Below are 193,725 nucleotides of genomic sequence, written 5' to 3' on the forward strand. Positions count from 1 at the left end.
CCATCTCACGATGAGCTACGACAGCCGCCCCGGGGAGACCAACCAAGCTAGGCCCAACCCTGAGGAAAACCCACGGTCGCCACCCCCACCGGCTCTGCTACTTCCACAGGTGGCGGCTACCTCCACAGGCTCTGCCACCCACAATCTGCTGAGGTATAGCCACGGCTGCCACCCCCTCCACCTCTGTCTCCCACCCCCCGAGGTAGCCCACCCACCTCAACCAAGCACCTGGCTTTTCCCACCCAGAAGCGCAACCGGCACGGTGCGAACGCGAAACCCACCACAAAGGCCCGCCCGGGTGAGAAGGACGCCCAGCTTCGTCCACAGCGCGGCAGCCAGACCACCCAGCCGCACGGGTTTCCCCAGCTCAGCCATGCAGTGAGAGAAGCACTGACCACAACGCTAGAGCGAGTTGAAACCATGCAAGGACGGGCCCGAGGGTGACCACGCAGGGCGTATCGCCTTTCAGCCCAGCGTGGTCACCCTCGGGCCCGTCCGTCCCACCGCAACCAATCTCTCACTTACGCCCAGGAACCCGACTCCACCAGAGCGACAAGAACACGCCCCCCACAACGAGCACGGATGCAGCCAGAACAAACCAGAAGGTGATCTCAACTTCCTGCTTGCGCAGAGTGAACTCACGAGGCAAATCAGTCAGCACATCAACGAGCTGATCCGCGTCCTCGGCCCGGAAATACTTGGCCCCCGTCGTATCGGCCACCTGCGTCAACGCTTGCTCGTCGATCTCCATGTTCCGGCCACCTCGGCCTCCACCCCAGCCTCGGCCACCCCCGAAGGGCGAATCGCCGCCTATCTGGTCGGCTGTGCAGACCATGGGGGCTGGTTCTGTTGTTCCGAAGCCGATCGTGTAGACCCTCACCCTTCGGGCGGCTGCCTGTTCCGCTGCTGTCACCGGGTCTACTCCGGTGGTGTTGGAGCCGTCGGTGAGCACCACGATGGTGTCGGGTTCGTAGTCGCCCAGCTGGCTTGGGGTGTCGAGTTCGACGCCGGTTTTGGCGACCCTGGGGTTGCTTTCGGCGATGGCGTCGATCGAGGTCAGGATGGCTTGGCCGATTGCTGTGCCGCGGGCCGTTCGTAGTGTTCCTATGGCGTCCAGCAGCGCGTCTTTGTCGGTTGTGGGGGCTACCAGCAGGCCGGCTATGCCGGAGAAGGCGACCAGGCCGATTCTTGTTCCGTCTTCTTGTTTCTGGATGAATTGTTTGGCCGCCTCGGTTGCCACCGTGAAGCGGTTGGGTTCGATGTCGGTGGAGCACATCGAACCTGACACATCGATGGCCAGCAGCACCGATGTGCTGTTGGACGGAACTGAGACCGATGCTTGAGGGCGGGCCAGTGCGCCGCCCAGGGCGAGCAGCGCCAGGACGAACAGGGCGGCCGGGATGCGGCGCTTCCACGACGTACGGCCAGGGAGCGCGGCCCGGATCAGGGCGACGCTCGAGACCGTGACCGCCGAGCGCTTCCGCCTGCGGTTGAACCACCAGCGGAGGGCCAGCAGCAGCGGCACCGCCAGCAATGCGGTCAGGGCCCACGGCCAGCTGAACGACATCAGATGATCCTTCCGTGCCAGCGGGAGCCGAGGACGGCGCCCAGCATGAGCAGCAGCAGGGCGGCGCCGGCGAACGGCGCGGTCAGTTCCAGGGGTTCCTTCTTCGCGGTGAGCCGCAGGTCGATGCCCTTGGTGGTGTCGTTGAGCGTGGCGGCGTCGCCGGCCGGCAGGTAGGCGCCACCGGTCGTCTGCGCGACCGTGGTCAGCAGGGCCGGGTCCAGCGCCGTGCCCAGTTGGAAGCCGTCCACCTCGACCGTCGCGCCTCGTTCGGTTCCGACGCCGACGGTTTGGATGCGGATGCCGGCCGCCGCTGCCAGTTCGGCCGCGGCCACCACGTCGGGGCCTCCGGTTTCCTGGCCGTCGGAGAAGACGACGATCGTGGCCGACGGCCAGTAGCCCAGGTCGGGTGGCGGCGCGCCCTCCTCGGGCAGGGTGATCGGCTTGCCGGTGATCGTGCCGACGGCGACGAGGATGGCCTGGCCGAGCGAGGTGCCGCCGCCGGCCGCGAGACGGCTGATGGCGGACAGCGCGGCCTGGTGGTCGTCGGACGGGGCCTGGGTGAGCAGCGCCTGGTCGCCGAAGACGAGCACGCCGACGTCGACCGTGCTGGGCTGGTCGTCGACGAACTCTTTGGCCGCGGCCTGGGCGGCGGCGAGCCGGGTGGGCTGCACGTCGCCCGCCTTCATGCTGTTCGACACGTCGAAGGCGAGCAGCACCGTGCCGGAGACGCGGGGCACGGTCACTTCCGCCTGCGGCCGCGCCAAGCCGACAAGCAGAACGGGCAAGGCCAAAAGAATTAGCGCGTACGGAAGATGACGGCGCACCCGGCCCGTCGGTGTGAAGCCGGCCTTGCGCAACGCCGCCGTACGCCTTCTCTGCAGGTGCACATACGCGTACACGGCCGCGGCCGTGACGAGCAGCGCGACCGCCAGCAGAACCGGATAGAGGAAGCTCACCGGCGCCCCCGCCCCGAGCGCTGCACCAGGTCGATCAGGGCCGCCAGCAGGTCTTGATCGGTGGTGATGCGCTGAGCGCTCACCCCGGCCCGGCGCATGCCCTCGGCCAGTTCCGTCTCGCGGGCGCCGGCCTGCTCGGCGAGCCGGCCGCGCAGCAGCGGGTCGCTGGTGTCGACCAGCAGTTGCTCGCCGGTCTCGGCGTCCTCGACCAGGATGACGCCGACGTCGGGCAGTTCCACCTCGGCCGGGTCGACGACCCGGATCACCACTACCTCGTGGCGGTGGGTGAGCCGGGCCAGGGGCCTGTCCCAGCCGGGGTCGCCGATGAAGTCGCTCATGACGAAGACGAGGCTGCGCCGGCGCGAGGTGGTGGTGGCGGCCAGCCGCAGCATGGCTTCCAGGTCGGTGGTCTTGCCCGGTTTGCCCTTGGGGGCCGGGCGCAGCAGCTCGCGGGTGATCCGCAGCACCTGGTCGCGACCGCCGCGGGGCGGGATCACCTGGTGGCCGGCGTTGTCGTAGAGGATCGCGCCGACCCGGTTGCCGCCGCGGGAGACCAGGCGGGCGATGCTGACGGCGAGTTCGGTCGCGGTGGACTCCTTGCCGGCGCCCTGGCCGAAGCGCATGGACGCCGAGCGATCGATCACCAGCCAGGCCGTCAGCTCGCGATCCTCGGTGTACTGCCGCACGTACGGCTCGTCCAGGCGGGCTGTGACGTTCCAGTCGATGTGGCGGACGTCGTCCTCGGCCGCGTAGAGCCGCAGGTCGGTGAAGTCGATGCCGGCGCCGTGCCACACCGTGCGGTAGTTGCCCTGCAGCCGCCCGTCGAGGCGCCGCCCGAGCCGCCACTCGAGGCGCCGGAGCAACCGGTCGGGAGCCGAGGTCATGATCAGCGTCCCCGGCCGGCCGGCTCCGGGATCGACACGTTCGCGAGCACCTTCTGCAGGATGACGTCCGCCGTCACGTCGTCCGACAGGGCCTCGTACGAGAGCACCAGCCGATGCCGCATCACGTCCAGGGCCAGGTCGGTCAGATCTTCCGGTACGACGTATTCGCGACCACGGATGAAGGCGAGTGCCCGGGCCGCCAGCACCAGGCTGATCGACGAGCGCGGGCTGGCGCCGAAGGTCACGTACCGGGAAATGTCGTTCAAACCGATGCGGGCGGGGTCGCGCGTGGCGTGGGCGAGCTGCACGGCGAACTCGATCAAAGACGGGTCGACGTAGACCTGATCGGCCTGCTGCTGCAGCCCGACCAGCGTCGCGGGGTCGATGATCTTCTGGATGACCGCGGCCGGGGTGAGCGCCCGCTCGACGACGACGAACTCCTCGGTGACGCTGGGGTAGCCGACCAGCACTTTCATCATGAACCGGTCGACCTGGGCCTCGGGCAGGGGATAGGTGCCCTCGGTCTCGATCGGGTTCTGAGTGGCCATGACCAGGAACGGATTGGGCACCTGGTGGGTCTCGCGGCCGATGGTGACCTGGCGTTCCTGCATCACCTCGAGCAGCGCCGACTGCACCTTGGCCGGGGCGCGGTTGATCTCGTCGGCCAGCAGCAGGTTGGTGAAGACCGGGCCCAGCTGCACCTGGAACTCGCCGGTGGGCTGGTGGTAGACGCGGGTGCCGACGATGTCGGCCGGCACCAGGTCGGGCGTGAACTGCACCCGGTGGAAGTCGCCGCCGATCGCCTCGGCCAGCGACTTCACGGCCAGCGTCTTGGCCAGCCCGGGCACGCCCTCGACCAGGATGTGCCCGCGCGAGAGCAGGGCCACGAGCAGCCGTTCGAGCAGGACGTCCTGCCCGACGATGGTCTTCTTGACCTCGTAGAGCACCTTCTCGATCGGTCCGGCCGAGGCCGGCGGGGCGTCGTTCCAGTTGTAGGCGCCGCGGGCCGGCATGTTCATGCGTCCGTCCTTCTGGTGGTCCGAGGGATTCACAGCGGTGGGTTCTGGCCGTCGCCCTCGCCGGCGCCGAGCGCGGCGCCGATCGGGACGGCGAAGCCGATGCCGATGAAGGTGCCGGCGTCGGTCGGGTTGGCCAGGGCGACCACGACGCCGATCACCTGGCCCCGGTCGTTGATCAGGGGGCCGCCCGAGCTGCCGGGGTTGACCGCCGCGTCGAACTGGATCAGCCCGGCGATGTCGCCGCCCCGGTCGCGGCTGAGCGTGCGGTCCAGGCCGGAGACGACGCCGCTGGTGGTGGTGGCGGTGAGCCCGAGCGGGTTGCCGATGGCCACCACGTCGTCGCCGATCGCGGCGCCGCCGCCGAGCACGGCCGGGACCAGCGTCTCGGGCAGCTTGGCGGGCTTGAGAGTGGCGATGTCTTGCGCGGCGCTGGAGGTGACGAGCTCGGCCGGGGACTCGGTGCCGTCGGCGTAGGCGATGGTGATGGCCTTGGCCCCCTCGACGACGTGGAAGGCGGTCAGGATCGTGCCGTCGGCGTTGGCTATCACTCCGGTTCCCGTGTCGGCCCCGGCCCCGCTGCCGGTCGCCTTGATCAGCACGACCGACGGGCGCAGGGCCTGGTAGACCTCGGGCACGGTGAGAGGGGCGTCGGAGGCGGAGGGTGAGGCCGAAGGCAGAGCGCGAGCCGGAGCCTCCGGATCACCGCTGTCGCGCAGCAGCACCACGGCCGTGATCGCCACGGCCCACAGCGCCACGGCGCCGATCAGTAGTTTCCGGCGCAGATCGGACCGTTTGTACCAAGGCGCCGGAGCTTCGGGTGGTGCCTGCTCCGGGCCCGCGGACCGGAGCACCTCCATCTCCATTCATCGACTGTAGGAGCGTTTTCTCAAAGCCGCCCCAGAGCGAGGTCATCAATCCTTCAGGCATGGAATCGCAGATGGTGGGCATTGCCACGGTATGACCCAAGCCGCCCTTCACCTGCGCTCCCCGCACCGCCACCGCTGGCTCGCGCTGGCCGGGTTCGGTCTGGCCGTCTTCGTGGCGGCCGCGATCGGCGGGCTCGGGGTGAGCGGCACCAGCAACGAGTACAACAGCCTGGAGCAGCCGGCCTTCGCGCCGCCGTCCTGGCTGTTCGGGCCGGTCTGGACCGTGCTGTACGTGATGATCGCGGTGTCCGGGTGGCTGGTCTGGCAGCGCGTCGGGTTCACCCGGCCGATCTGGCTGTGGTCGGCCCAGCTGGTGCTCAACGCGATCTGGACGCCGCTGTTCTTCGGGGCCGGGCAGTACGGGCTGGCCTTCGCCGAGATCGTGCTGATGTGGCTGCTGATCGGGGCCACGGTCGTCAGCTTCTGGCGGGTGCACCGGACGGCGGCGGTGCTCCTCCTGCCGTACTGGGCCTGGGTGACCTTCGCCAGCGCGCTCAACCTCTCGATCTGGCTGATGAACCGCTGAGCGTGCCAACTTCGGCTGCTACACCTTCCTAAGTGGGCCTTCGTCACTGCAAGATGATCGCGGTGACACTATGAGTGAAACTGGGCTACCGCAGAGTGTGCTGACCGAGATCGGCAGTCCGATCCGGGAGTCTCGTCTGACCGGCGTCGACGAGCTCGCCCGGCTGGCCTGGGGCGCCGACCTCGCCCTGGCCGCTGCCGCCCGCCATGCCCTCCAGCAGATGATGGAGGACGACAGCCGCAGCGTCTCGGCCGCGGCGGCCGCCGCGCTGGAACGCACCGCCGTGCGCCTCGAGCCCGAACGGGTCGACTTCGGCACGGTCGCCGCCGAGACCCAGCGCCTGGTGGCCGACGTGCGCGTCGACGGCCCGCCGCTGGCCCTCGCCGGGGCCACGGTCACGGTCAGCGGCCCCGGTCTGCGGGCCATGCTGAGCGACCGCACGCTGCGCATCATGTGGCTGCCGCGCTCCGACTGGCTCGACGGGTCGGTCACCGTGCGCGGGCCGGCCGGCTGGGCCGACGTCCGCGTCACGGGCCAGGTCGGCAACGCGGCGGCGCCCTTCGCCCCGGCCGCCCCGGTCGCCGCGGCCTACGGCACCTCGCGCGGGGCCGAACCGGAGGGCCTGCGCACGTACGACGGTGGCATGGTGGCTAACGGCTACGGCCCGGCCCGCGTCACCGTGCTGCCCGCGCCGCCCTCGTCGGGCCGCCGCCAGGTCGGCACCACGGTGCTGGTCGCCATCCTGACCACGCTGGTCGTGCTGGGCGGGGCCGGCGTCGCGATGGCCCTGCTCAACGACGACCGGTCCGAGGCGCCACCGGCCACCGCCCAGGGCAGTCAGCTGCAGCCCGACACGGCCCTCGGGTCGGCCGATCCGGCCCAGCCCGAGCCCGAGGTCACCCGGGTGCCGCTCGCCCAGCGCGTGCGCGGGGTGGCCAGGCCCAAGGTGATCGCCACCATCCCGGTCGGCGCCGAACCCGAGGGTGTCGCCGTCTCGCCCGACGGCCGCACGGTCTACGTGGCCAACCAGAACAGCCGCATCCTGTCCGTGGTCGACACGGCCAGCCGCAAGGTGACCCCGGTGGCGCTGCGCAACACGCCGCGCTTCGTCGCCGTATCGCGCGACGGCAACACGGTCTTCGCCTCGATGTACGAGGACGACAAGCACACCGGCAGCGGCGTCGCGGTGGTCGACAGCCGCAGTCGCAAGGTGCTCCGCTACCTCGACACCGGCCACATGCCGTACACACTGGCCGTGGCGCCCGACAACAAGCTGTGGGTGCCGATCCACAGCGACGGCCGGCTCGAGATCTTCAGCTCGGGCACGTTGCGCATGGTCGGCGAGCTGCCGGTCAAGCCCAACCCGCACGCCGTGGGCTTCTCGAGCGACCAGATGCGCGCCTTCACGGCCAACCACGAGTCGAACGCGGTCACCGTGATCGACATGCGGACCAACGGCGTACTGCAAAGCATTCCGGTTTCCAAGGCGCCGCACAGCATCGCCGTCTCGCCGGACGGGCGGATGGCGCTGGTGGCCGGCTACGAGGCCGACGCGGCCAACCTGATCGACACGGTCACCCTGAAACGCACCGGGCCGTTCAAGGTGGGCCGCGACCCGCAGAGCGTGGCGTTCTCGGCCGACAGCCGCTACGGCTACACGGTGAACGAGGGCGACGGCACGATCACGGTGCTCAACGGGCGTACGGGCGCAGTGACCTCGACCGTCAAGGTCGGCCAGAGCCCTCGCACGATCGGGGTGTCGCCCGACGGCCGGCTGGCCTACGTCTCCAACGGCGGCGACAACACTCTCTCCGTCCTGCGGGTGGGGGAGTGAGCCGACGCGACCGCACCGCCGGCGAAGTGCTGGTGCGGCGGCTGTACGCCGAGCACGGCGCTGCCCTTCTCGCGTACGCGACCAGACTGAGCGGCGATCGGGCGGCGGCCGAGGGCATCGTGCGCGAGACGTTGCGGCGCGCCTGGACCGAGCCCGCCGCCCTCAGCGAGGAGCGGGGAGCCGTACGCGCCCATCTTTTCGGTCTTCTGCGAAGCGTCGCCGGAGCGCCGGCCGACCCGCTGCCCATGCTCGGCGCGATCGGGACTCTTGCGCCCGAGGAACGCGAGGTGCTGAACCAGTTGTACTTCCACGGGCGTGACGTCAAAGAGGCGGCAGCGTCGCTCGGTCTTCCGGCCGAGACGGTGAAGTCCCGCAGCTATCAGGCTCTGCGCCGGCTGCGGGAGGCGCTGGCGGCCGACGTCACGATGGAGGCAGCCGGATGAGCGGGCACCAGACCGAGCAGCTCGGGGCGTACGCGCTGGGGGTTCTCGACGACGACGAGTGGGCCGCCGTGCACGCCCACGTCGAGGACTGCCCGCGGTGCCGCGACGAGGTCGGTGACCTGCGCCGGATCGAGGAGAGGCTGGGCGAGATCCCGCCCGAGGCCTTCCTCGAGGGGCCGCCACCCGACGCCGATCTGCTGTTGCAGAAAACCCTTTCCCAGGTACGCGATGAGGGCCGCAGCCACGATCGGCGCCGGCGGGCCGTGTGGACCCTGGCTGCCGCCGCAGCCGTCCTGGTGGCGGTGGCCGGCGGCCTGTTCATCGGGCGGTCCGGCTCGGGTTCGCCCGGTTCGGTCCAGCCGCCCGCGGCAGTCGTGGCCGCGCCTCGCACGATCTCCGCAATCGACCGTGGCACCGGCACGTCGATGCAGGTCACGATCACACCGGCCGCGGGTTGGGTGCGATTGAAGGCCACGGTCGACGGCGTGCCGGCCGGTTCCCAATGCCGCCTGTTCGTGGTCGCGCGCGACGGCTCCCGCGAATTCGCCGGAAGCTGGCTGGTCGGCGCGTCCGGCACCACGGTGGACGGCAGCGCGCTCGTGGCGCCGGCCGAGGTGACGGCGGTCCAGGTCGAGACGTACGCGGGACAGGTTCTCGCCACCGCCCCTATCTAGAACCCCCGCCCGACGCCTATGCTCAGATCGTGATTGCTCGATCTACTCAGCGTCACGACCTCGGGCCCCGGTCATGACCGGCGCCGGGTGGGTCGCACTGGCGATCGTCAGTGTCGGGTCGCTCTGCTACGCCACCGCGTCGATCCTGCAGGGCGTGGGCGCCCGCCGCAGCGTTGGCACCGCGCAGACCATGGCCCACCCGCTCTACCTGGCCGGCATCTTCTTCGACATCCTGGCCTGGGTCGGCGCGATGATCGCGCTGCAGACCCTGGCCGTCTACGTGGTCGAGTCGGTGCTGGCCGGCTCCCTCGCCTTCACCGTTCTGGGCGCCCGCATCGTCCTCGGCTCCCGCCTGCGCCGGCGCGACATGGTGGCCGTGGCCGTCACGATCATCTCGCTGACGTCGCTGGCCTTCTCTGCCGGCCCGCAACACGCGGTGCACACCACCAACGAACTGCGCTTCGCCCTGTGCGGCGCGGCCGCCGCGATGGTCCTGGTCGGCTATGGCGCGGCCAAGGTCAACGCCCCCGGCGGCGTCATCGCGGCCTGCGCCGGCCTCTCCCTGGGCGGCGCGGCCCTGGTCGGCCGCTCCCTCCCGGTCCCCGAGGGCGTCGGCGCGGGCGACGTGGCCCTGGCCATCGTCACCGAGCCGCTGACCGCGGCCCTGCTGGTCTTCGCCGGCACCGGCATGACCCTCTACGCCCACGCTTTGCAACACGGCGACGTCGGCCCGGTCACCGCCATCCACTGGACGGCCGAGGTGATGGCCCCGTCCATCGTGGCCGTGGTCTTCCTGGGCGACACCGTCCGCGAGGGCTGGCTGCTGCCCGCCGGCATCGCCTGCCTCCTGACCGTTGGCGCAGCCGTTGTGCTGGCCACCGCCCCCGCTACCCATGCCACCCACGTCGAAGACCCGGCTCCCGCCGGCCCGGCCGCCCTGCCCGCGCAGGCCCCACGCCACGCGCTGGCCGCGCCACCCCTGCCGGTGCTGCCCCAGCCGACCGGCGAGCGGATCATCTGGTGGGGGCCGCCCCCGATCTGGCGGCCGCCGGATAGGGGCCGCCCGGTCGACCCGACCTACCGCGCGCTGGCCTTGCCGGCCGCCGCCGCTCCCCGCTTCGTCTGGGCCGCCCCGCCGCGCCGTCGTTGATCGGCCATCATCGACGTGTGGGTGACCTTCTGATCAATCTGCTGGCCAGCGTCATCGCCGGGACGGCGGTCTGGGTGGCGGGGTTCGGGCTGCGCCGGCGCAAGCTGAGCCGGGAACGCGCCTTCTTCGGACTCAGCGCCGGGGCGAGTTGCCTGCTGGTGGTGTCCCGGCACGCGTCGTCGCCGCGCGAGTTCAGCGTCCACCGCCGCGACGTGGCCGCGCTGGTGGAATTGGCGACCATCGCCCGCGGGTGCGGCGCCCACGCCGACCGGGTCGGCGAGAACCAGCCGACCGGCGAGATAGGCCGCCTCACCGAGTTCTGCGTGGGCGGTCCCGGCGGCGCCAGCCCGCGCAGCGCCACCCACGTACGCACCATCCTGCGCGGCGTGACGTACGAGGTGTTCGACGACGAGAAGCGACGGATGTCCTTCACCGTCGGCGGCCACCAGTACGAGCTGAGTCCGCAAGCCAGCTACGTCCTGCTGGCCCGCTTCTGGGGCCCGGCCGGCGGCCGCCCGGTCTTCTTCATCGGGCGGCCTGAGCGCCGGCAGCAACCTGGCCGGCGCCCGCTACCTGGCCGCACGCCACGCCGAGCTGGCCCGCACCTACGGCGCCGACCGCCCCTTCGCCCTGGTCCTGCGCATCGTCGAGCCCCACGCCTACGGCACCGACTTCACCGAACTGGCCGCCGACGTCACCGGCGACGCCTTCGAGCCGTCGACCTAGCCTCCGCGTTCCCCTGCCGCGCCGTGCACGTTGGCGCGGCCGCTTCGCACTCCTTGGGTGAGGCCGCCCGCTGGTGAAAGGAGCTGAACAGTGAACAGCGAAATCAACCGTGGCCGCGAAGTCAAGAAGGTCGTCAACGTCATCGGGGCCGCGCTGCCAGCACCTATCTGATCTCCGGTTCGCTCGCGGTGACCGCGCGGGTGGCCGTCGTGATGATCGTTGTGCTGGTTCGCCGCCGGTAAGCCGGCCACGTTCGACGACTACTACCTGGACGACTTCACGTCGTTGACCTGGTTCGCGATCCGGATCGGGGCGTCGTCCACGGCCGACGCCGAGGACGTGGTGCAGGATGCTATGCGCACGGCTCTGTGCCACTGGACGGAGATCGAGGCGCCGTACGCCTACACCCGAGCGGCCGTTCGCCGCGAGATCATCCGAACCAAGACCCGGACGGCCCGGCGACGGGACGCCGAGGTGCGAGCCTCGGCCCAGGATCAACCGCGGCCGCTATGGCCTCGCTAGCCGAAGGCTGTGTAGGTGGCGTCGGAGAGTTGGGCCTGGCCCTTCTGGTTGGGGTGGAAGTAGTCGACCTGGTTGACGAGGTCGAGGTTGAAGCTGGTCTCGTGCGAGTCGTTGTCCCAGCGGCACCGGCTTCCGTATTTGTCGCAGGCCTGGCGTAGCTCGTCGTTGTAGTCGTTGATCCTGGCCTGCACCTGGCGGCGCCGGGCGTCGTCGGGGTCGGTGGTGGAGCGGGGGGCGGCCAGCATCGAGCGGCACGTGTTGAAGCGTTGCCAGGCTCGGACGGCTCGGTCGTCCTTGCGGCCCAGCTGCCACAGGCGGTAGAGGTCGGGGATGCCGGCGACCAGCACGTCCGCCTTGGGCAGGCCCTTCTTGAGGCGGGTCAACGCCCGGTCGACGTCGCGGCGGAAGGTGGCCACCGGGGTCATGCCGGCGGGGCTGGGGGCGCAGGCGTCGTTGGCTCCGATGAGGATCGTGACGTACTGGGCCTTCATGTCGACAGCCTGGACGACCTGGCTGGGCAGCGAGCGGGCCTCGGCCCCGGGCTCGGCGAAGTTGCGGGCCTTGCCTTTGATCTTCGGGTTCTTGGCCAGGATGCGGCGGTAGTGGCTGTCGACGGCCTCGGCCGTGCCGGTCGACCACGAGTTGCGTCCGCAGGCCAGGAACGAGCCGCAGCTGCCGAAGCCGGCGGTGATGGAGTCGCCGAGCGCGGCCATCGAGGACGGATAGCCCTTCGCCGGCGTGGAGCCACCCCCGCCGCCGGTGCCGCCGGCCCCGGCGCCGGCCTCGCAGGCCAGCGCGAAGGCGGCCAGGGAACCGAGGACGGCGAGGTGCCAGCGGCGGGCCATCGTGCCTCCAGAGTGACGGAATGCAACCACTCAGGCACGATATGTCATGGCGGCCCGCGGGTCAGTCTCCCGTGCTGAAGAGTTCCGAACGCGGCACGTTCAGGGTGACGGTGGCCGGGGCGCCCTCGACGGATCCGGCGATCTGGTCGCCCGTGGCGTAGACGCCGCCCGAGAACAGTCCGGCGCTGTCGATCCGCAGGTAGCCGGCGGCCATGAGGCGCTCGGCCACGCCGTCGGCCACTTCCGGTCGTACGCCGGTGTCCGGCATCTGCACGTCGGCCACCTTTCCTACTTCCTCACCGGCCGAGTCGGCCACGGACATGCCAACGTTGACCCGGGCGATCGGCAACGGCTGGGTCGGGGTATCGGGATGCATGGCGCCCGGGTTCCCCGCCCGCGACGGCGGAAACGCGCCGGAAGAACAGCACGATCACGACCAGGTGCAGCAGATCGCCGCCGTAGTACATGATCTGGGCGTCGCCGGGGTTCGCGCCGGGCGGCGGATGTCCGTACAGGTATTTCGCGAGGATGCCGTGGGCGGCCACGAAGGCCAGGAACACCAGACCGCGGGTGAGCGGGCCCGGGCGGTGCGGCGCCGGGTCGCGGCCGATGATCGCGGCCGTGAGCAGGTAGCCGGCGAGCAGCATGTGCACTTGAACGAGTGTGTGCAGCCACGGCCGCGCCATGGCCTGCGCGTACAGGTCGGTTGTGTACAGCAGCCAGAGTCCGCCCGCGTCGAGCACGGCCGCGGTCAGCGGATGGGTCATAAATGGCGTACGCAGAACGTGCGCGACCCGTCGGGCCGGGCCCACCGGCAGCGCGCGCAGGAGCAACGTCACCGGCCGGGCCAGCACGAGCAGGATCGGCGCGGCCATCCCGAGCAGCAGATGGGCCGACAGGTGAGCCCGGAAGTCGTGGTGATGGCCGAGCCCGGCCGCGGCGGCCACGGCCACTCCCGCGTACCAGGCGAGCGACCGGCTCGGGGGCCAGTCGACCCCGCGCCGGCGCAGGCGTTCCACCCCCATCGCGTACGCGCCGGCCGCCGCCATCAGCGCCCAGATCAAGCGACCACCGCGCGGCGGAAACGGGCGAGCAGAACCGTGCCGGCCACGATCAGCAGCACCGCGACGATGTTCCAGCTCCAGTCGTACGCGGTCAGGTCCACCCCGTACCGGATCTGATGCAGCCGCATCAGCTTGTGCTGCACGGTCCCGTCGTACAGCTGGAACGCCCCGGCCGCGACGAGCAGCGCGCCCCACCACGGCCGGGCCTGGAAAGTGCCCTGGCGTCGCAGCGACGCCAGCAGGAAGAGGGCCGCCACGGCCGCGAAGAAGCTGGCCGCGTGCAGGATGCCGTCGGAGACCAGCCCCACGGCGGGCGTCGATTTGTCGTAGAAGTGGTGCCAGTGCAGCAGTTGGTGGAACACGACCTCATCGAGGGTGGTGGCGAGACCCAGCCCGAGCAGCGCCCCGGAGAGAACGTTGTTTTTCACGGCGGGGCGGGTTCCCCGGCAGATCGATGACAAACAGCACGAGTGTTCTTGCCGACAAGGGGTACGCGGGCGGTGCGGCGCCGTCCCCAACTCCCGGCCCGGGGGCGGCACCGCACCTTTCCGGCGTCAGCCGCCGTTGATGACGAACTGCGAGCCCGGCTGGATGACGATGTTGCCGTCGGCCGAGTTGGTGATGGTCACGTTGGTGAGGTTGGCGTTGCCGCGGGCGCCGCTCATGGCGAGAATGCCGGCGCCGTTGTTGGACTTGTCGATCCGTACGTTGGAAATCGCGACATTCGGCATGTTGCCGCCGCCGGTCTTGAACTGAAGTCCGTCGTACGTGGAATCGAGGATCTCGGTGTCCCGGATCGTCACACCGGTGATGTCCTTGCCCGACGGGAACAACGTGATCGCGCCGAACTCCTGGTCCTCGTTCCAGAACACGCCGCCGGCCCGGTAGAGGCCGTTGTTGGCGAGCAGCGTCGTCCCGCCGAACGGCAGCGGGTCGTGGTCGGTGGCCAGCATGATGCCCGGGTAGTTCATGGTGTCGTAGATCAGGTTGTTCTCGGCCGAGTTGTTGGAACCGCCGTAGATGGCGATGCCGTTCGCCCGCCACGGCAACTGCACCGTGTTGTTGACGAAGTGGTTGTTCGACGCGGCGTCGGCCGACGTGTCCTTCACGCGCGGGTTGGCCCATACGGCCAGTGAGTCGTCACCGGTCGTACGGAAGGAGGAATTGAAGACCCGGGAATTGCGCGTGCCGTTGCTGAAATTGATGCCGTCGGCGTACGTGTCCCGGATGCGCATGCCGCTGAACTCGAGCCCGTCGCCCGGGTTCCAGTAGGCCGGGGTGTCCGAGTAGTCGCGGCCGACCCAGGCGCCGACGTTGACGTGCTCGATCCACACGTTGCTGATCTTCGTGTTCTTGCCGAGCCGGCCGTTGATGCCGTGCCCGCGGTTGGCCCGGTTCGTCGTCATGCCGAAGATGGCCAGGTCGGAGATCTGCGTGTTGTCGTCGATGTCGAAGCCGACGTTGCCCTCGTGCGGGTGGTTGATGTTGCCCACGACGTTCTGCGGCTCGGTGTTCGTGTAGAGCTGGGTGTGCCACATGCCGGCGCCGCGGATCACCACGTTCCGGATGCCCTTCTGGTTCCACTGCCCGCGGGTCGGATCGGGCGAGAGGATCTTCTGCTCCTGCCGCCACTGGCCGGCCGGGATCCAGACGCAGGGGATCACGCCGTTCTCGTCGTCGGTCACCGCGCGCTGGATGGCGGCGGTGTCGTCGATGCCGTCGTTCGGCACCGCGCCGTACGTGGTGATCGAGACGCAACCGGCGGGCTGGCTGAGCGCCGGCGCCACCTGCTCCAGGTCGACCAGGTCGATGTAGTAGAACGCCGCCGAGTCGCCCGAGTCCCGCTGCAACTTGAAGCGGGTGCCGGCCGGGTACGACGTGGACAGCAGCGCGTGCGACTCGTCGAACAGCCGGCGCGCGTCGCCCGACGGGGTGTTCGAGAGCGATTCGGTGTCGTCGGTCGTCCCGTACAGCCAGCTGTTGCGCGACGAGAGCGTCAGCTTCTGCACGAACTGGTCGTTCGCGTACAGGCTGATCGTCGCGTTCTGCCCGCCGCCGCCCGGTGCGTCCGGGATCGAGTTGCGCACGACGATCGAGTTGGCCTGGTTGACCGAGGTGAACTCGACGAACTGGCCGGTGCTGGTCAGGCGGACCGACTTGCGGCCGGACGACTCGGTGCCGAAGTTGGTGTGCCCGAACGTCCGCAGGGCGTCCGCCTCGACCAGGGTGCCGCTGTAGCGGGCGGCTTCGGCCTCGTACGAGGTGTAGGGCGTCGCCGCGCCTCGGCCGACCACGATTGACTGCGTACGCGAGTTGTTGTTCTCGTTGGTTTCGGCCACCACATTGGTCGCGTCAGCCGTCGCGGTGACGGTCGCCCCGCCGCTCGTCGCCGTCCACGTGCCGACGTTGACGGTGACCGTCGCGCCGGCCGCGATGCTTCCGGTGTTGGCGTTGAGCGTGCTGCTGCCCGCGACGACCCGCGTCACGCTGGCCGCGGCGGCGCTGGTGCCCCGGTTGTTGACCTGCACCGCGAAGGTGACCGCCGAGCCCGCGGCCGGGTTGGCCGGGTTCGGGGTGACGCTCAGGATTTGCAGGTCGGGGCCGGGCGCCTGGGCGACGACGAGCGAGGCCGGCGCGGTGTAGGCGTTGTTGCTGTTGTCGGTCTCGGCGACGGTGTTGGCCGGGTCGACCACGGCCGAGACCTGGTAGCTGCCCTGGCCTCGCCGTCCGGCGCTGACGCTCACCGTGGCCGAGGCCCCGGCGGCCAGGGCGCCGACGTTCGCGCTGCCGATGACGTTGCCGTTCAGGCGCACGTCGACAGTGGTCGCGGCCGAGGCGACCGTCCCCGAGTTGCGTACGGTGGCCGAGACGTTGATCGTCGACGACTCGTCCGGGTTGGTGGGCGTCCAGCTGAGGCCCGTGACGACCAGATCGGCGGCCGGCGCCCACGAACCGAGCACCTGCAGCTCGGCGACCTGACCGCCGGGGGCGCCCGTGTTGCTGAAGAACTGCAGCTGCAGATCCGACACGCGCCCGGTGACCGGAATGGTCACGGTGTTGCCCGACCCGAAGGCGTAGTCGGCGCGGGCCTTGAGCGAGGTGAAGCCGCTGGCGCCGGTGACCCGGCCGAGCACCTGGATGCTCTGGGTGCGTGCGCCCCACGCGGGATCGGGGTTCAGCTTGACCACCACGCCGGTGACGTTGGCGTCGGAGCCGAGCTTGGCCGTCAGCGTGGCCGGGAAACCGTTCGATTCCCAGTACGTGGCCAGGTTGTTGTCGTTGGCATTCGGAGCGACGAAATTGTGGACGTTGCCGGACGCTTCCATCGGCTTGCCGGCCGCCAAGTTGGTGCCCGTCGGGGGATCGGGATCGGGATTCCCGCCGGTGACGCCGTAGACCTCGAGCTCGGAGAGCTGCGCCGCGGGCCAGCCGGTGTTGGCGGTGACGTTGACGCGGACATAGCGGACGGTGGCCGCGGTGAAGTCGATGGTGACGGTGTTGCCGCTGCCCGGGTTGAAGGTGCGCCCGGCGCTGGCCGAAAGCGTGCTCCAGCTCGAGTTGTTGGTGCTGCCCTGCACGCTCAAGGTCTGCGTGCGGGTGGCCCACTCGGCCGGCGGCGGCAGCTTGAGCTTGACCTGGTCGATCGCCACGCTGCTGCCCAGGTCGACCTGCACCCACTGCGGGAAGGCGTTGTTCGGGCTCTCCCAGTAGGAGGAGGCGTTGCCGTCGGTGACGTTCGCGGGGCCGTACGGGCCGTTGACGCCGCTGGCGGTAGCGGTCTTGCCTTGCGCGAGGTTGGGTCCACCGGCCGCGTTCGCGGGGGTGGCCGAGATCCCGGCGGTGACCAGAGCGGTCGCCAGGATGCCGGTAAGGAGTCTTCGTCCTCTCATGGATCCCTCTTCTGTGCGCACGTGGCCGCCGGGCGGGGAACCCGGCGACCACCAGGGGGACGGGGATGTCTGCCACGATTTTTCGCTGTGCTGCTGAGTTTTTTCGTAGACAGGCATTCAAGGTTTCAGATACATCACTAGTTCGTCAACGGGTGATGTCGTGCTCACGGCAAAACGTTCATTGCCGGCCGCCACCGGGCAAGACCCCGGCATGGGATGGCCGGTGGTGGCGCTGTGTCTCGTCCAGTTCGTCGACGTCCTCGGGGTCACCGTGGTCGTGACGACGCTGCCGGCCATGCTGAGCGACGTCGGCGCCTCGCCCGAGGACGGCACGATCGTCGCGGTCGGCTACGCCATGTTCTTCGGCGGCCTGCTCATGTTCGGGGCGCGGCTGGGCGACCGCTTCGGCCATCGGCGGTGCATCCTCGGCAGCCTGGTCGCCTTCGCGGCGGGTTCGCTGCTCACGGCCACTGCCACGTCGGTCTTCGTGCTGTCGGCCGGGCGGTGCGTGCAGGGTGCGGCGGCGGCGATCGCGGTGCCCTCGGCGCTGCGGCTGCTGACGGCGGTGGCCACCGACGAGCGGCAGCGGGCGCGGGCGGTGGCGGCGTGGAGCGCGGCCGGGGCGGCGGCGGGCGCGTCCGGGTTCGTGGTGGGCGGGCTGGTCTCGGCTGTGGGCAGCTGGCGGCTGGTCTTCTGGGGGCTGCTGGGAGTATCGGCGGTGCTGGCGGCGGCCGTGATCCGGTTCGTGCCGGCGCGGGCCACCGAGACCGGCGGCGGGGCGCTCAACCTGGCCGGCTCGGTGCTGCTGACCGGGGCGGTGATGCTGGCGATCCTGTTCGGCGAGGCCCCCTGGCTGCTTCTCGGGTCGGCCCTGCTGGCCGGGCTGTTCGTGCTGGTCGACCGGCGGTCGTCGGCGCCGCTGGTCTTCTCGGGTGTGCTGCGGCTGCCGCAGGTGCGGCGGGGCGCCGGCGGAGCCTTCTTCAATACGGCCACGACCGGGGTGGTCACCCTGGTCACGCTTCATCTGCAGGGCGCATTGGGGCGTACGCCGCTGGAGGCGGCCGCCACTCTTCTGCCGCTCAGCCTGGCGGTGATCCCGGGCTCGGCCGTGGCGGCCCGGCTGATCGTGCGGCGGCCGGCCGAGCGGGTGGCCGCGGCCGGGCTGCTCGCGATCGGCGCCGGACTGGCCGTGCCGCTGATCGCACCCGCCTCGGTGGTGCTCATCGGGGCCGGGGTAGCCGCGGCCGGGTTCGGGCTGGGACTGGCCTCGGTGGCCACCACGTCCCTGGCCACCGACGTCCCGGAGGAGAGGCGGGCGACCTCGGCCGGTCTGGCCAACACGAGCGCTCAGCTGGGGACGGCGCTCGGCACGGCGGTGCTGCTACTGGTCGCGGCCTCGACGACCGGCATCCCCGGAGCCACCGACCGGACGCCGTGGGTGGCCTGGGCGGCCGCCGCGGTCGCGGCCGTGGCGGCCTCGGTGGTTCTGGCGTCCGTCAGGGAAAGGTGACCTCGACGCGCAGGCCGTCGCGGCCGGTCGACGAGGCGGCGATGATGCCGTCGTGGGCGCGGGTGATCGAGCGGGCGATGGCCAGGCCGAGGCCCGCGCCTCCGCTGTGGTCGATGCGGGTGCCGCTGAGCCGGCGGAACGGCTCGAACAGGCCGGTGACCTCGTCGGCGGGCACGTCGTCGCCGGTGTTGGTGACGATCAGGGCCGGGTCGTCGCCGACCTCGACGTCGACCGTGCCGCCGGGGCGGTTGTACTTGATCGCGTTCTGGACGAGGTTGCTGATCAGGCGTTCCAGCAGCACCTGCTCGCCGAGCACGGTGCGCGGCTTCAGGGTGCTGGTGATCGTCACACCTGCCTCGTCGGCCCGGGCCCGGTGGGCGTCGAGGACGGACCCGGCTATCTCGTCGAGCCGTAACGGCGTACGGGAAACAAGCCCCCGATCGCTTTCGCTGAGCACCAGCAGGCCCTCGATCAGGCGCTCGTTCCGCTCGTTGGTCTCGAGCAGCTGGGCCGCGAGCAGCTCCAACTGCTCCTTGCCGAGCGTGCGGGCCAGCCCGACCTCGATCAGCGTCCGCTGCACGGCGAGCGGAGTGCGCAACTCGTGCGAGGCGTCGGCCGCGAATCGGCGCTGCGCCTCGTAGCCGACGGCTATCCGGTCCATCATCTCGTCGATCGAGCGGCCCAGGACGGCCAGCTCGTCGGGCCCGTCGCCGGGGCGCAGGCGGTGGCCCAGGTTCTGCGGCCCGACGTTGGCGATCACCGGCGCCAGGTCGCGCAGCGGGCGCAGGCACCACCGGATCACGGGGTAACAGGCCGCCAGCAGCACCAGCAGCACGAATGTCATGGCCAGGATGATCGGGATGCTGGGCCGGCGGAACAGTTGCCGGCAGATCACGTGCGTGCTGTCCGGGCCGGCCCCGCAGAAGGTCGGCGTGACGTCCCACCACACCGACAGCAGAGTCTCGGCGACCGGGCGCACGAGCAACCCGGCGACGAGTAGCGCCGCACAGAGCAGCAGGATGCGTCGCCTCACGCCCCCCACGCTGACACACCCGCGATAAAGAAGTCATAAGGACGTCGCTGACACCGGCGCGACGGCCCGTTTCGAAAAATCGTTCGCGTGTTCAAGTCTCTCGCCGCGGCTGCGGCCGCCACGCTCGTCGTGCTGGGCGTCGCGAGCCCGGCCTCGGCCATCGCGTACGGGGAGAACGCGCGCGACGGCGCCTACCGGTTCTCGGTTCTGCTCACGATGACCGGCCTGCCCGCCGACGGCGGCGGCACCCGGGACAGCTCGTGCTCGGGTGCGCTGGTCGCGCCGAAGTGGGTGGTCACCGCCGGGCATTGCTTCCGGGACGCGGCGGGGCGCAAGGTCAGCCGTACGGTGGCCAAGCGCACGACTGCCACGATCGGCCGCGCGAAGGTCGCCGGCCGCGGCGGCCACGTGGTCGAGGTGGTCGCCGTCCGCCAGGCCAAGACGGCCGATGTCGCCCTGGCCGAGCTGGCCTCACCGGTCACTGACGTCACACCGCTGCGCGTGGCGACCTACCCGCCGTCGTCCGGCGAGGACGTGCGCCTGACCGGCTTCGGGCTGACCGCCGACCAGACGCCGGCCAAGCGCCTGCAGACCGGCCGCTTCACCATCGTCGCGGTGGGGGATTCCCTGCTCGAGACGTCCGGGGTGGCTCCGCAGGACGACACCAGCCCGTGTCCGCACGACTCGGGCGGCCCGTACTTCCGCGACTCCGGCGGCGGCCCCGAACTGGTGGCGGTGGTGAGCGCCGGCCCCGGCTGCCCGCACACCGGCCCCGACTACAGCGCTCGCACCGACAACATCAGCGACTGGATAGCCGCCGAGACGACGTCACCCGGCTCGTCCCGGCTCTGGTACCTGGCCGTGTTGATCCCGCTGGCGCTGGGCGCGGTGGCGTTGCCGGCGCTGGCCTATCGTCGTCGGGGTGCTGACCCTGGGAGTCGACCTCGCCTCGGCCGATGAACGCACGGCGACCGCCCTGGTCGAGTGGACCGGGGAAGCGGCGGTCGTGCGCGACCTGCGGCTGGGCGTCGGCGACGACGAGCTGATCGAGGCGATCGGCGCGGCCGGCAAGGCCGGGCTCGACTGCCCGCTGGGCTGGCCGTCGCTGTTCGCCGAGTTCGTGGCGGACCAGCGCTCGGGTGATCTGCGGCCGGTCGCGGCGGACGCGGCCTGGCGGCGGGGCCTGGCCTACCGGGTCACCGACCTGGTCGTACGGGCCGAAGCAGGTCTCAACCCGCTCAGCGTGGCCGCCGACCGCATCGCGTACGTGGCCTTCCGCGGCGCCAACCTGCTGGCCCACCTGGCCGCCGCCGGCCTCCCGATCGACCGTTCGGGCGCCGGCCGCGTGGTCGAGGTCTATCCCGCGGCCTCCCTGCGTCGCTGGGGCCTGACCCATCGCGGCTACAAACGCCCTGGCCAGGCCTCCCTTGTGGACGAGTTGACAGCCGCCGCGCCCTGGCTGGAGCTGGCCGGCTTCGAGCCTTTGTGTCGTACGAGTCATGACGCTTTCGACGCTTTGATCGCCGCCCTGGCCACGCGGGCCGCCGCCCTGGGCCAGACCCTGGCGCCCACCCCGGCGCAAAAGGAGGCCGCGCGCCTCGAAGGGTGGATCGCCCTGCCCACCGGCGACCTCGGTGATCTCGTCGCCCCCTGAGCGTCACATCCTCCGATGATCGTCCGGTCACAGCACTGAGCGCGCCCGCGCGCGAACCGGTGTCACGGACAGGAGCGGATGACCATGAAGCGCACAGGGAAGGTGCTGGCGATGGCACTGGCGGCGGTCAGCGTCGCCGCGCTGAGCGTCGGCACGGCCCAGGCCTCGTCGCACAGCAAGGCGCGACCCACGATCGTGCTGGTGCACGGGGCATGGGCCGACTCGTCGAGCTGGAACGAGGTCATACCCCGGCTGCAGCGGGACGGCTACACCGTGGTGGCGCCGCCCAACCCGCTGCGGTCGCTGGCCGGCGACGCGGCGTACGTGAGGACGTACCTGCAGACCGTCACGGGACCGGTGGTGCTCGTCGGCCACTCGTACGGCGGCGCCGTGATCACCAACGCGGCCACCGGCAACAAGAACATCAAGGCCCTGGTGTACGTGAACGCGTTCGCGCCGGACAAGGGCGAATCACCGGTCGCGCTGGCGGGCCCGGACTCGGCGCTGTCGGCCGACCCGACCACGATCTTCACCTTCGTCCCGGCCACGCTGCCGCCCACCGCGACCACCGACCTGTACCTGAACCGGTCGACGGTGTTCAACTCGTTCGCGACCGGCCTCAGCCGCGGGCAGAAGGAACTGGTGCTGGCCACCCAGAAGCCGGCCGCGTTCGGCGGCCTCAACGAGCAGTCCGGCGAGCCGGCCTGGAAGACGATCAGGTCGTGGTACCTGATCGGCCGCCAAGACAAGATCATTCCGGCTACGGCGGAACGAGCGATGGCCAAGCGGGCCGGCTCGACAGTCACCGAGTACGACGGCGGCCACCTCGGCCTGATCTCCGAAGCCGGAACGATCACCCGCGGCATCGAGAAGGCGGCGGAGGCGGTGTCCTGAGCGGGCCGAGTCGGGATCGAAACGAAGCAAGGCCGCACAGCTGAAGAAGCTGTACGGCCTTGCTGCTGCTTGGTGCGCCGCGTAGGACTTGAACCTACAACCCGCGGATTAAGAGTCCGCTGCTCTGCCAGTTGAGCTAGCGGCGCTCGTTGGCAACGACGAAAACGTTAGCACGCCCTCCGGTGATCTTGGAAATCGGCCCCTCCCCGCGACCCGCGGACGAGGTCGGCCACCCGGACGGAGGACTCGATCTCTTGCATTCATGAGGCAGGATGTCCCCGCAACTTCACAACGGGACGGACGGACGGTCAGCATGCGGCGCACGCTCGTGGCAGTCATGGCGATGGCGGTGATCACGCCGGTCGCGCTGGCCGCGTGCGGCAAGGGCGACGACGACAAGGACGCTTCGGCCTGGGTGGGCACGCCGTCGGCCAGCGCCGGGGCCAGTGCCGCCGCGCCGACCGGCCGGGAGGAGTCCGCCTCGGTGCCGGTCAGCCTGGCCGTCACGCCGGCTGCCGGCAAGACCGAGGTGCCGGTGAGCGCCGAGATCGGCTTCAAGGTGGCCGGGGCCAAGGTGACCACCGTCACGCTGAAGGACGGCGCGGGCAAGCCGGTCGCCGGCACCCTGCGTGAGGACGGCTCGGCCTGGGTGCCCAGCGCGCCGCTGAAGACCAAGCAGAAGTACTCGGCCAGCGTTGTGGCCACCGCCGGCGACGGCACCACCAAGACCGCGAGCACCACCTTCACCACGATGGGCAAGCCGGCCCGCAAGACCGGCACCGGCCTCTACCTCTTCGACGACCACACGTACGGCGTGGCCATGCCCGTGGTGGTCGAGTTCAGCCCGGGCATCAAGAAGGCCGACCGGGCCGCCGTGCAGCGCCGCATGTTCGTCACCACCACGCCGGCCCAGCCCGGCGTCTGGTCGTGGACGCCGAACGGCACGCAGGCCTACTACCGAGGCCCCGAGTTCTGGAAGTCGGGCACCACGCTCAAGGTCCGCATCGCGCTGGGCGGCCTGCCGACCGGCGGCGGCCGCTACGGCGACCGGGACCGCGCGGCCACCGCGAAGATCGGCCGCAGCTTCGAGATGAAGGTCGACAACAAGAGCAAGAAGATGACCGTGGTGCAGGACGGCAAGACGGTCAAGACGATGCCGGTGAGCCTGGGCAAGAAGGGCACACCGTCGTCCAGCGGCGTGATGGTCGTCATGGAGAAGAAGGAGTCGACCGTCTTCGACACCACGGACACCGACGGCGACGACGGTTACGTCACCGACATCGAGTTCGCCCAGCGGTTGACCTGGAGCGGGCAGTACATCCACTCGGCGCCGTGGTCGGTCGGCGACCAGGGGCGGCGAAATGTGTCACACGGTTGTGTCAATGTCGCCCCCGGCAACGCGCGCTGGTTGTTCGACCGCACCCTGGTCGGCGACCCGGTCACCGTGCGGGGGACGGAAGACAAGCTTTCGTACGGAAACGGCTGGACACCCTGGGACAAACCGTGGTCGGAGTTCGTCAAGGGCAGCGCCTTGCCGGTGCCCGCGTCGCTGAAGTGACCAATGTTTCATAAGTGATCAAAATGGACAGCCACCTGTTCAGGCGGCACGATTCCGGGATTGGTCGCGGGGGAAGATAAAGGCAGTATTGGGCGCCGGGACGAACGACGCCGTGAGGGGACCATGAAGACCTGGGGAATCAAGAAGGCCGCCGTCGTGCTGGCCGCTGCGAGCGTGCTGCTCGCCTCGGGCTGTGGTGACGGCGACAAGAAATCGTCCTGGCAGGGCGGCGGCCAGCCGGGCAGCAGCGCCTCGCCCAACGGCGAGCAGCCGGCCTCGCCCGAGCCGCTGCCGAGCACCGTCGCGGTGTCCTCGCCGGCCGCCGAGGCCAAGAACGTCCAGGCCATCGCTCCGATCAAGTTCGAGAGCGAGAACCCGGACGACACGACGGTCAAGGTGACCGACGCCAAGGGCGACGAGGTCGAGGGCACTCTCGACAAGGACGCCAAGACGTTCACCCCGTCCAAGGCGCTGCCCTGGGGCACCAAGTTCACGGTCACCGTCACCGGTCCCGAGGCCGACGGCAAGAACAACACCGCCACCAGCACCTTCACCACGATGGCGAAGCCGGCCAAGCTGATCCGGGTCTCGAGCTTCCTGGGCGACGGCCAGCAGGTCGGCGTGGGCATGCCGCTGATCATCCGGTTCGGCCGCGCGATCCCGGAAAGCTTCCGCGACGACGTCGAGCGCCGCATGAAGGTCACCGCCACCCCGGCCCAGGAGGGCACCTGGCACTGGACCAGCCCGACCGAGGTGCACTACCGCACCAAGGTCTACTGGAAGGCCAACTCGAAGGTCTTCTACAAGGTGTCGCTGGCCGGCGTCCCGCTGGGCAACGGCTACTACGGCCGGTCCGACCTCACCGTCGATCTCAAGATCGGCCGCGAGTTCATCATGAACGTCTCGAACAAGAGCAAGCAGATGACGGTCAAGCAGAACGGGAAGATCATCAAGACCATCCCGGTCAGCCTGGGCAAGAAGAGCACCCCGTCGTCGAGCGGCACGATGGTCGTCATCGAGAAGAAGAAGCACACGATCTTCGACACGACCGACGAGCTGCCGGCCGGCGAGGGCTACAAGACCCCGATCGACTTCGCCCAGCGGATCACCTGGAGCGGCCAGTTCATCCACGCCGCGCCGTGGTCCGAGGGCAAGCAGGGCAAGGTCAACGTCTCGCACGGCTGCGTGAACGTCAGCGAGAAGATGGGCGCCTGGCTGTTCGACCGCACGCTCATGGGTGACCCGATCACCGTCTCGGGCACGGAAGAGAAGCTGAAGAACGGCAACGGCTGGACCGACTGGAACATGAGCTGGGAAGAGTACAAAAAGGGCTCTTACCTCTGAGCTGCTGAAATGAAGGGCCCGGCCGGTTTCGGCCGGGCCTTTCGCGTACGCACGGGGTGGAGCACGCCTAGCCTGACCACGTGTCCCGATTCGTACCTTTGATCCTGGTGTTGACGGCGCTGGCGGGCTGCAGCGGCGCCGACCCGGAACCAGAACCAGCGCCACCCAGCGCCTCCCCCTCGATCGAGGCTTCGCCTCTGCCCGAGGACGACCCGCCCGGCACTCTGACCTGCGCCGCCCTGGCCGCGGCGATCGCCGACTCCTCGCTCATGACGCCCGGGATCGTCGACGGGATCGTCACCACGAGCGGGACAGCCGACGCGCCGGTGGCCGACGCCGCCCAGCGCCTCGCCACCGCGTACGCGCAAGCCGTCGCCGCCGCCGGCAAGGACACCGAACCGGACGCCGTAGCCGCGGTGGGAGCTGCCGCCTCGGACATGTCGACTGTCTGTTCGGACAGCGGGCTGCAGACCGTCGGATGATCACGAAAGCGCTGGCCGGAGGTCTAATCGGTCGGCGTCCCGCGCAGGCCGATCACGCTCGGCGGCTGGATCGTGACACGAATTGGTCACGATCCCATCCGTAGGGGCCTTCGGCAATGCAGGATGCACTACCGGAGCGGGAGAGATAGAAGGAGACCGCGATGGCGCAGATCCATCATTTCGACCATGGGTGGATCACGCCCACCATCAGCTACATCTTGTCCGTGCTGGGCTCGATGCTGGGACTCACGTGCGCCATCCGGTTCCGGAGTGCGGCCGGGCGCGGCGAGCGCATCTGGTGGCTCGTGCTGGCGTCGGTGTCGATCGGCGGCACGGCGATCTGGAGCATGCACTTCGTCGCGATGATGGGCTTCAGCGTCGTCGGCACCCCGATCCGCTACGACATCGGCCTCACCGCCGCCAGCGCGATCATCGCGGTGGTCGCGGTCGGCGTCGGCCTGGCCATCGCGCTGCTCGGCAAGGGCGCGCAGAACCTGCGCATCCTGTCCGGCGGTGTCATCGCCGGGCTGGGCGTCGCCGCGATGCACTACACGGGCATGGCCGCCATGAAACTGCACGGCGACGTGTCGTACGCGATGAGCCGGGTCGGCCTCTCGGTCGGCATCGCCGTGGTCGCGGCGGCCGTCGCGCTCTGGCTCGCCGTCACGGTCCGCCGCCCGCTGGTGGTCTTCGCCGCCGCCCTGGTCATGGGGATCGCCGTCAACGGCATGCACTTCACCGGCATGACGGCGATGTCGGTCGACACCGACGCGTCCACCGTCCAGCTTCCGGGGGCCACGGCCGGCGGCATGATCGTGCCGATCGGGGTGGCCGTCGTCTTCGGCATCATCGGCCTCGCGTACGCGCTGATGTCCGCCCCGACCGAGGAGGACCGCGCGGCCTCGGCCTACCTGGCCCAGCGCCGCGAGGAAGCCGCCGCTCGCATCCCGAAGCAGGCCGGACCGCCGGCGCCGGGCAGCCTGGCCTCGGGCGCCTGGACCTACCGCGACCGGGACCGCACGTCGCGCTGAGACGCAGTTAACAAAGAGGGGTCGGCCACTGCGGCCGGCCCCTTCTTTCTCTCCAGTCCCGAACGGGATTTCACTATCTGAAGATGTCGAAACCACTTTTCTTGGCGTCGAATGCAACGGTCCTGGTCACGCTGCGTATTCATCCGTTCGACGCAGCGAACGACGGCGGTGCATTTGGTTTCGACTTGTTACCGACCCGTTTCCGGGGGCTTCACGGGTGGGCCGATCGGCTGACCGCCGGGGTCCGCCCGGCCGCTCGATCTTGTCTGCCTGTCATAGCCTAAACCCGATAGCCTCTTTCCTCAGGGAGTGGGCGAGTTCGATCTAAGTGGGGGCAACATGAGCGTGGGCATCCTGGGTACCGGCTCTTATCTGCCGGCCGAGGTGGTCACCAACGAGGATCTGGTGCGTCTCGTGCCGGATGCCGATCCGGAGTGGGTCAGCCGCAAGACGATGATCCAGGCCCGTCGTTTCGCGGCCCCGCACGAGGCCGCTTCCGACCTCGCCGCCGAGGCCGCCCGCGAGGCCCTGGTGAACGCCGGGCTCGAGGCCGTGGACATCGACTACCTGATCGTCTCGACCTCCACCGGTGACTCTCCGCAACCGCCGACCTCCACGCTGGTGCAGCACAAGATCGGCGCCAACGGGGCCGCCTGCTTCGACATCAACGTCGTCTGCGCCGGCTTCGTCTTCGGCGTCGCGCTGGCCAACAGCCTCGTGTCGATGAACCCGACGGCCAAGGTCCTGGTCATCGCGTCCGACATCTACTCGCGCATCCTCGACTTCGGCGACCGCCGCACGGCCGTGCTCTTCGGCGACGGCGCGGGCGCGGCGGTCGTGGGCTCGGTGGCCGAGGGCTACGGCTTCCTCGACATGGAACTGGTGTCGCGCGGCGAGGCCAGCGAGCTCATCCACGTGCCGGGTGGCGGCAGCCGCCTGCCCGCCTCGGCCGAGACGGTGGCCAACGGCGACCACTACTTCAAGATGAACGGCCGCGGCGTGCGCGACTTCGTCAACATCGGCGTTCCGCCCGCGCTCGAGGCTCTGCTCAAGCGGGCCGACGTGGCCGTCGAAGAGGTCACCCACTTCGTGCCGCACCAGGCCAACGGCATCATGCTGGCCGAACTGGTCGAGAAGGCGGGCCTGAGCGAGGCCAAGACCCACCTCACGCTCGACCGCTACGGCAACGTGGGCAGCGCGTCGGTGCCGGTCACGCTGGACGAGGCGGCCCGCAACGGCTCGCTCAAGGACGGCGACATCGTGCTGATGGCCGGCTTCGGCGGCGGCATGTCGGTCGGCGCGTCCCTGCTGCGCTGGGGCGGCACCACCCGCCGCTGACCCCGTCCTACTTGGGCTGGATCAGCCAGTTCCACGCCCGCTTGAGGGTGTCCTGCAGCCCGGCGTCGTCCGCGGCCTGGGCTGCGGGGTCCTCGCTCGGCTCGGGCAGGTCGGCGCCCGGCACGGTCAGGATCACGCCGTGCTCGAACAGGCCGCTGACCTTGTCGGCGGGCGCGAAGCGGTGCCCCTCCGGCGTCTTCACGATCAGCCCGTGAAAGAGATCCGACTGCTCGTCGTCCAAGACATGCTCGACCTCGCCGGCGCGCGCGCCCGACTCGTCGTACACGGGCGTGCCGTCCTTGAGCACGAGATAGGCGACCGGCGCGCCGAGGTCTTCGGGAGCTTCGTTCTGGGTCATGGCCCTCCCCGTACCCCCAGGTGAGGCTGCCTATGCTTCGCGGTCGGCGGGGAGGGTCGCCACCTCGCGGTAGAAGCGGTTGATCTGACGTACGGTCGTCTCGAACTCGTCGAGGCCGAACGGCTTGGTCACGTAGGCGTTGGCCCGGTGCTGATAGCTGGCGACGATGTCCGGCGCCGCCCCCGACGTGGTCAGGATGATCACCGGGATCGCCTTGAGCCGGTCGTCGGTCTTGATGGCGGCCAACGTCTCGCGCCCGTCCATCCGCGGCATGTTGAGGTCGAGCAGGATCAGGTCGGGCCGGCTCGCCCCCGGGTACGCGCCCTCGCGGCGCAGATAGTCCAGAGCCTCCCGCCCGTCGGCCACCCGGTCGACGCTGGCGTCGGTGTCCGCGTTCTCCAGCGCCTCGGAAATCATGAGGGCGTCGGCGTCATCGTCGTCGACGACCAGGATCTGCAGGCTGCGCACAGGGGCCCCTTTGGTTGCTGTGCCGCAAGCATAGGGGCAGGGACGGGTCTCAACTACGCCCGGGCAGTTCCAATTCGGCATCCTCGGCCGGCTCGTCGGCGAACCATTGCCTCACCTGCGCCGGGGTGAGGTCGTAGCCGGTGGCGCGGGCGCCGGACCAGTTGACACCGACCAGCATGCCGTCCTTCTCGAGCCGGGGCAGCCACTGGTCCAGCCACTCGTCGACGTCGACGGCCAGCACCTCGAACCCGCTGTAGGCGGCCACCTGATCCACCACGCGACCGGCCCGGGTCGGCTTCGACCAGAACGGCACGGCCCGCCGCCCGTCGTCCCCCGCGGGGGCCGGCATGCCCTCCGGGTCGCGGATCGAGAACACGCGCCCTTCCCGGCCCGCCTCCCGCCGGAAGGCTGCCCGGTGCGCCCCGCTGAGCGACATCGCCATCTCCCATCTTGATCAAGCACCCTCATCGTCCGGCATGCTCACGCCGCACGAGGCCGGGTCGACCAAATCCCACCCCCTCAGCACGCCGCGCCGCGCCGACGTGCCGCCTTGCCGCTTCGGCTCGCACCTCCAAGCCGCGATTCCGGACGACGGCGCGGATTCTTGTAAATGTCTATAAGTGCTGGCCATTCAATTATTGATCTTGTCATTGCGAGAATTCGCAGCGTTTGTTCGGGTCTCGAACGGCTGGGGCCGGCATCGTCTTTTCGGGCTGCGCGGCCTAAACATTTAGTACAAGAAAGAGAAATTGGTCCGAAACGCGCGAGATGCCCGAGACATGATCTTCCGGTGCTCCTAAGGTCCGTTTTGTCGGTTGGCCACTTCACCGGACAACCACCAGTCACTGGAGGAATTTCAATGAGGAACAGTCGGCGCATCGGGGCGCTCGTGGCTATGGCTAGCGCGGCGGTCGGCATGGCAACAGTGACCGCGACGGCTCCCGCCTCGGCGGCGCCCGTTCGTGGGCCGCAGCCGGTTTCGACCTGGCTGAGCGCCGTCCGGGCCAACGCGGACAGCTGGGTCAAGATCAACTGGCGTACCGACCGGGCTGTCTGCAACGTCGAGGTGCGGGTCAGCGGTGGCCGGGACGTGGACGTGGACTACCCGGGCCGCAAGCGCTTCACGTCGTTCACCCGGGGCGACATCCTGCGCCCGGGCCGCACGGACTTCACCGCGTTCGAGGTGAACCCGGACTACGACCGGGCCGGCGTCGCCCGCCTGCGCGCCACCATCTCGTACGACCTGTGCGGCCGTCGCGACCGCACGCAGTACAAGTCGTTCGCGCTGGCCCTGCCAGTGCTGCGCAACGTCGGTCACCAGGGCGGCCCCGTCCGTCCCGGCAACGACGGCCGTCCCGGCAACGACGGGCGTCCGGGCAACGACGGTCGTCCCGGCAACAACGACGGTCGCCCCAACGGCAACAACGACGGGCGGCCCAACGGTGGTCACTCGTGGCCGTCCAGCCCGCGTCCGTCCATGAGCTCGTCGGCGCCGGCCACCCGCTGAGGCGTACGGCAGCGCATCCCCAGCCGCGGGTCCCGGGACCGCCGATTGAGTCGGCGAGCCGGGGCCCGCTCCGGCCTGCTCCCACCCGTACGAAATAGGGTTTTCGCGCCCTTGACCGGAAATCGGCGCTTAGCATGATCATCGCGCCGGTCACACGGGGAACCGACCGGGTGAGGAGGGGAACCGACATGAGTACGGGCCGCCGAATCGGATTCGCCGCCGCCGTCCTGGCCGCGTCGATGAGCATCGCGACCGTCGTCACCGCCACGCCGGCCCTGGCCGTGCACCAGGCGGCCGGCAGCGACACGTCCGACGCCCGCAAGCGGGTCAAGGGCCCACGCCCGGTCACCCGGACCCTGCAGGCGGTCGAGGCCAACGAGCCGCAGTGGGTCCGCGTGCGGTGGAAGACCGACCGCCGCATCTGCGACGCGCGGGTCGTGGTCTGGGCCGACGACGACGTGGAGATCACCTACCCGGGCGACCGGGAGTTCACCTCGTTCTCGCGGGGCGACTCCCTGGGCCGCGGCGGGACCGACTTCACCGCCATCCGGGTCGAGGCCAACTACGACCGCGACTCGTGGGCCCTGCTCGAGGCCACGATCAGCTACACCGACTGCAGCCGCGACTCGCGGACCTGGTCGAGCGACACCACCCTGATGCTCCCCGTGCGGAGCTGAGGCAAGCGGCACCCGGTGCCGGAACATAGCGGGCGCCGCGACCACGGCGCCGGATGAACGAGGCGGCCGAGATCCGCCAGACACGAGCGGCTATCGACGCCGGACATAGGTGCGCCCGGCCAGAGCAACACTGGCCGGGCGCTCGCCGTTCGTGGGTCAGACCCGCGTGAGGACCTGGGTCTGCTCCTCCGACTCCCGCCGGGCGTTCATGATCAGGGCCGACGGGTCGGTCAGCACCATCTCCATCGCCTTCGAGATCAGGTTGGGGTCGAAGGTCGACGCGTGGAACGTCGCCTCCAGGTGCAGCACGCCGTTCATCTCGCTGGTGGTCAGCGTGACGCCCTCGGGGCTGTTCAGCGTGGGCACGCTCAGGTTGACCCGCCATTCCGGCCCCACCGACCACGGCAGGTCGCCGAGCAGGTCGTGCCGGCCCTGGTTGCTGAAGGTCAGCCGCGGCCGCGGCGGGATGGCCAGTTCCGACGGGTACGGGTCGGGCATGCCGGGCGCGCCGTCCAGAGCGATCTTGCCCTCGCGCAGCACCATCATCGTGAGGATGCGGCCGGTGGCCAGCTCGTTCTTGATCGTCGTGTTGATCGACGCCGGGTCCATCATGTTCTGCGGGGACAGGTACGGCCCCATGCAGAAGTTGCTGTCGATGCGCGTGTCCTTGTCGAGGAAGCGCCGGCCGTCGGCCAGGAAGGTCGCGCCGCCCGTGTCGGGCTTGAGGCCCAGCTGGTTCAGCGCCGCGGTGAACGCCGCGAACGTGATGGCCGAGGTGGTGACGCCGGGCGAGTACTCGTCCCGCCACTTGCGCATGAGTTTGAGCGTGGTGGCCGAGCGGGCCGAGCGCACGGTCAGGTTGGGCTGCCACTTGCGCATCCGGGTCTCTTCCGGCTCCGGCGGGCGGGCGAAGCTGATGCCCTCCTTCCACCGGGCCGGCTTGGTGCCGAACTGCTTCCACCAGGCCTTGGGCAGCGCCATCCGGTTGCGCTCGAGCGGCGGGATCACCGCGGCCCGGCCCTGGCTGGCCGCGAGCACCAGCTCGTGCACGAGCGAGTTCACGGGGCCGGCGTCGCCGTACGCGTGCGAGACCTTGATCGCGATGTAGCCGGCGCCGACCAGGATGCGGATCGGGTGCACGCCGCGCGGCTCGGACTGCAGCTTGCGGGTCATGCCGTCCATGTCGAGCGACCAGTCGCCGGAGTCCTGCACGGCCCGGTGCACGAATTGGGCGAACTCCGCCCCGTCCATGTGCTCCCAGCGGGCGCCGACGCGGTCGAGCTTCGAGACGGCCCGGTGCTTGGGGTCGGCCGCGTGCAGACCGATCAAGGCCCGGCGTACGCCGTCCACGGTCACGCCGTACAGCGGGCCCACGGTCCGGATGTACTCGAGCGGGAGCCAGGCGCGCTCGTGCAGCGTCATGCTGGTCGAGTTGGCGCTGTCGCCCCGGCGCTTGGCGCCACCGAAGACGACCCGCAGCACGGTCGGCGCGACCAGCACGGTCTCGACGCCCATCACGATGGCGACCCACATGACCAGGTCGGTCAGGCCGCCGGTGTGCCCGCCGTACCAGGCCGCGCCCAGCTCGGCGACGCCCGCGAACAGCGAGAAGATGCCGGCCCCGCGGACCCTGTCCTGCACACGCGAGATCGCCATGAAGAAGTGCAGGAAGACGAACGGCACGTAGGTCAGGGCGAGGATGCGCAGCGCGTCGCCCGCCGTCTCGGCGTACTGGGCGCCGAAGACCGACATGATCGGGTTGGCCAGGAAGTAGACCGCCGCCGCGACCGGCACGCCGCCGCCGAGGCAGATCATCAGGCCGACCCGGACCTTGGAGGTCAGCGCCCGCTTGTCGCCGCTGGCCACCGCGAACAGCGTAAGGGCCACGTTGCCGGGCACCATCGCGAGGAACGACAGCACCATGAAGGCGGTGTAGAACGACGCGTTGGCCTCGGCCGACAGCACCGCGGTGACGACCAGCGGCAGCGCCGCGCGCGGCAGGTAGGTCGCCAGGTTGAGCAGGTTGTGGTCGAAGGTCGACTTGCCGCGGCCCTTGAGCAGCGCGAAGTTGGGCCGGGCGGAGTCGATGATCCGGCGCCGGCGCAGCGCGACGCTGAGGATGGCGGTCGACAGGACGATGCCGGCCACCCAGGTGAGCAGCAGCTCGTTGCCGGTCAGAGTGATCGGCGCGAGGGCCAGCCCGCCCAGCAGCACCAGCTTGATCACCGAGAACCAGGCGTTGCGCATGAGCTGCAGCGGACCCTTGAGCAGGCCGACCAGCGCCTCGTCGAGCACCAGGGTGACCGAGTTGAGGGCGATGCCGATCACCAGCAGCACGGTGCCGAACGTGCCGCCCAGCGCCTCTTGCAGACCCGGGATCCACAGCTGGGCGACGACCACGTACGCGATGCCGCCCACCGTGGCGGCGCTGCCGGCCACGAGCAGGCAGGTGGTGATCAGCTCCCACTTCGGGCCGCGCAACTGCGACAAGTCGGAGATCAGCATGGTGCCCATGCCGAACATGCCGATGGTGCCGATCAGCGTCATCGCGGACACCGCGGCCGACGCCTGGCCGACCGCCTCGGGCGACGCCGAGCGGGCGGCGACCCACCAGAACGCGAAGCCGAACAGCGAGGTGATCGCCGTCGTCGCGATCAGCGACCCGGCGTTCAGGAACAGGTCGACGTGCCCCTTGAGGGCGGTAATGATGCTGCTGCGGCGCTTGGCCGGTTGCGGCAGCGAGCCTTGCGGCACTCTGACCTCGGTCGCGGTCACACAGCCTCCCCACGGAACGACGATGAAAGGGTAGTTACTCGCCGGTTTCGGGTGCTACGGGAGAGCGGCCGACGGTTTGCGTACTGTCCGGTATGGACGATCATTGATCTGGCGGATCCGGCTGGCCGTTCGGTCGATTCTTGGTACGCCTGAGGTCCCACCAGAATCATCCGGTCACTCCAGGTGACGTGGATCATCACAACCAACCCGCTCGTTTGAAACGCCAGAAGAGGCCGCTACAGACGAGAACAACTATCACAATCGTGGCCGAGAACCCGTACCGGGAGTCGATACCGGGCATGTTCGCGAAGTTCATCCCATAAATCCCCGCGCCCACGGTCGGCACGGCGGCGATGCCGGCCCAGGCGGCGATCATGCGCATGTCGTTGTTCTGCTCGAGAGTGACCTGCGTGAGCCGGGCCTGCAGGATCGAGTTGAGCAGGTCGTCGAAGCCGGTCACGCGGTCGGTGGCCCGGGCCAGGCGGCCGCGCACGTCCTCGAAGTAGGGGTGCAGCGCCGGAGGCGCTCCGGTCAGCCGGGTCAGCGGCTCGTGCAGCGGCAGCACGGCCCGCTTGAGCTCGACCATCTCGCGCTTGAGCTGGTAGAAGTGCGCCACGTCGGCCGAGCGGCGAGTGGCGAACGTCTCCTCCTCGAGGCGCTCGAGGTCGTGTTCGACCCGGAGCGAGACGTCCAGGTAGTCGTCGACCAGCTGGTCCGCCACCGCGTAGGCGACCGCCCACGGGCCGGCCCGCAGCAGCTCCGGCCGCTTCTGCAGATCCCGCCTGACTTGCCACAGGGCGCCCGCCGCGCCATGACGCACGGTGATGACGAACCACGGTCCGATCAGCAGGGTCACGTCGCCGGTGTCGACCACCTCGCTGGTCGCCGTCAATTCCTCGTGCTCGACGTAGCGGGCGGTCCGCAGCACCAGCCGGGTCACCTCGCCGACCGTCTCGACGAGCGGCCGGTGGCCGCCCTCGGTGGTCTGGTCGACGATCAGCTCGTGCAGGCCGAACGTCTCGGCGACCGTGCGCATCGTCACCACGTCGGGCTCGTGCAGCCCCAGCCACACGAACTCGCCCCGGCGCCGGTGCGCCGAGGCGTAGTGCACGGTGCCGGGTTTGCGCCGCCCGTTGTGATAGACGGCGCAATCGACCACGGCATCCGGATTGTGGCGGCGCGCTTCGGTCATCGGCCCGGAGGGGCGCGGGGCGATGCCTTCGACCAGCCGGCCCAGAAGCTTCAGCACGCGCCGACGGTAGCGGCCCGGCGCGATTCAGTCCGACCGGCGCATGGCCCGCACGCCGGCCCACAGACCGAGGGCGCCGACGGCGGCTGCGGCGATCAACCCGTACAGGGTGGCCGAGGTGAAGATCTCGCCGTTGAACAGCGACCGCTCGGCGTCGACCACGTAGCTCAGCGGGTTGCCCTTGGCCAGGGCCTGCAGCCAGCCCGGGCCGTTCTCGATCGGCAGCAGCACGCCGGCCAGCAGCAGCAACGGGAAGAGCAGGGTCTGCTGCACGGTCCAGAACATCCACTCCTGGTTCTTCGAGGCCAGGGCCAGGGTGTACGACAGCGCGCCCAGCCCGATGCAGAAGGCCGCCAGGATGATCAGCCCCACCACCGCGCCCGCCCATTCGAAGCGGAACCCGAACGGCACGCAGACGGCCACGATCAGGGCAGCCTGGGCGAACATCGGCACGATCTCTTTGAGCGCCCGCCCGATCAGCAGGGCCGGCCGTCGCAAGGGAGTCACCAGCATCCGCTCGTGCGAGCCGGTCTGGATCTCGAAGAGCAGGTTCGACCCCGTCATCGAGCACGCGAACAGGCACGACATGACGATGATGCCGGGGACGAACCACTGCAGGGAATTGTCCGGCAGCAGCGGCGCGAACAGCCCCAGGAAGACGAGCGGCTGGACCATCGAGAAGATGATCGTGAACGGGTCGCGCAGCAGCGGGCGCAACTCGCGGCTGAAGACGGTGGTCGTGTCGGTGATCAGCGTTGTCATGGCTCAGACCTCCACCAGTTCGCGGGTCTCGGCGGCGCCGCCTTCGCGCAGGCTGCGCCCGGTGAGCTTGAGGAAGACGTCGTCGAGGGTGGGCCGGATCACCTCGGCCTCGGCGGCGGGATGCCCGGCCGCGCGCAGGTCGTCGAGCAATCCGGGCAACTGCCGGGGCGCGCCCTGCGTCGCGATGGTCAGCCGGGCGCCCTCCCGGGCCGGGTCGTACGCGGCCAGTGTCGTGGTGGCCCGGGCGGCCTCGGTCTCGGCGTCGAAGCCGAGGATGATCCGGTCGCCCACGTGTTCGGCCTTGAGCCGGGCCGGGCTGTCGTCGGCGATGATCCGGCCGTGGTCGATGACGATCACCCGCTCGGCCATCGAGTCGGCCTCGTCGAGGTAGTGGGTGGTCAGCACGATCGTCGTCTCGTGCTCGGCCCGCAGGTCGAGGATGTGCTCCTGCAGGTTGGCCCGGTTCTGCGGGTCGAGGCCGGTCGACGGCTCGTCCAGGAACAGCAGGTCGGGCGCGTGGATCAGGCCCATCGCGATGTCCAGCCGGCGGCGCTGGCCGCCGGAGAGGCTGGAGACGCGGCGGTCGGCCACCTCGGCCAGGCCCAGCGAGTCGATCAGGGTGGCCGCCCGGGCCCGGGCGTCCTTCACTCCGAGCCCGTACGCCCGGCCCTGGCTGATCAGTTCGTCGCGCCCGCGCTGGCTGTGGCCGGCGCCGTTGCCCTGCCCGATGTAGCCGATCCGCAGCCGCACCTGGCGCTGGTGCCGCACCACGTCGAAGCCGGCCACCCGGGCCGTCCCCGAGGTCGGCGGGATCAGCGTCGTCAGCATGCGCAGCGTCGTCGACTTGCCGGCGCCGTTCGGTCCGAGCAGCGCGACCAGCTCGCCCGGCGCGACGGTGAGGTCGATGCCGTCGACGGCCCGCACGTCCTTGAAGTGCTTCGTCAGCCCCTGTGTCTCAATCATGTCTCTCACGCTAGGGTCGCTTGCGGACACTTTCTGACCTCAATGCGGCGGAGTCTGGATTCATGGCGAACACGAGTGCCCGGATGCTGCGACTGCTGTCGCTGCTGCAGACCCACCGCTACTGGCCCGGGTCCGAGCTCGCGGGCCGGCTCGAGGTCAGCCCGCGCACGCTGCGCCGCGACGTCGACCGGCTGCGCGAGCTGGGCTATCCGGTCGACGCCAGCCGCGGGGTGGCCGGCGGCTATCAACTGCAGGCGGGCGCGGCCGTGCCGCCCCTGCTGCTCGACGACGACGAGGCGGTGGCGATCGCGGTCGGGCTGCGGACGGCGGCGGCCGGCGCGGTGGCGGGGTTCGAAGAAACTTCCGTGCGCGCCCTGGCCAAGGTGATCCAGCTGCTGCCGCCCCGGCTGCGCCGCCGCATCGACGCCCTGCGCGAGGTGACGGCGCCCGGCGTCCTCGGCGGTGGGCCGGCCCTCGACGCGGGTGTGCTGACCACGATCGCGATGGCCTGCCGGGGGGAGGAGAGGCTGCGCTTCGACTACACCCCGCGCGAGGGCGAGACGGCGGCCCGCTTCGTCGAGCCGCACCGCCTGGTGCCACTGGGCCGGCGCTGGTATCTGGTCGCGTGGGATCTGGACCGCGGCGACTGGCGCAGCTTCCGCGTCGACCGGCTCGCGTCGCCGGTGCTGACCAACGCCCGGTTCCGGCCGCGCGAAATTCCCGGCGGCGATCCGGCGGCCTGGCTGCGCTCGCGCATGTCGCAAATTCCCGCGCGGTACGACGTGTCGGTCGTGCTGCAGACGACCGGGCCGCAGGTGAGCGGCTTCGTCGGGCACTACGGCACGGTCGAAGAGCTCACGCCCGGCTCGTGCCGCCTGCGCATGAACACCGACGACCTGGGCTGGCCGGTGATGGTGCTCGGGGTGCTGGCCGTGCCGTTCACCATCGAGTCGCCGCCCGAACTGCGTGACCGTGTGCGCGAAACCGCCGACACGCTGCGCCGGGGCGCCGCCTGATTCCCTCCGGCCTTTATGGACGGATCGGCGCCCCCGTGGCGCCGATCCGCACTGGGAACGCTATCGGCCGCCTCCGACAATTTCCGCGCCTCCGTAAGCCAGTGCTTATATAAACTTCGGCGGATACGGTGCTGGGGCGGCCGGAAAATGTCGGGGGTGGCGGGCAGAATCGGCCCATGACCACGATCGGTGCGATCTTCCTGCCATCGAACCCGCCCGAGTCCCTGCGTTCCGTCGCCCAGGCCGCCGACCAGGCCGGCCTCGAAGAGCTGTGGATCTGGGAGGACTGCTTCCTCAACGGCGGCCTCACCGCCGCCACCGCCGCCCTGGCCTGGACGCAGAATCTGCGCGTCGGCATCGGCATCATGCCGGTCCCGTTCCGCAACGTCGCCTCCCTGGCCATGGAACTGGCCACGCTGGGCCGCATGTTCGGCGACCGCGCGCTGCCCGGCATCGGCCACGGCGTCCAAGAGTGGATGGGCCAGGTCGGCGCCCGGGCCGCGTCGCCGCTGACGCTGCTGCGCGAGTACGCGACGGCGCTGCAGGCCCTGCTCCACGGCGAGTCCGTCACCGTCTCCGGCAAGTACGTCAAGCTCGACAACGTCCGGCTCGACTGGCCGCCCGCGGTGCCGCCGCTGCTCTCGGTCGCGGCCGGCGGCCCCAAGACCATCGCGCTCGCCGGCGAGGTGGGCGACGCCGTCGTGCTGGCCGGCGGCACCTCCCCGGCCAAGGTGGCCGAGACGGCCAAGGTCGTCACCGACGCTCAGATCACGGTCTTCGTGCCCGCCATGACCGGTCCCGGGGCCGAGGCCAAGCTGCTGGCCGACATGCAGAAGTACGAGGCCGACTGGCCCGGCCTGTGGGGCACCCCGGCCGAGATCGCGGCCGGCCTGGCCGAGTTCGCCGCCGCCGGCGCCAGCAAGGTGATCCTGCAGACCGTGGCCGGCGAAGACCCCGAGGCGTACGTGCGCTGGGTGGCCGAAGAGATCAAGCCCCTGGTATGACGCTGGTCGCGGAACCGGGCCGGCCTCGGGCCCGGTCGGTTAGCCTGCGCCGAGGTCCGAGATTGAGGAAGACGGGGGAACGATCACCGTGACTACGCGGTACGTGGCGATCGGCGACAGCTTCACCGAGGGCGTCGGCGACGAGTTGCCCGACGGCTCGGTCCGCGGGTGGACGGATCTGGTCGCCGCCGGTCTGGCCGCCGGCGAGGGTGAGCCGGTGCGGTACGCCAACCTCGCCATCCGCGGGCGCCTGCTCGAACCGATCGTCAACGAGCAGCTTCCGGCCGCCCTGGCCCTGTCGCCGCCGCCCACGATCCTGACGCTCAACGGCGGCGGCAACGACATGATGCGTCCCGGCAGCGACATGCTGCGCCTGGCCGAGCTCACCGAGCAGGCGATCCAGCGCTGCCTCGAGGCGGGCGTGCGCATGGTGCTGCTCAGCGGCGGCGACCCGTCCGAGCGGCTGCCGCTGGGCGGCATGATGCGCCGCAAGGGCGAGGCGCTCACCCAGTCCGCGATCGACCTGGCCAAGCGCTACGACATCACGTTCGTCGACGTCTTCCACGACGCCGAGATCCGCCGGGCCGGCTACTGGTCGCCCGACCGGCTGCACCTCAACGCGGCCGGCCACCAGCGGGTGGCCGGCCTGGTGCTGAGCGCGCTCGGCTACGAGGCCGCGGCCCACGTCATCGACCCCGGCCCGGCCGAGAGCCGCCGCGTGCTGGCCGAGGCCCGCTACTACCGCGAACACGTCCTGCCGTGGATCAACCGGCGGTTCCGCGGCCGCTCCTCCGGCGACAACCGCACCGGCAAGTACGTCGACTGGGTCGAGATCAACCCGGCCTAGGGCAGTGGCCGGCGGCGGATGTGGTCGTCGTGCCACTCCGACCCGACCAGGAAGCGCTTGACCCCGATCACCTCGAAGCCGTGCTTGGCGTAGAACTTGGCCGCCCGCACGTTCTGCTGGTTGACGCCCAGCCAGCAGAACGCGGCGCCGGTCGCCGCGGCCGAGGCGAGCGTGGCGTCCATGAGCGTGGCGGCCGCTCCCGAGCCGTGCCTGTCCGGCGCCAGATAGAACTTGCTGAGCTCGATGCTGACTTTCTCGTCGACCACGGCGGCCACGTCGGGGTCCTTGATCGGGCCGCTGACCAGCATCGAATAGCCCAGCGGGAGGTCGCCGTCGACCACCAGCAGAATGATCCGCTGCGGGTCGGCCAGGTAGCCGCGGAAGCTCGCCTCGGACAGGTGGGTGGCGACGAAATCGTCGATGTCCGACTGGAGCGTGCCGGGCGGACAGGCCAGGCCGAAGGTCCGTTCGGCCAGATCGTGCAGCAGTTCCGTGTCGGCAAGTTCGGCGCGACGGGTCGTGATCGACATGGAAAGACAGTTTATTGTTCTCCGCGTGCACGCTCCCACAGTGAAACACCTCGGCGACGTCATTCCGCTGCCGGCTTCGGTCCGGCCCGACCCCGGCGCGGACTTCCGCGTCCCGGCCGATGTGTCGGTGAGCGCCGCCCCGGCCGCCGCCGCCGTGGCCGACGAACTGGCCGAAGTGCTGCGCGAGGTGACCGGGTTCCCGGTGCCGCGTACGGAGGAAGGCTCGATCCGCCTCGAGATCGAGGCCGCCGGCGAGGCGCGGTCGCCCGAGTCGTACCGGCTGGCGATCGCGGCCGACGGCGTGACCCTGGGCGCGCCCACCGAGCAGGGCCTGTTCGCCGGCTTCCAGACGCTGCGCCAGCTGCTCCCGCTGAAGGGCGAGGTCGTGCTGCCCGGCGGCCGGATCGAGGACGCGCCCCGCTTCGCGTACCGCGGAACGATGCTCGACCTGGCCCGGCACTTCTACCAGCCGGCCGACATTCGGTCCTACCTCGACACGATCGCGCAGTTCAAGATCAATCACCTGCACCTGCACCTCACCGACGACCAGGGCTGGCGGCTCGAGATCGACGGCTGGCCGCGCCTGACCGAGGTGAGCGGGGGCGAGGGCACCGGCATCGACGGGGCCGGCCCGGGATTCCTCACCGCCCAGGAGTACGCCGATCTGGTGGCCTACGCCGCGACCCGGCACATCACGATCGTTCCCGAGATCGACCTGCCCGGCCACGTCAACGCGGCCCAGGTCGCGTACCCGGAACTGACCTGCGACGGGGAGCCGGTGCAACCGCGCACCGACGCCGAGGTCGGTTACAGCTCGCTGTGCGCCGGCAAGGAAGAGACGTACACCTTCGTCGAGGACGTCATCCGTACGGTCGCCGCGCTCACCCCCGGCCCGTACCTGCACATCGGCGGCGACGAGGCGCTCAGCACCACCGCCGAGGACTACCGCACCTTCATGACCCGGGTGCTGCCCCTGCCCGGCAAGTACGGCAAGCGGGCGATCGGCTGGCACGAGATGGCCGCCGTCGACCTGCCTCAGGACGCGATCCCGCAGTACTGGCGTATCGAGCCCACTGACGACGGCGTGGCCCGCGCCGCCGCGGCCGGCCACCAGGTGATCATGTCGCCGGCCGACCGCAGCTACCTGGACATGAAGTACGACGAGTCGACCCCGCTCGGCCTGGACTGGGCCGGCCTGGTCAGCGTCGAGCGGTCCTACGACTGGGACCCGGCCGACCGGCTGCCCGGCGTGGGGGAGGAGTCGCTGCTCGGCGTCGAGGCGCCACTGTGGTCCGAGACGCTGCGCAGCCTGGCCGACGTCGAGTTCATGGTGTTCCCGCGGCTGCTCGCGATCGCCGAGATCGGCTGGACGCCCCGGGCCGCCCGCGACTGGTCGTCCTTCCGCGAGCGGCTGGCCGAGTTCGGCCCGCGGTTCGAGGCCCAGGGCATCAACTACCACCGCTCGGCCGAGATCGACTGGCCTTAAGGCACGACGATCTGCGGGCCGCTGCGGACCTGGGCGGGCACCCGGCTCAGGTCGATGGCCGCGTTCTGCGGCGGCAGGTAATAGTCGAGCTTGGCCAGCCGCTGCACCAGCGTGCCGAGGACGGCGACGGTGATCTTCTCGCCGGGGCAGCGGTGGCCCGTCCGCGGGTCGCCGCCGCCCTGGGGGATCAGCTCGAACTCGCCGACCCGGCGGCCGAGGAAGCGTTCGGGCCGGAACTCGTACGGCTCGGGCCAGACCCGCTCGTCGTGGTGCTGGCCGTAGACGTCGAGCAGCACGAGCGATCCGGCCGGGATGCTCGTGCCCTGGAAGGTCAGGTCGCGGCGGGCGCGGCCGCCCAGGAAAGGCGCGAACGGATAGAACCGGCGCAGTTCGTGGACGAAGGCCAGGGTGTACTCGTCGTCGCCCGCGCGCAGCCGGGCGCGGGTGCCCGGCCAGCGGTCGAGCGCGTGCCCGGCGAAGGCGGCGAACCACGCCACCGCCGTCGTGGGACGGATGATGTTGATGAGTTCGACGGCCGCCGTCCGCGCGTCGAGCAGGTAGCCGTCCTCCAGGTGGTGCGCGATGCGGGACACCGGCGTGTCAGCGGGCTCCTGACGGCGTACGGCCTCGATCAGTTCGGCGAAAGCCTTCTCCTGCCGCCGCCGGGCCAGCCGGGCTCGCACATGACGCGGCCCGAGCGTCGCGAAGCCGTCCACCATCGCCACCAGGTCGGCGGTCGGAGCATCCAGGTCGAATTCGTCCGGTACGCCGGTCCAGCGCGACACCGCGTCGGTGAGCACCCGGGCCGTCCCGTCGAACAGCGACACGGGCTTGTCGCCGCGCCAGCCGTCGGCCGCCTCGTCGAAGATCTTGCCGGTCAGCGTGGCCAGCGTGTCGATGCCGTCCTGATGCATCAGCAGCGCCACGAACAGCGCCTTGCGAGCCCGATGAGCCTCGTCGTCGAGCGTGTGCACGCCCCGGCCGAACAGCGTGTCGACCACCGGCTCGGGCAGGGCGTCGTGCCGTTCCAGATGGCCCTCGCCGTAGAAGAAGCGGGCGGCGTCGGGGCCGCTGACCGCCACCGCGCGCTGCCCGCCGAACCGCATCGGGATCGGGCGGTTGTGACTGCGCCGGCGCAGGTCGGGCAGCCAGGCGTACCCCTTCGTCGCGAACGGCAAGGTCTGGTCTCCAAACGCCATGGCAGTCCGTATCCCCTCCGGTGACGGCGCGAAACCGGCTCGAAAATCTTCCTTATTTTTCCCTCCGGCGGACTGTCCGTCTGGGCTTTCTGTCGGAGGGCGGCCCTAATGTGGGGCGCGTTCCAGTGGTCCACGAGAGGCCGGAGGTTGTGGTGCGACCGAGTGCGGGGGCGTCAGGTTCCCAGGTGTACGAGGATTCGGGCGCGCCCGATTCTTCGGCCCGCATGCCTTTGCCCGCGGCCGGGCGGTCGGTGGCCGCATTCCTCGGGTTCCTGGTGCTGGCCTGGCTGCAGGTCGGCGTCGTGCTGCTCGTCGTGCTGCTGATCTTGCAGCCGTTGCCCGGGTCGCTCGCGCTCGGCGTGGCCGTGCCGCTGGTCATCGCCGTGGCCGGGCTGCTGTGGTGGGCCACCGTGCGGGCGCTGCGCCTGCGGCGCTCGACGCCGGCCGGCGTGCCCGTGCCGCGCGATCATGCACCCGCCCTGTGGGCCATGCTCGACGAGGCCGCGGCGGCGGCCGGGGTCAAGCCGCCGGACGGCGTCACCGTCGTGGCCGGCGCCGCCGTCTCGATCTTCCAGCCGCTGCGCCTGGGTGGCCTGCTGGGCGGGCGGCGCGAGCTGCACCTGGGTCTGCCGCTGCTGCAGGCCTGGGACGAGTCGCGGCTGCGCGCGGCCGTGGCTCACGAGCTGGCGCACGGCTCGCCGGCCCTGGGCGGCCGCTTCGCGCCCCTGGCCCGCCGCGGGCGAATCGCGCTCGGGCGCATCGTGCCGCGCATTCCCCGCCGCAGCCCGGCCGGTCCGCTGCTGCGCGCCTGGGCCCGGCTCTATCTGCGGGTCGACACCCCGTACAGCCACGCGCACGAGCTGGCGGCCGACCGGGTGGCCGCCTCCTTCGCCGGGCCCCGGGCCGCGGCCGCGGTGCTGCGCGACCGCCCGGCCCTCGAGGGCATGCAACAGCTCTTCCACGCCGAATACCTCAGCCCCGGCTGGCAGACCGGCCTGATCCCCGAGGACGTCTTCGGTGGTTTCCTGCGGGTGCTGGCCGCCCGCAGCGAAGACATGACCGCCCTGCGCTCCCGCGAGCCCGAGGCGCCCGGCGAGTGGGATCCGCATCCGCCCCTGGCCGTCCGCCTGGCCGCGCTGTCCGCCCTCACTCCCGAGGGCCCCGAGGCGCCCGAGAAACCGGCCGGCGAGCTCGTGCCCGACCTGCCCGGCCTGGGCCGGGCCCTGCAGGCGGTCGCGTTCCCGGTCGGCGGCCGCGCGGTCGTCAGCTGGGACGAGTTCTTCGGCGTGGCCCGCCTGGCCGAGATGGAACGCGAGGCCGACGCGTCCCTGCGAGCCCTGTCCCGGGCCGCCGGCACCTCCGTGACCGGCGCCGCCGAGGTTCTCGACCTGTCCGCCGAGGGCCGCCTGCACAAGATTGCCGAGACGGTCTTCGGCGACCTGCCGCCCGGCGAGGTGGCCGGCCGCGTGACCGACCTGATCGCCCTGCTGCTGGCGCTGGCCGCCCTGCACAGCGGCGTGGCCCGCTGGCGGCACAGCTGGACGGGCACGGCCGAGCTGGTCGCGATCGACGGCTCCTATCTGGAACTTCAGGCCCCGGCCGAGATGGCCGGCGACCCCGCCACCGTGGCCGAGGTTCGCGAGTGGCTGACCGCCATCGGCGTCGACCTGACCGCGTCGGCCGGCACCGCCCGCCACCACTCGGCCCGCGTCCCCGTCCTGGGCGGCGTGGTCGGCGTCCAGGTCGACGGCGCCCGCACCGACCTGCTGATCCTCGAGACGGGCCTGTTCCTGGTCCCCGGCCTGCCCCGCTCCCGCCACCACGAGGCCAAACGCCGCCTGACCCGCCTGGCCACCGACGGCGTCCTCCCCAACGGCACCCCCGCCACCGACCAGCTCGCCGTCCCCGGGACGCCCACAGCAACCCTGGCCCACGCCACCCCGCCGGGCGCAGCCCCCGATCCGGTCGCCGCGGTCCCCAGCCCTCGCACCGAGCCCACTCCGGCGCACAGCGATTTGGCCGGCGCGGCCCCGGGTGATGGCGTCCCGGCCGGCGCCGCTTCGGGTTACAGCAACCCGGCTGGCGCTGCCCTAGGTGACGGCGTCCCGAGTGACGGCGTCCCGGCCGACGCTGCTTCGGTCTACAGCGCCCCGGCCGGCACTGCCCCGGGTTACAGCACCCCAGCCGAGGCCGTCTCGGGCCACAGCGTCCCGGGCGGCGCGGCCCCGGGTCACAGCGCGTCGGTCGGCGCTGCCTCGGAACCGGGTGCCTTTGGCAGCGGCGCCTCAGATCCGGCCGTAGCCGTCGCCGAGCCGGTGTCGGCGCGGGCTGCCTCGGCCTCGACCGAGCCTTCGACAGCAGGCAGCCGATTCGTACCGTTCGCCGACGTCGCCACCGCCTCAGCCACCCGCAACGGCCGCCGCTCGTGGGCGATCAACCTGCGCGACGGCGGCACCCTGAACGTGCGCAGCACACTCGACAGCGAGGAACTGCCCGGCGGCTGGGCCGCCCTCGACGACGCCGTGGCCTTCCTGACCCGCACCCGCTGACCCCAACCCTGCGCGCGGTGTTCAGTGCGGCCCGCGTCTGAGCCAACCCCACCGCCAGCAGGCGTGCGTGCGAGACCGTCACGACGCGTGTGGGCGTCTATGTGGTCCGCGTCCGCGTTGACCCCACCGCCCGTCGGCGTGTGTGCGTGACCATCACGCCGGGCGTGGGCGTCTGTGCGGTCCGGATCTGCGTCGACGACGCCGCCGGCTGGGGTGTGTGCGGCCATCACGGCGCGGGTGGGCGTCGGTGCGGTTCGGGTCTGCGCCGATCCCGCTGCCTGTCGGCGTGTGTGCGCGGCCATCACGGTGGGCGTGGGCGTCAGTGCGGCCCGCGTCTGCGCCGACCCCACCGCCCGTCGGTGTGCGTGCGCAGCCATCACGGCGGGCGTGGGCGTCTGTGCGGTTCGGGTCTGCGTCGACGACGCTGCCCGCTGGGGTTCGTGCGCGGCCATCACGCGGGCGTGGGCGTCTGTGCGGTTCGGGTCTGAGACGACGACGCCGTCGCTGGGGTATGTGCGCGGCTATCACGGTGGGCGTGGACGTCTGTGCGGTTCGGGTCTGCGCCGACCTCACCGCCTGTCGGCGTGTGTGTGCGGCCATCACGGCGCGGGTGGGCGTCTGTGCGGTCCGGGTCTGCGACGACGATGCCGCCCGCCGGCGTGCGTGCGCGGCCATCACGGCGCGCGTGGGCGTCTGTGCGGCTGGTGTCTGCGCCGACAACGCCGGCCGCCGGCGTGCGTGGGAGACCGTTATGCCGCGCTCCGGCGTCTGACGGAGCCGCGCTTGCGATGATCGTTATGAATTGGCTGCCTGCATCTTTGGGCTGGTCGCGTCGGCTGTATTCGGCGGTGATGGTGGGCCGGCGTGGCACTTCCGTCGATCGTGTCGTTGGTCACCCGATCGGGATGGTGAATTGGTTGGCGTCCGAGGGGCGGGCAAAGCGTGGCAGCTTTCGATTTGGTTACAGGTGACTGCAGCGGGATCGTTTTGTGTGCACGCATTTGGTGGTCGCGATATTTGTCTTGGCTGCGTTCTCGCAGGTGGTGGGCTTGTGGGACGTGTGCGCGGCGATCGTTCGGCGATCTTGTGTGTGGGGGCGGTTGCAGATTGCGCCGAAAGGGGCAACACGCTGAGTGAACTTCCTAAGAGGACGGCCCGTGCTACCTGGCGAAGCGCGTCGCATGGGCGACAGGTAAATGAACACGCTGTCACCTCAAGTCACAATGTGCTTGCGGAGTGTTCGCTTTACCGCTTCTGATATCGGGTAGAGGAAGTGCCTGGACCGGCGGGATGATCCCATCGAGGCGGGGAGGCCACATCATGGAGCGGGGGCCGTTGGCGCTCTTCGGAGCGATCATCGCGGTCGGGCTTGGGCCTGCACTGTGGATGGGCGTTCAGTTGGGGGCGTCGTCGCAGCCGGGGCCGGCGAGTCCGCCCGCCGTCGTGACCGAGCAGGGCGCCGAGAAGGCCGGGCAGTTGCTCGGCGGCACCGGGGCCGGCGAGCAGACCAGCGACAACAACACCATCGACGTCGACCCGCAGGCCAACGTCTCGCCGCTGACCAGTTCGCCCTCGGCCGAGCCGTCGCCCAGTGAGAGCGCGTCACCGGAACCGTCCGCCTCGACGACCTCGCCGTCGCCCGAGCCCACGCGGACCACCACCGAGCCGACGACTCCCACCGACCCGGGCACCACCGATCCGGCCGGCTCGCCCGAGTCGACCACCGTGCCGGCCCCCGACCCGACCGAGACCACCACCACCCCGCCGGTGGAGGACGAGAGCGGCGACCCGACCGAGTCGCCGGACGACGACTGGACGTACGAAGACCCGAGTCCTCATGGCGGCAGCGTCGGCAAGTACGTCTCGTCCGACGCCCGCTAGGCGTCAAGCCTCGAGGTAGGTGGCGGCGAGGCCGCGGGCTGTCTCGGCGAAGGCGGCGCGCAGCTCGGGTGGGTCCAGCACCTCGGCGTCCGCGCCCAGTTTCAGCAGTTCGATGTGGCCGTGCCTCACCGATTCGATCGGCACCCGGGTGACCAGCCAGCCCGCCTCGTCCGGGTCGCCGGCCTCGGCCCGGGCCACCCGGGACATCTCCGGAGGGAAGACGAACGCCATCCGGTCGAGGGCGGCCGCGGTCATCCGCACGGTGGCCGTGCCGGTGTAGACGCTCCGCTCGTACCGTTCGGTCCACTCGTCCCAGAACGCGGCCAGCTCGAAACCCTCGGGACGTGACGCCGGCTCGTCGAGCAGTTCGGCGTCCAGGATGTTCGACACCCGGTAGGCCGTCGTCCTCGTGTCCGTCGCCGCCACCAGATACCAGCGGCCCGCCTTCAGCACGATGCCCAGCGGGTGCAGCGTGCGGGTCACCTCGCGCGGCGCCTTCCACCGCCGGTAGCGCATCTCGATCCGGCGTCCGCTCCACACCGCGTCGGCCACCGTCGACAGGTAGGGCACCGGCTCGCCGGCCCGGAACCAGCCGGGTGCGTCGAGGTGGAACCTTTCCCGTACGCGGTCCGCGCGGTCGGCCAGCTCGCCCGGCAGCGACGCCCGGAGTTTCAGCTGCGCCGCCGCCAGCACCGAGCCCAGGCCCAGTTCGGCGGCCGGCCCGGGCATCCCGGCCAGGAAGATCGTGCCGGCCTCGTCCGACGTGAGCCCGGTGAGCCGCGTCCGGTAGCCGTCCAGCAGCTGATAGCCCCCGGCCGGCCCGCGGTCGGCGTACACCGGCACCCCGGCCGCGCCGAGCGATTCGATGTCGCGGTACACCGTGCGCACAGAGACCTCGAGCTCGTCGGCTAGGCCCTGCGCCGTCATGCGCCCACGCGTCTGCAATAACAGCAGTAGAGAGAGCAGACGGTCGGCGCGCACACTTGAACGCTAACGCCGAAGGGGAGCCCGAGGGGCTCCCCTTCGCTTGGTCCGCTGTCTCAGAGCGCGAGCAAGCGGTTGAGAATTTCCCGGTACGCCCGCAGCTCGACACGCAGCTTCTCGGTGTCGTCGGAGTTGCCGGCCAGGCCGTCCCGCTGCGCCTTGAGCGCGCTGGTCAGCTTGTCGACCGCGTCGCCGACCAGCTGGGCGGCCTCGGCGGTGGCCTCCTTGGGCTCGTCGACGAAGCGCAGCTGGATGTCGCGGAACCGCTCGGCGAACGAGTCGCCGTCCGGCAGCAGCTTCTCGCCGGAGCCTGAAGCCTTGGCGGACGAGGCGGAGGTGGTGGAAGAAGCAGCGGCCGGAGCGGCGGCAACCGGCACAGCGGCGGCCTCGGCGACGGGCGAGTCGACCGGCGAGTCGGCGCGCGAGTCGGCCGGCGAGGCGACCGGCGTGTCCGACGCCCGCTGGAAGTCCTCACTGTCGAGCCGGTCGGAACCGTCGAGCCGGTCCGAGCTGTCAGCCCGGTCGCGGTCGGCGTCGGCCCGGTCCCGGTCGGTGTCGTCGAGCGTCTTGCCGGTGGCCGGGTCGACCGCCCGGGGGCTGTCGAACGTCCCGTCGTCCTTGACGGCCGCCGGCCCGGTCTTGTCGTCGTCGTCGGTCAGCGGCAGGTCGACCGGCGAGTCGTCCCGCTGCGCGCCGGTCTGCGTGGCCCGGTAGTCGCTGTCCTCGACGACCGACCCGTCCGGCCCGTACGTCGTGGTCGTGGCGGCCTTGTCCGTAGTGCCGTCCCGGAGGTCCCGGTCAGCCACCGAGGCGTCGGCCGGACGCGAGGCGTCGTCCGGCCGGGAGGCGTCGACATCGTCGTCCGTGCGCGACGGGTCCTCCGGGCGGAAGACGTCGTCGGAGCGGGTGGCGGTGTCGTCCGCCGGCCGGGATCCGTCGGGGGCGGACGGCGCGTCGCTCCACGGCGACCCGGCCCGCTGCGGCGGCACGGTCACCGGCCCGGACGAGACGGGCTGCGTGCGATCCGGGTCGGCCTGAGGTTCGACCTCGGTCTCTTTCTCGTTGGAGAAGAACTTCATGGCGGTGGCTCCTAGCGGCTGGTGTCGCGGGCGGTGGAGTCGTCAGCGGCGCGAGGAGCGGGCGCCGCGCTCTCCGAAGTGGACTCGGGAGTGGGATCAGTAGTACCAGTCGAGGGCACCGGATCGGTGCCGAGCAGGTCGGCGAAGAGTGCCCGGTAGTGCACGAGCGCCTGGCGCAGGTCTTCGGTGTTGGCCTCGCCGGCGGTGTTGCGCTGCGAGATCTCGTGCGCCTGGCGGTAGTGCTCGAGCGTGCGGGCGTGCTCGACGGAGAGGTTGGCGAGCCGCTCGTCGTACTCGCCGGTCGGGTAGCCACGATCGGCGATCAGCCGGGTGACCAGTTCGTCGGCCGCGGTGACGGCCCGCTCCGGGTCGTCCACGAACTGGATCTGCACTTCTTCCCAGTTCGCCGCGTAGGTGGCCTGGGCCTCGGCGGAGAGCGGCTTGAGCTCGAGCGAGGCGTGCCGCTTCTCGCGTTCGCGCAGCTCTTTCTCGGCCTCGGTGCGGCTGCCGGTGTCGGCGACCACCCGGTCGTACTCGGGCCCGAAGGTGTTCTGCAGTTGCTTGCGACGCATCACTTGGACGCCGTACACGATGGCGGCGATGACGATGAGGACGACGACGATCAGGATGATCGTGGCTGTGGGGGACATGGGGCCTCCTCCTATCAACGTCCGGTATTCCCACCCGGGGTGTCCCGTCAATCCCGTTCCCGCGACCGCGTTTTCCTTTCGTCAAGTAACCGCCTGATCACAGTGTCATAAGGACGACGCGGCGAGCCGTGCCATTCTCACCCGCCAAAAAGGACTTAAACCCTTTTTTCGGTACGGCACCGCGGTGGCTGGTCACGCCGGTTTTCCGTATCCTCCCGAGGGCGTACGCCGGAAGAGCGGAGCCTGATGAAGAAGCGTTACTGGTCGATCCGTTCGAAGATCATCATCCTCGCGGCCGTCCCCTTGACGGCCGTGCTGGCTCTGTGGCTCTTCGCGACGACGCTCACCGCCGGCCCGGCGTTCAACCTGCTGTCCGCCCGCACGGTGCTGGACAACGTCGGCAACCCCGGCATCGAGCTGGTCGGCCAGCTGCAGCGCGAGCGCCTGTTCAGCGTGGAATACCTGTCCGCCACCGGCCCGCCCTCGCAGGCCCTGCTCGAGCAGCGCAGCGCCACCGACCGCTCGGTGGCGAACTTCCGCCGGCTGGCCGAGGGCGGCGACGCGCGCGGCGCCACCAGCGACGAGCTGCGGGCCCGCATCAACCAGTTCCTCACTCAGCTGTCCAGCCTGACCGGCAACCGTGGGCACATCGACCGCCGCGCGATCGACCCGATCGGCGCCCAGGGCCTGTTCAACAGCGTGATCGGCGCCGGCTTCCAGACCTTCGCGGCCACCGCCACCTTCAACGACCAGCGGATCGACGGCGAGCTGCGCGCGCTCACCACGGTCGGGCACGGCCAGGAGTATCTGAGCCGGGTCGACGCCCTGGTCGGCGGCGCGACCGCGGCCGGCCGGTTCACGCCCGAGATCCGCGGCCAGCTCATCCAGGACGTCGGCACGGCCCGCTTCCTGCTGGAACGCGGCGTCGAGGACATGGCCGCGACCGACCGCACGGCGTTCAACCAGCTGCGCAGCGGCACCGCCTACGACCGGCTCGACAGCCTGCTCGACCAGCTGGTGCAGCAGAGCCGCGACGGCTCGGCCACCCCGGTCAGCAGCTCCGACTTCCGTCCGGCCTACGTCGCGGTGGCCCAGGAGCTGCGAACCTTCGAGGTGACGGCCACCGACGCGCTCACCGACCGGGCCCGTCCGGTCGCCGAGCGGGTGCTGTTCCGGCTCGGGCTGGCCGGCATCCTCGGTCTGGCCGCCCTGGCCGCGTCGCTCTATCTCTCCGTACGGGTCGGGCGTTCCATCGTCGGCCGGCTGCGACGCCTGCACGGCGAGGCGCGCGAGATGGCGGCCGAGCGACTGCCCACCGTGGTGCGCCGCCTGCAGCGCGGCGAGGAGGTCGACGTCGACGTCGAGACGCCGCCGCTCGAGTACGGCCGCGACGAGATCGGCCAGCTCGGCCACGCGTTCAACGAGGTGCAGCGTACGGCCCTGCAGTCGGCGGTCGAAGAGGCGAACGTGCGGCGCGGCCTCAACGAGGTGTTCCTCAACATCGCCCGGCGCAGCCAGACCCTGCTGCACCGCCAGCTCGCCCTGCTCGACCGCATGGAACGCCGCGAGACCGAGCCGCAGGAGCTGGAAGATCTCTACCGGGTCGACCACCTGGCCACCCGCATGCGCCGCCACGCGGAAGACCTGGTCATCCTGGCCGGCGCCGCGCCCGGCCGGGGCTGGCGCAACCCGGTCCCGGTGATCGACGTCGTCCGCGGCGCGATCAGCGAGGTCGAGGACTACAAGCGGGTCGACATCCGCTCGGTCGAGTCGGCCTCGGTGCTCGGCCGCGCGGTCGGCGACGTGATCCACCTGCTGGCCGAACTGCTCGAGAACGCGGCCTCGTTCTCCCCGCCGCAGACCCGCGTGCAGGTCACGGGTCAGGCGCTGCCGCACGGGTACGGCATCGAGATCGAGGACAGGGGCCTGGGCATGACGCCCGAGGCGCTGGACGAGGCGAACCGCCGCCTGGCCGAGCCGCCCGACTTCGACCCGGCCGACAGCGCCCGCCTCGGCCTGTTCGTGGTGGCCCAGCTGGCTCACCGGCACGGCATCCGGGTGTCGCTGCGCGCGTCCGCCTTCGCCGGCGTCACCGCGATCGTGCTCGTCCCGGGCGAACTGGTCGTGGCGGCCCCGGTCGCCGCGCTGCCGTCCGGGTCGTCCACGGGGGAGCGCCCGCTGGTCGGCTCGGGCTCGGACGACCCGTCGCGCCCCTCGCTGGCCGCCCTGCAGTGGCAGGGCACCGAGGAGCTTCGGCAGGTCACCGCCTCCGGCCACCCGATCATCGACGGCACCGCCCGGCCCGCGGCCGACGAGCCGCAGCCGGTGCGCGGCATGGCCGCCGGCGGGCCGTCGCCGAGCTCGGTCGCCGACGGGCTGAGCAGCGAAGGCCTGGTGCAGCGCAAACGCGTACGCCGCCGGCCCGAACCCGAGACGTTGCCGGAGCTTCCGCAGCGTGAGGGCCTGCGCTCGATCCCCGCGCAGCGTTCCGTCCCCCGCAACTCGGCCCCCGCGACACCGCTCGAGCCCGCGCCCACCGGCGCGCCGACGCCCACGGCAAAGCCGGCGCCCGCGGTAAAGCCGACGCCCACGGCAAGGCCCGCGCCCGCGGCAATGCCAACGCCCACGGCAAGGCCCGCGCCCGCGGCAATGCCAACGCCCGCGGTAAAGCCCGCGCCCGCAGAAAGGCCCGCGGTAAATCCCGAGGCGCCCACTGAGGACGGTCTGCCCCGGCGGGTGCGTCAGGCCAACCTGGTGCCTCAGCTGCGCCGCCCGGCCGGCGAGCCCCGCGTGGAGCAGCCGGCCCAGCTCCGCTCGCCGGAACAGGTCCGCAGCATCATGAGCGCCCTGCAGAGCGGCACCACCCGCGGTCGCATTGACGCGGCTCGCTACCTTACGAATGAAGACGCAACGACGCAGAGTAATGTCCCCGATGCGCCCGGAAGCGGAAAGCGCGGAGGGAACGTTAACCAAGTCACGAATTCCGCATCTGAAGATAGGTCTAATGCTGACGACACGGACATTGATGTTCGACTGAGCCGTGATTCCTTTGCGGATGCGGCTACCGTCAGTTTCCCGGCGATCGTCACGCAGGCGCTCGCCCGGGGCGAGGCATCAACCGGGGGCGGGCACGAGGCGGGGGAGCACCGTGCCGCCGGCTCCGGGGGCGAAAAGGCGACCAGGCCGGAAGAGGACGCATAAGTGACACAGACGACGAACCAGCGCGCGCACCTCACCTGGCTGCTCGACGATCTGGTCGAGCGGGTGCCCACGGCGCAGCAGGCGGTCGTGCTCTCGGCCGACGGGCTCCTGATGGGATCGTCGGCCGGGCTGACCCGTGAGGACGCCGAGCACCTGTCGGCGATGGCGGCCGGCTTCCAGAGTCTGGCCAAGGGCGCGAGCCGGCACTTCCGGGCCGGCCCGGTGCGCCAGACCGTGGTCGAGATGGAATCCGCCTTCCTTTTCGTCACGGCCGCCGGCCAGGGCGCCTGCCTGGCCGTGGTCGCGTCGAGCGACGCCGACCTGGGCCTGATCGCCTACGAGATGGCCATGCTGGTGACCCGGGTCGGGCAGAACATGAACGCACCCGCACGCTCGGCCGATGCAGGCTGATCGGCCGCGCGTGACGCACGACTGGCTCGATTACGACGCGGGACCGGTGGTCCGGCCCTACGCGATGACCCAGGGCCGGGTGGCGCCCGAGGGCAACGAGTTCGACCTGGTGGCGTTCGTCGTGGCCACCCCGTCGGACGAGCCGGGCCCCGAGACGCTGCAGCCGGAGCACCACGCCATCGTGGCCGCGTCCTGGGAGCCGATCTCGGTCGTCGAGCTGGCCTCCGCGCTCGACCTGTCGATCGGTGTCGTCCGCGTTCTGCTCGGTGATCTACGCTCGGCGGGACTCATCTCCCTGTACGAACCCCCGGCGGCGTCCCAGCCGCACGACGTCGACGTACTCAAGGCGGTTGTCAATGGACTCCGTGCGCTCTGACCGCAACGGCGCGTCGTCGCGCATCCCGGTCGCGCTCAAGATCCTGATCGCGGGCGGCTTCGGCGCCGGCAAGACCACAATGGTCGGCTCGGTCAGCGAGATCCGCCCGCTGCAGACCGAAGAGGTGCTCACCGGCGTCGAGGGCGCCGACGACACCGGCGGCGTCGAGGGCAAGACCACCACCACCGTGACCATGGACTTCGGCCGCATCACCATCACCGAGGACCTGCAGCTCTACCTGTTCGGCACCCCCGGGCAGGACAGGTTCTGGTTCCTGTGGGACGAGCTGTCCGAGGGCGCGCTGGGCGCGGTCGTGCTGGCCGACACCCGCCGGCTGGCCGACTGCTTCCCGTCGATCGACTACTTCGAGCAGCGCGGCACCCCGTTCGTCGTCGCGGTCAACTGCTTCGACCCGGATCAGCGCTTCGGCGCCGACGCGGTGGGCCGGGCGCTCGACCTCGACGAGGGCGTGCCGGTCGTGCTGTTCGACGCCCGCGAGCCGATGGGCGCCCGCAACGTGCTGATCGAGCTGGTCGAGTACGTCGCCCGCCGTCAACTGGCCGCCGCGGCGTCCCGCTGACCGGCCCGGTGTGATGGGATCACACCATGGGCGCGAGCGATGATTTCGTCTTTGTCGGTGGCTACACGGCGGACAAGGGCGGTGACGGTGAGGGCGTTGTCCTGCTGACGCGCGACCCGGCCACCGGCGTGCTCTCGCGGCGGGGAGTGGTGGCCCGTACGCCCAGCCCGTCGTTCCTCACCCGGCATCCGTCGCTTTCCGTCCTGTACGCGGTGAACGAGCTCGACCCGGACGGCACGGTCACCGCCTTCACGGTGGCCGGCGACGGCTTGCTCACCCCGCTGGCGACCCGGCCCACCGGCGGCAGCGACCCGGCCCACCTGGCGGTCACCGCCGACGGCCGGCATTTGCTGGTGGCGAACTACGGCACCGGCTCGGTCGCCGTCTTCCCGCTCGACGCCGAGGGCGCCCCCGGCGAGCGCTCCGACCTGCTCGACCTGCAGGGCAGTGGCCCGGTGGCCGACCGGCAGGCCGGCCCGCACGCCCACATGGTCTTCCCCGTAGGCGACGAGGTGCTGATCGCCGACCTCGGCTCGGACAAGGTGTGGCGCGCCCGCCTCGACCCGGTCTCCGGCCGCCTGACCCTGCTCGGGGCGGCGGTGTCGGCCGAGCCCGGCACCGGCCCGCGCCACGTGCGCTTCTCGCCCGACGGCGCCCTGTTCGTCGTCGGCGAGCTGAGCGGCGACCTCACCTGGTGGCGCCCGTCGCCCGACGGTTCGCTGGCCGCGGCGGGCAAAGTCGCGACCACCACGGCCGAGGGCGAGAACTACCCGTCCGAGATCATGGTGCGCCCCGACGGCCGTTTCATCTACGTGGCCAACCGGGGCCCGAACACGGTCGCCACCTTCAGCTGGGACGGTGAGACGGCCGAGCTGGTGGCCGAGACGCCCACCGAAGGTGACTGGCCACGCCACATGATCCTCGTCGGGGATCAGCTCTACGTAACCAACCAGCGATCACAGAGCGTGACGACGTTCCGGGTGGACGTCGAGACCGGCGTGCCCGCGCTTCAGGGCGAGCCCGCGTCCGAGCCCACTCCCACCGGCCTGCTCCGCTGGAACGTCAGCGCGCATAGCTGACGCGTAAAGGGATAGACGACCGTTGGGGCAGTCCGCTGCGCAAATCGGGCAGCAGTCGCCACTGATCGAGATGGCATCACTACGGTTGGTCACGCAAGATGCCAAGTATGCCAATCCGAGTAATTTTCGGCCGAACGTATATGGCATTCAGGTACGCAGGTGCGCAGTATGGAGCGCGTGTCTGGCCGCCATCGTAGAAACTTCAATCTCAGGGGAGCGGGCGTCGTCGGAGCTGCGATGGCGCTCGTCGTCGTCATGGGTGGGTCCTATTACGGATACCAGCAGCTCGCCGACGACGGTTGCACCGGTTCCATCCGGTTGACCGTCGCCGCGACCGGCGAGGTCGCCCCTGCCATAGACCAGGTCGCGCAACGGTGGGTGCAGGAGGGCGCGAACGTCGACGGCACCTGTGTCGCCGTCAGCGTGTCCGACGTCAACTCCTCCACCATGGCCGCCGCCGTCGCCGGCGAGCACCAGGTGACCCTGGCCGGGCTGGGCAAGGCGCCCGAGTCGGTCAAGGTGCCGGACGTCTGGGTCGCCGACTCCTCGGCCTGGCTGCTGCGCCTGAAGTCCGAGGCGCCCGGCTTCGTGCCGTCGGACAACAAGCCGATCGCGCAGAGCCCGGTCGTGCTGGCCATGCCCAAGCCGGTCGCCGAGCAGATGGGCTGGCCCAACAAGAAGATGAGCTGGGCCCAGCTGCTCAAGCTCATGCAGACCAGCACCACCCTGCAGCCCGGCATCGCCAACCCGACGCTCGACTCGGTCGGTCTGGCCGGCCTGCTGGCGATCGGCCAGGCGGCCGGCGCCGGCGAGAAGGCGCAGGCGGCAAAGGTCACGGCGATGAACGCCCTCGCCGGCAGCGCGTCCGCCCTGCGCGACGACCTGCTCGAGCGGTTCCCGCGCTCGAACGACCCCAACGACATCGGCAACAGCCTCAGCGCGGCGCCGGTCTCCGAGGCGAACGTGGTCGCCTACAACGCGGCCAAGCCGCCGGTGCCGCTGGTCGCGCTCTACCTCGAGCCGAACCCGATGCCGCTCGACTACCCGTACGCGGTCATGCCCGAGGTCGACCTGCAGAAGCAGAAGGCCGCGGCCGGTCTGCGCACGCAGCTGGCCAGCGCCACGTTCAAGAACGCGCTGGGCGCGGCCGGCCTGCGCTCGCCCGACGGCTCGTTCGGCGCCGGCTTCGCCCGTCCGCTGGGCGCCCCCGACGCCTCGCCGCCCGCCAGCAACACCGTCGGCGGCGGCTCGGGTGACAACGGCGGCACCGCCGCGGCCGGTCTCGACGCCAGCGCGCTGAGCCAGGTCATCGGCAGCTGGAACGCCATCACCCAGCCCGGCCGGGTGCTCGCGGTCTTCGACGTCTCGGGCTCGATGAACACCAAGGTCCCCACGGCCGACAACCAGAGCCGCGCGGCGGTGACCCGCAAGGCGGCCGCGGCCGGCCTGGCCATGTTCGGCGAGAAATGGGCGGTCGGCGTGTGGCTGTTCTCCACCGAGATGGTGGGCAAGCGGCCGTGGAAGCAGATCGTGCCGATCAGCCCGCTCACCACGAGCCGCCCCGTCCTGCAGGAGTCGATCAGCCAGATCGTGCCCAAGGAGGACGGCAACACCGGCCTCTACGACACGGTGCTCGACGCGTACAAAGAGGTGAAGCGGACCTGGCAGCCCGGCCGGGTCAACTCCGTCATCCTCTTCACCGACGGCAAGAACGAGAACGACGACGGCATCAAGCTCCCGAAGCTGCTCAGTGAGCTGAAGCGGCTGAACGACGCCAAGAAGCCGGTCCGTCTGGTCATCATCGGCATCGGCGACCAGGTCAGCGAGACCGAGCTGCAGACGATCGTGAAGGCGACCCCCGCGGGCGGCGTCTTCGTCACCAAGGACCCGGCCAAGATGAGCGCCATCTTCGTCGAGGCGATCGGCCGGCGCACCGGCGCCAGCAGCGGCTGACCCCACGCGTACGAGAACAGGCCGTCACCCTTCGCGGGTGGCGGCCTTTTTCCTGGCCTCAGGTCACATGCCGTGGTAGTCCAGGCAGACCACGACGGCGTCGTCCTCGAGGTCGGCGTCGCCCACGAACGTCCGCAGGTCGCCGAGCAGCGATCGCACGGCCTGCAGCGGCGCCAGGGAACGCGTACGGCGGACGAAGCGGGCCAGAGCCACATCGCCGTACCGTCCGGTCGTCGTGACCGCCGCGTAGACACCGTCGCTGGCCAGCATCAGCCGGTCGCCGGGCTCGAGGCGGAAGCTCTGCACCTGGTAGTCCGTCTCGTCGAACATGCCGAGCGGGAAATCCTTGTCCAGCTTCTGCTCGCGCACCTCACCCCCGCGCAGCAGCAACAGCCTTGGCGAGCCGGCGTCCACCACCAGCACCTCGCCCGTGGTCAGGTCGAGCTCGAGCAGCAGGGCCGACACGTGCGCGGCGCCCCGGTGCTCGGCGTAGATCGCCTGGTCGGCCAGGGCTGCCTGGTCGGCCAGCGGGATGCCGGCCCGGCGGGCGTTGCGCAGCGCGAAGGTGGCCAGCGAGGTGAGCAGCGCCGCCGACACGCCCTCGCCCATGCCGTTGAGCACGCTCAGAGAGAGGCGGCCGTCCTGGTCGGCCCAGTCGAAGCTGTCGCCGCGGACCGCGTACGACGGCTCGAGCTGCCCGGCCAGGCCGAACGCGGGCCGCACGCGGCTGCGCGCCGGAAGCAGACCCCACTGCATCTCGGCGGCCAGCGTGAGCCGGCGCATGCGAGCCGCGGCCTGGTAACGGTCGGTGCCGTCCTCGGCCGCCCGCAGCTCGTGGGCCAGGGCCACGGCGACCTCGAGCAGCTCGGCCGCCACCTCGGGCTCGGCCGGGGCCGGTTCACAGGCCAGCACGCCGATTCGTTCCCCGCGGGCCGATACCGGCAGGAACGTCACGCTGTTCTCATTCACCACTGACTGGTGATCGAAGCAGCGCCACGCGGGGTCACCCGGATGAGTGCGCGGGTTGTCCCCGAAGACCGGCACGAGGGCGGCCAAACGGTAATCGACCAGGAACAACTCGGTGCGGACGAGCCCGAACTCCTTGGCCAGGGCCTCGGCCAGACGGTCCGGAACGGCGTCGGCGGCGGCATCGGTGAGAATTCGCCGGAGCACCAGTAGCCTGTCGATCAATGGCGACCTCCTCGAACAGATCCGGCCGTACGAGTAGTCTCTCCTGCACCATGGCCGTTCACCATGGGCCGGAAGGGCCGGACCCGATGCAGACCGCGGCGATCGATGACGCCGCGAAATCCTTGCTGCTCGCATGGGACGCGGCTCGCGAGCAGGTGACTCCGCGCATCTCCTCCGTCCAATTGAACGCCCTGCTCGCCGTCGAGCGGGCCGAGGGCATAAATCTGGGTGGTCTGGCCGCCGAGCTGGGCATGCTGCTCTCGTCGGCCAGCCGGCTGTGCGACCGCCTGGTCGCCTCGGGCATGGTCGAACGGGTGCCCGGCCGGGCCGACCGCCGCGAGATCGCGCTCTACCTCACCCCGGCCTCGCGCACCTTGCTGGGCGAGCTGCGCCGCATCCGGCGCCGCACGCTCTCCAGCGTGCTCGAGAAGATGTCGCCCGGCGGCCGGGCGGCACTTCTGCGCGGGCTCAGCGAGTTCGCGGTGGCGGCCGGCGAGAACGGCGACGCCGCCTCCTCGGCTCAGACTGCCTGAGGGCGGGCCAGCCAGCTCGCCGGGTCGTCGCGCACGGCGCCGATCACCACGCCGGCCGCGCCGCGCATGGCCGCGTCGGCGCCCAGCGTGGCCGGCCGCAGCGCGACCGGGGCCAGGCCGGCCGTGAGCACCCGGCGGCGCAGCTCGGCGTCGATGCCGTCGCGCAGCCGGTCGAACTCGGGCGCGTAGCCGCCGCCGAGCACGATCACGCCCAGGTCGAGCAGGTTGACCACAGCCGACAGCGCGATGCCGAGCGCCGACGCGGCCAGCTCGGGGTCGGCCGCGACCGCCTCCTGGCCGGCGTACTGCTCCAGGCAGCCGTCGGCGCCGCAGCGGCAGGGCCGGCCGTCGGGATAGACGGTGACGTGCCCGATCTCGCCGCTCCAGCCCCGGCCGCCGCGGTAGAGCTCGCCGTCGAGCACGATGCCGGCGCCGATGCCGATCTCGCCCGAGACGTACAGGAAGGTGGGCGTGCCGTCGCCCGCGCCCAGCTCGCCCAGGGCGGCCAGGTTGGCCTCGTTGTCGACGGTGAGCGGCAGGTCGAGGCCGAGCAGGGCCGGCACGTCGACGTCCTGCCAGCCCAGGTTGGGCGCCACCCGCACCAGGCCGCCCGGGGCGACCAGGCCCGGCACGGCCAGCGCGGCGCCGGCCAGCTCGATGCCGTCGGCGGCGGCCGCCGCACTCGCCTGGGCGGCCAGTTCACGAAGGGCGGCCAGCGCGGCCGCCGGGGGCAGCAGGCGCTGGTCGGCCCGGGTCACGAACCGGTGGCGGACCTCGCCGGTCAGGTCGGCCACGCAGGCGCCCAGGTAGTCGACGTTGATCTCGAGCCCGAGGCCGCCCGGGCCGTCGGGGGTGAGAGCCAGGCCGGCGGCGGGGCGGCCGGCGCCCGTACGCGGGGCCGGGTCGAGCTCGGTGAGCAGGCTGCCCGCGATGAGGTCGTCGACCAGCGCCGACACGGTGGCCCGGGTGAGCCCGGTGGCGGCCGAGATGGCCGCCCGGGATGGGCGATCTGCGCTGTTCGCCACTGTCTGCAACACGAGCGCGAGATTGTGGGCTCGCACGCTCGATTGCCGGACGGGGCTGCGGGAAGCATTCATCAAGCGGCCGCTCACGCCCTTGACATTGCCACACGGCCGCCAAATAATTCAACCAATAAACAAATCCGAGCTGTTACGTGGAGGTAACCGTGCCGGTCCAACCCACTCGTGAAGACAAGTTCTCCTTCGGCCTGTGGACCATCGGGTGGCAGGCCGTCGACGCGTTCGGCTCCGCCACGCGTCCGCCGCTCGACCCGATCGAGGCCGTGCACAAGCTGGCCGAGCTCGGCGCCTACGGCCTGACCTTCCACGACGACGACCTGGTGCCCTTCGGCTCCGACGCGCAGACCCGCGACGGCATCCTCGCCGGCTTCAAGAAGGCGCTGGAAGAGACCGGCATCGTCGTCCCCATGGTCACCACCAACACGTTCAGCCACCCGGTGTTCAAGGACGGCGCGTTCACCAGCAACGACCGCTCGGTACGCCGGTACGCGCTGCGCAAGGTGCTGCGTCAGGTCGACCTGGCCGCCGAGCTGGGCGCCGAGACGTTCGTGCTCTGGGGCGGCCGCGAGGGCGCCGAGTACGACGCGGCCAAGGACATCAACGCCGCGCTCGACCGCTACCGCGAGGGCCTGAACCTGGTCGCGCAGTACTCCGAGGACAAGGGCTACGGCCTGCGCTTCGCCATCGAGCCCAAGCCGAACGAGCCCCGCGGCGACATCCTGCTGCCGACCCTCGGCCACGCCATCGCCTTCACGTACGAGCTCGAGCGCCCCGAGCTGTTCGGCATCAACCCCGAGGTCGGGCACGAGCAGATGTCCAACCTCAACTTCACCCAGGGCATCGCTCAGGCCCTGTGGCAGAAGAAGCTGTTCCACATCGACCTCAACGGTCAGCACAGCGTGAAGTTCGACCAGGACCTGGTGTTCGGCCACGGCGACCTGCTCAACGCGTTCTCGCTGGTCGACCTGCTCGAGAACGGCCCGATCGGCGGCGGCCCCAAGTACGACGGCCCGCGTCACTTCGACTACAAGCCCTCCCGCACCGAGAACATCGACGGCGTGTGGGAGTCGGCCAAGGCCAACATGCGCATGTACCTGCTGCTCAAGGAGCGCGCCCAGGAGTTCCGGGCCGACCCCGCCGTGCAGGAGGCGCTGCGCGCCAGCAAGGTGCTCGACCTGGAGACCCCGACCCTCAACCCGGGCGAGACCTACCAGGACCTGCTCAACGACAAGAGCGCGTGGGAGGACTTCGATGTCGACGCGGCCGGTGCCCAGGGCTACGGTTTCGTGAAGCTCCACCAGCTGATGATCGACCACGTTCTGCGCGCCAACTGACCTCCGTATAAGGAACGACATGACGCTAGTAGCCGGGATCGACAGCTCCACCCAGTCCTGCAAGGTGGTCATCCGCGACGCGGAGACCGGTGAACTGGTCCGGCAGGGCCGCGCCGCGCATCCGGACGGCACCGAGGTGCACCCGGACGCCTGGTGGGCCGCGCTGCAACAGGCGATCGACGAGGCCGGTGGCCTCGACGACGTGGCCGCCGCCTCGGTGGCCGGCCAGCAGCACGGCATGGTGGTGCTCGACGAGAACGGCGAAGTGGTCCGCCCGGCGCTGCTGTGGAACGACACCCGCAGCGCCGGCGCGGCCGCCGACCTCATTCAGGAGCTCGGCGGCGGCGACAAGTGGGCCGACGCGGTCGGCATCGTGCCGGTCGCCAGCTTCACGCTGACGAAGCTGCGCTGGCTCGCCCGCAACGAGCCGCAGAACGCGGCTCGAGTAGCGGCGGTCTGCCTCCCGCACGACTGGCTGACCTGGAAGCTGTCCGGGTCGACCGACATCAGCACGATCAAGACCGACCGCAGCGACGCCAGCGGCACGCTCTACTGGTCGGCCAAGACCAACGAGTACCGCCCCGACCTGCTCGAGCTGGGCTTCGGCCGGGTCATCGGAGTCCCCGAGGTCCTCGGCCCCACCGGCGTGGCGGGTCAGCTGCGCAACGGCGCCCCGCTCGGGCCCGGCGCGGGCGACAACGCCTCCGCCGCGTTCGGCACCGGCGCCGGCACGGGCGACGTGATCGTCTCGATCGGCACGTCCGGCACCGTCTTCGTCTCGTCCGACGTCTCGCCCAACGACCCGACCGGCACGGTGGCCGGGTTCGCCGACACCACCGGCCGGTTCCTGCCGATCGTGGTGACGCTCAACGCGGCCCGGGTCCTCGACGCGGCGGGCAAGCTGCTCGGCGTGGGTCACGAGGAGCTGTCCCGGCTCGCCCTCAGTGCGCCGGCCGGCGCCGACGGGCTCGTCCTCATCCCGTACCTCGAAGGCGAGCGCACGCCGAACCGCCCCGACGCCACCGGCGCCATCCACGGCCTGACGCTCAAGACGTCCGACCCGGCCCACCTGGCCCGGGCCGCCGTCGAGGGCATGCTGTGCGCGCTGGCCGACGGGCTGGACGCGCTGGTCGCCAACGGCGCCACAGCCAACCGCATCGTGCTGGTCGGCGGCGGCGCCCGCAGCGAGGCGGTCCGCCGCATCGCCCCCGAGCTGTTCGGCCTGCCCGTGCTGGTGCCCCCGCCCGGCGAGTACGTGGCCGACGGCGCCGCCCGCCAGGCCGCCTGGGTGGCCACCGGCAGCGCTGAGCCCCCGGTCTGGTCGGCCGCGGCCCCCGAGACGTACGAGGCCAAGAGCGCACCCATCATCAGGGAGCAGTACGCGGCAGCTCAGAACGCGGTCATCGACCGCCCCCGCTAACCTTTCGGGGTGAGAAGGGGAGGCTCGGCCCACCGCGCGTACAGCGTCGTGGTGTTCGTGGTCCTCGCCTCGCTCGACAACGTGGCGATCGGGCTGGTGCCGCCGCTCTACGGCAGCATCGGCGACGCGTTCGGGGTCGGCGAGGGCCACATCGCGCTCGCCACCACGATCATGTTCCTGATCAGCGCGGTGGCGGCGATCGGTTTCGCGTACGCCGGCGACCGCACCGACCGCAAGCCGGTGCTCATCGCCGGCACGCTCATCTGGATCGCCGGCACCGCCTGGTCCGGCCTCTCCGGCAGCTATCCCAGCTTCCTGATCAGCCAGGTCGTCGCCGCGTTCGGCCTCGGCGCCGTCGCGTCGGTGAGCTTCGCCGTGGTCAGCGACCTGATCTCACCCAAGCGCCGCGGCCTGGTGATGAGCTTCTGGGGCCTTTCGCAGGGCGTCGGCACGCTGGCCGGCACCCTGGCCGGCGGTCTGCTCGGGCACGCCAACTGGCGCGAGCCGTTCCTGGTGACCGCGGTGGCCGGCGGCGTGGCCACGGTGGCCTACCTGTTCACCTACAACGTGCCCCGCGGCGACAGCCAGCCCGAACTGGCCGGGGTCGAGTACGACGAGCGCATCCACCACGACCACCTGCCCCGCATCCTGCGCCGGCGCACCAACGTCTGGCTCATCCTGCAGGGCGGCACGGCCCAGATCGCGCTGGGCTCGCTGGTGTGGCTGCCGGTGCTGTTCCGCGCCCGAGCCGAGGATCAGGGCTACACCGCGGGCACGGCAGTGCTGGTCGGCAGCGTCTTCGCCACCCTGTTCCAGCTGGGCGGCGCCCTCTCCATCCTCGGCGGCCTGATCGGTGACCGGCTGCAGCGCCGCACTCCGCGCGGCCGCGCCCTGGTCGCCTCCGTCGGTGTGCTGGCGGCCGTGCCGTTCTACATCGTGCTGTTCTTCGTGCCCATGCGCATCGACGTGCCCGACGGGGCCGGCACCGGCACGATCATCGGCGCCGTCCTGACCGACGTCTTCACCGAGCCCACGGTCGGCATCTGCCTGCTCTTCGCGGTGTTCGCGCTGATGCTCACGTCGGCCAACTCGCCCAACTGGTTCGCCCTGATCGCCGACGTCAACCCGCCCGAGCACCGCGGCACCGTCTACAGCCTGGGCAACCTGGTCAACGGCTTCGGCCGGGCCGGCGGCAACATCATGGTCGCGGCGGCCTTCCGCGGGCTGGCCGGGGCCTTCCCGCCGCCGCTCAACTACGCGGTCGGCCTGGCCGCCTTCCAGCTCTTCTGGGTGCCCACCGGGGTCATGTTCTGGCTGGCCAGCAAGACGGTCGCGCGCGACATGGAAGACACGCACGCCGCCCTGCTGGCCCGCGCGGCCGAACTAGACCAGAGCCCACACGGTGACGTCGGTGGGAACCCGCCCGTCGTCGTCGAGGGGCTCGCTGCTCAGCAGGAGCCGGGCGCCGGCCGGTAGCTCGACCGGTTCGGCGCCGAAGTTCGTCAGCACCAGCACGTCGCCGTTGCGGAAGGCGAACTCGCCGTCCTGCCACGTCACCGAGCCGCTGCCCAGGTGGTGCTCGCGCCGCAGGCCCAGGGCGGAGTGGTAGAGCTCCCAGGTCGAGCCCGGGATGCCCTGCTGCCGGTCGAGCGCGTACTCGGCCCAGGTGGCCGGCTGCGGCAGCCAGGACGCGTCGGCCGGGCCGAAGCCGTACGAGGGCGCGTCGGCCTCCCACGGCAGGGGCACCCGGCAGCCGTCCCGCCCGCGCTCCGCGTGCCCCGAGCGCTCCCAGGCCGGGTCCTCGCGGAACTCGTCCGGCATCGTCGTGTGCTCGGGCAGCCCCAGTTCCTCGCCCTGGTACAGATAGGCCGAGCCGGGCAGCCCGAGCATCAGCAGCGTGGCCGCCCGGGCCCGGCGCAGGCCCAGCGCGGCGTCGGGTTGCGGATCACCGGCCCCGATCCCGGGCATGCGAGGCGTACCGGCCGGGAAGCCGAGCCGCGACGCGTGCCGGACCACGTCGTGGTTCGACAGCACCCAGGTGGTGGTCGCGCCCACCGCGTCGTTGGCCCGCAGCGACTCGTCGATGACGGCCCGCAGCTCGGCCGGCTTCCATGGCGCGTCGAGGTACGGGAAGTTGAACGCCTGGTGCATCTCGTCGGGGCGCACGTAGCGGGCCAGCCGGTCGGCCGGGGCCACCCACGCCTCGGCGACCAGGATCCGGCCGCCCTCGTACTCGTCGAGCACCCGCCGCCACGACTGGTAGATCTCGTGCACGCCCTCCTGGTCCCACATGGGTGGCGGCGGGCCGGCCGGGTCGAGACCGCCCAGGATCGTGCTGGTGGTCGTCCAGTCCTTCAGACCCGCCTCTTTGACCATGCCGTGCGCCACGTCGACGCGGAAGCCGTCGACCCCGCGGTCGAGCCAGAAGCGCAGGATGTCGAGGAACTCGGCCCGCACCTCGGGGTTGTCCCAGTTGAGGTCGGGCTGGCTCACGTCGAACAGGTGCAGGTACCACTGCCCGTCGGGCGTCTGCTCCCACGCGCTGCCGCCGAAGACGCTGGTCCACGAATTCGCCGGAGCATCGCGGAAGATGTAGCGCTCCCGCTCGGGGCTGCCCGGCCCGGCGGCCAGCGCCGCCCGGAACCACTCGTGCTCGTTCGAGGTGTGGTTGGGCACCAGGTCGACGATGACCTTGAGGCCCAGGCCGTGCGCCTCGGCGATCAGCTTGTCGGCGTCGCCGAGCTCGCCGAAGCGCGGGTCGACCCCGCGGTAGTCGGCCACGTCGTACCCGGCGTCGTGCTGCGGCGAGGGATAGAACGGGGAGAGCCACACGGCGTCGATGCCGAGCTCCTTGAGGTGGTGCAGGCGCCCGGTGATGCCGGGCAGGTCGCCCATCCCGTCGCCGTCGCTGTCGGCGAACGAGCGGGGATAGACCTGGTAGATGACGGCGTCGCGCCACCAAGCGTCGGTGTGGAGCATGGCCCCTACGCTATCCGTCGAGGATGCAGGCGAAACGCTCCTCGGCCAGGTCGAGCTGGTCGAGGATGTGGTCCTTGGCGGCGATCGACAGCGGCGTGTCCGGGCGGCCGACGAGCTCGCGCAGCTTCGGCACGAGCGGGCGGTACTTGCGGGCGGCCGAGACCGCCTTCTCCGGGGTGGTGTGGACGACGCCCACGCCGTTGTCGGTGAAGTCCGAGACCTTGATCACCCGGGCCCACGGGTCGCGCTCGAGGCTGGCCGCCACATGCGCGCGGTACTGCTCGTGGCGGTCGCGCTCGGGGTCGTACTCGGGATTGGTGACCGAGCGGACCAGCTCGGCCACCCGCGGACCGAAGCGGGACGCCAGTTCGGCGATCGCCGCCTCGGTCAGCTCGGTGTAGGTGCCCTGTGTGGTGCCGGCCAGCTCGTCCGGATGGTCCTCGACCGCGTCGTGCAGCAGGGCCGCGGTGAGCACGTCGACATCCCGTACGCCGTAGTACTTGATGATCCGGATGGCCACCCGCAGCAGGTGGTTCAGGTACGGCTCGCGCACCCGGCGGTCGCCCGCGTGCAGCCGGGCCGCCAGGTCGAGCGCCTCGATCAACTGCTTGCGCTCGGCCTCGGGGAACGTCTCGAGCTCGAGCAGCAGCCGCTCGCGCAGACCCGCCTCGCCGTACACCTCGGTGATCGCGTGCAACGGCATCGACAGAAGCATGCGGGGCGCCATGCCGAGAACGTACCGGAGCGTCAGCCGTTGGTGGGTGAGCGCACGGGAACCGGGCGGGGCGAGGGTCGCCGGGCGGCCGTGGCCATCGTCGCCTGCTTGAGCGACCACGGGTTCCCGGCCTCGGCGTGCACGCCCCGCTTGGGGGTGCCGGCGCCGTCGGTGAACTCCTCCTCGGTCATGGCCTGCAGCGCGCTCAGGGCCACACCGATGATCGTCGCCGCCGTGATCAGGGTGATCGGCAGGATCAGGGTGAGCGGCCGGAAGCCGGCCACGTGGTGCGTCGTGTTCTGGTCGAGGCGCACCGACAGGGCGGCCATGCCGGTGTAGTGCATGCCGCACACCGCGATCGCCATGATGACGGCGGCCCCGCTGATCGGCGCCCAGCCGCGCACCGAGACGGTGAACCACAGCGCGACGGTCGACGCCACCACCGCGATGATGACCGAAGCCGCCACGAGCGCCATGTCGTACCGGATATCGCCCGACACGTGCATGCCGAGCATGCCGGTGTAGTGCATGGCGAGCACGCCGCCGCCGGTGAGCCCGCCCGCGACGAGTGTCTTGGGAACGCTGCGCCGGCCGTGCCCGACCATGAGCAGCCCGAAGCCGACCGCGATGACCGCGAAGGCCAGGCTGGCCAGCGTCATCGGGACGTCGAAGCGGACCGGGCTGGCCGGCACCTCGAAGCCGAGCATCGCGGCGAAATGCATGAGCCAGATGGCGCCGCCGCCGATGGCGAACGCGGCGATCAGCAGCCACCGGTTGCGCCGCCCCTTGGTGCGGGCGTCGCGGGCCCGGGCCGTGCTGAGCAACCCGAAGAACGAGCCCAGAAAGGCGAGCAGGAAGGCGGCGATCGGATTGAACGCGCCGTACGTGAAGTGATGGACCTCGGCCACCGGCACACCTCGCGGAGTATCGAAGAATTTCCGCGAGTGATTCAGTCACTTCACGTCACCTGTTCGTCGCACCGCGGGTGCGGCAACGCGGACAAAAAGTACCGGGCCACCCGTTAGGGGTGACCCGGTAATCGGACGTGGGGGATGGAGTTGTGGAGAGCCTCGTAACCGATCAGGTGAAGATGCTGACGCCGCCGGGGCCGACCAGCAGGCCGACGACGATCAGCACGATGCCCCAGAGCAGCTGCCGCCGGAAGAGCGCGAGAATACCGGCGACCACCAGGATGACGGCGATGATCCAAAGAAGTAGGTCCATGCAGATCGGATACCCGGACCCGCAAAATCGGAAACCTGCCTACCGGGCGCCGACGAGTGTGGTATCCACCTCTTCGGACAACAGCTGGTAGACGTTGTACGCCTGCTTGATCACCGGGTGCGCGACGTTGCGCACGGGCACCCCGCCCGGCGTCCGCCCGCGCTCCGAACCGGCGTGCGCGTGGCCGTGCAGGGCCAGCGCCGCCCCGGCCGCGTCGATCGAGCGGCCCAGCTGGTAACAGCCCAGGAAGGCGTAGATCTCGAGCGGCTCGCCGACCAGCGTCTCGGGCACCGGGGCGTAGTGCGTGAGCGCCACCAGGGCGTCGCACTCCACCGACTTGAGCGCCCGTTCCAGGTCCTCGGCGTACCGCTCGGCGGTGCCCACGAAGTCCTTCATCTCGCGCTCGCCGAAGTTGCTGGCGCAGGCCCCGGCGAACCCGCCGCCGAACCCCTTGGTGCCGGCCACGCCCAGCCGGTGCCCGTTGAGCTCAAGCACGGTGGCCGAACCCTCCAGCACGGTGATCCCGGCGTCCTCGATCACCTTGGTGACGTCGTCCTGCTGATCGCTCTGGTGGTCGTGGTTGCCCAGCACCACCACGACCGGCACGCCCAGCCCGCCGAACTCGGTCGCGAAGCACTTGGCCTCGTCGACGGTGCCGTGCCGGGTCAGGTCGCCCGCGATCAGCAGGGTGTCGGCCCGGTCGGGCAGCTCCTCCAGGGCGGGCCGGTAGCGGCCCACCACGTCCTTGTCCACGTGGACGTCGCCCACGGCGGCGATCCGGATCATGAAATCTCCTCCACCTCGCTGGGCGCCTGGGCCCGGGTGATCCCGATGTCACAAGTGATCTCGAGCTCCGGGAAGTGCGACGAGATCTGCCGGCAGATCTCGTCGCGGCGCTGCGCGCTCTCCACCTCGCCGCCCAGCACGATCAGATGATCGCGGCGCTGCACGGTGATGCCCTGCTCGGCTATCCGGTCGTGCTCGGTGAGCAGCCGCTGGATCTCGGCCTCGAGATCGGTGTCGTTCGTCATCCCAACCCCCTTCTAGTTCTTGGCCAGCTCCGGCTCGGCCGGCACGACGTCCAGCCGGTCCAGAAGGATGAGGAAGGCTTCCGCGTACGGTGACTTGCTGGTCTCGCGGCGCACCCGGGCCCAGTCGATCTGCTCGCGCAGCGAACGCGCCACGGGCAGGCCGGTCGCGAAGTCGCAGTAGTGCTGGCTGTAGCTGAGCAGCTTGTGCACCATCAGCTGGGTCGCCGAGAGCACCGGCATGTAGATCGCCTCGACCGAGATCTGCTCGGTGTCGGCCAGCGTCTCCATCGTCACCGGCGTCTCCACCGGCCGATAGATCAGGTCGACCATGCGGTCCTCGTCGTACACCTTGACCAGCCAGTCCTCGGGCGGCGTCTCGGTGCGGAAGCCCACCTTGGCCAGCTCGGCCAGCGCCTGGTCGCGGTCCTGCTCGCGCAGCAGGAAATCCACGTCGTGGTCGCTGGAATGCCCGCCGTGCGCGTAGACCGCGAAGCTCCCGCCGAGCGCGAACGGTATGCCCGCGGACTTCAGAGTCGAGGCGACCTTCTTGAGCGTGGTTGCCAGGCCCTCGTCCACGCGATGCGGCATGACGATCCCCCTGTCGACGGTTATATGTGTCGGATACGACTACCCGTGACGCCTGTCATTGAATCGCCGCCGCACGAGCCTCCGGGCAAAACCCCTTTCAAACGCCATTTTGGTACGTGGCGAGCCCCTACGCCGGAGAATCCGGTGCCCCCACCCGACAACCACACGCCTTACCAAAGGCCGGGGCTCAGCCACCCACCCACCACTCGAACGCCGCCCACCCGCGCGGGCGCGACATTCGCCGGAAACCAGGCGTGCGCTCGCCGGTTACCGTTGGTTGGTATGACCCTTCGCACGATCGCGCTCGTGGGCATGGACGGCTCGGGCAAGACCACGCAGGCCCACCGGCTGGCCGATGAGCTGAGCGCCTCGGGTCTGCGCGTCGCCTACCGCCGCAACGCCGGCGGCCGGCACTGGTTCGGCCAACTGGCCGTTCGCCTGGGCAAACGCGACGCGGAAGACCTGCTGGGCCGCCGCGGCACTCTGTTCGTCGAGTCGGTGCTGCGCTGGCTGGCGATCCTGCGCACCCTGCTGCGCCGCCGCTTCACCGGCGGCACCGTGGTGATGGACCGCTACGCCGTCTGCCAGTACGCGAGCCTGCGAGCCCGGCACGCCGCCCCGGCCGCCGAGCGCCGCGCCCGCCTGGCCTACCACTTCTTCCCGAAGCCCGACCTCACGTTCCTGCTCGACGTCGACCCGAAGGTGGCGCACGAGCGGATCGAGGCGCGCGGCTACGACAGCGAGTCGATGGACTACCTCGAATCGGCCCGGGCCGCCTACCTGTCACTGCCCGAGTTCGCCGACTTCGTGGTGATCGACGCCAACGGCACCCCCGACGAGGTCTCGGCCGCCCTGCACGCCGAACTGCGCCGCCGCGCCGACCTGCCCGAACCCGTGCGCAGCGCGCTGGGCCGCACCGCGATCCTGGCCGGCGCCCCGATCGTGGCCGCCCTGGCCACCGCCGGCTACCAGCTCGCCGAGGCCCTCTGACGCCCCCACCCACCAAAAGCGCCGCCGGGGTTCTAAGCCTGCCCGTACACGGGAATCTGAGCGCCGCTGGTGGGGGCGGAGGCGTCCGAGGCGAGGAACAGGATGGTCGGCGCGATCTGCTCGGGCCGCACCCAGCGCCCGAAGTCCGACCCCGGCATGGCGGCCCGGTTGGCGGGAGTGTCGATCACGCTCGGCAGCACGGTGTTGCAGCGCACGTTCTGCTTGCGGTAATCCACCGCCACGGAGTTGGCGAAGGCGATCACTGCCGCCTTCGAGGTTGAGTAGCCGACCGACCCGGGGAAGGGGGCCAACGCCGTACGGGAAGAAACGCACACGACACTGCCGCCGCCCGACTCGACCAGGCGCGGCAGCGAAGCGGCCGTGACCAGATACGTCGGCCGCAGATTGGTCAGCAGCTGCGCCTCGAAATCGCTCCACGGCGTCTCGCCCACCAGCGGCCCGCTCGCGAACCCGCCGATCAGGTTGATCACCGCCCGCAGCGGCGCCTCGGAATCGCCCGAGGCAGCCGCCACCGCCAAGGTGACATCGCTCTCATTCGACATGTCACCCTCGACCGGAATCGCGCCCTTGGGCAGCCCGTCAGCCCGCCCCGGCCGCACCGGCGCGACCACGCGCCACCCGTCAGCGACGAAGGCGGCCACCGTCGCGGCGCCCAGGCCGCCCGTTCCACCCGTGATCAGAGCCGTACGACCGTCAGACATGCCGTTCATGGTGCCTCGCACCACCCGGCAACCACTGTGTGATTCGTCACCCTGCCCAGCGGATGGCCGGTCGGCTCCGAACCGTTGTTGAAGGGGACGTCATCCGCTGGGATGTCACCCGGACGGGCTAGTGAACTGCACGGCCAAGTGCCGCATTGTGGCAGGTGGTCCCGTTCGGTACAGCACGGGATCTTTTTGATGGTGCTTTTGTTTCAACACCGTCCGGCAGCTGCCGATCCAGCACGGTGAACCTGGCGCGCCCCGGGAACGTACTGGGTGGTGACGGACGTCCCAAGGTCATTGGTGATGGGCGTCGCTGTGAGGGACAAGGGGCCGATGGTGTCATGAAGCGAGCGACGGGTATGAGTCTGTCTGCGCGACGCAGCGGTCGCGGGTGGGAATGCCGGCGCGCAGGGGCCCTGTTCAGCAACTACGCACTGGGCTCTCAGCTGTCACCCAGGCATTCGTGACACTTTCGACGCACCAGCCGGAATCAGTGCAGCCAGCCATTTGTTGTGTAGATGCCAGTAACCGCAATGTGCGAACTGCGGACGTTACGGGGAGGAACTGATGGATACAGGTATCACCCGTAGCGGGGTAAGTAGTGAAGGCAATGAGGGGACCGTGGGCAACGTGGAGAAGAACACCGTGATGCGTACCGATCAGGTCGCCGAAGAGCGTGACCTTGTCGGCGTTTACCTGCACGAGATCTCCCGGACGCCGCTGCTGGACGCCGCCAGGGAGGTCGAGCTCTCCAAGGCAATCGAGGCGGGCCTCTATGCCGAGCACCTGCTCGAGACGGGCGAGATCCGGCGCGGTGTGAGCCGGGAAGAGCTGGAGCGCCTCGTCACCGAGGGGCGCAAGGCGAAGGACCTGTTCATCCGGGCCAACCTGCGACTGGTCGTGTCGATCGCCCGGCGCTACGTGCGCTCCGGCATGCCGATGCTCGACCTCATCCAGGAGGGCAACACCGGCCTGGTCCGCGCGGTCGAGAAGTTCGACTACGAGCGCGGCTACAAGTTCTCGACCTACGCGACGTGGTGGGTGCGCCAGGCCATCAGCCGGGCCATCGCCCAGCAGGAGCGCACGGTTCGTCTCCCGGTGCACCTGGTCGAGGACGTCAACCGCATGCGCAACGTCACCCGCCAGCTCGTCCGTGAGCTCGGCAGTGACCCCGAGCCCGAGCAGATCGCGGCCGCCCTCGGCGTGACCGTCGAGCGCGTCAACGAGCTCACCCGCTGGGCGCAGGACACGGTTTCCCTCGACACCCCGGTCGGCGACGACGGCGACACCAACCTCGGCGACCTGGTCGCCGACAGCGACGCCCCCTCGCCGGAAGAGATCGTGCTGACCGCCCTCGAGCGGCAGCGCATCGAGGGTCTGCTCAACCACCTCGACGACCGGTCGGCCGGCATCATGCGGGCCCGCTACGGCCTCGAGGACGGCCGCGAGCACTCGCTCACCGAGGTGGCGTCCCGCTTCTCGCTGAGCCGTGAGCGCATCCGTCAGCTCGAGATCCAGGCGCTCGGCCGGCTGCGCGAGCTGGCCCGGGCCGAGGGCCTGCAGGCCGCCTGACCTTCCTTCCCCCCCGTTACCCACAAAAAGGCCGGTACCCGATCGGGGTACCGGCCTTCTTCGTGTTCAGGGCCTGGGCGTCAGACCCGCCCGTAGCCGTACGGCGTCATGATGTCCATCGTCCGTTTCTTGACCACCGTGCCGGAGTGCGGCGCGTCGATGATCTGCCCACCGCCCACGTACAGGGCGACGTGCCCGAGACTTCGGTAGAACACCAGGTCGCCCGGCTGCAGGTCGCCCCGGCTGATGTGGGTGACCTCGTTCCACTGTGCCTTGGTCTGGTGCGACAGCGACTTGCCGGCCTCCCGCCACGCCGCCGAGGTCAGCCCCGAGCAGTCGAAGCTGCCCGGACCGTCCGCGCCGAACAGGTAGGGCTTGCCGAGCTGGTTGTACGCGAACGTGACGGCCACGCCGGCGCTGCCGGAAATCTTCGGGATCGGGCCGTTGTACTTGCCGCCCGTCTCCTGACCCTGGCCGAAGGCCGCCTCACGCATCGCGATCAGCTTCTTGAGGTCCTTCTGGATCGACGTCTTCTGCTTGTTCAGCGCGTTCGCCTGAGCCGTCTGCTTGGCCTGGGTCTGCTTGAGGGCAGCCTGCCGGTCGGCGAAGCCCTGGGTGGCCTCGGTGAAGGTGTCGATGTCGCGCTGGTTGGACTTGGTGATCATGTCCAGGTACGCCATGCGGTCCATCATGCTGTCCTGGCCGCCGGTCAGCAGCGCCGTCATCGGCCCGACCCGGCCCTGCTTGTAGGACGTGGTGGCCAGGTTGCCGACCTGCGCGCTGGCCGCCTTGAGCTTGGCCTGGGCGGGCTTGAGGGACGCCTGGAGCTTGACCTGATCAGCCTGGGTCTTCTTCAGGTTGATCCGCATCGCGTTGTAGGCCTCGGTGACGTCCTCGAGTTTGTTCGAGGCCGTCTCGATCTGCTTCTTCAGCTCGCTGGCGGAGGGCGCCGCGTGGGCGGCTGTCCCCAGCGAGCCGGTGATCGCGACGGCGAGCGCCGCGACGACGAGGACCCGAAGCCTCGTACGGGGGTGGGGCACCGGTCAGTGGCCTTTCTTCCGCTCGGCCGCCTACCGGGTTAGCTGACGGGCTCGGGTGGGAAGAGCACCCTTCCGCTCGCGCGGATTCGCCCCGGTAACGCGGTTCCCCGGCTCTTGCGTGGCACTCGTGGCGTCACGAAGATTCGGCGGCGTTGGCCGGCGCCACGGGAGGGGGAGTGGCTGCGGACCGAACCAACCGCATTAACTTATCGATGAGATCACGAAAAGCAAGGGCTCAAAGAGTGATTTAAGACAATGGCCCGATACGCGTTAATGATCCCGATAACAGCAAGTAATTCCGCGACTGCAATGCGTCCAGCCGGACTGTCAAACGGGACTTTTCGCCAACTCGGCGGCCGGAACCCAATCGCGGCTCACCTTACGCTCGGCCCAGAACGACAGGAAGGGGATCGTGCCGCTGAGCATCACCAGAAGCATGCGGCCGAACGGCCAGTGGGCCCGGCGCGACAAGTCGAACGTGGCGACCAGATAGATCATGAAAAGGAAGCCGTGGGCCGGGCCGACCGCCGCCACGACGACCGGGTTGTCGGCCAGGTATTTCAGCGGCATGCCGACCACGACCAGCGCGAGCAGGCAGACGCCGACGATCCACGCGATGATCCGGTAGCGGGTCAGGGCACCCTGCACGTCACTTCTGTCCTATCCGGGATAGTCGCCGGGCCGGGCGCCGGGATGCGCGTTGAGCCAGGCGAGGTAGTCGTTGTAAGCGACCAGTTCGGGGTCGTCGGCGTCCGGAGCGGCACGGACGGCCACACGGACCGGCCGGCCGACGGTAACAGCCGTACCTGGGAGCTCTTTTTTTGCTTCTTCCTCTTTTGCTTCTTCCTCCGCCGGCGCCGACTGCCCCTTCCTGCGGGCCAGCTGGACCTCCCGATACCAGAGGAAGACGACGAAGGCCGCGAAAACCGGCCACTCGAACATGTAGCCCCAACTGATCGCGTTGCCCGACTGGGCGCGGCTGAACTGCCACCAGCCCAGCCCGAGGCAGCCCACGGTCAGCACGACCGCCAGGACGTGCCGGGCGATCCACGCCGGCGTCCACAGGCCCTTCATGGCCACCAAGCGTACCGGCGTGTGTTTGGCGACGGCCCGCACGGGCAACCGTCAAACGTTCCACCCACCCCTCGTCGGCTGTCCTGGCCCGAAACGACCGGAGGTGCACGATGACAGACGCCCGTGGTGACTCACCGCTGATGGAAACCGGGATCGACCCGGCCTCACTGAGCGACGAGGACCTGTTCCGCGAACTCAGCAGCCTCTACCGCACCCGGCTCGAGACGCTCCGGCACGGCCCCGACGCCGCCCTGTCGAACCACTTCAAGCGGACCGCCGAGCTCGAGACCGAATACATCACCCGCTACCCCAGCCGCGAGGTCGACCCCGACCGGCTCACCCAGGCGTTCTAGGGAGAATTTTTGACCGAGTCCCTCCGTACGCGCCTGTCGCGCGTCGGTCAGTCGTACGCCCCCCACGATCACCGCCCGCTCGGCGGCTACGTAGCCGCGATGGGCAGCTTCACCGCTCTGGCCGCGTCCCTGGCCACCGCGGCCAAGGTGACCGGTAAGCCGGCCCCTGAACGCCCTGCCACGGCCGACGTCGTGCTGTTGTCGCTGGCCACGCACAAGCTGAGCCGCCTGATCGCCAAGGACTCGGTGACCAGCCCCCTGCGGGCCCCGTTCATGCGTTACACCGAACCGGCCGGCGCGGCCGAACTCAACGAAGAGGTGCGCGACCACGACAGCACCCTCAAGCACGGCGTGGGCGAGCTGATCAGCTGCCCGTTCTGCCTGGCCGTGTGGGTGGCCGCCGGCCTGACCGGCGGGCTCGTGCTGGCCCCGCGCCTGACCCGCCTGGTGGCAACCGCCCTGACGGCCACGGCCGTCTCCGACTTCCTGCAACTCGCCTACGACGCAGCCAAGAAGGCCGCCGAGGGCGACTAGCCGTTTTCCACAGTCCCTACTTGTCCACAGCCCTTCCGCCTTGCTCGCCCTCTTTCCGAGATAATGGCTGAGGGGGCTCCCCCTGGGAGGGTGGGCTAGGTTCGGCGGACGATCATGACTGAAGGCCCGCCCGGCGATGTGCGCCGGGCGGGCCTCGTCGTTCTTGTGTGTGGGTCAGGGCGGGCCGTCACGGTCCAAGCCGGACCAGCCGTCGGGGGATTCGGGCTCGGTGTCGTCGTCGTTGTCGGCGGTGACGTCCTTGTCCACCGCGGTGGCGTCGTGTTCGCCGGCGAAGTCTTCCTGCTCGTCGGGGTCGCCGATGGGTTCCATGGCTGCGTCCTTTCGTCAGACTTCGAGCGCTCGGACGGCCTCGGCCGCCTCGTCCTGGGCGTACTCGCCTTCGGGCAGCGCGTCGATGCGGGTGAGCGCCGTTGCGGTCAGGTCCGAGGCGATGGCCCGGCGTTGCAGGTCGGCGCTGCTCAGGCGCTCCTGGCCGTCGAAGGCGTCCTCGAGGAAGGCGTCCAGCTCGCGAATCTCATCGGTCACGGGGTTCCGGCTACCCGGCCCGATGTCGGCCAAACTTTGTGGCGCCGATCACATCACCTGCCGGAATCCCGAGTGTCACCCGACCGTTGAGAACAGATGTCAGCGTGCCCAGTGTCCCCGGGCCTCACCCATTGCCTTCACGGAATACCGTTCGGCTGGAGCCGTGTTGAGCCACTCGCCGCGAGGCGACCTGCACGCCGACACCCGCGCCGCCCCCGGTTCAGCCGAGGGCGGCGCTCCTTATTTCCGCCGCGTTTCCCGGGTGGCGGCCGGGGTATTTGATCTCTTATGAGTGATGACCGGATCGGGCAGCGCGCGGCCGAGCTGCTTCCCGAGGAGCAGGCGGCCGGCAGCGCCGATCCGCGGGCCCAGGCCGAGGCGATCCTCGAGGAGTCGGACGAGCGCGAGCACGACCCGAACGCCGCGCCGGACTCTTTCCTGGAGCGCCGCCACTCTGAGCAGACCGTCGACCCCGGCGAAACCACTCGGTAGAGGCACACGACTTACGTGATTGTCGATGGCCATGACAGGATGCGCGGCGTGCCTGTCCCATATCGCCGGGTTTCCTCGCCGGATCGCGGCCCCGGTCGCCTGGTCACCCGACCCCGGCGTACGTCTGTGACCCGTCCGGCGGCGCCGGTCGGACCGCACCCCGTAGAGCTGGCCGGCCTGCTGCACGAGCTCACGGCCCGCCTGCTTTCCGCCGACACGTTCACCCAGGCGCTGGAGCGTCTGGCCGCGTTCGCGGCCGGCGCTGTGCCCGGTGCCGTCCGCGCCTCGATCGTGCTGATCGGGGAGGGCGGCCCGCTGACCCACTCCGGCCACGGCGCGCCGGGTGCGGCAGTGGACGCGATCCAGTACGCCGCAGGGACCACCGGCCCCGGCCTGGAGTCGGCCCGTACGCGGGCGATGGTGACCGCCCCGGACCTGGCCACCGACGCGCGCTGGCCCGAACTGGCCGAGGCGGCGCGGACCGAGGGCATCCACGCCGTGGCCGCCATCCCGCTCGACCTGCCCCGGGCCGAGGTGGGCGCGCTCAGCCTCTATTTCGACACGGCCGAGGCTCCCGGCGCCGACCACCTGCTGACCGCGATGGCCGTGGCCAACCAGTCCGAGATCCTGCTGGACGAACTGCGCCGCCGGGAGGCCCAGAACGCCGGCGCCGCCGTGGACCGGGCCATCGGCGTCATCATCGCCCAGCGCGGCTGCGGTGTGCAGGAGGCGTACGACATCCTCCGCGACACCGCCCAGCGCCTGGGCCTGGACCGGCACGCCGTGGCCGATCGCCTCATCGCCGTAGCCGCCCGCAACGCCTGATCGCCGGGCGGCCCGGGGACGGTCAGGCGGTGGCGGGCTTTTCGACGTGCTGGATCACCTCGAACTCGAGCAGGCTGGCGCCGGTGGCGGCGGGGCGGGCTCGTTCGCCGGCGTGGGCGGCTCGGCCGCTGCCGCTGGACCAGGCCTGGAACGCCTCCTCGGACTCCCAGCGGGTGTAGACGAAGTAGCGGGTCTCGCCGGCGACGGGGCGCAGCAGCTCGAACGCCAGGAAGCCGGGCGAGTTCTCGACGGCGCCCTTGCGGGCGGCGAAGCGGGCCTCGAGCCCGGGGCCCGCGCCCTCGGGGACGTCGATCGCGTTGATCTTCACAACAGCCATGCGCCAACGCTAACCGGCGAAGGCGGGGCTACGAGAACGGCCCGCCTGCGGTGAGTGCAGGCGGGCCGTGGTGGTTGCTCGGCGCTAATGGGACTTCGATGTGCGGTCGGGAGTGTGGATCTCTTCGTCGGTCAGCGGGCCCGCGCCGACCTCACCCGGGACGCCCATGCTGTTCTCGGCGGCCAGAGCGTCGTCGGCCCGTTGCTGCTGGGCCGAGCGCATGCTGAGCGGGATCTCGGGCAGGAAGAAGACCACGATCAGGCCGACCACCATGACCGCCAGGGCCAGCAGGAACACCACCTGGATGCCGTCGGAGAAGCCGACCTTGTACGGGTGGGTGAGGACGTCGGGCAGGCTGTTGAGCCACGACGTGTCGTCCTGCTGCCCGGCGGCCTGCTGCAACACCTGCGCCTGAGCCGGGTTGGCCGCCAGAGCCTGCTGGAACTCCGGTGTGCCCTGCGCGGTGGTGAAGGCACTGCCGATCTTGTTGGGCAGGACGTTGAACAGCACCGACAGGAAGACGGCGGTGCCGAGCGTGCCGCCCATCGAGCGGAAGAACGTCACCGAGCTGGTGGCCACGCCGATCTCGCGCGGGGACACCGCGTTCTGCACGGCGGTGATCATCGGCTGCATGTTGCCGCCCAGGCCGAGGCCCATCAGCACCATGATCAGCATGACCCGCCAGAGCGGGGTGTCGGCGCCGATCGTGGCGAACAGGGCCAGCGCGGCCACCATGAGCGTGCTGCCGATGATCGGGAAGATGCGGTAGCGGCCGGTGCGGGCGATCAGCTGACCCGAGATGATCGAGCCGGACATGATGCCGAACACGAACGGGATCATCTGCAGGCCGGCCAGCGTGGCCGAGGAGCCCTTGACGATCTGCAAGTACAGCGGGACGGTCATCAGGCCGCCGAACATGGCCATGCCCAGGATGGTGCTGGAGGTGGCGCCGACGGCGATGGTCCGGTTGCGGAACAGCCGGATCGGCAGCAGCGCCTCGTCCCCGTACGCCCGCTCGGCCAGCACGAAGGCGACCAGGCCGATCGCGCCGATGATGTAGCAGAGGAAGGCCCGGCCGGAGTCCCAGCCCCAGGCGCGGCCCTGCTCGGCGATGGTCAGCAGCGGCACCAGGCCGACGATCAGGGCGACCGCGCCGGGCCAGTCGATGCGGTGGTCGACGCGCGTGTGCGGCAGGTGCAGCACCCGGGCCACCACGACCATGGCGGCGATGCCGATCGGGACGTTCAGGTAGAAGACCCAGCGCCAGCCGTCGACCCACAGAATGTTGTCGGCGCCGGCGAAGAAGCCGCCCAGGATCGGGCCGAGCACGCTCGCCGTACCGAAAACAGCCAGGAAGTAGCCCTGGTACTTGGCGCGCTCGCGGGGCGGGACGATGTCGCCGATGATGGCCAGCGCCAGCGACATGAGGCCGCCGGCGCCGATGCCCTGGATGGCCCGGAACGCGGCCAGCTCGTACATGTTCTGCGAGAGGCCGCAGAGGAACGAGCCGACGACGAAGATGCCGATCGCGAACAGGAAGAACGGGCGCCGGCCGTAGAGGTCGGAGAGCTTGCCGTAGAGCGGCGTCGAGATCGTCGAGGTGATCAGGAACGCCGTGGTGGCCCAGGCCTGGATGTCGAAGCCGTGCAGGTCGTCGGCGATCGTGCGGGTCGCCGTGGCCATGATCGTCTGGTCCAGCGCGGCCAGGAACATGCCCATCATGAGGCCGGCCAGGATCGTCAGGATCTGGCGATGCGTGAATTCCGTCGACGCCCGCGCGGGCGCGGCGGCGGTGGAGTCGGAGTTGCTCACACGTTCTCCCGAGGTGGGGCGAGGCGGGCCTCGACCGAGCTGTTGAATTCTGAGAAGAGGCCGGCGAAGGTGGCGGCCTGGCCCGGGGGCCAGTCGCTCAGCACGTCGCGCAGCCAGGCCGAACGTGCCTCTTCGAGCCGTTCGACGGCGGCAAGGCCCGCGTCGGTGATCGCGAGCCGGGAGGCGCGGCCGTCACCGGGGTCGGCCTCGCGGCGGGCGAGACCGGCCTTGACCAGCTGGGCGACCTGCCGGCTGATCGTCGACGGGTCGGCCTGTTTGATCTCGGCGAGATCGGTGGCCCGCATCGGACCCCGATAGCGCAGCGGAAACAGGTGCATCAGCGCCGAGAACTCCGCACCCAGATCCCCGACATTGAGCATGCCCCGGGCCCGGGCCATGAGCCGGTGGAACCGCACAAGTTCGTCGGCGATCCGGGGGATCGCGTCACCGGTGTCTGATTCGCGCACGTGTCTGCCTAGAGAAGAGGGACAGGAAGATGCGTGTAGCCTACAACTACTTGGGCGGTGAAACTAACTCAGCGCATCCGCCAAACCGCTGTGACGAGCGTCTCGGTCTCCTCCAGGGCGGCCGGCACCGGCACGGGATATTCGGCTACCCGCTCGAAGAGCCGATCCGGGAAGTACCCCCGTCCGGGGTCGCCAACCAGGACGTAAGCCGAATTTCGGCGGGCCGCGCGCAGTCGCTGGGTCATCTCCGCCGCGACCGTGGGGCTGTAGAAGACGTCACCAGCTAGCAGTACGTCCGGGCGGGCGTCGGGTTGCTCACGAAGCGTGACGTTGTTGGCGGCCGCGTTGGCCTGGGCAGCAGCGACAGCGGCCGGATCGAGGTCGGTCGCGGCCACCTCCGCCGCGCCGGCCCGGGCAGCGGCGATCGCGGCCACGCCGCTTCCGGTGGCCAGGTCGTGCACCTTGAGTCCGGCCACCGTCTCCGGATGATCGAGCAGATAGCGGGCGAGGGCCTGACCGCCCGCCCAGGCGAAGGCCCAGAACGGCGGGGGCTCGTCGCTGCGGAACTCGCCGCCCGCCGCATCGAACAGGCCCGCCGACGAGTCGGCCAGGAAAAGCGAGATTTCCGGTACGAGGGGCAGGGGGCGCAGGGCTGTGGGCGGTGCGGGCACGCGTCGATTCTGCGCCGAAAGGCTCTGCCGTGTCGGCTAAGCGGCCTGGGGTGCGTCGGTGGGGCGGGTGGTGGCCAGCTTGGCGCTGTATTCGGCGCGGGCCTCGGCCGCCCAGGGCTCGTTCTCGTCCTCGAGCAGCGGGCGGGTGGCGAGGAAGGCGGCCGCGGTCAGCGGCTTGACGGCGCGCTCGGCCGGGCGGCCCTGGGCCGCGGCGACCAGCTCGTCGAAGCGGGCGACGTCGACCCGGACCCGCTCGGGGTTGAGGAACCAGCGGCCGGCCTCGCGGCGGACCACGGAGTCGCGCGGTGTCGCATCCGGCTCCAGTTTGGTGCGCAGGACCGACATGTCGCTTTCGACGCTCTTCTTCTTTTCCCCCAGCAGGCCGGCCAGCTCCGAGGTGGACATTTCGCCCCGCAGGGCGAGAAGGGCCAGGATGTGCCGGGGGTGGTCGCCGCCGAAGTCGGTTCCAGTCAGGACGACGCCCCTGGTCCGGACCTCGACCCGGCCGAAGAGCTGGATGTCGAACATATTTCGGAACTCTGCTGGCGCGGGACTCGTGGCAGCAAGCCCCAATGCGGGGGGTGGTCTCACCCGAAAGACTGGTTATCGCGGCCGCTCGGACTCAACCGCTCGTCGGGTGTACCGGCCGGGCCGAGCCGGGGCGGTGCACCACCAGCCTGTTGGTAGGGCAAAGATGAGAGCTGATACTCCTTAGAATTCCACGGTCGGACTCGGTGAAAGGTGGCGCATGACTAACGGCGATGCGATCAGCGTGCTCGTCGTCGACGGCCACCAGACGTTTGCCGAGCTGCTCGGACACGCTCTGGCCGGGCAGCCCGACCTCAAGTACGTGGGCCACGCGCTCACCGGGGCCGAGGCCCTGCGGCTCGCCGCCGAGCTGCGTCCCGACGTGATACTGCTCGACCCGGATTTGTCCGATGCGGACGGAATTGCGATCGCGGAACTGCTGCGCGTACGCCAACCGGACACTCGTGTGGTGATCCTCACTGCCAGCGATGAGTCGGCCCTCGTCGGCCGGGCCACCGCGGCGGGCGCGGCCGGGTTCCTGTCGAAGAACGGCGCTCTCGGCGATGTGCTGAATGCGCTGCGTACGGCTCACGGCGGCGGCATGACGGTGTCGACCGACATCCTGGCCCGGCTGCTGCGCAGCACCAGCCCGGTGGTCGGCCCGCGTGGCGGCGGCCTCACCGCCCGTGAGGACGAGGTGCTGCAGCTCATGGCGGCCGGGCTGGACGCCCGGGCCATCGCCCGGCGGCTCGGCATCAGCCTGCACACCTGCCGCGGCTACGTGAAGGCGGTGCTGGCCAAGCTGGGCGCGCACAGCCAGCTCGAGGCGGTGGCGATCGCCACCCGGCGTGGCCTGGTGCGCCCCAACCGGCAGTAACCCTAAGTAGTTCTGCTCGGTACTCATCCGGGAAGACGCGAAATCCGTACCTGTTTCCGGGATGGCGCGCGACAGGGCGCCGGCAGGGGAAGGGCTTCGCGTGGACCGAACAGCAGCTGACCGAGCAGCGGCTGGTGGGACACCGTCCGATGTGGCGGTGGCCGAGCCGTCGGCACCGGGATCGCCTGGCGGCGGCTCCCGCGACACTGTTTACCGTCGGCCACCGGCTCGTCCGGCGTCCGACCCGCCCATGTGGTTCGGGGAATCCGCCGCGACCACAACCGGTGAGGCCGCGCCCGGCGCGACGACCTCGAGTGAGAAGCCGGCGCCCGACTACGGTCCGGCCACGCCGGCCGGCACCAGCCGCACCTCGTTCGGCTTCACGTCGGGGCCGATTTCGCCGGTACGCCACCCGGCCTCACCCACGTCGCCGGCTGCTCCGTCGGTGGCGCCCGCGTCACCGGCCCCGACCGGCACGACGCCCTCCGACCTTCCGGTACGCCGCGTGACCAAAGCCGGCTCCGTCAGCACCGCTCCAGACAGCGCAGGCTTCGCCGGCGCGAGCTCCAGCGGCGCCGGTTTCGGCGGCGCGAGTTCCAGCAGTGCCGGTTTCGGCGGCGCGGACTCTGGTGACGCCGGTTTCGGCGGCGCGGGTGCCAGCAGCGCGGGTTTCAGCGGTGCGAGTTCCGGCGGCGCGGGCTATGGCACTGCAGGCTCCAGCAACGCGGGCGTTGGCACTGCCCGCTCGAGCGGCGCGGGCTTTGACAGTGCGGGCTCCGGAGGTGTCGGCTTTGGCACTGCAGGCTCGGGCGGCGCGGGCTTTGGCACTGCGGGCTCCAGCGGCGTGGGTTTCGGCAGCGGGGGCTCCAGTGCGGGCTTCGGCACCGCGGGCTCCAGCAGTGCGGGCTTCGGCGGGGCGGGCTTCGGGAACACGGGCGAGCAGCGGCGCTTCGACGCCACGGGTGAGCAGCGGCGATTCGACGGCACGGAGCAGCGGCGTTTCGACGGCACTGGGGAGCAGCGGCGGATCGGGAACACCGGGGAGATGCGTCGCGTCGGTGACACCGGGGAGTTCCGCCGGTTCCTCGACGCCAGCGAGCCGGCGTCCGTTCCCGAGGCGGCCGACCGCCGGCAGGCTGGGCCGCCGTCGCGGGGTGCCGCTATTCCGGAGCCGCCGCGTCAGTCGCGGGCAGTCACCGTCGGCATCGTGCTGATGAGCTTGTTCGTGTTGATCGCGGGGGGCATCGTCGGCGTCGTCTACTTCACCGGCAACGACGACGACCTCGACTCGGTGCTGCAGCTCGGCGCGGGGGAGTCCGGCAAGCGGACGGTGAGCGCCCCGCTCGACAACCGCAGCCGGGCCAGCTTCGAGATGCTGGCCGCCACCAACCGGGTCAACGTCACGATCGGTGAGCTCGGCGACGACTTGTTCCGCATCTCGACCCCCGAGGACGCGGGCTTCCTGCCCAGCCCCGTGCTGCGCAACGACGACCTCAAGCTGCAGGTAACCAAAGACGGCGACGGCACCGGCGGGGTGATCGACGTGGTGCTGGCGGCCAAGGTGCGCTGGGCGGTGCGGCTCTCCGGCTATGCCGAGGAGCAGATGATCGACCTCAGCGGCGGGCAGGTCAGCGGGGTCGAGATGGTCGGCGGGATGCGTTCCGCGCAGCTGACCCTGGCCCGCCCGGACGGCACCGTGCCGATCAAGGTCAACGGCGCGGTCGAGAAGCTGGTCGTGAAGTCGCCGGCCGGCAGCCCGGTGCGGGTCAAGGTGGGCGGCGGCGCCAAGTCCGTGCGGGCCGGCAACCGTACGATCAAGGACGTTCCGCCCGGCTCGACGCTCACGCCGAAGAACTGGGCGGTGCCGAACCGCTACGACGTCGGGGCGGGCGCCCCTATCAGTGCGCTGACTGTGGAAAACGGCTGATCGAGACAACAAAAGGAGCGCCCGGCCGAGCCGGGCGCTCCTTTACTCCGTACGAAATAATTCAGGAAAGCACGCGGAGGCGGACGGTCTGTTCCATCGACCGCAGCCGCTCCAGCACCTCGTCGCTGAAGCCGCCGCTGATGTCCGTGATCAGGTAGCCGTACTCGCCGCGGGTGCTCAGCAGCTGGCCCTCCACATTGACCTTGTGCTCGGCCAGAATGCTGTTGACCTGGGCCAGCACGCCCGGGGTGTTGATGTGCACGTGGCCGATGCGGCTCTGGCCGGCCTGCTCGGGCAGCCCCACGCCGGGCAGGTTGACGCTGAGCGTGGTGTTGCCCTCCTCGACGAACGAGGCCAGCTTGTTGGCCACGAAACCGCCGATGTCGGACTGCGCCTCCTCCGTCGACCCGCCGATGTGCGGGGTGAGGATGACGTTGGGCAGGCCGCGCAGCTCGGAGACGAACTCGTCGCCGCGGCCCTTGGGCTCGGTCGGGAAGACGTCGACCGCGGCGCCGGCCAGATGGCCGCTCTCGAGTGCTTCGCGCAGGGCGACGTGGTCGACCACGATGCCGCGCGACAGGTTGAGGAACAGCGAGCCCTCGCGCATCCGCTTGAACTGCTCGGTGCCGAAGAAGCCGGCGTTGCCGGGGCGGCCGTCGACGTGGATGGTGACGACGTCGCTGGTCTCGAGCAGTTCCTCGATGGTGGCGCAGCGGTGGGCGTTGCTCAGCGCGAGCTTGTCGGCGGTGTCGTAGAAGGACACGTACATGCCGAGGTTTTCCGCCAGAACGGAGAGCTGGGTGCCGATGTTGCCGTAGCCGATGATGCCGAGCCGGCGGCCCCGGATCTCGTGCGCGCCCTCGGCCGACTTGTCCCAGACGCCCTCGTGCATGAGCGCGTTCTTCTCGGTCAGCCGCCGGGTCATCGCGATGATCTCGGCGATGGCCAGCTCGACGACGGAGCGGGTGTTGGAGAACGGCGCGTTGAACACGGCGATGCCGTTGGCCGAGGCTGCGGTCAGGTCGATCTGGTCGGTGCCGATGCAGAAGGCGCCGATCGCGACGAGGCTGTCGGCCGCCTCGAGCACCTTGGCCGTGACCTTGGTCTTCGAGCGGATGCCGAGCAGGTGGACACCGCGGATGCGGGCGATCAGCTCGGACTCGTCGAGGGCGTTGCGGACGGACTCGACCTCGTATCCGGCCGACTCGAGCCGGGACACCGCGTCGGGATGGATGCTCTCCAACAGAAGGACTCGCACCTTGGCCTGGTCGGTCATCATGTTCCGTTCCGTGTGAGATTGGTGGCCTGCCCGGGCCGCCACGCCGAAGCCCGACTACCCAGACTAGTGCCCGGTACGGCCTGCCCCCGGCCGGTGTGCTCGACCTCCCACCTGTTGCGCGGACGGCTTCGAATACGGATCTGACCGTTTCCGGGTTCAGCGGCCCAGTTCACGCCGTAGCCAGGGCAGCAGCTCGTCGGCCTGCCACCGCTGGAAGGCCCGGACGGAGGGCAGCCCCGGGGGCGGCGGGAGGCGCGAGATGTCCCGGAAGAACCCGGCCCACCCGGCGAAGACGTCGGTCACGATCCTCCGGTCGAGGCCCGCGATCACCCGTTCGGGATCGCCGCCGTGCACGGTGATGTTGAGGGCCAGCAGCACCCGGTCGAACCAGATGGGCGCGGTGGCGCCCCACGGCCAGTCGACGATCACGAACCGGCCGTCCGGGCGGACCAGCATGTTGTCGGCCCGGATGTCGCAGTGGGCCAGGGTGTTCCCGCCGCTCGAGGCGGCTAGTCCGCGCTCGGCGGCGGCGATGAGCTCGGGCAGGTGCGCGGCCGCCCACGGGTCGAGGTCGGCCGGCGGGTCGGCGGCCAGCCGTTGCCAGCCGCCGAAGCCCTCGGTGATCACCGCGGTCACGTCGGGCACGGTCAGGGGCGCCGGCGTGAGCGCGTCGGCCAGCTCGGCGAGCGCGGTCACGGCCGCGTCGATCTCGTCCTTCACCCATGGCGTACGAGGGTGGGCGCCCTCGATGTCCTCGAGGACCAGCACGACCCAGTCACCGTCGTCGAGCGAGCCGAGCACCCGCGGCGCCGGGACGTGGCCGGGCAGGGCCGAGGTGATCCGGATCTCTTGGCGGGCCAGTTCGGCCGAGCGCTCGTTGACGGCCGGGGTGACCGCCTTGACGAAGGCCCGGCGGCCGTCGGCGGTGCGCACCCGGTCGGCTGTGCCGGGGGAGAAGCCGCCGGTCTGCGACACGGCCTCGACCACCCGGCCGCCGACGATGCCCTCGACCCGCTCCCGCACGGCGGCGGGCAGATCACCCCAGCCGATCCTGGTTCCCGCTGCCATCACCATGGGGGCATCGTGACAGCCGGGCGCGGCCCGCGCGAAGGGGATTTTCTGTCGTACCCCCGCGGAAGAATGCCGTCATGTCACCGAGAATCAGCTGGAACGAGCCGCCGTCCACCACCGGGTCGCAGTCGTGGGAGGAACGCTTTCGCGCCGCCGTCGAGCAGTCGGTGCGCCGCCGCGAGGCCCGCTCGGCCGAGCGGCAGGAATTCGCCCGCCGCCGTGCCCACGGCCTGATCGACCGGAACGCGGCCCGGCTGGCCGAGGTCCGCCGCCACGCCCGGGCCCGGCGCGACACGGGCTGAGGCGCGCCCCGCCGTCTGGCAGACTCGGACGAGGGGGTGCTCATGGGATCGCTGGGGTGGGCGGTCGCGTTCTCGGTGCTCTCCGCGGCCAGTTACGCGGCCGCGGCGGTCGCTCAGGAACGCCTGGCCGAGCATGGTCAGCGGGGTCTGACCAGGTGGGCCATCGCGTTGCTGCTCACCGGGGGCGGGGTCGTCCTGCACGTCGTCGCGCTCAACTTCGGCACGGTGGCCGTGGTGCAGGCGCTGGGCACGCTGACCCTGCTGTTCGCGCTGCCGATCGCCGCCGTCCGCCTGCACGTGCCGATCAGCCGCGCCGCCTGGGTCGACGCGGTGCTCACGGTGGTCGGCCTGGCCCTGATCCTGTCGCTGTCGGTCGAGTCGTCCGAGCCCCGGCGGCTCGGCGAGCCGGGCGACCGCCACCTCGCGCTGATCACGCTCGTGGCGGTGGCGGTGCTGACCCTCGGCGCGTGGTGGGGCGGTCCGCGGGTGCGCTCGGTGCTGCTGGCGGCCGCGGCCGGCACGGCGTTCGGCATCGCCTCTGTGCTGTCCAAGGCGGTGCTGGCCGCCCTGACCGACGGGGGTGTCCGCACGGTGTCGCCGGTCGGCGCCATCGCGGTGCTGGTCTTCTCGACCGGCGGCTATCTGCTGAGCCAGCTCTCCTACGGGCGGGCCGGCCTGGCGGCGCCGCTGGCCACGGTGAGCGTCACCAACCCGATCGTGGCCGCGATCGCCGGGGTGGTCGTGTTCGGCGAGAGCTTCCGCTTCGGCGTGGTGGGGCAGGTCGTCATCGCCGTCGCCGCGATCCTCATGACCCTGGGCGTCGTCGGGCTGGCCCGGCACGCCGCCACCCACTCTCCGTCGGACGACGCGCCCACGCCGACCGGGCGAGCCGGCATCACGGCTTGAGCCCCGGGACCCGCCGCGCGCCGTCTTGGCGCGGGCGGCTTCCAGAGCAGGTGGCGGGTGCCGTCTCGGCGGCGAGGCGGGCGGGGCGGCGTCTCAGGGGTGGCGGGCGGTGTCGAGGCAGCGGTCGAGGGCGATGGCGGCGTCGATGAGGGCCAGGTGGGTGAAGGCCTGGGGGAAGTTGCCGAGCTGTTCGCCGCTCAGGCCGATCTCCTCGGAGAACAGGCCCAGGTGGTTGGCGTAGGTCAGCATCTTCTCGAAGGTCAGCCGGGCCCGGTCGGCCTCTCCGGCGGCGGCCAGCGCGGTGACGTACGAGAACGTGCAGAGCGAGAAGGTGCCCTCGGCGCCGCGCAGCCCGTCCGGCGAGGCCGCCGGGTCGTAGCGGTAGACCAGGCTGTCGGTGACCAGCTCCGACTCCATGGCCTCGAGAGTGGACAGCCACATCGGGTCGGTCGGGGTGATGAAGCCGACCACCGGCATCCGCAGCAGCGCCGAGTCGAGCACGTCGGTCGCGTAGTGCTGGCGGAACGCGCGGCGCCGCGGGCTCCAGCCCCGGTCCATGATCTCTTCATAGAGGGCGTCGCGCTGCAGGCGCCAGTGGTCGACCGGCGCGGGGCGGCCGTGCGCGGTGGCCAGCCGGACGCCGCGGTCGAGCGCCACCCAGCACATCAACCGGCCGTACGTGAAGTCCTGCCGCCCGCCCCGGGTCTCCCAGATGCCCTCCTCGGGCTGCGACCAGTTCTCGGCCACCCAGTCGAGCAGCTGCCGGATACTGCCCCAGCCCTCGTGCCCGGGCGCCACCCCGTGCCGGTCGGCGACGTACACGCTGTCCAGGGCCTCGCCGTAGATGTCGAGTTGCAGCTGGTCGGCGGCGCCGTTGCCGATCCGCACCGGCGCCGAGCCGCGGTAGCCCGACCAGTGATCGAGGATTTCCTCGCTCAGGTCGGCCGAGCCGTCCACCCGGTACATAATCTTCAGCGGGCCCGAGGGATCCTTCGCGGCCTGCTCGTCGACCCGGTCGCGCAGCCAGCGGCCCAGGGCGGCCGCCTCGTCGGTCAGGCCGATCCCGAGCAGCGAGTACACCGAGAACGAGGCGTCCCGGACCCAGGTGTAGCGGTAGTCCCAGTTGCGTTCGCCGCCGACCTGTTCGGGCAGCGCGGCTGTGGGCGCGGCGACCAGGGCGCCAGTTGGTGCGTACGTCATCAGTTTCAGCGTTATGGCCGAGCGGTGCACCGCCTCGCGCCACCGGCCGGAGTACGTGCCCCGGCCGAGCCAGGTCTTCCAGAAGGCGACGGTCCGGTCGAACAACCGGCGCACCTCGGCCACCGGCACCTCGCGTACGGGCCCGGCGTACCCGGTTCGCAGCACCACGCCCCGCATCTCGCCCGCGGTCAGTCGCAGCCGCGCGTGCACGTCGCCGCCCTCGTCCAGCCAGATCCGGGCGTTGCGCTCGTCGCCCGGCTCGCGGACCAGGTCGGCGGTCATGGCCGTGCGGTCACCCCGGAACACGACGCCGTGACCGTTGAGGTGGGTCTCGAACCGCTCGCGGCCGTAGTCGAAGCGCGGGGCGATCTCGATGTCGAACGTCATCTCGCCGCGGACGCAGCGCACCATGCGAACCAGGTGACGCTCGTCCGGCCCGGCTTCCGGCGGTTCGATCGGCATGAAGTCGACCACCTCGCCCACGCCGGCCTGGGTCAGGAAGCGGGTGATCAGCACGGCCGTGTCCGGCAGGTACAGCTGCCGGGTGGTGACGTCACCCGCGGCCGGGCGCGTCCGGAAGTGGCCGCCCCGCTCGGCATCGAGCAGGGCGCCGAAGATGCTCGGCGAGTCGAAGCGGGGCGCGCAGAACCAGTCGACGGTGCCGTCGGTGGCCACCAGCGCCGCGCTTCGCATGTCCCCGATCAGCCCGTGATCGGCGATGAGTGGATAGTGCGCCATCCCCGCAGCGTGCGGCGGCCGGCGCCGGCGCGCGTCATCACCACCGGATGAATTCGCTTGCCCGAGGTTGCGACCATCGGACGATGCTGGTCGATGTGACGCCGGCGCGACGGGGGATCGGGCGCGGGCTGGTCTGCGGGGCGGTCACGGCGGTGGCCATCGGGCTGGTGTTCGGGCAGCTCGGCGAGTACCAGGTGATGGACTACGCCGATCAGGACACCACGATCGGCCTGGTCGGGGCGCTGCTGGGAGCGCTGGGGGCCGCGCTGGTCATCGCCGTGCTGCCGTTGCGGAAGCGGGGACATGCGGTGGTTCCGCTCGTGCTGGTGCCGGTGGCCGTGGTGCCGTTGGTGGCCGGGCTCGAGCGGAACAACGTGGAGGCGGCGCTGCTCTGGGGTTGCGCCGCGATTGCCGTGCACGTGCTTATCGAGCGGCCGCGGGCGACGAACGCGGTTGTCGTCGTGCTTGTCGTCGCGGCCCTGCTCACGTGGGGGTTGCAGCACCGGTGGCGGGCGCAGAAGTTCGAGGCGGTGGGGTTGCCGCTGTTCGTGCCGCAGGTGCCGGGCTACGAGGTGAACCGCACCTGGGCCGGGCGCTACATCGTGTCGATGACTTTGCGGCCGGACGATCGGAGCAATCATTACCTCGACGCGGTCATCAGGGAGAACGTGCGCTGCCGGCACGACGACACCGACCGGTGGGTGATCGAGCGCGAGACCGGGCCGGATGCGCTGGGCCTGTGCCTGCCCGGCGGCGCCGCGATGACGGTCGGGCCGGGTTATCTGACGCCCGATCTGTCGCCGCTGTTCGACCGGATCACCGTGCGCGAGGTCGACGGTTCGGTGCTGGCCGACCACCGCAACGGCGGCGAGATGGAGCCGGACTGACCTACAGGGCGCGCGGCAAGGTCACCGTCACCACCAGGCCGCCCTCGTCGCGGGCGTCGGCTCGGGCCTCGCCGCCGTGGGCGCGGGCCACCGCCCGGACGATCGAGAGGCCGAGCCCGGCCCCCGGCGAGTGCAGCCGTTCCGTGCCGTAGCGGTGGAAGGGCTCGAACAGTCCCGGCACCTCGTAGCGGGGGATCACCGGGCCGGAGTTGCTGACCTCGAGCACCGCCCAGCCGTCGGGGCGGGAACCCGTACGCACCCGGACCCAGCCGCCGGCGGGCAGGTTGTGCCGGACGCCGTTCTCGACCAGGTTCTGCACCAGGCGCTCGAGCAGCACCGGGTTGCCGGCCACCGTGGCCTCGCCCGGCTCGGTGTCCACCTTGACCGTGTCCGAGACGGCGACGTGCTCGACGATGTCGGCCAGGTCGACATAGGACCGCTCGGCCACCGGGCGTTCCGACTGGGCCAGCAGCAGCAGGCCGTCGATCAGCCGTCCGTGCCGGTCGTTGATCGCCAGCAGCGTGGTGCCCAGCTGGCGTACCTCTTCCGACGCGGCCTCCTGGGTCAGCGCCACCTCGAGCAGCGTGCGGTTCAGGGTCAGCGGGGTGCGCAGCTCGTGCGAGGCGCTCGCGATGAAGCGCCGCTGGCCGTCAAACGAGTGGTCGAGGCGGGCCAGCATGATGTCGAACGTGTCGGCCAGCTCCTTGATCTCGTCGGCCGGGCCGGTCAGGGCTATCCGCTCGTGCAGGCCGCGGTCGGCGTCGGGTGCGTCGGCGATGCGGCGGGCGGTCGCGGTGATCTGCTGCAGCGGTTGCAGCATGCGCCCGGCGACCAGCCAGCCCAGCGCGATCGCCACGGCACTGACCAGGACGAGCGCGATCGCCCCCTGGGTGACCAGCGTGTGCAGCGCGTCGTCGCGGGTGCCCTCGATGAACTGCCGGATCTCGACCGCGCCGCCGGCCGACCCGGGCGGGGGCGCCGTGGTCTCGGCCCGTGCGAGCACATTGGGCAGGCGCTGCGAGACGAGCACGTAGGTCGCGCCCAGCAGCACCAGGCCGGCCACCACGAACAGGCCGCCGTAGACGAGGGTGAGCCGGCCGCGCACGGTCAGTCTCATGGGATCCGATACCCCACTCCCGGTTCGGTCAGCACCACGGGCGGGTCGCCGAGTTTCCGCCGCAACTTGAGGATCGTCATGCGTACGGCGTGGGTGAACGGGTCGGCGTTCTCGTCCCACGCCTTCTCGAGCAGGGCCTCGGCCGAGACCGCCGTGCCGTCGGCGCGCAGCAACTCGGCCAGCACCGCGAACTCTTTGCGTGACAACGGCACGTACCGGCCGTCGCGGTACACCTCGCGCCGGTGCGGATCGAGGCTGATGCCGGCCCGGCGCAGCACCGGCGGCACGGCCGGGCGGGAGCGCCGGCCCAGCGCGATCACCCGGGCGCTCAGCTCGCGCAGCGCGAACGGCTTGGGCAGGTAGTCGTCGGCGCCCAGCGACAGCCCGGTGACCCGGTCGTCGACGCCGGCGGCGGCCGTCAGCATCAGCACCCTCGTGTCGCCGTCGCGTTCGACCAGCGCCCGGCACACGTCGTCGCCGTGCACGGCCGGCAGGTCACGGTCGAGCACGACAACGTCGTAATCGTTGACGCCGACCCGTTCCAGGGCGGCGGCGCCGTCGTAGACCACGTCGACCGCGTGGGCGTCGTGCCGCAGGCCCTGGGCCACCGCGTCGGCCAGCAGCGGCTCGTCCTCGACCACCAGGATCCGCATGAGCCCATCCTGCCGCGCGGGCGCGTCACCTGGGCGTCACGTTTTTCCTTGACGGCCGGGAAACCCGGCGCCCGCTTCACTTCGCCGTAGCAGCGCTCCGCTGCCCGGTGAGGAGGCTTTGATGCGTACGGGAAAGGTTTTGATCGCGGGTTTGATGCTGGTGCTCGCCTCGGCCGGATGTGGCGCCCGAGGCGACGACGGGGACGGCGTGGCCACCGCGCAGAGCGGCGCGGCGACGGCGGAACCGACTCCGTCGCAGACGCTCGACGAGGACGCGCCGCTCAAGTTCGCGCAGTGCATGCGCGAGCAGGGGCTGACGTGGTTCCCCGACCCGGATCCGAACGGGCGCACGATCGTCAAGACGCCCAAGGGCACGGACCCGGAGAAGATGCAGGCCGCGCACGAGGCTTGCCAGAAGTACGCGCCCGACGGCGGTGACCCGGGCGAGGTCGACCCCGAGATGCTCGAGCAGGGCCGGAAGCTGGCCAAGTGCATGCGCGAGAACGGCGTGCCGGACTTCCCGGATCCGCAGCCCGACGGCGGGATCCGGCTCGAGCGCAAGAAGGACGGCAGCGGCGTCGGCCCCGGTGATCCCGCGTTCGACCAGGCCGAGCAGAAGTGCTCGCAGTTCATGCCGGACGGCCGCGAGAAGGCCACGGCATGAGGAAGCGGACGACGGCCGGCGTGGTCGCCGGCGTGCTGACCGTGGGCGCGGTCGCGTTCTTCAACCTGCTGGAGGCCGAGAGCGGCGACCAGCCCGGCGCCACCGGGCCGGCCGAGACCGCCGAGATCACCCGGGAGACGCTGGTCGATCAGGAGTCGCACGACGGCACGCTCGGTCATGGCGACACGGCCACGGTCACAGCTCGTGCCTCGGGAACGGTTACCGCCCTGCCGGTCGGCGGTGCGGTCATCACTCGCGGCAAGCCGCTCTACCGGCTCGACAACAAACCGGTTCCCCTCCTGTACGGGTCACTTCCCGCGTACCGCACCCTGCGCCCCGGCGTCGATGGCGCCGACGTGCTGCAGTTCGAGAAGAACCTGCGGGCGCTCGGCTACACCGGCTTCACGGTCGACGACGAGTACACGTCGGCCACCGCCGCCGCCGTCGAGGACTGGCAGGACGACCTCGGAATGGCGGAGACCGGCCGGATCGGGACCGACCAGATCGCGTACGCCGAAGGTCCGGTTCGCGTCGACTCGCTGACCGTCGAGCGCGGCGCCGTCGTGCAACCGGGCGCCGGCCTGCTCAAGACGACCGGAACGTCGATGGTGGCGACGGTCCCGCTCGACGTCGACGACCAGCGGCTGGCCCGCACGGGGGCGGCCGTCGACGTCGAGATGCCCGACGGCAGCACCACAAAAGGCAAGATCACCGAGGTCGAGACGGTCGTCGAGCCCGGGCAGGGCGACCAGCCGGACACCACCCGGGTCGACGTGACGATCACGTTCGCCCGGACGCCCAAGGACCTCGGTGCGGCCACGGTCAGCGTCGACTTCGTGGCGTCACAACGGCCGGACGTGCTCACCGTGCCGGTGGCGGCGTTGCTCGCCCTGGCCGAAGGCGGCTACGGGTTGCAGATCGTCGAGGCCGGCGGCCCGCGGATCGTCGCGGTGAAGACCGGGCTGTTCGCCGACAGCCGGGTCGAGGTGTCGGGCGGCGGCATCAAGGCGGGCCAGAAGGTGGGGATGCCGTCGTGAGCGCCGTCATTGAACTGGCCGGCGTCACCAAGGCCTACCCGGGCGGGGTCACCGCCGTGCGGTCGGTCGACCTGACCGTCGCGTACGGCGAGCTGGTGGCCATCGTCGGGCCGTCCGGCTCCGGCAAGTCGACGATGCTGCACCTCATCGGCACGCTGGACCAGCCCACCGAGGGCACGGTGCGCATCGACGGGCACGACGTGGCGACGCTGAGCGACCGGCAGCTGTCGGCGTTGCGGGCCGACCGGATCGGTTTCGTGTTCCAGCAGTTCCATCTGGCGCCGGGGCGAAGCGCAATGGCCAATGTGGCCGATGGGCTGCTCTATTCGGGCGTACGCCGAAAGGAGCGCGAGTGGCGCGCCGAGGCCGCACTGGCCCGGGTCGGCCTGGGCGATCGGCTGGGCCACCGGCCGCATCAGCTCTCCGGCGGCGAACGGCAGCGGGTGGCGATCGCCCGCGCCGTCGCCGGTGATCCGGCCGTGCTGCTGGCCGACGAGCCGACCGGCAACCTCGACTCGGTGTCGGGCGCGGGGGTGGTCGAGTTGCTGCGCGAGCTCAACGCGGCCGGCACGACGGTTCTGGTGATCACCCACGACCACGAGATCGCCGGCGGCCTGCCCCGGCAGATCCCGATGCGTGACGGTCGGGTGGTCGGGTCATGAATCGGTTGCGCTTGCCGGATCTGCTTCGCCTGGGTGCGTACGGGTTGAGGTCGCGCCCGCTGCGGGCGGTGCTGTCGGCGCTGGGCATCGCCATCGGCATAGCGGCCATGACGGCGGTGGTCGGCATCTCGGCGTCGAGCCGGGCCGACCTCGACCGTGAGCTGGCCGCGCTGGGCACCAACCTGCTGACAGTGACACCCGGCCAGACCATGTTCGGCGATGAGGCGGTGCTGCCGGACACGGCGGTGGCGATGATCCGCCGGATCGGCCCGGTGCAGTCGGCCACGGCGACCGGGAAGGTGGCGTCGACGGCGGTGTATCGGACCGACCGGATCCCGTCGGGTGAGACGGGCGGGCTGGCCGTGCTGGCCGCACAGCCGGATCTGCTGGCCACCGTCGGCGCCTCGTTCGCCCACGGCAGCTGGGTGAAGCCGACGTACCCGACGGTGGTGCTGGGCGCGACCGCGGCCCGCCGGCTCGGCGACGTGCCGGCGGTGTCCATCGACGGCCGGTGGTGGACGGTGACCGGCGTGCTGAAACCGGTGCCGCTCGCGCCCGAGCTGGACACGGCCGTGCTGGTGGGCTGGGAGGCGGCCGGGTCGTACCTCAGCTTCGACGGCCACCCGACCACCGTCTACACGCGATCGGCGGACGCGCACGTGTCGGCCGTGCGGTCGGTGCTGGCGCCCACGGCCAACCCGTCGAGCCCCGACGAGGTGAAGGTGTCGAAGCCGTCCGACGCCCTGGCCGCCCGCCAAGCCACCGACGAGACGTTCACGGCGCTGCTGCTGGGCCTGGGCGCGGTGGCGCTGCTGGTCGGCGGCATCGGGGTGGCCAACACCATGGTCATCTCGGTGTTGGAACGCCGCTCCGAGATCGGCCTGCGGCGTTCCCTGGGCGCGACGCGAGGCCACATCCGCACCCAGTTCGTCACCGAGTCCCTGTTGCTGTCACTGCTGGGCGGCGCGGCCGGGGTCTTGCTCGGCTATCTGGTCACCGGCCTGTACGCGGTCACCCAGACCTGGCCGACCGTGGTGCCGCTGTGGGCCCTGGCCGGCGGCGTCGGCGCCACCGTCGTCATCGGGGCCATCGCGGGCCTCTACCCGGCGATCCGAGCGGCCCGCCTCGCTCCGACGGAGGCGCTGGTCGTGGCGTGAGACGCCGGAATGATGGCATTCTGGATCGGGTGCTGGAACGATCACGTACGGTCCTGATCCCGGCCGGGCTGGGCATCGCCTGTGTGCTGGTGTCGCTCGGGTTCTATGCGGCGCTGCACTTCGTGTCGCCGTCGGCCGAGCTGGACTGGAGCCGGCGGACCATCAGCCACTACGCGCTGCTCGAGAACGGGTGGTGGTTCGACGCGGCCACTCTGCTGCTGGCCGCGGGGTCGGTCGGTGTGCTGGTGGCGGCGCTGAGGTCCGGCGTGATGCGCGGCGGCGCGGCGGTGGCCTTCGGCTTGTGGGTGGCCGGGCTGGTCGGAGTGGTGTGGTTCGAGAAGCACAACTGGTCGGTCGGCCCGTCGGTGAGCGGGGACGTTCACCGGGTGGCGAGCGTCGTCGCGTTCCTCAGTCTGCCGGTGGCCGCCCTGGGGGCCGCGGCGCGCTCGCTGCGCGACACCGCGGCCCGCTGGGTCGCCCTGGGTGGGCTAGTTTCGCTGCTCTGCTTCACTCCGATCCTGTGGGCGGTGCTGGCCGAGCCGTGGACGGGTGTCCGCTGGTGGCGGGCCATTCCGCTGGGTGGGGTGGAACGCCTGCTGGGGCTGGCCGAGGTGGTGACGGTGGTGCTGATCGCCGCGTGGGCGGTGGTCAGTCGATCGTCGCGAGCGCCCGCGTCAGGGCCGGGTTCGGGGGTGCGGCCGAGCCGCACGCCGCCGTTTGCATGAAGACGTTGAGCGCCTGGTTGATGGCCGGGTTCGGGTTGGGGAAGAGGTTGTCGGCCTCGGTGATCTGGCGGTTGCCGTCGGGGCTGTGGAACGAGCTGGTCGTCTGGCCGACCACCCCGCCGGTGTGGCCCCAGAACCTGCCGCACGGCTGGGCCAGCCAGTAGATGCCCAGGCCGTAGCCGGCGACTTCGGGAGCGTCGGGCACCATCGGGACGGTCGTCTGCATCTGCGCCATCAGGGCCGGGCGCAGCAGCCGGCCCGTGAGCAGCGAGCGGTAGAAGTGGTTGACGTCGGCCGCCGTCGAGACCATCTCGCCCGCGGCGTCGGCCCACGTCGAGCTGTACACCGAAAGGTCGCGGAACCGGCCGTCGCTCCAGATCATGTACGCGTCGAGGTGCGGGCCGCGGATCCGGAGTTCGCGGCCCGGGAAGTACGTGTCCCGCAGACCCAGCGGACGCAGGATCCGGCGGCTGATCTCCTCGGCGTACGGGTGCCCGGTCAGCTTCTTGATCAGCAGGCCGAGGATGACGTAGTTGGTGTTCGAGTAGGACCACCCCGCGCCGGGCGCGTTGGCCGGCGGCAGCCCGAGGCCGATGCCGATCAGCTCGCGCGGCGTGAAGACGTGGAACCGGGTCGCCTCCACCGAGTCGAAGCTGGCCAGGAGCACCTGGGCGTGTCGCCGAGCCCACTCGTGTGGTTGAGCAGCATCCGGACCGTCACCTTCCGGCCCAGCTCGGCCGGAAGAGCATCGGGCAGAAACCGCGCGATCGGCGCGTCCAGGCTGAGCCGGCCCTCACCCACCAGCTGCAACAAGGTTGTCGCCACGAAGGTCTTGGTGAGGCTGCCGATGCGGTGCCGGAACCAGGGCTGAGCGGGCCGCCCGGTTTCCAGGTCGGCCACCCCGGCGGCCAGGCGCAGGGTGGTCCGGCCGTCGCGGACCTGCGCGAACAGGCCCGGCATGCCGGCCGCGTGCACCGCCTCGAGCAGCGGTTGAAGAGTGTCCTGGTCGGGCCGGGCCGCCGCCGCGGGCGCACCGGCGACCGGCACGGTGAGAACCGCGGCGAGGAGCGAGAGAAGAACGTTTCGTCGGAGCACGGTTACCCCCTCTTTCCGTCCTCCCCGGATTTTTCGAGTGTCGCGCCTTGGTCACCAGACGGATCGCGCTCGTGGCTGAGAGAGACAAAGGGGGTGACGCGGTCGTGGTGGAGTGAGGTGCCGGCTGTTTCCCGGGCGGCCAGCACCGCGGCGATGGTGAGGGCCGAGGCGACGGTCATGTAGATGGCGACGGCTGTGGTGTTGGGGGCGTCGGTGTCGCCGAGCAGGCGGAGGGCGATGATCGGAGCCAGCGCGCCCGCGAAGATGGACGCCAGCTGGTAGCCGACCGACGCACCCGTGTAGCGGACCGACGTACCGAAAAGCTCGGAGAAGAAGGCCGCCTGCGGTGCGTACATCAAAGCGTGCAGCACCAGGCCGACGACGACGGCCACGATGATCAGGCCTTCGGAGCGGCTGCCGACCAGGCCGAAGAAGACGAACGACCAGACCGCGACACCCACCGCGCCGGCCAGGTAGAGCGGGCGGCGGCCGACCCGGTCGGACAAAGCGCCCACCAGCGGGATGACGAAGAACTGCACGACCGAGCCGATCAGCAGGGCGCTGAGGATCAGGCTGCGATCGGAAGAGCTTCCCGCGTACGTCGTGAGGTAGGTGATGGAGATGACGGTGAACAGGTAGTAGGCGATGTTCTCGGCCAGCCGCATGCCCATCGCCAGCAGCACTTCGCGCGGGTAGCGGCGCACCACCTCGAGCAGCGGCTGATGCCGGGCGGGCAGGGCCGAGCGCGCGGCCAGGAACAGCGGCGACTCCTCGACCGACAGCCGCACCCACAGCCCGACCAGCACCAGCACCGCGCTCAGCAGGAACGGGATGCGCCAGCCCCACGCGTTGAACGCCTCATCGGACTGCACCGCGGCCAGCACCCACAGCACCCCGGTGGCCAGCAGGTTGCCCAGCGCCACCCCGGCCTGCGGCCACGACGTCCACAGGCCGCGCCGGTTGTTGTCGCCGTGCTCGGCCGCCATCAGCACCGCGCCGCCCCACTCGCCGCCGACCGCGAAGCCCTGGGCCAGCCGGCAGACGAGCAACAGGATCGGGGCGGCCACCCCGATCGAGGCGTACGTGGGCAGCAGGCCGATCGCGATCGTGGCCAGGCCCATCGTCATGAGCGAGACGACGAGCATCTTCTTGCGCCCGACGCGGTCGCCGAAGTGCCCGAAGACGATGCCGCCGAGCGGCCGGGCCACGAACCCCAGCGCGTACGTGCCGAACGCGAGGAGGGTGGCGGTGGCCGGTTCCGAGGTCGGAAAGAACAGCGTCCCGAAGACGAGTGCGGCGGCCGATCCGTACAGGAAGAAGTCGTACCACTCGACGGCCGTGCCGATCAGCGACGCGAAGATGACCTTGATCAGGGGTCGGTTCATCGTCAGCCTCCGCACAGCACGTAGTAGTTGTCGCCGGTGCGGCGCAGGCCGGTCTTGACGAGCACGTTCCACAGGCCCATGGCTTGATTCGAACCATTGGCGTACGTGTATCCGCCCGACTGGTGAGCCCGGCCCGCAGTGGTGTGGGCGTAGTTGCTGGCCGTGACGCACTGAGCAGGCGGCGGCGTCGTCGTCGGCGGTGTGGTCGGCGGCGTGGTCGGCGGGACCGAGCCGCCGGTGAGGCCCCAGAAGCGGGCGATGTAGTAGGACGAGCAGATCGAGGCCAGGAAGTACGCCCCGGTGGTCCCGCACTGGTCCTCGGCGCCGCCCGGGTTCACCGGCGTCCCGTGGCCGAGCCCGGGCACCCGGTTGAGCTGCACGGCCGTCCCGTAGCTTTCCTGCACTGTGCCGCCCGGCAGCGTCGTGCTGGCCGTCGGTGTCTGCGATACGCCGTGCACGTTCGTCCACTGGTCGCGCAGTTCGGTCGCGTTGGCCGGCACGACCGTGCTGTCGGCGGTGCCGTGCCAGATCGCCACCCGCGGCCGCGGCCCGCTGTAGCCCGGGTAGGCGGCCCGTACGAGGTCACCCCACTGCGCCGGTGTCTTGGCGACCGCCTGGTACTGGCAGATAGTCCCGCAGTTGTACGGCAGTCCGGCGATCACCGCCCCGGCCGCGAACACGTCCGGGTAGGCGGCCAGCATCACGGCCGTCATCGCGCCGCCCGCCGACAGCCCGGTCACGTACACGCGGGCCGGGTCGGAACCGTAGGTCGCCACCGCGTACGCCACCATCTGCCGGATCGACAGCGCCTCGCCCTGCCCGCGCCCGATGTCGCCCGCGGTGAACCAGTTGAAGCAGCTGAGCGCGTTGTTGGCCGACGTCTGCTCGGGCACCACGAGCGCGGCCTGATACAGATCCGCGTACTTGCCCCAGCCGGAACCGGCGTAGTAGCCGGCGGCGTTCTGCGTGCAGCCGTGCAACGCCACCACGAGCGGCCGGCCCGCGGGCAGCCCGGCCGGCACGTAGCTGTACATCCGCAGCGCACCCGGATTGCTGCCGAAGCCGGTCACCTGAGTGAGGCCGGCCGCGGCTCGGGCCGGCGCCGCCAGCCCGAGCCCCAGGACCATCGCGACCACTGCCAACCACCATCGGATCCGCATGACCAAACCTCCTCAGCCGGTGACCTGAGGTGAAGATAGGCCGGTTCATAGAATTGTTTCGATGGCGTTAAGCGCCACAGCTCAGCGGCGGGCTGTGTGCCCGGCGGCCATCTCGACGATGCGCCCGGCCACCCGGGCCACCGCGCGGTCGTCGAACAGGATCGAGTAGTGGTTGACGTCGGCTACCTGTTCCGTGGCGATCTCGATTCCGGCCAGCCGGCTCTCGTCGTACAGGCCCTGCTTCTCGTTCATCAGCCCGCGGTCGGCCCACATCAACCGGGCCGGGCAGGCGAGCCGGTTCACCGCGTCCACTGTGTCCTTCTCGATCAGCGTGTCGGTCGCGTCCGCCCGCACCGCTTCCAGCGAGCACGACGACCGATCGCCGGTGAAGTCCCGAATCACGTACGCCTCGACGTCCGCGCTCCAGCCGTCCCGGAGCGCGGGATGGGCGCGGAAGAAGCCGACGTACTCCTCCTGGCCGGCGAAGGTCATGCCGAGCCGCTGCATCGCGGGCCCGATCACCGCCTGCAGCACCGCGTCCACGTCCACATCCGGCGGCACCGGCAACGTCACCCCGCCGTCGATCAGCAGCGCCGCCTCGACCCGCTCGGGATGCAGCGCCGCCGTCGACGCCACCACGAACCCGCCCATCGAGTGCCCGGCCAGCGTCACCCGCTCGGCGCCCAGGTGGTCGGCCACGGCAATCAGGTCGGCCGCGTGCGAAGCCATCCCGTACGGCCCCGGCAGCGCGTTGCTGCGGGCCCGCCCCCGCAGGTCGGGCGCCACCAGCCGCACCCGCCCGCCGAGCTCGCGGGCGAGCCGGGTGAAGGCGAGCGCGTTGGCCGTGATGCCGTGCGCGGCCAGCACGACCGGCCCGTCACCCGGCCACTGGCACACCCGCAGCTGGCCGCCCTCAACCGCGACGTCGAACTCTTCCGGGTCGGTCATTCTGTCTCCTCGCGTAGCCGGTGCAGCCGCAGCGCCAGCCGCAGGTCGAGCGACCGGTCCGGATCGTGCCAGTCCTCGCCGAGCAGCTGGGCCACCCGGTCGAGCCGCTGGCTGACGGTGTTGACGTGGACGTGCAGGCCCTCCGCGGCCCGGGCCGGGCTGCCCCCGGCCGCGAAGTAGGCGTCGAGCGTCTGGATCAGCGCGGTGCCCCGGCGCTGGTCGTAGTCCAGGACCGGGCCCAGGACGTCGTGCAGGAATCCGCCCACGTCGTGGCGCTGAGCCAGCAGCAGCCCGACGTAGCCCAGCTCGCTCGCGCCTGCTCCGGCGCCAGCCCGCCCCAGCGCGACCAGGGCCCGGACGCAGCGATCGGCCTCTTGATGACCGGGCGCGATCTCGGCCGGGCCGGTGGCCGGGCCCGCCGCGCCGGCCGTCACCGGGCGGCCCAGCACCCGTCCGGCCTCTTTGGACACCTGACGGGCGGCGAGTCCGGGGTCGGTACCCGGGACCAGCAGCGTGATCCGCCCGTCGCGGGTCATGGCCAGACCGCCGTGCGCGGCCGCGAACCCGCGGGCCCACGACGTGACCTGCTGCCGCTGCCCGCCCCGGGCGTCGTCGGCGACCACCACCACGTGCGGAGCGTCCAGGTCGACGCCGATGCGCCGGGCCCGCGAGCGCAGGGCGTCGGGGTCGCGGACCGGGCGGCTGATCAGGTCGTCGAGCAGTTCGCCGCGTACCTGGCCCTCGGCCTCGGCCACCGTCTGGCGGAAGAGAAGCAGCAGCGCGGTGATCTGCGCGGCCCGTTCGAGGGTGCGCTGATCGGCCTCGGCCAGCGGCCGCGACGGGTGGAAGACCAGCGCGCCCAGGTTGTCGGCCCCGGCCACCACCGCCGCCACGTACAGGTCGCCGCGCCGCACGCTGCGCCCCTGCCCGCGCGAGGCGGCGATCGCCTCGGCCAGTTCGGCCGGGTCGAGCGAGGGCAGATCGGCGCCCGACTTGGCGGTGGCCAGTTCGCGGCCGCGGGCGTCGAACACCAGGAGCGCGCCGTCGAGCACGTCGACCAGGTCGCGGGCCACGTCGTCGACCCCGCCGCCCCGCAGCACCAGGGCGGTCATCCGGTCGTGGGCGGCGGCGGCTCGCTCGACCGACTCGCTGTGGGCCTGGATGACCTGGTTGGCCGCCGACAGCTCGGCCAGCGCGGTCTGCGTCTCGGTGAGCAGCCGCGCGGCGTCGATCGCCACCGCGGCGTGCGCGGCCAGCGACACCAGCAGAGCCACCTCTTCGCGGGCGAACGGCCGCTCGGTGCGGTTGGCCGCGAACAGCACGCCGATCACGCTGGGCCCCAGCCGCAGCGGCACGCCGAGAATGGCCACCAGCCCCTCGTCGGCCACGCCGCCGTCGATCTCTTCCGTGTGCTCGAACCGCGGGTCGGACGGGTAGTTCGCGGTGGCGTACGGGGTGCCGGTCAACGCGACCAGGCCGCCCAGCCCCGCCCCGGGCGGCAGCCGCAACCGCTGAAAGCTGGCCGCCACCGAGCCGTCGGTGATCCGCATGTACGTGTCCCCGCGCTCCGGATCGTTCAGCGTCAGGTAGGACACGTCGACGTTGAGCAGCGTCCGCGCCCGGTGCACGATCGCCCGCAGCACGGCGTCCAGCCCGCGCAGCCCGGCCAGGTCGCCCGCGGTGTCGTACAGGGCGGACAGCTCTTCCTCGCGGCGCCGCCGGCGTTCCAGCAAGGCCCGCACCTGCAGCGCGCGCACCTTCACCTGTTCCAGTTCGGCCAGGTCGGCGGCCGGGGCGCCGGCGGCCCGGGCGGCCAGCAGCGGCTGCTCGAACTCGACCGGCGCCGCCTCGCGGGCCAGCAGGTCGAGGAACTCCCACGCGGACGAGGGCATGTCAGTGGGCCGTCCAGCCGCCGTCCAGCGGGATGGAGGCGCCGGTGATCAGGTCGGCCGCCGGGGTGCACAGGTACGCCACCAGCTCGGCCACCTCGTCCGGGGCGATCAGGCGTTTGATGGCGGCCCGCTCCAGCATGATCTTCTCGATCACCTCGGACTCGCTGATGCCGTGCACCGCGGCCTGGTCGGCGATCTGCTTGTCGACCAGCGGCGTACGGACGAAAGCGGGGTCGACGCAGTTGGAGGTGACCCCGCGCCCGGCCCCTTCGAGCGCCACCACCTTGGACAACCCCTCCAGGGCGTGCTTGGCGGTCACGTACGCGGCCTTGAACGGCGACGCGATCAGCCCGTGCACCGACGAGATGTTGACGACGCGGCCCCAGCCCTGCTCGTACATGTGCGGCAGCACCCGCCGGACCAGCCGGAACGGCGCCTCCACCATCACCTTCTGCAGGTGGGCGAAGCGCTCCGGCGGGAACTCGGGCAGCGGCGCGACGTGCTGCAGGCCCGCGTTGTTGACCAGGATGTCCACGCGCTCGTCGAGGGCGTCGACCGCGTCCGGCTCGGCCAGGTCGGCCGTGACCGCCCGGCCGCCGATCGCCGCCGCCACCTCTTTGGCCGCCGGCTCGTCGACGTCCACCACCAGCACGTGCGCGCCGCCCGCGGCCAGCCGGGTGGCGCAGGCCCGGCCGATGCCGCTGCCCGCCCCGGTGACCAGCGCGGTGCGACCGTGCAGCTGGAGTGCGACCACCTGTGTCGTCGTCATGCGCTGAACCTAAGGCCGGGACGCCGGGAACGCACATGGATGCGGCCCACACACTCCGGCCTCCTCATGTGGGTTCGAAGCCCATGGATACGTCCCGGGCGCCGTCCTAACGTGAGCCAACGCACACCATCGATGCATTGGAAGGCCTCCCATGAGTGGATCGGCGACATCCCGGCGGGCGTTGCTCGCCGGTGGCCTCCTGACCGCCGTGGCCGTCGTCGCGGCCGGTTGCGGCAGCCCGCAGGACGCGGCGACCGGCGGCGACGCGTCGTCCCCGCTGAACGTCGGGATCGTGTACTCGCAGAGCGGGCCGCTGGCCAGCTACGGCCAGCAGTACGTGGACGGCTTCAAGGCCGGGCTCGCGTACGCCACCGGCGGCACCGGCAAGGTCGGCGGCCGCGAGGTCAACGTGACCTACGCCGACGACGCGGGCGACCCGGTCAAGGCGGTGTCGGCGGCCAAGGACCTGATCGGCAAGGGCTACAAGGTGCTGGCCGGCTCCACCTCGTCCGGCGTCGCGCTGCAGGTGGCGCCGCTCGCCGAGACCAACAAGGTGCTGTTCGTGTCCGGCCCGGCCGCGGCCGACGGCATCACCGGCGTCAACCGCTACACGTTCCGGTCCGGCCGGCAGTCGTTCCAGGACGTGCAGACGGCCAAGGCCTATCTCGGCGACGGCCGCAAGGTGCTGGTCTTCGCGCCTGACTCGGCCTTCGGCAAGTCCAATGTGGCCGCCGTCAAGTCGGTGCTGGGCGGCAACGGCGTGACCGTCAGCGACATCGCGGTGCCCGCCACCGCCACCGACTTCACCCCGTTCGCGGGCCAGGTCAAGGCGGCCAAGCCCGACCTCGTCTTCGTGGCCTGGGCCGGCAGCACGGCCAGCGCGATGTGGCAGGCGCTCGACCAGCAGGGCGTGCTGTCGTCGACCACGGTGGTGACCGGCCTCGACATCCGCGCCTCGTGGCCCGCCTTCGGCGCCGGCGGGGCCAAGCTGCACCTGCTCGCGCACTACTTCGACGGCGCGACCGACAACGCGGCCCAGAAGGCGCTGGCCCAAGCCGTGCCGGGCGGCAAGACCGACCTGTTCCACCCGGACGGCTTCGCGGCGGCGCAGATGATCGTGCACGCGCTGGAGGCCGGTTACGACGCCGACAAGATGGTCACCGCGCTCGAGGGTTACAGCTTCGATTCGGTCAAGGGCCAATTGACCGTACGCGCGGAGGACCACGCCCTGCTGCAGCCGATGTTCCAGGCGAAGCTGAGCGGCGACACGGCGACCCCGACCGCCACGATCAGCGCCACCGACGCGGCGCCCCCGGCGGCATGACCGCACTGCTGGTCGACCGGGTGTCGTGGCGCGTCGGCGCCGTCCCGATCGTCGACGACGTGACGCTGGCCGTCGAGCCGGGCGAGTTCGTGGCCCTCATCGGCCCCAACGGCGCCGGCAAGACGTCGCTGTTCAACCTGGTCAGCGGGCTGCGCCGGCCGAGCGCGGGCCGGGTCGTGCTGGGCGGCGACGACGTCACGAAAGCCAAGCCGCACCAGCGGGCCCGCCGCGGGTTGGGCCGCACGTTCCAGACCTCGGCCGTCTTCGCTTCGCTGACCGTGCTCGAGAACGTCGAGCTGGCCGTGCGAGCCCGCGAGGGCGGGGCGACCCGGCCCTGGCGCAGCCGGTCCGACCGGGCGGTGACCGAGACGGCCGAGCGCATCCTGACCGAGGTCGGCCTGGACGATCGCGCCGCCCGGCCGGCCGGGGAACTGGCCCACGGCGAGAAGCGCAAGCTCGAGATCGCCCTGGTGCTGGCCGGCTCGCCGCGGTTGCTGCTGCTGGACGAGCCGATGGCCGGGGTCAGCGCCGAGGACGTGCCGGCGCTGGTCAAGGTGATCAAGGGGCTGACCGGGGACGGGCGCAGCGTGCTGATGGTCGAACACCACATGGACGTCGTGCTCGAGCTGGCCGACCGAGTGGCCGTGCTGCACCACGGCGCCCTGCTCGCCATCGGCACGCCGGCCGAGGTCATGGCCGACGCCACCGTGCAGGAGGCGTACCTGGGGGAGGAACTGTGATCCTGCGGCTTCGCGATTTGTCGGTACGGCTCGGAGGCTCGCACATCCTGCAGGGCGTCACGTTCGACGTGCCCCCGGCCGGTGTCACCGCCCTGCTGGGCCGCAACGGGGTCGGCAAGACCACGACGCTGCGGGCGATCCTGGGCGAGGTCCCGGCGTCCGGGGCCGTGGAGTTCGGCGGCGAACCCGTGCTGGGCCGCCCCACCCACAAGCTGGTGCGCTCGGGCCTCGGTTACGTGCCGGAGGACCGGTGCGTCTTCGGTGGGCTCACCGTCGCCGAGAACCTGCGCCTGGCCGTCCGCGGGCCCGATCCCGACTACGACACCGTGCACGAACTCTTCCCCGAGCTGCGGGCCCGGGCCGGTCAACGGGCGGGCACCCTTTCGGGCGGTCAGCAGCAGATGGTCGCCATCGCCCGCGTGCTGCTCAACCGCAACCGCCTGCTGCTGGTCGACGAGCCGACCAAGGGCCTGGCCCCTGCCGTGGTCTCGTCGGTGGCTGCCGTGCTGGCCCGGGTGGCCGAGCACGTGCCGATCCTGCTGGTCGAGCAGAACCTGGCCGTGGTCCGCCGGCTCGCCGCCGGGGCCGTCGTGCTGGAAGCCGGGCGGGTCGCCTGGACTGGCACAGCGAGCGACCTGCTGGGCGACGCCGGCCGCACCCGCACCCTGCTCGGCGTCGGGAGGTCCTGATGTCCACCGTCATTCTGCTGACCCTGACCGGTCTGGGGCTGGCCGCGCTGTACTTCCTGATCGCCAGCGGGCTGTCGCTCGTGTTCGGGCTGGCCGGCGTGCTGAACTTCGCCCACGGCCTGTTTCTCTCGATCGGCGCGTACGCCACCTGGTGGGCCGCCCCGCGCTGGGGTCTCGCCGTGGCCGTGCCGCTCGGCATCGCCGCCGGCGCCGCCACCGGAGCTCTGGTCGAAGTCGTGCTGATCCGCCCGCTCTACAAGCGGCCCACCGAGCAGGTGCTGGTCACCGTCGGGCTGTCGCTGGCCGGGGTGGCGCTGCTGCAGTCGGTGTGGGGCGCCGATCCGCGTACGTATCCCCGCCCGGCATGGGCGAGCGAGGTGACCACGATCGGCTCGGCCCAGGTGCCCGACGACCGCTTCCTTCTCATCGGCACCGCCGTGGTGGTGCTGCTGGCGCTGCTGGCGTTCCTGCACAAGACCCGGTACGGCCTGATCATCCGGGCCGGCGTGGAGAACCGGGACATGGTGAGCGCCCTCGGCATCGACGTGCGGCGCGCGTTCACGCTGGTCTTCACCATCGGCGGGGCGCTGGCGGGCACGGCCGGGGTGCTGGGCGGCATGTATTTCGGCTCGGTCTCGCCCGGGCAGGGCGCGTCGCTGCTGATCTTCGCGTTCATCGTGGTGGTCATCGGCGGGCTCGGCTCGGTCACCGGGTCGGCCGTGGCCGCCGTCGTGGTCGGCCTGCTGCAGCAATTCGTCAACTACTACGGGACCGCGGGGGCGGGGGACGTCAGCGTGGTCGTGCTGCTCGCCCTGGTTCTGCTTCTGCGTCCCTCGGGCCTCGCGAGAACGGCGGCGACCGCATGAAACGCTTCGTTCCCCTGCTCGTGCTGGTCGCGCTGCTCGCGTTGCCGTACTCGACGCTGCCGGTGCCGGGCCTCTTCGAGGGGACGCTCAACTCGCCCGGCACGCTGCAGATGCTGGCGATCTGCCTGGTCTTCGGCGGGCTGGCGCTGGGCTACGACCTGCTCTTCGGGCGGGCCGGGCTGCTGTCGTTCGGGCACGCGCTCTACATCGCGGCCGGCGCGTACGGCACCGACATCCTGGTCAGCCATGCGCACTGGCCACTGTGGGCGGCAGTCGCGGCGACGGTGCCGGCCGTGGCCGTGCTCGCGGCGCTGCTGGGTGCGGTTGCCCTGCGTACGACGGGAATCGCCTTCGCCATGGTCACGCTGGCCTTCGCGCAGGTCGGGTGGATCGTCGTCAACCGCGACCCGGGCGGCCTCACCGGCGGCGAGGAGGGACTGCCGCTGGACAGCGCGGGCCTGCCCGCGGCGCTGGTCGGCGTGGCCAACACCGTCAACCTGTACTGGGTGGCGCTGGCCTTCCTGCTGCTCGTGGTGGTCGTAGTGCACGGCATCGACCGGGCGCCGCTGGGCCGGGTGCTCACCGGCCTGCGCGACGACGAGCGCCGGGTGTCAGTGCTGGGCCTGTCCGCGTACCGGCTCAAGCTCGGCACCTTCGTCCTGGCCGGCGCCCTGGCCGCGCTCGGCGGGGCGGTCCACGCGCTGATCGTCGGCGGGGCGTCGCCGCACCTGGCCTCGGCCGACCTGACCCTCTCGCTGATCGTCATGGCCGTGCTCGGCGGAGCGGGCACCCGCTGGGGCGCGGTGGTCGGCGGGGTCGTCTACGCGTACCTCGACCAACGCCTCACCCAGATCGGCGGCGGGCTGCCCGGACCGCTCGGGCAGCCTTTGTTCATCCTGGGCACGCTGTTCGTGCTGGCCGTCTACTTCGCGCCGGGCGGGCTGACCGGCGTACTCAAGCGACGCGGGCGGCTCGCTTGACCAGGTCGAACAATCTGGCCGATCCGACGAAGGGAACCTTTCCCTTGGGCTCGTGTTCGAATCCCGGCGGGCAGGGCACTGCCGGGCGCGCTGAGCCGTCCTCGGAACCAGGCCACAGACCCCACGCCGCGGAGGCAAGCCCCTCGGACCTCCATCGTCGGGTTGCTCCCAGTCGTTTGCGGAAGCCGATGAGCGGCGCCCCGCAGCGATTTCGGGTGTAGCCCGCTAGTGCTTGACCCAACTAGGGGGGTTGTTCGGGGGAAAGACCACGGCGATGTTGTCCGCCGAGTAGTTGAGCGTCTCCTTTGACGGGTCTGCGTCGCCGAGCAGGATGTGGATCGGGCTGCCGCCGACGGCGAGTGTGATGGCGGGGCACCAGAAGCCGCTGTCGAGTGGGGTCGTGCCGCCGGATGGCTGGTAGTGCAGGGTGACTTCGTCGATGGGCCGGCCGATGTAGGGCGACCAGTTGCTGTATTCGCTGACGTCCCAGATCGCGACGTCCGCATCGTGCGCGGCGGCGAAGCCGAGCATCGGCGTCTCCCGGAGGCTGATCCCTTCGGTCCAGCCGGGCGAATCCCAGGTCATGGTGAACACCCGGTCAGCCGTGGTTTCGATCTCGACGCCGTAGTCGATCGCGTCGAAGTCGTTGTAACGCCACGACGGCTGGGCCCACTCGTCCTCGTCGACGATGAGACGGGGACCGCGGTGGTCGGGAGCCCGATCGCTCCGCTCGTAGTCGATGCCGACGTAGCGCACGCGATCACCAGGCCGACCAGATCCTGTGCGGCCAATTGGAACGCGTCGCGTTCTTCGGCCGTCCGGGCGAACGAGTAGGCCGTGGCGTTCACGAAGGTCTCTCTTCCACGGTGAAATCCTTCCGCACAGCCGCACGCCGAGGGGCTTCCGGCACAAGCTGGAGCTGCACTGTTAGTAGGCGTGGACGACGCTGTTCGCGATCGACGGGATCGCGGTGATCGGCATGGTGATGCGGGGCGCGGCTTTCAGCCGCGACACCCGGTAGCTGGGCTTCCGGGTGCAGGTGGCGGCGGCCCTTGAGCCTGGCGTGCAACGTGTTCGTCGGTGACACGGTGGGCGAGCGGGTGTACGGGGTGCTGATCGTGGCGCTATTCGTGTTCAGCGAGTGGCTGTCGGACTGGATCGAGGGCCGCGAGGTCGATGACGCGCGGGAGCAGGCGGCGAAGCGAGTCGCGGCGGCGTCGAAGGGCCGGGCGACGCGGGCGGCGAACAAGGCGACGGCGGACCGGCTGGTGAAGTCGGGCCGGCGGCGGATGGACCGGGAGTTGGCCAAGCTCACCGAGGGGCGGTGAGAGCGGGTGCGACTCGCGACGGGATGGTCCGGCCCTCAGGCAGACGAGCGGCCGGACCTGGTGGTCGAGGCGCACATGGTCGCGCCCGGTCAAACACGGGTGTTCGCGTTGGCCGGGGTGAGCGTGGTCAACCTCGGCACGCGCGAGGCCGGGCTGTTCCTCACGGCCGCGGGCAACGTGATCGCGGCCGTGCCGATCGCTCCAGCGCCCAAGACCAGGCGGCGGGTGAGCGGCCAGTCCAAGCCAGGCAGGTTCACTCAGCTGAGCCTCTTCTAAACCGCGGCTAGCTCCGCCATACGCGGAGCTAGCCGCTCGGCCCCTCGTGGAGCCGAGCGTGGAGCGAACTACAGACCAGCGCTTAGTTTCTTGGGGTCTTCTGACATCGACGAGACCACATAGGCCCTGATAGACCGGGCGAACCGCAAAGGCGGAGCCACTTCTAATCCGTCGGTCGCAGGTTCGAATCCTGCCGGGCGCGCTTGAGCCCAACAGCGGAAACACCTGCTGTGCTCGCCCACGGCCCCGGCCGTACACCCAGCGGTACAACTCGCGTGTGATCGAGCGGGAAGACCGAGGTCAATCGCATCGCTGATGTGTCGGGGCATGCCCGCCGGACCGTTGGCGCATGGCCGACACCAGAACAAATGGCGGAACGGCTGGTCACCGAGCTGAACCGCGCTGCCGATGGAGAACAAGATGAAGAGAGTAGGGGTATCTCCGTCGGGCGGCAGCGTGGTTCAAAGGCCCTGGCGGCGATGTCGCGGTTGACGTAACCGCTGGAGTCATCAACCGCCGAATCACCGGCGGGTAGCAAGAAGGCCGCCAGTACACAGCGGCGGCCTCCGTCTTGCGGTTCTTTCTTATGGAGGAGTACCGAGGTTCGGGCTGTCGTTCTGTCGGGTGCCTGACACAGCGGGAATACGATCTGATGGACGGAAGTTGTGATTGTCGCGCTCAACAAAGGAACACATCTTCCGCGACCTCTGAGCGGGTCAGCGAACCGTCGCATCAGGCACAGAACCAACCGATGCATCCGTGTTGATCACGTGGCTCAGCGCGTGCCGCACGAAGGGTGCATCCCCAACGATGTGGTTCTTCCTGTCCGTATGCGTCGTGCTGATCGCATATCTCGCGCACCTGGGAACCGGGCTGTACGTCGCTCATCGGTATGGGCTGGAGGCCCTTGAGAGGTGGGCTTCCCTGTCCAGCAAGTTCGACCCGAGGCGTTGGCTTTTGCCTCAGCCTCCGGCCGATCCTCCGGAGCCTCCGAATCAGCTCCCGCCCGCTTCTTAACCCGGATCGTCGTCGAGGCCGCCAGCATTGAGCTAGCGGCCTCGACGCGTTTGTGTTGCGCTTAGGCGGCGGGCCTCTTCAGCCTCTTCTTGAGTAGCGAGAAGTCGTCTAAGGACTGCTGGTGATAGCACGTCCCAGAATGGTCAGCGCGCGTCACAAAGACTCCTCACACGCCTCAGCTTCCTACCAGAAGGCCGAGTGCGGCGGCACAGATGACACATTGCAGGGTCCGCTATACGTCAGTCAACGCCGGATAGCCACCCGGGAATCTGGGATGTCTCATGTGCTAGGCCCGCCACTCACGGTCACCGTCGTCGCGAGCGAGGTGGTCTTGAAACTCAGCATGCCGGAACTGGTAGACGGTGGTGCCTACCGTACGCAGGAGGCCGAGGCGGTGAGCATCGTCGAGAAAGTCGATCAGGTTTGCCGGAAGCCGACCGGCCAGTACGTGCGGGAGGCTGGTTAGCCGATTGATCCACCAAGTTTTGGGTTTTGCCGCCTCAACGCGCGCGAGCAGGGTGCCTGCGATGCCAAGGCCGAGTAGCGCAAGCCAAAACAATAGCGCTTGCCGGAGCGGGCCCGGGTTAATCAGGTCTGCAAGATTCAACGTACTGCGTACGGTGCCGGGTCCCCACCGGGATGCGACATTGGCTGATGCCTGCAGCCGGAAATCGACCTCCAACGCTTGGAAGTGGCCGGTCAGCACAAGACGAAACGCGTCCGGCGGTGCCCACCGCGGCCAGAGTTTGATCACTATCGCGGCGATCGCTAGGAAGGGCACCCATCTCCACCACGTTCGGCGGCGAGGCGGGAGTAGTCTTGTGACTATCCAAGCCAGCATCAACGCGACGATGTACCGGAGTTGACCGGTCCAGACAAAAGAGAAGTCATGCACCCGCGCGGCGAGCCAGTCGGCGGGGCCATGCTGCCGAAGCGCAATCCACGCCGGCGTGGACCACAAAATTCGGCAACCGATGGCGGCCGCCGTGCTCAGGAATACAGTCAAGATTGCCGCGTAGACGAATCGAGTCTTTTGGCCCGCCTCCGCGGCGCGCCACAGTCCGAGCGAGCCCTCGTTATGCGTATGGCGCTGCGGTCGTCTCAAAACCGCCACGCAAAGACTGGTGATGCTGCAGAAGACCGGAATGAGGAGTGCCCTCAACAGTACGATCAGTGTGCACGCGACGGATGTCGTGAGCACGACCAATGGGAGAAAGGCGCTTTGCTGATCGTAAATGAACGTGCTCGCAGTGCCACCAAGCAGGCCGACAGGCAATCCTAAAAGCACTCCGCTTCGTAGTCCGGTCCAAGGACGCAGGCCGTACCAGAGCGTTCGAGTGCCGCCCCCCGGCGGAATCATCAGGTCCATCTGGTAACGAAAACCGGCGAGGATGCCGAACATCGCGCCGATGACGACACTGGCCTGGCCTACATTTACGTGAGGGGCGAGTAGCGCCAAAGGCACGCCGGCGCATACGCCGGTCAGCGTGGCGTAGATGAGCCCGTAGGCGACAGTGGGAACGGCAGCCCGGAGGAACCGCTTAGCGCCCTGCCAGCGTTCGATAAGATCATTCGCCAAGTCTGCGGGACCATATCGATCGGGGAACTCGGCGGCCTCGTAGAGCCGAAATGCTACGGCGAGCAAACCAGCCACCGCGCCAGCACCGGAGATCACCCCGAGCACGATGCTTGCGACGCTGCCAAGTACGAGCCCGCTCAAAGCAGTCGTGACCTTGCCCAGTAAGAGAATCAATAGAATGGCCACCGCCAGCGGTGGCACGATCAAGGGAAGGGCCCGGCGTGGACTTCGCGACAGTAGCTCGTCAACATACGTCTTGGTAACCGAAGCGGCTCCCTCTATCAGATGGGTGATCCTGCCCGGGCGTACTGCTCGAGCTAACGCGGGAACATCTCGTGTCCAATTGAAGTCTCGGGTGTCGTGCCGGTTCAGGTTTACCGCCAGAAAGTGGAGCCACCGTTCGGCGTCGGCAGTCTCGTACTGCCGCTTCGGCCGGAATAAGTCGGCCAGGCTATCGCTCGGCGGACGTGCCGTGATCGTGGCTTCGATGAGCCGGTCGAATAAATGGGACCGTAGCGCGTCGGCCCCTGCGATATATTCTTCGTCGATTAGCGGCGCCGGATCTGTCCGGGGCGTTACATAGGTCACCCGTAGTAACCACAGCCCCAGAGGCGCAGAGGCAACCTCCGCAAGGGCATGAGCGGAGCCGTACGAGTTCCCCGCATTCCGAAGTCGCTTTAAAACTGCGCGCCACCCAAGTCCCGGCTCGGCAGGCAGGCATCGCTCGATATAGTCAGCCGCTGCGCCGGCGGACAGCGGTTCCGGCTCGATCACCACCGCAGACGGCATTACCCGCCCGTACGCCTCGACCGTGGCCAGATATTCATCGCCGCGGCTCGTTAAGATCATCTGAGTTTGGGCGTCCATTGCGCCGTGCAGAGCTGCTAGCAGAGTCGGCCGCACCTGCGGTGTTGTCTCGTCTAGTCCGTCAACCACCGGCAACACGTGACCCTGCTTCGCGAACACCTGCAGGGTCTGGACGCCATAGTTCGCGGCAGCTAGTTCCGGATAGTCCTGCTCGATCCGGTCGGCTACCCACTCCCATAAATCTTCGTAGCGCCAAGGGTTCCAACTCGCTGCGGAAAGCAGCACGGGCACTGCTTCCGCATCGTTTCCCTCACGTTCCCGTAGAAGCCCCAAGAGAATTTGCATGGCGAGTGTGGTCTTCCCGGCACCGGGACCGCCGAGGATCACCAGCCGGCGGCGCCGCAGGCGCCGGAACTCACCGACCAGCGTGGTGATGTCAGCGCTAGACGCGACGGTCAGCGCACCGCTGGTGAGGTTGCCGGGTACGTCGATAAGCCGGTGATCGTCGGTGACCCTCCACTGCACCGGGATCGGATCAGGGTCGTCGAGCGCACGTATCCGCGCCTCGGTTCGCCATCTCTCAAGAACCAGCGGGACAAGATGTTCACGCAATTGAGCCACATCAGTCGAGGTGACCGGAGTCGGCTGGCGCACGCGACGCCACCAGAGCAGTAGCAGCACCAGCGGGGAGAGCAACCCCAGTGGGATTGACATCAGTTGAGCTACGTTCGCGGCGGTCTGCAGACCGCCAGCTCGCAGAACGAACGCCAACAGCAGCAGGCACAACGCAGCCCCGAACAACCCGCCTGCCAGAGCGACAGTGGCGATACGAGACTTACGCCCTTTGACAGTTCGAGTCACAGCGCGTAGCTAACAATATGCAGAGAGTTGAGTCAATGCCTTGGTGAGGTGGTCAAGAGCAGAGCGACCCAGCCTTAGACGCGGGCGGATAGACCTGGGGTGTGCATCACGGCAGGGCGCGATGCGCGATCGTGCGTGCCCGATGTGTGCCCGGACACCGCCGAAGGCAGCATCACGGGTGGTCACGACCCGGCACCGAAAGTGTTGTCTAGCTGGACGAATAGATACCGCCGCGAACTATTCGAGATTGATCAATTCGGGTTATATGGAACTTCCAATCCGTCGGTCGCAGGTTCGAATCCTGCCGGGCGCGCTTGAGCCTTCCTGGGGCCCGAGCCCCAGACCCCACGCCGTGGGGGCAAGCCCCCCGGACCCCCCATCATCGTGTTGTTTCCCGCGGTCGCCTCGGCCCACGCCTTCTGTGCATCCGGCTGCCGATCACCCGACCAGTCCTGCGTCGCCCCACGGATAGCGTCGAAGCAGGTCCGATTTCCTGGCGCCGCGAATGATCAGGTCAGGCGACACCGGTGATTGATCCAGGCCGGCCCACGACGGGCGACACCGCAGCAATTCTCAAGTTGGCACGGGAGTGTTTCTATCTGAACCTCATGGCCTGAGCCACGCTGGACCGCATGACAAATCAAGCATGGACAGCCGCTCAACTTCGCGACGGGTTGGCCCGGTACCACCGAGCGCTGCTCGATAGCGGTAACCATCGGCCAAGCACCATCACGACCTACGTCCAGCACCCGGAACGGTTCATTGCCTACCTCGAGGGAACCTACGACCCGCGACGACCTCAGGGGCGCAACGCCCGATAAGAACTGGCCCTACTTGCGCCCCCGCGGCGTACCTGACTCAGCGGTGACCAGCGAGGTTGTGCCAGTTTCCGGCCGGTCCGTAACCAATGCCTCACCGTATGGTGCTGGACCAGCACGAGATGAGTGAGGCAGCGTCATGCCGAGCGTCGACCAACCGGTGATGTATCCAGTCGCATGCGGTGGGCGTCCGGCCGCCGACCTGTCGCCGTTCATCGTTTAGATGCAGACTGCCGGATGACCTGTGTGCGTGATTGCGACGCCGTCCGCGCTCAAGTTCATGGACCTTTACGCGCTCAAGGCGCTGGTCGGGGTGGCCAACACCGTCAACCTGTATTGGGTGGCGCGGACGGCTCTCTTTACCCGGGCGTCGTCAGGCGGCGCGGACGGCCCGCTTGACCAGGGGCACCAGGCCGGGGGCGACACTCAATTCGCGTACACCCGACGCGATCAGCCTCGGCACGACCTCCTCGTCGCCGGCCAGTTCGCCGCACACTGAGACCAGGACCGTGTCGCCGGCGGCCCGGCACACGTGGTCGATCAGTTGGGCCACGGCCGGGTCGAGGCCGGCCGTCAGGTTTGACAGGGCCGCGTTGCCGCGTTCGGCGGCCAGCGTGTACTGGGTCAGGTCGTTCGTGCCGATGCTGAAGAAGTCGACGTACGGTATGAAGTCGGCCGCCCGCAGCGCCGCGGCCGGCACCTCGACCATCATGCCTACCTGCAGGCCGGGGGCGTCGCCGGCCTCGGCCAGCATGGCTCGGGCCGCTTTGAGCTCGTCCACTGTGGTCACCATCGGGAACATGATGCTGACCGGGGTTTCGCGGGCCACCCGGACGATTGCCGTCAGCTGCTCGGCGAACATCTCGGGGTGGGTCAGGGAGTGGCGCAGGCCGCGGACGCCGAGGAACGGGTTGGCCTCGGTCGGCGGCGGCAGATAGGGCAGGGGCTTGTCGCTGCCGGCGTCGAGCGTGCGCAGGGTGATGCGGCGGCCGCCCAGGGCCTGGGCGATTTCGCGGTAGACGGCGACCTGCTCGTCGACGGTGGGCGCCTGATCGCGGTCGAGGAACAGGAACTCGGTGCGGACCAAGCCGGCCAGGTCGGCGCCGTTGGCGGCGGCGGCTCGGGCGTCCTCGACCGAGCCGACGTTCGCGCCGACGTCGATCGTGACGCCGGTTCCGGTGGCTGAGGCGGCCGAGGCGTGCTGGGCCGCCTCGGCTCGGCGTTCGTCGTGCTGTCGCGCTTTTTCGCGGTACGCGGCCAGCACGCCCGGGGACGGGTCGGCCACCACGTCGCCGGTGCCGCCGTCCATCGCGACCAGGGTGCCGTCGGGGATCTCGAGGATGCGCGGGCCGGCGCCGACCACGGCCGGGATGCCACGGGTGCGGGTCAGGATGGCGGCGTGCGAGGTGGGGCTGCCGGAAGCCAGGACCACGCCGGCGATGCGCTTCGGGTCGAGCGCGGCCGCGTCGGCAGGCGTGAGGTCGGCCGCCAGCAGCACGCCGTCGCCGTCCAAAGTGGGCGGCGGTAGTTTCAGCAGCGCGCGCAGAACCTGCTGGGCGACCGCGCGGACGTCGGCAGCACGGCCTTTCAGGTACGGGTCGGGGAGCGCGTCGAACTCGTCGGCGATCCGGGTGGTGGCCGCCGACCACGCCTGGGGTGCCGGTTCGCCGCGGTCGAGCCGGGCCCGTACGTCGGTGAGCAGGTCGTCGTCCTCGAGCAGCAGCAGGTGGGCGTCGAAGATGGGGCTGTGCAGGCGGCCGATCTCGTCACGGGTCTTCTGCAACGCCTCGGTCAGGCGGCGCCACTCGATGTCGGAGCCTTGAGACGGGGCGTCGGGGAGTTCGATCGGTTTTTCGCTGAGGTGGACGGCGGGGCCGATGCCTACACCGGGGGAGGCACCGCCCGCATGCGAGTGATTGGCGGCCGCTGCGTCTGTGTCGCCGAACCCGATGGCGGCCAGCGCGACAACCCGGTTCACCGCCTCCGCCGCCTCGCGGCCCTGCCCTCGTACCTCTAATTCATGGTTTTGCAAAGCGCCCAGAGTGGCCACCCGGGTCAGGCTGGACGCGGGCACCCAGCCCGAACCGGTCGTGGCGTTGCGCAGCTCGACCCGCGCGTCGAAGGCGCGTACCTCAGTGACCAGGCGAGCCGCCGGACGAGCGTGCAGACCGTGCTCGTTGACGACCTTGAAACGGGTTCCCCCCCGCTGTTCCTCCGCGGGGCTTTCGGGCTGGAAGTGCGACTGCTTGCCGGCCAGACCGTTGGCGGCCTCGTCCGCGACCTCGTGCCGGTCGGCGCCCGAAGCAGCGGCCACCGCGGCCGCGATCAAGCCCTCGACCAGCGGCGCGGGCGAGAGAATGACGCGATCGGGCTCGTCGACCATCTCGAGCGCCAGCTCGGCCGAGAGCACGGCACTGCCCATATCCATCAGGACGACGACGCCGTCACCGCTGTCGGCCGCCGTGATTGCTTCGCTGATCGCCACCGCGTCCGTGCCGAAGGTCGTCTCGTCCAGCCCGGCCGCGACCTCGACGGCGAGCGGCCGCCCCTGCGTCATCTCGGACGCGAGGGCGACCGCGGCCGTGGCGAGAGCGCGACTGTGGCCCACGACCACCAGACCGACCATCAGGCTTTGTCTCCGAGCGTCGTGGCCGCCGCGGCCAGCAGCAGCGTCACCGAAGTGGCTCCCGGGTCGGCGTGCCCGGCGCTGCGTTCGCCCAGGTAGCTGGCCCGGCCCTTGCGCGCGACCAGCGGAATCGTCGCCTCGCGCCCCTGGTCGGCGGCGGCGGCGGCGGCCTGCACGCTTTTGCCCGCCTCGAGCGCGGCCACGGCCGGGGCGAGCGCGTCGACCATCGTCTTGTCGCCCGGTTCGGCCTTGCCCCGCGCGATCACGCCGTCCAGACCGGCCCGCAGCACCTTGGCCAGGTCGACGTCGTCGCCGGCGGCCGCGGCCATCCGCAGGAAGGCCGTGCCGTAGAGCGGACCGCTGGCCCCGCCGACCTTGCTGATCAGCGTCATGCCGACTTTCTTGAACAGTGCCGACGGGGACTCCTGGGGCTCGGCGTCCAGGACGGACACGACGGCGGTCATGCCCCGGTCCATGTTCGCGCCGTGGTCACCGTCGCCGATGGCCGAGTCGAGCTCGGTCAGCTCGGCCTTGTTGGCCGAGATCAGGCGCGCGAACTCCCGGATCCAGGCGGTGAGAGCCTCGGTGTCCACGTTCAGACCCCGCGCCGCAGGGCCGGCGTGTTGACCGGCGCGTCCCACAATCGCAGGATCTCGTCGTCCGCCTTCAGCAGCGTCACCGAGCAGCCGGCCATGTCGAGGCTTGTGATGTACGGCCCGACCAGCGACCGGGCGACCGGGATGCCCGCCTTGGCCAGGATCTGCGAGACCTCGTTGAACATCACGTACAGCTCGATCAGCGGCGTGGCCCCCATGCCGTTGACGAAGGCGATGACCCCCTCCCCGCCCGTGAAGTCGAGGTCGCTGAGGATCGGGCTGACCAGCATGTCGGCGATCTCGTTGGCCGGCGCGACGGGCACCCGGCGGCGGCCCGGCTCGCCGTGGATGCCGATGCCGACCTCCATCTCACCCTCCGGCAGGTCGAACGTCGGCTTGCCGGCCGCCGGGACGGTGCAGCTGGTCAGGGCCAGACCCATACTTCGCGCGTACGAGTTGACTCTGCGGGCCACGTCGGCCACCTCACCGAGAGGCCGCCCCTCCTCAGCCGCGGCGCCCGCGATCTTCTCGACGAGCACGGTCGCCCCGACCCCGCGCCGCCCCGCGGTGTACAGGCTGTCTTGCACGGCCACGTCGTCGTCGACCACGACGGAGACCACCTGGGTGCCGTGCTCGGCCTCGACCATCTCGGCCGCCAGCTCGAAGTTCATGATGTCGCCGGTGTAGTTCTTGACGATGTGCAGCACGCCCGCCCCGCCGTCGACGGCCTTGGTGGCGGCCACCATCTGATCCGGCACGGGCGACGTGAAGACCTCGCCGGCGCAGGCCGCGTCGAGCATGCCCGGCCCGACGAACCCGGCGTGCAGCGGCTCGTGCCCCGACCCGCCCCCGGAGACCAGGCCGACCTTGCCCTGCACGGGCGCGTCCCCGCGCACCACGATGCGGTTCTCATAATCGACGCGCACGTCCGGGTGCGCCGCGGCGAACCCGAGAAGCGCGTCGCTGATGACATTGGCGGGATCGTTGATGAGCTTCTTCATGGGTGGCTCCTCACCGCTGGTGACCATCTGCCAACCTCAAGCTACGCCGCTGATCGTCTCGTTTCGAGAGCGCGGCGAGCGAGGTCTGTCGGCCACCCTCGACCCATCGGCTTGTACGCAATCTGCAACATGGCAAGTTGAAGGGTGGCGAGCCGCGGGGAGGCGTGATGTACTGCAGGGGCAACAAGGGCGGAGTTGAAGAGACAGTCGCAACAACGGCATCCGGCGGCAACCGGGTGCCGTTCCCATGTCCACACTGACAAGCGACGGCAGCCCTCATCCTGACCCGCCCACCTCTCCTACGCAAGAAGTAGTGCACCATGCGTGAACGCTCACGCCTCGGCCCACCGCCCCATGTGCGTTGCCACCAGCTCCCGCACCTTCTCGCGAAGATCCGTGTAGCTCATGTCGCCGAGGCCCTCAGCTTCGAATACGGCGTCAGTAAACGCATCCACACTTCCCAGCGGTGACTGAACCAGCCGCTGCTGAGCCTCAGGTGACAGGCAGAACCCGAGCTGGACGCAAAGCTCATAAAGCAGGTGCCCGACCTCGTCCTCCATGCCGTCACTCACCAAGGGCAGTCAAGTAAGCCCTGACGAAGAACCCGCCCACAACGGCGCGATGCAAATGGCCGGCCACCGTGACGTCCTCACCGCCCAGAACGACGTGCAGGTGGACCCGCCCTGCAACGACTTCCCCGGTCCCGGACAACTCCATCGGTTGCTCATACCGGCGAACGTGGTCGACGTTCTCGTCGTCCTTGGCCATCACTGAGACTTCGGCCTCCTTGACCGCCCCGATCAGGGTGATGGCGGCGCTGCTGAGGCCGAGCCGGTCGACCTCTCCCTGCACAACCTGAAGGACTTCTCGATCCTGTTCGACCTGAACGACATGTGTGACCACGTGAGCTCCTACTCTCGAGTCGCAAGCCGGAATTCTTCACAGCAGCGTGCGGCTGTGCGGAACCGGCCGTCCCTGCGAACTCGACCAGCCTCGCAGTTGAGCTCCGCCGGATTGCTCCCGCGTCCGGTAACCTCGGCATCTGTGGCCAGCAGTTTTGGCTCGGACCGGCCCGGGCTGGACGCAACCTCACCGTATGGCCGACACCAGCGTCGTTCACTTGATCCTCGACAGAGTCGGCCGGAAGACCGTCCCGTCCCGGCTCAGCCCCGCCCACTTGCGCCAGCTACTCACCGACGGCGGCCGGCCAGCCGGAGCGCCATCGGTGAGCACCGGCCGCGTAGGGCCAGGCGACGCCATCGAAGTGGAACGAACCATCAACGTCACTGGCCTGCTCGCTGTGGCAGGGCGTCAACATCCGGTGAGTTTCCACTTCGCCGGGCGTCGAGTGACCGTCCGCGGCGACCACGGCGTCCTGCCTTTCGTGTCTCCGTCGGCTGCCTTTCGTGTCTCCGCCGGCGACGAACTGCTCCTCGAGGTTCCCCGCACCACCACGAAACAGATCGCCCGCTTCAAGGTTCGCAAGCCGGAGCCAACTCGGCCGTCACGAGATCGCGATCGATTCAGGGTTTGAGCTTCGCTGTGATGGGGTGCTCTTCATGGCCAACCTTTACGACTACTTCTGAGCCGCTGATGAGGAAGCCGTCGCCAAGCTTATGCAGGCCGCTCGCGGCGCCTCACCAGTAACTCGCGAGCTTGCCGACGGTGTCGATGCCGCCGGAATCGAACCCGTGGTGACCCTGGGCAAACTGGTCGCGTACCGGCTCGGAATCCCTTGGAGCGTCGACCTCGTAGACCTCCAAGAGGTCTGTTCGGATGACGACGACGGGCCTTGGGCGGTGTCCCTGAGAGATCAGGTTGTCGACCCGCTGGCTCGCACCGACGATCGACAACTGCCCGAGTCGGCTGCGTGGTGGTCGCAGATCGATGAGATGCGCGGCACCACGACACCAGGAGAATTGCTGCGAATCCTCACCGATCTCGTCGGCCTCGCACGCCGAGCAGCGACAGCAGGTGACCGCCTCTTCTGCTGGATGTCTTCGTAACGTCGGCCCTGCGGATTCCGCGCCCTGGTGCTTTCGGACCGGCGCACCTGCGGCGGTGTTAGCCCGGCGGCTTATGCGATGTACGAGGGGACCTGGGGTCGCCGAAGTAACCGGCAGTTCGGGGCATTTTCGAGCAGCACGGTCGGTTGGCCGGCGGCCGGATGCGCAAAAGGCGTGGGCCGAGGCGACCGCGGGAAGCAACACGATGATGGGGGGTCCGGGGGGCTTGCCCCCACGGCGTGGGGTCTGGGGCTCGGGCCCCAGGCGAGTAGGGCGCGCCCGGCAGGATTCGAACCTGCGACCGACGGATTAGAAGTCCGTTGCTCTATCCGCTGAGCTACGAGCGCGAGGGCCACAGCTTATCTTGCCGAAGGCGGCCCGGGGGTAACCGGCAGTCGGCCGCCAGGGTGACCGAACGGCTATGTTGGCGGGTCGCCAACAGGTGGGGCGCCCAGCGCCGTCAGGGCGGTTCGGGCCCGGGACTGTTCGGCCGGGTCGTCGATCAGTTTGGCCAGGCCCAGCGCCAGGCGGTACGTGGTGATGGCCTCGGGGTTACGGCCCAGCGCGGCCAGCGCTTCAGCCCGGCCGTTCAGGGCGCAGGTCTGCCCGTACCGTTCGCCCAGTTCGCCGAAGATGGCGACCGCCCGGTCGAGGGAGTCGAGCGCCTCCGCGAGGTTGCCCAGGCGTGTGTCGGCGTCGCCCAGGTTGGTGAGCGCGGTCGCCTCGCCGCCTCGATGGTTGAGGGCGCGGAACAGCTCCAGCGCCCGTCGATGGTGGCCGGCCGCTTCCGGCACGCGCCCCATCCGGACGTACACGTCACCCAGGTTGGTCAGGGTGTTGGCCTCGCCGACGCGGTCGCCTATCTCGACGAACTTGGCCAGCGCCTGCGCGTGGTGTTCAGCCGACGCCTCCTGGTCGCCGAACGCGTTGTAGACCACGCCGAGATTGCCCAGCGCGCGTGCCTCACCGCGGGCGTCGGCCAGGCGGCGGAAGAGTACGAGCGACTCGCTCATCCGGTCGCGGGCCTCGGCGTTGCGGCCCAGCTGCCAGAACACGACACCCAGGTTGATCAGGGCGCCGGCCTCGCCGGCCGCGTCGTCGTTCGCCACTGCGGCTTCGCGGGCGGCGCTGTGCACGGTGATGGCGTCGGCCGGATAGCCGCCGTTGTCCAAATAGGTGTAAATGGTTGCGGCCAGCGGCACTGCGTGCGCGGGGGAGGCCAGGCACACGGCGACCAGCGTCGACCTTTCCGTGTCCAGCCAATGCAGGGCGGCCTTGGGGTCGTCGAGTTCCGGCAGCCGTACGGCGTGCGGGGGCAACGTGGGTCGTCGGTGCTTCTCGGCGGGGTGCAACGCGTCCATGGCAGCCGCCGCGGCGTACAGGTAAAGGTCGTACAACCTGGTTTGCGCCGCTCGGCGATCCGTCGGGCGCTCCTCGTCGGTGGCGCGCTCGGCGGCGTACGCGCGAACCAGGTCGTGCAGCACGAAGCGCCCCGGAACCGGCTGCTGCACCAGGTGCTCCGCCGTCAGGCGGCGCAGATGCTCCTCGGTCGGGCCGAGGTCGGCGTCGAGCAGCGCGGCCGCCGCGTACGCGTCGAAATCCTGACCCGGATGGCCGGCCAGCCGCCGCAACAGCGTGCGCCGGGCGGGCGGCAGCCGCTGGTCGGAGAGGTGCAACGCCAGCTGGACACCGTCGTCGAGGTGATAGTTGCGGTGGCGTTCCTCGAGACGGTCGGCGTGGTCGGCCACCGTCCAGTCCGGCGTGGCCGCCATCTGACCGGCCACAATCGTGAGCGCCAGCGGCAGGTATCCGCATCGGCGCGCCACCCGGTCCAGCGCCTCGGAAGTGTCGTTGCCGAGCAGTTGGGCGGCCTCGGCTGGAGTGAAAACATCCAGGTCGACGCGGGTCGCGGAGGCCAGGTCGGCCAGGTCGCGCCGGGACGTCACGACGGTCAGCGCGTCCGGGCACAGCAGCGGGCGCACCTGCTCCTCGTCGGCGGCGTTGTCGAGAATCACCAGCGCCCGACGACCGGCCAACTGCTCGCGGAACAGCGCCGACCGGGCTGCGAGATCGTGGGGGATCTGCCGGGCCGGGACGCCCAGCGCGCGCAGAAAGCCGTCCAGAACGGCGGCGGGGTCGGCGGGCGGCTGAGCCTCGTCCGGGTGAAAACCTCGAAGATCGACGAAAAGCGAAGTTCCCGCCGTACGGCGATGACCCGCGTGCACCGCGAGCCGGGTCTTGCCGACACCGGCCATCCCGGTGATCACACAGACGCCGGTGGCCCGGTCGAGGGCGGTCAGGTGCGGCTCACGGCCGACGAACGGGTCGGCGTCGCCGGGCAGGCCGGCGAGAACCCGTACCTGGGCCGCGGCCTGCGTCTCGGCCAGGGTGACCCGGATCGCCCGGCGCCAGCGGGCCAGATATTCGGGGTTGTCGTGCAACGCGGCGACGATTGCGAGCAACAGTTCCGCGTTTATCCGGCGGCGGCCGTCGCGGAAACAGTCGGCGATCGTGCCGCGACCCGTCGACGGCAGCCGCGTATTGACGCGTGTCTTGATCGTGTCGAAGGTGGGATCACCCGCCCACGATTTGAGCGCACGCAGGGTGGCGGCCAATTCGTCCAGCGTGTGACAGCCGTCCGGGTCGGGCGGCGGTGAGTCGGACTCCTTGGTCATAGGTACGGAACTCTATTCGTCCTCCGGTGCCGGTGGTACCTCGATCTCAGGCGTCCCGACGGGCGGGAGGAAAGCGTCGGTCCATCGGGCCAGCTCCCGGAAAACCTCGACGCGTACCTCTTTCCCGGAAAGCGTGAGGTCGTGCATGCCGCCGTCGAAACGGGCGATCGTGACCCGCGGACCGAGGCGCGGCGCCCAGCGCACGATGTGCTCCACGTCCAGCACGGAATCCGAGACGCGTAGATCGTCGTGCCAGGCCTTTCCCCGGAACGTACGGGTCGAGCAGGCGACCAGCACGGGCGCGTCGATGCCCAGCCCGGCGCGCAACCGCTGCTGACCGCGCCGGACGGCCTCCAGCCAGCCGGCCGTCACCGGGAAGCCGAGCACCGGCTTCCAGGCCAGGTCGTACGTCCATTCACCACGGTGCTCGGTGTGCAGGCTCTGGCCGTAAAGGCCGAGCGACGCCATCGGGATCTTCCGATACGGCGTACGACGGGTGGCGGCAATCGTCGCCGCCATGAGCGGCCGCTTCACCAGCCACGGCACGTTGAAATCGAAGAACGGGCTGTTCAGGAATAGTCCGTCGACGATGCCCTGGCCCTGCCGCGCGTGCGACCACAGCGACGTGATCAGGCCGCCGGTGGAATGGCCGGCCACCAGCAGCTGATCGTGGCCGTCCTGCCCGCGGATGATGCGGGCCGCCTCGTCCAGCTCGGGAAAATAGTCGGTGAGGCTGCGCGCGAAGTTCGGCGTCTGGTGGGGGAGCAGGCTGCGGCCGTACTTGCGCAGGTCGAGCGCGTAGAAATCCCAGCCGCGTTCGACGAAGAAATCGGCCAGATGGGTCTGGAAGAAATAGTCCACGAAACCGTGCACATAGAGCACGGCCCGCCGGCTGGGCACGTTGCCGCGCCGGCGCACCAGCGTGGCCACCACGGCGCCCTCGTCGTCGCGACCCAAGTCGATCGTGTGCCGCTCGTACGGCTCTCCGAGTACGTCGATCTCCACGGCCCCCAGGCTACCCACCGGTACGCACCCGCGCGCAGTATCAGAAACCACAGCCGCGCGGCCGATATCCACAGCCGCCCGCCTTGTCCACAGCCCACGGCTCAAGATCCCCGGCCGGTGCGTTCCGAGCGCGAAGCTGCCGACCTCACCGCAACACAACAGGAGGTCACAAGTGTTCGACACGAATCTCTGCATCGTGGGCAATGTGCTCGTCGCGCCGGAATGGCGGCGGCTCGAACAGTCCGGTTCGATGGTCGCCAACTTCCGGGTCGCGTCGCACGCGCGCCGGTTCGACCGCGAGACCAACACCTGGGTCGACAGCCGCAGCCTGCGGGTGCGGGTGACCGCCTGGCGCAAGCTGGCCGAGGGCGTGATCTCGTCGATCTCGGTCGGCGACCCGATCATCGTGTACGGCCGGTTCTTCACCCGCGACTGGAAGGACGCCGAGGGCAACGACCACATCACGTACGAGCTGGAGGCGGTCTCGATCGGCCACGACCTGGCCCGCGGCCGGTCCCGCTTCGCCCGCAACTCCCGCTCGTCGAGCCCGGTCGAGGACGCGGCCTTCATCGGCGGCGAACCGTCGAGCCCGGTCCCGCCCGACGACGCCCCCGCCATCTTCGGCGAGGGCATCCCCGACGACGAGGCCCCCACATTCCTCGACGTGGTCGCCGCCGCCACCCCGCCCGAGGACGACGCCCCGGCCGATTCCTCCGACGAGCGCGACGAGTCCCCGAGCGAAGAGGCGCCGACCGACGAGGAGATCGCCGTCGAAGTCGAGAAGCTGACCGCCGCCGAGCCCGCTCCCGCCCGTCGCTCCCGCCGAACCCGAAAGGAGCCCGTCGCCGCTTGATCTCACTGCCGGGTGGCCCCTCCGGGCCACCCGGCCCCAGGAAAAGCAGGTCAGGAGTGCGCGGTCACCGGGAAGGCCGACTCCGCCCCCGAATGGGGTGGTCCGATCGGGCCGGGGGAATGGGCCGGGTGGCCGAGCTGCCCGGTTGGGCCCGGGTGGGGGCGGACCGGCAGACTGGGGCGCGTGCTGTTGAAGGAGATCCGCGCGATCGCGGGCGAGACACTCGTGCTTGCCCCAGACGACCAGGACACCGAGACCGCCAACACCAGCTGGTTCGGCGCTCCGCCGCACGAGCGCATGGGCCTGTCGGCCGACGAGGTGATCGGCGCCTTCGAGGAGACGATCGAGTTGCTGCGGGAGCAGGTCGCCGCCTCGACGCACGTGGGGCCGGCGACCTTCTATGTCTGGCACGACCTGCAGGCGGGGCAGCTGCGCTGCTCCACCGGGTCGTGCCGACGCGACGAGCTGCCCTTCACCGAGAAGTACCGGACGACGGATGACCTGCGAGGGATCGTCGTCGAGTTCCTGGAGGACCGCGCGCCGGGGGCGATCGTCTGGGGCGAGTTCGATCCGGTGCCGGTTCCGCACGGGCCGGGCCCGGACGTCGAGGAAATCCCGGTCTGGGTGTGCGACCTGCGCCCATGATCGACAGGACGGCAAGCTGAGGCAACGAAAGGATCAAGGCGTGGCGGGGGCGGCTGACGCGGCGGGGCTGGCCGCGGGCTACTTGCTCGATGCGGTGTTCGGGGATCCGCGGCGGTTCCACCCGGTGGCGGGCTTCGGGACGGCGGCCGCCGCGCTGGAGAAGCGGATCTACGCCCCCAACCGCCGGTCCGGGGCGGCCTTCACGGCCATCGCAGTCGGGGTTCCGGCTCTGGCCGGGTTCGGTGCGGCCGCCGCCACCCGGAAGCTGCCGATCGCCCGTACGGCGCTGGTCGCCGCCGCGACGTGGACAGTGCTGGGCGGAAGGACCCTCCGGCGGGAGTCGCGGGTCATGGCCAGGCACCTCGACGGCGGCGATCTCGACTCGGCCCGCGGACGGCTCAACCACCTCTGCGGCCGTGACCCCTCGGGGCTCGACGAGTCCGAGCTGGCGCGGGCCACCGTCGAGTCGGTCGCCGAGAACACGTCGGACGCGGTGGTCGCGCCGCTCGTGTGGGGCGGGCTGTTAGGGCTGCCGGGGCTGCTGGCCTACCGGGCGGCCAACACGCTCGACGCCATGGTGGGGCATCGGTCGGCGCGGTACGCCCGGTTCGGCACGGCCTCGGCCCGGCTCGACGACGGGCTCAACCTGCTGCCTTCCCGCCTGACCGGGGTGCTGACGATCGCGGTGTCGCCGATTGCCGGCGGCAACCCGAAAGAGACGCTGCGGGTGTGGCGCCGCGACCGCAACGATCACCCGTCGCCCAATGCCGGGCAGTGCGAGTCGGCCATGGCGGGGGCTTTGGGCGTACGTCTGGGTGGGCGCAACGTCTATTTCGGACGTAGCGAGACGAGGCCGTTCCTCGGGGACGGTCCTCGGCCGTCAGCCAAGCATCTGCGTCGCGCCGCGCGGGTGTCCGGGGCGGTCGGACTGGCCGCCGCCGCCCTGGCTGTCGGGACTGCCCTCGTACGCGGGAAAATGCGCCCATGACCGGCGGGCTTTTGGTCGCCGGCACCACCTCGGACGCCGGCAAGAGCATCCTCACGGCCGGCATCTGCCGGTGGCTGCACCGTCGCGGCGTCAAGGTCGCGCCGTTCAAGGCGCAGAACATGTCGAACAACTCGGTGGTCGTCGTCGGCCCGGACGGGCGCGGCGGCGAGATCGGCCGGGCCCAGGCGATGCAGGCGGCCGCCTCCGGTCTCGCCCCCGACCTGCGGTTCAACCCCGTCCTGCTCAAGCCGGGCAGCGACTTCTCGAGTCAGGTGGTGCTGCTCGGCGAGGCCGTCGACACGGTGACCGCGGGCAACTACCGGTCGTTGCGCCCGCGCCTGGCCGAGACAGCGCACGCGGCTTTAGCGGAACTTCGCGCCGAGTACGACGCCGTGATCTGCGAGGGCGCCGGCAGCCCGGCCGAGATCAACCTGCGCGACGGCGACTTCGTCAACATGGGTCTGGCCCGGCGGGCCGGCCTGCCCGCGATCGTCGTCGGCGACATCGACCGCGGCGGCGTCTTCGCGGCTCTCTTCGGCACGGTCGCGCTGCTCAGCCCCGAGGATCAGGCCCTCGTGGCCGGGTTCGTCGTCAACAAGTTCCGCGGGGACCTCGGCCTGCTGCGGCCGGGACTCGACATGATCACGTCGGTGACGCAGCGGCCGGTGTACGGCGTGCTCCCGTTCCACCCGGAGATCTGGCTCGACGGTGAGGACTCTCTCGCGTACGGGAAAACCTTGGGCCGGCCGCAGGGACCGCGCGGCACCGAGTGGCTGCGGGTGGCCGTCGTCCGTCTGCCGCGGCTGTCGAACGCGACCGACGCCGAGGCGTTCGCCACCGAACCGGGCGTCCAGGTGCGTCTCACGGTGGAGCCGGCTGAGATCGCCGGCGCCGATCTGGTGGTCATCCCCGGTTCGAAGGCCACCGTCAGTGATCTCGCTTGGCTACGCGAAACCGGTCTGGCCGACGCGATCGTCACGCACGCGGCGGCCGGCAAGCCTCTGCTGGGCATCTGCGGCGGCTTCCAGATGCTGGCCGAATCGATCACCGACGAGGTCGAGAGCCGCCGTGGCACCGTACCGGGCCTGGGTCTTCTGCCTGTCCGGATCGCGTTCGAGCAGCGCAAGCATCTGAGCAAGCCGACCGGCGAAGGACTCGGTGCGCCAGTCTCCGGCTACGAGATTCACCACGGCGTCGTCACTCAAAGCAGTCAAAAGCCTTTCCTCCGGTACGCCGATGGACGGCCGGAGGGTGCGGTCGGTGATCACGTCTACGGCACGCACTGGCACGGCGCCTTCGAATCCGACGAGTTCCGCCGCCGCTTCCTGACGACTGTCGCCCGCCAGGCCGGCCGGCACGGATTCACGGTGGCCGCCGAGACCACCTTCGCGGGTGTACGCGACCACGCGCTCGACGTGCTGGGTGACCTGGTCGAGGAGCACCTGGACACCGATGCGTTGTGGCGCCTGATCGAGAACGGCCCGCCGGAGGAGCCGCCGTTCCTTCCGCCCGGAGCGCCGGCCCTTGTTTGACGCCCTGGCCGCGTACGTCATGGGACTGCCACCCCGCCTGGGCGACGTGCGCCTGATAGCGATCGACGGCCCGAGCGGGGCCGGCAAGACCAGCTTCGCCGGCTGCCTGGCCGCCGCCCTCGGCGACGCCCCGGTCGTGCACACCGACGACCTGCTCAACGGCTGGGACGACCAGTTCACCTTCTGGGCGCGGCTCGAGGAAAAGGTGCTCGCTCCTTTGCGCCAAGGGAGAACCGCCACATATCAGGGCTACGACTGGGACAAACAAGACTTCGCCGGTCAGACAGTCACAGTGCCTCCCCAATCAGCCGTACTGCTGGAAGGGGTGAGTGCCGCCCGGCGCGAGATTCGTCCGGAATTGACGTTTTCCGTGTTCGTCGACGCGCCGCCCGGACTTCGCTGGGAGCGCGCGATCAGCCGCGACGGGGACGACAGCGTTGCGTATCGGAAGTACCTTGAGCGCTGGCGGGCCGCCGAGGAAAGGCACTTCGCCGTGGACGACACTGCCGCGCACGCGGACCTGATCGTCGACGGCGCGACGAGAGGGTGGGCACGATGACCGACGACGAGAACCGCCCGGTGCGCCGGCGGATCACCCTGACCGGCATCAGCTCGCGGGCCTGGGAACACCCGGCCGACCGCGGCGCGCTGACCGCCCTGCGCGAGCTGCGCGGCTTCGACGACGTGGTCAAGGCGTTCTTCGGCATGTGGAACGAGCGCGGCTTCCGGCTGCAGTTCCTGGCCGGCGCCATCCGCGTCGACCACCGGCAGTACCCGCGCGTCTACCAGCGCTTCACCGAGGCCGCGACCACCCTCGACGTGGTCGAGCTGCCCGAGCTGTACGTGAGCCAGGACCCGATCATCAACGGCTCGGCCATCGGCCTCGACAAGCCGTTCATCGTGATCACCACCGCCGCCGTCGAGAAGCTGGACGACGACGAGCTGCGGGCCATGCTCGGCCACGAGATCGGCCACGTCCGCAGCGGCCACGCCGTCTACAAGACCATCCTGATGATCCTCACCCGGTGGGCGGCCAGCCTGAGCTGGCTGCCGGTCGGCGCCATCGCGCTGCGGGCGATCATCACGGCGATGCTGGAGTGGTGGCGCAAGGCCGAGCTGTCGGCCGACCGCGCCGGGCTGCTCGCCGGGCAGGACCCGGCGGCCTCGCTGCGCCTGCTGATGAAGCTGGCCGGCGGCGGCGACCTGTCGCAGATCGACACGGCCGCCTTCCTCGAGCAGGCGGCGGAGTACGAGAGCGGCGGCGACCTGCGCGACAGCATCCACAAGATCGGCATGACCCTCGGCAGCACCCACCCGGTGCCCGTGGCCCGGGCTTCCGAGCTGCGCAAGTGGGTCGACTCGGGGGCGTACGCGGCGATCCTCGAGGGCGACTACCCGCGCCGCGACTCTGATGGCGACGCCTCGGTGAGCGAGGACGTGAAGTCGGCCGCCCAGTCGTACCGCGAGACGTTCAACAATTCGCAGGATCCGCTCGTCGGCCTGCTCCGCAAGCTCGGCGACGGCGCGGGTGACCTGGCCGGATCGGCGGTGCGGGGCGCTCGCGGGTGGATGGGTGACGCCTCACGGCGCGGCCGGCGGGACGACCAGGAGAGCTGAACGAGCCTTAGGATCATTCCTATGAGCTTGAGTGAGACCGATCTGCGCACGGCCGTCGCGCGGGAGTTCCCCGGAGTCCGCGCCGACCTGGAGCGGCTGGTCCGCATCCCCGGCATCGCCTTCGAGGGGTTCGACCACTCCCACGTCGAGCGGTCGGCCGAGGCGGTGGCCGAGCTGCTGCGCGGCTGCGGCCTCGAGACGCAGATCGTCGTACGCGGGGGACAGCCGGCCGTGATCGGTCGCAAGGCCGCGCCGGCGGGCGCTCCGACCGTTCTGCTCTACGCGCACCACGACGTGCAGCCGGTCGGTGACGTCTCGCTCTGGACCAGCGACCCGTTCGAGCCGGTCGAGCGGGACGGCCGCCTGTACGGGCGGGGCGCCGCCGACGACAAGGCGGGCGTGATGGCCCACGTCGCCGCGCTGCGCGCCTTCGGCGACCAGCTGCCGGTCGGCGTGGTCGTCTTCGTCGAGGGCGAGGAGGAGTACGGCTCCGAGTCGCTCGACGCGATCCTCGAGGAGTTCCGCGAAGAGCTGCGCTCCGACGTCATCGTGATCGCCGACTCCGGCAACTGGGACATCGGCCGGCCCGCGCTGACCACCTCGCTGCGCGGCCTGGTCAACCTGTTCGCCGAGGTCAGCGTGCTCAAGGCGGCCGTACACAGCGGCATGTTCGGCGGCCCCGTGCCCGACGCGCTGACAAGCCTGGCCCGCCTGCTGTCGACCCTGCACGACGAGAGCGGCGAGATCGCCGTGGACGGACTGGTCGGCCGCGAGGGCGCGAGCGTCGACTACCCGGCCGACCGTTTCCGGCACGAGGCGGGCATGCTCGACGGCGTCGAACTGGTCGGCAAGGGCTCGATCACCGACCGCATCTGGACCAAGCCCTCGATCTCGGTGCTGGGCATCGACGCGCCCCGCACTTTCGAGGCCGCCAACGCGTTGCAGCCCAAGGCCAAAGCCAAGATTTCCGTACGTCTGGCGCCGGGCGACGACCCGAAGTCGGCCTACGCGGCCGTGAAGGCGCACCTCGAGAAGCACGTGGCCTGGGGTGCGCAGGTCGAGGTGACGCTCGAGGCCGACGGTGAGCCCTGCGTGATCGACGCGACCGGCCCGGCGTACGAGGCCGCACGCGCCGCCTTCCGTACGGCGTGGGACGGCACCGACCCGGTCGACATGGGCGTGGGCGGCTCGATCCCGTTCATCGCCACCTTCCAGCAGCTCTTCCCGCAGGCCGCGATCCTGGTCACCGGCGTCGAAGACCCGTACTCGGCGGCCCACGGCCCGGACGAGAGCCTGCACCTCGGCGAGTTCGAGCGCGTGTGCGTGGCCGAGGCCCTGCTCCTCAAGAACGTGGCGGAGACACTGTCGACGAAGTAAGGGGCGGCCGATGGCCGAGCTGTCGTGTGACGTGCTGGTGGTCGGGGCCGGCCCGACCGGGCTGATGCTCGCCAACTGGCTGGTCAAACTGGGCGTCCAGGTGATCGTGGCGGACGGCAAGGAGGGCCCGACCCGCGAGTCGCGCGCCCTCGTCGTCCAGGCCCGCAGCCTGGAGATCTACGACCAGCTCGGCCTGGTGGACCAGGTGCTCGAGGCGGCGCAGCGGGCCGACGCGCTCGCCCCCGGCTTCCTCGACCGGGCGTTCGGGCGCATCCCGCTCGGCCCGCTCGGGGGCAAGCTCACGCCGTACCCGTTCATCGAAGTGCTCGAGCAGAGCCGCAACGAAGAGATCCTGTACGAGAACCTGCAGAAGCTCGGGGCCGACGTCCGCTGGGAGACGCCGGTGACCGGGCTCAAGCAGGTCGAGGACGGCGTCGAGGTCAAGGTCGGCAACGACACCGTGCGGGCCCGCTTCTGCGTGGGGTGCGACGGGGCGAACTCGGTGGTGCGCAAGGCCCGGCGGATCGCGTACGAGGGCGTGACCAACCCACACCGGTTCTATGTGATCGACGCGGTCGGGGTGGCCGGGCTGGTCGAGAACGCGATCAACGTACGACCGGGTGGCTCGGACTTCCTGCTGGCGTTCCCCATGCGCGGGCGGCACGCGTGGCGGCTGCTCGGCCTGGTACGTGACGAGGACGGCGACTCGCGGCTCACCGAGGAGGACGTGCGCCCGCGGATCAAGGACTTCGCGGTCACGTACGGCGAATCGCGGTGGTTCGCCACCTACAAGGTGCACCACCGGGTGGCCGCGACCTTCCGCGACGGGCCGTTCTTCCTGGCCGGGGACGCGGGCCACGTGCATTCGCCGGTCGGCGGCCAGGGCATGAACACCGGCATGCAGGACGCCCACAATCTCGCCTTCAAGCTGGCCGACGTGCTGCAGGGCCGCCGCAAGGACCCATGGCTCGACCGGTACGAGGCGGAGCGCCGCCCGGTCGCGCAGACACTGGTGGCCACGACCGACCGGATCTTCGGCGCGATCACCTCGCAGCGGCCCGTCTCGCGGCTGTTGCGGCGGTTCCTGGTGCCGGTGGCGGCGCCGCTGGGGGTGCGCTTCGTGCCGAGGCTGTCGGGCGGCGGGCGGCTGTTCCAGTACGTGTCACAGATCCGAGTGCATTACTGGATGACGCCGAACGCTCAGGCCGCGGCCGGTGGGCGCCGCGATCCGGTGGTCGGGCGCCGGCTGCCCTGGGCAGGCGACAATTTCTCGTCTCTACGGGAATTGCGGTGGCAAATTCACGCGTACGGCGGGGTAGTCGCGGCCGACGTGCCGGAGCTCGGCCTCGCGGTGCACGTCTTCCCGCCGGCGCCGGGCACGGGCCTGCAGCCGGGACGGCTCTATCTGGTGCGCCCGGACGGGTTCGTGGCCGCCGAGGCCGCCGTCTCGGAGGCCGCGGGAGTCTTCCCGGCGCTGATGCGTGGCTGAGCGTTTCGAGGCCGTCGTCACGCACAGCAAACCGGTGCGGGCGACGATCTCGTCCTGTTAGGATATCGAACATGCGTTCGAACGATGTGCCTCGCTCAGTGTCTCTGGTGGTGCGGCCGATGCCCGTCGGGCCGCGTAACGCGCTTGACCGTCTCCGCTCCCGAGACCGTCTCGAATCCATTGCCCGCCTGCGATCCGCCGTCCTCGCCATGGACCAGTTGGACGTCGCCAACTGGGACGACGGCGCCCTCACCGACCATCTGGACGAGCTCTCCGCCACCCTGTGCGCCATCGACGCCCAGGTCACCCGCGTGGCCGAGTCCGTCCGGGCCCGGGGCTTCCGCATCGCCGAGCCCCGAGCCGCCTGACCCTCCACCCCTCCCGCCCGCCTGCCGGTCAAGCCTCTCTTCCCCTCCCTGGCTGACCCGGGCCGGGCCTCCCCAGGTCCCGCTTCGCCGAGCCGGCGCGTCTGTCCGCCCTCGTGATGTGCGGGTGGCCGTTGATCCTCCGCCGTTCCCGGCGTCAGTCCGCTCAGAGTGGCTTTCCTGGTGTTCCCGGCATCGACCCGCGGTGCCATATCCATTCGTCCCCTCGCTCGGTGCGCGCGTGCTGCTCGGGTGGTCGGCACTTGGCCTTCGGCGCGGGCGCCTCGAAGACGTGCTTGTAGCCGAGCCGCCGGGCCATGTTGGCGCTAATTGCTGGCCTGGCCGGCTCCCGGATTGTCGGCGCTGCGCGGGCCGATCCGTATTTCCGCTCGTTGGCGGTTGGGGCCGGGTGAAGCTTCGGGCCGAAAGTGTCAGGGGGTGCTGCCAGGATATGGGGGTGCGATTCGTAGACCTGGCGGCGACCTCGGCGGCCGTTGCCGCGACCTCGGGGCGCAAGGCGAAAGTCGAGCTGCTGGCCGACGCCCTGCGCGGGCTGGATCCGGACGAGGTGGCCGCGGGCTCGGCCTATCTGGCCGGTGAGCTGCGGCAGCGGCAGACCGGGGTGGGCTACGCGAGCCTCCGCGACCGGCCGGCTCCGGCCGAGGCGCCCACTCTGACCGTGGGCGCGGTCGATGCGCTGATCGCCGAGATCTCTGTGGTCGCCGGGGCCGGGTCGCAGGCGCGGCGGCGCGAGCTGGTGGCGGCCCTGTTCGGGGCGGCCACGGCCGACGAGCAGCGGCTGCTGGTCGGCTTGTTCAGCGGCGAGCTGCGGCAGGGCGCGCAGGCCGGTCTGCTCGCCGACGCGATCGCCAAGGCGGCCGAGGTGCCGCTGACTGCCGTGCGGCGGGCGCTGCTCCTGTCGGGCGACCTGAAGCAGGTCGCCGTGGCTGCGCTGGCCGGCGGGGCCGTCGCGCTGGCCGAAATCAGCCTGCGGGTGGGCACGCCGCTCACGCCGATGCTGGCCCAGAGCGCGCCCGACGTGGGGGCGGCGCTGCTGGCCACGGGCACGCCGGCCACGGTCGACGCGAAGCTCGACGGCATCCGCATCCAGGTGCACCGCTCGGGCGACGAGGTGGCCGTCTTCACCCGCAGCCTCGACGACATCACCACCCGCATGCCCGAGGTGGTCGAGGCCGTCCGCAAGCTGCCTTTGCGCGAGGTGGTGCTCGACGGCGAGGCGATGACGCTCGACGCCTCGGGTCGTCCCCGCCCGTTCCAAGAGACGTCGAGCCGTGCCGCCACGCGCGGCGCCGCCGCCTCCCGAAAGGCTTCCCCGGCGGCGGGGTCGCTCGCCTTGGTGCCGTTCTTCTTCGACCTCCTGCACCTCGACGGCGCCGACCTGCTCGACGAGCCCGGCCGGGTGCGCTGGGCCGCCCTGGCCGATGCGCTGCCCACCGAGCTGCTGGTCGGCCGCACCGCGGTGACCAGCGAGGAAGAGGCGGCCGCCGCCTTCGCCGCCGCGCTGGCCGCGGGGCAAGAGGGCGTGGTCATCAAAGCGACCGAGGCCCCCTACGACGTGGGCCGGCGCGGCTCGGCCTGGGTCAAGGTCAAACCCCGGCACACCCTCGACCTGGTCGTCCTGGCCGTCGAGTGGGGCCACGGCCGCCGCAAGGGCTGGCTGTCCAACCTGCATCTGGGCGCCCGCGACCCGGAAGGCGGCGGTTTCGTGATGCTCGGCAAGACCTTCAAGGGCCTCACCGACGAACTGCTCCGCTGGCAGACCGAACGCTTCCAAGAGCTGGCCACCGGCGACGACGGCTGGGTCGTCCGGGTCCGCCCGGAACAGGTGGTCGAGATCGCCTTCGACGGCGTCCAGACCTCCCCGCGCTACCCCGGCGGCGTCGCCCTGCGCTTCGCCCGCGTCCTGCGCTACCGAGACGACAAGCCCGCCGCCGAGGCCGACACCATCGACATGGTCCGCAAGATCGGCACCTTCCCCACCCCGGAGTAGCCGCCGGCAACCCCGCCCGTGGACGACCGAGACGGCACCGCGAGGACGGCCGGACTGGTCAGGCTGATCGGCGACTTGGGCACGGTCGAGTGCCGGCAAGTCGGGCCAAGGCAACACGCGGCGGGTAGGAAGGGGCAGCGACGTCCGGCCGGACGGGCACGTCGCGGGTCCGGCGGGCGAGTGGGTGCTCAGTCTTGCGCCGGTCGGCCCGGGCTGGTGGCCTCGCGAGCACGGTCGGCATCGGACACCCGATCACCCTGGGTAGCGGCAGCTGCGGCCCGCTGACGGTCGGCTTCCTCCACGCGGTCACCAGACTCGGAGCGCCGGCGGGCAGTCTCCGCCGCTTTCGCTGCGGCTCGGCGGTCGGCTTCCTCGACCCGGTCGCCTCCGCCGTTGCGGCGGCGGTCGGCCTCTTCGACTCGGTCGCCTGAGGTGGGACCTGGACTTGTGGGAGTGCGGTCGGGGGTGGGCTCGGGGCCTCGGGCCTCTTTGCGCGCGTAGTAGACATACGCGCCCAGGGCCATCAGCGCGAACAGCCACCACTGGACGGCGTAGCCGCCGTTCTGCCAGGCGTCCTCGTGGTCGATCGGGATTTGGGTGAAGGCGGCGTCGGCGGCGGGCGTCTGCTCGGTGAGGAGCACGTAGGCGCCGTACACCGGGTAGGGCATTTCGGGCGCCAGGCGGGGGAGAGAGATGCGCCGGGTGTCGAGGCGGCCGTCCCGGCGTTCCACCGCGACGGGTCGGCTTTCCGACAGGTGGATCTGGCCGACGACCGTGACCGGGCCGGTCGGCGCGGGCGGGACCACGGGGGCCGCCAGCGCGCCGCCCTCGGGGGCCGGCACCCAGCCGCGGTCGACCAGCACCGCCGTGCCGTCGGTCAGCACCAGGGGCGTCACGATCTCGAACCCGACGTCGCCGTCGACCGTGCGGCCGCGCGCCTGGATCTCGTGCGACGGGTCGTATTGACCGGAAACTGTGACCTTTGTCCAGGCCGAATCCTTGCCCGGAGAGGTCCCGGCCGCACCCGGCGCGGTCGGCCGCGACAGCACCGAGGTGAGCGGAACGGCGGCCACCGAGTCGGCGGCGTCGATCCGGTCGTTGATGGCGCTGCGTTCCTCGTACCGGCGCAGCTGCCAGTTGCCGAGCATCACCATGACCACCGCGGCGGCCACCGCGAGCGCGAGCGCGGCCAGCCAGCGCGGGCTCAGCAGGAAGCGGTACACGCACCGAGGCTACCCGTCGCCCCGCCGGCGCCGGCCGCAGCCGGGTACTGTCCCTGTCCGGCAATCGAAACACCTGGCCGGCCCCGGCGATCCCGGGCGGCGGGGGCACCAGGCCGGCCGGTGACTGTCGTCACGCCGACGGGTGGAAGTTGCCGTTGACGGACTATTAAAAGATCAGCCGGGAACACCGGTGGCCCCGGCCGGTGATGCCGGCAAAAAACCGGCCGGCGACGCGGGCAAAAAACCGGTCGGCGACGCCGGCAAAGACCGGCCGGCGACGCCGGCAAAGACCAGCCGGTGATGCCGGCAAAAGACCGGCCGGCGACGCCGGCAGAAGAAAGGCCCGGGAAGACACGATGAGCGCCCAGCCCCGTCTGGTCGTGAGCGCCCCCGCCTCGGGGCACGGCAAGACCGCGATCGCGGTCGGCCTGCTGGCGGCGGTCGCGGCTCGCGGCGTCCCGGTGGCCGGGTTCAAGGTCGGCCCGGACCACACCGACGCCGCCTATCTCGGGCTCGCTGCCGGGCGGCCGGGGCGCAACCTCGACCCTCGGCTGGTCGGCGCCCAGCGCATCGCCCCGCTTTTCCAGCACGGCGCCACCGGCACCCAGCTGTCGGTCATCGAGGGCGCGATGGGCCTGTTCGACTCGCTCACCGGTCAGCCCGAGATCGACGGCACCGCCGCTGTCGCCTCCGTGCTGCGGGCGCCCGTCGTCCTGGTCGTCGACGTCGCCTCGATGGGGCACTCGCTGGCCGCTCTCGTGCACGGCTTTCGCATGTTCGACGAGATGGTCCACCTCGGTGGCGTGGTTCTCAACCGGGTCGCCTCGCCCCGCCACGAGCAGATGCTGCGGACCGCCCTAGACGACATCGGCATGCCGGTGCTGGGCGCCCTGCGCCGCGGTGACCTGCCCAACGTCCTGCCCGCTCGCTCGCACGGGCCGGTGCCGGTCGCGCATCGCACCGTCGAGGCGATCCGGGCGGTGCGCCGGCTCGGCGAGTCGGTCGCCGGCGGCCTCGACCTGGATCGGATTATGGCGCTGGCCGGTTCCGCGCCCGCGCTGCCGGGGCCGCTGTGGACGCCGGCCGAAGCGGCCGGGGCCGAGGTGTTCGAGCAGCGGCCGGTGGTCGCGCTGGCCGGTGGGCCGGGGGCTCCTTACACGTACGTCGAGACGGCCGAGCTGCTGACTGCGGCCGGCGCCGATGTGGCTGTCGTCGACCCGTTGCGGGACGAGGGCCTGCCCGCCGGCACCCGGGCTCTGGTCGTGGGAGCGGGTCTGCCCGAGGGGTACGCCGAGGAGTTGTCGGCCAACCGCCGCCTGTGTTCCGCGGTGGCCCAATTCGCCGCCGACGGCTGGCCGGTGATCGCCGAGGGCGTGGCGCTGCCGTGGCTGGGCCGCGACCTGGACGGGCGCCCCATGTGCGGCGTGCTCGACGCGACCTCGGTGACCGGCGAGCAGACCGTCGCCGGCTATCGCGAGGCCACCGCGCCCGCTACCTCGCCGCTGGCCCCGGCCGGCGCGCGCATCACCGGCTACAAACAGCACCGGGCCGTCGTCACGCCGCGTGCGGGCGCCGTGCCCGCGTGGACCTGGTCGGGCGGCAACCCCGAGGGTTTCGTCTGGCGTCAGGTGCACGCCTCGCAGCTGGGTCTGCACTGGGCGGCCGCGCCCGAGATCGCCAAGCGGGTCGTCTCAGCTGCGATGGCCGGCCCGGCGCCGCTGCTGCCGCCCATTCCGCTGCGCCCCACGCCGCCGCAACCGCAGGCCCCGGCTCAGCCCGCGATGAACGCGCCGGCGGTGAAAGCGCCCGCGCCGCCCACGGTGAACCTGAACGACACGGTGGACATCACCACGTCCTGACCCCGATCGTCAATCCGGAATGCGATGTTGGGCAAGATCGAAATGTCGGAATGCCTGACTCCGGGAAGCATCCGTGAAAACGCCCCTCGCCGAACGCGAAAGTGTCGCACCTCACCCGTAACGTGGGGTTAACAGGCATGACGCGAAGGAGGATGGCCGTGGCCGATCGTGTTCCTCTGGATTTCGACCCGCCGGTCCGGGTGCTGCGGGCTCTGCTGCTCGGCGTCGACAACGGCGAGCTGCCCAATCCCACCCCTTGTCCCGGGTGGAGCGTCGCCACCCTGCTCGACCACCTGATGGGCCTGTCCGTGGCCTTCACCCAGGCCGCCCGCAAACGCATCGACGATCCCGCCACGTCCTCCGCCCCCGAGCCCTCCGCGCAGCATCTCTCCCGTCACTGGCGCAGCCGCCTGCCCGTCCTGCTCGAAGACCTGAGCACGTCGTGGAAAGACCCGGACGCCTGGACGGGCACGTCCCAGGCCGGCGGCGTCACCATGCCGGCCGCCGCGCTGGGCCACGTCGCCATGAACGAGCTGATCATGCACAGCTGGGACCTGGCCCGCGCCACCGGTCAGGAATACTTCGCCGACCCGCGCACCCTCGAGATCATCATCGAGTTCCTGAGCCAGGGCCCGGCCGAGGGCACCCCCGGCCTGTTCGGCCCCGTCGTGCCCACCGACGACGAGGCCACCCTGCTCGACCAGGCGCTGGCCCTGGCCGGCCGGGACGCGAAGTGGCGCCCGCCCCGCCGCCGGCCCGCGGCCGCCGCCTAGTCGTCCTCGTTCTCGTCGTCGCGATCCCGGTCCCGATCCCGACCGCGGTCGCGGCCTTCGTCGCCCCAGCGCGAGACCATGTCGTCCGAGGGCGGGGTGAATTTCGCCTTCGGCTGGCCCTTGAGCGCGTCCTTGAGGGTCTCGGCGACGGTGAACTTCGAGGTGGTCGACCGGTTGGAGCCGACGTTCATCTCCGGGTTGTCCGGGTCGGCCACGAAGGCGGCCGCCGCCAGCTGGGGGGTGAAGCCGCAGAACCACGCCGTCTTGTTGCTGTCGGTGGTGCCGCTCTTGCCGGCGATCGGCCGCTTCAGCGTCCCGTAGACCATCTCGGAGGTGCCCCAACCGCCGCAGCTGCCGCGGGCCGCGCCGTAGCCGGTCACGCAGCGGGCCGCGTCAGTCGCCGCCCGGGCCACGTCCGGGCTGACCGCCCGGTGGCAGCGCGGCGCCGCGACGGCCTTGCCCTGGTAGGTGGCGTCCGTACCGTCCCGGGTCTTGATCGCCGCGACCGGTAGCGGCTGGCAGTACGTGCCCTCGGCGGCCAGCGTGGCGAAGACGTTGGCCATCTCGACCGGGGTCACGTCGCTGACGCCCAAAGTGAAGGCGCCCCAGCCGCCGGCGTGCTCGGGTGAGGCCAGCTTGCGGTCGATCTCGGTACGCCAGCGCAGGCCGAGGCGTTCGGCCATCTTGACCGCCTTCTCGGCGCCGACCTTCTGCTCGAGCTGCACGAAGTACGTGTTCACCGACTTGCCGAACCCGCTCCACATGGTCTGCCGGCCGGTCATCGACGGTGTCGAGTTCTTCGGGCACCAGTGCACGCCGCAGGTGGCCGGCCCGGGCGCGGTGATGTACTTCGAGTAGAACCGCGGCGGGCTGTAGAACGACGTGCTCAGCGGCATCCCCTCGTCCAGCGCGGCCAGCATGGTGAAGATCTTGAACGTCGACCCGGCCTGGTAGCCGGCCATCGTCCCGCCGCCGAGCAGCGGGTTCACCGTGTTGGGGTAGTTGCCCTTGACGCCCTTGAAGCGGCTGTGTTTCGCGTTGCCCTTCTGGTCGAGCGAGTAGCGGCGGTTCACGGCCAGGCTCAGCACGCGCCCGGTGCCGGGCTCGATGATCACCTGGCCGTGGGCGATCCGGCTGCGCCGCTTCTCCTTGTCGAGGATGTGCTTCATCGCCGACGCCTGGATCTTCGGGTCGAGCGAGGTGATCACCCGGTAGCCGCCGCGGCGCAGGTTGGCCTCGCGCTCCTGCGGGTTGGGGCCGAAGGCGGGCTGCTCCTTCCACCACGACCGCAGGTAGTCGCAGAAGAAGCCCCAGTTGTTGTGCTTGTTGTCGATGCCGATGCAGTCGTTGGCCGGCGAGCTGAGCTTGAGCCGGATCTTCTCGCGCTTGGCCTCGGTCGCCTGCAGCGGGGTGATCGCCTTCATCTTGAGCATCTGGTCGATCACGTAGTTGCGGCGGTCGGTGGCGGCTTCCCGGTCGTTGCTGGCCGGGTCGTACGCCGAGGGGGCCTTGACCAGGCCGGCGAGCAGGGCGGCCTCGGTCAGATTCAGGTCTTTGGGCGCCTTGGAGAAGAAGACCTGAGCGGCGGCGTAGATCCCGTACGCCCGGTGGCCGTAGTACGCCGCGTTCAGGTACCGCTCGAGGATCTCCTGCTTGCTCAATCGCTTCTCGAGCTCGATGGCCAGCCGCATCTCCCGCAGCTTGCGCTGGGTGGTCTGCTCGGTGGCCTCCAGCGCCTCCTTCGGCGTCTGCGCGCTGTCCCGCAGCGCCATCCGCACGTACTGCATGGTCAGCGTGGAAGCGCCCTGCGAGACGCCGCCCGCCTGCTGGTTGGCCACGAACGCGCGGGCCACACCCTTGGCGTCGACGCCGTTGTGCTCGTAGAAGCGGGTGTCCTCGGACGCCACGATGGCCTGGGTGACGTACGGGGACATGTCTTTGATCTTGATGGGCCGCCGATGCTCCTCGTAGAACATCGTGAGCAGCGTCTTGCCGTCGTTGGCGTAGACGTAGGTGGTCTGGGCGCTCGGCACCTCGATCAGCTCTTCGGGCATGGCCTGAAGGGCTTCGGTGCCGGCTTTGACGCCGAGACCGGCCACGGCGGCCAGGGGGTAGGCGAGACCGGCGATCACGAGACCCGCGATCAGGCCGGTGCGGACGAGGGGTGCGACTTTTCCGGCTGCCACCATATGAAGGTAGGACAAAAACTCTCATGACCGTACGGATCAGCCGAAAGTGAGACGCCGATCCGGGTCGGGCATCCTGAGGACATGACGATCGACCTCGGCCACCACGGCGACACGGAGGTGGGCGCCGGGCTGGTCGATCTGGCGGTCAACGTGCGCCGCGAGCCCATGCCGCCCTGGCTGTCGGGCCCGCTGCGCGCTTCCCTGGACGACCTCGCGGCCTACCCCGACGCGACCGGAGCCACGGCCGCTGTGGCCGCCCGGCACGGACGCGATCCCGGCGAGGTGCTGCTGACGGCCGGCGCCGCTCAGGCCTTCGTCCTGCTGGCCCAGGCCCTGCGCGACGCCCGCCGCCCGGTCGTGGTGCACCCGCAGTTCACCGAGCCCGAGGCCGCGCTGCGCAACGCCGGTCACTCCGTCGAGCGGGTGCTCCTGCGCGAAGAGGACGGCTTCCGGCTCGACGCCGCGCTCGTGCCCGCCGACGCCGACCTGGTCTTCGTCGGCAACCCGACCAACCCCACCTCGGTGCTGCACCCGGCGGGCGAGATCGCCGCGCTGGCCCGGCCCGGCCGCGTGCTGGTCGTCGACGAGGCGTTCGCCGACACGACCTACCGGTCCGGCGTGCCCGGCGAGCCCGAGTCGCTGGCCGGCCGGCGTGATCTTCCCGGCCTGGTGGTGCTGCGCAGCCTCACCAAGACCTGGGGGCTGGCCGGGCTGCGCATCGGCTACCTGCTCGGCCCGGCCGATCTGCTGCCCCGGCTGGCCGCCGCGCAGCCGCTGTGGGCGGTGTCGACTCCCGCCCTGGCCGCCGCCACCGCGTGTGCCTCGCCGGTGGCGGTCGCCGCGGAACGAGAGATCGCGGCCCGTCTGGCGGTGGAGCGCGACCACCTGGTGCGGCGGCTGCGGCACGTGCCGAACCTCACGGTCGCCGGCGATCCGGCCAGCGCCTTTGTGGCCGTACGCTTTCCCGGCGCCGACAAGACCCGGGTTGAGCTGCGGGAACGGGGTTATGCCGTCCGCCGCGGCGACACCTTTCCCGGGCTGGGCCCCGATTGGCTGCGCGTCGCGGTGCGCGACACTGCCACTACCGACGCATTCATCGAGGTCCTGACCGCCTTACTGGAGGAACGCCCGTGACCGCCGACCTGGAGGCGACGATCGCCGCCGTCCGGCCTGCCGACGAGACGGCGATGCGAGCCGCCCGCGACCTGCAGGCCCGGCTGACCAAGCCGGCCGGCTCGCTGGGCACTCTCGAAGAGCTTTCGGTACGGCTGGCCGGTCTGGCCGGAGTCTGCCCGCCGCCGCTGCCCGCTCCGGCCACCGTGGCGGTGTTCGCCGGCGACCACGGCGTGCACGCGCAGGGCGTCACCCCGTGGCCGCAAGAGGTCACCGCGCAGATGGTGGCCAACTTCGTGGCCGGCGGGGCCGTCGTCAACACGTTCGCCCGGCAGGCCGGCGCCGACGTGATGGTGGTCGACGTCGGCGTGGCCATCCCGCTGCACGGCGGGGCTACTCTGCTCGACGCGAACGTCCGCCGCGGCACCCGCGACCTCTCGGTCGAGCCGGCGCTGACCCGCGACGAGGCCCAGGCCGCCGTCGAGGTCGGCCTGGGCGTGGCTCAGGCGCTGGTCGAGTCGGGCGCCAAGTGCCTGCTCACCGGGGACATGGGCATCGCCAACACCACTCCCGCAGCCGCCCTGATCGCCGCCTTCACCGGCCGCGACCCGGCGGCCGTCACGGGCCGTGGCACCGGCATCGACGACGAGACGCTCGCGCACAAGACCGAGGTGGTCGCTCGCGCGCTGGCCCGGCACCGGCTCGACCCGGCCGACCCGCTGGGCGTGCTGGCCGCCGTGGGCGGCCTCGAGCACGCGGCGCTGACCGGTTTCATCCTGGGTGCGGCCGCGAACCGGGTGCCGGTGATCATCGACGGCGTGATCGCCGCCTCGGCCGCGCTGGCCGCCGCCGCGTTCGCGCCGGACTCGGTGGCCGCCATGGTCGCCGGTCACCGCTCGGCCGAGCCCGGCGCCACCGTCGCGCTGGCCCACCTCGGCCTCGAGCCCCTGCTCGACCTCGGCATGCGCCTGGGCGAGGGCAGCGGCGCCGCGCTCGCGCTGCCGGTCGTCACGGCCGCCGTTCGCGTGCTGCACGAGGTCGCCACCTTCGACTCGGCCGGAGTGTCCGAGAAGTGAGCGTCTATCCCCTCGGGCTCAAGCTGACCGGCCGCCGGGTGCTCATGGTCGGCGGCGGCGCGGTGGCCACCCGGCGTGTGCCCGCCCTGCTGGCCGCGGGCGCCGTGGTCGAGATCGTGTCGCCCGAGCTGACCCCGGCCCTGCGCGGCCAGGTCGACGCCGGCCGGGCGACCTGGAACGCCCGGCGGTTCGAGCCGTCCGACGTCGACGGCGCCTGGCTGGTGCACGTCGCGATCGACGACCCGGCCGCCGCCGAACAGGTGAGCGCCGCCGCCGAGCAGCGGCGGGTGTTCTGCGTACGGGCGGACGACCGCGACGCGGCCACGGCCTGGACCCCCGCCGTCACCCGGCATGGCCAGGTCACCGTGGCCGTCACCGACGGCGGCGACCGGCGGCGCGCCATGGCCGTCCGCGACCTGGTGGCCCACGCCCTCGAGAGCAGCCCGCCGGTCGCGCCCGAGCACAAGGGCGTGGCCCTGGTCGGGGCCGGCCCCGGCGACCCGGAACTGATCACCGTGAAGGGCCGCCGGCTGCTGGCCGCGGCCGACGTCGTGGTGGCCGACCGGCTGGTGCCCGGCATGCTGCTGGGCGAACTGCGGCCCGAGGTCGAGTTCGTCGACGCGGCCAAGATCCCGTACGGCCCGGCCGCGGCCCAGGAAGAGATCAACCGCATCCTGGTCGAGCGCGCCCTCGAGGGAAAGTTCGTGGTGCGGCTCAAGGGCGGCGATCCGTTCGTCTTCGGCCGCGGCGGCGAAGAGGCGATCGCGTGCGCCGAGGCCGGCGTCCCGGTGCTGGTCGTGCCCGGCGTGACCAGTTCGATCGCCGCGCCCGCGCTGGCCGGCATCCCGGTCACCCACCGCGGCGTGGCGCACGAGTTCACCGTGGTCAGCGGGCACATCCCGCCCGGCCACCCCGACTCGCTGGTCGACTGGGCGGCCCTGGCCCGGCTGCGCGGCACCTTGGTCGTCCTCATGGGGCTGAAGAACCTGGGGAAGATCACCGAGCGCCTGATCGCCGAGGGGCGCGCGCCCGAGACACCGGCCGCTGTCGTGCAGGAGGGCTCGACCAGCCACCAACGCTCACTGCGCAGCACACTGGGCGAAGTCACCGCGGCGGTCGCCGAGGCCGGCATCCGGCCGCCGGCCGTCGTGGTGATCGGAGAGGTCGTACACGCAGCGGTATAGAAGCGTCACTGTGTGGGTAGGTCGTTCGCATGGACGGACGGCCGCAGATCACCCTGACCGCAACGGTGCTGGACGCGCCCGACGCGCGCGAACTGGCCGCCTTCTATCGGCGGCTCCTCGGCTGGAGCGCGACCCAGGAGGAGGACGACTGGGTCGTGCTGGGCGCTCCCGGCGGCGGCGCCGGGCTTTCCTTCCAGACCGAGAAACAGTACGTACGACCGGTGTGGCCCGCCCAGCCCGGGCAGCCCCAGATGAGCATGCACCTCGACATCCGCGTCGAGGACCTGGAAGCGGCGTGCGCGCACGCCACGAAGGCCGGTGCCACGCTCGCCGACTTCCAGCCTCAGGAGAACGTCCGGGTCTTCCTCGACCCGGCCGGTCACCCGTTCTGCCTCTACGTGGACTGAACGCCGTCCGGCTCGGGGTCGCGGCCCTCGGCCGCCGCCTCGAGCGCGTCCAGGAACGTCCGCGCCCACTGCGCCACGTCGTGCGTACGAAGGTGCCGCTGCATCACCCGCATCCGCCGCTTCAGCTCGGCCGGCTCGGCCGCGACGGCCCGCATCAGCGCGTCCTTCACGCCGTCGGGGTCGTGCGGGTTGCACAGGAACGACTGGCGCATCTCGGTCGCCGCGCCCGCGAACTCGCTGAGCACCAGCGCGCCGCCGGTGTCACCCCGGCAGGCCACGTACTCCTTGGCGACCAAGTTCATGCCGTCGCGGAGCGGGGTCACCATCATGACGTCGGCCGCCACGTACATCGCGGCCAGTTCCTGCTTGCTGTACGACTGGTGCAGGTAGTGCACGGCGGGCACGCCGACCCGGCCGAACTCGCCGTTGATCCGCCCGACCTCGCGCTCGACCTTCACCCGCAGCGACTGGTAGTGCTCGACGCGTTCCCGGCTCGGGGTCGCCACCTGCACCATCACCGCGTCGCCGACCTTGAGCTTGCCGTCCGACAGCAGCTCGCGGAACGCCTTGAGGCGCAGTTCGATGCCCTTGGTGTAGTCGAGCCGGTCGACGCCCAGAATGATCGTCTTGGGGTCGCCCAGCTCGGCCCGGATCTCTTTGGCCCGCGCCTGCACCTTGGGGTCGGCCGCGAGGCGTTCCATCTCTTTGGTGTCGATGCTGATCGGGAAGGCGCCCGCCTTGACCTTGCGCCCGTCGACCTGGATCGACTGGCCCTCGTAGCGCAGGCCGAGCAGGTGCCGGGCCAGGCGTACGAAATTCTGCGCCGCCAGCCGCTGCTGGAAGCCGACCAGGTCGGAGCCGAGCAGTCCGCGCAGCACCTCGGCCCGGAACGGCATCTGCATGAACAGCTCGATCGGCGGGAACGGGATGTGCAGGAAGAACCCGATCTTGAGGTCGGGCCGCAGCTCACGCAGCATGGCCGGCACCAGCTGCAGCTGGTAGTCCTGCACCCAGACGGTGGCGCCGTCGGCGGCGACCTCGGCCGCGGCCTGGGCGAAACGCTGGTTGACCAGGCGGTATGTCTCACGCCAGCGACGCTTGTAGACCGGCGTCTCGACGGCGTCGTGATAGAGCGGCCAGATCGTCGCGTTGGACTGGCCCTCGTAGTAGCGCTCCAGCTCGTCCGCGCTCAGCGGGACCGGGTGGATGTGGATGCCCTCGAGGTCGAACGGCTCGGGCGCCTCGCCGGTGCCGCCGGCCCACCCGATCCAGGTGCCGCCGTGCTCGGTCAGCACCGGGTGAAGGGCGGTGACCAGGCCACCCGGACTCGTACGCCACTGGCGTTCCCCGTCCGGGGTGGTGATCTCGTCGACGGGCAGACGGTTGGCGACTACGACGAAGGAACTTCGTTCGGCCACGCTGAGTGCACCTCCGGGTCGTTTCTGTTCCCACTTGTGAGCCTACTGTGCGTAGCAGCAGGAGGCGTGCCCAGTGTCGAGCGCCGTCCGTGTACCCACTTATGGCGGCCGGGTGCCATCCTGAGCCCGTGACACCGTCCAGCGATCTTTCCCCGCCCCGGCGGCCGATCTTCTTCCCTGTGGTCATTGCCACGGTTTTCTTGACGATCATGGCCATGGTCGGCGGTTTTCTGCTGGGCGAGCGGCAGCGCGAGGAGCGGAGCGCCGACGGCGGCGGGGCGTCCCCGGCCTCGCAGACCGAGTCGCCGGCGCCGGCCTTCACCCCGCCCGGCGACTTCTGCCCGCAGGAGACGCTGGACACCGCGCGCAAGGTCGGGCTCGACGGCGATCTCTGGCAGGTGCTCAAGATCTACACCGACAACGACAGCACGTACTGGATCTGCACCGACTCCAAGGGCGCGCTCTTCTATCAGAGCAAGACCGGCGGCATCGACGCCAAGCTGGTCGAGGGTGACAACGGGCTGTTCCTGCCAGGTGTGCGCAAAGTCGGCACCGACACGTACGAGGTGTACGACCAGAGGGGCAATCGCTTCGTGATCACGCCCAGCCTGTTCGAGCTGACCTTCGCCAAGGTCGAGGGCAAGCCGCAGCGCAAGCCCCAGCGCAACGAGGCCCGCCGCGCCGGTTGACGGGAATCCCTCGTACGGTCAAGGGGTTGTTAACAGAGGCCGGTGGGCGACCTGGAAAGATTGCCCCTGCATTCTGCGAAGTTCCGGCCCCGCACGAAAATCAACGATCACGGAGGTAGGGCGCACCGTGGCCCAGTTCATCTACGTCCTGGAGAAGGCGCGCAAAGCGCACGGCGACAAGGTCGTGCTCGACAACGTGACGCTGAACTTCCTGCCGGGCGCCAAGATCGGCGTCGTCGGCCCCAACGGAGCCGGTAAGTCCACGCTGCTCAAGGTCATGGCCGGCGTCGAGACGCTCAGCAACGGCGAGGCCCGGCTCATGCCCGGCTACACCGTCGGCATGCTGGCTCAGGAGCCTCCTCTGAACGAGGAGAAGACCGTCCTCGGCAACATCGAGGAGGCCGTGGCCGAGACCAAGGCCAAGCTCGACCGGTTCAACAAGATCGCCGAAGAGATGGCGACCGACTACACCGACGAGCTCATGGAAGAGATGGGCAAGCTGCAGGAGCAGCTCGACAACGTCAACGCCTGGGACCTCGACTCCCAGCTCGAGCTGGCGATGGACGCGCTGCGCTGCCCGCCGCCGGACGCCGATGTCACCCAGCTTTCCGGTGGTGAGCGCCGCCGCGTGGCCCTCTGCAAGCTGCTGCTCGAGGCGCCCGACCTGCTGCTGCTCGACGAGCCCACCAACCACCTGGACGCCGAGAGCGTGCACTGGCTGGAGCAGCACCTGGCCAAGTACGCCGGCACCGTCATCGCCATCACGCACGACCGGTACTTCCTCGACAACGTGGCCAACTGGATCCTCGAGCTCGACCGTGGCCGCACCTATCCGTACGAGGGAAACTACTCGACCTACCTGGACAAGAAGGCCCAGCGCCTGGCCGTCGAGGGTCGCAAGGACGCCAAGCTCAAGCGGCGTCTGACCGAGGAGCTCGAGTGGGTGCGGTCGAACGCCAAGGCCCGCCAGACCAAGAGCAAGGCCCGTCTCGACCGCTACGAAGAGATGGCGACCGAGGCCGAGAAGACCCGCAAGCTCGACTTCGAAGAGATCCAGATCCCGCCGGGCCCGCGCCTGGGCAACACGGTGATCGAGACAAAGGACCTGACCAAGGGCTTCGACGGCCGTACGCTGATCGACCACCTGTCGTTCTCGTTGCCCCGCAACGGCATCGTCGGCATCATCGGCCCCAACGGCGTCGGCAAGACCACCCTGTTCAAGACCATCGTCGGGCTCGAGAAGCCGGACGACGGCACGGTCCGGGTCGGTGAGACGGTCCAGCTGTCGTACGTGGACCAGAGCCGCGAGGGTCTGCAGGGCGACCAGACAGTGTGGGAGGTCGTCTCCGACGGTCTCGACCACCTCATGGTCGGCAAGGTCGAAATGCCGTCCCGGGCGTACGTCGCGGCCTTCGGGTTCAAGGGTCCCGACCAGCAGAAGCCGGTCAAGGTGCTCTCCGGCGGCGAGCGCAACCGGCTCAACCTCGCGCTGACGCTGAAGATCGGCGGCAACGTGATCCTGCTCGACGAGCCGACCAACGACCTCGACGTCGAGACCCTGGGCAGCCTGGAGAACGCGCTGCTCGACTTCCCGGGCTGCGCCGTGGTCATCAGCCACGACCGCATGTTCCTCGACCGCGTCGCCACCCACATGCTGGCGTGGGAAGGCACCGACGAGGACCCGGACAAGTGGTTCTGGTTCGAGGGCAACTTCGAGGCGTACGAGAAGAACAAGATCGACCGTCTCGGCGCCGAGGCCGCCCGTCCGCACCGGGTCACCTACCGCAAGCTGACGCGTGACTGAGAAATTTGTACACGACGTGCCCGTGCGCTGGTCCGACATGGACGCGTACGGGCACGTGAACAACGCGCGCTTCCTCACCCTGTACGAGGAGGCGCGCGTTGCCATGTTCTTCGTCGGCGCGCGCGAGCACGGGCTGGGGTCCTTCGAGGAGGGCATCGTCATCGCCCGGCACGAGGTCGACTACCTGCGCCCGGTCGACTATGGAGACCCCGTGCGGATCGAGATGTGGATCTGCGAGCAGCGGGCGGCCTCATTCACCGTCGCGTACGAGTTGTTCGACGACGGCGTGCTGGCCAGCCGGGCCAAGTCGGTCTGCGTCCCGTACAACCTGGCCAACGGCCACCCACGCCGGCTCACCGAGGCCGAGCGCGAGTTCCTGCGGCCCTATCTCGAGTCATGAGTGGCCACGGGCTCACCGGCGTCCCCGACGCCGGCGCCTTTCTGGCCCGCCTGACCCGGCTCGACCCGGCCGCTCCCGTGCGGCTGCGCACCACCGGCGGACGGGTCGCGCTGTGGGGCAAACTGCCGTGGGAGGTGCTGGTCACCCGTGAGGTGGCCGGGCACGGTCCCGAGGACGCCACGGTCGCGGCGAGCGCGCTGCTGGCCGTGCTGGCCCGCGGTGGCGACGAGCTGCCGGCCCGCCGGGACGCCGACTGGCGCTGGCCGCTGCCGCCGCCGGGCGGCGAGACGGTCGAGGCGGTCGCCGGAGCCGAGCTGAGCCGGCTGGCCGAGGCCGCGGCGGGTACCCTGCGCGAGGTCTCGGCGGGCGGTCTGGCCGGCCGGGCGGTGGGCCAGAGGGCCGTACGGGACGCCCTCCTCGACCATGTGGCGCTCACCGTCACCTCGCCCGGCGGTCGCCCGGTGGAGGTCTCGCAGCGACTCGTTCAGGCGATCTCCCGGATGGGTTTCCTCGGTCCGGGTGACACTGGGACTCCGGATACGCGCGTCCGCGTGGCGGGGAACTGGGTGGCCCTTTCGGCACCATATGGAGTGGCGTGGCTACAGGCGGTCAAGAAATTGACCGTTTTACCTATAGGTGGTCACCCGAAAGGGTGATGGATGGTCGTACGAGCGGTCCCGCCCTCCCGTTGGGGGGATGACCTCCGCGACCGGTACGGGTACCGTCGGCCCTCGGATCCACTCGCTACGTCCGGCAGTGGGTTCGCTGGGGAGTGAGGTGCACAAAGATGCCGTGGTGGTCATGGCGTCCGGGCTCGGCCGCAAGTAACGCGCCGGAGGCCGAGGATGATCCGGCGGCGCGCGGCACGGTCCGTGTCGGCGTCCCGGCGCAGCGTGAGCCGAGCCGGCTGCCGGTCCCGGTGGAAGCCGCGAACGAGGAGCCCGAGGTCGTCGCTCCGGTCACGCTCACGCGTATCGGCAAGGCGCTCGATCTGCTCGACATCCGGTTCCTGGCCGACGGCGGCGGGAGCCTGCTGGCGATGTGGGAGCGGCACGCCGTGCTGTTCACCCTGGAGGGCCCCGACGACGAAATCCTCGTCATGCGCGCCCGCCCGCACTCGACGGTCCCGCCCGACTGGGCCGACCGCGCCTACCGCGTGGTCAATGAGTGGAACCACACCCGCCGCTTCTGCAAGGCGTACGTGGGCGACCCCACCGAGCGCAACCAGCTACCCATCTACGCCGAACTCCAGGTCCCCCTGGCCGCCGGCACCCACGACGCCCTACTGACAGAGCTCTTGGACTGCGGCGCCGCCGTAGCCACCAGCTTCGTCGACTGGCTACACGACGAGGGCGCGCTGTTATAAGGCTCCGCTTCGCTCCGCGGCGATTTGCCCCGGGAGGCCGATGAGATGGTGGGCGGAAAACCGCACACCATCTCATCGACGGGCAAATCGCGGGTGCACAGCCGTTGGCAGCACCCAGGGACTAAGTCATCGGAGCGGGAACATGCCGATCCGGCCGTGGTACTCGCGGCCCAGCTGGTCGGTGTCGGAGCCGACCAGCAGCCCCTCCGGCGTAGCCACGAACACCCGGACGCCCACCCCGCGCTTGCGGGTCGGGTTCCATGAGAGAGCGCGGCCCGTGCTCGGGCTAACCGCGCCGATCCCCACCCGCGACACCGCTCCCGGCCCCGGGCCCTTGGCGTCCGTGCCGTACGGGTTGTTGAAGTACCGCTGGTGCCCGCCCAGGTACACCGCCGACCCCGTGACCGCCACCGCGTACAGGGAATCCCCGCCGGTCCGCTGCACCCAGGTCGGGTTGTGCCGTCCGCTGCCGCCCGCCTCGAACCGCGCGGCCGAGTCGCAGAGCCGGTCGGGTGAGGACGCGCGCCCGGTCGCCGCGACCACGAAGTACGAGCCGTCGGGCGAGAATTTCACCTGGCGCAGGTAGGTGTCGAAGCCTTTCATGCACTGCGGCTTGTAGGCGTCGGTGTACCAGCTGGTCAGCTGGGCCGACGAGCCGGACACGTCGAACATGGCGATCTGCGTGCGGTCGTAGCCGCTCGCCCGCAGCAGGGCGCCCACCGCGATCAGCTTGCTGCCGTCGGGGGAGATGTCGAAGTGCTCGACCCGGGTGCGGGTCAGGCCGGGCGCGGTGAGCCGGGCGTCGAAGCCGGTGTCGACGGCGCCGGTGGCCGCGCTGAGGCGGGCCAGCCCGGCTCGGTTGACCCCGTTGATGTTCTGGAACGTCCCGGCCGCGTACAGCCGGGAGCCGCGCGCCTGGACGGCCCGCACGTCGCCCCATCCGATGCGGGCGTTGAAGGCGCTGACCCGCTGCCCGCCGAGCGACAGCCGGGTGAGGCCGCGCTGGCCTGCGCCGTTGACCGTCTTGAAGGCGCCACCGGCGTAAACCGTGCCGTCGGCGCCGGCGGCGAGGGCGTAGACCGCGCCGTCGACCTGGGGCGCGAAGTTGCGGATGGCGCCGTCGCGCAGGCCGTACGCGAAGAGGTTCTTGCGGGCGAAGGTGTTCCGCCGGCCGGCGTCGGTGACCTTGGTGAAGGCGCCGCCGACGACGACGGTGTCACCGACCACGGCCATCGACCAGACGGTCCCGTCCAGCACGTGCGGGGTGAAGTCGACGGGGTTGGGGGACACCACGGTGGAGTGGGCCATGTCGGCCGCGGCGGGGTGCGCGCACGCCACGACGGCGGCGGCGGCAGTGGCGGCGGCGAGCAGGCGGCGGCGCATGGCGGAGCTCCTGATCGTTACACCCGAGTCATCAGGTGATCGGCGGGTTGGTCACCCGCTCAACGACCCAATTACGCCGCCGGAAACGATCTCAGCTGTTGACCATGAAGTAGGCGGCGCGTTCCAGGTAGTCCCACAGCTGGTCGTGCTGCTCCGGCGGGAGCTCGAGGGAATCGACGGCGGCGCGCATGTGGGTGAGCCAGGCGTCGCGGGCGGCCGCGTCGACCACGAACGGCGCGTGCCGCATGCGCAGGCGCGGGTGGCCGCGGGTGGCCGAGTACGTGTTGGGGCCGCCCCAGTACTGCATGAGGAAGAGGGTCATCCGCTCGGCGGCGGGGCCGAGGTCGCCCTCGGGGTACATCGGCCGCAGCAGCGGGTCGTCGGCGATGCCCTCGTAGAAGCGGTCGACGAGGCGCCGGAAGGTGGGTTCGCCGCCGACGGCGTCGAAGAAGGTCGGTGCGGTCACCTTTCCATCCTGCCAGGCGTAAGGAGCGGCGGCCGCCTCGGTCAGGGGCGCTCGGGTGTGACGCTGGTCGTGGTCACCGTGGGCCGGGGCGCGGGCGGCGAGGCCGGCGCGGCGGGTGCGGGCTGGCTCTCCGCGGCGGCGTCGGTGGCCGCCGCGAAGGTGGCCGCGCTGGGCCACCGGTAGGCCAGCAGCCCGAGCGCGACCGCGCCGCCCAGGCTCCACAGGCCCACCACCATCGGCAGCCAGAAGTGGTCGGCCAGCAGGCCGGTGACCATCACGGCGCCGAACTGGCTGAACTGCAGGCCGGTCTGCATGACGCCGTACGCCCGGGCGCGGTACCCGTGCGGCAGGATCAGCACGAACTTGCCGTTCAGGGTGGGCACGACGCCGCCCTGGGCGATGCCGGACAGCGCCACCATGATGGCGACGATCGGCGGCGGCGGTGCGGCCAGTGCCGGCACGAGCACCAGCGCCGTCAGCACGGCGAGCGGCCGCACCAGCCGGTCGCGCAGGGCGGGGCCGGCCAGCCGGTTGATCAGCAGGCCACCGACGACGAAGCCGATCGGCCCGGCCGCCATGATCAGGCCCTGGTTGAGGCCGCGGGCGGCCGGGTCGGACGTGCTCTCGGCGGCCCAGGCGGCGGCCAGGCCCTCGGGCACGATCGCGAACATGGTCAGGACGAACACCATGAGCGCGATGGACCGCAGCGTGGTCGAGCCGAAGACCAGGCGGTACCCCTCGGCCGACTCGCGCAGCAGGTGGCGGCGCTGGGCGCGGTTGTGCGCGGGCGGCCGCGGCCGCACGAAGAAGGTGATCAGCGCCGCCGAGACGGCGAAGGTGACCACGTCGATGACCAGGGCCACCTGGGGGTTGATGGCGGTGGCCAGGGCGGCGCCGGCCAGGTAGCCGAAGACCTGGGCCGCCTGCACGCTGGTCGCGTTGGTGGCCACCGCGATGGGCAGCATCTCGCGCCCGACGACCAGCGGCTGCAGCGCCGAGCGGGCCGCCTGCGTGGGCGGGGTGCCCAGGCTGGCCAGGAAGACGACCAGCAGCATGACCGGGATGGGCATGTGCGGGATGAGCAGCAGCGCGATGAGCACCATGCGGTAGAGGTCGGCGGCGATCAGAACCTTGCGGTACGAGTAGCGCTCGACCAGGGCCGAGAGCACGGTGCCGCCGATGACCCAGGGCAGGAACGTGACCGCGAACGCCGCCGCCGACAGCAGCACCGACTTGCTCTGCTCGTAGACCAGGACGGTGATGGCGGCCCGGGCCAGGTAGTCGCCGACCCAGTTGGTGACCAGGGAGAGGTAGAGCGCCCGGTATTCACGATTGGCGAAGAGATCACGAAAGGTGATCAATCGATCGCTCTCCGTAGGCGCGCTGGCACTGGTTGCCTCGCGCGCATCCGGGTCATCGGACACCAGGTCCTCCATCGATCTCGGCGTTCCGCCGGGTCAGGGCGGTCACCGGGGCACGTCCGCGCGGGGCCGGCGCCCGACGGGAACGTGATGCCGCATGTGCAAATGCTCAAGCGGATTCTGCCCGATCGTCCGAGCCGATGCTAGGGCGTACGGGCGAATTGTCGGCCATTCGGTCGAGGCCGGACATCACCCGGAAGAACTAATCCCAGCTCAGGTCGCCCCGCCCGGCCGCTCGTCGCCGCCGGAATTTCCGAGGTACGCCGGCGGCACTGCCCCGCGCGGCAGCAATCGAGAGGCGGCGATGCGTTCGGAGAGGCCCGACGCGTCCAGCGCCTCCATCAGCACCCGCCTCAGCTCGCGCTGGACGACCAGTTGACCGTCGGCAGTGGTCTTGGCGATCGTCCGGATCGTCGCGCCGTCGACGGTCAGTTGCTCGACGCCGACCACGTCCGGGGGCTCGAGGAACTCGGTCTGGTGCTCGGGCTCGGCCGCCACCGCCTCGGCCGCCTCGCGCAGCACGGCGATGGCCTGCTCCGAGCTGACGAACCCGATCGGGATGTCGATCACGACCATGGCCCAGCCCTGGCTCTTGTTGCCGACCCGGACGATCTCGCCGTTGCGGATGTACCAGAGCACGCCGCGCGCGTCGCGGATGGTGGTGATCCGCAGGCCGACCGTCTCGACCACGCCGGTCGCCTCGCCCACGTCGACCGTGTCGCCCACCCCGTACTGGTCCTCGAGCAGCATGAAGAGGCCGGCGATGAGGTCTTTGACCAGGCTCTGGGCGCCGAAGCCGAGGGCCACGCCGACGATGCCGGCGCTGGCCAGCAGCGGCCCCAGGTTGAAGCCGAGCTCACCGAAGACCAGCAGGGCGGCCATGGTGAACACCACCGCGCTCACGAAGCTGCGCAGCACCGACCCGATCGCCTCGGCCCGCTGACGCCGGCGCTCGGGGATGAACTGGCCGTCCTCGGCCGTGGCGGTCACCTTCTCGCGCAGCGGCCGCAGCAGCGCGGGCATCGAGGCGCGGCTCGAGGTGTGGGTCAGCCGGTCGATGGCCCGCTGCAGCAGCCACCGGATGAGCATCGCGATCAGGATGATGCCGATGATCCGCAGCGGCTTCACGATGACCACGTAGCTGCTGTTGGCGAGCCACTGACTGTTCGTCCACTCGTAGACCCGGCTGCAGACGACGTCGGTGTCGCATATGGCCGACACATCGGGCGTCCGGTAGATGTCGGTCGATCCGGACGGAGTTGGGGTGGGGGCTAGCAGCAACACGGGAAGCCACCGTACCGGGCGGCCCTGAGCCGGCTCTCAGCCACCGCTCAGCGCTGTGACCTCAGACGTTTACCGTCCGGCCACGGATTGTGCTCGCAATTTGGGCATCCGTCAGGGACTATTGGCGCACGGGACCTCGTCGCCGAGGCCTCGCTATCAGACCTTGGACACCATCAGGAGCGGTGACAGCACTTACACCGAAGGGTGACAGCGATGCCTGACATACGACCCACAGTGGGCTCATCCGCGTTGGTTCTGAACGCCACCTACGAGCCGCTGTGCGTCGTATCGGTGCGTCGAGCGACCATCCTGGTGCTGACGGCCAAGGCAGAATGCGTCTCCGACGGTGACGGCATGCTGCACAGTGCGCACACCATCCTGCCCGTCCCGTCGGTGGTCCGCCTGACGAGGTATGTCAAGGTTCCCTACCGTACGCACGTCGGCCTCTCCCGGCGGGCGATCTTCGCGCGTGACGGGGGCCGCTGCGCCTACTGCCGGGGCTCTGCCGAGACCATCGACCACGTGTTCCCCCGCAGCCGCGGCGGCCTGCACGCGTGGGAGAACGTGGTCGCGGCCTGCGCCAAGTGCAACCACAGCAAGGGCGACAAGACCCCGGCCGAGCTCGGCTGGCGCCTGCACCAGATACCAGCGGCGCCCCGGGGGGTGGCCTGGCGGGTGCTCGGACACCGCACGCCCGACCCCCGTTGGGCCGACTGGCTCGACCTCCCCGCCGCCTCGGCCGCAACGGCCGAGGCGGCGTAATTCTCTCTAGGTCTTTTTCGCCGAGACCATGGAAGCGAAGACGACGATGTTGTCGGAGTAGCCGGTGCTGCCGCCGATCCAGCGGCCGCCGCACGTCACCAGGCGGAGCGAGGGGCGGCTGTAGTCGCCGTAGACCCGCTGCACCGGCAGCTTGCCCTTGTCGAAGTGCTCGACCGAATTGACCTCGAAGACGGCGACCGAGTTGTCAGCCCGGGTCACCTCGATGCGCTGCCCCGGCTTCAGCTTCGGCAGGCCGTGGAAGACCGACGGTCCCGTACGCGTGTCGGCGTGCCCGACGATCAGGGCCGGCCCGAACTGCCCGGGGGTCGGCCCGCCGTCGAACCACCCGGCCTCGTTGTGCCGCTTGAGCGGCGGCACCCCCACCGACCCGTCGGCCGCCAGCCCCACCTCGAGGATCGGGGCCTGCACGTTGATGGCCGGGATGCTCAGCCGCTCGGGGCGGCTCGGGTCGAGCACCGGAAACGCCCGCGGCGGCGCCTGATTCTTCTCGGAGCCGCCGAACAGGCTGGTCAGGTCGAGGTTGGTGGCCGCACCCAGCCCCATCGCGACCACGAACAGGCCGAGGAAGAGCAGGGCCAGCGCCACCATGCCGATCGGCCACGGCTTCTTGCCCCGCATCGGCCGGGGCGGCTGCTTGGGCAGGGGCCGAGGGCTGGGGGCGCGGAAGGCCGGGCGGCCGGGCGTGCGGGGCGGTGGTGGCAGCGGGCCCGTGATGGTGCCGGGCGGCGGCGCGACGATCTGGGCCGGGCGCTTGCGCAGCACCGAGTCGGGCATGCGCGGCCCGCCCACCCGGGGCGGCTGTCGGGTGGCCACGCGCGCCTCAGCCGAGCCGCCGCCGGCGCAGCGCGACCACGCCGAGTCCGATTGCCGCCGCTATGACGGGGAGGCCGCTGCCGATCAGCAGCGGAGCGCTCCGCCCGGGGGCGGTGCCGCCGGCCCCGGTGGCCGGCCCGCGGGCCGGTTGCACCTTGGCCACCACGTGCAGGGTGGCCGACGCGGCCGCGCCGTCGGGGCAGCGCAGGTCGATCCGGTAGTCGCCGGGCCGGGTGTTCGAGGGCACCTTGGCCGTCGCGGTCAGGAAGCCGAACCGCGGCGCCACGGTGACCGTGCCGAACAGACCCGACCGGACCGTCGCCGCCTTGAGATTGTCGTCACACGAGGCGCGAAGACCGACGTCGTCGCCCGCTGGGACGGTGCTGGGGCTGAGTTCGAGGAAGACGGCGGCTCGGGCGGCGGCTGCGGGTTCAACCAGCACCACCAGGACGAACAGGACAGGTAGGCCCAGAACGAGCGCCGCCAGGGCGGCGGGGACGGACAAGCGCATCGATTCCCCCTCCTGCCGTTCGAGGGCGCATGGACACGAACGGCGCGTGTGGGTGATTTTCGCATCCGGGGGCCCATTCCGCGTAGATCCCGACGGCGTGAGCCCCGTCGAACCACCCCGACCGCCGCCCCTTGACTCGACTAAAGCCCGTCCAACCACCCCGACCGCCGCCCCTGAACTCGACTGAAGGCAAGCCCTATGTCAGACCCGGCGCTTCGGGATGGCGCGCGCTCCGCTACCGTGACAGTTGTTCGTGTCATCAGGGAATTCAGGCGCCTGGGGGCGTTGAGGTTGTCGATTCTGAGTACCGTTCTGGTCTACTTGATCATTCCGGCGGGTGTGATCGCGCTGATCGCCACGCTCTCGCTGGCGGGCAGCCGCAGCGAGAAGCCCGACCGCCGCTACCGGCCGGGCCGTCCGTACACGTTCCAGCCGATCTGGTTCCTGGCCGCTCCGGAACAGGTCACCGGCCACCAGCCGGCCCTGGACGGGCACGGCCACGGCCAGGCGGCCCTGACCGGTCCCGTGCTCGAGGACAGCACCGGCGCCCCGGTCAAGGCCGGTCCGACAGGAGGCGCAAGTGACAGCTGGTGACCTGGCCGCTCAGGGCGGACAAGACCAGCCCCTGACCGAGCTCGACCACCCCGGCGGCGACACCATCGTGGCGCACAACCACGCCGCCGACGGTCCCTTCACCACCCGGCAGCTGCTGCGGCTCGACCACGCGCTGCGCGTCGCCAACGACGAGACGGGCCTGACCTTCAGCGTCTATCTCGGCGAGTTCGAGACGCCGGCCCGCGAGTTCGCCGAGCGGCTGCACAAGCAGGTCGACAACGCCGACCGGGCCGTGCTCGTCGCGGTGTCGCCCAACCAGCGCAAGCTCGAGATCGTCACCGGCAACGAGGCGCGCAAGCGCATCTCCGACCGGGACGCGAAGCTGGCCGGCCTGTCCATGGCGGCCGCGTTCGCGGGTGGCGATCTGGCCGGCGGCGTGGTCGCCGGCCTCGACCAGCTGGCCACCCACGCCGGTCGCGCATAGTCAGATCTAGGACAGAGCCCTCGCCCCGCCGCTGGTGGGACGAGGGCTCTTGTCGTTGTACGCCGTCGAAAAGGCCTCGAAACCGGATGGCAACAACACCGTGTAGGTAGGCTGATCACCCCGTGCAACGAGGCGCCGCGGAGGTGGTCCGGTTGGTGATGACGACCTGGTTCACGGCCCCCGAGGGCCGCTGGACCGAACCGGATCTCCATCTGTTCCCGCAGGACGGTCACCGCTACGAGATCGTCGACGGCAGCCTGCACGTCGCGCCGCCCGAGCCCGAGTCGCACGAGGCGCTGGTCCGCGCGGTCGTCGCCACGCTGCGGGCGGCCGCCCCGCCCGACTGGTGGGTCTGCGACCGCCTCGGCGTCGAGATCGGCGAGAGCAACCTGGTCCCCGACGTCACCGTGCTGCGCCCTCGCTCGTCCGGTGCGGTCTGGTGCGACCCGGCCGACGTGGCCCTGGTCGTCGAGGTCGAGACGGCCGCCACCCGCCGCTTCGACCGCCTGCTCAAGCCCTCGCTGTACGCCGAGGCCGGCATCCCGTCCTACTGGCGGGTCGAGCCGGGCCCGCGTCTGCGCACCTACGAGCTGGGCGCCGCCCGCTACCGGGCCGTGCACAGCATCGAGGGCGCCGAGCCGGTCAAGCTCGACGCCCCCTATCCGGTACGGGTCGCCCCTTCTACCTGGCTCTAGCCAGCAGCCTTGTCCTTGGCGCGGGCCTTGAGAGCGCGCACGACGCCGTCCCGGCCCTCGGCGACCAGGCGCCGCAGCGAGGCCGGCTGCCCGTCGCGGGCCAGCCAGGTGTCGGTGAGCTCCACCGTGTGCTCGCTGACCTGGTACACCGGATAGCCCATCTGCACGAACTCCTGCGCGGGCTCGCTGTCCGACCGGGCCCAGACGTCGGCCACCACGTCGAAGTACTTCTCGGCGTAGGGCGCGGTCAGCTCGGCCTGCTTGGCGCTCTGGAAACCGCTCAGCAGCGAGCGGTTGAGCCAGTTGGGCAGGTCGGACTCGCCGGTGAGCTCGGCCCAGACCCGGGCCTTGTTCTCGATGGTCGGGATGAGCGCCCGGGCCACGGCCGCCTCGCGCTCGCCGCTGGCCGTGCGGTCGGAGTTGAGCTCGTTCTCGATCTCTTCCTCCGTCGCCGCGCCCAGTGAGGCCAGCGACTGCAGCAGCGACCAGCGCAGCTCGGTGTCGACCACCAGACCCTCGGGCACATTTTCGCCGCTGAGCCAGCCGCGCAGCACGGCCTGCTCCTCCGGCGTGCGGGAGGCGGTGATCAGCGAGCGCGCCCAGCTGAGCTGCCAGCCGCTGCCCGGCTCGGCCGCGGCCAGCGAGGTGCGGGCCAGCTCGGCCAGCCGGGCCCAGCCGGTGGGCGCCCAGGCCGGGTCGGCGTACTGCGCGACAGCGGTCGCCGCCTGCCGGGCCGTCCAGGTGGTGAGGTTGATGTCGGTCTCGGCGGGCAGGCCCGAGCAGACCAGCGTCACGTAGTCGCGGGTGGCCATCTCGCCGTCGCGCAGCATGTCCCACGCCGCGTTCCAGACGAGCGCCCGCGACAGCGACGAGTCGAGCCCGTCGATGTGCCGCACCACGACGGCCAGCGAGCCCTCGTCGAGCCGCAGCTTCGTGTACGACAGGTCGTCGTCGTTGAGCAGCACCACGTCGGCCGCCTTGACGCCGGCCAGGGCCGGGATCTCGGTGCGCTCGCCGGTCACGTCGATCTCGAGCAGGTCGCGCCGCACGAGCCGCTTGTCCTCGAGGTCGTACAGGCCGACGCCGATGCGGTGGGTGCGCAGCGTCGGGTAGTCGGCCGGCGCCTCCTGCTGCACCACGACCCGGGTGTACGTGCCGTCGGGGCCGACCTCGACGATCGGGCGCAGCGTGTTGACCTGAGCCGTCTCGAGCCACTGGGCGGCGAACTTGCGCAGCTCGCGGCCGGACGCCGTCTCGAGCTCGGTGAGCAGGTCGTCGAAGGTGGCGTTGCCCCAGGCGTGGCGGCCGAAGTAGGCGCGCAGCCCGGCCACGAACGAGTCCTCACCGACGTACGCGACCAGCTGCTTCACCACGCTGGCGCCCTTGGCGTACGTGATGCCGTCGAAGTTGACCTCCACCGCCTCGAGGTCGGGCATCTCGGTGTAGACGGGGTGCGTCGACGACAGCTGGTCCTGGCGGTAACCCCAGCTCTTGCGTACGGAGAGGAAGGTCGTCCAGGCGTCGGTGAACCGGGTCGCGTGCGAGCTGCACCAGTGGCTGGCCCACTCGGCGAACGACTCGTTCAGCCACAGGTCGTTCCACCAGCGCATGGTCACGAGGTCGCCGAACCACATGTGGGCCATCTCGTGCAGGATCGTGTTCGCGCGCTGCTCGTACTCGAAGTCGGTGACCTGCGAGCGGTAGATGTAGTGCGACTCGGCGTGGGTGACGCAGCCGAAGTTCTCCATCGCGCCGGCGTTGAAGTCGGGCACCCACAGCTGGTCGTACTTGGGCAGCGGGTAGCGCACGCCGAACTGCTCGTGGAAGAAATCGAAGCCCTGCTTGGTGATCAGGAACAGGTCGTCCGGGTCGAGGTACTGCGCCATCGAGGCGCGGCAGAAGACGCCGAGGTCGATGCCGTCGTGCTCGTCGCGCACCTCGTGGTACGGACCCGCGCAGAGCGCCGTGATGTAGGTGCTCATCCGGGGCGACTGCTGGAAGTGCACGGTCTTGGCGCCCGGGCCCGCGGCCTCGTCCCCCTCGACCGGCATGTTCGAGACGATCTTCCAGTGCTTCGGCACGGTGGCGTGCCAGGTGTAGACGCTCTTGAGATCGGGCTGGTCGAAGCAGGCGTAGACCCGCTGCGCGTCGGCCGTCTCGAACTGGCTGTAGAGGTAGACCTCTTTGTCGACCGGGTCGAGGCTGCGCTGCAGGCCCTGACCGCTCGCCGAGTAGAAGAAGTCGGCGTCGACCACCAGTTCGTTCTCGGCGGCCAGGCCGGTCAGGGTCAGGCCCTTCTCGGCCGAGAAACCGGTCAGCTCGACCGGTTCACCGTTCAAAGTCGCGGACCGCACCGACGAGGCCGCGGTCTCGATGAAGGTCTCCGCACCGGGCTCGCGGCAGGTGAACGTCACGACCGTGGTGGAGCGGAAGGTGCCGTCGCCGGGGTTGCCGTAGCCGTCGGTCAGATCCAAGGTGATGTCGTACCCGGTGACCTCCAGCAGGCGTGCCCGCTCGGCTGCCTCCACCTGGGTCAAATTACGAACTCCGGCCACAGTCACTCTCCTCTGAGCGCACAAGCTTTCCTCGCCAGCCTAGGCCGACGCCCGGTGTCCCACCTCACCCGGACCACAACCCGGGTCGATAGCGACAGGAGTTGGTGGCGTGCAGGAGTATCTGATTCATGACTGAACGCGCCACGGTCGACATGTGGTTCGACCCCGCCTGCCCCTGGGCCTGGATCACCTCACGCTGGCTGCTCGAGGTCGAGAAGGTGCGCCCCCTCGACATCCAGTTCAACGTGATGAGCCTCGCCGTGCTCAACCAGGGCCGCGATCTGCCCGGGGAGTACACGGCATTCCTGGAGAAGGCCTGGGGTCCCGTACGGGTCTGCATCGCCGCTGAGGAAGCGGCGGGCCCGCAGGTGTTGCGCGACCTCTACACCGCCCTCGGCACCCGGATCCACCTGCAGAAGTACGAGTTCGGCGAGCAGCTCTACACCGAGGCGCTGACCGAGGTCGGCCTCGACCCGGCACTGGCCGACGCGGCCGGCAGCGACGCCTGGGACGACGCCCTGCGCGGCAGCCACGACGCCGGCATGAAGCCGGTCGGCATGGACGTGGGCACCCCGGTCATCCACGCGCCCGGCCCGGACGGCGGCGACGAGAAGATCGCCTTCTTCGGCCCGGTCGTCACCCCGGCCCCCAAGGGCGAGGCCGCCGGCCGGCTGTGGGACGGCGTCATGCTGGTCGCCGGAACCCCGGGCTTCTACGAGATCAAGCGCACACGCGACATCGGTCCGGTATTCGACTGATCGTTGGAAAAGCGCTACCAGCGCCTCCGGCCCGTCGTTGGATGGGGTGATGCACACCTCATTCAACGCGGAGACCGAAATGGCAGACTCCGACGCCGTCGCCCAGTCGGCCATCGCGGTGCACCGCGACGACTGGACGAACCTGTCGCCCGAGCTGGCCGCGCTGGTCGCGCCGCCGGTCACGGTCTCGGCGGTGCCCTTCGAGCGACCGGTCGGCAGCTGGCGCCGCGGTCAGCTGGCCCGGTCGCGGGGGAACATGCCCGTCGGCAGGCACCGCCGGGCCGCCCGGTAACTTCTTGTGTCATGACGGTCGTGCACCCGATCAGCCGGGCCTGGGTCACCACTGGTGGCACGGGCGCCCAGAACTACGACGAATTCGCCGACGACGCCGAAATCACGTCCATCATCGCCGACAATCCGCATAGTTCTCTCGCGATCGAGATGCCGCACCTGGCGCCAGAGTCGCTGGGCAAGTCCTTCGCCGCTTCGCTGCCCGACGCGGTGGCCCGGCTCGCGCTCGAGCGCGCCGAGGGCCTGTACACGCCGGCCGACCAGGTCGTCGTGCTCTACCGCATCACCGCGCCCGGCGAATCCCCGGCGTACGGGCTGTGGAGCCTGGTCGACACCGACCAGATCTCCACCCGTGCCGCCGAGCCGGGCCTGGTCATCCGCAACGAGGACGTCTTCCTCGAGAAGGTCCGCGAGCGCGTCGCCCTGGCCGAGGCCGTGGGGACGCTGCTGTCGCCGGTGCTGCTGCTGCAGACCGGTAAGGGCGAGCAGCTGCACGCCGCGCTGGCCGCCGCCACCGAGGCCGCCGGCGCCCCCGCCGCCACCGACGTCGACCAGACCGGTCGCACCCACGCCATCTGGGTCGTCGGCCCCGGCCCTCAGCAGGACGAGCTGACCGCTCTGGCCGGCGGGGGCGAACTGGTGGTGGCCGACGGCAACCACCGCAGCCTGGCCGCGCAGACGGCCGGTCTCACCCGCTTCCTGGCCGTCGTCACCACGCCCGCCTCGGTCGCCATCCAGCCGTACAACCGCCTGGTCAGCGAGCTGCCGCTGGCTCTCGACGAGCTGCTGGCGCGGCTGCGCGAGGCCGGGTCGACGGTCACCGAGGTGCCGCGGCCGGCGCAGATCCCCAGCAAGGGCACGATCGAGCTGTATTCGGCCGGTCGCAGCTTCACCGTCGGCCTGCCGGTCAACACCAACCTGCCCGACGTCGACAACCTCGACCACGCGCTGGTCGAGCGGGTGCTGCTGCGCGACGTGCTGGGGCTCGACCCGGGCGACAAGCGGATCAACTACGTGGGCGGCGACTACCCGGCCGAGTGGCTGCGGGGCGAGGTCGAGGCGGGCCGGTCCGAGCTGGCCGTGCTGATCGCGCCGGTCACCGTGGACGACTTCGTCCGGGTGAACCTGGAGAGGCAGAAGCTGCCCCGCAAGAGCACGTGGTTCACGCCGAAGGCGCGGGGCGGTCTCGTTCTCAGCCAGCTCGACTAGTCATGCTCAACCCGCAGATCACCGCGGCGGCTTGGCTGCGCGCCCAGCCGCCGGCCGATCTTTCTGACCCGTACGAAATTCTGGCCTTCATGCGGCAGGCGATGGAGGACTCGAACGAGGCCGAGTGCGGCCCGGCCCTGCCCCTGCCGGTGGTGGCCGACGTCGACGCCGGGGGAGTGCCGGCCCGGCTCTACGCCTCCCGCGTCGACGCGCCCGTGTTCATCTACGTGCACGGCGGCGGCTGGTGCTACGGCAGCATCGAGACGGTCGACCGGGCGTGCCGGCGCATCGCCGACCGGTCCGGCTGCGCGGTGCTGTCCGTCGGCTATCGGCTGGCTCCGGAACATGTCTTCCCGGCCGCCCTGGAGGACGTCGAGACCGTTGTCTCGTACGTGCGGAAAGTCGGCGCCGAACTCGGGGTCGACCCTTCCCGGCTGGCCATCGGCGGCGACAGCGCGGGCGGCCAGCTCGCCACCGTCGTCGCCCGGCGCCAGCGCGACGCGGCCACCCCGCTCGACCTGCAGGTGCTCATCTACCCCGCGATCGACCCGATGACCGCCTCCGAGTCGTACGACGAGGTCGGCTCGTACGGCCTCGACCGGGCCTCGATGAAGGTGGCCTGGGAGACGTACGCCCCCGACCCGACGACCCGGTTCACGCCCGACGTGGCCCCGCTGGCGGCCGACCTGGCCGGCCTGCCGCCCACGCTGATCATCACGGCCCAGTACGACGCCCTGCGCGACGAGGGCGCCGACTACGCCGACGCGTTGCTGGCGGCCGGCGTGCCCGTCGTGCACACCCGCTACATGGGGGTGAATCATGGGTTCGCCCGCAAACTCGCGGTGATCGACGACGCGCGGGTGGCCACCGATCAGGTCGCCTCCTACCTGCGCGCGGCCTTGACCTTCTGACCGCCGGTATTTCTGAGAGAGTGAGACCATGCGCGTCTACCTGGGTTCCGACCACGCCGGTTACGAGCTGAAGATGCACCTCGTGAACCACCTGATCAAGCAGGGGCACGACGTCGTCGACGTGGGACCGCACGTCTACGACCCGGACGACGACTACCCGGCCTTCTGCCTGCACACGGGGGCCAAGGTGGTGGCCGACCCCGGTTCGCTGGGCATCGTGATCGGCGGCTCGGGCAACGGCGAGCAGATCGCGGCCAACCTGATCGACGGGGTGCGGGCCGCGCTGGTCTGGCGCACCGAGATCGCCCAGCTGGCCCGTCAGCACAACGACGCCAACGTCATCGCGATCGGCGCCCGCGAGCACACGCTCGACGAGGCCACCGGCTTCGTCGAGACGTTCCTGGCCACCCCGTTCTCGGGCAACCCGCGCCACGCCCGCCGCATCGCCCAGCTCGCCGAGTACGAGGCCAACCGCCCCGCGCTGCCGGAGCTCCCGCCGAGCTAGCGGTTACGGGGCAGCTCTTCGCGGGGGACCCAGTTGCGGCGGACGATCGTCAGGTTGCGGTCGGCGTCGGCCAGGTCGTCCTCGGTCGGCCGGGCGGCGTCCCGGGCGCGCAGGGCGGCGCCCACGCTGACCTGCGACGAACCGGAGCCGACGAGGCCGCGCAGGCCGCGTTCGAGCTCCCGGTCGTCGCCGTTCCCGCCGCCGTTGGGGCCGGGCGGCTGACGGCGGTGGCCGCCGTTGCGCGAGGGCCGCACCATCCGCTCGACCGGCGCCGGCACCGGCGCCGCCTCGTCGGGCGCCGGGTCGGCGATCGGCTCGGTCACGGCCGCCGCGCCGGTGGTCTCGTCGACGGCGGCCGGCGGCGGGGCCGGCGTCGCCGAGCCGGAGGAGGGACGCAGGCGGCGGCGTCGGCGTTCGGGCTCACCCATGCCGCCGACGCTACCCCGGGCACTGTCAGAACACCTCCAGCGCGCCGGGCTGGCGGTACCACTGGAACGCGGTCGAGGGCAGGTTGCTGGTGAGCTGCCGCACCCGGCCCGCCGTGGCCAGCGCGGCCAGTGTGGTGCCGCCCAGGTAGGCGGCGCCCAGCTCGGTGACCGAACAAGCGACATCGGGCGCGTCGTCGGTGCGTACGCAGGAAGCCTTGTCCGGCCCGCCGATGAGCCGCCAGCGTCCGTTGTTGGCCTCGAGAACCGGGTCGGTCACCTCGAACACCGCGTCGACCGGGGTCGCGTACCGGCGTGCCGCCAGCGCGGCCGGCAGGTCGACCAGCCGGATCCAGAGCGCGTCGGAGTACCGCCGGCCGAGCTTGCGGGGCTCGTCGACCATGAACTGCAGCGGCTCGTCGAGACCCGCGAAGTCGTACGTCGCCGTCCGGGTCAGGTCGATGCTCAGCAGGAACTTCCACAGCTCGGCGTAGACGCCCGGATCGCCCGCGGCCACCTCGGCCACCCGAACCACGCCGGCCGGCCCGTGCGAGTCCCAGCCGTCCTTCACCCGCCACAGCGCATAGCCGACCGGCCCGTTCCCGGTCTCGTAGACGACGCCGCGCAGGGCGGTCGCGCCGTCGCGGACCTCGTCGATGTCGGACACCAGGTAGTCCCACCAGTAGGCGGGGCGGCTCGACCAGCCCACCCGGTGGATGCGCAGCCCGTCGTGCACCTTGACCAGTTCGTCCAGCGCCGCCTTGGGCTCGACGAGCCGGAACTTGCCGGCCGGCGCCTCCGGCCCGGTGACCTTGAGCTCGCGGCTGCGGATGTCGAACCGCAGCCGGTCGGCCGCCGGCCCGTAGCCGTAGCGCGGGTAGATCGCCGTCTCGCTGGCCCACAGCGCCGCCACCGGCTCGCGCCCGGCCTCGGCGATCCCGGTCAGCTGACGGCGCATCAGGGCGGTCAGCAGGCCCCGGCGGCGGTGGGTGGGCGAGACGCCGACGCCGGTCACGTGCGCGGCCGGCACCATGCCCCCGGGCACCGTCAGGTCGCGGGTCTGGATGGCCGCGTTGCCGACGATCCGGCCGTCGTCCTCGGCCACGATCGACCGCTCGGGCTCGAGAATGCTCATCTCGAGGTCACGTTGATCGTCGGTGGCATGCTCGTGGAACAGATAGAGCAGCAGGTCGGCGATCCCGGGCCGGTCGTCTTCGGTGGCAGCGCGCAGGCGTACGGATTCCAGCATGGGACTTGTGTAACGGACCGCGGGCCTGGGAGCGAATGATTTGCCGGGTCGCTACTCTCGATGAGGGCGGGTGGCACGCACCGCCCGACCGGAGGGGGAACCAATGCCTGAGCAACCGCAGTGGTCGGAGCGGACGCTCGACATGCCGCCGCAAGACCCGTGGGCCGACGCGCCCACCACGCCGTCGCAGGGCCCGCCCGCGCCGACGGCCCATTTCCCGGCGCCCGAACCCGCGCCGTCCGCGCCCTTCAACCAGGGCCGGGCCCAGGTGAACGCGCGCCCGCGGGCCGAGCACGAGCCCACCGGCACCGGCTGGCCCGGCGTCCCGGCGCCGCCCGCCCACCCCGGCATCAGCTGGAAGTGGAGCGAGCTGCGCCAGGGCGGCGAGTGGACCAGCGCCGCCGTGCTGTTCGCCTTCGTCTGCTGGGGCATCTGGGCGCTCTCGGGCGACGGGCCGTTCGGCACGCCGACGGTCGTGCTGGTCGTCACCCTGGCCGTCGCGGTCGGCGTCTTCTGCCTGGCCCGGCTGGTCGGTCACCTCGTGCTGGAACGCCAGCTGGGCCGTGTCCGGCGCACCGCCCGCGGTTCACACCTGGTCACGGCCCTGTTCCTGGCCGGCGTCGGCCTGGCCTGGCTGCAGCAGACCCAGTGGGTCATGGACGCCTTCCACTGGGTGACCGACCTGTTCGCCTAGCGCCGGGCGAGCCTGCCGTCAGCTGACGGGCTTGCCGCCGGTGATGCCCAGCACCTCACCGGTGGTGTAGCTCGACTCGGGGCTGGCGAAGTAGACGTACGCCGCGGCCAGCTCGGCCGGCTGCCCGGCCCGCCCGAGCGGGACGTCCTCGCCGAAGGTCTTGATCTTTTCTTCGTGCATGGTGGCCGGGATGAGCGGCGTCCAGATGGGGCCGGGGGCCACCGCGTTGACCCGGATGCCCTTGTCGGCCAGGTCCTCGGCCAGGGCCTTGGTGAAGGCCACGATGCCGCCCTTGGTGGTGGCGTAGTCGAGCAGGTGGGCCGACGACTGGTAAGCCTGCACCGACGCCGTGTTGATGATGGTGGCGCCCGGCTGCAGGTGCGGGGCGGCCGCCCGGCACAGCCAGAACATGGCGTACAGGTTGGTCTTCATGACCCGGTCGAACTGCTCGTCGGTGATCTCGGTGATCCCGCCCGGCTGGGCCATCTGGTAGGCCGCGTTGTTGACCAGGATGTCCAGGCCGCCGAGGTCGCTGAGGGCTCGGTCGATGATCGAGCGGCAGTGCGCCTCGTCGCGGATGTCGCCCGGCACGAGCACCGCCTTGCGCCCGGCCTTCTCGATGTACTGGGCGGTGTCGCGCGCGTCGTTCTCCTCCTCGGGCAGGTAGGAGATCAGCACGTCGGCGCCTTCCCGCGCGTACGCGATGGCGACCGCCCGCCCGATGCCGGAGTCGCCGCCGGTGATGACCGCCTTGCGCCCGTTGAGCCGCCCCGAGCCTTTGTAGCTGTCCTCACCGTGATCCGGGCGGTCCGGCATCGCCTCGGTCGAGCCGGGCGGGTCCTGGTCGCCGCCGTCGAGCGCCGGGCCGGGGTACTTGCTGCGGGGATCCACGGTGTTACCTCCTGATTACGGTGCGAGGTGTGCTGGTCAGCACGGTATGCCCGCGAACCGGCCGGGTATTCCGGCCGCCGTGATTGATCAACGGGTCGGCGTCGTCGTGATCACCTGGCAGCGGCGCGACGAGGCGGTGGCGGCCGTGCGGCGTCTGCGGGAACTGCCCGAGCAGCCCCCGGTCGTGCTGGTCGACAACGGTTCCACCGACGGCACGGCCGAGGCCGTCCGGCAAGAGTTCCCCGAGGTCGACGTCGTGGCGCTGACCGAGAACCGGGGCGCGGTCGGCCGCAACATCGGGGTCGCCCGCCTGCGCACGCCCTATGTGGCCTTCTGCGACGACGACACCTGGTGGGAGCCGGGCTCGCTGACCCGGGCGGCCGACGCGCTGGACGCCTTCCCGCGGCTGGCGCTGGTGAACGCGCGCATCGTCGTGGAGCCGGCCGGCGTCGACGACCCGATCGTCGAGGAGCTGCGCGACTCGCCCGTGCCCGGCCCCGACTGGCTGCCCGGCCCGGCGCTGGGCAGCTTCCTGGCCGGCGCCTCGGTGGTCCGGCGGGACGCCTTCGAGCAGGCCGGCGGCTTCAGCGAGCGGCTGTGGCTGGGCGGCGAGGAGGAACTGCTCGCCACCGACCTGCTCAGCTCGGGCTGGGAACTGTGCTATCTGGAGGATCTGGTGGTGCACCACCGCGCGTCGGTGCTGCGCGACGCCGTCCACCGCCGGCGGGTGGGCCTGCGCAACACGCTGTGGTTCACCTGGCTGCGCCGCCCGGTCGGCCCGGCCCTGCGCCGCAGCGTCTTCCTGGCCCGCACGGTGCCGCACGACCGCACCTCGGCGCTGGCCGTCTGGGACGCGGTGCGCGGGCTGCCCTGGCTGATCACCGAGCGCCGCCCCCGCCCGGCCGACGTCGAGGCCCGGCTGTCCGGCTTGGACGAGGCCCAGCGCCGCTCGAAGGCTCGCCGCTACGTCGGCTGACTTCGCGGCTCGGAGACGTGGGCGGCCACGATCCGCCAGCCCGGGGACAGCCGCACCCAGGTCTGCGACTGCCGTCCGAGCACCGCGCTGCCCGGATAACCGAAGAGCGTGTTGACCACGGCGGTGTCCCGCCCGTAGGCCTGGATGATCGTGTCCTTGAGCCACCGCCCGGCGGGCAGCGGCGGCTGGGCGAGCCGCCACCGCCGCTGCTCCGCCAGGCCGATCTGCATGTCGTCGATGCCGTAGCGGACGGCGTCATCGGCGAAGAATCCGATGATCGCCTCGACGTCGTTGCGGATCAGAGCCTTCTCGTACGCCTCGAAGGCCGCACCGACCTCGGCGATCACGTCCACGGCATTCCTCCGATCGCTCGTCGGTCAGGAAACTACGGTTTCTTCCTTACGCGGAGCCGGAACTCCGCCTTCCGGCGCCTCGGTGAAGCTGTTGCCCTCGAAGCTCTCCGGCTCGCCCTCTTCCGGCACGCGAGGCGCCGGCTTGCTCAGCGCGAACAACACGCACACCACAGCGAGGAACAGATAGCCGAGCGTCACCTGACCGTCCGCGTTCCACTGCACCTTCTCGGCGTGGATCAGGCCGATGAAGCTGAGCACCGCCCCCGACCCGGCGAAGACCGCCGCGTGCCAGAACCGTTTGTCGATGATGAACGCGACGATCGCCCCCAGCACCAGACCGGCCAGGATCGCACCCTCGCCCAGCGTCTTGAGCCCGTCGTAGACCACGCCCGCCCCGGCCAGCGCCCCCGTGCCGACCTCGGCCGCGGTGGTGCCCGCGGCGGCCAGCGCGTTGTCCATCTGGCCGGTGGCCCACGAGGCGATGTTCGGGATGAGCGCCGCGACCACCGCCGCCGCGTGGGCCCGCGGGGTCGCCTGGAAGGCCTGGGCGCCGATCAGCAGACCGATGTAGAGCAGGATGGGCACGATCGCGGCCGTCGGGAAGATCGCGCCGAGCAGCCCGAACAACCCGAAGAAGCAGAGCAGCGCGATCACCACCCCGGTTGCCATCGAATAGCCCGTACGGCCGCCGGCCGCCTTCCAGCCCGGGTGGCCCACGTAGACCGCGGGCGGGAACGGCGAGCCCAGGCACGAGCCGATGACCGCGCCGGCCCCGTCGGCCAGCAGCACGCTGCGCAGGTTGTAGCGGTCACCGGCGGTGGCCGCGCTCTCCACGTTGGTCATCGCCTCGGTGAAGTTGTAGACGCCGAGCGGGATCGCCGTCGCCAGCAGCGGCGCCATGTCGCGCAGGCCGTCGACGAGCAGGTCGAACTTGAGATGCGGGAAGGCGAAGGCGATGTCCCGGGCGGCCGCGGTCACGTCGGGCACCGACATGGCCCCGCCGACCCAGCCGATCGCCGTGCCGACCAGCAGCGCGGCCAGGCCGATGGGGAAGTTGAAGGGCAGCTTCACGTCGGTCAGCAGGCCGATCAGCAGCAGGCCGAGGACCGGCAGGGCGATCCACGCGTAGTTCCACATGTTGCCGGCCGGGTTCATCGAGATGAACGTGATCGAGATGCCGGCCAGGGTGCCGAGCAGCGCCGCCCGCGGCGTGTACTTGCGGATGTACGGGCCGACGAACGCCCCGATCAGCACGATGACCCCGATGATGAAGGCCCAGGCGATGCCGGCCGTCCACGCCTGCACCGGGTTGCCGGTCGTCAGGTAGATCGGCAGCATGATCACGAAGATCACGATGAACATGTGCGGCACGCTCGGCCCGTACGGCAGCGCCGTGACGTCGGTCCGGTTCTCTTTCGCGGCCAGCCGCCGGGCCAGGAACGTGTAGTAGACGTTGCCGGCGACCAGGGCGATGCCGAGCGCGGGCAGGATCACGCCGAAGACGTCGGAGGCCGGCATCTTGATGACCCCGATGCACAGCGCGGTCAGGGTGAGGACGTTGACCAGCACGTTGACGCCGAAGCCGAAGAAGGCGTTGGTGTCCCCGCGTACCCAGAAGGGCAGTTTGGCGGCAGCAGTGGTCGTCATTTCTGCTCCTGGGAAGCGGCGAGGGCGGCGATGACAGAGGGGGAGTCGGCGACCCAGCCGAAGATGCCGCCCTGCGCGGCGATCATCTCCAGGCCGACGCGCTGGAACTCCGGGAAGTACGAGCCGACGCAGTCGGAGAGGACGAGGCAGTCGTAACCGCGGTCGTTCGCCTCGCGGACCGTGGTGTGCACGCAGACCTCGGTCGTGACCCCCGTGACGACCAGCTTCTGGACCTGCAGTTTGTCCAGGATGTCGCTCAGCTCGGTGGCGTAGAAGGCGCCCTTGCCCGGCTTGTCCACGACGAATTCACCGTCGAGCGGCGCCAGCTCGTCGACGATGTCGTGGCCGTACTCGCCGCGGACCAGGATGCGGCCGAAGGCGCCTTGCTCGCCTATCCCGCCGCGGGCCAGTTTGGACGGCGGGCAGTCCGACAGGTCGGGCAGATGCCCCTCGCGGGTGTGGATGATCGGCAGGCTCGCCGCGCGCCACGCCGTCAGCAGCGCGGAGAGCGGCTCGATCGTGCGGCTGAGCTGGGCGAAGTCGTTGCCCAGGCTCTCGCCGAAGCCGCCGGGGAGCAGAAAGTCACGCTGCATGTCGATGACGAGCAGGGCTGTCTTGTCCGGATCGAAGGTGAAGGTGTGCGGTAGCGCGTCCACTGAGGGCATCGGTCAAACCTCCGTTGCCGCTATCACGTCGTCCGAGGTGGCGACGCAGCCGAAGACGCCGCCCTGCATGGTGACCATGTGCAGGGCGGCGGCGTGGTTGGACGGGTCGGTCGCCCCCGTGCAGTCGCTGAGGATCAGGCACTCGTAACCGCGGTCGTTGGCTTCGCGCATCGTCGTGTGCACGCAGACGTCGGTCGTGATGCCGGTCAGGATCAGGTGCGTGATGCCGTGCGTCCGCAGCACCAGGTCGAGGTTGGTGGCGTAGAAGGCGCCCTTGCCCGGCTTGTCGACGATCACCTCGCCGGCCACCGGGGCGACCTCGGGCACGATCTCCCAGCCCGGCTCGCCCTTGATCAGGATCCGGCCGCAGGGCCCGTCGCTGCCGATCTCGGCCCCGATCCGGGCCGACCGCCAGCGCTTGTTGGCCGGCAGGTCGGACAGGTCGGGGTCGTGCCCCTCACGGGTGTGGATCACCAGCATGCCCAGCTCCCGCGCGTGCGCCAGCAGTCGCGCGGTGGCCGGCAGCCCGGCCCGGGTGAGCCCGATGTCGTAGCCCATCGAGTCGACGTAGCCGCCTTCGCCGCAGAAGTCGGTCTGCCAGTCGATGCAGATGAGCGCCGTCCTCGACACGGGGACCGTGCCGTCGTACGGCCAGAGGTAGGGGTCGGCCTTGACCGGCCCGATCGAAGCGGTCATGTGGTGGCTCCTCTCGCACGGTGGTTGCGCCAGCCGCCACTGGCGGTGATGTCCTCGGCCCCGGCCGCCGCGTACGCCTCGCACAGGAAGCCGGTGACCTCGGTGCCGTCGTCCAGGGCGACCCGGCCCAGCGACAGGGGCGCCGCGATGCCGGCCAGGAAGCCGCCGACCTGACCGGCCGGCATCTGCCAGAGCTCCACCTCGATCGACTCGCCGCCGGCCGTCCGCACGAGCCCGGGAGCGCCCGAGGGCAGGTGATAGAGGCGGTAGCAGGGAGCGGTGCGGGCGGCGCCGGCCAGGGTGGCGCCCCGCTCGAGCAGTTCGCCGTTGCGGGGCTCGCCGCTGAGGTGCAGCCCGGCCACGGCGAGGGTCACCGTGTCGTAGATGGCCCACGAGCGGGCCAGCCGGGCGAGGGCGTCGTCGCTGAAGGCCGGCCCGAACAGGGTGACCGAGGCCGGGCGGCCGTCGGCGGTGAAGCCGTTGGGCACGGTCACCGCGGCCATGTCGAGCAGGTTGGCGAACTGCGTGTAGCGGCCCAGCATCAGGTTGCGGCCGATCGGGTCCTCGGCGATCTCGCTGTGCGTGAAGGTGGTGCCGACGGTCGGCAGCACCAGCACGTCGATCTGCTCCCACATGCGGTCGGCGGCGTGCTTCAACTGCTGCAGGCGATGCTGAGCACGGAACGCGTCGGCCGCCGTGAAGCCGTACCCGGTCTCGAGCACGGCCCGCGTCACCGGCAGCACCGACTCCGGACGGGCCCGCAGGAACTCGTCGAGATCGGCCAGCCGCTCGGCCACCCAGGGACCGCGATACAGCAGGTCACCGGCCTCCAGCAACGGTCCGACGTCGACCGTCGTGTCGCCGCTGACCCGCGCGAACGCCTTCTCCTGCCCGGCGTCGCCGAAGAAATCAAGAGTTTCCGGTACGCCGATCCGGGGCTCGGCCGGCAGCGGGCGTGTCCCCTCGCGGGACCACGGATCCTCCGGTACGCGTCCTCGTGCCACCCGCGTCACCCGGTCGGCCGTGGTCACGTCCCGCGCGAAGACCGAGACGCAGTCCAGCGACCGGCACGCCGGCACCACGCCGAGCGTGCTCAGCAGACCGCGGGTCGGCTTGATCCCGGCGATGCCGTTGAGCGCGGCCGGCACCCGGCCCGAGCCGGCCGTGTCCGTGCCGAGCGCGAACACCACGGTCCCGTCGGCCACCGCGACCGCCGAGCCCGAACTCGACCCGCCCGAGATCAGCCCGCCGCCGAAGACGCTTTCCGGCGCGCCGTACGGCGAACGGGTCCCGGTCAGCCCGGTGGCGAACTGGTCGAGGTTCGTCTTGCCGACCACGATCGCGCCCGCGTCGACCAGGCGCTGCACGACCGGGGCGTTCCGTTCCGGGGTGTACGCGAAATCGGGGCAGCCGGCGGTCGTCGGCAGCCCGGCCACGTCGATGTTGTCCTTGACCGCGAACGGCAGCCCGGCCAGCGGCAGTCCGGTGTCCACCCGCTCGACCTGTTCCCGCAGCTCATCGGGGCCGAACGAACTGATCCAGACGTCCGGCCGGGCCCGGACGGCGGCGACGATCGCGTTCACATCCACATCGTCGATTGTCGACAATTCTGTTACGTCGATGGCTGCTCTTTGTAACGGCGTGATTTCCCTTAGCTCAGATACGTCCGGGCGCCGTGCGCGCTCAGCGCCTCGAGCACCGCCGCGGTGTCGCCCCGCTCCACCGCGTCGAACAGCCGCTCGTGCCGGGCCACGCCGTCCTCGGCCCGGGCCGCCTCGGCCTCGCGCCGCATGTTGACCGCCATGTAGAGCTGGATCCGCACCAGAACCGACCCGTACAGCTCGGCCAGCTGGCGATTGCCGCCCAGCGCCACGACCTCGGTGTGGAAGCGGCGATGCGCGTTGGCCAGCTCGAGGCGGTCGCCGGTCTCGGTGGCCGTGCGCATCACGTCGAGCGCGGCCCGCAGCGCGGTCAGGTCGGGCCGGGCCGGCATCGTCGAGGCGGCATGCCGCTCCAGGACGTCCCGCACCTCGTACAGTTCGCGCACGTCGTCATCGGAGAGGATCGCAACGCGCGCCCCGCGCCGGGGGATGTGCTCGACGAGACCCTGCTGGGCGAGCAGCCGCATGGCCTCGCGCAGGGGCGCCCGGCTGATCCCGAGCCGGCGCGTGAGCTGCTCCTCGACAAGGCGCTCGCCCGGATCGGTGTGCCCGCTCAGGATCTCGTGGCGGAGGCGTTCGACGGCGAGCTCGACGAGGCTGTAGGTCTGAAGCTCCCCGGTGCTCACGCGACGAGTCTGCCAGGCCGGGGGAACCGCCGGGTCAGTCGCGGTCTTGTTCGCCGCCGGGCCGGCCGCGCCCGGTGGGCCACAGCGCCACGACGATCATGACGGCACCGATCACGATCAACGCGGTCCAGACCATAGTCATCGCGCGAGATTAGCCCGGCGGCCGGGCGCGTGGTGTGCCGTCTTTATGCGTCATCCGCGCAATGTGCCCTGGTCATCGGCCGGTCATGGTTGCCCACCGTGTCGGCCGCGTCATCCCTCGGTGCGATTTAAGTCAGACCTAATAGACGAGCGTCAAACCGTGGGACTAAGTTCTGCGCGGGTGTCTGGGACCTCTCCGGTCTCCAGAAGCTCCCGGCCGGCGCACCACCGGCCGAGACGCGCGGCGCCGGGTGGCGGCCCGGCGCCGCGCCCCGGCCGGTGTCCCTCGCTCGTTCTCAGCGCCGGCGGGGCGGTCGCGGGCCCAGCGGCAGCCGCGGCCGGCCGCGCGGGGCCGGCGCGGAGGTACCCGTCGCGCACTCGGTGAGACGCAGCAGCTCGATGGTGGTCAGGTTGATCTGGTCGCGGATGCGGGCGACCGACGTGTCCCACTGCCGGGTGAAGCCGGGGCGCCGCTCCAGCGACTCCCACACCGAGGTCAGGCTCTCGTCCACCCGCGCTCCGGGCATCCACAGGTGCAGGAAGTAGTCGACGGCCGGCCGCAGCAGCTCGGTTCGCTGCACGTGTCCGTACCGGCGGGTGGTGAGTGTGTTGTCGAGCAGCCGGGCCACCGTGGTCAGCAGCCAGTCGTGCAGGGCAAGGTCTTCACACAGCCCGATGACGCCGGGCATCAGGTCGTCGGCCACCCGAACTTCCACCGTACGCAGGTCGGGCGAGACGACTCGGAAGGTGGCAGTGGTCGGTTGCGGCATGGTGCCGGTGCCGATCACCGCCCAGCGCAACCGCGTGCGCCTGGTCTTCAGGCTGGGCGCCCGGTCGAGCAGGGCCGAGCGCTGCACCCGGTCGAGGGCGTGGGCCGCGATGGCGGCGGTGTCCAGATGGTCGGGCCGGGTCGCGCCGCGCAGGTAGCCCTGGGCCACGTCCTCGGTGTCGGCCCGGGTCAGCAGCTCGAGCCGGCCCGGCGACGCGGTGTAGTGCGACCACGGGAGGCGGCGCTTCTCGCCGGTGTCCACGACGTCGGCGTAGGCCGACCCCTGCACCAGGTGCCCGCCGACCACTGTCGACCGCCACATCACGGTGCCGACCACGTGCGGGTTCGCCTTGGACGCGGCGGGCAGCCGGCAGTCCACGCCGCGCGGGCGGTCGGCCGTCACGCCCCGGGTCAGCGGCCGCTCGTAGTGCTGGATCTGGTCGCCGCTGAGCGGGCGCAGCACCTTCGCCACCCGCTCGGCCGAGAGCGGGACGGAGTTCTGCAACAGCCCCGTGTGGACTTCGCCCAGCGTCAGCATCGTTTCTCCGTGGTCGACGGCAGCTTGTCACCGGCGCCCACGGCTCGGGGCGGGCGCGGTCGCTGCAACAAACGACATCCGGTCACTCAACAATGCGCCGTGTGCAGGATATGACCCTCTCTCGCGCTTGCGAGCACAAGCTCCGGCGAAATCCCGGACCTGTCGCGGCGCTCCGCCGTGGCATCTTCTACCGTCATCGATGTCTGCATTCGGGGGTACGGGGTGTGTCGGCGTGAGTCAGCGGTGCGGCGTGACCGTGGGTAGCCGGGGTGGCGCGATCCGCCTACCGTGGAGCCCCGGATTCACGCCTGCAGGGAGTCGCGGATGACAACGGTCTATGTGTCCGCGACCTATGAGGACCTCAAGGAGTGCCGCGACCGGGTGGCGACGGCGATCCGGCGGCTGGGCATGCAGGACGTGGCCATGGAGTCCTATGTGGCCGAGTCGCGCCGCCCGCTCGACCGGTGCCTGACCGACGTGCGCCGGTGCGACGTCTACGTCGGCATCTTCGCCTGGCGCTACGGCTTCGTCCCGCCGGGCCACGACCGCTCGATCACCGAGCTCGAGTACGAGGCCGCCGTCGAGGCCGGCAAGCCCCGCCTGATCTTCCTGCTCCACGAGGACTCGCCCTGGCCCCGCAAGTACGTCGACCGGGATCCGGACGCGATCGAGAACCTGCGGCGGCGCCTGGCCGACGAGCTGCTGTGCGGCATGTTCACCGATCCGGCCCACCTGGCCGAGCTGGCCACGGCCGCCCTGGCCGGTTACGCGATCGACAGCGGCGGCCTGCACCTGATGATCAGCCAGGAGGCCCGCCGGGCCTATCTGGACTGGTTGCACCTGCAGCTGCGCAACCTCGACCTCGACGCCCTCACCCCGCCCCAGCACGACCAGGGCATGACCCGCATCCAGCTGGCGTCGGTGTTCGTCGAGCCGAGCGTGCGCGCCGATCCGCCCCCGGTCGAGCTGCCCCGCGAATGGTCCCAGCCGCCCGACGGTGCGATGGCCGACCGGTCGCTGCCCGACGACGTGGACACCGAGACGATGGCGGTGCTGCACGACGCGTACCGCGCCAAGCCCCAGCAGCCGGTGTTCGACGTGCTCTCCGACCCGCGGCGCCGGCTCGTGGTGCTGCTGGGCGACCCGGGCGCGGGCAAGTCCACGGTGGCCCGCTACGTCGCGCTGCAGGCCTCCGAGGAGCATCCCGACCCGCGCCTGGCCGCCATCCGCGACTTCCTGCCCATCGTGGTCGAGGTCCGGATGTACGCGGCGATGCGGGCCGAGGGCAAATGCTCCACGCTGCTGGGCTACCTGAGCTACCGCTACCGCACCGGCATCTTCCCGCTCGACCCGCGCACCCTGCGCAACCACCTCGACGCCGGCGAGCCCACCGCGATCATCTTCGACGGCCTCGACGAGATCTTCGACGGGCAGCGCCGCCAAGAGGTCGCCGAGCAGGTGGCGGCGTTCGCGGCCCAGTTCCCGGGCACCCGGGTCATCGTCACGTCGCGCATCCTCGAGTACACGTCGCTGGCCCACGGCCACGTCCGCCGGACGCTGACCAACGCCGGCTTCGAGCACTTCACCCTGCAGGATCTGGGCATCGACCAGATCACCGAGTTCCTGACCCGCTGGTTCGTGGTCGTGCTGCAGCAGAACCGGGCCGACGCCCTGCAGCGCAGCGCCGGGCTCGTGCGCGACATCGTCCGGTCGCGGCCGCTGCGCGAGCTGGCCGGCAACCCGATGCTGCTGACCATCCTGGCCATCATCAACCGGCATCAGGAACTGCCCCGCAACCGGCGCACGCTCTATCAGCACGCGGCCGGCGTCCTCGTCGAGCACTGGGAGGTCAGCCGCGACCTGGCCGCCGGGGGCGAGGCCGCGCTGTCCGACGCCGAGGACAAGCACGAGCTGCTGCGCCGCCTGGCCTACGAGATGCAGACCGGCAGCACCGGCCTGCGCGGCAACTACATCGCCCGCGACGACCTCATCCAGGTCTTCGTCGCCTACCTGGCCGAACGCTACGAGCACGAGCCGCGGCTGGCCCGCCGGCTGGCCGGCCAGATGATCGACCAGCTCCGGCAGCGCAACTTCATCCTGAGTCTGTACGGCTCCCAGATGTACGGCTTCGTGCACCGCACGTTCCTCGAGTTCTTCGCGGCCGAGGCGATCCTCGACAAGTTCCGCCACGAACGCGCATGGACGTTCGACCGGATCAAGGAGACGTTCGCCGAGCACTGGCCGGAGGCGTCCTGGCGCGAGGTGCTGCGCCTGGTGGCGGCCGTGCTGAGCGAGGCCGACAACGGCGAGGTGATCGAACTGCTCGCGCTGGCCAACCCCGACTGGCTGGTCTCCGAGGAGGCGCCTCTGCCGTGGAACCTGGCCCTCGGCGTGCAATGCCTGTCCCAGGTGCGCAAGATGATCCTCGTCCGCGTGCCCGCCGAGCTGCTGCTGCGCCGGCTGGTCCTGCTGATGGAGCAGTGCGCGCCGCTGATCGAGGCGGCCGGCGAGGACCCGGTGGCCGGGTTCCGGCTGCCCCGGGACACCATCGACGGCGCCGCGGCGCTCATCGAGGAAGAGATCCTGCCCTTCGCCGCGGTCATCGGGCCCGCCTGGCCCGGCCGTGACCTGTACCTGAGCTGGTACAGCCGGCGCGGGCGGTGGATCGACAACGCCGTCGGCGGTTTCGCGGCGCGGCTGGCCGGCATGCTTGCCCGCCCCGCCGACCAGCTGCCGGTGCTGCTGGGCCGGGTGCTCGAGACCCAGGGCGACGTGCGCATCGCCAACGCGGCCGTCCAGGGGCTGACCGAGGCGGCCGAGCGGGCGCGGGCCCGGGGCACGGCCGACGACATGGGCCCGACCCCGCTGGACGAGCTGATCAAGGCGGCCCGGGGCGACGGTCGGGCCGTCGTGCGGCTGGCCGCGGTGGAGGCCCTGAGCCGCTTCCTGACGGCTCCGGACGTCCGGGGGGTCCTGGAGTCCCTGGCCCGCGACGACCGCTCGCCCCAGGTCCGTCTGGCCGCCGTGCAACGACTCGGCGCGGAGTTCGGCGCCGACGAGCGGCTGGTGGCCCTGCTGCTCGTCTGTGCCCGCGACGCCCGCGACATCGTCCGGGTCGCCGCCGTCGACCTGCTGGCCCAGCTGCCCGACCCCGGTGACGACGTCGAGAAGGCCCTCTACGACCGATGCCGGCGCGACGACCACGCCGAGGTGATCATCGCGGCCGCCCGCCCGCTGCTGGCCCGGTCCACGCGGGCCGGTCAGGTCCGCAACCTGCTGACCGACCGTTCCCGCCAGGCGCCCGAGGCCGGCGTGCGCGCGGCCGCCGTACGGCTGCTGACCCGCGAGATCGACACCGGTTCCCAGCCGGAACTGTTCCTCGAGCGGGCCCGGCACGACCCGTCGCCCGTGGTGATCCGGGCCGCCGTCGAGGCGCTGGCGCCGGCCGACGCCAGCCCGATCCTGCTCGACCGGCTGCGAACGGACCCGGACGAGGTGGTCCGCTCGGCCATCCCCGAGATCCTGACCGACGTGCTGCTGGCCGACGACCGGCTGGCCGACGAGCTGGTCCGCCGGGTCCGCGACGAACCCGACGCGACGGTCCGGATGGCTCTGCTGGCGGTGCTGGCCTCGGCCCGGCTGCTGCGCAACCCGCAGCGCCGCGCCGAGGTGCTGACGATCGCCCGCGACTCGTCGGCGGCGCCGGCCGTACGCCTGGCCGCGGTGCACGCCGTGACCCCGGGCTCACCGGCCCTGGAGGAGGCCGACGCGCTGGCCGCGATCACCGTCACCGACGACGACACCAGCGTGCGGCTGGCCGCCGTGGCCGCCCTGCCCCGCTGGCAGCTCACCGGCCAGGTGAAGTCGATGCTGGTCACCGCCGTCCGCCGCGATCCGGTGGCCGAGGTGCGGCTGGCCGGGCTCGAGCGGCTGCTGCGCGACGGGCCCGACCCCACGCTGCGCGCCCTGCTGCAAGAGCTGACCGTGCGCGAGCTGGACGCTGTGGTCTTCCGCACGGCGGCCGCGGCCGCGCTCGCCCAGACCGGCGACCAGGACGCCGGGGCTCTGCTCGAGAAGCTGGAGCGGCGGTCGACCGACGCCAACCCGGAGGTGCGTTCCGCGGTCGTACGTCTCCTCGCCGAGCAGTCCCCGGCCGCCGACCACGCCTACCGGGTGGTGCGCGACCGGCTGCGGGCCGACCACCACCCCGAGGTCGTCGCCGTGGCCGCCGAGCAGGCGGTGCGCTGCTTCGCCGACCGGGCCGACCTGCCCGGCCTGCTGCTGTCCAGGCTCACCGGCGAGCGCACCGAGATCGCCTGCGCCGTGGCGCGCACTTTGGCCCACTGGTGCGACGAGAAGGACGAGGTGCGCCGGAGCCTGGCCGAGGCGGCCACGACGGGCGACATCCCGCTGCGCTGCGCGGCGCTGGCCGCCATGGGCCCGACCGCCGGCCGGGACGAGGTGCGCACGCTGCTGCTGACCGCACTGCGCGACGAGGAGCCGGCCGTCCGTTCGGCCGCCGTGCGGACCCTGGGCCGGGCGCTGGGTCACGACGCCGAGGTGCGCGCCGTCCTGATCGCGGCGCTGCACCAGGAGTCCGCACCCGAGGTGCGCCGGGTGCTCGAGGGCACGCTGATCTGGACCGGACTCGTCGACGTCGAGCAGTTCCCGGACCGGTTCAGCTGACGCCGGCGGGCTCGGTGACGAACGTGTACTCGATGCGGTCGACGGGCGCCTTCTCGAGCAGGATTCTTTCCCGGCCGGCCCGCTCGACCACCTGCAGCAGGACGTTCTCGTCGATGCTGACCTGGTTGAGGATCACCCGGGTGCCCAGCTCGACCGGCAGGTAGCGCGAGTTCAAAATCGAGAAGGTGCGGTACGCGCTGAAGTCTTTCGCGTCCTCGTTGACCTGCACCACCGCGGGCAGGTCGGCCCAGCGGTCGGGGATCTCATCGACCTTGTACGCCTGCATGATCGCGTCGCCCCGCTCGTCGCGTAGCACGCCCAGCCGGGCCAGCTGCCACACGGCCGCGAGGTAGGTGCACGACCAGCGCCGGCCCTGACCGGGCGGGTTGTCCCACAACTCGAGGTCGACGAAGATCGAATGACGGTTGGGCGCGTTCTCGCGCGGCGGGGTCCACGGCACGTACGACATGGCTTGGTCGCTGCCGCCGGAGCGCTCGCCGTTGGCCAGCCAGCCGCTGTCCTCCACCGGCGGACGCGCGCCGGTGGTGTTCGGCGGGGGCTCGGGAGTCAGCTTGTCGAGCACGAGTTCGGCGGCCTTCACGTTGTCGGCCACCGCGCAGCCTGACTCGCGGGCGATGTAGTCGAGCTGGACACCGCTGTCGTCCGCCGCCGAGCGCAGCGCCTCGAAGACCGTGGGCGGGTGGCCGAACGGCGCGAAGTAGTCGTCGATCAGGAAGCACGTGCTGATCCGGGGCTTGCGGCCGTTGCGGGCCTCGTGCAGCGCGCTGACCGCGGCGATCCACGGTTTCACCCGCTGGAAGTGCTCGCGCAGGTAGCCCGGCCCGCGGTTGAAGTCCTCGGCGTAGAGGTGGCCCAGTTCGATGGAGACGTGTGAGAGCCCGACCTGCTGGTCACGCCGCTCGGCGCTGCTCTCCTGGTACACGGTGGTGGTCATCAGGGCTGCTCCCACGTCGATTTGTCCGTGATGCGCTCCGCCAGATCGTCGAACGCCTCCAGTGTGGCCTCATTGGCGACACCGCGGCCAACATCTTCGTTAGAAATAAGCTGTTCCTGCCATTGGAGCACAGGATCGAGCGGAATAGTGCCGAGCCGGACCACCCGTCCCACCTGCCGGTTGCTCGCGAGCAGATCGAGCTCTTTGTTGCGCTGCTGCAGCCAGGCGACCTGCGCGGCCGACAGCCCGCCCAGCCGTTCCCGCTCGCTCGACGGCTCGGTGGTGGCGGTGCGCACGAAGCGGATCCGCCGCCGGAAGATCACCGGGTCGTGCCCGCGCGCCTCGGCCTGGCGGATCAGCCCGTTCACCCCGTAGACCAGGCCCTCCGCGGCCAGCACGTGCTGCCTGGTCCAGCGGTGGAAGACCAGCCACCGGCTCTCGATCCGCGACATCCGTTCGAGGCCCGTCGCGGCCAGGGCGAGCTCGGTGGCCAGCGACCGGCCGGCGCTCAGGTCGACCAGGATGACGCTGAACTCCTCGTTGAGGTGGCTCAGCAGGTCGGCGCAGCGCTGGATCAACTCGTCCGACGGCGGCTGGTTGAACTCGCCGCCGCCCTCGTCGCCGGGGATCAGCACGAGCTGACCGGCGCCGGCCGGGCGGCCGCCCAGCACTCGCGCCTCTTGCCAGACGTCGATGCGCTGCAGCTCCACGGCCTTGCCGTGCAGGTAGCGGTGCAGGCCCCGGCCCTGCGTGGTGCCCCGCTCGACGCCGCTGACGCCGAACACCGCGCCGGCCGTCGGCGAGCCGAAGTCGAAGTCGAGGTAGCAGACGTCCTCGCCGTTGAGGGCCGCCCGGTACAGCACGTTCGTGCTGGTGACCGACCGGCCGGTGCCGCCCTTGTCGGAGGTGGCGAACACGAACATTCAGTCACGCTCCTGGCGAGCCGTCGTGAGCTCGTCGAGCATCCGCAGTGACTCGCTGGCGAGCGACACGGCGGTGGCGGGCAGCGAGCGGTAGATGTTGCGGCCCCGGGTGAGCTGCAGATGCACCTTGAGCAGGCTCTTGCCGAGGTCGTTGCGGTGCGAGGGCTCGGAGCCGTTCATCAGCTCGAGGTCGTACAGGTGCTCGGCCTCGGCCAGCAGCGCGGCGGCGTGCTCGACCAGCCCGTTGTCGACCAGCGGGGCCTGGGTGAGCAGCTTGGCCGTGGTGACCAGGGCCTGCACCACCCGCTCGGTGTGGTACCAGGACGGCTCGGTGAATGTCTTGATCGCCGGGAAGACGGTGTTCGGCTGGTCCCACAGCTGCAGGTCGCTGACCTTGCGGCCGTCGAGGTGGTCCCACGCCCGGTCGGCCAGGTTGAGCATGCGCTCGCGCTGCTCGACGTCGCGCAGCAGGCCGGCGATCACGACGGTGCGCTGCAGCAGGAGCGAGGAGAACTCGCTCACCGCCCAGACCAGCCGGACGTCGCCGTACTTCTCGCTGCCCTCCAGCGTCAGCTCGACGCCAGGGGAGTGCAGGGCCTGCGCGCGCGGGTCGGACTGAGTGGGACGCCGGGTGATGCGGGCCCGCTGTGCCAGTTCGCCCAGCACCGAGCCGATCCGGGACAGCTCGAGGTCGGAACCGCGCTGCTGGGCCAGGCCCTTGGCCGCCACCGAGGTCGCGAGCAGCGTGTAGTAGTCCGACTCGTCGCGGTCGGTGGTGCGCCAGGGCACGTCCTCGAGCGGCCACCGGGTGCCGTCGCCGAACGTGGCCACCGTGGCCCAGTAGCGGCGGGTGAGGTCCCAGCGCAGCTGCAGCGCACGGGTGAGCCGCTGCTGTTCCTCGTTGAGCAGGTTCAGCACGCGGGTGCGCTCGGAGAAGAGGTCTTCGATGGCGTCGAGGGCGAGCACGGTGAAGTACAGGTAGGGCGCGTTCTGCGCGATGCCGGACGGCTGGTGGATGGCCGGGCCCTTGGGGTCCTCGAGCTTGACCGGCGGCGCGTTGTCGATGACGCCCCAGGACCAGCCGCACTCGTACAGGTCGCTCGGGCGGGCGCGCAGTTCGGTGACCTGGCCGGAACCGATCAGGACCTCACCGAGGGAGGCTGTGGTCTCTTGGAGGGCGTCGCGCAGGCGCTGGGCGACCGGTTCGTCGTCCTCGTTGCCCTGGTTGACGGTGCGCAGCAGCGCCTGGCCTTCCTCGGAGTCGACCGCGAAGGTGGAGACGGCGAAGCTGCGGAGCAGGCCGACCATGGCCGCGGTGAGCCGCTGACTGGCCAGTTCCTCGAGCCGGTCGATCTCGGCCCGCAGCTGGCCCGGCTGGCCGCCCGGCGTCTCGCGGAAGACCCGGGCGAAACCGGTGGTGGCCAGCGACAGGGTGATCGACACGGCGAACGAGTCGACGATGTCGAGGTCGAGCTGCTGCTGCGGCAGGTCGCCCGGGGTGCTGACCCGGAAGTAGCTGCCGCCGCTGAAGACCGGCTGTTTCTTGCTGTCGAGGTAGCGCTCGTAGTAGTCGGTCAGGATTCCGACCATGCGTACGGGGATGGCGTGCACGTCGCCGATGGTGCGCAGCGCGTTCGCTATGCGGTGCCCGGTCGTGTCCGGCCGGTCCAGCGCGAAGATCGGCACCTGGGTGGCGGGCAACAGAATGCTCAGCAGCTGCTCGGCGTCACTGATCGAGTTCGACCCGTCCCGCCCGCCCCAGTTCCATTTCCCGTCCCGCCACGAGTACCTGGCCGTAGCCCGCCAAATATCCAGCAGGTGTTGCCGAGGTTGAATCCGCACCTTCGCACTCCACCCTGCTCGCACTCACGACCAGCAACGGCTCGCTCCACCGGCACCCGCGCGAACCACCACCGGCGCCACACGGCCACCGAACTTCCATGATGGACCACCAGTCAAGCAGGCAGTGGACGATACTTTCCGCTCATAAACCCCCAAACGCCCGAACCACCCACTGGGATGCTGTAAACAGACAACGAGAACCCCCAAAGCTGCACAAAACCTCTGCGCACCGACGGCACAGCGAGCCCATAGCTCGTACAAGAAAAGGGGAAAAGGGGCACAGCCCCAAGAAGCCTGACCACCCACGGCCAGCAACAGAACGCGACGCGGGGCGCAGCCCAAGGCGCCTGACCACCCACGGCCAGTTACCGGACGTAACGTGGGGGTCTGGGGGCTCGGCCCCCAGGTGAGAATGCGAGGCGGCGAGGTCCGCGCGTTCCGCGGACAGACTCCTCCACCGGCGAGCGGGCGACGAGAATCGAACTCGCGTAATCAGTTTGGAAGACTGAGGCTCTACCATTGAGCTACGCCCGCGTGAACCTCGCCCTGGGACGGGGTTCTGGCGATAGCTTACTGAATCATCTCCCGTCGGCGCGAACCGGATTCCCCACCAGGTGACTCCAGCGCACGCGTGCGGAAGCGGACCGCATACACTGGCCGTCGCCACGGGGTGTGGCGCAGCTTGGTAGCGCACTCGCTTTGGGAGCGAGGGGCCGTGGGTTCAAATCCCGCCACCCCGACTGACATCATCTATTCGGCAGCAACAAGGAGTACGCCTGTGAAGAGCACCGTCGAGACTCTGAGCCCGACTCGGGTGAAGCTCGCCATCGAGGTGCCGTTCGACGAGCTCAAGCCGAGCCTGCAGAAGGCGTACCGGGAGATCGGCGCGCAGGTTCAGGTGCCCGGCTTCCGTCGCGGCAAGATCCCGGCTGCGGTCATCGATCAGCGGGTCGGGCGCGGCGCGGTCCTCAACGAGGCCGTTCAGGAGGCGATCCCGCAGCAGATCCTGGCGGCCGTGCAGGAGCACGACGTCAAGACGCTGGGCCGCCCCGAGGTCGAGATCACCGAGTTCGGCGACAACGAGCCGCTGAAGTTCACGGCCGAGGTCGACGTCCGTCCCGAGATCACCGTGCCTGACCTGAAGACCATCTCGGTCACGGTCCCGGCGGTCGAGATCGGCGACAACGAGATCGACGAGCAGATCAACGGCCTGCGCGAGCGGTTCGCCACCTTGAAGACGGTGGAGCGGCCGGCCGCCGAGGGCGACTACGTGCAGCTCGACCTGAAGGCGACCGTCGACGGTGTCGAGGTGCCGGGCGGTTCGGCCACGAACATCTCGCACGAGGTGGGCAGCAAGCAGCTGCTGCCGGGCCTGGACGAGGTTCTGGTCGGCCTGGTCGCCGGCGCCGACGCCAACTTCACCACGCAGCTCGTGGGCGGCGACTTCGCCGGCCGTGACGCCGAGGTCGAGGTGACGGTGCGCAGCGTCAAGGACAAGCAGCTGCCCGAGGTCGACGACGATTTCGCGCAGATGGCCAGCGAGTTCGACACGCTCGACGAGCTGAAGAACGACCTGCGTGAGCGGCTGACCAAGGTCAAGAAGGTCGAGCAGATCTACGCGGCCCGCGACGAGGCGCTGAAGCAGCTGGTCGAGGCGGCCGAGATCCCGGCTCCCGAGGGTGTCGTGAAGGACGAGGTCGAGGGTCGCAAGCAGGCCATGACCGACCAGCTGGAGCGGATCGGCGCGACCCTGCAGGACTACCTGACCTCGGAGGACAAGACCGAGGAGCAGATCGACGAGGAGCTGACGGAGGCCGCTCAGGAGGGCGTCCGCATCCAGCTGCTGCTCGACACGATCGCCGACGCCGAGGACGTGCAGGTGTCGGACGACGAGTTCGGGCACGAGATCGTGCACCGGGCGCAGCGGGCTCAGATGCAGCCTCAGCAGTACTACGACCAGCTGGTGCAGTCGGGGGCGGCCGCGGCCGTGTTCGGCGATGTGCGGCGGGGCAAGGCGCTCGCTTCGGTCATGGAGCAGGTCGAGATGAAGGACAGCGAAGGCACCGTCCTGACCCTCGACGACCTCCGCGCCGCGAGCGAGGACGAGCACGCCGGCCACAACCACTAGTTAGTTCTCGGCGGAAGCCGTCGCCGTTGCCGGCGGCGGCTTCCGGTGTTTCTCCCAGGGTCCGTGCGCTGTCAGCGAACACCTGCCCGAGCGGGAAGCTGATGCGCAATGGACCGGTTAGGTTGGTCGTACGACGGACAACCTGCCGGCCGCCACTGGCCGACACAGTCAGCTGTGAAGGGCTGCCATGACTGATCTTCATCTCCCCGCGAGCCCCGTGCTCCGCGGCGATTCCCTCAGTGGCAACCTCGACGACTCGGTCTACAACCGCCTGCTGCGTGAGCGCATCATCTTCCTCGGCAGCGAGGTGACCGACGCGGTGGCCAACCGCATCTGCGCGCAGCTGCTGCTGCTTTCCGCCGAGGACCCTGAGCGCGACATCAACCTCTGGATCAACTCGCCCGGTGGCTCGGTCTACTCGGGCATGGCGATCTACGACACGATGCAGTTCATCGACAACGACGTGCAGACCGTGGCCATGGGCATGGCCGCCTCGATGGGGCAGCTGCTGCTCTGCGCCGGCGCCCCGGGCAAGCGTTTCTCGCTGCCGCACGCGCGGATCATGATGCACCAGCCGTCCGGTGGCATGGGCGGCACGGCCGCCGACATCGCCATCCAGGCCGAGCAGATGCTTTACACCAAGCGGATGTTCCAGGAGCGGGTCGCCTTCCACACCGGCCAGACCCAGGAGCAGATCGAGCAGGATTCTGACCGTGACCGTTGGTTCACGGCTCAGGAGGCTGTGGATTACGGCTTCATCGACAAGGTGATCACCGGGGCCGACCAGGTTCCCGAGGGCGCCGGAACGCTGAACTGAGGAGCTGAAAGATGACTGACCTGACCTTGCCCTCTGGGTTCGCGCCGGTGCACAACCGCTACGTGCTGCCCTCCTTCGTCGAGCGTTCCTCGAACGGGATGATGAAGGAGACGAACCCCTACAACAAGATGTTCGAGGACCGGATCATCTTCCTCGGCGTGCAGGTGGACGACGCGTCGGCCAACGACGTGATGGCCCAGCTGCTGACGCTGGAGAGCTCGGACCCGGACCGCGACATCCTGATGTACATCAACTCGCCCGGCGGCTCCTTCACCGCCATGACGGCGATCTACGACACCATGCAGTACGTCCGCCCGGACATCTCGACGGTCTGCCTCGGCCAGGCCGCCAGCGCCGCCGCGGTTCTGCTGGCCGGCGGCACGGCGGGCAAGCGCATGGCGCTGCCGAACTCCCGCGTGCTGATCCACCAGCCGGCCACCGAGGGTGGTTACGGCCAGGGGTCCGACATCGAGATCCAGGCGCGTGAGATCCTGCGCATGCGCACCCAGATGGAGCAGATGATCTCGCGGCACACCGGCCGCCCGGTCGAGCAGGTCCGCAAGGACGTCGACCGCGACAAGATCATGACGGCCGACGAGGCCAAGGAGTACGGCATCGTCGACGTCGTGCTGGCCAGCCGTAAGAAGAGCCTGCAGTCGGTGGGCTCGGGCAGCTGACGAAAGGCCGCCCCGCGCTGCCGCACAGCGGTGGCGGCGGGGCGGTTGGGCACGGTGTCAGGGGCCGGTTGGCGCGATATAGACTGGCCGACCCCTGACACGCCCGTTTTGGGGGGTCGGAGAACGGCACCTTTGCGGGTAACGTCGAGCATGCAGCCTCAGTTACGCGCTTCGGCAGACGATGGAATGGCAACGAGGCGATCAGTCCTCGATCAGGGGTCGGCACAAGCTGGCCGATGAGCCTTAGGAGAACGTAGGTGGCACGGATCGGCGACGGCGGCGACCTACTGAAGTGCTCCTTCTGTGGGAAGTCCCAGAAGCAGGTCAAGAAGCTCATCGCGGGCCCCGGGGTCTACATCTGCGACGAGTGCATCGACCTCTGCAACGAGATCATCGAGGAAGAGCTGGCCGAGACCGGCGAGGTGAAGTGGGAAGAGCTTCCCAAGCCGATGGAGATCTGCCAGTTCCTCGACCAGTACGTGGTGGGCCAGGAACAGGCCAAGAAGGCGCTCTCGGTCGCCGTCTACAACCACTACAAGCGGATCCAGGCCGAGTCGAGCGGCGCGCCCGGCGCGGGCAGCGACGTCGAGGTGGCCAAGTCCAACATCATGCTCATCGGCCCCACCGGCTGCGGCAAGACGCACCTGGCGCAGACGCTGGCCCGCATGCTGAACGTGCCGTTCGCGATCGCTGACGCCACGGCGCTCACCGAGGCCGGCTACGTCGGCGAGGATGTCGAGAACATCCTGCTCAAGCTCATCCAGGCCGCCGACTACGACGTGAAGCGGGCCGAGCAGGGCATCATCTACATCGACGAGGTCGACAAGATCGCCCGGAAGAGCGAGAACCCGTCGATCACCCGTGACGTCTCCGGTGAGGGCGTCCAGCAGGCCCTGCTGAAGATCCTCGAGGGCACGGTGGCGAACGTTCCGCCGCAGGGCGGCCGCAAGCACCCCCACCAGGAGTTCATCCAGATCGACACCACCAACGTGCTGTTCATCGTCGGTGGCGCGTTCGCCGGGCTCGACCGCATCATCGAGTCCCGCGTGGGTCACGGCGGTGTCGGCTTCGGCGCCCATCTGCGCTCGATCTCGGAGCGGAACACCGACGACATCTTCAGCCGCGTCATGCCGGAAGACATGCTCAAGTTCGGCCTGATCCCCGAGTTCATCGGTCGTCTGCCGGTCATCACCACGGTCCGCAACCTCGACCGCGAGGCGCTGATCAAAATCCTGACCGAGCCCCGCAACGCGTACGTGAAGCAGTATCAGCGCCTGTTCGAGCTGGACGGGGTCGAGCTCGAGTTCGACTTCGGCGCGCTCGAGGCGATCGCCGACCAGGCGATGCTGCGCGGCACGGGCGCCCGCGGTCTGCGCGCCATCATGGAAGAGGTTCTGCTCTCCGTGATGTACGAGGTGCCCAGCAACCCCGATGCGGCCCGGGTGGTCATCACGCGTGAGGTCGTGCTCGAGAACGTGAACCCGACGATCGTCCCGCGCGAGTTCGTCGGTCGCCGCCGTCGTGAGCGCGAGGAGAAGTCCGCCTGACGTCGCCGGAAGCCATGGCCGTCGTCCCCTTGCGGGGGCGGCGGCTTTTCCGTGTACGGGTTGAGCCCGCCCGGCCGTCGTCGGCGCGCCGGGTGTAGCCGCTACCCGGCGCTGCGGTTCGTCCGGCGGTTGGTCAGCGTCTCGAGCACGGTTGTGGCCCAGCGGATGTTCATCTGCTCGTACAACCGCCCCGCCATGAGTGTCAGGTAGGGCCCGATCTGCTCGCCGGCCCGCAGATACTCGTCCTCGTCGCGCCCGGCGAGCATGCGTTCCCGCAGCTTGTCGTACCCGGCGAGCTTGCCGCGCGACCACGCTAGGCGCTCCGTGGCCGCCGCGATCATCGCCGCCGGGTCGTCGGGGTCGACGGCCTGCAGCTTGACAAGGAATTCGTCCCGCATCGCCGGTGGCTTGGCCGGTCGCCGGCCGAACGCCCGCAGCTCTTCCTGCCCCGCGGGTGTCACGGTGAAAACTCGCTTGTTGGGCCGCTTGCTCTGCTCCACGACCCGGGCACTGATCAGGCCGTCCTGTTCGAGCCGCTCGAGGTCTCGGTAGAGCTGTTGCGGTGTGGCCGACCAGAAGTTCGCCACCCCGACGTCGAACCGCTTGGCCAGTTCGTAGCCCGACGCCTCCCCTTGGGCGAGGGCGGCGAGCAGCGCGTGGCGTAGCGACACCTGGACACCTCCGCGGTACCGGGTTAGCGTAATCCGCACCTATTCAATTAGTTGAGTATAGGGGTCGCGCCGTGCACTCGTTCCGAGCCGCCATCGAATCCCGTGACGTCGACGCCGCCGTGGCCTTGCTGCACGAGGACGTGGTCTTCAGCAGCCCCGTCGTCTACACCCCGTACCGCGGCCGCTTCGCCGTCGAGCCCATCCTCAAGGCGGTCATCGAGGTCTTCGAAGACTTCGAGTACACCCGTGAGCTGACGTCGCCTCCCGATCACGCCCTCGTCTTCCGGGCCCGCGTCGGCGACATGCACCTGGAGGGCTGCGACTTCCTGCATGAGGACCCGGACGGGCGGATCACCGAGTTCACCGTGATGATCCGGCCCCTGAAGGGCATCCAGGCTCTCGCCGAGGCCATGCGGCAGCGGCTGGCCTGAGCCGGACCTCGTCATGACCGTCTGTGCTGCCACGGGTTCCGGGTACAGGCCGCCGAGGGTTGGACGGCGTCGCGAGCGCTCGTAGGCTCCAGGTATGCGTGTTGCGGTGTGTCAGGTGAACTCGCGAGCCGACCGGGACGAGAACCTGCGGGTGGCTCGCGACCAGCTGGAGCGGGCGGCGGCCGCGGGCGCCGAGCTGGCGGTCCTGCCGGAGTACGTCGACTACCTGGGTCCCGGCGACACGGCCCCCAAACCGGAGGGCATCGACGGTGAGTTCGCGCAGTTCTTCGCGAACGCCGCGCGGGAGCTCGGCCTCTGGGTGCACGCCGGCTCCTTCCACGAGAGCGGCCCCGACGCGCGACGCACCTACAACACCTCCCTGGTCTTCGACCCGAGCGGCGGTCTCGTCGCGCGCTACCGGAAGATCCACCTGTACGACGTGGAGATCGCGGACCGGGTCTCTTATCAGGAGTCCCGCTCGGTGGCGCCCGGCGACGAGACCGTCGTGGCCGAGATCGCCGGGGTTCGTACGGGCCTGTCGATCTGCTACGACCTGCGCTTCCCCGAGCTCTACCGCCGGCTGGCGGTCGAGGGGGAGGCCCGCGTCCTGGTCGTGCCGGCGGCGTTCATGATGCACACCGGGCGGGACCACTGGGAGGTCCTGCTGCGGGCCCGGGCCATCGAGAACCAGTGCTACGTGGTTGCGGCCGGTCAGATCGGGGACCACGACCCCGGCCGTACGTGTTTCGGCCGCAGCATGGTTGTCGACCCCTGGGGAACGGTGCTGGCCCAGGCGCCCGACACCGTGGGCATCGTGACCGCCGAGCTCGACCTCGACCGGCTCGACAAGATCCGTACCGAGTTGCCCAGCCTGGCCAACCGGCGTCTGTAAAGGCCTGCTTCAGGCGCTCACGTGGGCTGTTCCGGGGTATGTCAGCGGCGTCACAGAAGCTGGATCAGGTAGCCCACGATGGCGAAACCGATGACCGCGCCGCCGGACAGAAGCATGGCGCCGCCCATGCGCGACGGCCCCCGCTCGAGGAGCCGGCGTACCGACACCACCAGCGTGACCAGCACAAGAGCCCCGATGACGAACTGGCCGAACGGCATGATCATGTCCATGAGCACGTCGGCTGCCAGCGTCCGCGAAGCTCCCATGTGCCCACTCTTTCACGTTGTGCAGAGGATTCGGGCTGTCTCGGCCCACCGATGGGCACGGGGGCCGATTTGCATGAGCGGCACCCGGTCAAGTAACTTTCTCTCTGCCCGAGGGAAACCCGGACGAACGACGCGAAAGCGACGCCAGTCAGGAAGTCTCCGAGGGCAGGCGTTAAGCTTGACCGGCAAAGCCGGGCGGAGCGGGGCAGGGAGACTTGCGCCAGCGAGACCGACCGGGTAAGTTAGTCAGGCCAGCGGGAACCGGGCAAACAGATCACCAAGTGGTCGTCGGCCGGTCCGCGAGGCCACTCTCACGATCCACCCGCCGGATAGCGGGTTCGATTCGCGGGGAAAACTTGGGCGGTGCGAGCGAGATTTCTGATCTTGCGCTCGCGAAGCCGACCGGGTAAGTTTGAGCGGTTGCCCCGGAGCAGTTG

At 70.6% G+C, this 193,725-nt stretch carries 189 protein-coding genes, 4 tRNA genes and 1 riboswitch; of the genes, 100 read left to right on the forward strand and 93 right to left on the reverse strand.

From position 1 onward, the window contains the following. Positions 1-517: 517 nt before the first annotated feature. Genes OWR29_RS41800 through OWR29_RS41820 form a run of 5 tightly spaced genes read right to left on the reverse strand, consistent with a single transcriptional unit; the run spans position 518 to position 5,289 of the window. A complete protein-coding gene (locus OWR29_RS41800; protein WP_267569156.1) occupies positions 518-1,567 on the reverse strand; it encodes a vWA domain-containing protein in 1,050 nt (349 codons plus the stop codon). Beyond that, complete coding sequence (locus tag OWR29_RS41805) at positions 1,567-2,523, reverse strand: vWA domain-containing protein (protein WP_267569157.1); 957 nt, start codon at positions 2,521-2,523, stop codon at positions 1,567-1,569. The genes OWR29_RS41800 and OWR29_RS41805 overlap by 1 nt, the downstream gene beginning before the upstream one ends. Next, complete coding sequence (locus tag OWR29_RS41810; protein ID WP_267569158.1) at positions 2,520-3,407, reverse strand: DUF58 domain-containing protein; 888 nt, start codon at positions 3,405-3,407, stop codon at positions 2,520-2,522. Before OWR29_RS41810 ends, OWR29_RS41805 begins: the two co-directional genes overlap by 4 nt. 2 nt (positions 3,408-3,409) lie before the next feature. After that, positions 3,410-4,420, reverse strand: coding sequence for an AAA family ATPase (locus OWR29_RS41815; RefSeq protein WP_267569352.1), 1,011 nt, complete (start codon positions 4,418-4,420; stop codon positions 3,410-3,412). Between the two features lie 35 nt (positions 4,421-4,455). Further along, positions 4,456-5,289, reverse strand: coding sequence for a S1C family serine protease (locus OWR29_RS41820; protein WP_267569159.1), 834 nt, complete (start codon positions 5,287-5,289; stop codon positions 4,456-4,458). Between the two features lie 94 nt (positions 5,290-5,383). Here OWR29_RS41820 and OWR29_RS41825 point away from each other — a divergent pair, with 94 nt between their 5' ends. From OWR29_RS41825 to OWR29_RS41855, 7 genes are all read left to right on the forward strand, one after another. Next, the gene (locus OWR29_RS41825; RefSeq protein WP_267569160.1) at positions 5,384-5,878 is read left to right on the forward strand and encodes a TspO/MBR family protein; all 495 of its coding nucleotides are present in this window, start codon (positions 5,384-5,386) and stop codon (positions 5,876-5,878) included. Between the two features lie 70 nt (positions 5,879-5,948). Next, positions 5,949-7,712, forward strand: a complete 1,764-nt coding sequence (locus tag OWR29_RS41830) for a YncE family protein (protein WP_267569161.1) — start codon at positions 5,949-5,951, stop codon at positions 7,710-7,712. Continuing rightward, positions 7,709-8,155 carry a sigma factor-like helix-turn-helix DNA-binding protein gene (locus tag OWR29_RS41835; RefSeq protein ID WP_438872721.1) on the forward strand — a complete coding sequence of 149 codons (447 nt, stop codon included), beginning with the start codon at positions 7,709-7,711 and terminating at the stop codon, positions 8,153-8,155. Before OWR29_RS41830 ends, OWR29_RS41835 begins: the two co-directional genes overlap by 4 nt. Further along, positions 8,152-8,829 (forward strand): anti-sigma factor family protein, encoded by a 678-nt coding sequence (locus OWR29_RS41840; protein WP_267569162.1) that lies wholly within the window; start codon positions 8,152-8,154, stop codon positions 8,827-8,829. Before OWR29_RS41835 ends, OWR29_RS41840 begins: the two co-directional genes overlap by 4 nt. A gap of 73 nt (positions 8,830-8,902) precedes the next feature. Beyond that, positions 8,903-9,979 carry a DMT family transporter gene (locus OWR29_RS41845; RefSeq protein ID WP_267569163.1) on the forward strand — a complete coding sequence of 359 codons (1,077 nt, stop codon included), beginning with the start codon at positions 8,903-8,905 and terminating at the stop codon, positions 9,977-9,979. A 17-nt stretch (positions 9,980-9,996) separates the two neighbouring features. Next, the gene (locus OWR29_RS41850; RefSeq protein WP_267569164.1) at positions 9,997-10,782 is read left to right on the forward strand and encodes a hypothetical protein; all 786 of its coding nucleotides are present in this window, start codon (positions 9,997-9,999) and stop codon (positions 10,780-10,782) included. A 142-nt stretch (positions 10,783-10,924) separates the two neighbouring features. After that, a complete protein-coding gene (locus tag OWR29_RS41855) occupies positions 10,925-11,227 on the forward strand; it encodes an RNA polymerase sigma factor (protein WP_267569165.1) in 303 nt (100 codons plus the stop codon). On the opposite strand, the gene OWR29_RS41860 is transcribed toward OWR29_RS41855, so the two are convergent. From OWR29_RS41860 to OWR29_RS41880, 5 genes are all read right to left on the reverse strand, one after another. Then, positions 11,224-12,072 (reverse strand): GDSL-type esterase/lipase family protein, encoded by an 849-nt coding sequence (locus OWR29_RS41860; protein ID WP_267569354.1) that lies wholly within the window; start codon positions 12,070-12,072, stop codon positions 11,224-11,226. The two genes, OWR29_RS41855 and OWR29_RS41860, sit on opposite strands and share 4 nt — an antisense overlap. A 61-nt stretch (positions 12,073-12,133) precedes the next feature. Continuing rightward, positions 12,134-12,394 (reverse strand): hypothetical protein, encoded by a 261-nt coding sequence (locus tag OWR29_RS41865; RefSeq protein ID WP_267569166.1) that lies wholly within the window; start codon positions 12,392-12,394, stop codon positions 12,134-12,136. After that, entirely contained in the window at positions 12,369-13,136 is a 768-nt protein-coding gene (locus OWR29_RS41870) for a cytochrome c oxidase assembly protein (protein ID WP_267569167.1), read from the reverse strand. The genes OWR29_RS41865 and OWR29_RS41870 overlap by 26 nt, the downstream gene beginning before the upstream one ends. Further along, a complete protein-coding gene (locus OWR29_RS41875) occupies positions 13,133-13,564 on the reverse strand; it encodes a DUF2243 domain-containing protein (protein WP_267569168.1) in 432 nt (143 codons plus the stop codon). The genes OWR29_RS41870 and OWR29_RS41875 overlap by 4 nt, the downstream gene beginning before the upstream one ends. Before the next feature lie 126 nt (positions 13,565-13,690). Then, positions 13,691-17,026, reverse strand: a complete 3,336-nt coding sequence (locus tag OWR29_RS41880) for a CARDB domain-containing protein (RefSeq protein WP_267569169.1) — start codon at positions 17,024-17,026, stop codon at positions 13,691-13,693. A gap of 160 nt (positions 17,027-17,186) precedes the next feature. On the opposite strand from OWR29_RS41880, the gene OWR29_RS41885 reads away from it, so the two are divergent. Beyond that, positions 17,187-18,536 (forward strand): MFS transporter, encoded by a 1,350-nt coding sequence (locus OWR29_RS41885; RefSeq protein WP_267569170.1) that lies wholly within the window; start codon positions 17,187-17,189, stop codon positions 18,534-18,536. Here OWR29_RS41885 and OWR29_RS41890 read toward each other — a convergent pair. After that, positions 18,523-19,569, reverse strand: coding sequence for a sensor histidine kinase (locus OWR29_RS41890; protein WP_267569171.1), 1,047 nt, complete (start codon positions 19,567-19,569; stop codon positions 18,523-18,525). The two genes, OWR29_RS41885 and OWR29_RS41890, sit on opposite strands and share 14 nt — an antisense overlap. A gap of 87 nt (positions 19,570-19,656) precedes the next feature. On the opposite strand from OWR29_RS41890, the gene OWR29_RS41895 reads away from it, so the two are divergent. The 3 genes from OWR29_RS41895 (at position 19,657) to OWR29_RS41905 (ending at position 22,117) form a co-directional block, all read left to right on the forward strand. Beyond that, positions 19,657-20,529: a S1 family peptidase gene (locus OWR29_RS41895; RefSeq protein WP_267569172.1), complete on the forward strand. Its 873-nt coding sequence runs from the start codon at positions 19,657-19,659 to the stop codon at positions 20,527-20,529. Continuing rightward, positions 20,492-21,223 carry a DUF429 domain-containing protein gene (locus OWR29_RS41900; RefSeq protein WP_267569173.1) on the forward strand — a complete coding sequence of 244 codons (732 nt, stop codon included), beginning with the start codon at positions 20,492-20,494 and terminating at the stop codon, positions 21,221-21,223. The genes OWR29_RS41895 and OWR29_RS41900 overlap by 38 nt, the downstream gene beginning before the upstream one ends. Positions 21,224-21,307: 84 nt before the next feature. Then, entirely contained in the window at positions 21,308-22,117 is an 810-nt protein-coding gene (locus OWR29_RS41905) for an alpha/beta fold hydrolase (protein WP_267569174.1), read from the forward strand. A gap of 70 nt (positions 22,118-22,187) precedes the next feature. Here the strand turns inward: OWR29_RS41905 and OWR29_RS41910 are convergent. Continuing rightward, positions 22,188-22,263, reverse strand: a tRNA-Lys gene (locus OWR29_RS41910). A 167-nt stretch (positions 22,264-22,430) separates the two neighbouring features. Between OWR29_RS41910 and OWR29_RS41915 the strand changes: the two genes are divergently transcribed. From OWR29_RS41915 to OWR29_RS41935, 5 genes are all read left to right on the forward strand, one after another. Further along, positions 22,431-23,675 (forward strand): L,D-transpeptidase, encoded by a 1,245-nt coding sequence (locus OWR29_RS41915; RefSeq protein WP_267569175.1) that lies wholly within the window; start codon positions 22,431-22,433, stop codon positions 23,673-23,675. Positions 23,676-23,798: 123 nt separating this feature from the next. Continuing rightward, on the forward strand, positions 23,799-25,019 hold the full coding sequence (locus OWR29_RS41920; protein ID WP_267569176.1) for a L,D-transpeptidase: 1,221 nt from the start codon (positions 23,799-23,801) through the stop codon (positions 25,017-25,019). A gap of 80 nt (positions 25,020-25,099) precedes the next feature. Next, the gene (locus OWR29_RS41925; protein ID WP_267569177.1) at positions 25,100-25,501 is read left to right on the forward strand and encodes a hypothetical protein; all 402 of its coding nucleotides are present in this window, start codon (positions 25,100-25,102) and stop codon (positions 25,499-25,501) included. A 161-nt stretch (positions 25,502-25,662) separates the two neighbouring features. Continuing rightward, a complete protein-coding gene (locus OWR29_RS41930; protein WP_267569178.1) occupies positions 25,663-26,532 on the forward strand; it encodes an MHYT domain-containing protein in 870 nt (289 codons plus the stop codon). Between the two features lie 339 nt (positions 26,533-26,871). Next, positions 26,872-27,870 (forward strand): 3-oxoacyl-ACP synthase III family protein, encoded by a 999-nt coding sequence (locus tag OWR29_RS41935; RefSeq protein WP_267569179.1) that lies wholly within the window; start codon positions 26,872-26,874, stop codon positions 27,868-27,870. A 7-nt stretch (positions 27,871-27,877) separates the two neighbouring features. Here OWR29_RS41935 and OWR29_RS41940 read toward each other — a convergent pair whose 3' ends face one another. Genes OWR29_RS41940 through OWR29_RS41950 form a run of 3 tightly spaced genes read right to left on the reverse strand, consistent with a single transcriptional unit; the run spans position 27,878 to position 29,138 of the window. Next, complete coding sequence (locus tag OWR29_RS41940) at positions 27,878-28,228, reverse strand: PRC-barrel domain-containing protein (RefSeq protein ID WP_267569180.1); 351 nt, start codon at positions 28,226-28,228, stop codon at positions 27,878-27,880. A gap of 30 nt (positions 28,229-28,258) precedes the next feature. Then, positions 28,259-28,696 (reverse strand): response regulator, encoded by a 438-nt coding sequence (locus OWR29_RS41945; protein ID WP_267569181.1) that lies wholly within the window; start codon positions 28,694-28,696, stop codon positions 28,259-28,261. 49 nt (positions 28,697-28,745) lie between these two features. Next, complete coding sequence (locus OWR29_RS41950; protein ID WP_267569182.1) at positions 28,746-29,138, reverse strand: DUF2750 domain-containing protein; 393 nt, start codon at positions 29,136-29,138, stop codon at positions 28,746-28,748. Positions 29,139-29,555: 417 nt separating this feature from the next. Between OWR29_RS41950 and OWR29_RS41955 the strand changes: the two genes are divergently transcribed. Both OWR29_RS41955 and OWR29_RS41960 read left to right on the forward strand, forming a co-directional pair. Continuing rightward, the gene (locus OWR29_RS41955; RefSeq protein WP_267569183.1) at positions 29,556-30,203 is read left to right on the forward strand and encodes a hypothetical protein; all 648 of its coding nucleotides are present in this window, start codon (positions 29,556-29,558) and stop codon (positions 30,201-30,203) included. 188 nt (positions 30,204-30,391) lie between these two features. Next, the gene (locus OWR29_RS41960) at positions 30,392-30,880 is read left to right on the forward strand and encodes a hypothetical protein (protein WP_267569185.1); all 489 of its coding nucleotides are present in this window, start codon (positions 30,392-30,394) and stop codon (positions 30,878-30,880) included. Between the two features lie 156 nt (positions 30,881-31,036). Here OWR29_RS41960 and OWR29_RS41965 read toward each other — a convergent pair whose 3' ends face one another. The 4 genes from OWR29_RS41965 to OWR29_RS41980 form a co-directional block, all read right to left on the reverse strand. Continuing rightward, positions 31,037-33,655: a lipopolysaccharide biosynthesis protein gene (locus OWR29_RS41965; protein ID WP_267569186.1), complete on the reverse strand. Its 2,619-nt coding sequence runs from the start codon at positions 33,653-33,655 to the stop codon at positions 31,037-31,039. A gap of 196 nt (positions 33,656-33,851) precedes the next feature. Beyond that, on the reverse strand, positions 33,852-34,904 hold the full coding sequence (locus tag OWR29_RS41970; RefSeq protein WP_267569187.1) for a magnesium and cobalt transport protein CorA: 1,053 nt from the start codon (positions 34,902-34,904) through the stop codon (positions 33,852-33,854). A 27-nt stretch (positions 34,905-34,931) separates the two neighbouring features. Beyond that, complete coding sequence (locus OWR29_RS41975) at positions 34,932-35,666, reverse strand: ABC transporter permease (RefSeq protein WP_267569188.1); 735 nt, start codon at positions 35,664-35,666, stop codon at positions 34,932-34,934. A gap of 3 nt (positions 35,667-35,669) precedes the next feature. Then, entirely contained in the window at positions 35,670-36,629 is a 960-nt protein-coding gene (locus tag OWR29_RS41980; RefSeq protein WP_267569189.1) for an ABC transporter ATP-binding protein, read from the reverse strand. A gap of 62 nt (positions 36,630-36,691) precedes the next feature. On the opposite strand from OWR29_RS41980, the gene OWR29_RS41985 reads away from it, so the two are divergent. From OWR29_RS41985 to OWR29_RS41995, 3 genes are all read left to right on the forward strand, one after another. Beyond that, the gene (locus OWR29_RS41985; protein WP_267569190.1) at positions 36,692-37,645 is read left to right on the forward strand and encodes a helix-turn-helix transcriptional regulator; all 954 of its coding nucleotides are present in this window, start codon (positions 36,692-36,694) and stop codon (positions 37,643-37,645) included. Positions 37,646-37,821: 176 nt separating this feature from the next. Continuing rightward, a complete protein-coding gene (locus OWR29_RS41990) occupies positions 37,822-38,649 on the forward strand; it encodes an LLM class flavin-dependent oxidoreductase (protein WP_267569191.1) in 828 nt (275 codons plus the stop codon). A gap of 88 nt (positions 38,650-38,737) precedes the next feature. Continuing rightward, complete coding sequence (locus OWR29_RS41995) at positions 38,738-39,496, forward strand: SGNH/GDSL hydrolase family protein (protein WP_267569192.1); 759 nt, start codon at positions 38,738-38,740, stop codon at positions 39,494-39,496. On the opposite strand, the gene OWR29_RS42000 is transcribed toward OWR29_RS41995, so the two are convergent. Then, entirely contained in the window at positions 39,493-40,026 is a 534-nt protein-coding gene (locus OWR29_RS42000; protein ID WP_267569193.1) for a GNAT family N-acetyltransferase, read from the reverse strand. The genes OWR29_RS41995 and OWR29_RS42000 overlap by 4 nt on opposite strands. Positions 40,027-40,051: 25 nt before the next feature. On the opposite strand from OWR29_RS42000, the gene OWR29_RS42005 reads away from it, so the two are divergent. Further along, on the forward strand, positions 40,052-41,512 hold the full coding sequence (locus tag OWR29_RS42005; RefSeq protein ID WP_267569194.1) for a beta-N-acetylhexosaminidase: 1,461 nt from the start codon (positions 40,052-40,054) through the stop codon (positions 41,510-41,512). Here the strand turns inward: OWR29_RS42005 and OWR29_RS42010 are convergent. Continuing rightward, on the reverse strand, positions 41,509-42,711 hold the full coding sequence (locus OWR29_RS42010) for a cytochrome P450 (protein ID WP_267569195.1): 1,203 nt from the start codon (positions 42,709-42,711) through the stop codon (positions 41,509-41,511). The genes OWR29_RS42005 and OWR29_RS42010 overlap by 4 nt on opposite strands. 185 nt (positions 42,712-42,896) lie before the next feature. Here OWR29_RS42010 and OWR29_RS42015 point away from each other — a divergent pair, with 185 nt between their 5' ends. Next, positions 42,897-45,260: a peptidase gene (locus OWR29_RS42015; protein ID WP_267569196.1), complete on the forward strand. Its 2,364-nt coding sequence runs from the start codon at positions 42,897-42,899 to the stop codon at positions 45,258-45,260. 1,386 nt (positions 45,261-46,646) lie between these two features. Further along, positions 46,647-47,141 (forward strand): hypothetical protein, encoded by a 495-nt coding sequence (locus OWR29_RS42020; RefSeq protein WP_267569197.1) that lies wholly within the window; start codon positions 46,647-46,649, stop codon positions 47,139-47,141. A 3-nt stretch (positions 47,142-47,144) separates the two neighbouring features. On the opposite strand, the gene OWR29_RS42025 is transcribed toward OWR29_RS42020, so the two are convergent. Genes OWR29_RS42025 through OWR29_RS42035 form a run of 3 tightly spaced genes read right to left on the reverse strand, consistent with a single transcriptional unit; the run spans position 47,145 to position 49,854 of the window. Further along, on the reverse strand, positions 47,145-48,122 hold the full coding sequence (locus tag OWR29_RS42025) for a helix-turn-helix transcriptional regulator (protein ID WP_267569198.1): 978 nt from the start codon (positions 48,120-48,122) through the stop codon (positions 47,145-47,147). A gap of 59 nt (positions 48,123-48,181) precedes the next feature. Next, complete coding sequence (locus OWR29_RS42030; RefSeq protein ID WP_267569199.1) at positions 48,182-49,204, reverse strand: hypothetical protein; 1,023 nt, start codon at positions 49,202-49,204, stop codon at positions 48,182-48,184. Positions 49,205-49,215: 11 nt separating this feature from the next. After that, positions 49,216-49,854, reverse strand: coding sequence for a hypothetical protein (locus OWR29_RS42035; protein WP_267569200.1), 639 nt, complete (start codon positions 49,852-49,854; stop codon positions 49,216-49,218). Between the two features lie 246 nt (positions 49,855-50,100). On the opposite strand from OWR29_RS42035, the gene OWR29_RS42040 reads away from it, so the two are divergent. The 6 genes from OWR29_RS42040 (at position 50,101) to OWR29_RS42065 (ending at position 57,454) form a co-directional block, all read left to right on the forward strand. Continuing rightward, on the forward strand, positions 50,101-53,055 hold the full coding sequence (locus OWR29_RS42040) for a sensor histidine kinase (protein ID WP_267569201.1): 2,955 nt from the start codon (positions 50,101-50,103) through the stop codon (positions 53,053-53,055). Then, positions 53,056-53,466: a roadblock/LC7 domain-containing protein gene (locus OWR29_RS42045; protein ID WP_267569202.1), complete on the forward strand. Its 411-nt coding sequence runs from the start codon at positions 53,056-53,058 to the stop codon at positions 53,464-53,466. Continuing rightward, positions 53,456-53,842: a DUF742 domain-containing protein gene (locus OWR29_RS42050; RefSeq protein ID WP_267569203.1), complete on the forward strand. Its 387-nt coding sequence runs from the start codon at positions 53,456-53,458 to the stop codon at positions 53,840-53,842. Before OWR29_RS42045 ends, OWR29_RS42050 begins: the two co-directional genes overlap by 11 nt. Further along, positions 53,823-54,422 carry a GTP-binding protein gene (locus OWR29_RS42055; RefSeq protein ID WP_267569204.1) on the forward strand — a complete coding sequence of 200 codons (600 nt, stop codon included), beginning with the start codon at positions 53,823-53,825 and terminating at the stop codon, positions 54,420-54,422. The genes OWR29_RS42050 and OWR29_RS42055 overlap by 20 nt, the downstream gene beginning before the upstream one ends. Before the next feature lie 26 nt (positions 54,423-54,448). Beyond that, on the forward strand, positions 54,449-55,501 hold the full coding sequence (locus OWR29_RS42060; RefSeq protein WP_267569205.1) for a lactonase family protein: 1,053 nt from the start codon (positions 54,449-54,451) through the stop codon (positions 55,499-55,501). A gap of 237 nt (positions 55,502-55,738) precedes the next feature. Further along, complete coding sequence (locus tag OWR29_RS42065) at positions 55,739-57,454, forward strand: substrate-binding and VWA domain-containing protein (RefSeq protein WP_267569206.1); 1,716 nt, start codon at positions 55,739-55,741, stop codon at positions 57,452-57,454. A 63-nt stretch (positions 57,455-57,517) separates the two neighbouring features. On the opposite strand, the gene OWR29_RS42070 is transcribed toward OWR29_RS42065, so the two are convergent. After that, entirely contained in the window at positions 57,518-58,645 is a 1,128-nt protein-coding gene (locus OWR29_RS42070) for a PP2C family protein-serine/threonine phosphatase (protein WP_267569207.1), read from the reverse strand. Positions 58,646-58,695: 50 nt separating this feature from the next. Here OWR29_RS42070 and OWR29_RS42075 point away from each other — a divergent pair, with 50 nt between their 5' ends. Further along, the gene (locus tag OWR29_RS42075) at positions 58,696-59,178 is read left to right on the forward strand and encodes a MarR family winged helix-turn-helix transcriptional regulator (RefSeq protein ID WP_267569208.1); all 483 of its coding nucleotides are present in this window, start codon (positions 58,696-58,698) and stop codon (positions 59,176-59,178) included. On the opposite strand, the gene OWR29_RS42080 is transcribed toward OWR29_RS42075, so the two are convergent. After that, positions 59,166-60,275 (reverse strand): ROK family protein, encoded by a 1,110-nt coding sequence (locus tag OWR29_RS42080; protein WP_267569355.1) that lies wholly within the window; start codon positions 60,273-60,275, stop codon positions 59,166-59,168. The genes OWR29_RS42075 and OWR29_RS42080 overlap by 13 nt on opposite strands. An 89-nt stretch (positions 60,276-60,364) precedes the next feature. Between OWR29_RS42080 and xylA the strand changes: the two genes are divergently transcribed. From xylA to OWR29_RS42095, 3 genes are read left to right on the forward strand one after another with little or no spacing between them, the layout of a single operon-like run. Further along, positions 60,365-61,552: a xylose isomerase gene (xylA, locus tag OWR29_RS42085; protein ID WP_267569209.1), complete on the forward strand. Its 1,188-nt coding sequence runs from the start codon at positions 60,365-60,367 to the stop codon at positions 61,550-61,552. Positions 61,553-61,571: 19 nt separating this feature from the next. Beyond that, positions 61,572-62,972, forward strand: coding sequence for a xylulokinase (xylB, locus tag OWR29_RS42090; protein WP_267569210.1), 1,401 nt, complete (start codon positions 61,572-61,574; stop codon positions 62,970-62,972). A 9-nt stretch (positions 62,973-62,981) separates the two neighbouring features. Further along, positions 62,982-64,448: an MFS transporter gene (locus tag OWR29_RS42095; protein ID WP_267569211.1), complete on the forward strand. Its 1,467-nt coding sequence runs from the start codon at positions 62,982-62,984 to the stop codon at positions 64,446-64,448. On the opposite strand, the gene OWR29_RS42100 is transcribed toward OWR29_RS42095, so the two are convergent. The 7 genes from OWR29_RS42100 to OWR29_RS42130 form a co-directional block, all read right to left on the reverse strand. After that, the gene (locus tag OWR29_RS42100) at positions 64,356-65,951 is read right to left on the reverse strand and encodes a glycoside hydrolase family 13 protein (protein ID WP_267569212.1); all 1,596 of its coding nucleotides are present in this window, start codon (positions 65,949-65,951) and stop codon (positions 64,356-64,358) included. The two genes, OWR29_RS42095 and OWR29_RS42100, sit on opposite strands and share 93 nt — an antisense overlap. 10 nt (positions 65,952-65,961) lie before the next feature. Beyond that, positions 65,962-66,678 (reverse strand): HD domain-containing protein, encoded by a 717-nt coding sequence (locus OWR29_RS42105; protein WP_267569213.1) that lies wholly within the window; start codon positions 66,676-66,678, stop codon positions 65,962-65,964. 20 nt (positions 66,679-66,698) lie between these two features. Next, positions 66,699-67,574, reverse strand: coding sequence for an MHYT domain-containing protein (locus tag OWR29_RS42110; protein ID WP_267569214.1), 876 nt, complete (start codon positions 67,572-67,574; stop codon positions 66,699-66,701). Positions 67,575-67,746: 172 nt separating this feature from the next. Then, positions 67,747-67,890 carry a GPGG-motif small membrane protein gene (locus OWR29_RS42115; protein ID WP_267569215.1) on the reverse strand — a complete coding sequence of 48 codons (144 nt, stop codon included), beginning with the start codon at positions 67,888-67,890 and terminating at the stop codon, positions 67,747-67,749. A gap of 39 nt (positions 67,891-67,929) precedes the next feature. Beyond that, the gene (locus OWR29_RS42120; protein ID WP_267569216.1) at positions 67,930-68,676 is read right to left on the reverse strand and encodes a metallophosphoesterase family protein; all 747 of its coding nucleotides are present in this window, start codon (positions 68,674-68,676) and stop codon (positions 67,930-67,932) included. Further along, positions 68,673-68,921, reverse strand: coding sequence for a BON domain-containing protein (locus OWR29_RS42125; protein WP_267569217.1), 249 nt, complete (start codon positions 68,919-68,921; stop codon positions 68,673-68,675). Before OWR29_RS42125 ends, OWR29_RS42120 begins: the two co-directional genes overlap by 4 nt. 12 nt (positions 68,922-68,933) lie before the next feature. Then, the gene (locus OWR29_RS42130; RefSeq protein ID WP_267569218.1) at positions 68,934-69,509 is read right to left on the reverse strand and encodes a nucleotidyltransferase; all 576 of its coding nucleotides are present in this window, start codon (positions 69,507-69,509) and stop codon (positions 68,934-68,936) included. A 282-nt stretch (positions 69,510-69,791) separates the two neighbouring features. Between OWR29_RS42130 and OWR29_RS42135 the strand changes: the two genes are divergently transcribed. Then, positions 69,792-70,499 carry a dTMP kinase gene (locus tag OWR29_RS42135; RefSeq protein ID WP_267569219.1) on the forward strand — a complete coding sequence of 236 codons (708 nt, stop codon included), beginning with the start codon at positions 69,792-69,794 and terminating at the stop codon, positions 70,497-70,499. A gap of 32 nt (positions 70,500-70,531) precedes the next feature. Here the strand turns inward: OWR29_RS42135 and OWR29_RS42140 are convergent, their stop codons facing one another. Next, on the reverse strand, positions 70,532-71,221 hold the full coding sequence (locus OWR29_RS42140) for an SDR family NAD(P)-dependent oxidoreductase (protein WP_267569220.1): 690 nt from the start codon (positions 71,219-71,221) through the stop codon (positions 70,532-70,534). A gap of 570 nt (positions 71,222-71,791) precedes the next feature. On the opposite strand from OWR29_RS42140, the gene OWR29_RS42145 reads away from it, so the two are divergent. After that, positions 71,792-72,796: a sigma-70 family RNA polymerase sigma factor gene (locus OWR29_RS42145; RefSeq protein WP_267569221.1), complete on the forward strand. Its 1,005-nt coding sequence runs from the start codon at positions 71,792-71,794 to the stop codon at positions 72,794-72,796. Positions 72,797-72,876: 80 nt separating this feature from the next. Here the strand turns inward: OWR29_RS42145 and OWR29_RS42150 are convergent, their stop codons facing one another. The 3 genes from OWR29_RS42150 to OWR29_RS42160 all read right to left on the reverse strand — a co-directional run bounded on the left by OWR29_RS42150 (position 72,877) and on the right by OWR29_RS42160 (position 74,910). Beyond that, positions 72,877-73,836, reverse strand: a complete 960-nt coding sequence (locus OWR29_RS42150; protein WP_267569222.1) for a C40 family peptidase — start codon at positions 73,834-73,836, stop codon at positions 72,877-72,879. Positions 73,837-73,848: 12 nt separating this feature from the next. Beyond that, positions 73,849-73,995, reverse strand: a riboswitch (cyclic di-AMP (ydaO/yuaA leader). A 168-nt stretch (positions 73,996-74,163) separates the two neighbouring features. Continuing rightward, positions 74,164-74,484: a DUF3817 domain-containing protein gene (locus OWR29_RS42155; RefSeq protein ID WP_267569223.1), complete on the reverse strand. Its 321-nt coding sequence runs from the start codon at positions 74,482-74,484 to the stop codon at positions 74,164-74,166. A gap of 12 nt (positions 74,485-74,496) precedes the next feature. Beyond that, positions 74,497-74,910, reverse strand: coding sequence for a hypothetical protein (locus OWR29_RS42160; RefSeq protein WP_267569224.1), 414 nt, complete (start codon positions 74,908-74,910; stop codon positions 74,497-74,499). Positions 74,911-75,020: 110 nt separating this feature from the next. Here OWR29_RS42160 and OWR29_RS42165 point away from each other — a divergent pair, with 110 nt between their 5' ends. Next, a complete protein-coding gene (locus tag OWR29_RS42165; protein ID WP_267569225.1) occupies positions 75,021-75,263 on the forward strand; it encodes a DUF6158 family protein in 243 nt (80 codons plus the stop codon). A gap of 9 nt (positions 75,264-75,272) precedes the next feature. Then, positions 75,273-75,797 carry a DUF1360 domain-containing protein gene (locus tag OWR29_RS42170; RefSeq protein ID WP_267569226.1) on the forward strand — a complete coding sequence of 175 codons (525 nt, stop codon included), beginning with the start codon at positions 75,273-75,275 and terminating at the stop codon, positions 75,795-75,797. A 174-nt stretch (positions 75,798-75,971) separates the two neighbouring features. Here OWR29_RS42170 and OWR29_RS42175 read toward each other — a convergent pair whose 3' ends face one another. Beyond that, the gene (locus OWR29_RS42175) at positions 75,972-76,127 is read right to left on the reverse strand and encodes a hypothetical protein (protein WP_267569227.1); all 156 of its coding nucleotides are present in this window, start codon (positions 76,125-76,127) and stop codon (positions 75,972-75,974) included. Between the two features lie 15 nt (positions 76,128-76,142). Further along, positions 76,143-76,343 (reverse strand): hypothetical protein, encoded by a 201-nt coding sequence (locus OWR29_RS42180; RefSeq protein WP_267569228.1) that lies wholly within the window; start codon positions 76,341-76,343, stop codon positions 76,143-76,145. Between the two features lie 288 nt (positions 76,344-76,631). On the opposite strand from OWR29_RS42180, the gene OWR29_RS42185 reads away from it, so the two are divergent. Both OWR29_RS42185 and OWR29_RS42190 read left to right on the forward strand, forming a co-directional pair. After that, the gene (locus tag OWR29_RS42185; RefSeq protein ID WP_267569229.1) at positions 76,632-76,835 is read left to right on the forward strand and encodes a hypothetical protein; all 204 of its coding nucleotides are present in this window, start codon (positions 76,632-76,634) and stop codon (positions 76,833-76,835) included. Positions 76,836-76,961: 126 nt separating this feature from the next. Next, positions 76,962-77,660: a GAF and ANTAR domain-containing protein gene (locus OWR29_RS42190; protein WP_267569230.1), complete on the forward strand. Its 699-nt coding sequence runs from the start codon at positions 76,962-76,964 to the stop codon at positions 77,658-77,660. Positions 77,661-77,682: 22 nt separating this feature from the next. Here the strand turns inward: OWR29_RS42190 and OWR29_RS42195 are convergent, their stop codons facing one another. From OWR29_RS42195 to OWR29_RS42215, 5 genes are all read right to left on the reverse strand, one after another. Then, entirely contained in the window at positions 77,683-77,997 is a 315-nt protein-coding gene (locus OWR29_RS42195; RefSeq protein WP_267569231.1) for an antibiotic biosynthesis monooxygenase family protein, read from the reverse strand. 84 nt (positions 77,998-78,081) lie between these two features. After that, complete coding sequence (locus OWR29_RS42200) at positions 78,082-79,809, reverse strand: MDR family MFS transporter (protein ID WP_267569232.1); 1,728 nt, start codon at positions 79,807-79,809, stop codon at positions 78,082-78,084. After that, positions 79,806-80,276, reverse strand: a complete 471-nt coding sequence (locus tag OWR29_RS42205) for a MarR family winged helix-turn-helix transcriptional regulator (protein ID WP_267569233.1) — start codon at positions 80,274-80,276, stop codon at positions 79,806-79,808. The genes OWR29_RS42200 and OWR29_RS42205 overlap by 4 nt, the downstream gene beginning before the upstream one ends. A gap of 68 nt (positions 80,277-80,344) precedes the next feature. Next, positions 80,345-80,947, reverse strand: coding sequence for a class I SAM-dependent methyltransferase (locus OWR29_RS42210; RefSeq protein ID WP_267569234.1), 603 nt, complete (start codon positions 80,945-80,947; stop codon positions 80,345-80,347). A gap of 36 nt (positions 80,948-80,983) precedes the next feature. Further along, positions 80,984-81,475, reverse strand: coding sequence for an AfsR/SARP family transcriptional regulator (locus OWR29_RS42215; protein ID WP_267569235.1), 492 nt, complete (start codon positions 81,473-81,475; stop codon positions 80,984-80,986). Between the two features lie 220 nt (positions 81,476-81,695). On the opposite strand from OWR29_RS42215, the gene OWR29_RS42220 reads away from it, so the two are divergent. Further along, complete coding sequence (locus tag OWR29_RS42220; RefSeq protein WP_267569236.1) at positions 81,696-82,352, forward strand: response regulator; 657 nt, start codon at positions 81,696-81,698, stop codon at positions 82,350-82,352. A gap of 333 nt (positions 82,353-82,685) precedes the next feature. Here OWR29_RS42220 and OWR29_RS42225 read toward each other — a convergent pair whose 3' ends face one another. Next, positions 82,686-82,829: a hypothetical protein gene (locus OWR29_RS42225; RefSeq protein WP_267569237.1), complete on the reverse strand. Its 144-nt coding sequence runs from the start codon at positions 82,827-82,829 to the stop codon at positions 82,686-82,688. 28 nt (positions 82,830-82,857) lie between these two features. Between OWR29_RS42225 and OWR29_RS42230 the strand changes: the two genes are divergently transcribed. Further along, complete coding sequence (locus OWR29_RS42230) at positions 82,858-84,279, forward strand: hypothetical protein (RefSeq protein WP_267569238.1); 1,422 nt, start codon at positions 82,858-82,860, stop codon at positions 84,277-84,279. Positions 84,280-84,340: 61 nt separating this feature from the next. On the opposite strand, the gene serA is transcribed toward OWR29_RS42230, so the two are convergent. After that, positions 84,341-85,558: a phosphoglycerate dehydrogenase gene (gene serA / locus OWR29_RS42235; RefSeq protein ID WP_267569239.1), complete on the reverse strand. Its 1,218-nt coding sequence runs from the start codon at positions 85,556-85,558 to the stop codon at positions 84,341-84,343. 156 nt (positions 85,559-85,714) lie between these two features. Next, a complete protein-coding gene (locus OWR29_RS42240; protein WP_267569240.1) occupies positions 85,715-86,632 on the reverse strand; it encodes a phosphotransferase family protein in 918 nt (305 codons plus the stop codon). A gap of 74 nt (positions 86,633-86,706) precedes the next feature. On the opposite strand from OWR29_RS42240, the gene OWR29_RS42245 reads away from it, so the two are divergent. Both OWR29_RS42245 and OWR29_RS42250 read left to right on the forward strand, forming a co-directional pair. Continuing rightward, positions 86,707-86,931, forward strand: a complete 225-nt coding sequence (locus tag OWR29_RS42245; RefSeq protein ID WP_267569241.1) for a hypothetical protein — start codon at positions 86,707-86,709, stop codon at positions 86,929-86,931. Between the two features lie 42 nt (positions 86,932-86,973). Next, positions 86,974-87,837 (forward strand): DMT family transporter, encoded by an 864-nt coding sequence (locus OWR29_RS42250; RefSeq protein ID WP_267569242.1) that lies wholly within the window; start codon positions 86,974-86,976, stop codon positions 87,835-87,837. A 93-nt stretch (positions 87,838-87,930) separates the two neighbouring features. On the opposite strand, the gene OWR29_RS42255 is transcribed toward OWR29_RS42250, so the two are convergent. Continuing rightward, positions 87,931-89,775 carry a glycoside hydrolase family 15 protein gene (locus OWR29_RS42255; protein ID WP_267569243.1) on the reverse strand — a complete coding sequence of 615 codons (1,845 nt, stop codon included), beginning with the start codon at positions 89,773-89,775 and terminating at the stop codon, positions 87,931-87,933. A gap of 83 nt (positions 89,776-89,858) precedes the next feature. Here OWR29_RS42255 and OWR29_RS42260 point away from each other — a divergent pair, with 83 nt between their 5' ends. After that, positions 89,859-90,662, forward strand: a complete 804-nt coding sequence (locus tag OWR29_RS42260; protein ID WP_267569244.1) for a hypothetical protein — start codon at positions 89,859-89,861, stop codon at positions 90,660-90,662. 1 nt (position 90,663) lies between these two features. Here OWR29_RS42260 and OWR29_RS42265 read toward each other — a convergent pair whose 3' ends face one another. Together OWR29_RS42265 and OWR29_RS42270 are read right to left on the reverse strand one after the other, a co-directional pair. Further along, positions 90,664-91,779, reverse strand: coding sequence for a sensor histidine kinase (locus OWR29_RS42265; RefSeq protein ID WP_267569245.1), 1,116 nt, complete (start codon positions 91,777-91,779; stop codon positions 90,664-90,666). Continuing rightward, entirely contained in the window at positions 91,776-92,432 is a 657-nt protein-coding gene (locus OWR29_RS42270; protein ID WP_267569246.1) for a response regulator transcription factor, read from the reverse strand. Before OWR29_RS42270 ends, OWR29_RS42265 begins: the two co-directional genes overlap by 4 nt. A gap of 121 nt (positions 92,433-92,553) precedes the next feature. On the opposite strand from OWR29_RS42270, the gene OWR29_RS42275 reads away from it, so the two are divergent. Genes OWR29_RS42275 through OWR29_RS42295 form a run of 5 tightly spaced genes read left to right on the forward strand, consistent with a single transcriptional unit; the run spans position 92,554 to position 96,677 of the window. Further along, a complete protein-coding gene (locus OWR29_RS42275; RefSeq protein WP_267569247.1) occupies positions 92,554-93,096 on the forward strand; it encodes a hypothetical protein in 543 nt (180 codons plus the stop codon). Beyond that, complete coding sequence (locus tag OWR29_RS42280; RefSeq protein ID WP_267569248.1) at positions 93,093-94,133, forward strand: efflux RND transporter periplasmic adaptor subunit; 1,041 nt, start codon at positions 93,093-93,095, stop codon at positions 94,131-94,133. The genes OWR29_RS42275 and OWR29_RS42280 overlap by 4 nt, the downstream gene beginning before the upstream one ends. Continuing rightward, a complete protein-coding gene (locus OWR29_RS42285) occupies positions 94,130-94,795 on the forward strand; it encodes an ABC transporter ATP-binding protein (protein ID WP_267569249.1) in 666 nt (221 codons plus the stop codon). Before OWR29_RS42280 ends, OWR29_RS42285 begins: the two co-directional genes overlap by 4 nt. After that, positions 94,792-95,952, forward strand: coding sequence for an ABC transporter permease (locus tag OWR29_RS42290; protein ID WP_267569250.1), 1,161 nt, complete (start codon positions 94,792-94,794; stop codon positions 95,950-95,952). Before OWR29_RS42285 ends, OWR29_RS42290 begins: the two co-directional genes overlap by 4 nt. Before the next feature lie 29 nt (positions 95,953-95,981). Beyond that, a complete protein-coding gene (locus tag OWR29_RS42295; protein ID WP_267569251.1) occupies positions 95,982-96,677 on the forward strand; it encodes a DUF998 domain-containing protein in 696 nt (231 codons plus the stop codon). Here the strand turns inward: OWR29_RS42295 and OWR29_RS42300 are convergent. The 7 genes from OWR29_RS42300 to OWR29_RS42330 all read right to left on the reverse strand — a co-directional run bounded on the left by OWR29_RS42300 (position 96,601) and on the right by OWR29_RS42330 (position 103,926). Further along, on the reverse strand, positions 96,601-97,320 hold the full coding sequence (locus OWR29_RS42300; RefSeq protein WP_267569252.1) for a serine hydrolase domain-containing protein: 720 nt from the start codon (positions 97,318-97,320) through the stop codon (positions 96,601-96,603). The genes OWR29_RS42295 and OWR29_RS42300 overlap by 77 nt on opposite strands. Then, positions 97,278-97,772 (reverse strand): serine hydrolase domain-containing protein, encoded by a 495-nt coding sequence (locus OWR29_RS42305; protein ID WP_267569253.1) that lies wholly within the window; start codon positions 97,770-97,772, stop codon positions 97,278-97,280. The genes OWR29_RS42300 and OWR29_RS42305 overlap by 43 nt, the downstream gene beginning before the upstream one ends. A gap of 2 nt (positions 97,773-97,774) precedes the next feature. Beyond that, complete coding sequence (locus tag OWR29_RS42310; protein WP_267569254.1) at positions 97,775-99,157, reverse strand: MFS transporter; 1,383 nt, start codon at positions 99,155-99,157, stop codon at positions 97,775-97,777. Positions 99,158-99,159: 2 nt separating this feature from the next. Further along, a complete protein-coding gene (locus OWR29_RS42315; protein WP_267569255.1) occupies positions 99,160-100,317 on the reverse strand; it encodes an extracellular catalytic domain type 1 short-chain-length polyhydroxyalkanoate depolymerase in 1,158 nt (385 codons plus the stop codon). 81 nt (positions 100,318-100,398) lie between these two features. After that, positions 100,399-101,265: an alpha/beta hydrolase gene (locus OWR29_RS42320; RefSeq protein WP_267569256.1), complete on the reverse strand. Its 867-nt coding sequence runs from the start codon at positions 101,263-101,265 to the stop codon at positions 100,399-100,401. Next, positions 101,262-103,157, reverse strand: a complete 1,896-nt coding sequence (locus OWR29_RS42325; protein ID WP_267569257.1) for a helix-turn-helix domain-containing protein — start codon at positions 103,155-103,157, stop codon at positions 101,262-101,264. The genes OWR29_RS42320 and OWR29_RS42325 overlap by 4 nt, the downstream gene beginning before the upstream one ends. Before the next feature lies 1 nt (position 103,158). Beyond that, on the reverse strand, positions 103,159-103,926 hold the full coding sequence (locus OWR29_RS42330; protein ID WP_267569258.1) for a 3-hydroxybutyrate dehydrogenase: 768 nt from the start codon (positions 103,924-103,926) through the stop codon (positions 103,159-103,161). Between the two features lie 151 nt (positions 103,927-104,077). Between OWR29_RS42330 and OWR29_RS42335 the strand changes: the two genes are divergently transcribed. From OWR29_RS42335 to OWR29_RS42355, 5 genes are read left to right on the forward strand one after another with little or no spacing between them, the layout of a single operon-like run. Next, entirely contained in the window at positions 104,078-105,250 is a 1,173-nt protein-coding gene (locus tag OWR29_RS42335; RefSeq protein ID WP_267569259.1) for a substrate-binding domain-containing protein, read from the forward strand. Then, on the forward strand, positions 105,247-105,990 hold the full coding sequence (locus OWR29_RS42340) for an ABC transporter ATP-binding protein (protein ID WP_267569260.1): 744 nt from the start codon (positions 105,247-105,249) through the stop codon (positions 105,988-105,990). The genes OWR29_RS42335 and OWR29_RS42340 overlap by 4 nt, the downstream gene beginning before the upstream one ends. Further along, positions 105,987-106,679: an ABC transporter ATP-binding protein gene (locus tag OWR29_RS42345; protein WP_267569261.1), complete on the forward strand. Its 693-nt coding sequence runs from the start codon at positions 105,987-105,989 to the stop codon at positions 106,677-106,679. The genes OWR29_RS42340 and OWR29_RS42345 overlap by 4 nt, the downstream gene beginning before the upstream one ends. Beyond that, complete coding sequence (locus tag OWR29_RS42350) at positions 106,679-107,545, forward strand: branched-chain amino acid ABC transporter permease (RefSeq protein ID WP_267569262.1); 867 nt, start codon at positions 106,679-106,681, stop codon at positions 107,543-107,545. Before OWR29_RS42345 ends, OWR29_RS42350 begins: the two co-directional genes overlap by 1 nt. Further along, the gene (locus OWR29_RS42355; RefSeq protein WP_267569263.1) at positions 107,542-108,525 is read left to right on the forward strand and encodes a branched-chain amino acid ABC transporter permease; all 984 of its coding nucleotides are present in this window, start codon (positions 107,542-107,544) and stop codon (positions 108,523-108,525) included. The genes OWR29_RS42350 and OWR29_RS42355 overlap by 4 nt, the downstream gene beginning before the upstream one ends. 225 nt (positions 108,526-108,750) lie before the next feature. On the opposite strand, the gene OWR29_RS42360 is transcribed toward OWR29_RS42355, so the two are convergent. Beyond that, on the reverse strand, positions 108,751-109,281 hold the full coding sequence (locus OWR29_RS42360; protein WP_267569264.1) for a hypothetical protein: 531 nt from the start codon (positions 109,279-109,281) through the stop codon (positions 108,751-108,753). A gap of 332 nt (positions 109,282-109,613) precedes the next feature. Here OWR29_RS42360 and OWR29_RS42365 point away from each other — a divergent pair, with 332 nt between their 5' ends. Beyond that, complete coding sequence (locus tag OWR29_RS42365; protein ID WP_267569265.1) at positions 109,614-109,853, forward strand: hypothetical protein; 240 nt, start codon at positions 109,614-109,616, stop codon at positions 109,851-109,853. A gap of 6 nt (positions 109,854-109,859) precedes the next feature. After that, positions 109,860-110,129 carry a hypothetical protein gene (locus tag OWR29_RS42370; protein ID WP_267569266.1) on the forward strand — a complete coding sequence of 90 codons (270 nt, stop codon included), beginning with the start codon at positions 109,860-109,862 and terminating at the stop codon, positions 110,127-110,129. Between the two features lie 1,303 nt (positions 110,130-111,432). On the opposite strand, the gene OWR29_RS42375 is transcribed toward OWR29_RS42370, so the two are convergent. The 6 genes from OWR29_RS42375 to OWR29_RS42400 all read right to left on the reverse strand — a co-directional run bounded on the left by OWR29_RS42375 (position 111,433) and on the right by OWR29_RS42400 (position 120,337). Next, on the reverse strand, positions 111,433-114,393 hold the full coding sequence (locus OWR29_RS42375; RefSeq protein ID WP_267569267.1) for an NACHT domain-containing protein: 2,961 nt from the start codon (positions 114,391-114,393) through the stop codon (positions 111,433-111,435). 1,191 nt (positions 114,394-115,584) lie between these two features. Next, positions 115,585-117,837 carry a phosphoenolpyruvate--protein phosphotransferase gene (gene ptsP / locus OWR29_RS42380; protein ID WP_267569268.1) on the reverse strand — a complete coding sequence of 751 codons (2,253 nt, stop codon included), beginning with the start codon at positions 117,835-117,837 and terminating at the stop codon, positions 115,585-115,587. Next, entirely contained in the window at positions 117,837-118,430 is a 594-nt protein-coding gene (dhaL, locus tag OWR29_RS42385) for a dihydroxyacetone kinase subunit DhaL (protein ID WP_267569269.1), read from the reverse strand. Before dhaL ends, ptsP begins: the two co-directional genes overlap by 1 nt. A 2-nt stretch (positions 118,431-118,432) precedes the next feature. Next, the gene (gene dhaK, locus OWR29_RS42390) at positions 118,433-119,434 is read right to left on the reverse strand and encodes a dihydroxyacetone kinase subunit DhaK (protein WP_267569270.1); all 1,002 of its coding nucleotides are present in this window, start codon (positions 119,432-119,434) and stop codon (positions 118,433-118,435) included. Positions 119,435-119,766: 332 nt separating this feature from the next. Then, positions 119,767-119,994 (reverse strand): hypothetical protein, encoded by a 228-nt coding sequence (locus tag OWR29_RS42395; protein ID WP_267569271.1) that lies wholly within the window; start codon positions 119,992-119,994, stop codon positions 119,767-119,769. Positions 119,995-119,998: 4 nt separating this feature from the next. Next, entirely contained in the window at positions 119,999-120,337 is a 339-nt protein-coding gene (locus tag OWR29_RS42400; protein WP_267569272.1) for a PCC domain-containing protein, read from the reverse strand. 193 nt (positions 120,338-120,530) lie between these two features. On the opposite strand from OWR29_RS42400, the gene OWR29_RS42405 reads away from it, so the two are divergent. After that, on the forward strand, positions 120,531-120,968 hold the full coding sequence (locus tag OWR29_RS42405) for a hypothetical protein (protein ID WP_267569273.1): 438 nt from the start codon (positions 120,531-120,533) through the stop codon (positions 120,966-120,968). An 82-nt stretch (positions 120,969-121,050) separates the two neighbouring features. Continuing rightward, entirely contained in the window at positions 121,051-121,440 is a 390-nt protein-coding gene (locus OWR29_RS42410; RefSeq protein ID WP_267569274.1) for a hypothetical protein, read from the forward strand. Positions 121,441-121,714: 274 nt separating this feature from the next. Here OWR29_RS42410 and OWR29_RS42415 read toward each other — a convergent pair. The 3 genes from OWR29_RS42415 to OWR29_RS42425 form a co-directional block, all read right to left on the reverse strand. Continuing rightward, positions 121,715-121,787 (reverse strand) — tRNA-Arg (locus tag OWR29_RS42415). A gap of 72 nt (positions 121,788-121,859) precedes the next feature. Further along, the gene (locus tag OWR29_RS42420; protein ID WP_267569275.1) at positions 121,860-124,115 is read right to left on the reverse strand and encodes a tetratricopeptide repeat protein; all 2,256 of its coding nucleotides are present in this window, start codon (positions 124,113-124,115) and stop codon (positions 121,860-121,862) included. 12 nt (positions 124,116-124,127) lie between these two features. After that, positions 124,128-125,120 (reverse strand): alpha/beta hydrolase, encoded by a 993-nt coding sequence (locus OWR29_RS42425; protein ID WP_267569276.1) that lies wholly within the window; start codon positions 125,118-125,120, stop codon positions 124,128-124,130. Positions 125,121-125,292: 172 nt separating this feature from the next. Between OWR29_RS42425 and OWR29_RS42430 the strand changes: the two genes are divergently transcribed. From OWR29_RS42430 to OWR29_RS42475, 10 genes are all read left to right on the forward strand, one after another. Next, positions 125,293-125,973 (forward strand): single-stranded DNA-binding protein, encoded by a 681-nt coding sequence (locus tag OWR29_RS42430; protein ID WP_267569277.1) that lies wholly within the window; start codon positions 125,293-125,295, stop codon positions 125,971-125,973. A 183-nt stretch (positions 125,974-126,156) separates the two neighbouring features. Continuing rightward, positions 126,157-126,618 carry a hypothetical protein gene (locus OWR29_RS42435; RefSeq protein WP_267569278.1) on the forward strand — a complete coding sequence of 154 codons (462 nt, stop codon included), beginning with the start codon at positions 126,157-126,159 and terminating at the stop codon, positions 126,616-126,618. A 40-nt stretch (positions 126,619-126,658) separates the two neighbouring features. Beyond that, positions 126,659-127,606, forward strand: a complete 948-nt coding sequence (locus OWR29_RS42440) for a cobalamin biosynthesis protein (protein WP_267569280.1) — start codon at positions 126,659-126,661, stop codon at positions 127,604-127,606. Further along, complete coding sequence (locus tag OWR29_RS42445) at positions 127,603-129,138, forward strand: cobyric acid synthase (protein ID WP_267569281.1); 1,536 nt, start codon at positions 127,603-127,605, stop codon at positions 129,136-129,138. Before OWR29_RS42440 ends, OWR29_RS42445 begins: the two co-directional genes overlap by 4 nt. After that, on the forward strand, positions 129,131-129,697 hold the full coding sequence (locus tag OWR29_RS42450; RefSeq protein ID WP_267569282.1) for a uridine kinase family protein: 567 nt from the start codon (positions 129,131-129,133) through the stop codon (positions 129,695-129,697). Before OWR29_RS42445 ends, OWR29_RS42450 begins: the two co-directional genes overlap by 8 nt. After that, positions 129,694-130,755: a M48 family metallopeptidase gene (locus OWR29_RS42455; RefSeq protein WP_267569284.1), complete on the forward strand. Its 1,062-nt coding sequence runs from the start codon at positions 129,694-129,696 to the stop codon at positions 130,753-130,755. The genes OWR29_RS42450 and OWR29_RS42455 overlap by 4 nt, the downstream gene beginning before the upstream one ends. 21 nt (positions 130,756-130,776) lie before the next feature. After that, positions 130,777-132,132, forward strand: a complete 1,356-nt coding sequence (locus OWR29_RS42460; protein WP_267569285.1) for a dipeptidase — start codon at positions 130,777-130,779, stop codon at positions 132,130-132,132. A 10-nt stretch (positions 132,133-132,142) separates the two neighbouring features. Continuing rightward, positions 132,143-133,621, forward strand: a complete 1,479-nt coding sequence (locus tag OWR29_RS42465) for an FAD-dependent monooxygenase (RefSeq protein ID WP_267569286.1) — start codon at positions 132,143-132,145, stop codon at positions 133,619-133,621. Between the two features lie 209 nt (positions 133,622-133,830). After that, complete coding sequence (locus OWR29_RS42470; RefSeq protein WP_267569287.1) at positions 133,831-133,989, forward strand: hypothetical protein; 159 nt, start codon at positions 133,831-133,833, stop codon at positions 133,987-133,989. A gap of 448 nt (positions 133,990-134,437) precedes the next feature. Further along, on the forward strand, positions 134,438-135,997 hold the full coding sequence (locus OWR29_RS42475; protein ID WP_267569288.1) for an ATP-dependent DNA ligase: 1,560 nt from the start codon (positions 134,438-134,440) through the stop codon (positions 135,995-135,997). 188 nt (positions 135,998-136,185) lie between these two features. Here OWR29_RS42475 and OWR29_RS42480 read toward each other — a convergent pair whose 3' ends face one another. Then, the gene (locus OWR29_RS42480) at positions 136,186-137,220 is read right to left on the reverse strand and encodes an SURF1 family cytochrome oxidase biogenesis protein (protein WP_267569290.1); all 1,035 of its coding nucleotides are present in this window, start codon (positions 137,218-137,220) and stop codon (positions 136,186-136,188) included. A gap of 142 nt (positions 137,221-137,362) precedes the next feature. Here OWR29_RS42480 and OWR29_RS42485 point away from each other — a divergent pair, with 142 nt between their 5' ends. The 3 genes from OWR29_RS42485 (at position 137,363) to OWR29_RS42495 (ending at position 139,852) form a co-directional block, all read left to right on the forward strand. Next, positions 137,363-137,521 (forward strand): hypothetical protein, encoded by a 159-nt coding sequence (locus OWR29_RS42485; RefSeq protein ID WP_267569291.1) that lies wholly within the window; start codon positions 137,363-137,365, stop codon positions 137,519-137,521. Positions 137,522-137,576: 55 nt separating this feature from the next. Continuing rightward, positions 137,577-139,079: a cobyrinic acid a,c-diamide synthase CobB gene (locus tag OWR29_RS42490; RefSeq protein WP_267569292.1), complete on the forward strand. Its 1,503-nt coding sequence runs from the start codon at positions 137,577-137,579 to the stop codon at positions 139,077-139,079. Between the two features lie 158 nt (positions 139,080-139,237). After that, complete coding sequence (locus tag OWR29_RS42495) at positions 139,238-139,852, forward strand: TIGR03086 family metal-binding protein (protein ID WP_267569293.1); 615 nt, start codon at positions 139,238-139,240, stop codon at positions 139,850-139,852. On the opposite strand, the gene OWR29_RS42500 is transcribed toward OWR29_RS42495, so the two are convergent. Further along, positions 139,849-142,056 carry a transglycosylase domain-containing protein gene (locus OWR29_RS42500; protein ID WP_267569294.1) on the reverse strand — a complete coding sequence of 736 codons (2,208 nt, stop codon included), beginning with the start codon at positions 142,054-142,056 and terminating at the stop codon, positions 139,849-139,851. The two genes, OWR29_RS42495 and OWR29_RS42500, sit on opposite strands and share 4 nt — an antisense overlap. 66 nt (positions 142,057-142,122) lie before the next feature. Here OWR29_RS42500 and cobC point away from each other — a divergent pair, with 66 nt between their 5' ends. Genes cobC through OWR29_RS42520 form a run of 4 tightly spaced genes read left to right on the forward strand, consistent with a single transcriptional unit; the run spans position 142,123 to position 145,821 of the window. Further along, positions 142,123-143,175, forward strand: coding sequence for an Rv2231c family histidinol phosphate aminotransferase CobC (cobC, locus tag OWR29_RS42505; protein WP_267569295.1), 1,053 nt, complete (start codon positions 142,123-142,125; stop codon positions 143,173-143,175). Then, complete coding sequence (gene cobT, locus OWR29_RS42510) at positions 143,172-144,230, forward strand: nicotinate-nucleotide--dimethylbenzimidazole phosphoribosyltransferase (protein WP_267569296.1); 1,059 nt, start codon at positions 143,172-143,174, stop codon at positions 144,228-144,230. Before cobC ends, cobT begins: the two co-directional genes overlap by 4 nt. Next, a complete protein-coding gene (cobA, locus tag OWR29_RS42515) occupies positions 144,227-145,414 on the forward strand; it encodes a uroporphyrinogen-III C-methyltransferase (protein WP_267569297.1) in 1,188 nt (395 codons plus the stop codon). The genes cobT and cobA overlap by 4 nt, the downstream gene beginning before the upstream one ends. Positions 145,415-145,443: 29 nt before the next feature. Then, a complete protein-coding gene (locus OWR29_RS42520) occupies positions 145,444-145,821 on the forward strand; it encodes a VOC family protein (RefSeq protein WP_267569298.1) in 378 nt (125 codons plus the stop codon). Here the strand turns inward: OWR29_RS42520 and OWR29_RS42525 are convergent. Further along, the gene (locus OWR29_RS42525; RefSeq protein WP_267569299.1) at positions 145,809-147,239 is read right to left on the reverse strand and encodes an alpha,alpha-trehalose-phosphate synthase (UDP-forming); all 1,431 of its coding nucleotides are present in this window, start codon (positions 147,237-147,239) and stop codon (positions 145,809-145,811) included. The two genes, OWR29_RS42520 and OWR29_RS42525, sit on opposite strands and share 13 nt — an antisense overlap. A 128-nt stretch (positions 147,240-147,367) precedes the next feature. Here OWR29_RS42525 and OWR29_RS42530 point away from each other — a divergent pair, with 128 nt between their 5' ends. The 5 genes from OWR29_RS42530 (at position 147,368) to OWR29_RS42550 (ending at position 151,498) form a co-directional block, all read left to right on the forward strand. Then, positions 147,368-147,928: a type III PLP-dependent enzyme domain-containing protein gene (locus OWR29_RS42530; RefSeq protein ID WP_267569300.1), complete on the forward strand. Its 561-nt coding sequence runs from the start codon at positions 147,368-147,370 to the stop codon at positions 147,926-147,928. A 127-nt stretch (positions 147,929-148,055) separates the two neighbouring features. Continuing rightward, positions 148,056-149,732, forward strand: a complete 1,677-nt coding sequence (gene ettA / locus OWR29_RS42535) for an energy-dependent translational throttle protein EttA (protein WP_267569301.1) — start codon at positions 148,056-148,058, stop codon at positions 149,730-149,732. After that, the gene (locus tag OWR29_RS42540; RefSeq protein WP_267569302.1) at positions 149,725-150,132 is read left to right on the forward strand and encodes an acyl-CoA thioesterase; all 408 of its coding nucleotides are present in this window, start codon (positions 149,725-149,727) and stop codon (positions 150,130-150,132) included. The genes ettA and OWR29_RS42540 overlap by 8 nt, the downstream gene beginning before the upstream one ends. After that, positions 150,129-150,788, forward strand: coding sequence for a DUF8185 domain-containing protein (locus OWR29_RS42545; RefSeq protein WP_267569303.1), 660 nt, complete (start codon positions 150,129-150,131; stop codon positions 150,786-150,788). Before OWR29_RS42540 ends, OWR29_RS42545 begins: the two co-directional genes overlap by 4 nt. Before the next feature lie 131 nt (positions 150,789-150,919). Next, positions 150,920-151,498 carry a type III secretion system chaperone family protein gene (locus OWR29_RS42550; protein WP_267569304.1) on the forward strand — a complete coding sequence of 193 codons (579 nt, stop codon included), beginning with the start codon at positions 150,920-150,922 and terminating at the stop codon, positions 151,496-151,498. Between the two features lie 126 nt (positions 151,499-151,624). Here the strand turns inward: OWR29_RS42550 and OWR29_RS42555 are convergent, their stop codons facing one another. The 4 genes from OWR29_RS42555 to OWR29_RS42570 form a co-directional block, all read right to left on the reverse strand. Next, complete coding sequence (locus OWR29_RS42555) at positions 151,625-152,881, reverse strand: delta-60 repeat domain-containing protein (protein ID WP_267569305.1); 1,257 nt, start codon at positions 152,879-152,881, stop codon at positions 151,625-151,627. A gap of 91 nt (positions 152,882-152,972) precedes the next feature. Continuing rightward, complete coding sequence (locus tag OWR29_RS42560; protein ID WP_267569306.1) at positions 152,973-153,347, reverse strand: globin; 375 nt, start codon at positions 153,345-153,347, stop codon at positions 152,973-152,975. Between the two features lie 41 nt (positions 153,348-153,388). Continuing rightward, positions 153,389-154,774, reverse strand: a complete 1,386-nt coding sequence (locus OWR29_RS42565; protein ID WP_438872723.1) for an MFS transporter — start codon at positions 154,772-154,774, stop codon at positions 153,389-153,391. Positions 154,775-154,981: 207 nt separating this feature from the next. Then, positions 154,982-156,052 (reverse strand): mechanosensitive ion channel family protein, encoded by a 1,071-nt coding sequence (locus tag OWR29_RS42570; RefSeq protein WP_438872722.1) that lies wholly within the window; start codon positions 156,050-156,052, stop codon positions 154,982-154,984. 213 nt (positions 156,053-156,265) lie between these two features. On the opposite strand from OWR29_RS42570, the gene OWR29_RS42575 reads away from it, so the two are divergent. After that, positions 156,266-156,814 (forward strand): HNH endonuclease, encoded by a 549-nt coding sequence (locus OWR29_RS42575; RefSeq protein WP_267569309.1) that lies wholly within the window; start codon positions 156,266-156,268, stop codon positions 156,812-156,814. A 6-nt stretch (positions 156,815-156,820) separates the two neighbouring features. Here OWR29_RS42575 and OWR29_RS42580 read toward each other — a convergent pair whose 3' ends face one another. Both OWR29_RS42580 and OWR29_RS42585 read right to left on the reverse strand, forming a co-directional pair. Continuing rightward, the gene (locus tag OWR29_RS42580) at positions 156,821-157,609 is read right to left on the reverse strand and encodes a class F sortase (protein WP_438872724.1); all 789 of its coding nucleotides are present in this window, start codon (positions 157,607-157,609) and stop codon (positions 156,821-156,823) included. A gap of 46 nt (positions 157,610-157,655) precedes the next feature. Beyond that, positions 157,656-158,159, reverse strand: coding sequence for a hypothetical protein (locus OWR29_RS42585; protein WP_267569312.1), 504 nt, complete (start codon positions 158,157-158,159; stop codon positions 157,656-157,658). 291 nt (positions 158,160-158,450) lie between these two features. Between OWR29_RS42585 and ctaJ the strand changes: the two genes are divergently transcribed. The 3 genes from ctaJ (at position 158,451) to OWR29_RS42600 (ending at position 159,893) form a co-directional block, all read left to right on the forward strand. After that, positions 158,451-158,753, forward strand: coding sequence for an aa3-type cytochrome oxidase subunit CtaJ (ctaJ, locus tag OWR29_RS42590; protein ID WP_267569314.1), 303 nt, complete (start codon positions 158,451-158,453; stop codon positions 158,751-158,753). Positions 158,754-158,817: 64 nt separating this feature from the next. Then, on the forward strand, positions 158,818-159,198 hold the full coding sequence (locus tag OWR29_RS42595; protein WP_267569357.1) for a DUF5130 family protein: 381 nt from the start codon (positions 158,818-158,820) through the stop codon (positions 159,196-159,198). A 158-nt stretch (positions 159,199-159,356) separates the two neighbouring features. Continuing rightward, positions 159,357-159,893, forward strand: coding sequence for a Uma2 family endonuclease (locus tag OWR29_RS42600; RefSeq protein ID WP_267569316.1), 537 nt, complete (start codon positions 159,357-159,359; stop codon positions 159,891-159,893). Here OWR29_RS42600 and pepN read toward each other — a convergent pair. Continuing rightward, positions 159,890-162,448 (reverse strand): aminopeptidase N, encoded by a 2,559-nt coding sequence (gene pepN / locus OWR29_RS42605; RefSeq protein ID WP_267569317.1) that lies wholly within the window; start codon positions 162,446-162,448, stop codon positions 159,890-159,892. The genes OWR29_RS42600 and pepN overlap by 4 nt on opposite strands. Positions 162,449-162,576: 128 nt before the next feature. Here pepN and OWR29_RS42610 point away from each other — a divergent pair, with 128 nt between their 5' ends. The 5 genes from OWR29_RS42610 (at position 162,577) to OWR29_RS42630 (ending at position 166,122) form a co-directional block, all read left to right on the forward strand. Further along, a complete protein-coding gene (locus OWR29_RS42610; protein WP_267569320.1) occupies positions 162,577-163,206 on the forward strand; it encodes a mycothiol-dependent nitroreductase Rv2466c family protein in 630 nt (209 codons plus the stop codon). Between the two features lie 79 nt (positions 163,207-163,285). After that, positions 163,286-163,498 carry a hypothetical protein gene (locus OWR29_RS42615; protein ID WP_267569322.1) on the forward strand — a complete coding sequence of 71 codons (213 nt, stop codon included), beginning with the start codon at positions 163,286-163,288 and terminating at the stop codon, positions 163,496-163,498. A gap of 11 nt (positions 163,499-163,509) precedes the next feature. Beyond that, positions 163,510-164,706 (forward strand): DUF1015 family protein, encoded by a 1,197-nt coding sequence (locus OWR29_RS42620; protein ID WP_267569323.1) that lies wholly within the window; start codon positions 163,510-163,512, stop codon positions 164,704-164,706. Positions 164,707-164,708: 2 nt separating this feature from the next. After that, positions 164,709-165,617 (forward strand): alpha/beta hydrolase, encoded by a 909-nt coding sequence (locus OWR29_RS42625; RefSeq protein ID WP_267569324.1) that lies wholly within the window; start codon positions 164,709-164,711, stop codon positions 165,615-165,617. 28 nt (positions 165,618-165,645) lie between these two features. Then, on the forward strand, positions 165,646-166,122 hold the full coding sequence (locus OWR29_RS42630) for a ribose-5-phosphate isomerase (protein WP_267569325.1): 477 nt from the start codon (positions 165,646-165,648) through the stop codon (positions 166,120-166,122). Here OWR29_RS42630 and OWR29_RS42635 read toward each other — a convergent pair. Both OWR29_RS42635 and OWR29_RS42640 read right to left on the reverse strand, forming a co-directional pair. Next, on the reverse strand, positions 166,119-166,550 hold the full coding sequence (locus tag OWR29_RS42635) for a hypothetical protein (RefSeq protein WP_267569326.1): 432 nt from the start codon (positions 166,548-166,550) through the stop codon (positions 166,119-166,121). The genes OWR29_RS42630 and OWR29_RS42635 overlap by 4 nt on opposite strands. 25 nt (positions 166,551-166,575) lie before the next feature. Continuing rightward, the gene (locus OWR29_RS42640; protein WP_267569327.1) at positions 166,576-167,796 is read right to left on the reverse strand and encodes a GNAT family N-acetyltransferase; all 1,221 of its coding nucleotides are present in this window, start codon (positions 167,794-167,796) and stop codon (positions 166,576-166,578) included. A 103-nt stretch (positions 167,797-167,899) separates the two neighbouring features. On the opposite strand from OWR29_RS42640, the gene OWR29_RS42645 reads away from it, so the two are divergent. Beyond that, entirely contained in the window at positions 167,900-168,490 is a 591-nt protein-coding gene (locus OWR29_RS42645) for a DNA-directed RNA polymerase II (protein ID WP_267569328.1), read from the forward strand. Between the two features lie 18 nt (positions 168,491-168,508). On the opposite strand, the gene OWR29_RS42650 is transcribed toward OWR29_RS42645, so the two are convergent. Then, positions 168,509-169,381, reverse strand: a complete 873-nt coding sequence (locus OWR29_RS42650; protein WP_369077365.1) for an SDR family oxidoreductase — start codon at positions 169,379-169,381, stop codon at positions 168,509-168,511. 79 nt (positions 169,382-169,460) lie between these two features. On the opposite strand from OWR29_RS42650, the gene OWR29_RS42655 reads away from it, so the two are divergent. Beyond that, positions 169,461-170,357: a glycosyltransferase family 2 protein gene (locus OWR29_RS42655; protein ID WP_267569329.1), complete on the forward strand. Its 897-nt coding sequence runs from the start codon at positions 169,461-169,463 to the stop codon at positions 170,355-170,357. Here the strand turns inward: OWR29_RS42655 and OWR29_RS42660 are convergent. The 7 genes from OWR29_RS42660 to OWR29_RS42690 all read right to left on the reverse strand — a co-directional run bounded on the left by OWR29_RS42660 (position 170,345) and on the right by OWR29_RS42690 (position 177,453). Continuing rightward, on the reverse strand, positions 170,345-170,710 hold the full coding sequence (locus OWR29_RS42660; RefSeq protein WP_267569330.1) for an AtzH-like domain-containing protein: 366 nt from the start codon (positions 170,708-170,710) through the stop codon (positions 170,345-170,347). The genes OWR29_RS42655 and OWR29_RS42660 overlap by 13 nt on opposite strands. A gap of 24 nt (positions 170,711-170,734) precedes the next feature. Beyond that, the gene (locus OWR29_RS42665; RefSeq protein WP_267569331.1) at positions 170,735-172,357 is read right to left on the reverse strand and encodes a regulator; all 1,623 of its coding nucleotides are present in this window, start codon (positions 172,355-172,357) and stop codon (positions 170,735-170,737) included. Beyond that, positions 172,354-173,022 (reverse strand): cysteine hydrolase family protein, encoded by a 669-nt coding sequence (locus OWR29_RS42670; protein WP_267569332.1) that lies wholly within the window; start codon positions 173,020-173,022, stop codon positions 172,354-172,356. Before OWR29_RS42670 ends, OWR29_RS42665 begins: the two co-directional genes overlap by 4 nt. 3 nt (positions 173,023-173,025) lie before the next feature. Further along, positions 173,026-173,718, reverse strand: a complete 693-nt coding sequence (gene biuH / locus OWR29_RS42675; RefSeq protein WP_267569333.1) for a biuret amidohydrolase — start codon at positions 173,716-173,718, stop codon at positions 173,026-173,028. Further along, positions 173,715-175,307, reverse strand: a complete 1,593-nt coding sequence (atzF, locus tag OWR29_RS42680; RefSeq protein WP_267569334.1) for an allophanate hydrolase — start codon at positions 175,305-175,307, stop codon at positions 173,715-173,717. Before atzF ends, biuH begins: the two co-directional genes overlap by 4 nt. 62 nt (positions 175,308-175,369) lie before the next feature. Further along, positions 175,370-176,005 carry a GntR family transcriptional regulator gene (locus OWR29_RS42685; RefSeq protein ID WP_267569336.1) on the reverse strand — a complete coding sequence of 212 codons (636 nt, stop codon included), beginning with the start codon at positions 176,003-176,005 and terminating at the stop codon, positions 175,370-175,372. Positions 176,006-176,442: 437 nt separating this feature from the next. Beyond that, entirely contained in the window at positions 176,443-177,453 is a 1,011-nt protein-coding gene (locus tag OWR29_RS42690) for an SCO2521 family protein (protein ID WP_267569337.1), read from the reverse strand. 324 nt (positions 177,454-177,777) lie between these two features. On the opposite strand from OWR29_RS42690, the gene OWR29_RS42695 reads away from it, so the two are divergent. After that, on the forward strand, positions 177,778-182,139 hold the full coding sequence (locus tag OWR29_RS42695) for a DUF4062 domain-containing protein (protein ID WP_267569338.1): 4,362 nt from the start codon (positions 177,778-177,780) through the stop codon (positions 182,137-182,139). On the opposite strand, the gene OWR29_RS42700 is transcribed toward OWR29_RS42695, so the two are convergent. From OWR29_RS42700 to OWR29_RS42715, 4 genes are all read right to left on the reverse strand, one after another. Beyond that, positions 182,132-183,094 (reverse strand): SCO2522 family protein, encoded by a 963-nt coding sequence (locus OWR29_RS42700; RefSeq protein WP_267569340.1) that lies wholly within the window; start codon positions 183,092-183,094, stop codon positions 182,132-182,134. The genes OWR29_RS42695 and OWR29_RS42700 overlap by 8 nt on opposite strands. Continuing rightward, positions 183,094-184,017, reverse strand: a complete 924-nt coding sequence (locus OWR29_RS42705) for an SCO2523 family variant P-loop protein (RefSeq protein WP_267569341.1) — start codon at positions 184,015-184,017, stop codon at positions 183,094-183,096. The genes OWR29_RS42700 and OWR29_RS42705 overlap by 1 nt, the downstream gene beginning before the upstream one ends. After that, on the reverse strand, positions 184,018-185,859 hold the full coding sequence (locus tag OWR29_RS42710; protein ID WP_267569342.1) for an SCO2524 family protein: 1,842 nt from the start codon (positions 185,857-185,859) through the stop codon (positions 184,018-184,020). Positions 185,860-186,322: 463 nt separating this feature from the next. Next, positions 186,323-186,393 (reverse strand) — tRNA-Gly (locus tag OWR29_RS42715). Positions 186,394-186,525: 132 nt separating this feature from the next. Here OWR29_RS42715 and OWR29_RS42720 point away from each other — a divergent pair. The 5 genes from OWR29_RS42720 (at position 186,526) to clpX (ending at position 191,028) form a co-directional block, all read left to right on the forward strand. Next, positions 186,526-186,599, forward strand: a tRNA-Pro gene (locus OWR29_RS42720). A 38-nt stretch (positions 186,600-186,637) separates the two neighbouring features. Beyond that, positions 186,638-187,987, forward strand: coding sequence for a trigger factor (tig, locus tag OWR29_RS42725; protein WP_267569343.1), 1,350 nt, complete (start codon positions 186,638-186,640; stop codon positions 187,985-187,987). A gap of 187 nt (positions 187,988-188,174) precedes the next feature. After that, the gene (locus tag OWR29_RS42730; protein WP_267569344.1) at positions 188,175-188,804 is read left to right on the forward strand and encodes a ClpP family protease; all 630 of its coding nucleotides are present in this window, start codon (positions 188,175-188,177) and stop codon (positions 188,802-188,804) included. A gap of 11 nt (positions 188,805-188,815) precedes the next feature. Then, positions 188,816-189,481 (forward strand): ATP-dependent Clp protease proteolytic subunit, encoded by a 666-nt coding sequence (locus OWR29_RS42735; RefSeq protein ID WP_267569345.1) that lies wholly within the window; start codon positions 188,816-188,818, stop codon positions 189,479-189,481. 257 nt (positions 189,482-189,738) lie between these two features. Further along, a complete protein-coding gene (clpX, locus tag OWR29_RS42740) occupies positions 189,739-191,028 on the forward strand; it encodes an ATP-dependent Clp protease ATP-binding subunit ClpX (RefSeq protein ID WP_253237600.1) in 1,290 nt (429 codons plus the stop codon). A 101-nt stretch (positions 191,029-191,129) separates the two neighbouring features. Here clpX and OWR29_RS42745 read toward each other — a convergent pair whose 3' ends face one another. Next, positions 191,130-191,699, reverse strand: coding sequence for a PadR family transcriptional regulator (locus OWR29_RS42745; protein ID WP_267569346.1), 570 nt, complete (start codon positions 191,697-191,699; stop codon positions 191,130-191,132). Positions 191,700-191,770: 71 nt separating this feature from the next. Here OWR29_RS42745 and OWR29_RS42750 point away from each other — a divergent pair, with 71 nt between their 5' ends. Together OWR29_RS42750 and OWR29_RS42755 are read left to right on the forward strand one after the other, a co-directional pair. Then, a complete protein-coding gene (locus OWR29_RS42750) occupies positions 191,771-192,130 on the forward strand; it encodes a nuclear transport factor 2 family protein (RefSeq protein WP_267569348.1) in 360 nt (119 codons plus the stop codon). A gap of 94 nt (positions 192,131-192,224) precedes the next feature. Next, positions 192,225-193,022 carry a carbon-nitrogen hydrolase family protein gene (locus OWR29_RS42755; protein ID WP_267569350.1) on the forward strand — a complete coding sequence of 266 codons (798 nt, stop codon included), beginning with the start codon at positions 192,225-192,227 and terminating at the stop codon, positions 193,020-193,022. A 50-nt stretch (positions 193,023-193,072) separates the two neighbouring features. On the opposite strand, the gene OWR29_RS42760 is transcribed toward OWR29_RS42755, so the two are convergent. After that, positions 193,073-193,288, reverse strand: a complete 216-nt coding sequence (locus OWR29_RS42760; RefSeq protein ID WP_267569351.1) for a hypothetical protein — start codon at positions 193,286-193,288, stop codon at positions 193,073-193,075. Positions 193,289-193,725: the final 437 nt, after the last annotated feature.

The organism is Paractinoplanes pyxinae (assembly GCF_026626335.1).
In the GTDB taxonomy this organism is placed as follows: domain Bacteria; phylum Actinomycetota; class Actinomycetes; order Mycobacteriales; family Micromonosporaceae; genus Actinoplanes; species Actinoplanes pyxinae.

What these genes read in the sequence shown, in the direction of transcription:
- OWR29_RS41800 (WP_267569156.1), bottom strand. Translation starts at nt 1,567, where the DNA reads ATGTCGTTCAGCTGGCCGTGGGCCCTGACCGCATTGCTGGCGGTGCCG.
- OWR29_RS41810 (WP_267569158.1), bottom strand. Translation starts at nt 3,407, where the DNA reads ATGACCTCGGCTCCCGACCGGTTGCTCCGGCGCCTCGAGTGGCGGCTC.
- OWR29_RS41815 (WP_267569352.1), bottom strand. Translation starts at nt 4,420, where the DNA reads ATGCCGGCCCGCGGCGCCTACAACTGGAACGACGCCCCGCCGGCCTCG.
- OWR29_RS41820 (WP_267569159.1), bottom strand. Translation starts at nt 5,289, where the DNA reads ATGGAGATGGAGGTGCTCCGGTCCGCGGGCCCGGAGCAGGCACCACCC.
- OWR29_RS41825 (WP_267569160.1), top strand. Translation starts at nt 5,384, where the DNA reads ATGACCCAAGCCGCCCTTCACCTGCGCTCCCCGCACCGCCACCGCTGG.
- OWR29_RS41830 (WP_267569161.1), top strand. Translation starts at nt 5,949, where the DNA reads ATGAGTGAAACTGGGCTACCGCAGAGTGTGCTGACCGAGATCGGCAGT.
- OWR29_RS41840 (WP_267569162.1), top strand. Translation starts at nt 8,152, where the DNA reads ATGAGCGGGCACCAGACCGAGCAGCTCGGGGCGTACGCGCTGGGGGTT.
- OWR29_RS41845 (WP_267569163.1), top strand. Translation starts at nt 8,903, where the DNA reads ATGACCGGCGCCGGGTGGGTCGCACTGGCGATCGTCAGTGTCGGGTCG.
- OWR29_RS41860 (WP_267569354.1), bottom strand. Translation starts at nt 12,072, where the DNA reads ATGGCCCGCCGCTGGCACCTCGCCGTCCTCGGTTCCCTGGCCGCCTTC.
- OWR29_RS41865 (WP_267569166.1), bottom strand. Translation starts at nt 12,394, where the DNA reads ATGTCCGTGGCCGACTCGGCCGGTGAGGAAGTAGGAAAGGTGGCCGAC.
- OWR29_RS41880 (WP_267569169.1), bottom strand. Translation starts at nt 17,026, where the DNA reads ATGAGAGGACGAAGACTCCTTACCGGCATCCTGGCGACCGCTCTGGTC.
- OWR29_RS41905 (WP_267569174.1), top strand. Translation starts at nt 21,308, where the DNA reads ATGAAGCGCACAGGGAAGGTGCTGGCGATGGCACTGGCGGCGGTCAGC.
- OWR29_RS41915 (WP_267569175.1), top strand. Translation starts at nt 22,431, where the DNA reads ATGCGGCGCACGCTCGTGGCAGTCATGGCGATGGCGGTGATCACGCCG.
- OWR29_RS41920 (WP_267569176.1), top strand. Translation starts at nt 23,799, where the DNA reads ATGAAGACCTGGGGAATCAAGAAGGCCGCCGTCGTGCTGGCCGCTGCG.
- OWR29_RS41930 (WP_267569178.1), top strand. Translation starts at nt 25,663, where the DNA reads ATGGCGCAGATCCATCATTTCGACCATGGGTGGATCACGCCCACCATC.
- OWR29_RS41935 (WP_267569179.1), top strand. Translation starts at nt 26,872, where the DNA reads ATGAGCGTGGGCATCCTGGGTACCGGCTCTTATCTGCCGGCCGAGGTG.
- OWR29_RS41940 (WP_267569180.1), bottom strand. Translation starts at nt 28,228, where the DNA reads ATGACCCAGAACGAAGCTCCCGAAGACCTCGGCGCGCCGGTCGCCTAT.
- OWR29_RS41950 (WP_267569182.1), bottom strand. Translation starts at nt 29,138, where the DNA reads ATGGCGATGTCGCTCAGCGGGGCGCACCGGGCAGCCTTCCGGCGGGAG.
- OWR29_RS41955 (WP_267569183.1), top strand. Translation starts at nt 29,556, where the DNA reads ATGAGGAACAGTCGGCGCATCGGGGCGCTCGTGGCTATGGCTAGCGCG.
- OWR29_RS41960 (WP_267569185.1), top strand. Translation starts at nt 30,392, where the DNA reads ATGAGTACGGGCCGCCGAATCGGATTCGCCGCCGCCGTCCTGGCCGCG.
- OWR29_RS41975 (WP_267569188.1), bottom strand. Translation starts at nt 35,666, where the DNA reads ATGACAACGCTGATCACCGACACGACCACCGTCTTCAGCCGCGAGTTG.
- OWR29_RS41980 (WP_267569189.1), bottom strand. Translation starts at nt 36,629, where the DNA reads ATGATTGAGACACAGGGGCTGACGAAGCACTTCAAGGACGTGCGGGCC.
- OWR29_RS41985 (WP_267569190.1), top strand. Translation starts at nt 36,692, where the DNA reads ATGGCGAACACGAGTGCCCGGATGCTGCGACTGCTGTCGCTGCTGCAG.
- OWR29_RS41990 (WP_267569191.1), top strand. Translation starts at nt 37,822, where the DNA reads ATGACCACGATCGGTGCGATCTTCCTGCCATCGAACCCGCCCGAGTCC.
- OWR29_RS42000 (WP_267569193.1), bottom strand. Translation starts at nt 40,026, where the DNA reads ATGTCGATCACGACCCGTCGCGCCGAACTTGCCGACACGGAACTGCTG.
- OWR29_RS42010 (WP_267569195.1), bottom strand. Translation starts at nt 42,711, where the DNA reads ATGGCGTTTGGAGACCAGACCTTGCCGTTCGCGACGAAGGGGTACGCC.
- OWR29_RS42020 (WP_267569197.1), top strand. Translation starts at nt 46,647, where the DNA reads ATGGGCGTTCAGTTGGGGGCGTCGTCGCAGCCGGGGCCGGCGAGTCCG.
- OWR29_RS42030 (WP_267569199.1), bottom strand. Translation starts at nt 49,204, where the DNA reads ATGAAGTTCTTCTCCAACGAGAAAGAGACCGAGGTCGAACCTCAGGCC.
- OWR29_RS42035 (WP_267569200.1), bottom strand. Translation starts at nt 49,854, where the DNA reads ATGTCCCCCACAGCCACGATCATCCTGATCGTCGTCGTCCTCATCGTC.
- OWR29_RS42040 (WP_267569201.1), top strand. Translation starts at nt 50,101, where the DNA reads ATGAAGAAGCGTTACTGGTCGATCCGTTCGAAGATCATCATCCTCGCG.
- OWR29_RS42050 (WP_267569203.1), top strand. Translation starts at nt 53,456, where the DNA reads ATGCAGGCTGATCGGCCGCGCGTGACGCACGACTGGCTCGATTACGAC.
- OWR29_RS42055 (WP_267569204.1), top strand. Translation starts at nt 53,823, where the DNA reads ATGGACTCCGTGCGCTCTGACCGCAACGGCGCGTCGTCGCGCATCCCG.
- OWR29_RS42060 (WP_267569205.1), top strand. Translation starts at nt 54,449, where the DNA reads ATGGGCGCGAGCGATGATTTCGTCTTTGTCGGTGGCTACACGGCGGAC.
- OWR29_RS42065 (WP_267569206.1), top strand. Translation starts at nt 55,739, where the DNA reads ATGGCGCTCGTCGTCGTCATGGGTGGGTCCTATTACGGATACCAGCAG.
- OWR29_RS42075 (WP_267569208.1), top strand. Translation starts at nt 58,696, where the DNA reads ATGGCCGTTCACCATGGGCCGGAAGGGCCGGACCCGATGCAGACCGCG.
- OWR29_RS42080 (WP_267569355.1), bottom strand. Translation starts at nt 60,275, where the DNA reads ATGAATGCTTCCCGCAGCCCCGTCCGGCAATCGAGCGTGCGAGCCCAC.
- xylB (WP_267569210.1), top strand. Translation starts at nt 61,572, where the DNA reads ATGACGCTAGTAGCCGGGATCGACAGCTCCACCCAGTCCTGCAAGGTG.
- OWR29_RS42100 (WP_267569212.1), bottom strand. Translation starts at nt 65,951, where the DNA reads ATGCTCCACACCGACGCTTGGTGGCGCGACGCCGTCATCTACCAGGTC.
- OWR29_RS42105 (WP_267569213.1), bottom strand. Translation starts at nt 66,678, where the DNA reads ATGGCGCCCCGCATGCTTCTGTCGATGCCGTTGCACGCGATCACCGAG.
- OWR29_RS42115 (WP_267569215.1), bottom strand. Translation starts at nt 67,890, where the DNA reads ATGGACCTACTTCTTTGGATCATCGCCGTCATCCTGGTGGTCGCCGGT.
- OWR29_RS42120 (WP_267569216.1), bottom strand. Translation starts at nt 68,676, where the DNA reads ATGATCCGGATCGCCGCCGTGGGCGACGTCCACGTGGACAAGGACGTG.
- OWR29_RS42125 (WP_267569217.1), bottom strand. Translation starts at nt 68,921, where the DNA reads ATGACGAACGACACCGATCTCGAGGCCGAGATCCAGCGGCTGCTCACC.
- OWR29_RS42130 (WP_267569218.1), bottom strand. Translation starts at nt 69,509, where the DNA reads ATGCCGCATCGCGTGGACGAGGGCCTGGCAACCACGCTCAAGAAGGTC.
- OWR29_RS42135 (WP_267569219.1), top strand. Translation starts at nt 69,792, where the DNA reads ATGACCCTTCGCACGATCGCGCTCGTGGGCATGGACGGCTCGGGCAAG.
- OWR29_RS42140 (WP_267569220.1), bottom strand. Translation starts at nt 71,221, where the DNA reads ATGTCTGACGGTCGTACGGCTCTGATCACGGGTGGAACGGGCGGCCTG.
- OWR29_RS42145 (WP_267569221.1), top strand. Translation starts at nt 71,792, where the DNA reads ATGGATACAGGTATCACCCGTAGCGGGGTAAGTAGTGAAGGCAATGAG.
- OWR29_RS42160 (WP_267569224.1), bottom strand. Translation starts at nt 74,910, where the DNA reads ATGAAGGGCCTGTGGACGCCGGCGTGGATCGCCCGGCACGTCCTGGCG.
- OWR29_RS42165 (WP_267569225.1), top strand. Translation starts at nt 75,021, where the DNA reads ATGACAGACGCCCGTGGTGACTCACCGCTGATGGAAACCGGGATCGAC.
- OWR29_RS42175 (WP_267569227.1), bottom strand. Translation starts at nt 76,127, where the DNA reads ATGGAACCCATCGGCGACCCCGACGAGCAGGAAGACTTCGCCGGCGAA.
- OWR29_RS42185 (WP_267569229.1), top strand. Translation starts at nt 76,632, where the DNA reads ATGAGTGATGACCGGATCGGGCAGCGCGCGGCCGAGCTGCTTCCCGAG.
- OWR29_RS42195 (WP_267569231.1), bottom strand. Translation starts at nt 77,997, where the DNA reads ATGGCTGTTGTGAAGATCAACGCGATCGACGTCCCCGAGGGCGCGGGC.
- OWR29_RS42215 (WP_267569235.1), bottom strand. Translation starts at nt 81,475, where the DNA reads ATGTTCGACATCCAGCTCTTCGGCCGGGTCGAGGTCCGGACCAGGGGC.
- OWR29_RS42220 (WP_267569236.1), top strand. Translation starts at nt 81,696, where the DNA reads ATGACTAACGGCGATGCGATCAGCGTGCTCGTCGTCGACGGCCACCAG.
- serA (WP_267569239.1), bottom strand. Translation starts at nt 85,558, where the DNA reads ATGATGACCGACCAGGCCAAGGTGCGAGTCCTTCTGTTGGAGAGCATC.
- OWR29_RS42240 (WP_267569240.1), bottom strand. Translation starts at nt 86,632, where the DNA reads ATGGTGATGGCAGCGGGAACCAGGATCGGCTGGGGTGATCTGCCCGCC.
- OWR29_RS42245 (WP_267569241.1), top strand. Translation starts at nt 86,707, where the DNA reads ATGTCACCGAGAATCAGCTGGAACGAGCCGCCGTCCACCACCGGGTCG.
- OWR29_RS42250 (WP_267569242.1), top strand. Translation starts at nt 86,974, where the DNA reads ATGGGATCGCTGGGGTGGGCGGTCGCGTTCTCGGTGCTCTCCGCGGCC.
- OWR29_RS42255 (WP_267569243.1), bottom strand. Translation starts at nt 89,775, where the DNA reads ATGGCGCACTATCCACTCATCGCCGATCACGGGCTGATCGGGGACATG.
- OWR29_RS42260 (WP_267569244.1), top strand. Translation starts at nt 89,859, where the DNA reads ATGCTGGTCGATGTGACGCCGGCGCGACGGGGGATCGGGCGCGGGCTG.
- OWR29_RS42265 (WP_267569245.1), bottom strand. Translation starts at nt 91,779, where the DNA reads ATGAGACTGACCGTGCGCGGCCGGCTCACCCTCGTCTACGGCGGCCTG.
- OWR29_RS42270 (WP_267569246.1), bottom strand. Translation starts at nt 92,432, where the DNA reads ATGCGGATCCTGGTGGTCGAGGACGAGCCGCTGCTGGCCGACGCGGTG.
- OWR29_RS42275 (WP_267569247.1), top strand. Translation starts at nt 92,554, where the DNA reads ATGCGTACGGGAAAGGTTTTGATCGCGGGTTTGATGCTGGTGCTCGCC.
- OWR29_RS42280 (WP_267569248.1), top strand. Translation starts at nt 93,093, where the DNA reads ATGAGGAAGCGGACGACGGCCGGCGTGGTCGCCGGCGTGCTGACCGTG.
- OWR29_RS42290 (WP_267569250.1), top strand. Translation starts at nt 94,792, where the DNA reads ATGAATCGGTTGCGCTTGCCGGATCTGCTTCGCCTGGGTGCGTACGGG.
- OWR29_RS42310 (WP_267569254.1), bottom strand. Translation starts at nt 99,157, where the DNA reads ATGAACCGACCCCTGATCAAGGTCATCTTCGCGTCGCTGATCGGCACG.
- OWR29_RS42315 (WP_267569255.1), bottom strand. Translation starts at nt 100,317, where the DNA reads ATGCGGATCCGATGGTGGTTGGCAGTGGTCGCGATGGTCCTGGGGCTC.
- OWR29_RS42320 (WP_267569256.1), bottom strand. Translation starts at nt 101,265, where the DNA reads ATGACCGACCCGGAAGAGTTCGACGTCGCGGTTGAGGGCGGCCAGCTG.
- OWR29_RS42325 (WP_267569257.1), bottom strand. Translation starts at nt 103,157, where the DNA reads ATGCCCTCGTCCGCGTGGGAGTTCCTCGACCTGCTGGCCCGCGAGGCG.
- OWR29_RS42330 (WP_267569258.1), bottom strand. Translation starts at nt 103,926, where the DNA reads ATGACGACGACACAGGTGGTCGCACTCCAGCTGCACGGTCGCACCGCG.
- OWR29_RS42335 (WP_267569259.1), top strand. Translation starts at nt 104,078, where the DNA reads ATGAGTGGATCGGCGACATCCCGGCGGGCGTTGCTCGCCGGTGGCCTC.
- OWR29_RS42340 (WP_267569260.1), top strand. Translation starts at nt 105,247, where the DNA reads ATGACCGCACTGCTGGTCGACCGGGTGTCGTGGCGCGTCGGCGCCGTC.
- OWR29_RS42350 (WP_267569262.1), top strand. Translation starts at nt 106,679, where the DNA reads ATGTCCACCGTCATTCTGCTGACCCTGACCGGTCTGGGGCTGGCCGCG.
- OWR29_RS42355 (WP_267569263.1), top strand. Translation starts at nt 107,542, where the DNA reads ATGAAACGCTTCGTTCCCCTGCTCGTGCTGGTCGCGCTGCTCGCGTTG.
- ptsP (WP_267569268.1), bottom strand. Translation starts at nt 117,837, where the DNA reads ATGGTCGGTCTGGTGGTCGTGGGCCACAGTCGCGCTCTCGCCACGGCC.
- dhaK (WP_267569270.1), bottom strand. Translation starts at nt 119,434, where the DNA reads ATGAAGAAGCTCATCAACGATCCCGCCAATGTCATCAGCGACGCGCTT.
- OWR29_RS42395 (WP_267569271.1), bottom strand. Translation starts at nt 119,994, where the DNA reads ATGGAGGACGAGGTCGGGCACCTGCTTTATGAGCTTTGCGTCCAGCTC.
- OWR29_RS42405 (WP_267569273.1), top strand. Translation starts at nt 120,531, where the DNA reads ATGGCCGACACCAGCGTCGTTCACTTGATCCTCGACAGAGTCGGCCGG.
- OWR29_RS42410 (WP_267569274.1), top strand. Translation starts at nt 121,051, where the DNA reads ATGCAGGCCGCTCGCGGCGCCTCACCAGTAACTCGCGAGCTTGCCGAC.
- OWR29_RS42420 (WP_267569275.1), bottom strand. Translation starts at nt 124,115, where the DNA reads ATGACCAAGGAGTCCGACTCACCGCCGCCCGACCCGGACGGCTGTCAC.
- OWR29_RS42445 (WP_267569281.1), top strand. Translation starts at nt 127,603, where the DNA reads ATGACCGGCGGGCTTTTGGTCGCCGGCACCACCTCGGACGCCGGCAAG.
- OWR29_RS42455 (WP_267569284.1), top strand. Translation starts at nt 129,694, where the DNA reads ATGACCGACGACGAGAACCGCCCGGTGCGCCGGCGGATCACCCTGACC.
- OWR29_RS42460 (WP_267569285.1), top strand. Translation starts at nt 130,777, where the DNA reads ATGAGCTTGAGTGAGACCGATCTGCGCACGGCCGTCGCGCGGGAGTTC.
- OWR29_RS42465 (WP_267569286.1), top strand. Translation starts at nt 132,143, where the DNA reads ATGGCCGAGCTGTCGTGTGACGTGCTGGTGGTCGGGGCCGGCCCGACC.
- OWR29_RS42470 (WP_267569287.1), top strand. Translation starts at nt 133,831, where the DNA reads ATGGACCAGTTGGACGTCGCCAACTGGGACGACGGCGCCCTCACCGAC.
- OWR29_RS42475 (WP_267569288.1), top strand. Translation starts at nt 134,438, where the DNA reads ATGGGGGTGCGATTCGTAGACCTGGCGGCGACCTCGGCGGCCGTTGCC.
- OWR29_RS42490 (WP_267569292.1), top strand. Translation starts at nt 137,577, where the DNA reads ATGAGCGCCCAGCCCCGTCTGGTCGTGAGCGCCCCCGCCTCGGGGCAC.
- cobC (WP_267569295.1), top strand. Translation starts at nt 142,123, where the DNA reads ATGACGATCGACCTCGGCCACCACGGCGACACGGAGGTGGGCGCCGGG.
- OWR29_RS42520 (WP_267569298.1), top strand. Translation starts at nt 145,444, where the DNA reads ATGGACGGACGGCCGCAGATCACCCTGACCGCAACGGTGCTGGACGCG.
- OWR29_RS42545 (WP_267569303.1), top strand. Translation starts at nt 150,129, where the DNA reads ATGAGTGGCCACGGGCTCACCGGCGTCCCCGACGCCGGCGCCTTTCTG.
- OWR29_RS42550 (WP_267569304.1), top strand. Translation starts at nt 150,920, where the DNA reads ATGCCGTGGTGGTCATGGCGTCCGGGCTCGGCCGCAAGTAACGCGCCG.
- OWR29_RS42555 (WP_267569305.1), bottom strand. Translation starts at nt 152,881, where the DNA reads ATGCGCCGCCGCCTGCTCGCCGCCGCCACTGCCGCCGCCGCCGTCGTG.
- OWR29_RS42575 (WP_267569309.1), top strand. Translation starts at nt 156,266, where the DNA reads ATGCCTGACATACGACCCACAGTGGGCTCATCCGCGTTGGTTCTGAAC.
- OWR29_RS42580 (WP_438872724.1), bottom strand. Translation starts at nt 157,609, where the DNA reads ATGCCCGACTCGGTGCTGCGCAAGCGCCCGGCCCAGATCGTCGCGCCG.
- OWR29_RS42585 (WP_267569312.1), bottom strand. Translation starts at nt 158,159, where the DNA reads ATGCGCTTGTCCGTCCCCGCCGCCCTGGCGGCGCTCGTTCTGGGCCTA.
- OWR29_RS42600 (WP_267569316.1), top strand. Translation starts at nt 159,357, where the DNA reads ATGACGACCTGGTTCACGGCCCCCGAGGGCCGCTGGACCGAACCGGAT.
- OWR29_RS42610 (WP_267569320.1), top strand. Translation starts at nt 162,577, where the DNA reads ATGACTGAACGCGCCACGGTCGACATGTGGTTCGACCCCGCCTGCCCC.
- OWR29_RS42615 (WP_267569322.1), top strand. Translation starts at nt 163,286, where the DNA reads ATGGCAGACTCCGACGCCGTCGCCCAGTCGGCCATCGCGGTGCACCGC.
- OWR29_RS42620 (WP_267569323.1), top strand. Translation starts at nt 163,510, where the DNA reads ATGACGGTCGTGCACCCGATCAGCCGGGCCTGGGTCACCACTGGTGGC.
- OWR29_RS42625 (WP_267569324.1), top strand. Translation starts at nt 164,709, where the DNA reads ATGCTCAACCCGCAGATCACCGCGGCGGCTTGGCTGCGCGCCCAGCCG.
- OWR29_RS42630 (WP_267569325.1), top strand. Translation starts at nt 165,646, where the DNA reads ATGCGCGTCTACCTGGGTTCCGACCACGCCGGTTACGAGCTGAAGATG.
- OWR29_RS42635 (WP_267569326.1), bottom strand. Translation starts at nt 166,550, where the DNA reads ATGGGTGAGCCCGAACGCCGACGCCGCCGCCTGCGTCCCTCCTCCGGC.
- OWR29_RS42640 (WP_267569327.1), bottom strand. Translation starts at nt 167,796, where the DNA reads ATGCTGGAATCCGTACGCCTGCGCGCTGCCACCGAAGACGACCGGCCC.
- OWR29_RS42645 (WP_267569328.1), top strand. Translation starts at nt 167,900, where the DNA reads ATGCCTGAGCAACCGCAGTGGTCGGAGCGGACGCTCGACATGCCGCCG.
- OWR29_RS42665 (WP_267569331.1), bottom strand. Translation starts at nt 172,357, where the DNA reads ATGACGACCACTGCTGCCGCCAAACTGCCCTTCTGGGTACGCGGGGAC.
- OWR29_RS42670 (WP_267569332.1), bottom strand. Translation starts at nt 173,022, where the DNA reads ATGCCCTCAGTGGACGCGCTACCGCACACCTTCACCTTCGATCCGGAC.
- biuH (WP_267569333.1), bottom strand. Translation starts at nt 173,718, where the DNA reads ATGACCGCTTCGATCGGGCCGGTCAAGGCCGACCCCTACCTCTGGCCG.
- OWR29_RS42690 (WP_267569337.1), bottom strand. Translation starts at nt 177,453, where the DNA reads ATGCTGACGCTGGGCGAAGTCCACACGGGGCTGTTGCAGAACTCCGTC.
- OWR29_RS42695 (WP_267569338.1), top strand. Translation starts at nt 177,778, where the DNA reads ATGACAACGGTCTATGTGTCCGCGACCTATGAGGACCTCAAGGAGTGC.
- OWR29_RS42700 (WP_267569340.1), bottom strand. Translation starts at nt 183,094, where the DNA reads ATGACCACCACCGTGTACCAGGAGAGCAGCGCCGAGCGGCGTGACCAG.
- OWR29_RS42705 (WP_267569341.1), bottom strand. Translation starts at nt 184,017, where the DNA reads ATGTTCGTGTTCGCCACCTCCGACAAGGGCGGCACCGGCCGGTCGGTC.
- OWR29_RS42730 (WP_267569344.1), top strand. Translation starts at nt 188,175, where the DNA reads ATGACTGATCTTCATCTCCCCGCGAGCCCCGTGCTCCGCGGCGATTCC.
- OWR29_RS42735 (WP_267569345.1), top strand. Translation starts at nt 188,816, where the DNA reads ATGACTGACCTGACCTTGCCCTCTGGGTTCGCGCCGGTGCACAACCGC.
- OWR29_RS42755 (WP_267569350.1), top strand. Translation starts at nt 192,225, where the DNA reads ATGCGTGTTGCGGTGTGTCAGGTGAACTCGCGAGCCGACCGGGACGAG.
- OWR29_RS42760 (WP_267569351.1), bottom strand. Translation starts at nt 193,288, where the DNA reads ATGGGAGCTTCGCGGACGCTGGCAGCCGACGTGCTCATGGACATGATC.